This is a genomic window from Methanoregula sp., assembly GCF_035543475.1.
GTDB lineage: Archaea > Halobacteriota > Methanomicrobia > Methanomicrobiales > Methanospirillaceae > Methanoregula.
Genome location: NZ_DATKKA010000004.1, coordinates 1 through 182,819 on the forward strand (window position 1 = coordinate 1; position 182,819 = coordinate 182,819).

Consider the following 182,819-nt stretch of genomic DNA (forward strand, 5'->3'; position numbering starts at 1 on the left):
GACTATATCGCCCTCAAACCAAAAGCCCTGCTCTGCGACATGTCCGGTGCAGAATATATATCGAGCTCAGGACTCAGGGTCATCCTTGCAGTAGCAAAAGCGGCAAAACTCTCCGGCGTCCACTTCGGGGTCTTTGCGCTCACAAAATTTGCAAACCATATCTTTTCCATGACCGGCTTTATGCAGCTTGTCGCGATCTACCCGGACGAAGAGACTGCGCTCAAGACTGTGGCCCGGCTCTGACCGTATTTGGGGGGCCCCGCAAAAAAGGGCAAGGTTTCCGATATCACACGTTTGCCGTGACCGTGACCTTGCCGTAGCCCGCACTTGTGCTGTCGGTGGCAAGCGATTTCCCGTTTTCGTAGATGGTCACGGTGATTGCATGGGTGCCGGTATTGTCCATCTTCTGGAAGGTGGCCGTCAGGCTCCCGCTTGCCCCCGCCACCGGGTAGATCTGGGAGCCTGATCCGGTGACCGGCGTGGTCACGCCGCCCGTGGTATACGTACCGTTGAAACCGCCGATGTAGCTGACGCTGATGGAGACGCCGCTTGCCGGGACCGCCGCTGCCGTGGTCGGGACAACGACAAATGTGGACGTGGGGGTGGCCCCCGCAGATGAGCCGGAGGTAGCCGGGGTGGTGCCGGTCGTTACATGCGCCGGGATCATGTCAGACGAGGAGTGCGTGGCGGGTGCCTGGCTGCCGGTCCCGGAGAAATAGAGGACCGCGGCCCCGAGAACCACCACGATACCGATGATCGTGGCAACAAAGAGCCACGGGATCCCGGCGGGGTGCCGGGGCCGGCCCCCGTGTATTCGTGCCTGCATAATAAATTGTATAATCATAGGATTATATGGGTTTTCCGGGGAAAACCTGCGAAAACGAGATGATATATTTCGGAAAAGAAGGGCATGCAGCCGCACGTTTATGTTTTTTTCACTGCAGCGATGAGGGCTTCACAGAGGTCCTCGTAGGGAACGGCATACCTTTTTGCGAGGAGCACGAGCGCTGCCGGGGGGAGCAGGTTCCCGCCAAACTGTTCCCGGATCACTTTGTTCATCTCGGCGACCACGTCCGTTTCCGGGATATTCCGGGCCTTCATGATCCTGCCGATCAGCTCCTGTGCCGGATCGCTTGCCTCGAACACCGCTGAGCCCGGGCGAAAACCGATGGGGATGGTCTCGGTGGCCGCATCAAAAAGGATTGTATAGACACCGTTCTCCTGCCGAACCAGTCCTGCCTCCTCGGCCCGCCTTAACAACACGGCAGCCTGGTCGGTACTCATCCACTTGCGGTCGAGCGCGTAATAGTACACGAGCTCGTTCCTGCGCAGGGCGTTCTTTCGCGTGTGCCTGAACGGTGCGGCGACCGTGACCCGGAGCGTCAATTCGGTTTACCCAGAAGGATATTTTTCATATCGAGGGCATCGAGTCCTTCAACGGCGTTCTCCCGGGCGATGTCGATATCCGTGCAGGAGCCCCGGTCGGTGAGCCGGACATAGAAAACATCGTTGGCCACCGGGACCTTACCGCTCCCGCGGAGGGCAAGGGCAAGGACCGAGATCTTAAGATCGGCTGCCTCGGTAATCACACCGGGACGCAGGACATCGGGAGTGAGATCGCCAAACTCCGCACGGTTGGTCGCGATCTCCACCTTCACCCTGACCCGGACGAGCTCCTTTCCCGTGGTCTTGGTGGACTCCTGCCCGTTCAGTTCTGATACGTACCGCAGGGTTTCCGGAAAGGTCATCCCCAGGGCAAACGAGAGATCCACCCGCTGGGGATAACGATAATAGATCCTTCGCATGGTTACACTATGGGACAGCAGAACCTAAAAAAACAATTGCTGCACGCTGGTGAAATACTAGGCCGCACGGGACTGACCGGGTGCGAAAAAAAGCGGGGACGATCCCCCGGTTTATTCGAGTAACACCGCGTTGATGATGCCGTCCTGGCCGGGGCGGCTCATAATCCGGGCACGTCCGATCTCGGTCCGGATGATTGCGCCCTTGGTGAGCAGGTTCCGCCGGACGTAGTTCGGGTTTGCCCCGTTCTCTTCAACGTTCTCGATCTTCACTTTCTTGGTCTCACCGTTGGAGATCTTGGTCACGTTCGCGAACTGCGCACGCATGGACCGGACCTTGGTGTTCCCGCCCATAACCCGGACCTGCTTTGCCCGGTTCTCACCGATATGGGTGTCTGCGGGTGCAAGCCCGATCTCGAATCTCCGCTTTCCCTGTGCCGGCCGGCGTCTGCCGCCGGTGACTTTCCGTATGGATTCTCCCTGCCAGAGCATAGTGTTACTCCTGTATGATCTTTTTTCCGGAATTTTTGGATCGTCCCGGAATGGTGCTCTATATATTCCCTCCGGAGTTATTTATACTATTTCCCAACTGCCGGACCGGATCACCCGAGGATTGCGTCGAGAAGCTGCGCCACATTCTCCCCGGTCTTCATGTTGGTCTTAAAGACCGGCATCTTCGGGTTGTACCGGTGGATGTCGGACTCCATCCGGGCGAGGTTTGCACCTACGAGCGGGGCAAGATCCACCTTGTTGATCACGCCGATCGTGCAGTCCCGGAACATCATCGGGTGCTTGTTGACCACATCGTCCCCTTCGGTCGAGCTCACGATCACGATCCGCTTCTCTGCCCCAAGCCGGAAGTCGGTCGGGCAGACCATGTTCCCTACGTTCTCGATAAAGAGGATATCGATCTGGTCCAGCGGGAGGTGGTCGATCGCGTGCTCGACCAGGTGGGCGTCGAGATGACATTCCTTGCCCGTGTTTGCGTTGTAGGCCGGGATACCCTGCGCTACGATCCGCTGAAAATCGTCGTCACCGTACACATCGCCGGCGATGGCGCCGGCCCGGAGTCCCCGCTGCTTTAAGAGCGGGACAAGCCGCTCGATGAGGGCCGTCTTTCCCGAACCAATCGCCCCGAGCAGGTCGAAGGCCCGGATCCCGTGGGCTTTGAGGTGTCGTGCGTTCTCATCGGCTATCGAGTTGTTGACGTCGTATACATCTTTCTCCATCCTGACGTCGATATGGTGCATACCTTAAGGTTTTGAGCGGACAGTGTTTATATCTTGACCCCCCTACTTTATATGCAATGGACAAAGGCGAGCGCATCCTGTATCCCTGCTACTTCAACGCGGCCCTCTCCCGGGAAGAGGGCCGGCGGGTCCCCCGTTCACTCGGCGCAAAGGGGCCCAGTGCCAGCGATATCGAGCGGGCCTTGAAGCGCCTTGGCATACCCTTCGAGGCTCAGGAGCAACACCACCCGGCCCACTGGGCCCGGCACGAGGGCAGGGTTATTGCCACGTGGACCGGCAGGAAAGAAGCACTCATCAAGAAAGTTGCCCGGGCCATGGAGGTGCGGAAGTGAAGGGCATGTATGATCTCCACACCCACACGATCCTCTCCGATGGCGAAATGCTCCCGTCAGAGCTCGTACGCCGCATGGCCGTTATCGGATATACCACGGTTGCCATCACCGACCACGTGGATACCTCAAACGTGGTCCCTGTCGTGGAGACTCTCCTTGGCGTCAGGGAATCGGCCAGGCTTTTTGGTGTCCGGCTCCTGTGCGGGGTCGAGATCACGCACGTGCCTCCGGCCCAGATCGCTGTGGTGGCCCGGCAGGCCCGGGATGCAGGGGCAGATATCGTGGTGGTGCACGGTGAGACCACGGTTGAGCCGGTGGCGCCCGGCACCAATCACGCTGCCTGCGCCTGCGCTGAGGTGAACGTGCTCGCCCACCCGGGTCTTGTCACCCGCGAGGACGCGAAGCTGGCACAGGAGAACGGGATTGCGCTCGAGATCACCTCCCGGGGCGGGCACAACCGCACAAACGGCCACGTGGTACGGATGGCCCGCGAGGTTTCGTGCCAGCTCGTGGTGGACTCGGACGCGCACGCCCCGCACGACCTGCTGGACCGGACCGCAAAAGAGAACGTAGCGGTAGGAGCAGGGCTGACCGGGGACGAAGTCGCCAGCATTATCTCTTTAAATATCGAGCGGTTCCTCCGTTCCTGATTTTTCTATTTATACTTTCACAGAACGCTTAAATACTAAAAGGTCTCACATATATAGATTACTAAATTACTTTAGTACTTTGTATACCCCCCGAGGTCGTTTCCGTGAAAGTTGTTGGACGAGCGATGAGCACCTACGGAAGCAGAATGCTCATCATCCAGTGCGATGCCGCCCAACTCCCGGGGTTGTACAGCGAAGTGACGGACCGCAGGACACAGCCGGTGGGAAAGATCATGGACCTCTTCGGGAACGTGAAATCACCCTATGCCCTTGTCCTGTGCCACGGTCCATGCAGTGTAACGCCGGGCGAGAAACTCTTCGCACGGGAACCCCGCACCCAAGCGGAGGCCCGGAGAGGACCGTTCAGGTCAAAAGCACGATAAGATTGGTGATGCCGGATGCAGGAAGTTGAGAAACTCAAGCTTCTCCAGACTGAGAGAGAAGCACTTAAATCGCGTATAAAAGTCAAAGAGCAGGAGAAAAAAGCAGAAAACCATACCGAAACGGTCTGCCCGGAGTGTGGCAGCAGGCAGCTGGTTCACGATTACGAGCGTGCCGAGCTGGTCTGCCAGAGTTGCGGCCTTGTGATCGATGACGACTTCATCGACCGTGGCCCCGAGTGGCGTGCGTTCGACCACGACCAGCGGATGAAACGCTCACGTGTCGGCGCCCCGATGACCTTTACGATCCACGACAAGGGTCTCTCCACGATGATCGACTGGCGCAACCGGGACAGCTATGGCCGGGCCATCTCCTCCAAGAACCGGGCCCAGCTCTACCGTCTCCGCAAGTGGCAGCGCCGGATCCGTGTCAGCAATGCAACGGAAAGAAACCTTGCGTTCGCACTCTCCGAGCTCGACCGCATGGCCTCGGCCCTTGGCCTCCCCAGAAACGTCCGTGAGACCGCAGCCGTGGTGTACCGTGACGCTGTGGACAAGAACCTGATCCGCGGCCGGAGCATTGAAGGCGTTGCTGCTGCAGCACTGTATGCAGCATGCCGGCAGTGCAGTGTCCCGCGGACACTCGATGAGATTGCAGAAGTGTCCCGTGTCTCGAGAAAAGAGATCGGCAGGACCTACCGGTTCATCTCCCGGGAACTGGGCCTCAAGCTCCTCCCGACCTCCCCTATCGACTACGTGCCCCGGTTCTGCTCCGGTCTCACCTTAAAAGGCGAGGTCCAGAGCCGGGCAGTCGAGATCCTGCGCCAGGCCGGCGAACGCGAGCTCACGAGCGGCAGGGGCCCGACCGGTGTCGCGGCAGCAGCCATCTACATCTCTTCCATCCTTGGCGGCGAGAGGCGCACCCAGCGTGAAGTGGCCGAAGTGGCAGGAGTCACCGAAGTCACCATCCGGAACCGGTACAAGGAACTCGCAGAGAAGCTCGACATCGAGATTATTCTCTAAAAACAATTTTTTACTGCCCTAAAAAAATCCAATGGGACGCCAAAAACTATATTCCGGCGGCTCAAAACATACAAGGCACAAATCCATGTGCGGGCTCGTAGATCAGGGGTAGATCGCTACGTTCGCAACGTAGAGGCCGCGGGTTCAAATCCCGCCGGGTCCATCCTGTTTTAAAAGACGCTTCCCCAAGGAGGCTGCCGATACGAAGGGGACGGCCGGCATAACAAAGCTAAAGAGATGCAGCAACTCCCGGTACTATGAGCATCTGCATTCCTGACCAGCCATGACCGACCAGAAAAAAACAGCTCCGGAACAGAAAAACGAGATGAAGATCACCGTTACAAAGAACGGTCCCTATATAGTTACCGGGGGCATCCCGCTCATCCGGATGGAGATCTGCAATGATGACGAGGGCTACTGCCGTACATGGCGGGAGGTGGAGCGTTTTCCCGTGCAGGAGACCTACGCCCTCTGCCGGTGCGGCCATTCGCAGCACAAGCCGTTCTGCGACGGGACGCATGCGAAGATAGGCTTTGTCGGCACCGAAACCGCAGGAAGCGAGCCATATCTCCGGCACCCGCGGATCATAACAGGGCCCGAACTTGAGCTGCTTGACTACGAAAACCTCTGCGTCCATGCCCGGTTCTGCATGCGGGCCGGGGGGGTCTGGAACCTCACCGAAAACTCGGATATCCCGGAGGCAAAAGAGACCGCGATCGAGGAAGCCTGCAACTGTCCCTCGGGACGGCTCGTGATACGAGATGCGGAAACGGGAAAAGCCCTTGAGCCGGACCTGGAGCGATCGATCGTGATCATCGAATACCCGCCCCGGGGTGAGCATGGCCCGCTCTGGGTACGGGGCGGCATTCCCGTGGTATCGGCCGACGGGAAACCCTACCGTATCCGGAACCGGCTCACCCTCTGCCGGTGCGGGAGATCCGAAAACAAGCCGTTCTGTGACGGGAGCCACATACAGCATTGATGAAAATATTCTCAACGGGGTGAAAAGAGGCCATGAGTTTTGTCACAGTTGCAAAAGCAGGGGAAATTGCTCCCGGGACCCTGAAACATGTGGAGGTGGGAGAAACAGAGATCTGCATCGCGAATGTCGAGGGAGCGTTCTATGCTGTCGGGGACCGGTGCGGCCACGAGAATGCCCGGATGTCCCGCGGCTCCCTGATGGGCACGATCGTTACCTGCCCCATGCATGCCTCCCAGTTTGACATAACCACCGGGAAACTGATGTCCGGGCCGGTCCTTGAACTCGAAGGGATTACGGAGAAGTTTGCCGGGTGCCCCGAGAGCATAAGGAAAGCGGTGGGAGAGATGTTTGCCGGCATCGCAGAAGAGCAGCGCCTGATCAGGACGCACGATCTGCCAGTCTACGAAGTGAAACGAGAGGGCAGCGATATCCTGGTCGACCTTAATGGCGCCCATTAAGGCCCGGGAAACAAAAATTATTTTTGATCTTATTTCGCGGTGAGAACCTTGACCTCGTTTTCCAGCGTCTCCCTGAGCCGCTGCACGGCCTCGTCAAGGTTATTGGTGGTCGTGACGGTAAACTGGTTGTCGGTCTTCACATCGTGGTACGTCACAACGTAATCGATCTGGCCGTCCTTTGCCTTCTTGGGTTCGATGATCAGCTTTACCATGGTATCTCCACTGTCTCCGGGGAGAATCTGAACGATCGCCCCGGACCTGATCAGATCTTAGGCCCGGGCCATCATAAAACGATACGAACCGGCAAAATACCGGCCCGGTGCGAAAGCATCAACACGGAAACCGATAAATCATGATCCCGGAAGGAGATCTATAATCATGCCAGCATGTTCCTCCACCGCGGCCGCGTGTGCAGCGGTGTTGTGTGCCACCCTGCTCCTCGTGATGCCGGGATCTGCGATCACGGTAGCTGTATATGGAAGTACCGCGGGACTGAACACCAGCCTCCACCAGGATACCTTTTCTGTGGCCTGTTCGCTCCCCGGCGTGGCCGGCCCGGAGCTGGACGGAAACCTCCCCTGCTTTACCAATGCCACCACGGACGTGATTATCCTGGGCGGGGATGCAGGGTTCTCCGGGAATACCGAGGCTGCCCTTTCGAATGCAACCGCGGCCGGAAAGATCCTCGTACTGAGCGGTGACGATCTTGCCCGGTTTGCTGACATCCTGCCGGTGCAGTCCGCAGGCATGGCCCCGGGAAGCGCGGCTCTTGTCATCAGCAACCCGAACGCCACACTCTCGGGTGACATTTTTGCAGGACTCCCGGCACAATACCCCAATACCACCATTGTCTCATCCCGGGAATCCTATGTGACGCGTCCGGGTGCCACGACCCTGCTCTCCTTTGAAAACGGCGATCCGGCACTCGCCTTTTTACCGTACGGCAACGGGTACGTGGTCACGTGGCTGGCTCCCGCAGAGCAGGCTTACCTCTCCGGCACCGATGCTGACCTGATCAACGAACGCCTGATTACCCGGCTCCTGGCGCTGCGGAGCGGTGCACCGGCCGCTGCCACAACGACCTCCATTGTACCTGCAACTACCCTTCCGGTAACAAATGTCACCACCCTGCCTGCCACAACCGTGACACTCCCGGCCTTTGGAAACCTCTTTGTCTCCTCTTCGCCCGGCGCGGCTGGAGTCTATATCGATAACGCCTATGAAGGGATCACCCCGGTGAACCTGAGCGGGATATCCCCCGGCACCCACGCGATCCGGCTGGCGATGAACGGGTACGCCGACTATGAGTCCACGGTCGATGTAACCGGAGGAAGTACGGTTGCGGTCTCCGGATCTCTGGCAGAACACAACAGGACTGAGATGACACCCGTGGCCACGGTAACGCCGGTCCCGACCGAAACCGCATCATTCTGGACGAGCACCTCCGTCATTGCGGCGCTGCTGGGGAGTGTCGCCGCAATCATCGGTGCGATCGCCACCCTGCACTCCCTGTATCACAAGCGTTCCTAGGAGAACACCGGGAACGCTTTGTTTTTCATGCCGATCAGTAACAACTATATGGAATCGGCGGAAAAAGTATATGCCGCACACGCGGGCTCGTAGATCAGGGGTAGATCGTCACGTTTGCAACGTGAAGGCCACGGGTTCGAATCCCGTCGAGTCCATCGGATTTTGTCGTTTTTTCACCAAGCATTTTGCTTGGAATGCAATAGGTATAACGGGGAATTTTTCGTTTTTTGCTCTGGAGAAATCCCTTCTTTAATAATAATGCTGCCCCCCTTACGCCAGCCCTGATCCCGTGGGGGCGGGGGCGTATGCGATGGAGCGGTATTACCAGTACCAGGAGCTGCCCGGAATGCAGGGAATACGGGATTATCGCAACCGGGGGATGCCCACGCGGCAGGGGGAAAACCCCCAAGAGCATTCAACACCAATTGATAATTTCTACAAAGCCGTTAGGTATGAATTAAAAAAAAATCAGTCGATCCAGTCGAGGAGCTGGTTCTTTGATGCCTGTTCGCTTTTCTGGATCAGCTTTCTCTTGACCTTCTGCACTGCTGCATCCGCAGGGGACGGAGGGAACGGGGATGCCGGGGCCGGGGCCTTCTCGAACTTCCCGTAGTCGAGAAGCCCGTCGTCAGTCTCGATCTCGTGGATTGCAACCGGGGCTTCGGCCTCATGCACCGGCTCCGGTGCAGCCGCTATAACTTCCTCGCGGGGCAGAGGAACAGCCGGATCCTCTGCCGGTGCGGGATCCGGGGTGATGAGCGGAGGGGCAATAGACTTTGCAGGAGGCTGATCGTGGGAAGGCAGCTGCACGGTCACCCGGATCCCCTCCACCCGCTGGATCAAAAAGTCGACAAAGTCCTCCACTTCCCGGCGTTGCTCGGCCGATAGGCGGTCCAGCTTGTTCTCCAGCGTTTCCATAACGGGCGACGGCTCCTTTATCCACTATTTTTTATTGTTTGTATTTAAGCAAACTGCGGCGGGGACGTCACCACCGGTGCTGGTACCCGCGTTTCTCCATGGGCTTGCCATCCACGAGCACGGACCTTTCCTCAGTGACCTTCCCGATAACCGTGCAGGGGACTCCTGGGACCGGGTACCGGTCCGGGGAGATCGTGAAGATCAGCTCGTAGTCCCCACCGCCATACAGCGCGAGCTCACGTGCCTGCGGTTCCGGGACACCAGCCGGCCGGGGCACGAGTGCTGACTCGATGGCAAAACCGCACGTATTCACGCTCATGAGATCGTAGAGCGAGAGGGCGATCCCGTCGCTGTCGTCCATCATCGCAGAAACCCCGCCACGGGCGAGTGCCTGTCCCTCAGTAACCCGGGGCTGCGGCTCGAAGAGTGCCTTCTCGAACTGCTTATAACCGTCGAGCCATGCCTGCGCCTGCCCGGGAATGCCGGTAATGCAAACGAGGTCCCCGGGCCAGGCACCTTCACGCCGGGCAAGGTCCCTGCGGTCGACAATCCCGAGGCCGGTGGTCACGACAGTGAGCTCATTGTGCCTGTCGATGTCCCCCCCGACAATCGCGGCACCGAATCTTGTGCAGCAGTCCTTTGCCCCCTGCATCACGCCGGCGAGCTGCTCCCAACGGTCAAGGCCAACCGCAATGAGGAGGTATTTCGGCGCCGCTCCCATGCTCGCAATGTCGCTGATGGTGACCGCGGCGCTCATCCAGCCGATCTGCCAGTCGGTCATGCCCTCCACGAAATCGGTTGTCTTATGGAGCATGTCGGTGGTGGCCACCATCACCTGCCCGCCGCAGGGGAGCACAGCACAGTCGTCCCGGCAGTTTTCCTCACCCACGATCCTCATCACGGTCTTTAAGAGTTCACGGTCATCCATCGTTCCGGCCCCCACCTTTCTTTACTTCCTTACCCCGTTCGCTCTTGTACTCCTTGAACATGTGCTCGATCCGGGAGGACTCCTTCTCGCGGACAAACTGCGCCTGCTCTTCCTGCCAGCGGGAGATAGCCGGCTCGATCCGGTCCCTGGGAGCAAGGCCCTGCCTGCCCCTCACCTGCACTCCGGTCTCTGAGGGGGTGAGGAGCGGGATGCCGACTTCACGAAACGCGGCGCCGATCTGCACGTTCCCCTCCCCGGCCCCGGGGGTGATCAGGGCCCGGATCTTCGCATCGGCAAGGTCCCGTAACACGCTGTTTCCCCATCCTCCCGTGCGCTGCACGTATACGATATCGCCTTCGTGTACCCCGGTATCGTCCGCTAACCGGCGCAGTCCATCCCGGGTGAGGGCATCAAGCACCTTTACGGGCACCGCCTCGCCATCCACCGAGAGCTCGGCAAAGGTCCGGATCCGTTCTACCCGCTTTGCAAGCGTCCGGCCGTGACGCTCCTCCTTACGGAGCCTCTTTTTGAGACTCTGGATGATCGCGTCCCGTTTTGCCACCTCGGCATCTTTGGCAAGCTGCGTGGTCCGGGTATCGTGCACGGCACGGAGCCGGCCCTGGAGGCGGTGGATCTCGTACTCCTTTGCCTTGACCTCTTCCTGGAGCTCGGCAACATACGTGCGCAGGCGCTTGACCATCCCGTCCAGCACCCGGACCCGCTCGTCATGCCGGCCCTCCCCTGCTGAGACTACGGGGGCCTCCTCCGCAAGAGCCGCCGGCGGGGCTACCGCGTGCATATCCACCAGCACCTGGTCGAGCGCCTGGCCCCGGATCACCCGGGCCCGGACCTCGTCGAGATCGTGGCCGGGAGGCACTCTCTTGATGAGGTTCCGGAACTTGTGCTGGTACTGTACGCTTGCATCAAGGGCAGCGGAAAGGGCGTCGCGCTCGTGGACGTTTTCGTACGGGTAGCCCGAGGTAAGGGCCAGCTTTGTCTCGACGGGCGTATCCTGCTTTGGCGTGTACGCCACGGCCGAAAAGGCCCGCCGGATCTTCTCCACCGAGTGCGGCATCTCCTGCACATCGGATGCGATCACGAGCGGCTTTCCCACGCGGTACAGGGCCTCGATCACGCCGGACATGTTCATCTGCCGGGAACTCTCCAGGTGCAGGAGGTTGCCGTCCAGGTCCAGTGCCGCAATCGCCGTTGTGGTACCCGGGTCGATACCCACGATCATGTACCGGGGTTTTCCCGAGAGCGGACGGAACCGGATCCGCTCGAGTCTTTTGCCGCTGATCCTTACCTGGACATCTGCCCCGCGGTACGTGGAGATCGGTACCTGTCCCCGTGCGGCAAAGACAGTAAATGCCACACGGCTGCATCCGCCAAAGGCTTTGGTCTCCTTTTTTTCATACCGAAGGCCGGTTGCGGCGAGCTGCATCTCGATCTCGCGCCCCTTGAGCTGGACGGCGCCGTGGATCTTCCGCACGTACCGGTTCTGGCTCCACCCGCCCCGGCCGGGCGAGCGGTGCCGGCTTACCACCACTTCGCTCTCGTTCTCAAAGGCGATCACCTCGGCCCCGGCCCCGAGGGCAGCCACCCGGGCCGAGGTGCGGGCCTCGGCAAAGGGGTCGAACCGGTCAAAGCTGATATTGTACCGGGCAGCGACCTTGCCCAGCGTCTCCTTCTTCTCCCCACCCGTCACCTGGACGAGTTTTGTCTGCGGCGGGAGAGAGGCGAGGAAGAAGAAGAGCTCGTGCTGGTCGGTTGCGATCTCCTGGATGCTGTCAACGGCAAGAATATCGGGGCGTTCCTCGGAGAGGAGGCGGAAGAGCCGGAACATCGAGACCGTGCTCTCGCTGGTAATCTCGTTCCCCTCCAGCCGGACAAGGGCGTACATCGGCCGGCGGGACCGCGAGCGCACCGATCCCTTCACAATATCGATACCGAATACACTCAGCCGGTCACGCATCGCAGGGCTTCCCCGGGGTCATACGTGAGTTTGTACTTCCGCACAAAGAAGGCAAGGATATTGGTAATATCCCGTTCCAGGGTAGCGCCGGCATTGGGGTGGGAGATCTCCGTCCACTGTGGCCAGTCGATGATAACGGGACGGCCGTCCTCCATGAGGATGTTGAACTCCGAGAGGTCTGCGTGGATCACGCCAAGCTGGTACGCAGTCCGCACGTTTTCAAGGATTGTATCCAGCGTTTCCGCCGGGTCAGGGAGCCTGCACCGGGCAAGGCTCGGGCCCGTGATCTTCGCCATCACGACAGCGTTCCGGTTCTGGGCCACGGGAAGAGGGACGGAGACTTTCGGGTGGAGGGTGGTGAGCGCCGCATATTCGCGTTCTGCCGAAAGCCGGGAGGCCAGAAGCCACGGGCAGCTGCCGGTTTCGGGAAGGTACTCCCGGTTGAGCCGGGGCGTGTTAAACGATCGCTGGCCCACCCGATGGAACTTGATCGCCACCGGCCCTAGACCCAGCGCCTCGTGCACCACCGACTCCTTTCCCTCACCGATCTTTGCCCCTAATGCCGAGATGGCGCCCTTCTTTACCAGGCTCAGGAGGGCGAGTGTGTCGTACCCTCCAAAGACGAGCGCGTAGCCGTCATACGGCACCGCGTTGAACCGGACCATTCCCCACCGGATGAGCCGGGAAAGCCGGTAGTTGACTTCCGATTCGGAGAGACCGGTTGCCTGCTGGAGGCTCTCGAGCGGCACCCACTCGTACCGCTTCATGGACCGTTCGAGGGCAGTAAGGATCGCCTTCTCGTATTTATGCAGGCTGCGGATCTGCTCCGGGGCAACGACCATAGGTACCAGTGTGGTTATGTGGCAGACTATAAAATCATGGGCTCCGTGCGTAACCACCGGCGGGAGCACAACCTTAAACATCTTTTATCCTCCAGATAAGAACAGGATCAGTCATCCATGCAGTGCGATGCGTGCCGGCGCGAGGCCACGGTCTTCCAGCCCTATTCGGGAAAGCATCTCTGCCCGCTCCATTTTACCCGGGACCTGGAGGCAAAGGCCAAGCGTATTATCCGATCGCATGGCTGGCTGCGCCCGGGCGACCATATCGCGGTCGTGCTCTTTGGGGACGCCGCGAGCGCCGGCCTCCTCTTTTTTCTCGCCAGCCTGACCAGAGATCGCCGTGATATTCGGATATCAGCAATCACCATCGACCCCGGGATCAGCGGGTACCCGGTGAGGGAAAGGGCACAGGAGATTGCAGACTCCCTTGGTGTGCCCTGTTTCTCCGGTTCGCTTGCCGAACGGTACGGCATCACCATGGACCGCCTCGTGGCAGAAGAGGGGCAGGATCCGGCCGGTGCTGCCTGCAGCGTGCTTGCAGGAGATTTCTTCGGAGAGATCGCGGCGGAGCAGGGGGTCACCCGCTGTGCCTTTGCCACCACCGTGGATGAGACTGCCGCGGGGTTCTTTTCTGACCTCCTTGCCGGGATACCGGAGCACACCCTGTTTTCCCGGCAGGTCCTGGGGAGGCCCGGCATTCCGGTCATCCGCCCGTTTACAGAGATCCCGGCCTCAGAAGTTCTCCGGTACGCGGAACTGCATGTCCCGTTGCCCGGGCCCGGGGGGTTCCTGCCGCAGTGTCCCGGCACCGGGAACAGTGGTCCTGGAAACGATGAGGGAGAAGCACTTGACAGCTACAGCATCCGTCACCCCGCCACAAAGTTTGCACTCGCAAATCTTGCCGGGACCCTCGCCGGGATAGCGGCAGCATTTCCGCCAGCCCCATGCCCGGTATGCGGCGAACCGCTTGAGGCCGGGAAATGCCCTGCCTGTGCCATCCGTAAAAAATACGGGAGAAACCTGAGATGAGATCGAGAAAATATGTCATCTGGAGGATCATCCACACCTCCGCAAAGATGCGGATCCTGATCTATTTCGTGCTCTTTGCCCTGCTCATCGCGATCCTGACCGTGACCTTTCACGGGCTGTATCCCGAATTCGAGGGGAGGTCCGTTGACTGGGCCCAGTCCCTGCTCTTTGTGATAGAGACCCTCACGACCACGGGAAGCCTGCTCTCCTACCACTCGGACGCGATGATCCTCTTTGCAACGGTCACCATGCTTTCCGGCGTGATCATGCTTTTCATGGTCATCCCCCTTCTCATCACCCCGTACCTTGTCTCGGTCCTCCGCTCGGGACCGTCCCGCCGGACCCCCCACCCGCTCCACCACCATACCGTGATTGTCGGGAACGGAGAACTGTCCCGGGCCCTCGTCGAGAGCCTCTCGCTCTCGGATAAAGAGATCCTGATCGTGGAGGAGGACGAAAAAGCAGCACGCGACCTTGCCCAGAGAAACCTGCGCCGGGCATTTGTCCTCTGGGGAGAGTATGATGACCCGCAGACCTGGGAGCAGGCGTGGATCCGGAACGCGGACTTTGTGATCCTCTGCGAGAACGAACGGACAACGGCGAGCATTATCCTTGGGATACGGGGAATCACCCGGGCGCGGATCATCTCCATTGTTGACAAGATCTCCTTTGACCGCTACCTGAGGTACGCCGGCGCAGAGTTTGTGCTCTCCCCAAAGCAGGTCACCGGCAGGATCCTGGCCCGGCACGCGGTCCTCAACCCGATCGGCGATACGGCCGCCGCCATCCCCGGGCTCGACCGCCTCACCATCAATGGCGGTGAATTCCCGGAGAAGAATCTCCGGCTGATCCACATCCCGGTCATGCCCGAGAGCAAGGCTACCGGAAAAACGCTCGGGGGACTTGACCTTCCCGGCCAGTACGGGATCATCGTGCCGTTCCTGTGGAAGGCAGGCCGGTTTGTCCCGCGGCCGGACCCCTCTGAAGTGATCGATGCCACGACCTCGCTCTTTTTGTTCGGGAAAGCAGACGCGGTGCGCCGGGTGGTCCACGAGGAACTGGAAGTGAGCCGGGAGCAGATCGGCCATGCTGTCATCGCCGGGTTCGGGGACGTGGGGTCGGCCGTATATGCCGAGATGATCGCCTCGGGCATTGCCTGCGTGGTCGTTGATGCCCGGAAGTATGACGTGAACGAGGTGGTCGGAAACGCGGAGAGCGAGGATATTCTCAACGAGGCCCGTATCGGGGAGGCCCGGTTCTGCATTGTCGCGCTCAACGATGACGATGTGAATATTTTCACCACCCTTATGGCCCGCAACCTGAACCCCGGAATCCGCATCCTCGCCCGGGCAAACGACCCCGATGCCGTGGAGAAACTGTACCGTGCCGGGGCGGACTACGTTGCGCTGCTCCCGCGGATTGGCGGCCAGACGGTGGGGAGGATCGTGCTCGCCGGGACGATCACCATCCTGATCGATCTTCCCAACGGCGAGATCGTTGCCCTGAAACACGTGATGCATCCGACCGGGCTGAACGTCGGAACCGCTGCATCAAAGAGCGGTGTGCGGGTGCTCGGAATCGAGGGCAAAGGGAGAATCCTGGTATCACCGTCCGGCCCGGAGGAGATCATGGAGGGAGACGCCCTGATCGTGACGGGGAATACCGAACAGTTAAAGAAATTTATCCGCTTATTTTAACAAGAGGGGCGCAGAATGGCTCAGGAACTGGGGTGCAGGATGGGACAGGTCGAGCAGATGATCCGGTACGCTTACTGGAACAGCAAAAGCTCAGGGATCGTGGTCGGGGTTTCCGGCGGTGTGGACTCGGCACTGGCAGCGGCCTTCTGCTGCCGGGCGATCGGGCCGGACAAGGTGCTCGGCCTCTCGCTTCCCACATCGGTCAGTAATCCGCAGGACCTGCGGGATGCACAGGAGCTCTGCGCCATGCTCACCATGGAGCACCGGACGGTAAACATCGACCCCATGCTTGCCGCGTTCAGGGCCATCCCCGGCTTTGTGGAGACACCGTATCTCCTTGGGAACCTCATGGCCCGGATCCGGATGACCGTGCTGTACTACCATGCCAACCGGGACCACCGGCTCGTCTGCGGCACCTCGAACCGGAGCGAGGCGATGCTGGGCTACTGCACCAAGTACGGCGACAATGCCGCTGACCTCCAGCCGATCCTCCACCTGTACAAGACGGACGTGTACGAGATGGCAAAAGAAATGAAGATCCCCCGGGCCATCCTCGAAAAGACACCTTCGGCCGGCCTCTGGGCCGGCCAGAGCGACGAGGGTGAGATCGGGCTTTCCTATGCCGAGATCGATGCGGCGCTCAGGAACCTCGAGGCAAACGGCTGGAAGGCGGGGTCGCCTGCCGAGGAAAAAGTGCGGGAGCGGGCAGAAAAAAACGCCCACAAGCGCCTTCCTGCACCTAACCTCCTGTCAGTCCCGTAAAAGTATCCGGGTACTGCTCCGGTTCATTAAGAAATGCAAGGGCTGCACGGCGGCCGATGAGCGAATAGAGCGAACCGGTACAGGCCCGGCCGGCAGCATCCCTGCCTTTTCCTGCAAAGATATGCCGGACCGGAGGGACTGCCGGGTAATGCCGGTTTTTCACGATACTGCCATCGTTCATAACGTAGTAGGCCGCCCCGTGCAGGGTCTCGTATTCCCCGTACTCACTCTCAAAAGCGGTGGAGACAATATTTGCAAGTATGAGTGTGGCATCGGGTGAGGGATTGATGGTGATATGGCCGTAGCCCGGGGGAATCACCACCCGGGCCCCGTTCTCCGCAGAGATGAGGATTACGTCATCGAGTGTCCGGGACTGGAGAAGGAACTGCGCCTTTCCCTCCGTCACTTCGTACAATTCGGGATAGCCGGTGCCTGCAGGGTCCACCGGGTGGTAATGCCCCTTGGTCTTGACGTACTCGCCGCAGAGGTCATGAGGAGGGATGACCGTGATATCGTACCGGAGCCGGTGGCCGGCAAGCCAGTGCCGGTCACCTGCCGAACGGGCGAGGTCCCGGTACATGTAATAGAGAGGACCGCTCTCCGGGCATTCCGGCCGGGCGAGGACCGCACGCATATCCCGGACCGTCCGTATGCCGGGCGCCGGAAGCGCCTCGTTCCACCAGCTGCTCAACGCTTTTTCCTCACGATGAAAACGTAATACCCTGCGCCAATCAGGATCAGGACAATGAGGGTCACGGCCACGGCAGTCTGCCCGCCGGGTATCCCGGAACCCCGGGATGCCATTATCGTGACATTGGCGGTAAAGGTATCGGATACCTGGCTGTTATCGAGGAGGTCGCGGTACCTGACCTCGGTATCGAGAGGGTAGGTCCCGGGAGCCGCGTTTCCATCAGCGGAGAGAGCGTACCGTGCGGTCGCGGTACCGCCGGGGGGAATATCACCGAGATACGCGAGGGAATCGGCACTGGACAGCGGGCTGTAGGTCGAGAGCCGGGCCTCGGCGGCCCTGGCGGTGACTGCCCCGGTATTCTGGTAGGTGATGTTGATTACGGTATCGGACCCCTGGGTGATCACGGCCGGGGGCGAAACCACGGCAAAGGTGATTTTGCCCGCCACCGGGATACCGACGGTATCCGCAGCCGAGGTCATGATATCGCCGTCAGAGTCCGTGTAGGTCACCACGACATCGACCGGGTAGGTCTGCTGCCGGGCGGCGCTGGAGACCGCGACCTTGTACAGGCAGGTGACCGTGCCGTTGCGGGGGAAGTCGCCGATATACACGCTGTCGTCGGTCGGGATGATCGCACTGTCGCCGTTCTGCAGGATCTGGACCGATGCCTTGGTCCCGTCCTCGTACCCGGCATTTCTGATCGTCAGGTTGATGTACCCTTCCGTTCCCACGGCCAGCCCCGTGGCCTCGGCATCGAGCACATCGATCTTGACCACCGGTTTTATTTTGATGGTGAGCGGGACCGTGACCGTGACCGGGCTGTACACGGGCTGGACCTGGTCACTGGCAGGTTGGTTGGCCAGGCTGTTGGAAAGATACGTGTAGTGCAGCGTGAGCGGGAGCGTGTAGGACCCCAGCGTGGCGTCCGCGGTGATCTTGGCCGGGAAACTCACGCTCGCGGTCCCGGGGCTCGCAATGTCACCGAGCGTCTGCGTGCCGGACGTGATGTTGATCGGCGCTCCGCCCGACGAGAGGTCGGCCGTGACCAGTTTTGCCGTGGTCGGCAGGTCCGGCTGCGGCAGCGTGCCCTGGTCAATATACATCGTCTCAGCGGTCCCGCTGTTGATCAGCGTCACCGTAATCGTGGTATCCTCTCCGGGAGAAAACTCGTTTGTCCCGTTGATGTATCCCGTTATCTGGGGTGAGCCCCCGAGATACTTATCCTGGCCCAGGACGGGCATGCAGCAGACCGCTGCGGCAAGAACAAGGAGTGCTATAACAAGAGAAGATCTCATCGGGCATCACGTGCAGCTGTTACCGGTACTTTTTTGGCGGGAATCATATAAAGCGATGCAGGGCGGGACAGGAAGGAGGACATGCCCGTCAAAAATCCCGGATCTCCACGAAATCCCGGACATTCATGAGCCCTTTCATCGCCTGTGTCTGGACCCAGCGGCCGCCTTCACGGATTGCCGCGATGGGGTTGGTGCCGCCTACCGCAACGATGGCGACATACTGCGGGCTTCCCGGCACGCCCAGCAGCGGGATGTTGGGCACGCCGACTTCAAGGATCCCGGTGAAGCTGCTGTCCGCAAGCTCATCGAGCACCCGGCCCACGAGAGGTTCTGCCTCCATGTGGAACTCCCGGATATTGGCAAGGATATTACCGCTTCCCTTGCGCATAACATCGTTTACCGAGGTAATCTGCTGGGAGATGAGCACCTGGAGAGGGTCAATGGTGGTATGCTCGTAAAGGATGATATGGGTGAACCGGACCGGGGAGCGGTCCTCGACTTCCACGACCCCGCCACCAATCGGGTTGATGGGTACACCCCGGCGGATCAGGAGACCGTCGAAGGTGAGGCTGCAGATCGTGCAGATGGCCGTGCACCCTTCAGGCACGACATACCCGGCAATATTTTCCTGCGAGGACCCGAACCGCACCAGCCCGCTGACCGAAACACCGGTCTTGTAGGCGTCCTTGAGAATGGAGACCGCGTATTCGAAGTCTTCGTTTTTCACCAGCGAGAGGTTGTAGACCACATTGCCGGTTCCTTTCGCAGGATCGTAGGTCACCTGCATCGCGTAGTCCCCAATGCTCTGATCGACAAATTTGAGGGGCCGGGTCATGCTAGTGATCTCGGCGATTTCAATAGAAAAATTGTTCTATAAGCCCATGGCAATCTCTATATGATGGAACACGACATGCGGGAAAAAGCCAGGAATGCAATGAGGCTCATTCTTGAAGCTGCGAAATTTGAGGTCGAAGAGGTGGACGAACCATTGGACCTTTCCGCCGTCAGGGACGGAGAGTGTGTCCTCGTGCTCTGCTCGAACGATGCCGAGATGATCGGGCAGTTCGACAAGACCAACTACAGCCTCATGGTGGACGACCACGAGATGACCTGCAAGAAGCTCCTTTTTACCCTCGAAAAGGACGTAGTAACGGAGAATTGCACGCAGTGGGGGATCGAGGAGTTTGTCCAGTACGCGGGGGAGGCCGTGCTTGCCGATATCGTGGAGCAGGAACTCAAGCTCGATCTTACCCCGGGCAAGGCAAAGGCAAAGAAGGCCGCTGCCGCAGCTGCGGCTGCTGCACCTGCTGAAGAGGAGCCCTCCGGCATCTCGATCCTTCACTTCCCGATCAAGCTCTCGGAACAGGCAGCCATCCGGACGGCGGGAATCCAGGGTGCGGCAAAACTCCGTTTTATGCCTTATTACCTGATCCACTACACGAGCACCGGTGAACAGGTGTACAAGGACCGGCGCATCCCCTTCGATGCTGACGGCTGGGGTGCAATCAACGCCATCAACGGCATCAAGCTCGACCTGGACGGGACCAAGGTCGAGGAGTCCGAGATCCCGGGCAACGCCGAGATCTCCGATGCTCACATCACCAAGGAAGAGGCATCGGAGAGGATGGTGACCGAGCTCATCGAGAGACTCACCCAGAAGGTCAGGATCAAGCAGGAGAAGGGCGACGCAATCTTTTACGAGGAAAAGACCCTCAAGCCCGACCGCAAGAACATCAAGGTCGAGACCAAGCAGGTCTACATCCCGGTCTGGCAGATCCGGGGGAAGAAGATCGTCGAGGTCAACGCGTTTACCGGCGAGCTCCTCTCCGAACCGATGGACGAAGGGGTCGAAGTCTTCTAATTATTTTCACCGTATGATCGTTGTTCTGGGAGGGGGCCCGGCCGGGCGGATAGCCTCGATCCGGCTGGCCTCCGCTGGAAAGAAGGTCACGCTCGTCGAACCCAGGGGAAAGGAGCGGGGGATCGGCGGGCAGTGCCTCCATTTTGGCTGCATGCCGGTCTGTGCTCTTAATGACGTTGCCCGCATAGCAGGCACCACCCGCAGGTTTTACGAACGCGGGATGATCGATACCCTGCCCGCATTCCGTTTTCGTACCGTGATGGACGAGATGCTCGCCGTCCAGCAGAAGATCGCCGGGATCCTTGACGAGGAGACCCGGCAGGCCGGGGTTAACGTAGTGTACGGCAAAGCAGGCCGGGTTGACGAAAGACAGGTATTTATCGGGGATGAGCCGGTCGATTGTGAAGCGGCGATCATTGCCACCGGTTCCCGGCCGAATATCCCGTCCATTCCCGGTGTATCCCTCAAGGGGGTGTTCACGCCCCACACCCTCTGGGATCTCCGCGAGCTCCCGGGAAAGATCGCGATTATCGGTGGGAGCGTGATGGCAGCGGAGTTTGCGTATATCTTCCAGGAATTCGGGAGCAGCGTCGTGGTGCTTGCCCGGAGCGGTTTTTTGAAAAACCTGGACCCGCACCTCCGGGCGGTTGCGATAAAGGAGCTGTCGGGCGTGGATATTCAGGAGGGTACAGAAGTCAAAGGTATCGCCGGGACGGACCGGGTTACGGGCGTCCGGTACCGGCGCACGGGAGAAGAGAGGGAGATACCGGCCGATGCCGTGCTTCTCGCGGCAGGTCTTATTCCTAACTCGGGCATGGTGACAGGGATCGGGAAAGGTACTGATGGCGCAATTCTCACGAACGACCGGATGCAGACCAGCATCCCCGGCATCTATGCCTGCGGGGACGTGGCAGGAGCCCCGTTTTTAACACCGGTCGCCCGGCACGAAGGTGTCGTGGCTGCGGATAACATCCTGGGAAAAGAGCGGCACATGGACTATTCCCGGATCCCGCAGGCAATCTACCTCGCCCACGAACTGGCTTTCTGCGGCGGCGGGGGCGAGGGGATCGCGTCGCTTGCCCTGCCTGGCCCGGCGGGGCCGGGAACCTACTGGTCGGTGCCCTATGGCGATACCGGCCTTGCCAAGATCTTTGCCGAACCGGCAACGGGGAAGATTGCCGGCATCTGCGCTGCCGGGCCGGCCGGCGGGACGATCGCCGGGTATCTCGCGTTTCTCATGCAGCGACAGGTCACGGTGCATGATTTCGAGGAATTTCTCGAGGTCCACCCGTCCACGGACGGGATCTACGGCATTGCCAAGTACACTTCCGAGATTTTCCGGAAGCGTAATGCCCCGTAAAGCAAAAAGACACTTTTCTTTTGTCCCGGTTCCCGTTCTTCCGGCGTGGAAACATTTTCCTGAAGGTATTATTACGCTGGAGGGTGAACGTATGAGGTACACGTTTATCCACCCGCCCCGGAGCATTCCCGTGACCGATCCTGCACAGACCCTAGCATTCGACCAGACCCGGCTCGACAAAGTCCGGGCACTGCGCGAGAAAGGCATCGACCTCTACCCGCACACGTTCGACCGGAAGAACACGATCGCGGAGATCCGGGCAACGTACTCTGAAGCCACCCACGAGAAGAGTACCGAAAGCGTTGCCACTGCAGGACGGCTCTATATCATCCGGAACCACGGCAAGACCATCTTTGCCGATCTCGGGGACGAGAACGGCAAGATCCAGCTCTACATAAGGAAGGCAGACCTCGGGGACGAAGCGTTCGAATTTTTCAACCAGTTTATCGAACGGGGCGATTTTGTCGGGGTGACCGGGCATGTCTTCCGGACAAAACTCGGCGAGATCACGATATGGGTGGATACAATCCAGCTCCTCGCAAAAGCGGTCTGTTCGCTGCCCGAGAAGTTCCACGGCCTTACCGATGTGGAGAAGCGCTACCGGCAGCGGTACGTGGACCTGATTGCAAACGAGGAGGTCCGGCAGGGCTTCCGAAACCGGAGCCGGATCCTCTCCTCCATCCGGCGCTACCTGACCGAACGGGATTTCCTCGAGTTCGAGACACCGATCCTCCAGCCGGTGTATGGAGGCGCCAATGCCCGGCCGTTTACCACCTTCCACAACTGCCTGGGCCAGAAGCTCTTCCTCCGGATCGCGCCCGAGCTGTACCTGAAACGGCTCGTGGTCGGTGGGTTTGAGCGGGTCTTTGAGATCGCCCGGAACTTCCGGAACGAGGACATCGATACGCATCACAACCCCGAGTTCACCATGGTGGAGATCTACTGGGCGTACCACGACGTGTACGACATGATGGACCTTACCGAGGACTTCCTTGCCACACTCGTCCAGGAGGTGCACGGGAAGACAGAGATCACCTTTGAGGATACCACCCTCTCCTTTGCAAAACCGCTTCGCCGGCTCTCGATGGCCGATGCAGTAAAGGAATACGCAGGGATAGACATCTTTGCACGTTCGGTAGACGAGCTTCGGGCGTTTGCAATCGAAAACCGGCTCAAGGAGACCGAAAAATCCCAGACCCAACGCGAGTTCCTCGTGTACTTCTTCGAGAACATGGTAGAGGAGAAACTGGTCCAGCCCACCTTCATCTACGATTTTCCCGTCGAGAACTCCCCGCTCGCCAAGCGCCACCGCGAAAAAGAGGGATTTACCGAACGCTTTGAGCTCTTTATCTACGGCATGGAGATCGCAAACGGCTTCTCCGAGCTCAACGATCCGCTCGACCAGAAGGAGCGTTTCGAAGCACAGGACAAGAAGAGGCTGCTGGGCGATCTCGAGGCCCAGATGATCGATTACGATTACATCAATGCACTCGGCTACGGCATGCCACCGACCGGCGGTGTGGGCATCGGGATCGACCGGCTCGTGATGCTCCTGACCGGCAATAACTCGATTAAAGAAGTGATCCTCTTCCCGTCCATGAAGAGCATCCAGGCAGAAGGGGACGGTGGAGCCGGCAAGGGATCCACTGATGCCGACCCGGCACCGAAAAACTGACCGGCCGACCGATCCCTTTTTTTTCCGGCAGGATACCGCCGGTTATTTTGCGAGTGTTGAGACGTACGTGATCGCGGCTGAAAAGATCTCCCGGTCATCCCGGTACTCTTCGGACTTTTCCCGGTCGATCCGGATCCATTCCTTCATTTTCCTGCGTCCAAGGGGTACAAACCACGTGATATCAGTCTGTCCTGCAAGATTTTCAGCCATTGTGGCAGGCACCTTGATACCCACGCCGTTTTCGTACACGCAGGCAAAGAGCTTTCCTTTCACGTAATAGGCAGGGTACCCGAACATCTTCCCTGGCTCGACCCCGGGGATAGCAAGGAGGAGATCATCCAGGACTGCCTTGTGTGCCGGGTTGTATACGGCAGGGGACATGCAGTTATCCCTCCTTTTGTTCCTCTGTGCTTCCTGCAGGGGAGAGATCCGGCCCGTCCCAGGGCCGGCGGATCTTCCCTTTTTCCTTTTTGAAAAACGCTAATGTCACCTGATCGTCGACCTTTTTCATATCGCGTGAGATCCCGCTTTCATCCCGCGGGCCGGCACGGCCACCCATCTTTTCTGCCGGGGGATTGGGGTCCTCTCCCGGGTGCAGCGGGGCCATCTCGACCGGTATGGCCGGCTCATCGAGCTCTGCCATCTCGTAGGGGGAAAGAGGGGATTCATCGTCCGCGACAAAATCCTGCTCTTCGGGATAGAGCCGGTCAACCTTATAGACATGAGGAAACGGATCGTCATCCGCATCCGGAATCATAGACGATCATGGGCGCCGGGCTGGTAAGAGTTTTGTGATGGAGACTATTCCAGCGTTCCAAAAAAATCCGGTATGGATATTGGACTTTTACAAAAAAGTTCGTTGCCAGCTGCAAACGTTTCCGGAAAACATCGGTTTCGTGAAAATCTTTTTTTAATCTGCGCCGGCCCCCTTTTCGCCAGCCCTGCCCTCAAGGGGGCGGGGGCGTATCCGATGGGACGGAATTTCCGGGAAGGGAACCGGTGAGCGATGCTAAGCACAGTTAATACAGCGTCATCGCACCCGGGGGATGCCCACGCGGCAGGGGCGAAAGCCCCCGAGAACGTCTGCTCGGCAGAAACCACCGTAATCCGATAAGCTCCGATTCTCCGACGTGAGAAAATACGAGATTTCCACAGTTTTTCGGCGAAAATATCCCTGTAAAACCGCCTGATTTCGACCCCGCGATGAAAGGCCCGCCATGGCCCTTTGCAGGGCGATCGGCACCCTGATGGGCAAAAGTATGCAGGAAATGAAAACTCACCCAGATCATGGGGGTCTTTTTGGAACGCTATAAAAGGGTATTTTCGCAATCCGGGCATTTATCTGGCGATTTCCGGACGCCCCCGAATCCGGGCATATTACGGGGTTTTCGGGGAGGGGTTTGGGGGATTCCGGGGCCTATACGGGCCCGGATTTTCTGAGATGTAGGGAGAGATCCCACCCGTAACCCATATCTCTCCTCCCTTCCTACCTCCGATTATGCCTCCGCACTCCCACGCCCGTGATGTCTTCTCCGTTGAGAAGGCCGCCCATCTCGATACAAACTTCCGCCGCTTTCTCTATCGTCCCGACCGGCTTGCCGAACGGTACGTGAAACCCGGCGACCGGGTGCTTGACTTCGGTTGCGGCCCCGGCTTTTTTACCCGCGAGTTTGCAAAAAGGGTGGGGGAGAAGGGAGTTGTTATCTCTGCCGACCTTCAGGAAGGGATGCTTGAGATCGTCCGCACAAAGATGGAGGCCGAAGGTTTTGCTTCACGGGTGCAGACACACCGCTGCCAGCCGGATTCACTCGCACTCTCCCCGGAAAAGGATGGGCAGGTCGATGCCGCGTTTGCGATCTTTGTGGTCCACGAGGTCCCCGACCGGGAGAAACTCTTCCGGGAGATTACTGCAATGCTTGCGCCCGGCGGGATCTTCTTCTACTCCGAACCGCCGTTCCTTGTTTCGGGAAAAGAATTCAGGGAGAACCTGGCTCTTCTCGAAAAAGGCGGCCTCTGCGTAGTGGAGACCCGGTGGTACTTTGTCAACCGGGCGGCGGTACTGAGAAAAGTGTGAGGAAGACGGCAGGGGATCACCCCCTCTCCATCTTTCCCTTAAAAGGGGGGGGCACCCCCCCTCCTCCGGTGCTTGCCGGCCGGTTGCAGGAAATGCCGAAAAACGAGCCGCCGTATTTTCCGGAACGTATCGGTGAGGTCGTAAAAATAAAAAAGGGAGACGGGAGGGAAATCAGTGCTTGTGCCCGGCCTTGTCCTCATCGTGGTGGATCAGCCGGCATTTGTTGACACATTCCCAGTTCTCGGGCAGGAACTTCCCGTCCGGGCCGGCCTTCATCGTGGTATGGTACTTCTCGCCGCAGACGAGGCATTCCATCAGGCCGCTCTTCTCATCGACCACTTTGGTGGTGTGCTCCTTGGTGCTCATGGAAATTATGTCTTTTTTTTCGGCTGATATAGATGCGGATTGGGAACCAGGGGCTCCCGTTCACTTGTGGTAGGGCTCCCCGCTGTTGATCCGGCAGGCCCGGTACAGCTGCTCCATGAGGATCAGCCGGGCCATCTGGTGGGTAAAGGTCATGGGCGAGAGCGAAAGCCGGAGGGCGGCCCGGCCGAGTACCGCATCGGAAAGCCCGAGGTCTCCACCTATAATCACCGTAACGGACGGTGTCCCGGCCAGCTGCAGGGACCGGAGCCGGGCGGCGAGAGCTTCACTTGCGAGCTCGGTTCCCCTGATGTCAAGGACCACCACGTAAGTCCCTTCCGGGATAGCTGCAAGGATCCTTTCGCCCTCCTTCTCTTTTGCATGCTGCTCCTGGCTTGCAGAGGCATGGACGCCCCGCCGCTCTTCCGCGATTTCGGTAATAGAGAGCTTCAGGTATGGCACCAGGCGTTTTTCGTACTCGGCAATCCCGTCGGAAAGGAATCGTTCTTTGATCTTTCCCACGGCGATAATACGGACCTGCATACCGGATCTCTTGTAAAACAGGGGGTTTGGCGTTCAGACGCCGGGCTCACCGTTGTGCGGGGATAAGGATGATAGTATGTTACTTAAGGATTACTTTTGCGTTCCTTTGGATCGATCTTCTGGCTGGAGAGCACATCAAGCAGTACTTCTTTCATCATATTTTTCATGAGTTCACGGCCCTCATCTGATACCATGTAATCCTTAAGCAGTTCCTTGAACTGCCCCATATCGTGGTGATTATCGACAAAGGATAATAAAGCTTGCGTGATGCAATCCGAGATCGTGGAGAACTTTTTTTCCTCGTAAACGAGTTTATTGACCTTCTCGTAGATATTGGGGGGCATTTTATAGGAAATGGCTACCCGTTCCCCCCGGCTTGCCGGTATTTTCTCCACCATTCTCTATAAAATAAGCCAGAATACTATAAATAGCCTGTTAATCGCCTTTTTGTAATACCAAAACCTCAAAATAATTTCCTATGTAATACTTATGGAATACTTTTTATAGCGCGGCTGGCAATAGGACAGTATAACGAGGTGCATAGGCGTGAACGAACTGCTGGTGTTGATGCTCGGAATCGCCGGGGTATTCTCTGTTCCGTGCAGCGGAGCGCTCCTGGCCCTGGGAAAGATGATCGATCGTTATCCCACCGATTATGAGGAAAAAAGGGTCCGCAGTCTTGCAAGCCCGATAGAGTCTACCCGCCTTGCAGTAATCTCTTTCTGGGCTCTCTTCCTCCTCGGCACCTGGGCGACTGTCCAGGAAGACCGGATCATCTGGATCTCCGGTCTCACCATGGTCTTTGCCACGGTGCTGTTCCTCTTCACCGCAGTGGCATTCTCTTTTGCCGTACTCTGTGCCTTACGAAGGAGAAACGAGGCCATGATCAGGCTCGAGCGGGAAGTGGCGATCGAGACTGCACGGGTCAGCCTGGAAAAGACGACCGGGGTACCGGTACCCTCCCTCATCGTGCCTGCAAAGGCAAAGCCGGTCCGGCGGATCCCCACCTCTGCCATTGAAATACTGCTCAGGCAGACCTGAACTTTTTTTAAAAGATTTTTGCTCCGGAGATATCATTTTTTAAGAGATACGAGAGTCCCCATTACGCCAGTCCTGCCCCCGGGGGGACGGGGGCGTATGCGATGCCCTTGGTATCACCTGTTCGAGAACATACCTGAATACAGGTAATACGAACCGGGGGATGCCCGAGCGGCGGGGGCGAAATCCCCCTAGAGTGGTACAATCCACTTCGGGATTTTTTCTCTGGCGCAAAAAAAGAAATGATGCTGATTGTATTCTGCTTACCCGAAGATCCGGTAGGACTCTTCGAGTGCCTCGACCGCCGGGAGTTTTTTCCCGGTCAAAAACTCGATACAGGCCCCGCCGCCCGTGGATATGTGGGTGAAGTCTTTTTCAATCCCGAGCTTCTCGATCACGGCTGCAGTATGCCCGCCGCCCACGACCGAGAACTCGACCCTGGACGCAGCCCGGAGGAGCTCGAACGTACCGGTGGCAAAGTCCGGCTCCTCGAAGACACCGGCCGGGCCATTGAAGACCACGGTCCCGGATTTTTTCAGTGTTGACACGAGTGCCGGCAGGGCGTCCATGCCCAGGTCCATGACCGGCGCATCAGAGGGAATCTTCCCGACCGGGTACTCGGCACGCCGGCCGTTCTGGCGCACCGCAACCGCTGAGGGCATGATCACCCGGTCACCGAACTTCGTCAGGATTGCCTTTGCCTTCGCAATCTCGCCCTGGTACTTCAGTTGCTCGATGAGCTGGGTGGAGGGTCTGCCGATATCGTACCCGGCGGCGATATAGAAGGCGTTGGCAACAACACCGATCACGATCACGTTATCTGCAATGCCGTTTTCCAGCACATGGCCGGCGACCTCGATCGAGTCATCGATCTTGGTCCCGCCAAGAACCATCGTGACCGGACGGGGGGCACCCGAGAAGACCTTCGAGAGCGTGGCGACTTCCTTTTCCATGAGTAGCCCCGCCGCAGACCGCATGGCCAGCGGCAGGCCCACGACGGTTGGCTGGGACCGGTGGGCTGTCCCGAACGCGTCATTGACAAAGAAGTCCGCCATGGCAGAAAGCCTTTTGACGAGGTGGGTCTTTTTTGCCTCCTCGGGTTTCATGGTGAGGTTTTCTTCCGCCGAAAACCGCACGTTTTCGAGCATCAGGACCTCCCCGGGCTTGAGCGCGTGCACGGCATCTTTCGCGTGCTTCCCGAAAATACTGTCGATGTAGATGACCGGGGTGCCGAGGAGCTCCTCGAGCTTGCCTGCATGGGCCTCAAGCGTGGTGAAGTCCTTTTTCCCGGGCCGGCTCTGGTGGGTAACGATCACGACCCGGGAATCGGCAAGGGCACGTACCGTAGGCAGGTGTTCGCGGAACCTTTTGTCATCGAGAATAAGGTGGGAGGTGGGATCGATGGGGGAGTTGAGGTCAAGACGGAGCAGTACCGTCTTCCCGCTGCACCCCAGATCCCGGATCGTACCGATTGGCATACCGCCACACTCCCGGGGTTACGCCGAACTCCGGGCCTTGATCTTCTTCATACGGAACAGTTCCTCGCGTTCCATCTCGTCAAGGCGCATCTTGATGAAATCCCGGGCCGCGGTGAGTTCAGGAATGACCTTGAACTCGAGCGCGTTGACCCGGCGCTTGGTCTTTTCAATCTCGTCGAGGAGACGCTTCATCGTGGTCTCGATCTCGGCGCTCTCGATGATGGATTCAACGAGGTCCTCGAAGGCGGACGCGGTCTCGTCAATGACCGGCGAGGTACCGAGCACACCGTAGCCCCGGTCAACGAGGGTCTTTTTCACTTTCGAGGATTCAATCTCCGGTACGACCACGCCCATGATGTTCTTGCTCCTGAGCGTGATCTCCGGCACTTCTTTTACCGAAAAGGCAGCGGCCTTTACACCGATCGCCCCTTCAACCGTGTTTGCCACCGCCATCATGTCGACGGCGTGCTGGTACTTTCTCAAAAGCTCCCCGCGGCTGTCCTTTGCCTCGGATAGGATCTTGAAAAATTCTAAGATCAGTCCATCGCGCTTCATCTTGAGGATCTTATAGCCGCGTTCGGAGAGCTGGATCTTCCGCTTCAGGTTGATCAGTTCGGAACGGGTTGGCTTGATATCGCGCAGCGCCATGGAAACTCCTTACTCCTTCTTTGCACCGGCCTTGATCTTCGGGTGGTACTTGTTGATCAGGTCGCGGTCGATACGGGTGAGCTGTTCTACCGGCAGAGTGGAGAGGAGCTCCCAGCCGAGGTTGAGGGTATCCTCGATGGTGCGGTCCTCATCATAGCCCTGCCGGACAAACCGGTTCTCGAAGAGGTCGGCAAACTCCAGCAGGAGACGGTCGCGCTCGGAGAGTGCATCCTTCCCGACGATGGCCACGAGGCCGCGGAGATCGTTGCCCTCCGCATAGCCGGCGTACATCTGGTCGGAGACCTTCTTGTGGTCCTCACGGGTGTGTCCCTTACCGATACCCAGGTTCATGAGCCGTGAGAGCGAGGGCAGCACGTTGATGGGCGGGTAGATACCCTTGCGATGGAGCTCACGGTTGACCACGATCTGGCCTTCGGTGATGTAACCGGTCAGGTCTGGGATCGGGTGGGTGATATCGTCACCGGGCATCGTTAAGATCGGGATCTGGGTGACCGAGCCCTTCTGGCCCTTGATCATGCCGGCCCGCTCGTAGATGCAGGCAAGGTCCGTGTACATGTACCCGGGATAGCCACGGCGTCCCGGAACTTCTTCACGGGCGGCACCGATCTGGCGGAGCGCTTCGCAGTAGTTGGTCATATCGGTTAAGATGACCAGCACGTGCATACCCAGTTCGAAGGCGAGGTACTCTGCAGTGGTGAGAGCAAGACGCGGGGTGATGATACGCTCGACAGCCGGGTCATCCGCAAGGTTGAGGAAGACGACGGCTCGTTCGAGAGCGCCCGTGCGCTCGAAGTCCTGCATGAAGTAGTTGGCTTCTTCTTTGGTGATACCCATTGCAGCAAAGACCACGGCGAAACTTTCGGTCGAGCCGGGCACCTTTGCCTGCCGTGCGATCTGGAGCGCAACATTGTTGTGCGGCAGGCCTGCACCCGAGAAGATCGGGAGCTTCTGGCCACGGACGAGGGTGTTCGTGCCGTCTATGGTGGAGATACCGGTCTGGATGAAATCCGCCGGCATCCCGCGGGCGTACGGGTTGATCGCAGCACCGGTAATGTCGAGCCGCTTTTCCGGAACAATCTCCGGGCCGCCATCGATTGGCTTACCGCCACCGGAGAGGATACGGCCCAGCATCTCGTGGCCGACCGGCATCTTGATGGTCTCGCCGGTGAACCGGACGCCGCTGTCCTTCCCTATACCCGTCGTGGTCTCGAAGATCTGGACAACGACCAGTTCGTCGCTGGTGTCCAGCACCTGGCCACGCTTGGTGGTGCCATCGAAGAGGACAATGTTGACGAGTTCACCGTAGGCAATCGGCTCGGTCTTCTCGACAAAGACGAGAGGACCGGCAATCTTTGTGATCGTCCTGTATTCCTTCATGCTGCCGACCTCAGTGTGTTGAACTCAGCGTCCATATCCTTCTCGATCTTGGCCAAGGGCTGCTTGTAGTCCTTGATGAACTTGATCTGGGGCAGCTCGTTCTTGGACTTCACGCTGTTAATCTGCGCCGGGCTGACACCAGCCAGCTGGGCAGAATAGGCAAGGTCGGCAAAGAGCTTGATCGCCTTCATCATGTCGTACTGTTTCTTCATGTCGCAGAAGGTGTCGACCGCGTCGTACGCGTTCTGCTGGAGGAAGATCTCACGGATCATACGGGCAACCTCGATGGTTACCTGTTCCGACTCGGGCAGGGCATCGGAACCGACGAGCTGCACGATCTCCTGCAATTCTGCCTCTTTCTGGAGGACTTCCATAGCCCATGACCGGATTTTGTTCCATTCGGGAGAAACCTCCTTGTCGTACCAGTCGTGGAGGGCTTCCAGGTACAGGGAGTACGAGTTGAGCCAGTTGATTGCCGGGAAGTGCCGGCGCTGGGAGAGCTTTGCGTCCAGTGCCCAGAAGACTTTCACGATACGCAGCGTGTTCTGGGTAACCGGTTCGGAGAAGTCCCCGCCAGGTGGTGAGACTGCGCCGATAACTGAGACGGAGCCGGATGCATGGTTGAGGGTCTCGACAAGACCGGCGCGCTCATAGAATTCGGAGAGCCGGGCGGCAAGGTACGCGGGGTACCCTTCTTCGCCAGGCATCTCTTCGAGACGGGACGAGATTTCTCTCATCGCTTCTGCCCACCGGGAGGTGGAGTCGGCCATGAGGGAAACATCGTATCCCATGTCACGGAAGTACTCGGCGATCGTGATACCGGTATAAACCGATGCTTCCCGGGCCGCCACCGGCATGTTGGAGGTGTTTGCGATGAGCACCGTCCGCTCCATGAGGGGTTTCCCCGACTTCGGGTCCTCAAGGTGCGGGAACTCGGTGAGCACTTCGGTCATTTCATTGCCACGTTCACCGCAGCCGATGTAGACCACGATCTCGGCATCGGACCACTTGGCCAGCTGCTGCTGGGTAACCGTCTTGCCGCTCCCGAACGGGCCGGGAATGGCGGCAGTGCCGCCCTTGGCAATCGGGAAGAGACCGTCGAGGATACGCTGACCGGTGATCAGCGGGATCGTCGGGTTCTTCTTCTCTTTTACCGGGCGCGGTACACGGACCGGCCAGCGCTGGATCATCGGGAACTCGCGGCCGTCTTCGAGGATACAGATGATCTCGTCAACGGTGAAGTCCCCGCTTCTGATGGTCTTTACTACGCCGGCCTTTGCATTGGGCGGGAGCATGACCTTATGGACAATGTTGGTCTCCTGCACCTCACCGAGGATGGCGCCGGGCTCGACCTTGTCGCCGGCTTTTACCAGCGGCTTGAATGTCCACTTCTTCTCATGGGAAAGACCGGGCGCGGAGACACCACGCTCGATGAAGTTTCCCATCTTGTCCACGAGGACGGAAAGCGGGCGCTGGATACCATCATAGATACTGGTGAGAAGCCCGGGACCGAGCTCGACTGCAAGCGAGAGACCGGTGTTTATGACCGGCTCGCCAGGTCTGATACCCGACGTATCCTCGTACACCTGGATAATGATGTTCTCGCCCTGGATCTTGATGACCTCACCCATCAGTGCTTCTTTTCCGACCTTGACCACATCGTACATGTGGGCGTCAAGATTGACTGCCGTAACTACGGGGCCGGCGATTCTTTTGAGAACGCCCTGTTTTGCCTCTTTCGTTTTTTCACTTTTCATTTCCACAGATCAACACCCACCGATCTCTTGATTTTCTCCCTCATGGACATGCCCCCTTCCTCGCCGCCGAGAGCAATGACCGTCGGCCTGACGGAATTTTCGAGCGTGGCGCGGAGCCGGCGCGGGAGCCGTTCCATGTCGCTGCTGTTTAAGACCAGGATTCCCACCTGCCCGTCTGCAAGGGCGCTGGTGATGCACTCGGTCAGTTTCTCATCGTTCTCCGCGGCATAGGTCTTCCGTATGCCCGCAAGGCGGAACCCGAGGATGAACTCGCTGTTGCCGATAACTGCAATCTCCATTTACATCACCAGATATTTCCCGATCATTTCCGGGGAGAGCTTGGATTCCTTCCCCCGTGCCAGTGCCCGGAGGTTGAATACTTCGTACTTCTTCTTCTCGAGGTAGACGAGGATCGGGTAGATAGAGAAGGGGTTGCGCCGGGAGAGTTTCTCCATCTGCTCTATCTGTAACCGCACGAGAAGCGATGCAATTTCATGAACCGGCCGCTCGGTTTCGAGGCCCCTGAGGAGCTCGACCACCGGTTCGGTGCGGACCTTTGTCCTGAGCTGGTCGGTAAATTCCCGGTAGTCCGCTGCCGCATTCAGTGCGGCGAAATCGAGAGCGGTGATGGTGCCGCCGGAAATATACATCTCCTTTGCATCTTCCTGGACCTTGTCGGCCCGCAGGCGGAAGAGTGTCAGGATGTTCTTGATGTCGATATCCAGCCGGATGTATGCGAGGAACAGGCGTCCCCCGGCATCCCCGCCGCCGGATTCGGCAATGATCTCCGCGTAGAACTGCTTGTACAGCTCGTTCTCCATCCGGGCAAACGACCCCGACTCTTTTGCCATCGGGTATTCGCGGGCGAGCACCGGGTAGAGCCGCCGGCCCTTGAGGGCCTCGATGACGCGGTCCGGGGCATCCTCGGCAAGGAGCCGGTCGAGCACAACCTTGTCAAGGCTTCCTGCCGGGACAAGGACTTCCTTGATCCTGCCCGCCTTCTCCCCCTGCGACTTGCCGCGGAGGATGGTGAGCACGTTCTGGATATCCCAGTAGCGGAGGTATGCCCGGGTGAACTGCTTGAGTTTTCCCGGGGCGATCTCCTGGATCCGCTGGTACTCCTTTGCGAGGTTCCAGCTCAGGGCCACTTCCAAAAGGTCGATCCCCTTGAAGGTGGTGCTCAGTTCGTCGATCTCCTGTTTGTAAGATGTCTCTTCGATGATACGGGTGATCTCGGGAAGGCTCATGTTGAGCATCCGCTGGTACTCTTCGCGGGGGAGGAGTTTTGCCTTCCTGACCCGCATCCTGGTACAGACGTAGATTGTCGGCGCTGAAATGCCTTTCATCCCTGCCATACCTGTACCGCCCTATCCGAAGAGGAGATCAGATGCATCCTTGAGCCCGGATTCCCACACTTTGTTCATGAAGGTACGGTAGCTGTAGTCGATCTGCAGCTCGTTGCCTTCGCCTTCGATCAGGATCCCGCCATCGATCTCAACCGGTTCGCCCAGGGTAAAGCCGGAGAATTCCTTCTCGGCAAGGACAGCTTTTGCCGCTGCCCCGTCCCGTGCATTACAGTGGATCCTGCCCGAGGGGATCTCCTTTTTTGCTTCTGTAAGGAGTTTCTTGATGGCTTCGCGATGGAAGCTCTCAGGGAGTTTGGCAATCTCTTTTCTCGTGCCTTCGTACACTTCGTCAAGAAGCCCTTTCTGCGTGTTGAGGAGCTCCCGCTTAACGAGGAGGTTCGCCGCCGAGATATCCTGGGAGATCATGCGGGCTGCCTGTTTTGCTGATGCATCCTCGGCTTCCGTTTTGATCCCCGCAACCTTCCGGTTTGCTTCCGCGAGGATCCGGTCAGAGTCGCCTGCGGCCTCGGCGCGGATTGCGTCCGCTTCTTTTTTGCCTTTTTCCCTGATTTCTTCCAGTACTGCTTCCAGTCCCATTGTTCTGCCTCACTTAGAACAGGAGCAGCAGTGCAATGACAAGACCGAAGATAACGATGGTTTCCGGAATAACCGTAAAGAGCAGGCCCAGACCGAAGAAGTCCTTGTTCTCCGCGATAGCGCCGACTGCTGCGGCCCCGATACCCATCTCGGCGACACCGGTGCCTACACCGGTAAGACCGACGGCAAGACCTGCGCCGATTGCCTTCATTCCTGCCTGCGATGCCTGAACCATATCAAGAGTCATGTTAACGTCTGCCATAATCTAATCCTCCGTAAATCTTCGTTTCATACCAAATGGAATATACTTCCGGCCTCCACCCTTGTAGAATTTGGTGAAGAATTCAACGTAATGCAACCTGATTGAGTGGAGTCCGCCACCCAGAAGACCAAGTGCAAGATTGAGTGCGTGCCCCAGCAAAAAGACCAGGACACCGACAATAATCAGGACAATACTCAGAATTGAGAAATTTTTCAGTGCGGGTGAGATAAACATCCCGATGGACATGTAATTGACGACCATCGCGATGGCGACCGAGGACAGTCCGACTGCCACCAGACGGGCATAGGAGAGCACGTGTGAGATGATAGTCGGGAGTTCCACGATCTCAAGGATAGCATCCCGTGCGATGAAGATGATACCCATCACGACAAAGACAATCGCGACGATGAGACCAACCGAAAGCCCGGCAAAGACCACCGGGAGCCCGGTCAGGTCCGGCATGAGCGGGATCGGAAACATCGACCAGATGCCGATGATGATCCCCCACATCACGGTGATCCAGCCGAAATTGGCAAGGACCGCCTTAATCCGGTGTGATCCGTGATCCTGGCGTGCATGGTTGACCATGCCCAGTGCACGGCCAAGCGTGATGTGCAGGATCCCGATCCAGATGGCGACCACCATCAGTTCGGCGATGGCAGGCCCGTGGCCGGCCACCTCGGCTCCCCCGATGTTGAGGTGCCGGGAAAAGATGATCGGCTGCCAGGGAAGTTCGAATCCCAGACATTCGCTGAACAGGATACCAAAGATGATGCTCATGATGCTCGCGTTCCTGAGCACCACGAGGAATTCGCGGCCGTCATCGCCCTTGAACACCTTGCGGAGCGCAAAGCACATGATCAGGAGTAAGATGCCGTACCCGACATCCCCGAGGATCAGCCCGAAGAAGATGGGGAACACGATGGCAAGCATCAGTGTCGGATCCACCTCTGTGTACATCGGGCGGGAATAGATATCCATGAGCATCTGGGCCGGTTTTGCAAACGACGGGTTGTTGTACTCCACCGGAACCGCGTCATGGTGCGGGTCAACGGGGAGCTCGGTGACAAAGACTTTGCCGCCGGTTACCTTGTCCAGGGCTTCACTGATACCCTTTGCACGGTCCGCCGGTACCCATCCTTCAGCCACAAATACCTTCGAGGTTGTGGCAAACCGCAGGGGTGCCTCGGCCTGTTCGATATCTGCCCGGAACGCTTCCTCGCAGGCAACCAGGAACCCGGTGTGGGATTCCTTGAGGTGTGCGAGTTTTTCATTGATCGCGCCGATCTCGTTTTTCAGCGCCGCGATCTGCTCCGTGTAATACGCGGTGCGGGCCGTGGCTGTACCGTTCTCTTCGGGAATGGTAACGGCCTGGAATCCCGCATCCTGGAACGTCCGCTCTGCCTCGGCCTTGTTCTTCTCGGGAACAATGGCGATGGCAAACGATCGGTCCTTGCCCCTGATAACCTGCATCTCGTGCGGGATATTCAGGGACACATCACCGGCAACATAACCGGCAAGAACGGAGAAGTGCCGGAAACCCCGTAAAAGTGCGAGATCCGCGGGGAAATCCAGGAATGGCACAAGCTCGGCTATCTTCTGCTCAAACTCTTTTACCCTCGTATCGAGTTTCGAGCGTGTGCCCGCCAGCTCCTCGACCTCTTTTTCAATGCCGGGGAGATCCTGTTCGATCTGCGAACGAATCCGGGGCTGGCTCAGCCTCTCTTTTGCATCGATGTCCTCACCACGGATGGCAAAGACGTTCTCAATCGCCCTGACCTTGATAAGCTCAGTGGATGCTTCGGTCGCCCCCGTAAGAGGCGTGCCGATCTTAAAACCCTCGTATCCCTCGCGGCCCTGCTCCACGTACTCTTCGATGTGGAACACGTTGCCGCGGTACAGTTCCTGTATGATAGGCACTGCCTGGTCACGTGAGGCGACGATGAGCATCCGGCTCATCGGTTTAGGCGCTAACATGCAGCTGCTCCCTAAACCGCGATACCAGCAGCTGCACTGCCTTTGAGAGGTTCTTTGTGCCCTTCTCTTTCAATGCCGCTGAACGCTGGTTGCCTTCTTTGAGGATCTCAGCGTGTTTTTGTGCTGCCTGGTGCCGTGCTTCTTCCAGTTTCAGCTTCTTGTATTGTTCAGCGTTGCTCTGCGCCTTGGTAATCAGGTTATCAGCTTCCAGTTCAGCCTGGGCATGCCGCTTTTTCTTCTCTTCCTGTGCCGTACTGATCATCGACTGATACTCAGCTTCGGTTTTCTTGATGTCGTCTAAGACCTCAGTTTTCATCCAACCCTCCACTCACGGCAGTACAATAGTTGGTAAAAGTCACAATATATGTATTGTTATTTACTATTTTCAGGCCTTGTTTTAAGGGAAGTGGCACGTCGGCCGGGTTAAAAAGATGCCCGGCATGGCTAAAACCGGGAAAATTCAAGGGATTTGAGATCCGGAAAGAGGCCCGATGATGATCGTATCACGATGGGGCGATACCTCAATACTTCCGTCAGCCATCCGGATAGTCAGACCGGCCAGTTCATCCGAGGAGCAGACGAGATGCTGTTCCGGATGTGTTCCCCGTACTATCGAGCAGCTGGTATGAATTTCGGGGGCGATCGAGACCACGTAGGGGATCCGTTTCGATCCCGGGTGATTCCTGGAGAGAGCCACGAGCGGCAGATGGTATGTCCTGACCAGCTCAAGAAGCATCAGGGCCGGCTCGACCGGGCCGGCACCGGGAGCGGAGACTACCACCACGTCCCCGGCATGGACGCCCTGGATAAGCTCCTCGCTGCCTGTCTCAATACACAGGGGAAAATCCCCATGAACGGGCGCAGCGAGCAGAAAAGAATGGGCGCCTTTCACGAGCAGGACGTCGTTTCGGGCGGGATCGTTCATATTTCAACGACATCTTCGGACTGGCACGAGGGGCACATGGGGCGTTTCCCTATCCCCTTGAACCGTTCGCCGCACTCCTTGCACCGGTAATCCTTACCGCTCACCCGTTCCGGGGGGAGATCGATGTCTACCGGTCCACCAACAGTACACATGCACCAATCACCTCACTACCCTATCCCCCATGCTATTATTTATGCCTGTTTACGTCCCGCCGGCCCCCTCGGGACAGCGGGAAGCGAAGACCGGCGGGGGGATGATCAGATGACGATGATAAAACTGAACGTAATCAGGGCAATGGCAAGAAGGATACAGGAATGCTTGACACCGGCGGCAAGCGAGGCCTCCCCCATCTGCCCTGCGATCAGGCCGGAAAAGAGGGCCTGGATCAGGCAGGCATGATAGAGCAGCCGGTTAAATGCCTTGACCGGTACCGATCCAAGGCCGGAGAGCGGGCCGGCCCCGGAGATCCCTGACGTCCCGATATGGGCGAGGACCGGCAGGAACTGCGTTGCAAGTACGGCAACGACAAAGAGGAAGACAAAGAAGGAGAGATAGACAATTGCCGTATAGATGAACATCTCGGCAAGGCGCTCTCTTTTCAATGTCTCGCTCATCTTTGCGTCGCTTGCGGCGATCTCGAGCACCTCACCGATCTGCCCGCTCATCTCGCTTGCCTTGGTGATCAGCGTCACCGTCCTTGCTATGGAGGCGGTGCTGATCCGCTGCTCAAAGCGCATCAGTGCCTCGGAGAAGTTCACTCCCCAGTCCATATCCCTTTTTATCCGCCGGATCTCGTAGCTGAGGAGGCCGAGATTGGTATTGACCATGATCGCGATAGCCTGGGCAATCGTAAGGCCGACCCGGTTGATGCCGGCCATCCGTTCCAGGAAATCCGGGATCATGGCCTGGATCCCCCTGACCTTCCGGGACCAGATCTCGTAGAAGATCGCATAGGGGACAAGGACGATGAGAAGGGCGATTACGATATGGGCATTGATTACATCGATAAAGAGCTCCGGGTCCGCATAATAAGGGATATTCCAGATCACAAGGGCCAGGTAGAGGATCGCAACCGGGATGGTGACATAGAGGGTGTGGTTGACATCGTTGACAAAACTCTCGAAGGGATGGCGGATGTAGTGCGTCAGTGTCCGTACCTTGTCATACATCCGGAGCTGGTGAAAGAGGGATTCTTCACCGGTTTTTTGGATCAGCTGGACGTCGGCATAGGTATTGAGCTCCTTTGCCCGGACATACCGCTCCGCCTTCTCCGCCTTTCCGGAGACGAGATCGATGAGCAGGATGAAGATCAGTGACCCGATGGGCATAATGGCGTAGATGACAAGCGAGAGCTGGAGCACTGCCGGTCCGCCCATCATGCCCATCACCACCATGATGATGATCAGAAAGAGCGGCCCGGCGACAAAGAGAGTGACATACGATTCTGCCACCATGGAGAGCATGGTTAAAAACTGCTTCTGCTCGAACCGTGCCTCCTCCTGGTACAGTCTCACCCGTCCTGCAAAGAATTCCGAGAGATTTCCCCCGCTTCCGATCACGGAGAGGAGATCTTCCAGGAAATCCTTGAGTTTTGCCGAAGGTGTTGTCTGGGAGAGGTGCCTCACTGCCGTGATCACATCGGATCCAAAATAATCCACGTCACGGGTGACCTGCCGGAATTCGAGTGCGACTTCACCGTAGATGGGGGCATTCTCGGAAAGGGCATAAAAGATTGCCATGAGCTCCGCCCCGCCCCGGCGCATTGCATACATATAGGCGACCGCATTGTGCAGTGTCAGGTTGATCTTGATGCTCCGGTTGTTTTTCTCGATACCGGGGAGCCGGAGCAGGAGAAGATAAACAAGGTACGACCCGACGGCAAACGAGAGTAGTACGCTTGCGGAGACAACGAATAAGGTGCCGGTGAGAAATCCGAGAGGCGCGGGCAGCTGGAGGTTAAAGACATTATAGATGCCCCGCCCGGACGCCACCTCCCGGATAAAAAATTCGCTCACCACATACCCGATAAGAGCGAAGAGGAGACCGGAGAGGACCGCGATCCGGACCGACTTCCAGAGGTACTGCTCGAGCGTCAGGCCGGACCGTGACGAGACGAGATCCGCATGGACGCCCTGGTACCTGAGGGGGTCACGCAGCAGCCATGTCTGGAGAGAGTGCCGGAAGGTCATCAGAGTACCTGTCGGAGATCATCACGGTGGGCAAGGACGTTCACACGGTTGATATTATAGTTATGGAAGAGGGAGGCGGTTGAGATATAATCCAGGATCCCCTGGGTATGCATGGCTTCGAGAAGGTCCTTTCTTACCGCGATCTCGGCATCGAGCTGTTCGCGAGTCCACCCGCGTTTTGCGGCGATGGTGTTGTATACCGTGGAACGCCGGGTATATCGGGTGGTGTCGTGGACCGGATCGTACTCGAAAACGTTGTTGACCTTGAGGTTCCCGGTGGCTGCGTCGATTCCGACAATTTCGACTACTTCCTGGGCCCGCCGTACCCTTTCGGTTCCCCGGAAGATGAGGGCCTGGACACTCATGATGTTGAGGGCCTGGATCATGTTCCGCGGAACATTGAGCGGTTCGCTCTCCAGCCGGTGGATGGCCGCATCGATGCTGCCTGCATGCATGGTGGAGAACGTGGTATGGCCGGTGTTCATCGCCTGGAAGAGCGTTTGTGCCTCGGGGCCCCGGACTTCGCCTACAATGATGTACTCCGGCCGCTGCCTCATGGCGGCACGGAGGAGATCGAACATGGAAATGGCGTTGCCGCCCTCGGTGAGCGATTCGCGGGTAACACTCGCGATCCAGTTCTCGTGGTAGAGCGTAATCTCCCGGGTGTCCTCGATGCTGACCACTTTTGCGATAGGGGGGATAAACAGCGAGACCGCATTGAGGGACGTGGTTTTCCCGGATGCGGTTCCTCCGATAAAGAGCATGCTCATGCCGTTTTCTATCGCAAGCCAGAAGTAGGTGAGTTCATCGCTCGAGAACGTCCCGTACTCCATAAGCTCGATGGGCGAGAACGGCTCTTCCCGGAACTTCCGGATGGTAAACGAGGTCCCCCTCGTGGTTACCTCAGTCCCGAGCGTCAGCTGGAGCCGGGAGCCATCCGGAAGAGTTGCGTCCAGCATCGGTGTCCCTGCCGAGATGTGTTTTCCCGAACGCTGGGCAAGCGTAATCGCGAGCGAGTTTAAGATCGAGGCATCGAATGCAATGTTGGTCTTGATATTCCGATATTTCCGGTGGTACAGGAAAAGCGGGATCCCGCTGCCATCGCACGATATATCTTCGAGATGGGGGTCTTTCATCAGTGCGTCTATCCGCGACCACCCGATGAAGTTCCGGATCAGGAAATATTCGATCTTAAAAAGGGCCGACCGGTCAAGAACAAGCCCGTAATCGTCCAAAAGGCTGTGCACTTTTGAGAGGAGGATCTTTTTGCGATCTTTTTTAACCTCATCCGAGGTCAGGACCAGGACATCGAGAAGATCCTCGTGAAGGCGTTCGAGCAGTTCGTACTCGAACTCTGATAGCGGCGGTTCGAAGAGGAGATACTCGGTCTGGTTCGTCCTGCGGTTCTGGGCAATGTAAACGAGCGTCCTGCCCTCCTCGATCCAGTACTGGTCGAGCAGGTCATACCCCTCGGGCAGCACGGCGCTGACCAGGGTACCGTGCCGTGCAGGATCGTATTCCTCTTCGGGAATCTGCTCACGGGCTTTGAAAAGCCGAAAATAATACCGGTAGCTTGGTTCGCGGTTGGCGGATAATGGCCCACCGGCCTTTTCTTCCGCTGCCGGTAAGGTGTCCGCGACTCCTTTTTTTTTCCCGGGCCGCGACCGGAATTCCCTGAATCTGGCAAAAAGGTCAAAGAACTGCATACGCCCGCCTCACGAGATGCCTCGTGTTCTCGTTTATAGTTCAGGAGACACTTATATAAATAGTGTTTTGCGTGAAAGGTTGCGGGATATTTTCAGGGCAGGATCGAGGCAGGATGACAGATATCTTTAAGTGTGCGCCCAAGAGAGTTTCTAAAAAACAGCAAACGGAACCAACGGAGTGACAGATGCAGGAAAACCAGAAAACCAGAATGCCTACCGGGATTGCATCACTCGACCCTATTCTCGATGGCGGGGTCCCCCCGGGAACCCTGACCCTCCTCCTTGGGGAGATCGGGGCTGGACACTATGAATTTGTTTACAGCTCAACGGTAAATTCCCTGGAAGCAATGGGAGAGAAGTCCCTGCCTGGCATCCTGCTCCCGAAAAAAATCCTGTATATTACCTTCACCCGGCTCGAAGATGATATCCGCAATGAGATCAGGAAGTCGTTCCAGGGGGATACTCCCGACGAGAAAATGGGGGGACTCGCCTTCGAGGATCTTTCTGATCTCTATTTTGACCGGAGCATTGTTCCTGATTCCTGGTACAGCCGCAGCGATACGCTGACCCGGCTCCAGAAACGCTCCGAGCATGCCAATATTTTCATGCGGCTTACCGAGATCTTTGCTGCAGCGGAAAAGGACAGCGTGATCGTCCTTGACTCAATCACCGATATTGCCACCCAGACAAACCTTCCCAATCTCTGGGCAGACCTGACCGGCTTTCTCCGGGGCCTCCAGAGGCTCTCCAAGACAAAAAACCTGACCATCTATCTCCTGCTCAGCCGGGGCATTATTGAAGAGGCAAAGGAGATCGAACTAGCCGATATTGCCGATGCAGTCTTTTTGTTCCGGTGGGAGGAGAGCACCGGGGCCCGCCGCCAGCGGGTGATGTACTTCGAGAAGTTCCGGGGTGTTATGCCCCATCTTGAAGAGCAGGACCTGGTGAAATTTGCGGTCAGGATATCCACGACCGGCGGGTTCGAAGTGAGCAATATCAGGATGGTCATATGAACGGGAATCGCGTCAGGGTGGGGATCTCCGGGCTCGATGAAATGCTCGGGGGCGGGTTGCTTACCGGGAGCATCTGCGCCATCATAGGAACTTACGGTACCGGGAAAACCACGTTTTCCCTCGAATTTATCTGGGACGGGCTCAAGCGCGGGGAGCGGGCCATCTACATCAGCCTCGAAGAACGCGAAGAGAGGCTGATCCTGTACATGAAACAGAAAGGCTGGGATGTAGAGCCGTTCATCAACAAATCCTTCTTTATCATCAAACTCGATCCCACAGATTTCAACCTCGCAAACAACCGGATAAAAAACGAGCTCCCAAACCTGATCAGCGAGGTCCAGGCAACCCGGGTCGTCATCGACCCGATCTCGCTTTTTGAGGATCTCTTCTCGAATGATGCAGAGCGGCGGCGTGAGATGTTCCAGTTTGTCGATGGGTTGCGGGACAAGAAGTGCACTATGATGATGACCTCCGAAACGGACAGCAACAATGTCTTTTCGAGCCGGCACGGGTTGATCGAGTATCTCGCCGACACAGTTGTCCTGCTCCGCTATATCCGGTCAAGCGACCTGACCGATGTCCACCTGGCCCTCGAAGTGGTGAAGATGCGGATGTCCGCCCACTCCCGCGAGATCAAGCCCTACGAGATCGAGCAGACCCAGGTGACGGTGTACTCGGAAGCGAACGTGTTCTGATCCCAGGCACCGTTTTTTTAAGGCAATTTTTTTTAGGGCAATGCCCTGAAATATCAAGATATGAAATCCCCCCTCCGGCGAAGGATCACGGATATCGCTACTGGAAAGACCCCATGTCAGATCCTCCATCATGAATGTGGATAATCCGGCCCCGATTTGAACCCGGATGACCCTTTCCGGGATCCCATCAGAGCCCAAATTGGGCTTCTTTTCAAAAAAGCCTAAATTGGCCTTATTTTTGCAATCGGACGAATTATACGGTTCGCGTATTTGCGTTTTTTTTGGGCGGATCTCAGTGCCGTTTGGCTTTTGCAGGATCCCGGAAAAAGAGGCCGTCAGAAGGCCGTTATGGGCCGTTTATGTGCATTATATGGGGCTCAAATTTCGCGTATTTCGGCAAACCGGTGGCTTATTGTGCGTTATTTTCTTTATCTGGAGAAGATGTGGTGTCAGGTATATGTAAGGAGAACCACATATCCTGGTTTTTCGGTACGGGCCGACGTTTGAAAAACCATGCAGCATGTGAGCTGGATTTAAGAAGAAAAAAAATTCCGGGATCGGAGATCCACTCAGATCGTTACGCCGAATATATTGAGCAGGACGAGCACGAGCACGCCCGGCAATCCCCCGACACCGCACACGATGAGCGTGGCAAGGCTGTACCCGAGATCGGGCCGGCCCACCCACTGCATGACGTGGAAGAAGTTGAGGACAAACAAAAGGAGGAGGCCGAGAACGGCGTTGACCACGAGGATTGCCATCTTTTTTATCAGGAAATACGCGATGGCGAGGATGGCAACGATCAGGACAACCGCGAGAAGAAGATCACTCATAGTTACTTACCAATGACCCGTGTCTTTTTAATTTTTACCGGGGGCAGGATGTAGGATCCGACCGCCCGGTCCTTCGTTCCCAGGGCCTCAATGTTACCGAGAAGCTCGAAAAAGTTGCCGGTGAGCATGGCCCCGCGGACCGGTTCGGCAAGTTCGCCATCCCGGACGCGGAACGGGTTGGACATCTCGACAGAGAAGTCCCCGCTTAAGGGATTGGCCGTATGGGCCCCTACCACGCCATGGACATAGATCGCGGGTTCATCGAAGAGTGCCTCCCGCTTCCCGTCCACGACAAAATTGTGGTGACCGATAGCGGGGAGCCCGGCAAAACCGCCACGGATGGCGCTCGCGGTGGACTGCAGCCCGGCACGGTACGCGGTTTTCAGGTCGTAGGCAAAACCGGACAGGATGCCGTCTTTTACGAAATCAAGCCGCCGGGTGGGTGTTCCCTCGGCATCAAACCACGTGCTCCCGGCAGCGCCCGGGCGGTGCGGGTCGTCATAGAAAGAGATGCCCGGGGCCGCAACCGCTTCACCGATCTTTCCGGCAAGCTTTGAGCGTCCCTGCAGGACATTGCGCCCGGAGAGCGCCGGGACAAAGATCCCGGAGAGCAGGTCGGCAAAGGCCATGGGGGAGAGGATGATATCGTACTCCCCGGAGGGGATATCTTTGCCACCCTGTGAGCGGGAGGCAAGGCAGGCCGCCCGTTTCCCGACGCGGCGGGGGTCCACCAGCCCTTTTTCCCATGCATGGTCAAATTCATACCCGGTGGACTGGCCGCTGATGGTCTCAAGCGAGATCGAGAGATCCGACTGCCGGGAGGTATACCGGACGCCATGGCTGTTTGCGATCGTAACCTCGCCGGCAGCAACCCCAGCCCCACCGGACGTGACCGCAGCGTCCGGGTACCCGGAGGCCCCGTCAAGCATCCCGTCAAGCATTTCCTGAGCTGTTGCCGGTTCGATGGCAAGTGTGGGATCCCAGGCAAAGTCTGTTTCCGGGAGCGCTGCCGGCTCCGGCAGTCCCTTCCATTCCTGCGGTGTAGCGAGCCGGCCGCCGGCAACAGCGGCATCGAGACAGGCCTGCCATTGCCGCGGGTCGTTGGTGCTCGACGACCCGATCCTCCCCTTGTCAATGGTGCGTATGCACATGCCGGTCTCCACCGATGAGGAGCAGAGGGCCACGCGGCGCTGTTTTAAGTCTGCAGACACCGAGGTGCCGGAGAACCAGTACACCTCCAGCTCGCCGACCCTCTTTTCCCCTTCCCGGAACAGCTCCTCAATCCACGCCACTGCCACCCACCACCGCATCGCACAGGAGCACCAGCGGTGCCCCGTCGCTCACCGGCACGCTCTGGCCACCCTTCCCGCAGTATCCCGGGTGCATGACCCGGTGTCTGCCGCACAGGGTAATCCCGTGCAGCGTGGAGAGGATCTCGCCTGAGAGCGAGACATCCCGGACCATCGTTGTCCGCTCGCCGTTCTCGACCAGGTAGCCGTACTCCGCGTTGAACTGGAAAACCCCCCGGCCCGGGTCCACCTGCCCTCCCCGCGAACCAACCAGGTAAATCCCGTTTTTGCATTCCGAGAGGATCTCGTCATCCGTTGCATCACCGGTTTCGATAAACGTGTTGCTCATCCGCACGAGCGGCGGCTCCCCGGGCATGGCACGGGCATGGCCGGCAACGCCGTTTCCTACGGCTGCAAGCGTCTGCCGGTTATGGAGGAAGGCATTCACCTTTCCGGCGCGGATAATCTCGGTCCGTCCCGCAGCAATCCCCTCGGCATCGACCGGCTCAAAGCCGAACTCCTGCAGGGAGGGATCGTCCACGATGGTGAGCCGGTCATTGCCGATCTTCTCGCCGGTACGCCCTTTGAGTACGGAATTCCCCTCTTCGATGAGGTCGCCTTCACTTGCATGGCCCACCGCCTCGTGGGCAAAGACCCCGGCCAGCTCCGGGTCGAGAACCGCGTGCATTTTTCCGCCCTTTGCGGCCCCGGCATCCAGAAGGGCAACCGCGGTCGCTGCCGCTTTCCGGCCCATATCCTCCCGGTGCCGGAGGTTGAAACCGCGGAGGGTGTGATCCGGTTCATAGCCCATCTGGACCGTCCCGTTCCGGGAGGCGACCGCCATCACGGAAAACCCCGAACGGCAGGTCTCGTACCGGTATTCGTTTTTTGAGCTGTCCATAAACCAGACGTTCTCGATCCGTTCCAGGTAATTTGCCCGCCGGCTGGTCACGAGCGGATGGTCTGCTGCTTTCTCTATGGCAAGGAGGAGGGAGGCCTTCTCTTCGATCCCCACATCCCGGCAGTCTTCTTTTACCGGGGGGACCGGGCGCAGGGCCCGCGGGCCGTCACCCAGGCTGACTTCGTCGTCAGTGAGGTGCGCAAGTTTCTGGGCCGATGCCAGGAGCTCGTAAAATTTTTTCCCGGGCTCATGGACGTAATTGTCGAATGTGAGGACACCCCACCCCCGGGGCCCGAGGACCCGGAGCACGGCCTTGTTGAAAAAAACGGTGCCGGCCGACTCGATCACACCCTTGTCCACATCGATGTGGGTCGACTGGCCGCTGACCTGGCGCAGGTCATAGTACCGGATGCCGGATGGTTCGGTCATGCCGTGGTCGTATTGGTCGCCGGTGCTTCGGCAAAGACCGAGGTGGACCGGATCGCCATCTTCCTGAGCTTGGAGAGGAAGCCGTCCATGTTCTCGGGAACGAGCGCATGCTTGAGCACTTCATCGATGGTATCGACAGGGATGATCGTGACCTTCGATTTGTACTGCTCCTCGATCAGGACATCGTTGATGTTCATCCTGGGGATGAGCACGGTCGTGATCCCGGCCTTTGCTGCTGCCTCGATCTTGTAGGTCACACCGCCAACCGGGAGCACATCGCCCCGGACCGAGAGCGAGCCCGTCATGGCAAGATCCTGCCGTACAGGGATCCCTTCGATCGCGCTGATCACGGCGGTCGCCACGCTGATGGATGCGGAATCGCCCTCGATCCCCATGTACGTCCCGATGAACTGGATGTGGATATCGATGTTTTTCACATCCTTGCCGGTGAACTTTTTGAGAATTGCGCTGACGTTCTTGATGGACTCCTGCGCAATCTCCTTTAACAGGCCGGTGGCGATCACTTCACCGCCTTCCTTCCCGATTGCCGGTGTCACCTCGGCCATGATCGGGAGCACCGAGCCGGCGTCGCTGCCGGTGACGGCAAGACCGTTCACCCGCCCGACCCGGGTCCCTTCGACCACCGTCATCTCGTATTCGCGGAGGTGCCGGGTGACCTCATCGGAGACCTGGTCTTCAATCGATCGTGCGGTCTTCTTTGCCGTGACAACGTGGGCTGCCGTGGTCAGCGTTGCCCCTTCCTGCCGGGCGATATCGCCGGCAACCCGGATGAGACCGCCCATGTCCCGGAGCTTTAAGGTCAGGTGCCCCTTGCGGTTGGAGCGCCGGCGGGCCTCGCGGATGATCTCGTCGATGGCGCTCTTGTCGAAGTGCGGGATCTTCCCGTCGTTCTTGACTTCCTGGGCAATGAACCGGATATATTTCTGCTGGTTCTCAGGCGTATCTTCCATGCTCTCGGCCATGTAGACCTCGTAGCCGTAGCCGCGGATACGGGACCGGAGCGCCGGGTGCATACCCTGGATTGCGTCGAGGTTGCCGGCCGCGACCATCACGAACCGGCAGGGGACCGGCTCGGTCCGGACCATGGCGCCGCTCGAGCGCTCGCTCTGGCCGGTGATGGGAAACTCGCCTTCCTGGAGAGCGGTGAGCAGGTTCTGCTGGGAGTGGGGATCGAGGGTGTTGATCTCGTCGATGAAGAGTACCCCGCCGTTGGAGCGGTGGATGGCCCCTGCCTCCACCCGGTCGTGCGCCGGGGTCTCAAGACCGCCGCTCTGGAACGGGTCGTGCCGTACATCCCCCAACAGGGCCCCGGCGTGCGAGCCGGTCCCGTCGATGAACGGAGCATTGCTTTTTACATCGTTTGCCACGAGCAGCTTGGGCACCATCCCTTCCTCGCGGGGCATCGTGTAGCGGAGTGCCATGAAAACAAAGGCGGCCGCGATGATTCCCATGAGCCACTGGTAGGTGATGAACGCGTACCCGATGATACCGATGATCAGGATCAGGAGAAGGGTATTCCTGAACTGGACCTTCTTCTTGGCCTCTATTTTGTGGGCGGCAACGATCTGCTTGCCTCTCCCGGCAGCGACCGTCCGTATAATGGGGTTATTGGGGTCGTCGGAGTTCGGGTACACCAGGATGTCCTGGAGCTCCTCTTTTGGCAGGAGCTCGGCCATCGCTTTTGCGAGCATGGACTTACCGGTCCCGGGGCTCCCGATCATCATGACATGCCGGCGCTGGATGGCGGCTTTCCTGATAACTTCGACGGCACGCTCCTGGCCGATCACCTGGTCGATCAGCTTGGGCGGGACCTCGATCCGGGAGGATGCTCCCTCCGGGTTGGGTGCCGCTTCAACCGGAGCTTTTGGCCCGGGCTCTGCCTGCCCGATGACCGTGGCGGGTTCCGGCTGCAGGGGCCCTGAAGCGGCATTATCCTGCACCGGTTCTTCTGGTTTTACATTTTCCATTGGAATTTGTACCTCTTTTTCCACCCTTCAGTGTGCATATATCTTGACGCATGATAGTTTAAGTACTTTCAGCAGTATGCAACCCCCTTGTCAGGCTGAAAAAAAGGGGGAAAAATAATACGCACGGCAGGATGTAATAGTAAAGCAGGGAAAAGTACTCCCGCACCCTTCAAAGGGACAGGTACGTTACCATGAAAGTGATCAGCACGGAGAGCTCCCAGATTCTTGCCGCCCGCCTCGCTACGGCGCTCAACACGGGTATGGTCGATGTGAAATTTTCCCGGTTTCCCGATGGCGAACTGTACCTCGCTGCCGGCGAACTGGACGATGAGACCGTTATTGTCGGCAGCGTTACCGGCAGCGATGCCCTGGTCCAGCTGCTCCTGTTGATCGATGCCTGCGAGGGCTCAGAAAACCACCTGGTCATTCCCTACATGGGGTACGCCCGGCAGGACAAGAAGTTCAAAAACGGCGAGCCGATCAGCGCCCGTGCGATCGCCCGGCTGTTCAAGGACAACGTGGCGGACTGCATCACCGTCAACATCCACGAGCCGGACGTGCTGAAATACTTCGGGGTTCCCACCAAAAACATCTCGGTGGGAAAGGACGTGGGTGCGTACATACAGACCCTGCACCTCAAAAATCCCCTTATCCTCGCACCCGATGACGGGGCGATGGCCTTTGCAGAGGGCGTGGCGGCCGTGGGAGGATGGGACTGCGACCACCTTGAAAAGACCCGGCTCTCCGGGGTCGAGGTGAAGATGGCGCCAAAGAAGCTGAGCGCTGCTTCACGGCCCGTGGTGATCGTGGACGATATTATCTCGACCGGCGGTACGATCGCAACGGCGGCATATATGCTGTACCAGCAGGGGGCGACCGATGTGTACGCGGCCTGCGTCCACGGTGTGCTGATCGGCGGGGCGTTCGTCCACTTGAAAGCGGGCGGGATCCGGGACGTCTTCTGCTGCGACACCGTTGAGCGGGGTTGCAGCCGTATCTCCGCGGCAAAGAGTATTGCCGCAGCCCTGAAGGGATGACCGCAGGGGTACTGACACGACCATGAAGTGCGTGCTGGATGCCACGGTTTTTTTTACGGATTACCCGGTGAGCGGGGAGTGCTACACCACCCCGTCCGTGGTAGATGAGCTCAGGGACCTCAAAAGCAAATGCCGGTTTGACCTGCTCGCTGGTGCCGGGCTCCGGGTCTGCCCGCCGGAGGCAGGAGAACTCGAACGGGTCCGGGCAGCAGCAGAGCGCTCCGGGGATAAGGCCGTGATCTCCGCAACCGACTGCGATGTCCTTGCCCTGGCCGGGCAGCTCTCGGCGACCCTTGTTACGGATGATTTTGCCGTCCAGAACGTGGCAGCGGCCCTGGGGATTGCCGTGCAGCCGATCCAGCAGCGGGCCGCAAAAGCCATCCGCTGGAAATACCGGTGCAGCGGCTGTGGGCGGTACTTTAAAACCGACGGTGAATGCCCGGTCTGCGGCGCAATAATCAAACGAAAACTTAAATAGATTACCACAAATCTTTTTTCATGTCTTCCCTTGACGATCTGATTGCCCGGGCAAAGCTCCTTTTATCCGAGGGCCACAGCCCCGGCCAGATTGCAGACGAGCTGTCCCTCTCCATGGAAACGGTGACCTGGCTTTTGACCCAGGCAAATTGTGGGGCGGCAGCACCAAAAGACGTCCACATCGACTGGACCGCGGTGAGCAGCCAGGCGCCCCTGCTCGACGGGATTGCCCTGATGCTCCTGAACCGGTACTATAGTGCACAGAAAGACGAGGAGGCTGCATCAGCGGACGTAATCGTGGGCATCGCCCTCTCCGGTATCCCCCTCGCAACGGTCATCTCCGTCCAGGAAGCCGCAAAGCTTGCCATCTACCATCCCTCCAAGCAGAACACGAGCGACCGCCCGGTGGGATCGATCAGCGGGAATTTTGCGCCCGTGGCAAAGGAGCGCTGCATCATTGTCGACGATGTGATCACCTCCGGCAATACGATGCGGGAAGTGGTCAAGTACCTCAAGAAGCACGGGGCGGTGCCGGTCGCCATCTGGGTCATCTTCGATAAAAGGGGCATCCGGGATATTGACGGCGTGCCGGTCTATTCGCTCTTCACGATCTCCCGGATCGATTAATCTCTTTTTTCTGGATCCCGGGACCGGTTTTATGTCGCGCGATCGCCAGCAGATCCGCACCACCCGCCTCAGCCCTGCCCGACCGCTCCCCGCCTCTCAGGATCACGAAGAGATTGCTATATATAGAAGTTCAATTCCACCTTTTACAGCATTAGAGGATCATCTATGTTATCTGGTCAACCAATTATCATCCTAAAAGACAATGTAGACCGCAATACCGGCAAGGAGGCGCAGCGTTCCAATATTATGGCCGCAAAAGCGATTGCCGGAGCGGTCCGGACCACGCTTGGTCCCCGCGGCATGGACAAGATGCTCGTCGACTCAACCGGCGATATCGTCATTACCAATGACGGTGCCACCATCCTCCAGGAGATCTCGGTCCAGCACCCCGGTGCAAAGATGGTCATCGAAGTGGCAAAGACCCAGGATGACGAGGTCGGCGACGGGACCACGACTGCCGTGGTCATCGCAGGCTCGCTCATGGAGCAGGCCGAGTACCTGCTCGAGCAGGGTATCCACCCGACCGTGATCGCCCAGGGCTACCGGCTGGGTATGGAAAAGGCGCTCGAGATCACCCAATCGCTCTCGTACAAGGTCGATCCCAAGGACAGAAAGACCCTCATGAAGATCGCCGATACCGCGATCACCGGCAAATCGATCGAGTCGGTCAAGGGAAAACTCGACGGGATCATCGTTGACGCCGTGATGGCCATCGCGGAGAAGGTTAACGGCAAGTACCTCGCCGATGAAGATGACGTGATGATCAAGAAGCAGAAGGGCCGGTCCATGGATGACGCCGAGCTCGTCCGCGGCGTGGTCATCGACAAGAAACGCATCAGCGAGGACATGCCCACAAAGATCACCGGGGCAAAGGTCGCACTCATCGCCCTCCCCATGGAGATCGCGAAGACCCAGGTGAAGGCAAAGATCAAGATCTCCACTGCCGACCAGATTGCAGCCTTCTCCGAACAGGAGCGGGCAACCTTAAAGAAACTCGCCGACGCAATCATTGACACCGGTGCAAACGTTGTCCTCTGCCAGAAGGGCATTGCCGATTCGGTCCAGTTCTTCCTTGCGAAAAACGGCATTTACGCCGTCGAGGACGTCCCGGAAAAGGACCTCAAGTACGCTGCCCGGGCGCTCAATGCAAATATCGTCAACAAGCCCGAGGACCTGACCGCAAAGGACCTTGGCCATGCCGAGGCTGTCGAAGAGGACCACGATATTGACGTGACCCGCATCTCCGGCTGCAAGAACCCCAAGACCATCACCATCCTGCTCCGGGGCACCAGCGACTACCTGCTCGACGAGCTCGAGCGTGCCGTGGTCGACGGGACCCGCGTGGTCATGGACGCAATCGAGGACGGCACCTTTGTTGTCGGCGGCGGTGCGGTCGAGACCGAGCTCTTAATGAAAGTCCGGGACTACGCAGAGACCGTCGGGGGCCGGGTCCAGCTGGCCATCGAGGGATATGCAAAGGCGTTCGAGACCATCCCCCGCACCCTTGCGGAGAACTCCGGGTACAACCCGATCGACAAGCTCGTTGCGCTCAAGAACGCCCATGCAAAGGGCAAGAAGACGGCCGGCCTCAATGTCTACACCGGCGAGGTCGTGGACATGGCAGCCGAGGGCGTCATCGAGCCGCTCCGGTCCAAGCGCCAGTCCATCGAGAGCGCTTCCGAGACTGCCATCATGCTCGTCCGCGTGGACGACATGATGATCACCCAGAACAAGGGCATGCCGCCGGGCATGCCGCCCATGGCATAATCCTCTCCCCCACGATACCTTTTTTCCCGGTTCCTTTCCCTGGAAGATCTCCTTTATCCCCTGCAGGCCGGCAGGAGAGGAAAGTCGGGGATACCTATTTGTGGAATCGCAAAGAAAATGATCAGAAACCGGGTGCCGAGGTAGTCTAGCCCGGGAAGGCGGTAGCCTCGAAAGCTACTGGCGCTTCGCGCCTCGGGAGTTCAAATCTCCCCCTCGGCGTATATCCAGCATTTTTTTCCGGAACAATACGTTCCGGCCGGCCATTTCCGGGACCTGCGTTGAGCTCCCCGGAGAAATCCAAAAGGGCGGAAGTTTAATCCCGGAATTGGATTATATTCAAAATTTTTTCGTTTTTTCCCTTTGCCGGAATAAAAAAATATTAAATACGCCATGTTCCCAGTATATTGTACTAAGGAGCGCGAAGCCCGGCGCAATGCCAGGGCCCGTTCCAGGGAGAAGGCGACCATGTTCCGAATCAGGAAGAACAAGCCGGCGATATCGGCGGAGGCAAAGAACTTCCGTACGGTACGGCGCCTTAACATCAACCGGACCTACACGCCTCTCAAGATCGGAGTAATCGCCGGCTATATCCTGCTCGGGATGATGTCGGCGTCCTCCTCCATGTTTGGCATTATCGTGGGGGCGCTGGCTCGGTTTGCCGGCCTCTGATCGCTTCTGTTTTTTGTCACCTTTACCGCGGTTATGCGGTTACCCGGCCTTACGGCGTCACGATGACGGCTCCCTGCATGGAGGAGTAGATGCTGCAGGTATAGTTGTATACGCCGGCCTTGTCGAACTTCACGGAATAGGACTGGCTGGGGGAGAGGGCAAACGTATTGATCTTTGCATCCGGGGAGAAAAGGACCGAGTGCGTGACCTTGTCCTCGTTGACCCAGCGCACGATGGAACCGGCGCTCACGGTGATCTCTGCCGGGGTATAGGCCATCTTCTGGATGATCACGGTATTGGCCGAGACCGAGACCGTGGTGGGGACGGTTATCGGCAGGGCGGTTGCCTGCGGTGCAGCGGCAGGTGTTGCGGTCGGGGTCACGAGGCCCGGCGGCGGGGGAAAGATCTGGCTGCACCCTGCCACCAGCAGGAGCGCTATTGCGGCCGTGCAGAGAACAATGGCGTATTTCATCACTGGTGCTCCGAAAAGGTACCTGATATCATCTCCACGTCTGTCTCCTTAAAGATACTCTGCGTCGCCTGGCACCGGTGCTTTCTCTGTGGCTGCCGTGTCCGGCTCCTCCGCCGCAAGGATGGTGATTTCCTGTCCGGCAAGGGACCGGATCACCTCCCCGGCGCGGTAATAATCGAAGAGGATCATCTCCCGGAAGGATGCATCCGGCAACACCCGGGCAAACTTCCAGGGATCCGGGGCGGGCAGCGGAAGAGAGGCTGCCACCTTCTCCGGCGGGAGCGAAGGAATGGCCCGGAGGGCCCCTGCCACGCGTTCTGCTGCGCCGGTCTTTCCGGCCCCGCTGATGCGGACCCGGAAATCGTCGTACCTGACCCGGACCCGGCCGAGCACCCCCCGGAGCAGGGAGGCGAGTACCTGGTTGTTCCGGCTCCCGGCAAAGGAATACACCACGACCTCCCGGCCACGGGCGGGCCGCTCTTCCCGGACAAAGATCCCCTCTTCGCTGATGTCGTCCGGAAAAACGCCCAGCGCTTCGCGGAGGACAGACGCCTCAGCATCACCGAGGGGGAGGGTGCTCCTGCCCCGGGCAAGGATCTGCCGGATACCCCCGCAGATGACCGGGGAGAGGCCGGCGTCGCTGCCGGCTGACCGGAAGATCCGGGAGGACATCTTCGCCTGTGCGCCCGGGACCACGACCACGAGGCGGTGGCTCTCGTCGCACTTTACCACCGACCAAGCCGACCCCCCGAGGACAAAGCCGCCCGGGTCTTCCTGGTGCGCAAACCGGGCATCCAGGCTGCCCACCACATCGCCATCCGGGGTTACCGCCCGGTACTCACCGCCCCCGGCGATCACCGAGTACAGCTCCCGGAACCGGGACCGCCCGAACACGCGTTCGGCCTCGGGCCCCGGCATCAGCATCCCGCCATCTGCCGAAAGGTACCCGGCAGCAACGAGGTGGGAGAGAAGCCCTTCGATCTCTGCTGCGGAGAAGCCCGCAAACGCATAGTATGAACGCAGGTCCCGCACGACCGCCCCCCGGCCCGCCCGGGACGCCGACAGGATGTACAGGAAAATTTGCTGGACAAGCACGTTCCAGGGTTTTTCCGGGGGATGGAGGGGCTCGGTCCGCTTCTCCCGGGCACACTCGATGGTGGCGCAGCTGGCCAGGAGCTCGCCCGGCCCGCTCAGGAGCCAGGCTACCGAGGCGACCTTCTCCCGCCGGCCGGTCCGGCCCATCCGCTGCAAAAACGAGGAGACCGAGTCCGGCGGGCCGACCTGCACCACGATGTCCAGGTCCCCGATATCGAGGCCCAGCTCAAGCGTGCTCGTGCAGATGATACACGCCCCTTCCGGCCCGTGGAACGCTTCCTCTGCCTCCTTTCGCTTTTGCGGGGCAACCGAGGAGTGGTGGATGTGGAGGTTTGCGATCCGGCCTGCCGCTGCCTGCACGATGGCTTCCGTTGCCGTGCGGCTGTTGACAAAGACGAGCGCCTTTTTTCCGGCAACCAGCCGGGCGAGCGCATCGATCTGCCGGTCCGGGTCGGGTTCGATCACGAACCGGAACGCCTTTTTGGCCGGTGGCGGCGGGACCGAAACAAGCCGGGCAGTCCCCCGCCCGCCCGAGAGCCATGCGAGCACCTCCTCCGGGTTTCCCACGGTGGCCGAGAGCCCGATGCGCTGGACCGGGGCGGCTGCGATCCGGTCGAGGCGGTCGAGCAGGACGCGGAGGTGCACGCCCCGCTCCGATTCGACAAACGCATGCAGCTCGTCAACAATGACGTACCGCAGGGACCTGAGCGCCGCAAGCCGGTCCGGGGTATGCAGGAGGACCTCGAGCGACTCAGGAGTGATCAGCAGGAACTGCGGGGGATCGGCCGGGTCCCATCCCCGCCCGGCCCGGGGCACGTCTCCGTGCCACACGGCAAGCGAGAGACCGAGGGGCCGCGAGAACGCAGCGAGACGCTCCTCCTGGTCGTTGATGAGCGCCTTTAACGGAGAGATACAGAGGCACGCCACACCCGGGGCGCCGCTCTTTACCAGGTCGTCGATGACCGGGATCAGGGCGGCCTCTGACTTGCCCCCGGCGGTCGGGGCGATGACAAGCGTATCGCTCCCGCTCCGGATCGCTTCATACGCCTGCTCCTGCACCTCGCGGAGCCCGCTCCAGCCCAGCCGTTCGGAAAGGACTGCCCGGAGGGACTCGTGCAGGCGGGGATACGCCGACAGCCTGTTCGTACTACTCCATTGTGCCCGGCGTGTTATGGCCTTTGCGGCGGTGCAGCCGGGCAAAAGCCCCTCCCGCACTTTTTTGGGCTATAAAAAACCTTTTTTGGTCACAGGCCGGACGTGTATCCATGGAACTCGCACAGAAGAAGTGCTCGACCTACAAGCCCGGTTCGCCGCCCATCACGCGCAAGGACACGGTCGAGCTCCTCAGGGAAGTACCCGGCTGGTCGCTCGAGAACGGCCACCTGACCCGGACGTTTGAGTTCGATGACAGCAGCCTGTCCATCGAATTCCTCAATGATGTGCTCACCATGGCAACCGATGAGGGGCACCTTCCGGACCTTGCCATGCGGGAGGGAAAGTTTGTGGACGTAGGGTTCTACACGTACCCGGCCGGCGGGCTCACCCTCAACGATTTCATCATGGCCGCAAAGATCAACGAGCGGCGCTATAACGAATAAGGATCCCTCAGATCTTTTTTTGGAGATCCGGACCGGCCAAAACAAGGCCGCGATCTTTTTTACCGCATCCGCGGTCCCGTGATTGCATTCAGGGCCTTCACACGATCGAGCGCTTCCCGCACGAAAACGAACGTGTCCGACCGGGCACCCGATGTATTTCTCCGACGGGAAAAGAGGGCGAAAAAAGACCCATCCTGCCAGGCTCACCCCCCAAAGTGTCGATCCGGACCTCATCTATTCCGGGCCCGATTTGAGCCCGGATGACCCTTTCCGGGGTCCTGTCGGAGCCCGATACGGGCTTCTTTTTAAAATAAGCCTAAATCGGCATTATTTTTGCAATCGGACGAAAAATAAGGCTCAAATATTGGCACTTTTTTGGGCGGATCTCAGCGCCGTTTGGTGTTTGCATGATCCCGGGAAAAGAGGCTGAAAAAAGGCCTTTACGGGCCGTTTACGTGCATTATATGGGGCTCAATTTGGGCTTATTTTAGCGAATGGGGCGATTAAATAGAGTGTTTTCCACACGAACCGGAAAGGAGCATTTTACGAGGAGATTTTGGTGGGAGAGAACCCTCAAACGGGGCTTCGCCCCGTGCCGCATGGGCTTACATCCGAGAGGTGATATCAGGTCAGACCTTGTGAGTGGCTCGCAGAGAAATCAATGATAATATAAAATCGAAATATCCTTTGTTTCAGAAAACAAAAAGGAGATCTTAATCAAACAGGATATCCTACCTCCAGAGGTATTTCCTTGACTCAGATGAACAACGATATCGAAAACCGGCTCTGGGCTGCTGCCGATCAGCTCTGGGCCAATTCCCCGCTCAAACCGTCAGAATTCTCCGGGCCGGTTCTCGGCCTGATCTTTCTCAAATATGCGGATTTCAAGTTCAGTCATGTTGCAGCAGATGTCCAGGCAAAATATACGACATCAAGCCGTCGTACCCCGTCAAAGATCGATTACCAGTCAAGGATCGGGTTATTCATACCGGACAAAGCGCGGTTCTCGTACCTGAAGACATTGCCCGAAGGGGCGGATATCGGTAAAGCGATCAACGACGCGATGAAGCTGATCGAACAGGACAATGAAGATCTCCGCGATGTCCTCCCGAAAAATTACCAGCGGATCGAGAACAGTACGCTTTTTGAACTGATCCGGGTCCTCTCATCAATCCCGGACGATATCGAAGGAGATGCCTTCGGTAAGATCTACGAATATTTCATCGGAAAGTTCGCAATGAAAGAGGGACAAAAGGGTGGGGAGTTCTTCACGCCGACAAGTCTCGTCCGGCTGATTGTTGAAGTGATCGAACCCTACCATGGCCTGATCCTCGACCCTGCATCCGGGTCGGGCGGTATGTTTGTCCAGAGCGCAAAATTTGTAGAGCGGCACAAGAAACAGCCTTCATCAGAAATCTCAATGAATGGTGTCGAGCGGGTGACCGATACTATCCGTCTTGCCAAAATGAACCTCGCCGTGCACGGACTTTCGGGGGATATCCGCGAAGCCAACACCTATTATGAAGATCCGCATGAGTGTTTTGGCAAATTCGATTTCGTGATGGCCAATCCTCCGTTCAATGTCTCGGGTGTGGATAAGGAACGGATCCGGGGAGACCGGCGTTTCGGGCTTGGTATCCCATCAACGGATAACGCGAACTACCTCTGGATCCAGATCTTCTATCATTCCCTGAACGCGAAAGGTCGGGCCGGCTTTGTGATGGCAAACTCGGCGGCAGATGCCCGGGGGACCGAACTGGAGATCCGCAAACAACTGATTAATTCCGGTGCCGTTGATGTGCTGATCAGCATCGGCCCGAACTTTTTCTATACCGTCACGCTGCCCTGCACGCTTTGGTTCTTCGATAAGGCAAAACCAAAGACTGCCAATAAAAATACCGTCCTCTTCATCGATGCCCGGAATATTTTCCGGCAGCTCGACCGGGCACACCGGGACTTCACACCGGACCAAGTTGAGTTCATCGCGAACATTGTCCGACTCCACAGGGGCGAGCCTGTTGAGACATGGTGCGGGAGCGAACCGCAGCTCAAAGAAAAGTTCCCGAAGGGGAAATACCGGGATGTTGCCGGGCTCTGCAAGGTCGCATCGCTTGCCGATATCGAAGCACAGGGCTGGAGCCTGAACCCGGGCCGGTATGTCGGGGTTGCAGAGCGGGCCGGCGATGACGGCGATTTCCATGAGAAACTGGAGGCGCTTAACGAGGAATTGGAGCGGCTCAATGCGGAGGCACGGGTGCTGGAGGAGCGGATTGGGGAGAATGTGGGGAAGATTTTATCGAGCACTCCATGAATAAACTCACAAACCTTAAACCATTAATTTTAGAATCCAAAGATGGCGAATGGGGAAAAGAAGAGCCATTTGGGGATTCTGTAGAGATGATGGTAATTAGAGGAACCGATTTTGAAGAGGTCAAGATCGGTTCATTGAATGATGTCCCCCATCGATTTATTCCTAATATAATCGCACAAAGAAAAAAAATTCGGCCATACGATATTATAATAGAAACGGCCGGTGGTGCAAAAAACCGATCAACTGGTAGAACCCTCTTAATTAAACCCTCAATATTATCTAGATCAAATTGTCCTGTTACTTGCGCAAGTTTCAGTAGATTTATTCGAATAAACCCTCACATGGCATGTTCATCATACATTTATTGGGTAATGCAATATCTTCATAAATTTGAATTCATGTCTCAATATAACACCCAACATACAGGTCTTTCAAGGTTTCAATTTACCATTTTTTCAGAATCAGAAAAATTTCCGCTACCCTCTTTCTCAACCCAACGAAAAATTGCCGTCGTCCTCTCCACGTACGACGACCTCATCGAGAACAACAGCCGGCGCATCAAATGTCTCGAAGAAATAATGCAGGCAATCTACCGCGAGTGGTTCGTCAACTTCCGTTTCCCGGGGCATAAGGGCGTGCGGATGGTGGAGTCGGAACTGGGGCCGGTGCCGGAGGGGTGGGAGGTGAAAACTCTTGACAACATTATGGACTTTCAGGGAGGAGCTCAACCACCAAAGAATGAGTGGAAATACGAACCTCAAAATGGATTTGTTAGAATAATTCAAATCCGGGATTATGACTCGGATCAATATGTTAGCTTTGTTAAAGATTCGGAAGATTTGAGAAAATGTTCGGTTCATGATTTAATGATTGCGAGATATGGAGCTTCTGTTGGACGAATCTGTTTCGGACTTGCAGGTGCATATAATGTTGCCTTGGTAAAAGTGCTACCAAGCAAGGAGTATTATCGAGAATATTTAAGGGCATTTTTAAAGGACGATTTTTTCCAAAAAATGCTAATTGGAATGAGTGGGAGAACTGCTCAAGCTGGTTTTAACAAAACCAATCTTAAGAGTATAAGTTTGGTAGTTCCTAATGACGATAACCTACTAAAAAAGTATGACTATTTATCAAAATTGATGTTGGAAAACATCCTCTTATTAAAAGAGAAAAACCAGAATCTCAACTATACCCGCGATCTCCTACTCACGAAACTCATCAGCGGCGAGTTTGACGTGAGCAGTCTCAATATCAAAATTGCCGAGGCTGAAGCATGAGTATGGCAAATCTTGATCATACTCGAAAAGAATCATTAATACAATTAAACAAATTAGGATCTCTCGCATCATTTAAGACTGGAAAATTGGATTCTAATGCTGCAAAACCCGACGGAAAATATCCTTTTTTCACCTGCGCTAAAACACCTGCTTTAACAAATACTTATTCTTTTGATACCGAATGTGTTCTTCTCGGAGGGAATAACGCAAATGGAATTTATCCACTATTTTATTTTACTGGAAAATTTGAAGCATACCAAAGAACATATGTCATCCAATCTCTTGATGAAACGAAATTATTGAATCGTTATTTGTTCTATTCCCTTCAGTTACAATTAGAGATATTACGAAGTATTTCAACTGGCGCTGCTACAAAATTTTTAACGTTGACAATTTTAAATGAAATTGAAATTCTATTACCCTCAATTTTGACTCAACAAAAAATCGCCTCCATCCTTTCTACCTACGATGACCTCATCGAGAAAAACACATGGCGCATCAAAATTCTTGAAGAGATGGCGCAGGCACTTTATCGCGAGTGGTTCGTCGACTTCCGCTTCCCCGGGCATGAAGGCGTGGGGATGGTGGAATCGGAACTGGGGCTGGTGCCAGAGGGGTGGGAGATACGAAAAATCTCAGAGGTTTGTGAGAAAATTTACAGCGGAGGCACTCCAAATACAAAAATATCGAACTACTGGAACGGGAGTATTCCTTGGCTATCCTCAGGAGAAACTCGTAATCATTACATCATTTCAACGGATAAAACAATTACAATAGACGGCATTTCCAATTCAAGCACCCGATTAGTTAAAGCTGGTACGACAATAATCGCAAGCGCAGGTCAAGGGCAAACGAGAGGGCAAACATCATTCCTCATGCTTGAAAGTTATATTAATCAATCAATAATCGCATTGATCGCTGACGCACGCAAAATATCCGATTTGTATCTCTATTTTAATCTTTCTCGGAGATATCCCGAACTTCGTCAAATATCTGATTCGAACAGTTCGCGGGGAAGTCTGACAACTAAATCGTTTACTGAATTAAAAATTATTGTTCCCCCAAAAGAATTAGTAGAAAAATTTAATGCTCAAATTTCTATTGCTGTTAATCTAATAACTACAATTATCTCTCAAAACGCTAATCTCCGCCGCACCCGCGATCTCCTGCTCCCGAAACTCATCAGCGGCGAGATTGATGTAAGCGATCTTGACATAAAAATTCCCGAGGCTGAAGCATGAATGCAAAAGAGATCCAATTAACCAGATTCCTTGACGGGACAAAACAATTTCTCATCCCGATCTACCAGAGGACTTATCGCTGGGAGCGGGATCAATGTGAGCAGTTATGGAAAGATATTATCAAAGTAGGTTCTGACGAGAAGATTGCAGGTCATTTCATCGGCTCGATCGTCTACATCGAAAAAGGCCAATTCCAGGTCGCATCCCCGCCTCAGCTTTTGGTTATTGATGGTCACCAGCGTCTCACAACGATCTCACTCCTGTTTATTGCCTTGAGCCATCGGATGAGAGATCAAAATATCGAGGGTGAGATCTCCAGCAAGAAGATTCTGAATTATTATCTGTTGAACAGTAATGAAGAGGGGGAGTTGAGGTACAAACTCATCCTTACACGCACCGACAAATCAACTCTTATCGATCTCATTGATGATGCACCACTTAAAGTGCCTGCATCTCATCGGATTATCGAGAATTACAAATTTTTTGAGGACCAGATAAAAAAATCCCCGGTTGACATTTTAACCATCTATAAGGGTATCAAGAAACTGCTGATGGTCGATATCTCGCTTGACCGGACTCAGGATAATCCTCAGAGAATTTTCGAAAGTATGAACTCGACCGGTATGGATCTCACACAGACTGATCTTGTTCGGAATTATATCCTCATGGACCGCGAGATAAACGAGCAGGCGAAATTCTATAATAATTACTGGTATCCTATGGAGCAAAGCTTCGGCCAGGAAGAATATGCTGAACTATTCAACCGGTTCATGCGTGATTACCTGACCATCAAATCACGGGACATCCCGACATTCAGAGGTGTGTATGAAGCGTTCAAATCTTACACAATGGGGATGTCTCCCGAATCCTTTGAACCGTTGCTTGCGGATATAACCAAATATGCAAACTATTATGTCCAGATTTCCCGTGAAAAAGAACCGGATCCTGATCTCCGGGATAGATTTCACGATATTAACGAGTTACGGGTTGAAGTCGCATTCCCGTTCCTGCTCGAAGTCTATGAGGATTACAAACAGGGATTACTCACCCTTGATGACTTCAAAACGATTCTGAACACAGTCGAAAGCTTCGTTTTCCGTCGGGCTATCTGTGGAATCCCAACCAATGCCCTGAACCTCATCTTTGCCAATATCGGAAAAGAAATCGACAAGAAAAATTATGTTGAGAGCTTCCAGGCGAACCTGCTCCTCAAAGATAAGTACAAGCGGTTCCCGAATAATGAAGAATTCAAATCACAGTTCATGATCAAGGATCTCTACCACTATCCCCGGCGAAATTACTGGCTTCGCAAACTGGAAAATTTCCAGCACAAGGAACGAATCAATGTGGAAGAGTACACGATTGAACATATTATGCCTCAGGACGAGAAACTTTCGCCGGAATGGAAATTAGAACTGGGCGAGAACTGGAAAGAGATCCATAAGACACTTCTCCACACTCTCGGCAACCTCACATTAACCGGTTATAACTCCGAATATGGGAAACGCCCCTTCAGAGAGAAGAGGGATATGGATAAAGGTTTCAAGGATAGTCACTTGAGGCTGAATGATGATCTTGCCAAGCTGGACCACTGGAATGAAAGTGAAATTAATAACCGGGCACAACGGCTTGCAGAACTTGCAACTCAGGTCTGGCCATATCCTCAACTTGCTCCGGAGATAGTTCAAAAATACCAGAAAGCCGAAAAATCTCCTGATCTTAAGATATACACTCTGGCAATTCATCCCCATGTTTACGAAGGCGGAAAGAATGAGGAACTGTTCCAACTATTACGAAAACGCATCCTTAATCTCGATGCTTCGGTAACGGAAGAGATCCTTAAAATCTACATCGCGTATAAAACGGATACAAATTTTGTGGATGTTGTTCCGCTTAAATCGCGGTTAAATCTTACACTCAATGTAAAATTTGGTGAGATCCAGGATCCCAAAGGATTGTGCACAGACGTGACTGGTAATAACAAATGGGGCAACGGAGATGTCGAGATCAGGCTCACTTCTGCGAATCAGCTCGACGATGTGATGGCTCTTGTCAAACAGTCTTTTGAAAAGCACAGCGGCATGAACCGCGATTATTCCTGAAAATCATATACAAATACTCTTATTTCCCCCTGCAACATAGTGGGATTATATCTCTACCCGGCAGGTTGTCTAAGTGACACTCGAAGAGTACTCTGAGGACACTCTTGTTGAACAACCTGCCATCGCACTCTTCTCTGAAGATTTGAAATGGGAAACCGCAAACTGTTTCGATGAGACTTTCCTTCCCGGCGGAGGATCGCAGGGCCGGGAAACAACTGCCGAAGTCGTGCTCAAAAAACGTCTCCGCCCGGCGCTTGAACGGCTGAATCAAGATCTGCCCCGCGAAGCAATTGAAGAGGCGGCGAATGAGATCACCCGTGACCGGAGCACGCTGAGCCCGGTCAATGCAAACCGGGAAATTTACCAGCTCATAAAAGAGGGCGTCAAGGTTACGTACAAGAACCCTGAAGGCGAGACCATCAATGAAACCGTTCGGGTGATTGACTGGAACACACCGGAGAACAACGACTTCTTCCTCGCCTCACAATTCTGGATCACGGGAGACCTCTACAAACGCCGGGCCGACATGATCGGTTTTGTCAACGGTATTCCGCTCATCTTTATCGAACTCAAGGCCTCTCACCGGAACCTCAAGCGGGCCTTTGATGATAATCTTCGGGATTACAAGAATTCCATTCCCCAGCTCTTCCGGTATAACGCCCTCATAATCCTTTCAAATGGCAGCGAAAGCAGGATCGGCACTATAACCGCAGAGTGGGAGCATTTCAGTGAATGGAAGCGTATCAGCGAGGAGGACGAAGAAGGTGTTATCTCGCTTGAAACCATGCTGCGGGGCACCTGCGAAAAAGTGCGCCTGCTCGATATCGTTGAAAACTTCACGATTTTTATCGAGATTAAGAAAGGTACTGCCAAGGTAATCGCCAAGAACCACCAGTATCTCGGGGTCAATAACGCTGTAGATGCACTTCGGGGCATCCGGAAAAATCAGGGGAAGCTGGGTGTCTTCTGGCACACACAGGGGAGTGGTAAGAGTTACTCGATGATCTTCTTCTCCAAAAAGGTACTGCGGAAAATTTCCGGCAATTGGACATTTGTTGTCGTTACGGATCGTTTGGAACTCGATGAGCAGATCTACAAAAACTTCGCCGATTCAGGGACGATCCACGAGACAGAAGCCCGGGCAGAAAGCGGAGATGACCTCAAAAAACTGCTCAGCGAGGATCACCGGTATATTTTCACCCTTATCCAGAAATTCCGTACAGAGCCGGGCGCGACCTACCCCGTCATCACGACACGGGACGATATCATTGTCATCGCAGACGAAGCCCACCGCACCCAGTACGATACACTCGCCCTGAATATGCGGACCGCCCTCCCGAATGCAGCTTTTATCGCATTCACCGGCACACCGCTCATAGCAACCGAGGAGAAAACCCGGGAGGTCTTCGGCGATTACGTCAGCGTCTACACTTACCGGCAGTCAACCGATGATGGTGCCACAGTCCCACTCTACTACGAGAACCGGATTCCTGAACTCCAGATCACCAACTTAAAACTCAACGAGGATATGGAGCGGATCATCGAAGAAGCCGAACTTGATCCGGACCAGGAGAAAAAACTCGAACGGGAGTTTTCGCGGGAGTATCACCTGATCACCCGCGATGACCGGCTGGAGCGGATTGCCAAAGATATTGTCACCCATTTCACCGGCCGTGGCTGGCAGGGAAAAGCCATGGTTGTTTCCATCGATAAGGCAACCGCTGTCCGGATGTACGATAAAGTGAAAAAGCACTTGAACGCCCGGATTGCCCACCTTAAGGATCAGAAAAGCCGGGCTCCCGCAGATGAACAGCAGCGGCTTGCATCCACCATCGACATGATGGAAAAGACCGACATGGCCGTTGTCGTTTCCCAGTCCCAGAACGAGATTGAAGACTTAAAGAAAAAGGGCATCGATATCCTCCCGCACCGCACACGGATGGTAAAAGAGGATCTCGCAGAGAAGTTCAAGGATCCTGACGATCCCTTCCGGCTGGTCTTTGTCTGTGCGATGTGGCTGACCGGCTTTGATGCCCCTTCCTGCTCTACCATCTATCTCGACAAACCGATGAAGAACCATACGCTTATGCAGACAATTGCACGGGCGAACCGGGTTTTTGGCGAGAAGAACAACGGACTTATTGTAGATTATTATGGAGTATTCAAAGATCTCCAGCGGGCACTGGCCATCTATGCACCGGGTCTCGGATCGGATGAGACGATGCCCGTACAGGAAAAAGATGCCCTTATTACTCTGCTTCGGGCAACCATTGATGAGACAACCGTGTTCTGTCTGGCTCACGGAATCGAACCAGATACCATCCGTTCTGCGAAAAGTTTCGACAAAGTCAGGTTGGTTGATGACGCAGTCGCGGCAATAATAGTAAACGATGAATCAAAACGTGCGTTCCTGGCACTTGTCAGCCGTATCAATCGTCTTTTCCGGGCCATCAAACCCGACCCGGTTGCCAATGAACTTCTGCCGCTCTGTGGATTGTATCTAGTACTAGGCCTGAAAATCCGTGAATTAGTTCAGCCGCCGAATATTTCGCAGGTAATGGAGGATATCGAGAAACTGCTGGATCGGTCCATTGCCACTGATGGATACGATATCAAAACTCCCGTCATCCTTGATCTCAACCAGCTGGATCTCGAAAAACTGAGTGCGCGATTGCAAAAATCGCGGGAGCAACAGAAACGTCTTGAGGTAGCTCAGCTGCGATCACTTATAGAAAAGAAACTTCACCAGCTCGTGGAAATTAACCGGACAAGAGTCGATTTTCTCATACAATTCCAGAAAATGATAGATGAGTATAATGCCGGAGGATCAACCATCGATGAATTATACAAGAAACTTGTTCATTACACTCAGGGACTCTTTGAAGAAGAAAAACGGGCAATCCGGCAGAACCTTACTGAAGAGGAACTAACCATCTTTGATCTGCTCACAAAACCCAATATCCCATTGACCGAAAAAGAAGCAGACAAGGTAAAAAAAGTAGCTCGAAAGATGCTAAATCGTTTAAAACAGGAAAAGCTCGTGCTTGACTGGCGGAAAAAACAACAAACCCGTGCAGAAGTCCGGTTATGTATTGAGGAATGTCTTGATTATCTTCCGGGGAAATTCGAAAAGCCGTTATTCGAGGAAAAATGCGAGATAGTTTATCAGTATATTTTCGATAAGTATCCGGGTGCAGGTCAGAATGTTGTTTATGGAATGGCATAATTCCGTTGTCTAATGGACTAAAATACTGAATCTCTAAACAACGTTTTTTTCTTCTCACCTTATCAAATTTTTAAAATTTATTTAGATAAGCCCATATCTCATAAGTGACCTCATCCACCTACCAATGACCTCGCTTCAAACTTACGTAATCCACATCGCTAATATCGCATTGATAAAAACACACCGGGGCCAGTTCCGCAAGGATGGTCACGTTCGAGTCCCGGGCCAAAAATCGGCAACCAAATCGACAACCAAATCGACAACCAAATCGACAACCAGAACAGCCGGATCAGGAGCCGCTCACGCCATAATATAGCGGGTGGCCTGGTCGGGTGCTAACCACAAACCCATTGACCCTTGCAAGAAAACCCGGTTTTTACGTATGAAAAAGAATGGCACCCCGAAAGACAATTACCCGGCGGTTCATTCATGGAACTACCTCACGGTCGAAGGCTACTGCATGCTTAACACCGAGTTTGGCATGTGCAGCAGCCAGTACAATTACGAGTTAAAACCGGATGGCTCCTCTGCACGCCGGAAAAACGAGCGCTACGATCCGGCCGCAATACCGGACCCGTTCCCTGACAGCTGCCCCCGATCTGTCCGGCCTTCCTGCATCGGGTGCCGGCATTTTGCATGGTGCGAACCGGAACATGCGATGAGACCCGTGCAGAGCGTCAGGCCACGGACCATCAGGTAATCACAAATTTCACAAAAAAATCATATCAAAAAAATAGATTTTACTGATACTCCGGCGGCTGCACTTTCTGCGGTAATCCGCCCTTGAAGTGCTGCTGGATCTTGCCGTAGTAGTCACGCAGGTTATCGTTCATCGTGGGATGGACCTTCTTCTGCGCATCGTCAAAGTGCCGCTGGGTCACGACCGTCGCACCTTCGCGGAGGGCAAGCATGCCCGCCTCGCGGCAGAGCGATTCGAGATCGGCGCCCACGAAGCCCTCGGTGATCTGCGCAAGGATTGCCACGTGGGAGTCACGCTCGGGGTCGGCAAACACGAGGTCCTTTTCCCGCATCAGCTCGACCAGGCGCCGGCGCCGTACACCCTTGGAAACCCCGCCGCTCCCGCTCCCTTCCTTCGCCGGCACGATCGCGGCCTTGACGGTGGTGGCAGTCACGGTCGTGTCCTTCCCGATCTTCTCGACCAGTTCGGTGAGCATCTCCTCGTTGTAGCCCGCGGTCAGGTCCACGATCTCCTCGAGCACGGAGCCCTCGAGCGGCATGAAAGCCGTGTGGATGCCGATGATCTTCTTCCGGTCCTCGAGCGTCGGCTCGCCGATATACACGAGCCGGTCGAAGCGGCCGGCCCGGAGAAGCGCCGGGTCCACGATGTCCGGGCGGTTGGTCGCCCCCATCACCACGACGTCCTTGAGCTCCTCGAGGCCGTCCATCTCGGTCAGGATCTGGTTGAGCACGTTGTCGCTCACGTGCGAGTCGCTCGAAGTGCCCCGGGCCGGGGCGAGCGCATCGATCTCATCAAAGAAGATGATCGAGGGCGAGACCTGCCGGGCCTTCCGGAAGATCTCGCGCACGGCACGCTCGCTCTCGCCCACCCACTTGGAGAGGAGCTGCGGGCCGCGGACCGGGATGAAGTTTGCCCCGCTCTCGCTTGCCACGGCCTTTGCAATCAGGGTCTTGCCCGTCCCCGGCGGGCCGTACAGGAGCACGCCCCGGGGCGGTTCGATCCCCAGGTCACTGAACCGCTCGTGCTGGGTGAGCGGGAACTCGACCGCCTCGCGGACCTCGAGCTTTGCGGCATCCAGGCCGCCCACGGTCGCCCACTTCACGTGCGAGACCTCGAGCATCACCTCGCGCATCGCGCTCGGGCCCACGTCCCTCTGGGCGCTGCGGAAGTCGCTTGCGAAAACCTTGAGCTTGTCGAGCGTCTCCTGCTCGATCTCTGCCTTGTCAAGGTCGAGCTCAGGCAGGTACCGGCGCAGGGCACGGATCGCGGCCTCACGGGCGAGTGCCGCAAGGTCGGCCCCCACAAACCCGTGGGTCTGCTGGGAGAGCACGTCCAGGCTCACATCGTCGGCAAGAGGCATGCCCCGGGTGTGGATCTTCAAAATCTCGATCCGGTCGGGTTCGCTTGGGACCCCGATCTCGATCTCCCGGTCAAAGCGCCCGGGCCGGCGCAGGGCTGCATCGATCGCATCGACACGGTTTGTGGCGCCGATCACCACGACCTGCCCGCGTTCCTCGAGGCCGTCCATCATGGTGAGGAGCTGGGCCACGACACGGCGCTCCACTTCCCCGGTCACTTCCTCGCGCCGGGGGGCAATCGAGTCGAGCTCGTCGATGAAGATGATCGAGGGAGAGTTCTCGCGGGCCTCCTCGAAGACCTCGCGGAGCCTCTGCTCGCTTTCGCCGTAATATTTCGAGATCACCTCAGGGCCCGCAATCGAGATGAAGTGCGCCCCGCTCTCGCTTGCAACAGCCTTTGCAATCAGGGTCTTGCCCGTTCCCGGAGGACCATAGAGCAGCACGCCCTTGGGCGGCTCGATCCCCAGTTTCTGGAAGAGCTCGGGGTGCCGGAGCGGGAGCTCAATCGTCTCGCGGAGCCGCTGGAGCTCGTCTTTGAGACCACCGATGTCCTCGTACGAGAAGCGCTTCACGCCCTCGAATCCCGCGGCCGGCTTGTCCGAGAACTCCACGCTCGTGTTCTTGGTGATGATCACGGCCTCTTCGGGCTCGATTTCCACCACCTTGAAGGCCACGATCTGCGGCTGGACAAAAGGCAGGCCGAGCATGATCGGGATGGAATCATTTTTTACAACCGGGAAATCCAGGAGGCCGTTCAACACATGCGGGTTGTTTGCGATCGGGATCTTCTTGGGCAGGTCCTCGGGGGGGGCGAGCACCACGCGCCGTGCCTCGATCTCCTCGGAAAGCGTCGATATCTTGACGGCATCCCCGATGCTCACCCCGGCATTGAGCCGGGTGAAGTTGTCGATCCGGATCTTCTTCTGGTTCCAGTCCTCGACAAGCGACCGCCAGACCTTGGCCACGGTCCGGCGTTTCCCTTCGATCACCACGAGGTCCCCGGGTGAGATTTTCAGAAGGAGCATGGTCTCGGGATCGAGCCGCGCCTTTCCCCCGCCCTGGTCACCGGGATACGCGGAATCGACCTTCAGTTGCACTTCAGGCATTACCTTAAAGGTCATATACGCAGGGATTTATAGGTACTGTCAATGCAAGTCCTTGTTTTGGACCCGTTCCACGGCGCAGCAGGGGATATGATCACAGGAGCCCTGCTCGCCTGCGGGGCGGACCGGGAGGCGGTCGTTGCCGCGATGCGGGCCGTGGTCGCCGAGCCCGCCGTGGAGACCGTAACCCGGGCCGGGATCCGGGCCACGAAGGTCCGCACCCATGCCACCCCGGTGCACCGGACGTTCGCGGACGTGGAGAAAAAACTGGACGGGGCTGCCCCGCACGTGCCGGCCGGGGCCCTTGCCATGGCCCGGCGGGTCTTTGCCCGCATCAATGCGGCGGAAGAGTCCGTCCACGGAGAGCATGTCCACTTCCACGAGGTCGGGGCGGACGACGCGATCGCGGACGTTGTCGGCGCCTGCACCGCGCTCTATACACTCGGTGTGGCCGGCGTCGTGATACATCCCATAGCGCTCGGGTCCGGCACCATCACCGGTTCCCACGGCACGATACCGGTCCCGGCACCCGCAACAGCGGCCATCCTTGAAAAATCCGGCCTTGCCGCCTTCCCCGGCAGCGATACGGGCGAGCTCTGCACGCCCACCGGGGCCGCAATCCTTGCCGAGTTTGCCGCGTCCCTGCCGGCCACCCTTGGGACGTACACGATCCTCGCAACCGGTTACGGCGCCGGGACAAAGGATCCCAAAAACGTCCCCAATGTCCTGCGGGCCATGGTGGTGGAGAGCACCGATCTCCCGTTAACGCAGGACACGGTCGATCTCCTTGAAACAAACGTGGACGATGTAAGCGGGGAGATTATCGGCGAGGCCCTCGCCCGGTTTATGGCCGCCGGCGCACGGGACGCGAGCGCGATCCCGATCCTGATGAAGAAAGGCAGGCCGGGGTACCTCGTCACCGTGATTACCTCACCGGCCTCGTCAGCCGATCTCGCAAGGCTCATGGCATGCGAACTCGGAACGCTCGGGGTCCGATGCATCCCGGCCGTTCACCGGTTCGTGGCCGACCGCACCACCGGGACCGTGGAGGTCACCATCGCCGGCCACACGAAAAGCATCCCGGTCAAATACGGGTGGATGGACGGGCGCTGCTACACCGCAAAGCCCGAGTTCGATGCGGCAAAAGACTGGGCGGCTGAACTCGGTCTCCCGGTCCGTGAGGTACTCATGGCCATCAGCGATACCCTCGAAACCCGGGGAAACGCCGGGGGGCAAAGCGACCAATGAAGGCTGACCGGCTGACTACCGGGAACCCTGCCCTCGACCGGCTCCTGGGCGGGGGACTCGAGCTGCGCACCATCACCCAGCTCTACGGCGGGCCGGCGAGCGGGAAGAGCACGATCTGCATGGTCGCTGCCGTCTCCTGCCTGCGGGCCGGGGGATCGGTTGTCTTCCTGGATTCCGAGGGCTTCTCGATCGAGCGGTTCCGGCAGGTGGCAGGTGGCGATGCCACGGCGATCGCGGACCGGCTCTTCCTCTTCGAACCGCTGGACTTCGAGCAGCAGGGGAGCATGATCACCGAAGCGGACAAGGTCCTCCGGCAGCACAAGCCGGGCCTGGTGATCCTCGATTCGGCAACTGCGCTCTACCGCACCGACCTGGAGAAGGGCCGGGACGCCATGCAGATGCTCACCCGGCAGATGCTCCAGGTCCTCGGGTACGCCCGGAGGTACGACCTTGCGGCCATCGTCACCAACCAGGTGTACATGGACACCGCGAAGAATACGTTTGCCGGCCTTGGCGGCACTTCGCTCGAACATATCTCCAAGGCCATTATCCGGCTCGACCGGCTCGATGCGCCCGGGTGGCGGCGGGCAACGCTCGTCAAGCACCGGTCCCGGCCCGAGGGCACCTCGTTCGACTTCGAGATCGTCCAGGACGGGATCCGGGCAAAAGAGTGACCGAAAAGTCCCCGGCCTGAAAACGCCGGTTTATTAATATCTTTTGCCATAGATATTAGTCCGCCAATGGTACTCCGACCGCAGACCGCCGAACTAATCAAAGAGGTCCTCAAGAAAAACCCGCAGGGACTTTCCATCACCGATATTGTCAGGGAGGTCAGCATCAACCGGAACACTGCCGGCCGGTATCTCGAAAAGCTGCTCCTCTCCGGTCAGGTCGAGATGCGCCACTTCGGCATGGCCAAGATCTACGCCCTTGCCAACCGCGTCCCGGTCTCCGCGGTCCTCTCCATCTCCTCCGAGCTCATCCTGCAGCTGGACAGCAGCACCCGGATCGTTTTCATCAACGACGCGTTCGCACGCTTCCTCGGGACCTCAGCAGGCGACCTGACCGGAAAGAACATCGAGTACTCGCCCCTGGTGACCGCCTTTGAGGACATGTATCCGGATTTTCTTGCCCGGGTAAAAAAAGGGCTCGGGGGCACAGAATGGCGGGGGGAGATCGGACCGGCCCGGGACGGCCTCTCCTTCTCCTGCCGGATCGCCCCGACGGCCCTCGATCACGGCCAGAAAGGCGTCTCGGTAATCCTTGAGGATATCACGGAAAAGAAACGCGCCGAGGAGCAGCTCCGCGAGAGCGAGGAGCGGTACCGGCTGCTTGCCGAGTCCTCAAGCGACCTTATCTTTGTGGTCGGGAGAGACGACCGTGTGGAATACGTCAACAGCTATGCTGCCGCGTTTCTTGGCACTACACCAGCGGATATAACCGGGAAGGTCAGGTCGCTCTTCTTCCCTCCTGACGCGGCCCACCGGCAGGAAAAGGCACTGCAGGAGGTTTTTTCCACCGGTAACCCCGTGCACAGCGAAGGGCCGCTCTTTTTGGGGGACAGGATGTGGTGGTTCGACCACAGGCTGGTGGCGCTCAAAAACCCGGACGGATCGGTCCGCTCCGTGCTCGGCATCTCCCGTGACATCACCGAACGGAGGCGATCGGAAGAGGCCCTGCGGGGCAGCGAGGAGCGGTACCGGCGGCTCCTCCAGCGCTCGTTCGACGCAGTGGTAATCCACAGGAACGGGATCGTCACCCTGGCAAACCAGGCCGCGGCCTCGCTCGCGGGGGTTTCGTCACCGGAGGATCTCATCGGGAAACCGATCGAGAGTTTTGTCCACCCGGAGTACCGGGACATGGTCCGCGAACGCATTGCCCTGATGACGGGGAGGGGCGAGCCGGTGGCGGTGGGCATGGCCGAAGAGAAATTTATCCGGTCTGACGGGACAATCGTCGACGCCGAGGTCATTGCCACCAGTTTTATCGACAATGGCGAGCCCGCAGTCCAGGTGGTCTTCCGGGATATCACCCGGCGCCGGGAGCTCTTCGATGCACTGCGCCAGTCCGAGGAAAAATACCGGATTCTCGTGGAGCACAGCCAGAGCGGGGTCTTCATCATCCAGGACCGGGAGATCCTGTACGTCAACTCCGCATTTGCCCGGATCCTGGGCGGGGAACCGGTGGATTTCATCGGGCACGATTTCCGACAGTTCCTTGCCCCGGAGGACCGGGACTGGGTCATCAACCGGGGCCAGAGCCGGCAGCGGGGCGAGCTGGTGCCGGAGACCTACGAGTGCCATCTGCTCAAACGGGACAAAACGACCCGGGTCACCGTCATCCTCGATGCCGGGCTGATCCTGTACCAGGGGGTACCTGCCAGCATGGGCACCATACGCGATATCACGGAGCAGAAACGCTCCGAGCAGGCACTCCGGGAAAGCGAACAGAAGTTCCGGGAATTCGCCGATTTCCTGCCGCAGTCCGTCTGGGAGTGTGATCGCGAGGGTACCCTGACATTTGCAAACCAGGGCAGTTTCGCCATGTACCGGTATCCACGGGAAAACTTCGCAAAAAACCTGAGCATATGGGAGATGATCGACCCAAAGGACCGGGACCGGCTCTCTGCCATGTTTGAAAACACCATAACGCAACCCATTGACCCGTTCATCTCCACCTTCGAGCATACCGCCCTGCGTAAGGACGGGAGCACCTTCCCGGTAAAAACCTATGTCTCCCCGATTATCAGCAACGGCGGGATCACCGGGCTGAGGGGGATCGGGATCGACATGACCGAGCAGAAGCAGGCCGAGAAGGCGTTCCACGAGAGCAGGGATATGCTCCAGGCCATCTTCGATTCCACCTTCCAGTTTACCGGGTTGATGACTCCCAACGGGATTCTTATCGATGCCAACCGCACGGCCCTGGACTTTACCGGCGCAACGCGGGAGGACGTTCTTTCCCGCCCCTTCTGGGAGACGCGGTGGTGGCAGGGGAACAAGGACCGGGTGCAGCGGCTCAAAGAGGCAGTTGCCCGGGCAGCAAAGGGCACCTTTGTCCGGTACGAGACTACGGTCCAGGGGGCAGGCACGGCCACGATGGAGATCGATTTTTCCTTAAAACCGGTCTTCGATCCGGAGGGCAAGGTCCGGCTGCTGATTGCCGAGGGCCGGGACATTACGGAGCGGTCAAAAGCTGACGAGGCGCTGCGGGCAAGCGAGGACCGGTTCCGGCGGATCTTCGAGGACGGGCCGCTGGGGATGTCCATTGTGGACACGAACCGCCGGTTTGTCTCGGTGAACCGGATGAGCTGCGAAATGTTCGGCTATACGGAACAGGAGCTGCTGGGAAGAACGATCGAGGAGTTTACCCATCCGGACCACCACAAAGATGACGCCCGTGAGATGCGGAGGCTCTACGAGGGCGCCATCCCCCTTTACCGTACCCGGAAGCGGTACATCCGCAAAGACGGCTCAACGTTCTGGGGTTCGCTGACCGTGAGCCCGCTGCGGGACCGGACAGGAAAGATCGTTTTCACGATGGGGCTGATCGAGGAGATCCCGGAGGCAGAACCGGACGAGGGGCAGTAGCGCCGGCGGCGATTTTACATCCCGTATTCTCACTGGAGACAGCATGAAGGGTAATTTTGGCGGGGTTTTAGTCGAAAACAAAACAGCGACAGAGAACTTTTTTCTCGCGGATCTCCTCACGCCAGCTCTGCCCCCGGGGGGGCGCATGGCGTTTGCGATGACGTGGTATTACCGCGATCGGGAGATATGCCGGTACAGGTGATACGGCACTATCGCAAAGGGGGAGGCCCATGCGGCGGGGGCGAGGGCTTGCCGGAGCCCTAAAGAGCGTCCGTAACCCCAAAGGAAAAATTCTGCAAAGCGAGAAAAAAAGAGTCCGGATCAGTACACAATCACGCCGGCAAAGACCGTGACCGCCGGGCCTTCCATCTTTGTGCCGCCCTCAAAGGAGATCGTGAGCGGGCCGCCTCTGGTCTCTACCTGGACCGGCCCTTTCATGTACCCGAGGTGGTGCACGACCGCTGCACTTGCAGTTGCCCCGGTCCCGCAGGAGAGGGTCTCGTCCTCTACGCCGCGCTCGTAGGTGCGGACACGTATCGAATCGTCGCCGGTCTTCTGGACAAAATTCACGTTTGCGCCCTCGGGGAGCGTGGCGTGGCGCCGGATGGGAGGGGCCGCCGCGGCAATGTCCACGCTGTCCACTGCATCGACGAGGATTACTGCATGGGGAACACCGGTGTTGACCGCGTAGACTTCGAATCCCCCGATCTGCTCGTGGTACTCGCCGTCCCCGGTGGCCGGGATATCTTTCCGTTCAAACTTCGGCTCGGGCATGCTGATGATCGCGGTAAAGTCCTCGTCTGTGTACCGGGCCTCGACTCCCACCGGGCCGGCCAGGGTTTCGACCGTGAAGCGCTCCTTGACATACCCGGCATCGAACGCGTACTTGGCCAGGCACCGGACACCGTTCCCGCACATCTCAGCCTCGCTTAAGTCCGGCTGGAGGATCCGCATCCGGATATCGCTTGTGGTGGACTTTGAGAGGAAGAGGACCCCGTCCGCCCCGATCCCGAGCCTCCGGTCACAGTACAGTGCGGCGAACTCCGCTTTCATCTCGTCGGGAATGACCGTCCTCTCGTGCTCGTCGATGAGGACGAAGTCATTGCCATTCCCGTGTAACTTGGTAAAGGGTATCTCCATGGGTCTGCCCCCGACAGCCGTGCACATCCCCCGTATCCGGGGGCGCCGGCCGTTCTGCTGAGTACACCTGAGATTTTTTCGTGAATAAACGCATCGCCCCCTTACGGGGGAGAGCGTACCTGCTCACTCCCCGTTCGGGCTTTCCGGCCCGAAGGTTTCGTGGAACGTATTGATCCCCCAGCCCAGGTAATCCCGGATGATCACGTAGGCCATCTGCGGGGGAATCGCGCCCTGCTCGGTCACGATCAGGTCGACATATTCTGCGGGGGTTACGTCGAACGCCGGGTTCCGGACCGTCACATGGGGGAGTGTCCGGGCGATCTCGTCGGCAAGCACTTCACTTCCCGCCCGTTCTTCGATCCGGATGAGCTCGCCCAGGATCGTGCGGGGCGCAAACTTGTAGGTCTCGGCAGCCACGATCACGTTCACCCGTGCCTCCTTTGCCGAATGGGCAACCTGGGCCGTCCCGATCTTGTTGACCACCGCCCCGTTCACGGTCACCGCATCGGCCCCGACCACCACGAGATCAATGTCATGGATGAAGGACCGGACCGCGGAGTCCACGATGAAGTTTGTCTTTATCCCCGCATCGTTCAGGGTCCGGATCGTAATGAGCCCCTGGTTCCGGGGCCGGACCTCGGTGGCGAAGACCTCGATCTCCTTGCCCTGCCTATGGGCCTCAGTGATGCAGGCAAGCGCTACCTCCGAGTTGCAGTGGGTGAGGATCGTATCCCCGTCACGGATGTGGCTTGCCCCGAACACGGCGATCTGCTCCACGGCATGCTGGGACGAGCGGATAAAATCGTCAGCACGCCGGACCACACCGGCCTGTGCCTCCTCTGCAGTGGTGGCGCCCTCGAGACCGGCCATCACGATGTGGACGGCGTTCGGAAGCGAGACCGCGGTCGGGCGGGTGGCAAGAAGGAGCGCTGCGGCACGCTCCATTTCCTGCCGGAACGCACCTGCATCCCGCGCCGGGACGGCAAGCGCATGGTCCCGGAGGGCCTCTGCAACTGCCCGCCCGATCCGTCCTGCCCCCCGGATCTCCATGCTCTTTATCTTCTCGGCAGTTTCAGGTACGATCATCATTACGTTCTTCAATGGAAAGGGAAGATAAATAGAGTTTGCTCTCGGGGTGAAATGATGACGGTGGCAGTGGTTTTTGACAGTGCCGGGACGCTCCTTTCCACCTACCGGGTGGCAAAGGACGTGGCAGGGCAGGTGCTGATGCCCGGGGTCGAGACCACCACCCTCACCTTTGCATCGATGGAACGGGTCCTGATCGTACTGCCGGTCCATTCCAAGCATATCATCACGGCCCCGCCGGCAATGCTCCTTTCTGCCTACCTTGCCGAGAACAAGGTCGGTTTTGGCATCAGCTGCACGAGAAAGATCCTGACTGCTGATGATATCGGTGACCTGCTCTATGCCGACAAAAAGGCCACCGTCGGGGACCTCCAGGAATGCATCAGGAACGTCTGGGGTGTCTGCCGGGGGGAGATCATGCTCACCCTCAACAGCGGTGCGATCCTCAACATGGCACAGCGGTCCGTTGAATTCACCATCACGGCCGGCGGCTGGCCGTTCGAAGGAGCAAAGGAGGCGATCACCGCCCTGCACCGGATGGGCATCCCTGCGTTTATCGCTTCCGGGGACCGGTCGACCAAGCTCGAGATCATGGCCGATCACCTCGGTATCCCCCGCGACCGGGTGTACGGCGTGGCAACACCGAGTGTCAAGGCGCAGATCGTCTCGGACTTAAAAAAAGAGTACGACCACGTGGTCATGGTCGGTGACGGGATCAACGATCTCGCTGCATTTCACGCGGCCGACACCGCTATCCTCACCGTGCAGCAGGCCGCAGACCGCCCCAGGGAGCTCTTCGAAACCGCCGATCACGTGATCCACCATGTCCGGGACGTGCTGCCCATCATCGATGGACTGGCCGGATCGGTTACTTCCCGATCGTGACGGGGACGAGTATCATATAAAAGGTAATATGACACCTCTGTCACATTAGGTACAAGGGAATTATGAAGCCTCCACTGATCACGGTCGATAACATCAGCATGGACTTTGACGGCACCCATGCCCTCAAAAATATCTCCTTTGAGATCGCCGAGGGAGAGATCCTCGGGATCATCGGGAGGAGTGGCGCCGGCAAGACCGTGCTGATGCACCTCATGAGAGGGGTGGAACAACCGCCCACGGGCGGCAGGATCATCTACCACGTCTCCGCCTGTCCCGCCTGCGATTACATGGATGTAGCTAGCTCTGCCGGCAAACCCTGCCCGCATTGCGGTGCAACGCTTGCAGCGCTGGATGTGGATCTCTGGAACGAGACAAACGAGAAGCTGAAGCGGCGGGTGATGCGGCGCACCGCGATCATGTTCCAGCGGACCTTTGCCCTCTATGGCGATGACCGCGTGATCGAGAATGTCCTTCATGCACTCGACGATATCGATTACCCGCAGGAGAAGGCCATCAACCGGGCAGCTGACCTCATCGACCAGGTCCGGCTCTCCCACCGGATGATGCATATCGCCCGTGACCTTTCGGGCGGCGAAAAGCAGCGGGTGGTGCTCGCCCGGCAGCTCGCAAAGGAGCCCTTCATGCTCTTTGCCGATGAACCGACCGGCACGCTGGACCCCGGTACGGCAAAGATCGTCCACTCGATGCTCACCGAGGCAGCAAAGACGAACAACATGGGCATGGTCGTGACCTCCCACTTCTCGCAGGTGATCGAGGACGTGGCGAGCCGTGCCATCCTGCTCGTTGACGGCGCAATCGCAAAGATCGGGACGCCAAAGGAGGTAATCGCCCAGTTCATGACCGGTGCCGAGGATACGGAGACGTTCGAACATGCCGAAGCGGGGGAGAAAATTGTCGAAGCCCGCGACCTGATCAAACGCTATATCTCTGTCGACCGGGGCGTGGTCAGGGCGGTCAACGGTGTCAGTTTCGAGGTCTACACAAAAGAGATTTTCGGCATCATCGGGAAGAGCGGTGCCGGGAAGACGACCCTGTCCGGGATAGTCGCCGGCCTGATTGAACCTACCAGCGGCGAGATCAATATCAAGATCGGTGACGACTGGGTGGACATGACCAAGCCCGGTGTCAACCAGCGGGGACGGGCCAAGGAATACATCGGCCTATTACATCAGGAATACGACCTCTACCCGCACCGGACGGTACTCGACAACCTGACCGATGCCATCGGCCTCGAGTTCCCCAAGGAACTGGCCATGAGAAAGGCGATGGTCACGCTGAAAATGGCCGGGTTCTCCGATGATAAGAGCAGGGATATCCTTGACCGGATGCCGGCCCAGCTCTCGGAGGGGGAGCGCCACCGCGTTGCGCTCGCCCAGGTGCTGATCCGGGAGCCCAAGATCGTAATTCTCGACGAGCCCACGGGCACCATGGACCCGATCACGAAAATTGATGTCAAGCATTCCATCATGCACTCGCGGGACGAGATTGACGAGACGTTCATCGTGGTCTCCCACGACATGGAATTCGTGCGGGACACCTGTGACCGGATCGCCCTGATGAGGGGCGGGAAGATTGTCGAGATCGGGAAGACTGCCGAGGTGCTCGCCCACCTGACCGAGGACGAACGCAGGATCATGAGCCAGCCGACTGCCTGAGCACGGGGGCTTGTATGATCCGTGTCCACCTTGACGGGGAACTCCGTGAAGTAGGCGAAGGCAGCACGCTCGGGGATCTTATCCCGGCACACCCCCCAGCCTGTGCCGTTGCCATCATCCGGCCGGCCACCAAAGAGCAGGAGAAGACCGAGAATATCACGGTCACCACCACGGCCGGCGAGATCACAATCGAGCTTGCCGGTGCTAATGTCGAGGTACTGGAGCATCCGGAAAAGGCGGCCGGCCTTGGCCTGCACTGGACGGACCGGTACGCGGCAGCGTTCGGGCCTTTTGCCTCTGCCATCCGCCCGGAACGCAAGCCCCGGCTCTACGAGCGGGGGGACGTCATCCTCGGGTGCGGGGGATATGACCCCAAGACCTCGTACCTCCTTTTCTCGAAAAGCCGCCATGTCGCCGACCACGGTGCCGATGAGACCGGCGGCGTTGTCGGCAGGGTTGTCAGCGGGAAGGCCGTGCTGGACCGGTGGACGACCGGGGACAAAATACTAAAAGCCGAGGCTGTCATCAGCTGGGCGGACACCAGCAGGTCGTTTACTACCACCGACCACAGCCTTGTGCTCGAAGACGGGATGCTGGTAGTGACCCGGATTAAGGTTACGGCACAGGGATACAGCGGGGAGAAGATCACGACCGAAGCGGCAGGCAGTGTCGAGCACATGCTTGTGGCCCTCGAGTCCGGGACCTTCACCGTTGGACGTGCCACCAGCACCCATATTCTTGACAGCCGCCTTGTCGGCACCGCGGTGCCGGCGCAGTTCAAGCGGCCCCGGCGCGAAGGCACCGTCACCGTACGAACCGGCGGGCCGTCGGTCGGCGGCGTGTACATTTACCGGGCGGATGTCCCCAGCAGCCCGGCCCACAGTGTTGTCGGGCAGGTGGTGCACGGGATCGAACTTGCAAAACTCGCCAAAGAGGGCGATGTCATCTCCCTTACGGTCGTGCCTGCCCGGATCGATCTCCTGGGCCTGCCGGTGGACGAGGCAAAGAAGAGAGCTGCGGAGTGCGGGATCGCGTTTTCCATCGATACCGACAACAGGGACCGGATCGTGGTCTCGCAGGAACCGGGGACAACTCTCGACGTGCTTGCAGAGAAGGCGGTAAAGGTGACGACCGCCCCGATCGACCAGGTGATTGACATTGTCCTTGACGATACACATGCACCGGCAAGCTGCGATATCTTCCGGCACCTCACGGGGCTCGCCGAACACGACGCCGGCATGATGCCGGCCTTTTTTGTCTTTGACGATGTCTTCCTCTTCAAGCCCAAGGTCCCGACCACGATCCGGATCAATCCCGAGAACTGCCCGACCGGCGAGGTCCCGGCCGCTACCCTGGCGATCACCAACGATGCACGCAAAGGAGCGGGCCTTGTCGGGGTACGCCTGTCAGCGAACCGGGAGTTTGGGCCGACCTCGGAGCCATTTGAGGGCACCAATATCATCGGACGGGTGATCGATACGGAGAAACTCAAAAAAGTCAGGGAGCGGCAGATGGTGTATATCCGCGAGGTACAATCATGACCGATTATAATCCGTCGTATGCCGGGACCGTGACCCGGTACGTGGTAGTGGAATCGTTCACGGTGACCCCTTCGGACGTGGCGATCCGGGCGTACGAGGTGGCAAAGGGCGTGATGATCAAGGAGAACTGTTTTGGCCTGGTCATCATGGGAAAGGAAGACGATGTCAATCGCGTGATCGCCGAGGTGAGAAAAATGGACCCGGCCCATATCTTTGTCAAAGACCGCGGCTTCCCGCCCGGGGACGCCCGGAGGTGCCGGGCAACGCTCGGCGGCGCCCGGCCAGGTTTCCACGGCATTGAGTTCGAAATGACCATCCTTCCTTACGTCTCCCGTGGTCTCGAAACGCTGGACACCCGCGAAGCCGCCACTGTGCCGGCCCCGCAGTCCCTGCAGAACGCCCCCCGGCTTGACGTATACCGCTTAAAGAAAATGATCGACGCACAGGAGCCCTGACCATGGCAAAAGTCTTCATCTACCCTGCAACGAGCCTGATCCTCTCCGATATGGTGACCCGGTTCGGCCACACGCCTCTGGGTTCGGCAATCGGTATCCGGGAGCACATCCAGACCGCCGGCCTCGAATCCATCCCGCTCCAGATCACCCCGGAAGACCCCAAGAAAGGGCTCCGTTGGGCAGCAGTAGAGGTCCCGTCCGGGGTCCGGGGGCGCATGTCCCTGTACGGCCCGATGGTGGAAGAATGCGATGCCGCGATCATCATCAATAACGCAGACCTCGCCTTCGGCTGCATGGGCTGCGCCCGTACCAACGAGCTCTTAAAATTCCTGATCCGGCAAAAGCAGATGCCGAAGCTCGAGCTTGAATACCCGAGAAACGAGGAGGAAGGAGTGCAGTTCGTGGCCGCCATCAAACGGTTCCTGACTGAACTGGGGGCAAAGCCATGACAGCGCCGGTACGGATCGCCCAGCTCTCCTGCGGGCCGGACTACTCAGGTGTCCAGGAAGAGATCAACACGGCAGCCCGGGAGGTAAACGGTGAGATCTTCTTCCCGGATGTGGCACTCAAGGACATCGTGAGGGACTTTAATGAGTTCGGCCTTGAAGTCAGGAGCCCTGACCTGAAGCTCGCCATTGCACGGGCAAAGGCGCTCGTGGACGGCCGGGTCGAGGCCGATGCGATCTTTATTGCAACCTGCTTCCGGTGCGCCGAAGCCGCGATCGTGAGAAACGAACTCAGGCGCTACATCCTCGAACACTCGAAACTCCCGGTGGTCAGCTACTCGTTTACCGAGCGCACGACTGCAGGGACGCTCCTCACCCGCATGGAAGCGCTCACCACCATTGCCCGGAGGAGAGCTCTTCTGGCCCGCGAGGTGCAGGAGGGCATCACCCTCGGGATCGATTCCGGTTCCTCCACGACAAAAGCCGTTCTGATGAAAGATAACAAGATCATCGGCACCGGGTGGCAGCCAACGACCGAGGTGCTTAAGTGTGCACGGGAGGTCGTCGACCACGCTCTTGCCGAGGCTGGAATGAAACTTGACGAGGTCGAGGCCATAGGGACCACCGGCTATGGCCGGTTCCTCGTGGGAAAAGATTTCAACGCTGACCTGATCCAGGAGGAGCTGACAGTCAACTCGAAAGGCGCGGTCTACCTCGCCAACCGGCAGCACGGGCCGGCCACCGTGATCGATATCGGGGGCATGGACAACAAGGCAATCACGGTCATGGACGGCATCCCCGGCACCTTCACGATGGGCGGCATCTGCGCCGGGGCGAGCGGCCGGTTCCTGGAGATGACCGCAAAACGTCTCGGTGTCGATATCACGGAACTTGGGCCGCTTGCGATGAAAGGGATGGGTGGCCGGGTGCCCATGAACAGTTACTGTATCGTGTTCGGCACCCAGAGCCTCGTGAACGCCCTCGCTGCCGGCAGCACCCGGCAAGACGTGGCGGCAGCGGCCTGCCACAGCGTTGCCGAGCAGGTCTTCGAGCAGCAGCTCCAGGAAGTGGATATCAAGGAGCCTGTGATCATGGTCGGCGGCACCTCGCTCATCGAGGGGCTGGTGCACGCGATGGGAGAGCTCCTCAAGATCAAAATCGTCGTCCCGCCGCATTCACAGTATATCGGTGCGGTCGGTTCGGCGCTCCTGGCATCAGGGTTCATCCGGGACGGAAAAGATGCAGGCCATTGAGTACTTCGAGGTGGAGTGCACCGAGGCGCGGGGCGGCGAGAACTACCGGCAGATCGCAAACGATGTCCTCCTGGACCACAACCTCCTCCGGGTGATCCACAAGATCCATATCTACATCGACCCGAAGGTCCCGATCTTCGTCGCGGTGGGTACCTTAAAGAAAGTCGCCACTATTGTCCGGGTCGGCGACATCGCAAACGTCAACCCGCAGGAAGGGAAGATGACGCTTGCGATCTCGGACGAGACCTACCTTGCACCGATGCTCAAGGCGTTCTGGGACCGGTTCGGGAAAGACCACGTGGACCAGCCCGACCGGTTCACCGTCATCCTGACCGGTGTTTCCGCCAGTGCCCGCGAAGTTGAAGAGATGGCGATTGCCGATCCGAGCGCGGCACTGTATAAGGATCTCGTGTACGCCCTCAAGTGTGTCTGCCCGGAGGGGTTCCGGGTCCGCAGCGAGAACTACGGGTCCGAGAAGTTCTCGTTTGTGGCAAGCGAGGATATGCTGACCGATGCCGGTCTTGCTCTCGTAAAAGAGAAGTTTGCGCTCATGGGGGAGACGCCATGATTCTTGTCCCCATCACGTACAAGGGCGGGGTGTACCGCCACAGTGAGATCATCGATCTCATCGAGGATCTTGGGGGGTACATTGTCCAGAAGCACATGATCGCCCAGGAGGTCGTGCTCCAGTGCTTCGTGCCCAAGGATGACGTCGAACTGATCCGGGCGATCGGAAAACCACTTGCAGGCGAGGTGATCGATTCCCCGCTCGTGGGGACCGAGATCGCGGTCGTGAGCATGAGCCTTGAGATCCACCACCTGCCGCACCCTTCCTGCGATATCGCGGAGTACGTGCGCCGGCTCGGGGCGAAAAGCAACATGGTGGGCATGGCCCGGGGAGTAGGAAAACGGATTGCCGGGATCAACGACGAGGAACGCGATGTGATCAACGAGCACGACGTCGCCGTATACCTCATGGGGAACTTCGAGCACTGCATAGAAAAGAAGATGCCGGTGATCCTCCGGGGTATCGAGATCCCGGTCGTGCTCTGCGGCGGCCCGGACAAGGAAGTGCTGGAGCGGATCGTGGAGCCGAAAGTGGACGGGTACGTTGGGAATGTAGGCCGGTTCATGCACCGCACCAAGGAGTCCGAGGAACTTACCAAGCTTGACGAGATCATCAGCGAGATCACCCGCGTGCTTGAGAAACGCCGGGAGGAGATCGCAAAGGATCCCCTCTCGGTGGCCCCGGCCCGGCTCATGGACGTGATCCGGGAGAAGGTGCCGGCCATCCTTTCGGTCACCTCACCGACCCCGCTCACGGTCCAGATGGCGGGACTCCGGGTAAAGCTCCCGTATGACACCTTTGCCGAGGTACTCAGGAAGACCGAGATCGAAGACGGCATCACCATCGGGGAGATTGCGGAGGTCGAACCTTCGCGCATGAGAGATTACATCATCCTGCGGGTAAAGCCGTTCTCGGAGACCAACGTCGTGATTTAGGAGGAGAGCATGGGACGCAGGCAGGAAGACGAGTTCGAGGACAGGCTCAGGAAAATTGTTGAGCAGGGTGCGGATGCCACTGCCGAGGAATGGCTGAAGATCATCGAGCGCGAGTACGGGAAGATTCCGCTCATCTTCCAGCGCATGGCAGAACGGCCCGAGGTGCTCATCTCCCACTTACTGTACAAGGGCAGCGTGGCCGAGACAAGCAGCCTTGACCCCAAGTACGTGGAGCTGATCAGCATGGCGGTGGGAGCGGCCCTCAAATGCCAGTACTGCACGAGTTACCATATGCAGGCGGCGATCCGGATGGGGGCGACACGAGAGGAGATCCTCGAGGTTATCCTGCTCTCGGGGATGATCTCGAATTCGTCCGTGCTCGCCAATGCCTACCGGGTAATCGACGAACGGCTGGCACGGTGCTTCCCCTGCGATGTGATGGCAGTAAAGGATCAGAAGGCCCAACCAAAACGGGCGAAGGCCGGCAGGAAGAAGAAATAATCTCTTCCCTTTTTTACGGCGGGTTATCGGACGGGGGTGCATGAAACTCCCGGATTGTCGCCACCGACAGGGTATCCATCCTGCCGGATTGCTTGCGATCCCGGGCATTATACCCGCCCTTATTATAATAAGCTCCCAGACACAAAACACAAGAGAGCTGCCGTGTTCGAGTACGTCGTCGCGTGGATTGTGGCATTGGGCTGTGGTATCGTCTCTGCAGTCATGGGGGTTGGCGGCGGTTTCTTCTTCGTACCCACGCTTACCATTCTCTTCCATCTCGACCTCAAAACCGCCATGGGGACCAGCCTTGCAGTGATGATCTTCACCTCCCTCTCCGCTTCCTTCTGGTTTTCCCGGCAGAAAAAAATCCTCTACCGGGTTGCGCTCGTCATGATCCCCCCCTCAGTCCTCTTCTCAATCCTGGGTTCGTATGTCGCCCATCTGACCGATACCCGCATTTTGATCCTCATTTTTTCGTGCGCAATGATCATGATCTCCCTCGAGATGCTGGTACCGGCATTCCGGTTCCTCGTCGGGATCACCAGGGGGCCCTCGTTTGTGCTCTCGATCGCGGTCCCGGTACAGGGCACCCAGCCGATAACACGAATTCCCTACCTGCACCTGATCGTATGGGGGGCCGCGGGAGGGTTCATTGGCGGGATTACCGGTACGAGCGGCGGCGTCATCTTTGTACCCGCTCTGGCAACGCTGGGAATCCCCTTTACCTACGCAGTGGCTACTTCGATGTTTACAGTCATCGGCATCGCGGTGGCCGGGACCGCCACCCATGCAGCACTGGACTCGCTCTCGCTCCCGTTTGTTGCGGTATACGGCACCGGTGCCGCAGTCGGGGCGTGCCTGGGGACGGTCGTTGCAACCCGGGTCAGGGACGGGCATATCCGGCAGATCTTCGGATGCCTTCTCCTGATGATGGCGGTGGTGCTTCTCGCCAGCCTTTTCATCTGAACGGCGTCTGTTCCGGCTGAGCATCGTTTTAATCCCCCCGGCAACTAACATTCTGGTGAATGTGCGGGATCGCAGGGCAGTACTGCTATACCGGGGGAAGGCCCGACCGCCGGCTCCTTGCGGCCATGTCAGAGAGGCTTGCCCATCGTGGCCCGGATGGCGAAGGCACCCATGTGAGCGGGAGTGCCGGCCTTGTCCACCGCAGGCTTGCCATCATCGACCTCTCTCCCGACGGCCTCCAGCCGATGACCAACGAAGATCGCACACTCTGGCTGGTCTTCAACGGCGAGATCTATAATTTCGTAGAGCTCAGGGAGGAGCTGGCGCACAAGGGGCATACGTTCTACTCGAAATCCGATACCGAGGTGATCCTCCATGCGTACGAAGAGTGGGGGCACGAGTGCCTTGCCCGGTTCAACGGCATGTGGGCGTTTGCCCTCTGGGATGAGAAAAAACAGGAGCTCTTCTGCGCCCGGGACCGGTTCGGTATCAAGCCGTTCTATTACACCGGGGCCGGCGGATCGTTCCTTTTTGCATCGGAGATCAAGGCGCTGCTCGCCCACCCGGAAGCCGGAAAACGACCGGACAACGAGATACTCTGTACGTACCTTACCTGGGGTGTGCAGGACCACTGCAGCCGGACAATGTTTGGGGGTATCTTCCAGATCGAGCCGGCCCATGCCCTGGTGGTGACAAAAGACGGGATCCAGACGCCCTTCCGGTACTGGGACGTGACCGTGAATCCGGAGATCCGGGGAGGGGATGATGACCCCACCGTTGCTGCCCGGCTCAAGGACCTGCTCCTCGCAGCCACCCGGATCCACACGCGGAGCGATGTGGCGGTCGGCACCTGCCTCTCGGGAGGAATAGACTCCTCTGCCCTTACGGCCACCATCAACACCCTTATCAGGAGCGATGCGCCGGAGAGCGTAGGTGAACGGCAGAAGACATTCTCGGTGGTCTTCCCGGGCACGCGCTTTGACGAGAGCCGGTATATCGACGAAGTCGTAGCCGCCACCGGGGTGGACGCGGACCGGACCGAGCCGGCCCCGGGCCAGCTCCGGGAAGATATCGGGCACCTGGTGTACCTGCAGGATGAGCCCTTTGGTTCGCTCTCCATCTATGCCCAGTACTGCGTGATGCGCCTGGCACAAAAAAAGGTCAAGGTGGTGCTGGACGGGCAGGGAGCTGATGAGCTTCTTGCCGGGTACCTGGGGTACCAGGGCAGTTACATCCGGGGGCTCATCCGGCACCTTCACTGGGGGACGGCAGCCCGCGAGATTGCCGGCAGCCTCCGGCGCCACCGGGCTTTCTTTGCTGCCGCCCGGGGGCAGCTTGCGGTGCGCAGGACCCGTCGGGGTCTGGTGAAATGCACGGCAAAGCCCATAGACCGGTATGGCGGCACGCTTGATGCTGTCCTGCACCGCGAACTCCTCTCCACCAACCTGCCGGCCCTGCTCCACTACGAGGACCGGAACGCTATGGGGTTCTCCTTAGAGTCCCGCGTGCCGTACCTCGACGTGCGGCTGGTGGAATATGTTGCATCGCTCCCCCTCTCGCAGAAGATCCGGGGAGGTTGTACCAAGGTCGCCCTGCGGACTGCAATCAGGGGGCTTGTCCCCGAATCCGTGCGGCGTCGTGGGGACAAGATGGGGTTTGTCACCCCGGAGGAGTGCTGGATGAGAGACGAGCTCCGGCCGTTTATGCTCGATCTTTTCTCCTCGGACCGGTTCAAAGGGCGGCCCTACTGGGATGCAGATGCGGTACTCCGGGACTACCAGGAGTTCCTTGCCGGGACCACGGCATACTCCCCTGAGATCTGGCGGATCGCCTGCACCGAACTCTGGCTGAAAACCTTTTTCGATACTGCGGCTGCACCGGTTTTGTGACCGGCCCGGGATCGGCTTTTATAATGATTGGCCCGGACACTAGTACTAGAAGGCCGACCGGGAACGCTGTCCCGCGTCAGGTTCAGGGCATTCCATGAAGACCATTATCCTTGCCGGGGGTGTGGGAACGCGGCTGTGGCCTCTCTCCCGTGAGTATTTCCCCAAGCAGTTCATCCCGATGGACGGGAGATCACTCTTCCAGAAGACCTGCGAGCGGGCAAAAAAGCTCTCCGGGGATGACGGGATCTGGGTGGTGACAAACGCGATCCACCGTTATCTTGTCCGTAACCAGATCGATGAGCTGGGATATGCTGTTCCCGAAGGGCACATCCTTGCAGAGCCGGTCCAGAAGAATACTCTCCCTGCCATTGCCTGGGCCATGCAGCAGATCCGTGCAGAGGAGAAGGATGCCACGGCCGTGGTCTTCCCCAGCGATCACCTGCTCGGTGACGACGCGGCCGAGAGAATCAGTGAGGCAGAGTCCCTTGGAAATGACTGCCTGGTTACATTCGGGATTAAGCCGACGTCCCCCCATACCGGCTACGGGTACATCAGGCCTGGAAAGGAGCTTCCTCCCGGCTTTGCGGTCGAGGAGTTCAAAGAGAAACCGGATGCAAAGACCGCCGCTGCCTACGTGAAGAAAGGATATCTCTGGAACAGCGGGATCTTCCTCCTCTCTGTTCCCGTGTTCTTTGCGGAGCTCAAAAAATACCAGCCCCGGCTCGCCGCCGCGTTTGCCGGGAACGCCACGCCGGAGTTCGGGGGACTCGACGCCATTTCGATCGATTACGGCCTGCTGGAGCCCTCAAAGAAGGTAGCGGTCGTACCGCTCGATATGGAATGGAGCGATCTGGGGACCTTTGCCACACTCTATGCAGTCAAGACCCACGATGGTGAGGGGAACGCCGGGGAGGCCGAGTACCTTGCGGCCCGGCACAATTATGTGGATGCGCCGGGCGGAAAGCGCGTGGGTCTTATCGGCGTAGACAACCTTGTTGTTGTGGACACGGCCGACGCGCTCCTGGTCTGCGATAACCGGTACACCGAACAGGTCAAGGACCTTGTCGGCCGGTTAAAAAAACAGGGGGATCCGGTCACCCAGTTCCACCGCCAGGTTCATCGCCCGTGGGGGTCGTATACGGTACTTGAGAATACGCCGGGTTTCAAGATCAAACGTGTCACGGTCAAGCCCGGCCAGAAACTCTCCCTCCAGCTCCACCACCACCGGAGCGAGCACTGGGTGGTGGTGAGCGGAACCGCAGAGGTAGAGCTCAACGGCGAGATAAAACTCCTCCGGCAGGGAGAGAGCACGTTTGTCACGAGCGGGATCCAGCACCGGCTCAAAAATCCCGGTGTGATCCCGCTCGAAGTGATCGAAGTGCAGCTGGGCCAGTATCTCGAAGAGGACGATATTGTCCGGTTCGAGGACGATTACGGCAGGACGTAAGGGGTGGATTATTCCTGTTTTTGGTGGAGATTCTGATTCTGCTGCACTCGAATTTGATGCGGGAATAAGTATTGAATAAATTTCGAAATTTTTTTAATATATAGTGTATGAGATAACAACCAGATCCTGACAATCCTGTTTTTCGGTGCCTGAAAACGGATGGTTGAGATTCTTGTGTAGATCTTTGGAGGACTAATATGAAGTCAGCATATATCGGTATTATTGCGGTCATGCTTATCGTGATTGCAATCGCATGTGCGGGTTGTGCATCCCAGACAACAACAACCTCGTCCGGGGGATCCGGCCCGTCGTCATCAGGAAGCTCATCATCGGCTCCTGCATCATCGACGCAACAGGTGGGTTCGACGGTAAGTTCCTCATCCGTCTTCGGCTCAAGCTACAACTGGATGGAATACCACACCACAACGACAAGCCAGGGAAATGAGATGGCGATAGACATGAAGATGGAGCGATCCACCAGTACGTACAACGGGCAGCCGGCTGTCGAAATGAAAGTCACTATGACCTCATCGGCCATGAACGGGGTGTATGACTATTACTATGATTCTGCAATGAACAGCATCCTTGGCGGTACGATGACCATGACGGTCAACGGCAAGACCATGACCCTGGCGATCCCCGCAGCCCAGCTCAATCAGATGTCTGCAACCAATTTCAACAAGGAGTCCACGCTCACGTTCGCAGGCATTGAGTCGGTCACGGTCCCTGCAGGAACGTACCCCACAGCAAGTAAGTATACCAAATCAGAGAACGGGGCCACGGTCACTTTCTGGTCAGCACCCGGCGTTCCCGTCCCGGTGCAGATCAGCTCGAGTACAGCAACTGGCTCGACCACGTCTGAGCTTGTGGGATGGGGATAAATCCCTTTTTTTATTCTTGTAGAAATAAAAACCGGCGTGAAAACCGTGAAAGTCCATCAACGCATCCTAATTTCGCAAAAATGAAATCGCGTTGCACTGCCCCATTTAAACCTGACACAGGATTCCCGGACTTTCGGGAATAAGTTCACTCGCCTTCCGGGACTTTTTTTGATGTTGATCCCGGATCGTGGCCGGGATCCTGTCGCCGGGTTCGCTTTCCTCGTGCTGCAGGCCCCGGCCGGTACCGGTCACCGCACTTCTCCCCGGCAACAAGGCATTTCTTCCCGGTCCCGATCAAATCTTCCCGTCCTGCCGTACGGAGACCTTCAAGCACGAGGCCCCGGTTCTGCGGCTCCCGGTACTGCAGGAGTGCCCGCTGGATCTTCTTCTCCCGCCCTTTGGGCACATGTACAGGTTCGAGGGTGAACGGGTTTAAGCCGGTGTAGTACATGCACGTGGAGACGCTCATGGGAGTGGGCGTGAAATCCTGTACCTGCTCGGTATAGAGCCCGCGATCCCGGATATATTCGGCAAGAGCAACCATGTCATTCACCGTGCAGCCCGGGTGACCGGACATGAAATAGGGGACAAGATACTGGCGCTTTCCTTTCCCCTTCTGGAGCGATTCGAACCGGTCCACGAACCGGTCGAAAACGGCCCCGTCCGGCTTGTTCATGGCCATGGTGACCCGGGGCGAGACATGCTCCGGGGCCACTTTGAGGTGCCCTGATACATGGTGTTCGCAGAGCTCCTCCAGGTACCGGGAGCCGGGATCGTCAGCAAGCACAAGATCGTACCGGATACCGGAACCGACAAAGACCTTTTTCACCCCGGGCACACTGCTGATTTTCCGGAGAAGGTCCACAAGCTGCCGATGGCTGGTCCGGAGCGTGGGACAGGCCGGCGAACAGGACTTGTCCGGGCAGGATCCTGCCACGTCCCAGCGGTCGCATCCCATCCCGTACATGTTGGCAGTCGGTCCGCCCACGTCCTGGACGACCCCCTTGAATTCGGGCATCGTGGCCATCCTTGTCACTTCTCGGACAAGGGACTCTGCACTCCGGCTCTGGACGATCCTTCCCTGGTGGTGGGTGAGAGCGCAGAACGAGCAGCTCCCGAAACAGCCCCGGTGGCTCACGACCGAGAACTGCACCGGTTCGAGCGCCGGGACAGATTTTTTGTACGAGGGGTGGGCCCGGCGCGAGAAGGGCAGCTCGTAAATACGGTCGAGTTCGGCGGCCGGAAGGGGCCGGGCCGGGGGGTTCTGGACGACCACGGTTTTGGGGTGAGTCTGGGCCACCGGCCGGCCCCGGACCGGGTCCTGCTCCCGGTAGTGCAGGGCAAAAGCCCGGGCATACGCGGTTTTATCCGAAGAAACTTCAGAAAATGAGGGGACTTCAACGATGTCATCCGGTCGCCTGGCACGCCATTCGGCCACTTCCATAGTATAGCAGGTGCCCGGGATATCCCGGATGGACCGGGCCGGTTCCCCGGCATCCAAACGCTGGGCGATCGCTACCATCTGCTGCTCTGCCATACCATAGGCAAGAAGGGTGGCCGGGGCATCGGCAAGGATTGACTGGCGGACCCGGTCCTGCCAGTAATCGTAGTGCGCAAACCGGCGCAGACTGGCCTCAATGCCCCCCAGAACGATGGGCACACCGGGAAATGCCGCGTGTATCTGCTGTGTATACACGATGGTCGCCCGGTCCGGGCGCCGGAGAGCCCCCCCCGGGGAGTACACATCGGCGCTCCGGCGCTTCAGGTTGGGGGTGAAGTTGTTGACCATCGAGTCAACGTTCCCGGAAGAGATACCAAAGAAGAGCCGGGGAGTGCCGAGGGCGGTAAAGTCCTTCTGGGTTTTTATATCCGGCTGGGCGATAATGCCCACGGAAAAACCTGCATCCCAGAGGACCCGGCCGATAAGGGCCGTGCCAAAAGAGGGGTGATCTACGTACGCATCACCGGTGACAAGGACAATATCAAACCGGTCGATGCCACACTCCCTGCCCTCGGCGGGGGTGAGCGGGAGGAACTGTGGCTGGGATCTCATAAGGGGCGAAAAGTGAGGGATCAGGTACGCGGGCGCCGGGTCAGGTCCCGGATGATCTCGGCAAGGCCGCCCGGTGTATCCTCGTCTTCCTTCTCTTCAGGAACAGGTTCCCCGGGAGTGGCCCCGGGCACGGCAGATAAAGAGGGATGCTGTCCGGTCCCCCCGGCGGTTCCGTGCACCGGCAGTGCGAGCCCGGTCTTCTCGTCAGGCTGGCGCCGGATGTCAAGGCCGGTGAATTCGAGGACAATGACCTCGGCGACAATGTACGTTACCGCCTTCTCCCGCAGGCATCCGGTCAGGGCATGGCCGGCACGGCCGACCGATGCATGGAAATGGATCGCCGGGCCATCCTCGCCCGGGCAGATAGTTCCCATCCCCACCATCTCCCAGCCACCTTCGAACATCACGTAATGGGGCTCGGGAGGAATGGCCAGCGACTCGGGGCCGGTTACCATCCGCCCCTGCCGGAGGGCACCCAGAAAAAGGAGGGATCCGGCCTGCACTGCCTTGTTTTTTACAAACTCCCGGGTGACGGCCAGAAAATCTTCGCCATCATCGATCCGCAGGACAAATACCCGGCCAAGCCGGCCTTCCGAATATTGCATAGATCTGCTCTTCTCTTGTATTCTTGGTATTCAATGGATTGGCGCGGAATTATATCTCTTTTCCCCCCTTTTTGGAAGAAAAACGGTTCATGCCCGGAGGAGAGCCGGGTGAAAACCCGCTGATCGCGCAGGCCTACCTCCCTCCGGCACCACCGCCACCGAACCCTCCGCCCCCGCCAAATCCGCCGCCAAAGCCTCCTCCTCCGAACCCGCCCCGGGCTCCCCCCTGACTCATGGGGACAAAACTCGTGATGGGCATAAAGACCATGTTCATACCCATAACTCCCATCGGCACCCCGGTCTCAGCCACCGGGATATTGAGCTCCTTCATCGCCTGTTCCACCTTATCGCCGACCCCAAGTGCCGTACCGTACACCAGCCAGTCACCCCACATCGGGAGATCCTCGGGGGCATATTTCCGGATCATGGCCATATCCGAGAGGAAGTGGGCAAAGGCATCCCATTCCAGCTTGTCCTTGTAATGGTCATCTTTCCAGTGCCCAAAAAGGGTCGAGGGTGCGGCCCATGCGATCACCAGCTGGATCACGGCAATGACAAGGAGCACCACGGCCGGGACCAGGGTTGCTGACTGCGCCGGCAGGACGAGCGCGAGCATGAACGTGACGGCGCACGCGACAGCCGCAATCGCGATGAACGGTGAGATATGGTCCCTCCCGTCCACCATGTACTCATAGGCAATCGTCGTATCCGCCCGTGTCGTCACATCGGAGAAATTCTTCTGGTACAGCAGCGCTTTCTCCTCGGCAAGACTGCTGGTCTGTGCACTTTTCACGAGCGTTTCCAGGGTTGCCGTGGAAAGCACGTTATTCTCGGAGAGCCGCTGGACAAACGCAAGAACCCTCTGTTCGTAGGGATCGACAGTCTGCGTGGAAAGGACGCGGATCTCGGGGCCTTTCCCGTTTGCAGCCGGCGTGATCGCGATGAGCTTGCGCCGATGCAGGTCAAGGAGGGTTGCGTAATACCCGTCCTGGTCGAAGTCCAGCGCATCGCCCTTGAAGAGGAGATTTACCTGCCAGGGCTTGAGAGCGGGGTTGGGAACGGTGCTCAGGTAGGTGGTGACGGTAAATTTCTTCTCACGTCCGTAATGGTAGTAGATAAGGAGCAGGAACAGGGGTACGAGGAGCACCGCCGCATCCGCAAGATACGAGAGGATGGCGGCAGCCGTATAGGGCAGGTCATACCAGAAGGCAGCGGACGCGGTCTGAGCCTGGAGGTTGGTGCCGGTTGTCCTGAACCCCGGGATCTGGGCAAACCCTCCTTCGCCGGCAAGCATCTCAACAGCAATGTTCTCGTTTCCTGCGGCACTGCCGGTGATCGTGTAGGTACTACCGGTCTTTTCCGCGTGCAGGGTGGGCGGGTACACGTAGATCTGGTTCACACCGTCTGCCGGCACCGTGATCCGGATATCCTGGTACGGGATATGGTTCGAGCCGGCAAACTGGAAATTGAGGTGAGTGGTCGTCCCATCGTCTTCAATGGGGGGGTGGATCACGTACGTGCTCTGGACCGTGTACGTGCCTGCATCGTAATACGCGGAGTTGAAAACGCCCACCTCGCTTGTCTCGGCCAGGCGACCGACGAGATTTTGTACCGATGGATCCGAAGAGCCGGTGAGCGAGACATCGGATGTGGCATCCTTGGCATAACCGATCGAGCCGGCCGGCGGGGCAATGGAGACAAACTGGACGTACGGCTGCTGGCTTCCGGTAACAAATGCCAGGGGGGCTTCCCATGAACGGAACAGCATCCGGTACTCACCGGAGTTCTGTACCTGGTAGATGTACTGCTCCTGTAGCGTACCGTTCCCATACAGGGTGGCATCGTACGAGCTTACAGTAAGGTCCCCCTGGAAAAGGGGGGTAACCACGCTGACGATGGCAAGGCCGGCGATGCCAAGGACGAGCGTGATAATGACAAGGCCGGCAATCTGCCTGGTTTCGCCCACCGCAAAATCCCCCTTATCAGAACTCGATCTTCGGCGGAGTCTTGATCTCTTCTTCGAACTGGAGGTATTCGAGCTTGGGCATACCCGTCATGTGGCCGATAAATTTCGAGGGTATCGTGTCCATCATCGTGTTGAATTCCTGCGAGATATTGTTGTAGGTGTATCTCTGGCGGGCAATCTCGTCCTCAAGGCTCTTGACCGAATCCATGAGCGAGGTGACCGTCTGGGAGGTCTTGAGATCCGGGTAATTCTCGGCAACGGCAAGGAGCCGTCCGAAGATGGAGCGGGACTCTGCCTCGACCTTGTTGAGGTCTCCGGGGCCAGCGGTTGCAACACTCGCCCGCATCGCAGTGACCTTGGTGAGTGTCTCCTGCTCGAATTTGGCATAGCTCTTCACTGCCCCGAGCAGCTGGTCGATCATATCCAGCCGCTTCTTCATCGCGACACGGATCTGCCCCAGGGTTGCCTCGGACGAGTTTTTCAGGGACTGGAACCGGTTATAGATGCCCACGGCCCAGAGGATAAGGCCGACGACAATCAGGATAATAACGATCAGGATGATCCAGGAGAGGATATCGCCAAGCATGTGTTATCAGTACACAGATGCATGCGGTACCAGATAATAGGTGGGGTAGAGAGAGATTTTGGTTGCCCCTTGCGTTTACCGAATGATAAAAAGAGGGGAACGATCGGGATCCTTTGCGGAAAAAATTACTGCAGTGTCAGGGTGCCTACGACCCGGAGCTTCCCGCCCTCGAGGTAATGCAGGACTGCCCGGGCCCCGGGGGGATAGACCAGTTCTTTTTCTAAGGTGAAAGTGAGTTCAGGCATCCTCCAATCCCCGTCAGCGGTAACTTTCGTGAGGCGCGAGGGGAGGAACTGCATCCAGTGACCAAGGTAGATCACCATCTCTTCCTTTAAGGGTGCCGGCCAGTACCTGACGAGCTGCGCCTTTCCGGTGACCACGGGCGAGCATTTTATTGCCGGGTCGTTCGTGAGGACATAGCCCCGGTCGAGGTCATCAGCTTCGATACCCTTGAGAGCAAGGCCCACCCGATCGCCGGTGACCGCGGTCTCGGCATCATCGTCGTGCTTCTGGATGGAGCGGACCTGGGCGCTCTTTGTGGTCGGGAGCACCTTTAACGAGTCGTGTTTTTTAACAACTCCGTGGGTCACGCACCCGAGGACAACGGTGCCGACACCCTTGACGTTGAAATGGTGATCGATAGGGAGGGTGCCGTTCCCGCCCTCTTTTGCCTTTTGGTGGGCGGTCATCTTGGCTGCAGCATCGAGCAGGTTTTCCCGGATACCGATCGGATCGTTCTCAGCGGTGTCGTAATGCTCGAGGACGGTGCCCCTGATGAGCGGAGCAATCTGGTCCGGGGAGAGGTAATTGCGGAAGATGAGGGTGCCATGTGCCTTTCCGGCACACTGGAGCATCAGGACCATCTCACCGAACGTTGCCGTGATCTCGTCTACCACGAGAATGATACGGTCGGCAAGGGAGATTGCATAAAAAAGGGAGGAGAGTTTTTCCGGATACCGGGTTGGTTCAATAAAGGTGACCGTGGCCTCGCCTTTTTTCAGATTATAAAAGGTGATATCGCTGGTCGTCCCCTTCTTTCCCAGTGCGTCGGAAAAGCCGTTCGGGGCAAGGACTGTGACGGTGATATTGGACATGGTAAATACTGGTATGTGTTTACAGGATATGAGTGTTGTTTCTCTGGGGGAGATCTCTCCTGACCGATTTAGATATATCCGTCAGTGTCTATTAATTATAAGAGAGGCAGACCAGTCATCCCGGTGTGATTTATGGAATTTACAAAAAATCATCAAAAATTGTTGCAGATTCTTCTTTTCTGTATAGGGTTCCTGATTCTTGGTTATGTTATATCAGTATCTGGAATTATTCAAAACTATCAGGTTCTTTTCAAAGTCAATATCCCCTTACTTTTTCTCGCGTTATGCCTGTCCCTTTGCACTATCGCATTCAGGATTGTCCGCTGGAAATTCCTGAGTCAAAAATATGATACAGAAATTACATGGCATGACGCCGCGCTTGTCAGTGTTGCGAGCTTATTTTATGCCAACATTACGCCGGGCAAAGTCGGGGATCTTTATAAGGCATATTATATGCAGAGGAGATATTCCCTGAATATTTTTAATGGAATCTCCATGATTTTTTATGAGCGGTTTTTCGAACTTATGATTCTTTTTCTGGCGGCCTTTGCCATTGTGTTTATCCAGCTGAAAGGGATTACCGTGATCATCCTTGAGGTGACCGCGATCATCCTCGTTCTTCTTTTCCTTTTTTATTATAAAGCGGACTATTTTCTCAAAGTACTGGAAAAACACAAATCAAAACTTCCGGTGCTCAATAAAATCCCGGATGGCTTTGAGATCAAAAAACTGCCGTTCCCAGACATTCTTCGTGTCTTCGTCATAACGGGATGTTCATTGAGCTGCGATTTTTTAACACTGTTTGTCGTGGCCCTGGCATTTGGCTATACTCTAAATCCGCTCATTCTGACGATCTTCTTCTGTCTTTCAATTATTGCCGGCCTCGTCTCCCAGATTCCCCTCGGAGTGGGTGTGATGGAAGGTTCTTTGGGGTACCTGCTTCTCTTCCTTGGCGTAGCAGCTTCAGATTCCATGGCAATTGTTCTTATCGACAGGATGTTGTCAATGTATCTTGTGCTGATTTTAGGATTTATCTGTTCAAAATACACAACAGACCAATGTTTGGGTGTCACAACATGATCTCCATTCTTATTCCCTTATATAACGAAGCTGAGAACGCCCGTCGCTATCCTGAACGGCTGTTCCCGATTGCCGACGAGATTATAAAACGGCATGGGGAGGCCTGCGAATACATATTGGTGAACGATGGCAGCAGTGATGCAACGGAAACTGAACTTGACAAACTCGCGGCAACACAGAAAAATGTTGTGGTCATCTCGTACCAGGTGAACAAAGGAATGGGGGGTGCAATCAGGACAGGGCTCTCCCATTGTTCTGGACAGATCGTCATTATGCTGGATTCCGATCTCACTTATCGACCTGAGGATATCGAAAAACTGCTCGCAGCGTACGAGAGATTGGGGTCTGATTGTATTTCAGCATCTCCGTACAGGGAAAAAGACCTGGCAAAAGAGATCGCCTCACCGTTTCGGCTCTATATCAGTAAATCCGTTAATTTCCTTTACCGGATATTATTACAGGAGGACCTGACCTGTATGAGCGCCATCTTCAGGCTTTATCGGAAAAGTGCATTGGATGAGCTGACTCTGGAGAGCAACAATTTTGAGATCTGTGCTGAGATTCTCGCAAAGATAATCCTGAATAAAAAATCGGTTTATGAGATTGGAGTAAGGGTATATACCAGAGAGTATGGCGAATCCAAATTAAATGTGAAAAAAGAGATTCGGAACAATCTTCGGATTCTTTTTAAGATATTTAAAGCAAAATATCTCAGAAAAAGGTGGCAGTAATCACAAAAGCGAAAAATTTATACAAATCCCGGCATTATGATGTGTCATTATTCAAACAATTTTTAATAAGATTTCTTAACAAATAACTTTGTACCGACTTCATAATGTTTATATTTTTACCGGCCCCTATCTACAAATAAATTGCCAATTGAACAATAGAATTGAAGGGAAACGATTAGAGCATGCATAAGGAAACGGTATTAATCACAGGTGGAGCGGGATTTATCGGTAGTAATTTAACTGAATTCCTTCTCAAAACCGGGCACAGGGTCATTGTTCTCGACGATTTGTCCAGAAGTACCACGGATAATATTCGGGCCTGTTATAATTATTCCCCGAATTTTTACTTTGTCAAAGGTTCGGTTATGGATTTTGACCTTGTGGATAGACTTGTGAATAACGTAGATATGGTCTTCCATCTAGCCGCACAAGTTCATTGGGAAGAATCGATTGACAACCCGGTACCCAGTTTTGAGGTCCATACCCGCGGAACACAGAATGTACTTGAAGCAGTACGGCGAGGAATGGCAAGAAAAGATCCCCTCAAGCTGATGTTGTATGCATCTTCCTCTGAAGTTTATGGGACGGGGCAATATATGCCCATGGACGAAAACCATCCGTTCAACCCCCAGTCCCCCTATGCCGCTGGAAAAGCAGCTGCGGACCGCCTGTGTTCAGCATATCATCACGTATACAACCTGCCTATTATCATCCTGCGACAGTTCAACACATATGGGCAAAACCAGCGTATGAAAGGGTATTCGGCGGTGATTCCAAAATTTGTCTCACAGGTAATGAGCAACTGTCCGCCAACGGTATACGGTGATGGCACCCAGACAAAAGATTTCCACTATATCGGAGATCTTATTGCAGCATATTCATTAATTATTGAAAACTGGCGGGAGTTGGATATGTTTGGCACCGCGATTAATTTCGGGACCGGTAAAGAGACCAGCGTCAACGATCTGGCAAAGATCATTATAGATACGGTTGCAAAAGAAACAGGGAGAGACCTTAACGATATGCATCCAATCCATCTCCCGAAACGGCCCGGGGAGGTTATGCGTTTCGCAGCCGACATCACCCGGGCAAAAAAGATGCTTGGATTTACCCCGAAGACCGATATCAGGGAGGGTATTGAGAACTACGTGCGCTGGTATATCAAAGAGGGATCGTCCTCAAGGTAATAAATTTTTTTAATTCTGTTACAGCAGGGTTTGTATTTTTTCTATTATCCGTTCAGCACTTCTCCCGTTTCCAAATAAGGAAAGATTCGGAGGAGTTTTGGGATTAAAGGTATTTACAGCCTCGACAATTCTGTCATGAGTATCATCAACCAGAATATTCCACCCATCATCTACAGTTTCCACCCATTCAGTATTCGGCCTGAGGGTAATACAGGGTTTTGAGAGGAAAAACGCCTGTTTTTGGGCACCCCCCGAATCTGTCAGGAGCTTCGCAGAATGAAAAATTAGACGCAGGAATTCAAAATATCCCTGAGGAGGTACGGTGTAAATATTCTCCGGTAATGACAGGGAAAAATCGCTTATACGTTGCTTTGTACGGGGATGAATCGGAAAAACAACAGGATCGGAAAGATCCCCAACCGCCCCGAGTATACTACGCAACCGCTCGTGATTGTCTGTATTCGCCTCGCGGTGCAATGTTAAAAGAAGATATGACTCTTTTCCCAGAGAAATGTCGGATAAAATGCGGGGACGCGATTTAATCAGAGTCTGATAATGGACGATAGAATCGAGCATGACATCCCCGACAAGAAAAATATTATCTTGGATCCCGCTGTTATGCAGATTATCGACACCCCGTTGGGTCGGGGAAAAAAGAACATCCGAGAGATTATCGATCAGGATACGGTTGATCTCTTCGGGCATTGTCCTGTCGAAACTACGCATACCAGCTTCAAAATGGCCGATCCGTATCTTCGCTTTATTTGCCGCAAGGGCGACTCCGAGAGCGGTATTTGTGTCCCCTGTAACGAGAAGCATATCGGGTTTTTCTGAACGCAGGATATTTTCTGATTTGACAATCATCTCACCAATTTGTTCTCCGGGAAGCTTGGAGCCGACCCCGAGGTAGTGCGTTGGGTCGGGCATGTGCATTTCATCGAAAAAGATCCTATCCATTTCATAGTCATAGTGCTGGCCTGAATGGATAAACACGGTCTCGATATTTCGACGCTTCAGCTCCCGGATAACCGGTTCCATTTGAATAAATTCCGGTCGGGTTCCCGCAGCCACTGCAATTTTCATGTTTCACCTGTTTTCCGCTGATTTCTCGTTCGACTCCGGTCTCTGGGAGAATAACGCATAATATGACTTGATTTTCCTGACAATACCGCACTCTGGTCTGACAGTGAAGTACATAAGAGTCACAAAGACGATGTTCTCAGCGGTAAAGAAGAGCAGGGTCAGATACCATCCGGAAGATCCGATAGGATTCACGTACTGCGTATTAGTATAAAATGTCCCAAAAAGCAACGGAAATTCAATATATGCAAAGACCTGGCTAAGATAGAACAATCCGATCTTAATGATATCGTCAGCAACCAAGAGGGCGAGGAGTGGTGTGAACCAGACAAGGTACTGTGGACTATGAAATTTGGTAAAAAAGACCAAACTAAAAAGGGCGCACAGTGTCAGAACCAATAGCGTCTTTTCCTTCTTTTCCCGATCAATAAATGCAATGGCGAAAAGCAGCAGGAGAACAGCCGCCATGATGAGATACATTATTGTTGACAGAAAACTCAAGGATATCCCGGAAGGGAATACCTCAGAGAGACCTGCAAAGATGGTATATGTGGCAGTGTTAACATAGACACCGACACTTCCCCCCGTTGCAAAAAGATAGCTGCTCAGTGTGGTAGGACGAAGAATTGCCAGGGGAAGCAGCAATACAATACAGAATATAAGGAAGATCTTGATAGCGGATATCAATTCCTCTTTAACAGACGTTTTTTTGGCATTGTATGCTATCATAAACGGGAGAGAGACGGCAGGAAATAATTTGGCAAAAAAACCTGCAGATGCACTCGCATAACCTCGACTGCCCATTCCGTATACTGCAAAGAGGAGCCCTGCCATGAGTAATGCGGTTGGAAATGCATCAGATTTTGTAATAACAAAATACGCGGTGGAAAAGGCAGTCGCATAGATAAGGCCCCCGTAAAAAGCGGTTGTCTCATGATATATTCTGATCCCGATAAGATAGATGGAAATCACGATGAAAAGATCACATAATATCATGAGGAGCTGGAATGAGAGGACAAATACCAAGCCGCTTTGTGTCAGTACGGCGGGGAGGAACGCGAGAAGAATGGGGACAAGTGTAAGTATCGGATATTCAAAGGCATAATCGATATACGGCAACTGACCCTGAGTGAGAGGAGTTACACTGTTAAGATAAACACCGATATCGAAATAATCGATGAATGAATGGAAAACGGCGGTTGTAAAAAAAACAACCACAAATTTCATGATTATGGTGGTAATAATCAGCAGCAGAATGTGATTCGTCGCAGTCGTTTTATCAATAGCAGCAAATCGTGTACCAAGGAATAAGAAGGGTTCATTCCCGCTTTTCCCCTTCTTTTCTTTGGATCCCCTTTCATTTTTATCTTTTTTTGCCATAATCTAACTTCCGGTCCCTGTAATTCGGTTTTTTCTTTCTATCTATTAAGATACATCATAAATATAAATTTCAAAATCCTTTTTCATCAGACATGCTTCCACGTCACCCGCCGGTTTACCCAGAAATTCCATGCAAATGCCACAAGGATGCCCAAGATATTGGCAATCCGGTAATCAACGCCGAAATATACGGCAAGAGCATTGAGGATAACGAAATTGATCCCCGCCCCCCCAAGGGATACGATCTGGAAGGAGAGAAGACGCTGCCACCAGTGCGGCAGGGCGTGCTGCTGTTCTGTCTTGAAGGTCCAGGTATCGTTCAGGACAAAATTGCTCAGGATCGATAGTTCAATGGCGATAAGGCTTGCAACCGGCAGGATAACATGAGCATATCCCTTGAGATAGATAAGAACGCCTTCATTGACAACGATCCCCGAGAGCCCCACAATCCCGAACCTGAACAGTTTTACCCATTCCTGCCAGACCGCGCTCTCATGGTGGTTCCAGGAAAACCGGGCATTGTCGATCACCTGTTCTGCATACTCTACAATCGTCTGTCCCTTGAGCTTGCTCGAACCGGTTGCCCGATCGACAAATTCGAAGGGGATCTCCTTTGCTTCCCGCCACATACCTTTACCCAGCACCTCAAGGAGGATCTTGTACCCTTTCGGCTTGAGTGGAGCAGAGACCACAACATCCTTTTTTACCGCGAAAAAACCGCTGACCGGATCGTGGATCTCCGGAAAGAGGAGCCGCCCCAGGAACGTTGCTCCCATGGAAATAATACGCCGTTTGAGCGGCCATTTTTTTATCCCGCCGCCCTTCATGTACCGGCTTCCGATGACGATATCGCTGCCATCACGAATCTCCGTGAGCATCACCGGGATCAGCGCCGGGGGATGGGAGAGGTCCGCATCCATGACCAGGAAAATATCCGATTGTGCCCGATGGAACCCTTCGACCACAGACTGGGAGAGCCCGGGATCTTCAGTCCTCACCACGAGACTGAGATGGGGTTTGCTCTTCTGTAAATCCCGGACCCGTTCAATAGTCCGGTCCGGTGAGTTATCATCAACAATAAGGATCTCGCCATTGATCCCGTTCTGTAAAAAAACCGCATCCACGCTTTCGACAATAGTGCCGATGTTGGACTCTTCCTTGAACGTGGGAATGATAACGGTCAGGTCATACATCGGGAGCACCGGTAAAAATCAGGATCGTGTAAAAAGGTAGATCCCCTGCGTGACATCTGAACCAACATAGGTAGCATTATTTTTGAGCCACTGTATCGCATCGCCATTCGGATCGGCCGCACTGATGTCACCGGTAACCACAAAATAGATCGTATGGTTTCCGCTCTCCGCCAAAACGTGGTCGAGATCTCCGGCTGTTGTTGCCCCGTACTCCGTAGTCTGCGCCTTGGATGATGAGTAATAATAGTCGAGTGGCTGGGCGATATAGCCGGGAACCGAAACAACGATATCGCCCGGCTGGGCCTTCTGCTCAAGTGCAGCGGAGACACCCCTCCAGTCTTCCTTTGAATATCCTGAATAATAACCTGCCAGGACCGGCGCACTGATGATAAAGAGAACTGCGATAAATCCATACACTACAGTCCTGGTATTCCAGAGGGAGTACACCAGGTGATAGGATACTGCAATACCAAGGAAAAAAACAATGCTCAAAAAGATGAGATACCGGGGGAGCATGGGCATCTTGAACGACAGAACATAGCTGATCACAAACGTGAGGACGGTGATCAGTACCAGGAATATCCCCTTGCTCCTTTCGATGCGGAACGCCTGGATAATACCGATGATGAATAGTGCTACCAGGAGGAACACAACAAAAATGTTCATCCCGGCTATCTGGACGAAGGTCTCAGGGATGAGCTCCAATCCCTGAATTCCGTACGTGGGTGCCAATGATGTCCGGAGCACAAAGAGCTGGAGGGTGACAATGATGAGGGGCAGCGACAGGACCACAAAAACCACAATGGATGCTACCAGCATTTTGAGGTTACCGATTTCAGTACGGATCCGGGGAACCCATTCGATGAGCGCAAATAACACCAGCGCCCCAATCAGCACCAGCGCATAGAAGTGTGCCCAGAAGGCCAGCGCGGCAAAGGCACCGAAAAGCACCCAGTGGGCGAGGCTGCCGGATTTCATGGCCCTGAGGAAAAAGAGCGTCGCCAGCCCGACAAAAAAGAGCATCATCATGTAGGCCCGCGCTTCCTGCGAGTAATAGATCAGGAACGGGGAGAATGCACAGGCGGCAGCAGCAATAAGGCCTGCATTGCGGTCGAGGAACTCCTTACCAATCAGGTAAAAGAGCGGGATGGTAAGGACACCCAGGAGCGCCGGGATAAAGCGCAGGATGACCTCATTATTTCCCAGCATGAGCATGACATGTTCGATCCAGTAAAAGAGCGGGGGGTTAAACTCGCCTGACGCGGTCACCTGCCAGATATCGGCAAAGGATTTTACTGATATCGTATAGGTGCTGGCCTCATCAAGCCAGAGAGAGTTGAAACCGAGGTCATAGAACCGCAGGAAAATACCGATAACCGTGAGAAGAAGAAGGGACTGGACGTACCGGCTTTTCGAAACAATTGATTGTATGTTATTAAAGGTAAGATCCCGGATGGTCCGGACGGGGGATTCATACCCTCCGTCAAGATCGCATTCCCTGAAAGGATCCTGCCGCTTTTCCGGTTCCCGGCCCGCTTTTTTCTTCGCCATCGCACTCACTACCTATTTGTCAGGATTCAGATATAACTTGCCTGCATTATTCTCCTGAAAATGCTGCCATTTGTGACGAGGAGGTTTTCAGGTAACTTATGCAGATGATGGTTCCGGCTGCCGGATGGTAGGGAGTGCACCTGCTGCGGAAAGAAGTTCGTCCCGGGATGTCACTACCCGTGACGCCTGCTCGAGCATAAGGTTCACCCGTTCATGGCTGCCGGCCATCCGGAAATCCGTCCGGAGAGCGATCACGGTTTTCTTCATCCCCGCTGCGTATCCCATTTCCCAGGAAGTTCCCGAATCCGCATCGGCCCCGTCGATAATGGCAACGACCATGTCGGCATCCCGGATCGCCCGCCGGTTGCGACGGTAGATCTGCGCATGCTCACTCTTATCCCGCACGGCCTGGTTGTCACCTGAGTCCTGCGGGAGGAACACTTCAAAACAATGTTCCCTGAGCAGCTCTGCAATGGAGGTATTGTAGGATCTCTCGGCTTCCGAGAAGAGGGGAGCGGCAAGGTAGATCCGGTACTGAGAGAAAACCGCAACGTCCTGTGCCGGGATATCCGGGAAGCGGGCGTAAAAGACCCCCCGGCCCTGCTGTTTTGCCGGCGTATCCCCTTCGGCTCCGTAGTACGTGCTCGTGACCCCGCAGGTCGGTGACGAGTTGACGCCAAGGATACAGAGCGGGGGCCCCCGTTCTTGGATGATGTCGTTTACCTTCCCGCACAACTCGTCCAGAAGTGTTGCAAATTCCGGGGTATTGAGGCGTTCGAGATAGGTGCCGGGCTTCCGGCCCGGGCCGAGATACCGTGTCTCGGGACAGGGCAGGGGGACGACCTCGATCCCGAACTTTCTGCATCGCCCGATGGACTTTGCAAAAAGGGCAATGTCCGAGGGGTGCGTTATCCCCTTCGCCCGGAGTGCTGGTGAAAGAATACAGGGAGAACAGAGCACGTACATTATACAGTGTGTGCACGCACAGAATAATCAATGATTCCGCTTCTGGCTTACCGGGACAACAGTTGTGACCCCAGGAAGTGCACGGTAAAGAAACTGGAGCGGGCAGGACATTTGCGAATTGTCAAAACGATCTCGCAGATCCCAAGAAATACCCTACTTTTAGACCCGACAGCCGAAAAAGCCCTCTCTCCGGAGGACAGAGACGTGAAATCGATCACCGCGCTCGACTGTTCGTGGGAGGTGCTCGATACCGGTGCAGTCAGCTCGTGGAGGATCCGGCGGGCATTGCCTTTCCTCATGGCCGCAAACCCGGTCAACTTCGGGAAGCCCTGCAAACTGACATCTGTTGAGGCGATTGCGGCGGCCCTGTATATCGTAGGCGAAAAGGAGCGGGCGGCGCAGATTCTTGGCTGTGTCAACTGGGGGATCCGGTTCCTGGAAGTCAACAAAGAACCGCTGGAACTCTACGCCACGGCAAAGAACAGTACCGAGGTTGTAAAGTTTCAGGCCCTGTTTCTGTAACAATTTGTAGGATTTGCCACCGGAATCTTCCTTTTTCACGCGAAAATGTTCGGCTTTTTCTTCCTAAATGCTGCAGAGCTTCATCTCGTACCTCATCCCGGGCAACATCAGGCAACCTTTATCTCATCTGGTTCCTACAGATTCGGTATATGATCAAGGTTGCCATCAACGGGTACGGTACCATCGGGAAGCGTGTCGCCGATGCGGTTGCAGCCCAGAAGGACATGAAAGTGATCGGCGTCTCCAAGACCCGCCCGAATGCTGAGGCATTTATTGCAAAGCAGCGCGGGTATCCCCTCTACATCGCGGATATTTCAAAGAAGGCGGCGTTCGAGAAAGCGGGCCTCACCGTTGCCGGTTCGGTCGAGGACATGTGCAGAGCGGCCGATGTGATCGTGGACGCGACACCCGGGGATGTCGGTGCGACCAACAAGCCGCTCTATGAAAAACTCGGGAAAAAGGCGCTCTGGCAGGGGGGCGAGGAGCACGAGGTCGCCGGCTTCTCCTTCAACTCGTCCTGCAACTTTTCCGATGCAATCGGCAGGCAGTTTGTCCGGGTTGTCTCCTGCAACACCACCGGCCTGTGCCGGATCATCCACGAGGTTGACAAGGCGTTCGGCGTTGAGCATGTCCACGCAATCATGGTCCGGCGCGGATCCGACCCCGGCGAGATCAAGAAGGGACCGATCGATGCGGTCGTCCTCGACCCGGTCAGTGTCCCCAGCCACCACGGGCCTGATGTCCAGACCGTGCTCCCCCATATCTCGATCACGACAATGGCGATGATCGTCCCGACCACAATGATGCACATGCATGCGATCCGGATCACCACCAAAAAAGAGGTGAACCGGGAGAGAGTTATCGATCTCATAAAGAGCCATCCGCGGATGGGCCTCGTGAAGAAGACCGCCGCGATAAAAAGCACCGCTGAGCTCAAGGAATTTGCCATGGACCTCGGCCGGCAGCGGGCTGACCTCTATGAAAACTGCATCTTCGAGGAATCGATCTATGCAAACAAGAACGAGCTCTGCTTCTTCCAGGCCATCCACCAGGAGGCCGATGTGGTTGTTGAGAACGTGGATGCGATACGCGCAATGACCGGCCTGAGTAAAGATGGAACAGCCTCGATCAAACTTACCAACGATGCCCTCCACTTCATCCCCATCCAGAACAACCATTAACTCTTTTCATCACCCATACTTTTTGATGGACACCTTCGAACGGGTTACCCGGAACACCGTTGAGATCGTCACCGAAGATGACCTTCGCGCTCTTCTCGCGAAGCCGGTAAAAAAAGTGTATGCAGGGTACGAGCCAAGCGGCGAGATCCATCTCGGCCACCTGGTCACGGTAAACAAACTGGTCGATCTCCAGGCAGCAGGCTTCGAGGTCACGGTCCTCTTGGCCGACCTGCATGCGTTCCTTAACCGGAAAGGAACCATGGAAAAGGTCGGGGAACTCGCCGAGTATAACCGCCGCTGCTTCGAGGGGCTCGGCCTGAAAAACGTCCGCTATGTCCTCGGCTCCGATCTCCAGCTCAACCGCGAGTACGAGCTGCTTGTCCACCAGCTCTCCCAGCAGATCACCCTTGCCCGGGCAACCCGGAGCATGGACGAGGTGGGCCGGCATATGGACCACCCGACCGTCTCGCAGATGGTCTACCCGATCATGCAGATGGCCGATATTGCAATGCTTGGCGTCGATGCAGCAGTCGGCGGGATTGACCAGCGGAAGATCCACATGCTGGCACGCGAGCATCTCCCGAACTTCAATTATCCTGCCCCGGTCTGCATCCACACACCCATCCTGAATGGCCTTGACGGGAAGAAGATGTCCTCTTCACAAGGGAATTATATCTCAGTCGCTGACAGCGAGGACGAGATCCGGAAAAAATGCCAGAAGGCCTTCTGCCCGCCGGAGATTGCAGAGAACCCGGTCCTCCAGATCTTCCAGCACCACATCTTCCCCCGCCTGCCTGCGATCACCATAAAACGGCCAGAGAAGTTCGGTGGCGACCGGACCTTTGCCTCGTATGCTGAGCTCGAAGCCGCATATGCCAAGAAGGAGATCCACCCGCTCGATCTCAAGAAGGCCTGCGGCGAGGGGCTGGTTACCATCCTTGCCCCGGTGCGCGAGTATATCCGCTGAAGGACAGATGGGTTATACGTACCAGTAGTATTCGGGGAATTGCCCGTGAGAATCGAAAAGAAGGAGGAAACATTCGATCAGCGCATTGCCGAGATGGGGATCCGGATCAAGGATGCGGACACCTTCAAGGTCAGCGAGAATGTCTTTGATGAGGTAACCCTCCTTGCCCTTTACAAGCTTGTTCACAAAAAATGGCTCTCCGCGATCGGTGGTTCTATCAGTACCGGCAAAGAGGCAAACGTCTTTCTGGGTGACCTGGGCGACACGGCCGTTGCGATCAAAATATACCGGATCCAGTCTGCGAATTTCACCACGATGAGCTCCTATATTCTGGGAGACCGCCGGTTTGCCAATGTCAAAAAATCCAGAAAAGAGCTCGTCTTTGCCTGGACAAAAAAAGAGTATTCAAACCTCGCACGGGCTAAAGAGGCAGGACTTCCTGTCCCGGAGCCTCTGGTCTTTGACCGGAACATCCTGGTGATGTCCTTTTTGGGCGAGGATGAGCGGCCGTATCCTCAGCTGAGGTACGTGGATCTCGACGATCCCGCGCTCGTTTACGAATCAGTAGTTTCCATGATCGATACCCTGTACAAGGGGGCAGAGCTCGTGCATGGGGACCTGAGCGAGTTCAATATATTGTACCATGACCAACCATATCTCATCGATATGGGGCAATCGGTCACCCGCGATCACCCGCGTGCCCTCCAGTTCCTGATGCGGGACATCCGTAACGTGAACCGGTTCTTTGCAAAAAAAGGGTGCGAGATCAAGACAGAGTATGAGATCTTCAACGCGGTGACCGGCCTCAGTGTATCGCAGCCATGAATCCCGGGCAGCACTTCTGGAAAATATCTCCAGTCATTCTGATAAAAAGACAGGAACATCCACATAAGAGGGTTACAGGACAATGATTCAGGAATTAAAAATTGCACAGAGCAGGGTGGGAGTTCTCATCGGGAAAGGCGGTTCGACAAAAAAAGAGCTCGAATCAAAGACCAATACTGCCATCTCCATCGACAGCAAAGAGGGACAGGTGAAAGTGGAGGCCGCCGAGGAGAATGCCATTCCCCTGCTGAGGGCGGTCGAGATCATCAATGCCATCAATGCCGGGTTCTCCCCCGAACGCGCTTTCGAGATGATCGAGGATGAGGATCTCCTCCTCGACATTATCGATCTCTCCCGCACGGCAGATAATCCCCGGCAGCTTGACCGGGTCCGCGGGAGGATCATCGGAAAGGACGGCCGTGCCCGCGAGCAGATCGAGAATATGACCGATGTGGATATCTCCGTCTTTGGCCATACCGTGGCCCTTATCGGGTACCCCGAACAGATGAAGGTCGCACGGGCAGCCATCGATATGCTCATCGAGGGGGTCCCCCACGAGAACGTCTTTGCATTCCTCGACAAGAAAAAGAAAGAGGCCAAGCAGGACATGATCAGTTACTACTACTGATCGAACCTCCCCTCTGCTCCCGCTTTTTTATGCAGTCCCCTCAGCACCCCCCGATGCAGATAACGGATCTTGCCATACCCGATACTCTCAGGCGACAGTACCAAGAACACGGGATTGTCGAGCTCTATCCCCCACAGGCTGCCTGCGTTGAAATGGGACTTCTGGACGGTAAGAATCTCCTTGTTGCGATCCCGACCGCAAGCGGAAAGACGCTGATCGCGGAGATGGCGATGCACCGGCACATCGCCGCCGGGGGAAAATGCCTGTATATTGTCCCCTTAAAGGCCCTTGCCTCGGAAAAATACGAGGAGTTTAACGGGAAGGGTGTGCGGGTCGGTATCTCGACCGGTGATCTTGACCGGCGGGACGATGGCTTGGGCAGGAATGATATCATCGTGGCCACGAGCGAGAAAGTGGACTCGCTCCTGCGGAACAGCGCACGCTGGATACCCGAGATCACCCTTCTTGTTGTGGATGAGGTCCACCTGATCGATTCGCCGGACCGGGGACCGACCCTCGAGATGGTCATCGCCAAGATGCGGTACCGAAACCCGGCCATGCAGGTGATCGGCCTTTCAGCAACCATCGGCAATCCGAAGATGCTTGCCGGGTGGCTCGACGGCGAGATGGTCACGAGCTCCTGGCGGCCGGTAGACCTGCGCCAGGGGGTCTTCTACGATAACCGGATCCAGTTCAGGGAGGGGGCTCGCCCCGTCAAGCAGGTCTCCAAGAACTACGATGATCTCAATCTCTGCCTCGACACCATTGCCGAGGGGGGGCAGTGCCTTGTCTTTGTCTCCTCGCGCCGGAACGCCGAAGCATTTGCAAAACGGGCCGCAGCCGCGATAAAGAGCGAAGCTGCACCTCTCGCTGCCTGTGCAGAGCGCCTGCTTGCCGGGACCCCGACCGAGATGATAAAGACGCTCTCTGCCTGCGTGGCAAAAGGCGCCGCCTTCCACCACGCTGGCCTTGCCCGGAACGAGCGTAGCATCGTGGAAGAGGCGTTTCGCAAGGGCTGGCTCAAGTGCATCTCGTCCACGCCAACCCTTGCTGCCGGCCTTAACCTACCCGCCCGCCGGGTTATCATCCGCGACTACCTCCGGTTCTCCGCGGGGGAGGGAATGCAGCCGATCCCGGTCAGCGAGTACCGGCAGATGGCAGGACGGGCCGGGAGGCCCCGGCTCGATCCTTACGGCGAAGCTGTCCTGATCGCAAAGGACCCCGAGCAGGTTCCGGAGCTCTTCGACGTGTATATTGACGCCGAAGCGGAGGATGTCCATTCGCGTCTGGCTGAGCCGACCGCACTTTATACCCATGTCCTCTCGCTTGTTGCCTCGGGGTTTGTACAGACAAGGAGCGAGCTCTCAGCATTCATGAACCGCTCGTATTATGTCCATGAGCACCGGCAGGGCAGGCTCATGCACCGCGCGGTGGATACCGCCCTCGAATTCCTGATTGCAGCGGAGATGGTCCTGGATATCGGTGAGCACCTTGGCGCTACCGAGCTTGGCGCCCTTGTATCACGGATGTATATCGACCCGAGGAGTGCTTCCCTCATTGTCGCGACCCTCCGGGAGAACACCGCATACTCGGATACCGGCCTGCTCCAGCTCATCTGCAGCACGCCGGATATGCCCACGCTCTATGCAAGAAATGCGGACCTCCCCGCACTCTCGCGGATGCTGGAGGCAAAAGCCGGAGAACTCTGGCTTCCGCTGCCGGCAGATGAGGAGGGGGCGGAGCACTTTTACCGGGGCGTCAAGACCGCGATGCTCCTTTCAGACTGGATGGATGAACTTGCCGAAGAAAAGATCTGCGAACGGTACGCAGTCGGACCCGGCGATGTCTATGGCATGGTTGAGAACATCAACTGGCTTCTCCATGCCACGACCCAGCTGGCCCGGATATTTGCCCCGGTGTTTTACCCCCAGATTGCCGAATGCGAGATCTGCATGAAGAACGGCATCCGGCGCGAGCTCCTGCCGCTGATCCGGCTCCGGGGCATCGGGAGGGTGCGTGCCCGCCGGCTCTTCAACAACGGTATTACGTCACCTGAAGAGATCCTCATGCACGACAAAGAGGAGCTGGTAAAGATCCTGGGTGCGGGTATCGCGGAACAGATTCTTGAACAGCTCCGGCCAAAAAGAAGATCTGCAGGAGAGGTGGCTGAGGATAGCGAAAACACCGCCGCACGGGGTCAGTCCACCCTGTTTCATTTCGGGTGAGCGATGAGCGGAGAAGAATTGAGCTGTACAATCCGGTATGCGGAAGCCTGTGTCCGGGACCCGGCGGTTTTTCTTGAAAAGGTGCGGGAAATTGCCGACAGGATGGATTCGCGTATTGTCTGTTTTGATGCAGACAAACTGGCCGGGGAGAAACATGCAGAGGTTGCACTCCGTCAAGCATACCGGTCCTTCTGTTCGGGAGAGGCCATCTCCAATTCATTTGAGATGGAGGCCCTGCTCTATGCTGCAGGCAGCCGGCAGTGCAGCGTTGCGGTCTCTTTTGGCCTTCATGGGGGAGAGAACCGGTTGTACGTCTGTTGCTGCCCGGCGCCGGCCGGGATCTGGGACCGGCTGGCAGGCATCCTCCATTTTTGCGGAGAACCGGATGAGGGGATTACCCCCGCAAAAGCTGCCCGGCTTATGGATCTCTTCGGGATCTCTCCGGCAGAGATTGCTGCAGCGGGTACAGGGCGACTCCAGGATCTTGTGCTGGAACGGGTCGCTCTCCTTGAAGTGAACAAATAAAACTGGCTTCCGGCTCGTTCCTCTGCTGCAGAAATCCCCGGGAAAACGGATCTATCTGTTCGCGTGTGAAAGGATGTGTACGATCTCCGGAACAATGAGTGATTTGGTGGCCAGGGTCACAGCACCGGTCGATCCGGGGATGCAGAATACCACGGCTCCTTTTATCGTTCCGGCAACAGCCCGGGAGAGCATCATTGAGGTTCCAATCTCTTCGTAGCTCTTCATCCGGAAGAGCTCCCCGAATCCATCTATTCTTTTCTCAAGAAGGGGCGATACTGCCTCAATGGTACAATCGTCATGGGTCAGCCCGGTACCGCCATCAACGATGATACAGTTGCAGGTTCTGAGGGCAAGATCAAGCTCGGCCCGGATGGCATCGATACGGTCGGGTATGACCGCATAGTGCCGTACAGGGATGTTGGCTTCGGAAAGGATTGTCTGGATTGTATTTCCGCTGGTGTCTGTTTCTCTGGTCCGGGTCGTTGAGACGGTAATAACCCCTGCTGAGACCGGAATCGGCTGGAGATGTTCCTGCTTCATGGTATGTTCTCTTAGACCTCTCTGCTGATAACTTGAAGGTTGGATTCTCCCTGGATTGCCTGTTTTTATTTTCTTTTTTATAAAAAAAGGGGCCACCCCATCACTTCCAGTGGAGATCTTCTTCAATTATCCACGAGCTTCTTCCTGAAATTTCCCAATCTGCCGGAGTGGGATTGGTCTTATGGAGCACTCAAACCGAAATTAATTTCGATTGATTTAAATAGATTTAGAAGCATACAATAGTTGACTATTTTTCTTTATTTAATTTTAATATCAACAGGTCATTTCTTTCAGGTTCCACACGAAACAAAGGGGTCTCTCCCTGACAACACAACGAGATTTGAGAAAAAGAAGAACCGGGAGCAGATTGTAACCCGTTTAACTCAAAATGAAGAAAAATATTAAAAGCAAAATCCCTTCGGTTGGAAAGATATCAACAAATAATCAGATTTAAACAGCATTTCCACAGGAAGCAGGGGGGTATATAAAGGGGAATAAATCGAGTATTTTTTAATCTCTCCCCGCTAAGACTCAGCTCCACGAGTCATCATGCCAGAACCTGTAGATCCCTCAACCGGTTTATTTATCAAATACTTATCAAACAACCGGATCTTCCGTGACCGGGAAGTCCTCCGGCATTCTTACCGGCCTCAGATCCTGCCTCACCGTCAACCCCAGATCGATACCATCGCCTCTATTCTTGCCCCGTCACTCAGAAATGAAACTCCCTCAAATATCCTGATCTACGGAAAAACGGGAACAGGAAAGACTGCCAGTGTCAGGTACGTTGGCACCGAGCTGGAAAAAGCCAGCAGCACCATGGGGACCACCTGTCGTATTGTCCACCTCAACTGTGAAGTGATCGACACGCAGTACCGGGTCCTCGCCCAGATCGCAAAGTGTATCGACGGGGTTGAGGAAGCATCAAGCGATAAGACCCGGACACACATCCCGATGACCGGGTGGCCGACCGACCAGGTGTACGCGGAGTTAAAGAACCAGCTCGAGGCCGGTGGCGGCGTGCTCGTGATCGTCCTTGACGAGATCGATAAGCTGGTAAAAAAGAGCGGAGATGACACGCTCTATAACCTGACCCGGATCAACTCCGACCTGAAGAACTCCAAGGTGAGCATCATCGGGATCTCCAATGATCTCAGCTTCAAGGACTTCCTCGATCCCCGTGTTCTCTCCTCTCTCTCGGAAGAAGAGATCGTGTTCCCCCCCTACAATGCACCCCAGCTGGTCGATATCCTGACCCAGCGGGCTGCCGGGGCATTCCTTGACGGGGCCATCGCCGAAGGGGTGATCCCACTCTGTGCCGCCCTTGCCGCTCAGGAGCATGGCGATGCACGACGGGCTCTCGATCTGCTCCGGATCTCAGGAGAACTTGCGGACCGGGACGAATCAAAGCAGCTGACTGAGGTCCACGTCAAGCAGGCCCAGGCAAAGATCGAGACGGACAGCATGATTGAATGCATAGCCACCCTCCCCACCCAGAGTAAGCTGATCCTCTTCTCCATGCTGACGCTGGAGCAGCTGGGACAGAACATCTTCACGAGCGGGGAGGTTTCGCGTGTGTACCAGGATATTGCACCCTCGATACAGCTCGATATCCTCACCCACCGCCGGATCACGGACCTGATATCGGAGCTTAACATGCTGGGGGTCATCAACACCCGGGTCGTGAGCAGGGGAAGGTACGGGCGCACAAAAGAGATGTGGTTTGATGCCAATACCAGCAAGATCCGCGAGGTTGTCCTCAAGGATCCGAGGCTGAACGGTCTCAAAGATCTTGATATAAATCAGATGGAAGCCAAATGGTTAAAAACGTGGTTCAGGTGACGTGTGATGGATGACAAGGATCTTGAACTCCTCCGGATTCTTGAGGAGAACAGCCGGCTGTCTGCGCAGGAAATCGGATCGATGATTAATCTTATCCCGGTCGAGGTGGAATCCCGGATCCATGCCCTTGAGGAGAGCCGGATCATCCGCAAGTACACCACGGTGATCAACTGGGAGAAGGCCGGGAACGGGGAAGTCTCGGCCATCATTGAGCTCAAGGTGAGCCCCGAGCGCGATTTCGGGTACGACCGGATTGCGGAAAGGCTCTCCCGGTTCCGGCAGGTACGTACCCTGCGGCTGATCACCGGGACGTACGATCTCCAGGTAATGGTGAGCGGGAAGAACATGCAGGAGGTCTCCCGTTTTGTCTCCGAGCATGTTGCACCGATGGACCGTATCCGCGAGACGGCCACCCATATAGTCATGAAATCCTATAAGGAGAACGGTAATACGCTCTTTGAGCAGCAGGAAGCAGAACGCCTTCCCTATTCCTTCTGAGGTGGTCGGATGCGAACGTTTGTCTCTGACCGCGCCCGGGAGATTCCCCCGTCGGGAATCCGGAAATTTTTTGATCTTGCGCTCACCATGAGCGATGTCATCTCCTTAGGAGTTGGCGAACCCGATTTCCGGACACCATGGAACATCTGCGAAGCCGGCATCTATTCGATTGAGCAAGGTACGACCTCGTATACCCCGAACCGGGGCCTCCAGTCCCTTCGTGATGCTCTTTCAGCCCACCTCGCCAGCCGGTACCAGCTCCGGTATTCGGCCAGTGAAGAGATGATCATTACCTCCGGCGTATCGGAAGGGCTTGACATCGCGATTCGCGCCATCGTCAATCCCGGGGATGAGGTACTGATCGCCGAGCCCAGTTACGTATCCTACGCCCCCTGCGTCGCTCTCGCCGGAGGCATACCAGTTCCGGTCGAGTGTACAGAAAAGGATCATTTCCGGCTCAACCCGGACAAGCTCCAGGAAAAAATCACCCCGAAGACCAAGGCACTGATCATCAACTTCCCGAACAACCCGACCGGGGCCATCATGAAAAAGGAGGACCTCGGACCCATCGCTGACATTGTCACCGACCGGGACCTGATGCTGATGAGCGACGAGGTCTACTCGGAGCTCACGTACGAAGCCCCCCATGTGGCTGCAGCAACCATAAAAGACCTCTGGGAACGGACGATCACGCTCAACGGGTTCTCCAAATCCTATGCGATGACCGGCTGGCGGGTGGGATTCCTCTGTGCACCCAAAGAGATCTGCGATGCGGCGCTCAAGATCCACCAGTACGTCATGCTCTGTGCTCCCGTTATGGGGCAGATCGGGGCGCTCGAGGCGCTGCGTTCGGCGGAAGATGAGAAGGTCGGGATGGTCAACGAGTACCGTCTCCGGCGTAACATGTTTGTCGCGGGCCTCAACCGGATCGGTCTCTCCTGCCATGTGCCCGAGGGGGCGTTTTATGCGTTCCCCTCTGTAAAAGGGACCGGGCTTTCCGACGTTGAATTTGCCGAGCGCCTGCTCCGGGAGCAACGGGTTGCCGTAGTGCCCGGCAGCGTTTTTGGTGCCGGAGGGGACTATCACCTCCGCTGTGCCTATGCAGTTTCCCGAAAGGAGCTGACCGAGGCACTGGGCCGGATGGAGACGTTCGTAAACGGCCTGTAACCGGTCACCACCATCGGGCGGATCACACCCTTTCATAACGGCAGACATCCTTGAAAATTCCCTTTATTACTTCAGGGCAGACTTTATTGCCCACACCGGCGTACACTACATGATATTCCAATGAGCTGTACAATTATCGTAGGTGGCTTTTTTGGGGATGAGGGGAAGGGCAAGGTTGTTGCCCACATCGCTCATGCAGATGAACCCGTTATCATCTCCCGGGGCGGTGTCGGCCCGAACGCCGGGCATACAGTGCAGGTTGGCGACCATGAATATGGCGTGCGGATGGTGCCGTCAGGTTTTGTCTATAAAAAGGCCAAACTCTGCATAGGAAGCGGCGTACTGGTCGATCCCCGGGTCCTCAAGCACGAGGTCGAGATGCTGGGTGTCAAGGGCCGCGTTTTTGTGGACAAGCGCTGCGGTATTATCACCGAGGATCATATCGCCCGGGACAAGGGCAGTGCCCACCTTGCAAAGAAGATCGGGAGCACCGGCTCCGGCTGCGGACCGGCCAATGCCGACCGGGTCATGCGGCTCTCCCCCCAGGCAAAAGATGTGCCGGAGCTCGCTGAGTACCTGCTCGATGTCCCCAAGGCCATTGACGATGCCTTAAAAGGCGGAAACAGGGTCCTCCTCGAGGGTACGCAGGGCTTTGGGATCTCCCTCTATTACGGGACCTACCCGTTTGTGACAAGCAAGGATACGTCAGCCTCCCAGATCGCTGCAGATAACGGTGTCGGGCCGACAAAGATCGACGATGTGATCGTGGTCTTCAAGGCGTACCCGACCCGGGTGGGCGAAGGCCCGTTCTCCACCGAGATGTCCTCAGAGAAGTCGGATGCGATGGGTATCCAGGAGTTCGGCACAGTCACTCACCGCAAGCGCCGCATCGGTGGCTGGGACGGCGATATGGCCCGGTATTCGGCCATGATCAACGGCTGCACCCAGGCAGCGATCACCGGCATCGACCGCGTGGACAAGGACTGTTTCGGGATTACCGAGTACAGCAAGCTCTCCAAAAAGGCACGGGAATTCCTCAAGATGGCTGAGGACGATATCGGCTGTCCTGTCACCCTCATCTCCACCGGACCCGAGATGTCCCAGATCATCGATATCAGGAAAGAGTACGCATGAAACGTTCGCTCATGGAGATCCTGTGCTGCCCGGTCTGCAAAGGGGATCTCACGCTCCGTGTCGATGCAGAGGATGAAAAGGAGATCCTTGAGGGAAGCCTGCACTGCGGCGCCTGTAACGTGGATTATCCCATCACCGGGGGAATCCCCAACCTCCTTCCACCTGCCACACGATAAGTACGGTGAAACGATGCTCCCCACTCTGCCTTTCGGGATTCTTGCGGCCGCGGAGGAGCCGGAAGCAGAGGGGATAACGACCGAGATCCTCCTTAACCGCACAGGTATCAACACCATCGATCTGCCCCGCGGGAATGCACTGGTCGAGTGCGGGGGGATCCTGAAGATCCGGTTCCGGAACCGGGGCGCTCCGATCCATATTACGGCCACGACGTCCAATGCCGGCATGTTTACCGACTTTTTCCACGAGAACATGTACGTGATCGACGAGGTGGTGCTGGGCGTGCCGCTCCGTAAGGAGTGCTCCCCCGGATTTTTCGATATCGATATCATTGCCGGCTACGGCGCAATGAAGGCAACCCTGCGGGTAGAGGTTATCGTCCGGCCCTCCCGCGAGGAACTCATGGAAAAAGAGGCCCCGGTCCAACCCGAGGCCCACGGGCGACCCCACCTCCTGATGGTGGCGATGGCAATCGGCCTTGCTCTCTATTGCACGTGGTATTATACCCGGATTGAGATCTTTAATCTCGCCGCATTCATCACACTTATTGTCGGCGCATTGTACGTATGGTACCGTCAGACCTGATCCTCGCCAGCGCAGTCCTCGTCCTTGCGCTTGTGGTCGACCGGGCGATCAGCGATCCGCAATCACCTTACCACCCGGTTGCCCTGCTGGGCCGGTTTATCGGGTGGTGGGGACGACCCACATTGTACCCCTCCTGGCTCCAGCGTGCAGCTGGAACGATCTTCTGGCTGGCCACCGTTGTCATCTTCACCCTTCCCTTCCTCCTCTTCGGGAACTATGCCCCGTGGCTGGTCTTTTTGATCGGGGCACCGTTCCTGCTGAAATGCTGTTTTGCCTGGCGGTCGCTTGAAGAGCATGCGCTGGGTGTGATCGCTGCTCTTGAACGAGGGGCGGATGCGGGTCGTGAACAGGTGAAACTGATGGTCTCCCGGGAAACTGCACGCCTCAGTCCCGAGCATATCCGGTCGGCCGCGTACGAATCTGTGACCGAGAACCTGACCGACAGCATCGTATCGCCTCTTTTTTATTTCGCGCTTCTTGCCCCGGCCGGACTCGGGCTTGCCGGGGCTGCTGCCTTCCGTGCAGCAAACACCATGGACGCAATGCTCGGGTACCGGGACGAACGGGCCCGGCTCGGCTGGTGTTCGGCCCGGATGGACGATATCCTCAACTACATCCCGGCCCGGATTACGGCCCTTTTTCTGCTTGCCTACTTTGTCACCACCGGTACCGCGGGCCGTGCCTGGAACGTGATGCGCCGGGACGGGAGGAAACGCCCGGGCTTCAATGGGGGGATCGTGATGGCCGCCATGGCCGGGGGGTGCGGGATCCGGTTTGAGAAGCCGGGCGTCTATACGATGGGGGATGGCGAACGGTCCCTTGAGGAGGGCGGGCCGGCGATCATCCGTGCGGTCAGGGCAGTGACCGTGGCGTTTGCGGCAACTGCTGCCGGCACACTTATTTTATTGGCATGGCTGATCCATAGTACTGGCATATGAAACTGGAAGAACTGAGATTTGGCACCGAGCTCCTCAAGCGCGGCTTTGCATCCATGCAGAAGGGGGGCGTGATCATGGATGTCGTCAATGCCGAGCAGGCAAGGATTGCCGAGGCAGCCGGGGCCGTCGCAGTCATGTCGCTGGAACGGGTGCCGTCGGATATCCGGAAACAGGGTGGCGTAGCCCGTATGGCCGATCCCGAGAAGGTCACGGAGATCATCGAAGCGGTCTCGATCCCGGTGATGGGTAAGGTCCGGATCGGCCACTTTGTCGAAGCACAGGTGCTCGAAGTGCTTGGCGTTGATATGATCGATGAGAGCGAAGTCCTGACACCTGCCGATGAGGAATACCATATCGACAAGAAACGGTTCAAGGTCCCGTTTGTCTGCGGGGCGCGGAACCTGGGCGAGGCGCTGCGCCGGGTGAACGAGGGTGCCGCGATGATCCGGACTAAGGGCGAGGCCGGGACAGGAAATGTTGTTGAAGCGGTCAGGCACATGCGGGCGATCATGGGAGAGATCCGCAAGGTGCAGGGAATGGACGAGCAGGAGCGGATCAGCTATGCCCGGTCCATCGAGGCTCCCGCCGAACTGGTCATGGAGTGCGCACAGCGCGGCCGTCTCCCGGTTGTGAACTTCTCTGCCGGCGGTATTGCCACCCCCTCGGATGCCGCGATGATGATGCAGCTCGGAGCTGATGGAGTCTTTGTCGGGTCCGGGATCTTCAAGTCCTCGAACCCCGAGATGATGGCAAAGGCCATTGTAGAAGCGGTCAACCACTACAACGATGCCCAAGTGATCGCACGGGTGAGCAGGGGCCTTGGCGATGCGATGCCGGGCCTGGATGTCCATACCCTCAGGTCCGACGAGGTGTTGCAGACCCGTGGGCGGTAAGTCCGTCACCGTTGGTGTGCTTGCGCTTCAGGGAAACGTGAGCGAACATATCGATGCGTTTGCTGCGGTATTCCGCCAGCGGGGCTGCGGCGAGGCATCTTCGGTGATCGAAGTCAGGAGCCCGGCTGATCTTTCCGGTTGCGCAGCGCTTGCGATTCCGGGCGGGGAGTCCACGACCATATCCCGGCTGATCGACAAGAACGGCCTCTATGAACCGATCCGGACATTCCCCGGTGGGATTTTTGCCACCTGTGCCGGCATGGTGCTGATGGCGACCCATGTAGCCGATCCCCGGGTCCATACCCTCGGGCTTATGGACATGACCGTGGACCGGAACGCGTTTGGCCGTCAGAGGGAGTCGTTCGAGGCCGACATCCCGGTTGCCGGGCTTAATGGAGGCCCCTTCCACGCGATTTTTATCCGGGCCCCGGTAGTAACATCTGCCGGATCCGGCGTACGGGTGCTTGCGGCTCTCGATCAGGGTATCGTTGCGGTGGAGAAGGGCCGGCACATGGCCCTCGCCTTCCACCCGGAGCTCGGTGGAGATCTCCGGCTCCATGAACGGTTTTTGCGGAACCTGGGGATCTGATCTCATACATTCATTATTTTCTCGGGCAACATGTTCCGGTATGATCCCGGAGAGCTCGCATCTCAAAGAGATGGCCAGCAAACTTGGTGCCGATTTTGTCGGGGTTGCCAATCCCGAAGGATTCAACACTCCCGAATATACGGGGAACCGGCCGCAGGATTTTGCGCCCTGGATACGATCCGTCATTGTGCTCGGGGTGATCATCCCCAAAGGCTGTGTCGAACCCCTCCCGAGAGGCCGGGCCGAGTACACCAATACCCTGATGGCGGGTACGGCAACCCTGCGGGTGATGGGGTTTGCTCTGGTGCGCGAGCTGGAGAAACAGGGTTACCGTGCCATGCTTGTCCCTTCGGAGGGAAGCGAATTTGGGACCTGGTATACCAACAAAGAGACGCTCAGGGCTGATCTCTCGCTCAAGTATGCTGCATGGCTTGCCGGGCTTGGTGAGTACGGTCTCAACCAGCTGCTCATCACCCGGGAGACCGGCCCCCGGATCCGAATGACCGCGATCCTCACCGATGCGACGATCGAGCCAGACCGCCCCTCGGGTAAATCCTTTGTCCGGCCTGAGTGTGCCTCCTGCCAGAAATGTGTGAAGGTCTGCCCGGTCCAGGCACTGTCGGCAGACGGGACGATTCAGCCGCACCTCTGCCGGGATTATATGTTCTCGACGCTGGGTGGCCTGCGGTGCGGCATGTGCCTCCGGGTCTGCCCGCTGTAACTTTTTTTGTGCTATCCTTATCTGCCCCGGGTGCGGTATGTTCGTGTATATGGCAAAAAAAGGCCAGGGGCGGATCATGCCACCGTCATTACCGGTGCAAGAAATGGTGGCCCTGCTCTCTGCCGCAATCGAGAACCGCGACGATTTTGTCCTTGCCTGGGAACCGCGGCCCGGGGATACACCGGATCCGGGGACAGAGCCGGTGATCCATATCATGACCGGCAACCTGATCACGCCGTGCAGGCTGAACGGGCTCAAAGGGAGGGTCATAGTGTATGAAGATGAAGGGGCGCGGGTCGTCACCTTCAGGGAGCGGGATATGCACACCGGAAGGGAAAAATAGGGGAGCCGTGCCCCTCCCGATTGCCGGTCTTTGGGCTATTATGTGCTGGACGGGTTGGTAATCCGGCCGGTAAAAAGGACGGTACCGGTATTATTGTCCTGGATCAGGAAGAGGAACGGGTGGTCGGCGCGGAAGACGGGGACCGGCTGTTCATACCCGGGAGCCACCGCCATCACGTTTACCACAACACCTGTTGCCGCAGCAGCCTCGGTTCCTTCCTCATTTGTCTCGATGTAGGCCTTGTGGACGATATCGCTGATGTACAGATCCTTTGCCCCGTCCATTCCGGAGAAGTCCGCATTATTGGTAAAAGCCGTAGGCATCCCCATCGCGGAAAGCGTTGCGGGCAGGGAGTACTGCGTCTCGACTTTGAACTTCGGGATGTACACCTTGACCTGCTGCGGGACTGCCGACTGCTCCAGTGCCGAGAGGTTGGCCGGGTCAAGGTACGGGACCGCCACAGTGGTGTTATTGTCTTTGGGGAGGAGGATCACCATGGAGAGCCCCTGCCCGTTTTGTGCCGTGTAGGGCAGGGAGAGCATCTGCAGATCCGCGGTCTCCGCGTACGGGTAGACGGCGTCCTTACCGGTCTGCTGCATCATTTTTACCGTGACCTGTGAACCACCAGGGATGGAAAACGGGGCATCGGTGGTCTGGTTCGCATCGAACTGCTTTTCCCACGTGCCCTTGAAATAGACGGCGTTGGTGATCACCAGCCGGGTCATGGAACTGACACTCCCTGCAGGCAGGAGATCCTGGATCTTGTTATTGGTCTTTTCAGCCACCCAGGTATTGATGGTCTGGCGGGATGCGTCAGGCTGGTTGACAAAGTCCAGATTAGATGTATTTGCCCCATAGTACTGCTCTGCTGTGGCGGTGTACTCGGGGAGGAAGGCAAAGGTCTTTTCCGCCCAGAGGGCATTTGCCGTGCTCAAGGTGTATCCTTCATTCCCGGCATTGATCGCTGCATTCTCTGCGGCATATCCCTCCCGCATGGCGGTCTGGTTTGCCGGGAAGGAGAACACGGATCGGATCTCATCGGCGGTTGTCCCGCGCGCTCCCTCATACGTTATGGCGAGTGCTGATGAGATGGAAAACGGTGAGAAAAAGATGTTGCCGGTCGTATCTCCGGCTGCAAGCTGCCGGTACAGACTTGCCGAAAACCGGTTGTTCGCGTCGGTAACGCTGTTGTCTGCTGTCCCGGCAGAACCCGCCCCGGACGGGGCAGCAGTTACGGTCGGTGATGGGGTTCTCTCTCCAGCCTGCGCCGGAGAAGTGCCGGTGCATCCTGCCGCAAGCACGATGAGAACTACAAAGGCAGAGGCAAGGGCAATAAGGCAGAGGGTGCGGTGTTTCATGCTGGAGCGTGGGAAGGCCGCTCCATTAAATCTGGCGTTAACTGCGGTTTTTTTCGCAGCAATCCCGCGCCGGGGTAATATTCCAGGCAACCGATATATCTATACCGTCCCGGCGACACTCTTTTTGTCGGTACCCCGGGTACCGGGAGATATCGGGTATGTGCGATTCCAAAAAGTATCTTGCCGAACTGCTTGGCACCTTCGTGCTGGTTTTTGTGGGCACCGGAAGTGCCGTTGTTGCCGGGAAATCTGTCGGTTTTCTCGGAATAGCGCTCGCATTCGGGATCTCGGTCCTGGTGATGGTTTATACGATCGGATCGATCTCGGGCTGCCATATCAACCCCGCCATCACCGTAGCTATGCTCGCCGACAAAAAAATCGGCTCAAAGGATGCGGCCCTCTACATTGTTGCACAGTGTATCGGGGCGATTATCGCATCGCTTTTACTCCTTGGCATCATGACCGGGCTTCCGGGCTACGATCTTGCGGTCAACGGTCTCGGCCAGAACGGCTACGGGGTAGCCTCTCCGGGCGGTTTCTCCCTTCTTTCGGGCTTTATCGCAGAAGTGGTCTTCACGTTTATCTTCATTATGGTGGTCTTTGGCTCGACGAGCAGGGCCGCCCCGGCCGGGTTTGCCGGTCTCGCGATCGGCCTTGCCCTTGCCATGATCCATATCGTTTGTATTCCCATCACCGGTACCTCGGTCAATCCAGCCCGGAGCCTGGGCCCGGCTCTGGTGGCCGGCGGGACGGCGCTTTCCCAGCTCTGGATGTTTATCCTCGCCCCGGTAATTGGGGCACTGGTGGCTGCAGCGGTCTGGCGGTACCTGTTCGAAGCAAAGACCGGTGCTGCCTGATAATAGTCTTTATTACCCCTCTTTTTTCATGGCCTCAACTTTGAGATCCTTTGGCATCAGCTCGATCGCATAGCGGAGTGCCGTCCGGGGCATGACCTTTCTGTTCTGCACGACAAAATCGAAGACTTCCCGGGTGTGTTTCCGGCTTGCCTCCTTTAAGAGCCAGCCATAGCCTTTCTGCACCATGTCATCACTGTCGTTGAGGAGGAGTTTTGCAATCCCGATGGCTTCGGGAAGGAACTTCCCGTGCTTTGCCGGGACGATCAGGCAGACCGCCGCTGCCCGGCGCATCCAGCGGTTCTCAGACCGTGCCCAGGTATGGAGTTCCTCCATGCACTCGGGGTAGCGCTCGAAGAACTCTCCCATTGCATGGTTGCAGAACCCGTCACAGGAGGCCCAGTTGGTGATGTAGGTATCGATCCAGCGCTGGAAAATGGCGAGATCCTTTTTATCAAAACGGTCGGCGAGGGCGTACGCCCAGGTGGAGACAACGAAGCTCTCCTCGATCTTTCCCGAGCGGTACAGCTCTTCGCAGAGGGCAAAGATCTCCCTTTTCTCCCAGTGTTTGATCTCCTTCCAGTACTTCTTTGCGAGCGCTGTGACGACCGGGGTCTTGATCCCGTAGCAGGAGATCTCCTCCTTGAAGAACCGCTGCGACGTAATGCGGGTCTTTTCATCCGCGAGACTATCGAGCTCCTGCCGGATACGTACGATCACCGGGTCCATGAAAGAGATAGGAAAGACCGGGGGATAAGGGATATGGCAGGCAGCATGAAGGTATAGATACCGGGAAAAGACGATATCCTGTAGGATATCAGTACACAGAACGGACGGAAATGGAATGGCCACTCTCCTTGTCAACCAGGATCTCTGCACCCGGTGCGGGATCTGTTCAGTCGTCTGCCCGGTCTCGATCATCGACCCGGCGGATGAGAATTCCCTGCCAAAGGTGAAGGATGCACGGGCCGGCATGTGTATCCGGTGTGGGCATTGCGAGGTCTCCTGTCCGTCGCAGGCGCTGCTGCTGAATTACCTGCCGGACGAGAAAGCCCCCCTTTCGTCCGGTGCAGGGACGATCTCTCCCGAAGATCTCGGGGTGTACCTGAAGAAGCGCCGGTCCGTCCGGCATTTCACCCGGGAACCCGTTGCCCGGGAGACCATTCTTGGTATTCTTGACATCGCCCGGTATGCCGCTTCCGGTGGGAACGGCCAGCCGGTCCAGTGGCTGATCGTGCACAATCCCGCGGAGGTCCGCAGGCTGGCCGGTCTTACCATTGACTGGATGAAGACGCTTCAGGGCAGCAGCCACCCCATGAGCGGGTATATCCCTACGCTGGTCGCTGCCTGGGAGGCCGGTGCTGACCCGGTCTGCCGCGGGGCGCCCCACCTTGTGATCGCCCATATCCCGGAGGGCAACCCGGTCGCCACGGTTGATGCCCTGATCGCTCTCACCTATTTCGATATCGCTGCGCCTGCATTAGGCGTCGGGACCTGCTGGGCAGGTTTCCTCTCGATGGCGGCGGCCACGTACAAACCCCTGCAGGAGGCGCTTGCCCTCCCGGAGGGACGGAACTATGCGTACGCCCTGATGTTCGGCCACCCGCAGTACAAGACCCATGGTATCCCGCGCCGGAACCCGGTGCAGGTGGAATGGCGGTAGGATGCCCTTGCGGTCCGGGGGCTCCCGCACGATCGACACCATGCTCCACTTCCTTCTCGCCGGGGGCATGGTGGTCCCGGGATTCCCTGTCCTTGGCGTGGGAAGAGAGGTCGGGGATGTCAATAAGGATGAGGAAGGCATCAGCCGCGCCCGGGATGCCGCAAAAAACATGGCCTGGCTGATCAAGACAATGAAGAAGGCACAGGAATCCTGAAGGATCCGAAACGGCCGGATAGAACGGATACCGGGAATCCTTCAACCCCTGACAAAAACGGTGAACCATGACACAGGTTATTGCTATCAACGGAAGCCCACGCAAGACGTGGAATACCGCAACGCTGCTCGGACACGCCCTCGAAGGGGCGGCATCGGCCGGGGCACAGACAGAGATCGTGCACCTCTACGATCTGGACTACAAGGGATGTACCAGCTGCTTCTCCTGCAAGCTTGTGGGCGGGAAGAGCTACGGGAAATGCGCTGTACAGGACGACCTGACCCCGGTCCTTGAACGGATCCGGAACGCCGATGCCCTCATCCTCGGTTCGCCGATCTATGTCGGAACAGCGACCGGCGAGATGCGGTCGTTCCTGGAACGGCTGGTCTTCCCGTACCTCGTCTACGATGCGGCGCGATCCTCCCTCTTTCCGAAAAAGATGCCTTCCGGGGTAATCTACACGATGGGTGCAGATGAAGCCCGGGTAAAAGACATGGCCTACGAAGCGCAGTTCCGGCTGACCGCAATGCTGCTGGAACGGATCTTCGGCCCCTCTGCATGGTTCATGGTAACCGATACCCTGCAGTTCGAGGATTATTCGAAATATGTTTCCTCAGGGTTTGACCCGGAGGCAAAGGCCCGCAGGCGCCGTGAGGTCTTCCCGGAGGAGTGCAAAAAAGCGTTCGAGATGGGCAGGAGGCTCGCAAAAGGGCTGCCGGGATAAGGCAACGATCTCCCGTCCCGGTGTAAATACCACACCTTTATCTGGCCGATAATCAAGATCGTGAGATACCAAAAGGGAGGAACATTCATGGCCACCGATCCGGTCTGTTACATGGTAGTGGATGAAGATGATGCCAAATTCAAAAGCACGTACAGGAATGCGGACTATTACTTCTGCTGCGAGTACTGCAAGAAGCAGTTCGATGCGAACCCGAAGAGATACAGCCGCATTGTTCCCGACATGAACATTGATTCGGTGTCCTGCTGATGCCGGGTCCCGCCCCTGCAATTATTTCAGAGATCCTTGCGGCCGACAGCAGGTTCTCGATCATGACGCAGGCTCTCCGGGCCACCGGCCTGGACGCGGTACTTGCCGGGAAGGGGCCGTATACGGTCTGCGCCCCGACCGATGAAGCCTTCCGGCAGCTGCCCCCGGCAACCCTTGCCGCGCTCATGGTCGATCCCCGGGGGGAGCTGTTCCGTGTACTCCAGTACCATATTCTCTTTGGAAACCTTCCCTGCAACACGATCAAGAAGCTGAATTTCCCCAAGACGCGCCTCGGCATCACGGTTGAGATCACCGAAAAAGACGGGAAGGTCCTTTTCGGCGGCGCTGCCGTGACTATCCCGGATATTGCCTGCACCAACGGCGTTATCCTCGGTATCAGCCGCGTGGTGATCCCGGTCAGCCCGGGACATCCCGGCCGAACGGACAACAATCTATAACTCATTCCATGAGCAATATTTCATCCGTTGAATAGTCCTTTTTAAATCTCCATAACAACCAGCACAGGTCCTGCCATGAACCCACCATCCGTCGTCGACAGCATCCTCTCGGCCCGCTACCTGCGGAAAGGGGAGAAGGATTTTACCGATATCTGCCGCCGCGTTGCCTCGGCCCTGGCAGACGATGAGACCGAACGCGCCCGTTTTTACGAGGCGATGATCTCGCTGCGTTTCCTGCCCAACTCCCCCACGCTTATGAACGCGGGGACCGAGATCGGGCAGCTCTCCGCCTGCTTCACGCTGCCGGTCCCGGACACGATCGACGGGATCTTTGACGCGATGAAGGAAGGGGCGATCATCCACAAGACCGGCGGGGGGACCGGCTACAACTTCTCGCACATCCGGCCGGAAGGCTCTCCCGTCCAGTCCACGGACGGCGTGGCCTCGGGTCCCATCTCGTTCATGCGGGTCTTCAACGCGGCCACCGATGTGATCAAGCAGGGCGGGCGCCGGCGCGGGGCCAACATGGGGATCCTCAACGTCTGGCATCCGGACATCCTTGCGTTTATCGCGGCAAAGAAAAAAGAGGGGGACTTCTCGAACTTCAACATCTCCGTGATGATGAACGACAGGTTCATGGAGCTGGTTGCAACAAAGCATTTCGACACGCTCTGGCTCACCCGCGAGGGCTCGGGGGAGAAAGTCACGGTCGGGGCGATCTGGAACGGGATCGTGGAGGGGATCTGGAAGAACGGTGAGCCCGGCATCCTCTTCTACGACGAGATCAACCGCCACAACCCGACGCCCCAGCTCGGCGAGATCGATACCACGAACCCCTGCGGGGAGCAGCCGCTTCTCCCCTACGAGAGCTGCGTGCTGGGAAGCATCAACCTTGCCGCCTGCGTGAAGGATGGGGCCCTCGACGATGCCCTCCTGCGGGAGACCGCCCGGATGGCGACCCGTTTCCTCGATCACGTGATCGATAAGAATGTCTTCCCCATCCTCCAGATCGGCGATGCGACCACACGGACGCGGAAGATCGGCCTCGGGGTTATGGGCGTCCACGACGCGATGCTCATGCTGGGCCTTGCCTACGATTCGCCCGAGGGACGGTCATGGTGTGAGAAGGTCATGAAGATCGTGACCGAAACCGCCGTGGACGAATCCCACCGCCTGGCCGAGGCAAAGGGGACCTTCCCGGCATGGAAAGGCAGCATCTGGAAGGATTTTACCGTCCGGAATGCCGCCATGACCACGGTGGCCCCTACAGGAACGATCTCGCTCCTTGCCGGGTGTTCGAGCGGGATCGAGCCGATCTTCTCGTTTGCCTATACCCGGAAGAATACGGTGGGCAAGACCTTCGTGATTGTCAACCCGGTCTTTAAAGAGGCACTCGTCCGCACCCTTTCGGGCATGGGCTATGCCGGCGATGAGCGGGCGAAGAAGGCGGACGAGGTGATCGCGCATGTCCACGAGACCGGCACGGTCCAGGATCTTACCTGGCTGCCGCAGTCGTTCCGCTCGCTCTTCAAGACTGCCCTTGACATCCCGTGGCGCGACCATATCCTGATGCAGGCCAGCTTCCAGAAGCACGTCCACGCATCCATCAGCAAGACCATCAACATGCCGGGATCGGCGACAAAGGCGGACTGTGAAGAGGCGCTTCTGATGGCCTGGAAGCTCGGCCTCAAGGGCATCACCATCTACCGGACCGGGAGCCGGGAGGATGTGGTGCTCGCCCTCAAGGACAAGAGCCCTGCCGCCCCGGCCGCGGAACCGGCCACGGCCGTGTCGGCCATGCGGGTGGTGCCGGAGAAGATCCCCAGCCTTTCCATCGACCGCCCCAAGGAGCTTGCCGGGCGGACCTACCTCTGCCAGTCCGGGTGCTGCCGGCTGTATGTCACCGTCAACCTGCATGACGGGAACCCTATGGAGGTCTTTATCCGGACCGTAGGGAGCGGCGGGTGCGACGCGAACAGCAGCGCCCTTGGCCGGGCCATCAGCACCGGGCTCCAGAACGGGGTTCCCTATGCCAAGTTTGTCAAGCAGTTCGCAAAAGTGAACTGTATCTCCGCGATCAAGAACCCCACCTCCGAAGGGCACTCCTGTGCCGATGTTGTCGGGCGGTGCATCGAGCTCTCGGCAAAGAACCAGAGCATTGCCACGTTGAGCAACTGGAACATCAAAAAGACCGGCGAGCAGCGCCTCTGCCCCGAGTGCCATAACCCGCTTGATTTCGGCGAGGGCTGCAACCAGGGGATCTGCAAACACTGCGGCTGGTCCGGGTGCAGCTGATCCCGGTCATTCTTTTTTTGAGCATTTCTTTCCCGCAAACGAACGCCGGCTCTTCTGCCACCCGGTACTGCCATGCAGACCGTGCCTGCAAATATTAAAAACGCGCCTCCGGCCACACAGAATCATCAGAACCAGGAGAGGATTGTATCATGGAGGAGAAGGAAGCACGGTCCGGGGGAATGGCATGGGGCACGTACCAGGATAAGGATGAGGCTGCATTGCAGCTCTTCCGCGGGCCCCTGTTTGCGTACCTGGTGAGCGGCCTCGATGCCGAGAACAAATGGGTGCGGATCAAGGCGGCCGCCATGCTCGGGTCTCTGGGCGATCCCGGTGCGGCCCGCTACCTCAAGCCCCTGGCGGTGGATGCTGACACCGACCTGCGGACCATCTCCCGGCGATCGCTCTCGATGCTGTACCCGGGCAGGGATTTTTCGGTGTTTGGCGGGTCCGATGCCTGCGGGGGGTGCATGATCCGGTTCATCGCCGAGGAGGCACTTGCGCACCAGAAGAAGGCACAGCAGGAACTACAGGGCGTTCCGGAGAGAAATCCCGGTGCCGCGGAGGGTCCCCTGCCGGGTCCGGGAAACTTTTAAAAAAATATGCGGGGTTATTTTCAGATAAAGAGCGGGGCAAGCACGAGCGTCAGCGTCGCCAGGAGCTTGATGAGCACGTGGAGCGACGGGCCTGCCGTGTCCTTGAACGGATCGCCGAGTGTATCCCCGATGACGGCTGCCTTGTGGGCTTCGCTGCCCTTGCCGCCGTGGGCACCGGTCTCAATAAATTTCTTGGCATTGTCCCATGCCCCACCACTGTTGTTGAGGATCAGGGCAAGGAGAATGCCGGTGATGGTCGCGACCATGAGGAAGCCGGCGAGGGCCTGGTATTTCATGGTGATCCCGATGAAGATCGGGAACCCGATCACGAGGACGCCGGGGATAACCATGTTTCTGAGCGCACCCTGGGTCGTGATATCGATAACGGCTGCGTAGTCAGGTTTCTGGGTACCTGCCATGATGGCCGGGTTCTTGAACTGGATGCGGACTGCTTCGATGACCGACTGTGCGGTCTTGGAAACGGCGCGGATGGCGAAACTCGCAAAGAGGAAGACGAGCATTGCACCGAGGAGTGCCCCGACAAAGACATGGACGTCTGCAAGGTTGACGACATCGAATGCCTTGCTGGTCAGCTTGGCAATGTCGGCCATGTACGCGTTGAAGAGCAGGAAGACAGCGAGGGATGCACTGCCGATGGCGTACCCCTTGGTGAGTGCCTTGGTGGTGTTACCGGCGGCATCGAGCTTGTCCATGCGCTTTCTGACTTCCTCGGGTGCCTGGCTCATCTCGACGATACCACCGGCATTGTCGGCGATAGGTCCGAAGGTGTCCATGGCGAGAACGTACGCACAGACCATCAGCATACCCACGGTTGCAACGGCAGTGCCGTAGAGGCCGCCGTTCGGGATACCACTCATGGTACCGCACCAGTAGGAGATGATGAGGGAGAGGCCGATGAGGATTGCGGGAACTGCGGTGGTTTCGAGACCGACCGAGAACCCGGTGATGATGTTTGTTGCCGCTCCTGTTTCAGAGGCGTCAGCGATCTCCTTTACCGGGCGGTAGTGGTGGTCGGTGTAGAACAGGGTGACCCGGAGGAAACACACGGAGAGTGCAATACCGACGAGACCTGCATAGAAGAAGTATATCCACCCGGCTGCTGCCCCGAGGAGCCACTGGACCCCGAAGAAGAGGAAGACCGCGGAGATGATCGCCGTGATATAATATCCCCGGTTCATGGCGTCCATCGGGTCGGCCCCGTCCTTGCCCTTGACCGAGAGGATCCCGATCATGCTTGCGAGGAGACCCAGGGCACACATGACGATGGGGAAGAGGATGCCGTTGACACCGAAGATCGGGAAGAGCGCAACACCGAGGATCATGGCACCGATGTTCTCGGCGGCAGTGGACTCGAAGAGGTCAGCGCCACGGCCGGCACAGTCCCCGACATTGTCACCGACGAGGTCGGCGATCGTGGCCGGGTTTCTTACATCGTCTTCAGGGATACCGGCTTCGACCTTGCCGACAAGGTCTGCGCCGACATCAGCGGCTTTCGTGTAGATACCGCCGCCGAGCTGGGCGAAGAGTGCCACAAACGAGGCACCGAAACCAAACCCGATGATGACGAAGGGGGTAGTCTGCGGGTCTGCACCGAGCGCGATGTACGTGAGGGAGACCCCGAGGAGTGACATTGCCGTGATGATCAGGCCGGAGACGGCCCCGCCGCGGAACGAGAAGTCGAGTGCCTTTCCGTCGCTGTGCTGGGCTGCCGCAGCCGTGCGGATGTTCGTTCTGACGGCAATCGACATTGCGACGATACCGGCCACTGCACTGCACGTGGCACCGACGATATACGCAAATGCCGTGTACACTGCAAGCGACTGCTGCCCGGTGAAGGAATAGACGGCAAAGATCACTATGGCAAGCACGATGGCGATGATAGCGATAGTCGAGTACTGGCGCTTGATGAATGCTTCCGCACCCACCTTGATCGCATCGGAGACCTCGCGCATCTTGGGTGTCCCCTCATCCTGTGAGAGGAGGTTACGCGCCAGGAGCGCAGCGAGGGCCAGTGCGATGACACATATCACAATGACAACAAGTAATGCTGTTTCGATCATTCCCTGACCTCCCTGTCATGTTACGGAACCCGGATCTCCGGACCGCGATACGGATATACCGCTCACCGCTTCTCCAGAACAGCCGGTCTGATCGTCGGGCCATAACACATCAGGTTTGACGATTCCCAGGGGCAGGACGCAAACGGTCGTGCCCGTGAGTCTGATTCCCCTTCAGGATGGTGCCATGTCTTGTGGGACAGCTGGTTTGTCCCTGCCACGCCGGCCACCCGCCATCAGGACAGTATTACTGCATTTTTGTTACATTAAACATTTATCATCATTGTTCCGGCGCTGGAGGGATGGCGGACGGCTCTGCCGCCATCATTGCACTGACGGGTCCGGATGCGTACTGCCTCACGGACGATCCGGGAAGGCACTTTTTACGCTTTTGCCCCGGCCGGCACTTCGTGACGAATTCAATACGATTAATAATGAAAAATTCCCATATTCCTGCGGGTGGATATAGCGTGCAGTTCCTTCTCTTTCTTATCCTGTTCCCCCTGATCTCGGCACTCTTCATGCTCGCGGTGCGCCGGGATGTGGAGCGGGGCTGGATTGTAAAACTCTCCGCACTAGCGCTTGGGGCGGTGACGGTCCTTCTTCTCGTCACCCAGTTTGACAAGGGGACCCTGTACTTCGGGTTCGATGCGGAGCCGGTCAACCTGCTGATGTTTGTGCTCGAGATGGTGATCTCGGTCATCATCCTCTGGTTTGCGGTACGGTTCCGCAATTACCTGGTCATCGCCCTGACGCTTGTCGAGACGGCGCTGATCCTCTGGTTTGAAACCGCCGCCACTCCCGCGATCGCGGTAAAGACTCCTCTCTTCCTCGACCAGTTCTCGATCATCATGGCGCTCATCATCGGGATCATCGGGAGCCTGATCTGCGTTTATTCCCTCGGGTACATGCGGCATTTTTACCAGCACCATACCGGGATCCCCGACCGGACCAATACGTTTTTTATCATCATCTTTGTCTTCCTCTCCGCGATGTTCGGGCTGGTCTTCTCCAACAGCCTGATCTGGGTCTTCTTCTTCTGGGAAGTGACCACGCTCTGTTCCTTCCTCCTCATCGGTTTCACAAAGACCGAGGAGGCGACGAAAAACGCGTTCACTGCCCTGTGGATGAACCTGCTGGGCGGGATTGCATTTGCCGGGGCTATTGTCTACCTCACCTACCAGCCGGCGGGGATGCTCGGCCTTGACCAGGTACTGGTCTCAGGCAAAGCGCTTGTGCTCATCCCGGCGGCACTCGTCGGGTTTGCCGGCCTCACGAAGGCGGCCCAGATGCCGTTCTCCTCGTGGCTTGTCGGGGCGATGGTGGCTCCCACGCCGGTCTCGGCCCTGCTCCATTCGAGCACGATGGTCAAGGCCGGTGTCTACATCCTGGTCCGGTTCGCTCCCGCATTCCAGGGAACCACCATCGGCTACACCCTCGCGTTTGTCGGCGCTTTTACCTTCCTGATCGCCTCGGGAATGGCGATCTCCCAATCCAATGCAAAACGGGTGCTCGCCTATTCCACGATCGCAAACCTTGGCCTGGTAACGGCCTGCGCCGGCATCGGGACGTACGAGGCGATCTGGGCGGCGATCCTGCTGATCATCTTCCACGCCATCTCCAAGTCTCTCATGTTCCTCTCGGTCGGGACCGTCGAGCACCGGATCCGGAGCCGGGAGATCGAGGACATGAACGGGCTCATTGTCCGGATGCCCCGGATCGCCGCAATCATGGTGATCGGGATTGCCGGGATGTTCCTTGCACCGTTTGGGATGCTGATCTCCAAGTGGGCGGCAATCCAGGCCTTCATTGACGCACCGTTCGGCCTTGTATTTGTCGTGATCCTGGTCTTCGGGAGCGCACTGACGCTCTTTTTCTGGGCGAAATGGATGGGAAAACTGCTTGTGATCACGCCGGATGCGGAGAATGTCGAAGGCCTGGTGGACAGGAATGAATGGATTGCGCTCGTCTCGCTTGCCGGGCTCACGGTGGTCACCTGTTTCATCTTCCCGCTCATCTCCGCAACGCTGATCGAGCCGTTCCTGCTTGCAAACTACGGCAGCACGGCCCAGCTTGCGCAGGACAACATCATCATCATGATCATGATGCTGTTTTTGATCGTCCTCTTACCCCTGAGTATCCTGCTTCCCCACCGAAAGCAACGGATCCTCCCGCCCTACATGGGCGGGGTAGAGACGGCACGTGACATGCATTTCCAGAATGCGCTCGGGGCACGCACTGAGATGAAACTTGCCAATTACTATGTCAGCCCGTGGTTTGGTGAGGCAAAGCTTGCCACGACCGGGGTCTGCCTCTGCTCGATCCTCATCGTGATCATGTTTGCTGCCGCGGTGACCGGAGGAGGTGCGTTCCTGTGATCTCCCTTACCTGGGCCGTTGCCTTCATCCTGCTCGCGCCTGCTGTCGGCGGCCTGATCGCCGGTATTGACCGGAAGATCACCGCCCACATGCAGGGCCGGGTAGGTCCTTCCCTCTTCCAGCCGTTCTACGATGTGGGCAAGCTTTTCGAGAAGGAGGGCGCGATGGTGAACGAGACCCAGCGCTTCTACGTGCTGAGCTACTTTGTCTTTGCCATCTTTGCCGGAGCGCTCTTCTTTGCAGGTGGGAACCTGCTCCTCGTGGTCTTTGCGCTCACCCTCGCCGAGGTATTCCTGGTCCTTGGAGCCTACGCGGCAAACTCCCCGTACAGCCATGTTGGCGCGGAACGGGAGCTGATCCAGATCATGGCCTACGAGCCCATGCTCCTCCTTGCAGCGGTCGGGATGTATGTGGCCACAAAATCCTTCAACGTGGCTGATGTCGCGGGATTCCCGACGCTCCTCATCCTCCTCCTGCCGGGGGTTTTCCTGGGCTTTATCTACATCCTGACCTTCAAGCTGCGCAAGTCGCCCTTCGATATCTCGACCTCCCATCACGCCCACCAGGAGATTGTCAAAGGCGTGACCACCGAGTTCTCGGGCCCCAACCTCGGCTTTATCGAGCTGGCGCACTGGTACGAGGTGGTGCTGATGCTCGCCTTTGTCTTCCTCTTCTTTGCAGCGAGCTGGATCATTGCCCTTATCGCAATCATCATCGTGTACCTGCTCGAACTGGTCATCGACAACACCAACGCGAGGGTGAAGTGGCAGCTTGCGGTGAAGAGCTCGTGGGCGATCGCCCTTGTCCTTGGGGCGCTTAACATAGCAGCGCTCTACCTCATCGGGAGGGCCTAAACCATGGCATACTTACAAAAATCCCCGTGGATCATCCACTACGACGCATCGAGCTGCAATGGCTGCGATATCGAGATCCTGGCCTGCCTCACCCCCATGTACGATGTGGAGCGCTTCGGGATCCTCAACACGGGCAACCCCAAGCACGCGGATATCTTTGTGGTGACAGGCTCGGTGAACGAGCAGAACAGGTACGTGATTAAAAATATCTACGACCAGATGCCGGACCCGAAAGTAGTCGTGGCAATCGGGATCTGCGCCACCTCGGGAGGGATCTTCCGGGAGTGCTACAACGTGGCCGGCGGGATCGATATGGTCATCCCGGTGGACGTGTACGTGCCCGGCTGTGCGGCACGGCCCGAGTCCATCATCGACGGGATCGTGAAAGCGCTCGGGATCCTTGAAGCAAAGAAGGCCGCGATGGCTACCGGTACACCGGCTCCCGCTGTGGCCGCGGAGAAACCCGCAGGAGGTGCATAAATGGTACTTGACCAGCAGACCACCATCCCGATCAGTATCGATGAGCTCGTGGCCCGGACCGACCAGTTGAAGAAGGACGGCTGCCGGCTCGTGCAGATCGGCTGCACCCAGGTGGGCGACGACTTCGAGATCAACTACGTGTTCGACAAGGACTTCGTGCTTACCAACCTGCGCATCACGGTCCGGCAGGACACGGTCATTCCCAGCGTGAGCGGCGTGTTCTTCGGGGCGTTTGTGTACGAGAACGAGATCCATGACCTGTACGGCATCACGGTAAAGGGGATGAATGTCGACTTTGGCGGGCATTTCTACCGGACGACGATCAAAACTCCATTTACGGTTACCGTCACCAAGGAAGGCGACCCATGTCAAAACAAATAACCGTGCCGTTCGGGCCCCAGCACCCGGTGCTGCCGGAGCCGATCCACCTCGACCTTGTCCTGGAGGACGAGCGGGTGGTGGACGCGATCCCGTCCATCGGGTACGTGCATCGTGGCCTGGAGAAACTCGTGGAGAAGCGCGAGTATCCCGAGTATATCTACGTGGCCGAACGGATCTGCGGGATCTGCAGCTACATCCATAGCAATACGTACGCGGACTGCGTCGAGCACATCATGAAGATCGAGGTGCCCGAACGTGCGCAGTACCTCCGGACCATCTGGTCGGAATACTCGAGGCTGCACTCCCACCTCCTCTGGCTGGGGCTTTTTGCGGACGGGATGGGTTTTGAGAACCTGTTCATGAACGCGTGGAAACTCCGCGAGCACATCCTCGATGACATGGAGGCGACCACCGGCGGCCGGGTGATCCAGGGCGTCTGCAAGGTCGGCGGCGTCCGGCGGGATATTTCGCCGGAGAAACTCGACGAGATGGTAAAGGGACTCAAGGCGATGGAGCCTGCGTTCCGTGACCTTACGGACGTGTTCCTGAAGGATGCTTCCGTCAGCCACCGGCTCAGGGGGGTCGGCATCCTCCAGAAGGGCGATGCCTACACGATGGGCGCGGTCGGCCCCACGGCCCGGGGGAGCGGGATTTCGATCGACCTGCGCCAGACCGGCTACGCGGCCTACGGGAAGATCAACTTCAGGCCGGTCGTGGAACACGACGGCGACTGCTACGCGAGGTGTGCAGTACGGGCAAAGGAGCTCTTCACCTCGGTGGATATCATCGAGCAGTGCGTCAGGAAGATGCCCGAGGGACCGGTCGAGGTCAAGGTGACCGGCGCTCCCGATGGCGAGTACTTCGCCCGTGCGGAGCAGCCGAGGGGCGAGGTGGTGCACTACATCAAGGGGAACGGCAAGCGCAACCTTGTCCGGCACCGGGTGCGGACACCGACGTTTACGAACATCCCGCCGCTCGTCACCCTCCTCAAGGGCTGCGAACTCGCGGATGTGCCCATGATCGTGCTCTCGATCGATCCCTGCGTGGGCTGCTCGGAGAGGTGAAGTGGCCATGACGTACTTCGAGATGACAAAAACCGTCATAAAGAGTCTCTTCTCCCGCCCGGCAACCCTGATGTACCCGGCAAAGCCGGCGAAGAAGACCGCCCTCACCCGGGGGCACGTGACCATCAACCCGGACGGCTGCATCACCTGCCGTTCCTGCCAGCGCAAGTGCCCGACGCAGGCCATCTGCGTGGAAGTCAAGGAGAAGACCTGGCAGATCGACCGGCTCCGCTGCATTGTCTGCAACTGCTGCGTGGAGGTCTGCCCCACCAAGTGCCTTGCGATGGACACCCAGTACACGGCGGCAATGACAGTTCATGGCGGGATCTACAAGGTGCCGGTGGCCGGGCCAAAGAAGAAGGAACCGGCACCGGACGCAGCGGCAAAGCCGGCAGAGAAGAAGGAATAAGAATACTTTTTTTCATAACGCCCGGTCGATTCCGGGGTATAAAAAATCTGGAAATTACCGGCCCGGACCCTCAGATCCGGACCGCTGTACCTCTTGCATTCGTTTCAGAGGATCTTCTTCCCGGCATCGGCGCCGGGCTTTACGTGGTAGGCCTCGGCGATCTTCATGACGACCGCAGACTTCGGGGTGAGATGAGGCCTGACCTCTTTCATCCACCTAACGTCCTGCACGAAGATCTCGTCATTGGTGTGGAGGGTTACCGGTCCTTTGATCTGGTACCCGCCCTTCTCTCCCCACCAGGAGAGAGCCACCACGGGGTTCTCCTTTAGGTTCTGCAGCGTCTTGTGGAAGTACTGGTCCGATACAAGCAGGGTTTCATCGTCGAGGAGCTTGAAGGCTCCGATCGGGACGACGTTTGGCACGCGGTTCTGCGATGAGGTCGCGAGAAATAGGGTTCTTGTTCCTGCGAGCGACTCACGTATCTCCGTTGTCAGTGCAACCATGGGTGTCTTCCTCGAATTAGCTATTATTCGACATGGGTATTAAGGATGGCAGTGGTCCCATTGGAACTTACTGATAACGGAGGATACCTGAGGTGATGTCTTCAAGAACATCTTCCCCAATGAATTACTGCTGCCCCGACCTCCGCATTCATTTACTTTAAACTTTAAGTAAATAACAAAGTAAATATCCCGGGCCGCTGATCTCTATGCACCAGACACGGGAGGCATCTCCATGGAAAACGACATCCTCTCGATCTTTAACGAGTCCGAAGGGCTCAACGCGAAAGTCTTCTCGCTGGTTCGCTTCAAACTGCTCGCGAGCCTGTCAGCCCTCGGACCGGACGGGGCAACCTACCGCGAGCTCAAGGCGGCGCTCGACATCAACGACGGCGTGCTGTTTGCGAACCTCAATGTGCTAAAAAATATGGGCTATCTCACGTCCGGGAAGATCACGTCCGAGGGAAAAGAACTCGAACTCTATACGATCACGCCCGAAGGACAGGACGAATGGAAGCGGACAAAGGCCTGGCTGTGCCGGTTCCTCCGCTGCGGAGCATGACGATGGAAAAATACCAGAAAGTAATAGCCTTCTTTAAGGAACTGGGCTTTGCGTTCGACATTTCCCGGTTCGACGACCGGCTCATTGCACAGAAACTGGTCTGCCTGCTGGAGCTCAAGGGGATCGATCTCGGGTATTCGTGCAGCCTGTATGTCCGGGGCCCGTACTCCCCGGACCTGACCGACGATCTGTACGCATTCCCCGCTGAGTTCGCGGCGCTTGAGACCCGCTCGCGGCTGACCCCGCAGGAGAAGGAGACGGCAGGTGAACTCGGCCGGATCTTCGGCCTCAAACCCGTTTCTCTTGAAGTCGGGGCAACGTACGGGTACTATACCCTGCAGCAGGGAAGCGATCCGCTCGAAGCGGTCCGGCAGGTGAAAAGGCTCAAGCCGTTCTATTCCGAGGCGCAGGTAGCACTCGGGGTATCGAAGGCAAAGGAGTTCCTCTTTACGCCGACAACCCAGGATCTCGAAGTCTTAAAAGAGGAGACCGGGATCTGGCAGCGGGCATCGCTAAAAAAACCTGAGGCCTGAGCCGCGATGAAGAACGGGGATATCTGGCTCGTGGATCTCTCCGATGCGAAAGGGCACGAGCAGCGGGGCGAGCGGCCGGCCATTATTGTCGGGGGAGCAAACGGCCTTGTCCTCGTCGTCCCGCTCACGAGCAACACAAGCACAGCCCGGTTCTCCCACACCCTCCCGATCTCCCCGGATACGCATAACGGTCTCGATGTAGAGAGTGTCGCCCTTGTTTTCCAGATTGTCTCGCTCGACCGGGAGCGGTTCGTGCACCGGATCGGGACGGTCGGCGAGCAGCACCGGCTTGCGATTGTGGCACTGATCCGGGATTTGATGGGGTTGGAGTGATTTTCCCGGCTCCGCTGCATTGTCTGCAACCGCTGCGTGGAGGTCTGCCCCACCAAGTGCCTTGCGATGGACACCCAGTACACGGCCGCGATGACCGTTCATGGCGGAATCTACAAGACACCGGTGGCCGGGCCAAAGAAGAAGGAACCGGTGGCTCCGGTGGATGGGACTAAGTCGGCTGAGAAAAAGGAATAATCTTTAAAGAAATATAAAACAATATCTTTTAAACTTTGTATTTTTTATATTGATGTCGAAAAGACCACATATTGATTTCACTTTTTTTACCATTAATGCTTCAAATGATTAATAAATGTGGTAAAATAATGATCCCTTATGAGTATTATCAATGTAAATCAGATTAAAGCTAGGATTACCGAAACATATCGGGATATTCTTGATATGTCCGATATACGGGAACAAGGTGAAAACTACGATAACTTTTTTCTTACAAGAGGATTGTCCGCATTTGCAATTCAAAATTTAGCACAAACGGCACCCCAGAATGCCGTTGATTCAGTTACAGATGATGGCCGCGATCATGGGATTGATGCGATTTTTTTTGATGAACGAGAGAGAAGTTTATACATCGTTCAATCAAAATGGATCAAAAGTGGTAGTGGCGAACCAGAATTGGGTGATATTTTAAAATTTGTTGAAGGCGTTAAAGATTTATTTGATCTTTCCTTTGAAAGATTTAATGATAAAATCAACTCTAAAAAAGAGATACTTCAAAACGCAATTAATGATCCTCAATCAAAATTTGTTTTGGTTATAGCCTATACAGGAATCCAAGAATTATCAAGTCCTTCAAAAAGATCCTTAGATGATTTATTAAGCGAAATGAATGATAATGACGAATTACTTAGACTTGAAATACTTAACCAAAACAAGTTGTACAAATTTTTAATAAGTGGATTATCTGGAGATCCAATAAATGAAACTATTTTTTTAAGATCGTGGGGGAAAGTGGAAACGCCCTATAAGGCGGTATATGGCCATGTTGCCGCTGCCGAAATTGTATCTTTATGGCAAAAATATCATAATCGTTTATTTATCCATAACCTTCGTGATATTCTCGGAGACACTGAGGTAAATGCAGAGATTCGAAATACAATGGAAAGAAATCCGACCTGCTTTTGGTATTACAATAATGGAATTACTGCATTAGTAACAAAATACCAAAAAACGATGCATGGCGGAGCTACTACAGATTTTGGATCATTCCAATGTGATAACTTTACTATAGTAAATGGTGCGCAAACTGTTGGAACAATCGGAAAGTATGGGGAAGGCAATCCGGCAGCTGCATTAGATTCTGTCTTTATTCCTATTCGGATTATCTCTCAAGAAGGAGCACCGGAATTTTTTGGTGAGACTGTAACAAAAACAAACAATCGTCAAAATAAAATAGATAATAGGGATTTCGTTACTTTGGATCCAGTTCAAGATAGAATAAAAATCGAGTTAGCCGTTGAAGGAATTTTATATCAGGTAATGAGATCTGAATCAATTGCTCGGGGAGAACGGGTACTAGATCTAATTGATGCAACAACTGCCCTAGCTTGTGCTTCAAAAAGGGTAAATTTGGTTGTGCAGTTAAAAAGAGAGATCGGTAAATTATGGGAAGATATTACAAAAGCACCATATAAAGAATTATTCAATCCGTCAACACCTAGCATTTATGTATGGAATTGCGTTAAAACGCAGAGGAAAATAGATGCTTCTTTTGATAACTTAAAACGTACACTTGGAGGTAGAGATTACCAAATTGCCGTTCATGGAAATCGGTTGATATCTGCATTAATTTTCAATGCAATAGACTCAGATCGTTTAAAAGATCCGACTTTTTCATTCGACTCTGTAATTACTGATGAAATTATTTCAACGCATGTTCAAAATTATTTTAGACGGATGAAAAATGAAGTAGAAGGATCATTCCCCAACGCAATTATTCAACCACTTTTCAAAAATTTAACTAAATGTAAAGAAATTTACAGAAAACTATCATTAACCGAAAATGTGGAATCTACAATTTCAACATTCTAAAATCCCCAACTGAAAAGTTGGGGTTATCCCCATAATAGATCCTAGGGAATCCGGGCCTTTCCGGTCCGTGCAGTTGATGTGCCCCCACCCTGGGATTTTTTGGCTAAGTGTTTATTCTGGAGAACAGTGGGGCCCTGCCCCCCGCCCGCTCAGCCACATGAGGGGGAGGGTACCCCCCACTTGAAAAAAAGAAGGGGAGGGGGGTGGGGGTCACCCCCCTCCACCGGATCCGGGATGCCAGCCGATTCTGCACGGGAAATAAAGGGTTGTTCGCGTGGAATCTCCGACGGAGAGTGATGCGGTTGCTCCGGTTTTGGGAATGTGGTTGTGGGCCGGACCGGGCCAGGGGGGTAGGGGGTACCCCCTCACCTGCCCTGAGGGAGAGGTGGGTGGACACCCGGTTAAAAAAAGAAGAGAGGGGGTCCCTCCCCCCACTGCGTTTTTTGGCAGGAAAGAAGGAGCAGGAGTTAGTCGGGAATATCGATTACGAATATTCATTATATGAGAATGAAAATATTCCCGGATATAAAAGAGAGCACTGTCCGGTGGGATAACACCGGGCAGAATGTGAGACCATGTGGACCCCCGATATCAGAACTCTTTTCCTGCTCCTTTTTCTCGTGAACGTATTTCTCACGCTCCTGCTCTTTTCCTTCTGGAAGTCCCAGAAGACCTACGACGGCTTTCGGACATGGATGCTTTCCCTGCTGGTTGCATCCTGCGGGTATTTCCTCTTCATTCTTGGTGTATCTCTGCCCGTTTTCCTCTCCACAACGGTGGCAAATCTCCTGTTCGTGCTCTCTGTCATGATGCGGCTTGACAGTACCGGGAGATATTTCCGGTCGAAGGCTCTCCCCGGGATCCTGTACTGTATCCTGGTACCGGCTGCCCTCATTCTGTGCTGGTTTACGTTCCGTATCGATTCGGTGGTCGTGCGTGGCGTGATCATCGGGGTGCTCATCGTCCCGTGCTTTATGGCGACCTCCCTACTTGCACTGCGGTTCCGGGAACCGGAGACCCGGTCGCTCCGGTACGGCTTTGCCGCGGCCCTTCTGGTCATGGCGCTCCTCTGGACCGTCGTCATCGTTGTCGCGATTCTCACTCCCGGGGATCACTCGCTCTCCGGTCCGGACCCCTTAAACCCGGTCTTCTTTATCGTCACTATCCTCATGGATATCGTTGCCACGGTCTTCTTCCTGTTACTCAATATGGCCCGGACCCAGACCGAGCTCCGGGAAAGCGAGGCTGCACTCTTTCGGGCAAACAGGAAACTCACCATTCTCTCCTCAATCACCCGGCACGATATCAAGAACCAGCTCATCGCCCTTTCCGAGTATCTTGAACTCTCAAAAGAAAATCGGGGTAAAATCCCGGAATACCTTGAAAAAGAGATGGGTATTGCTGAAACCATCGGGCTCCAGATCGATTTTTCAAAAGCCTACGAGGATATGGGAACAACGGCGCCTGTCTGGCAGAATGTCAATGAATGTATCCGGCGGGCTGCTGCGGCCCTGCCTATGCGGGAGGTACGGTTGGACGTTGACCGGTCGGATCCCGCCATTTATGCAGATCCCTTGTTCGAGAAGGTCTTCTATAACCTGATCGAAAATGCCCTCAGGCATGGCGGAGATGCCATGACGAGGATTTCCATCTCCTCCCATGAGACCGGCAAAGGGCTTGTCCTTATCTGCGAGGATGATGGTGTCGGAATTATCAGGGAGGATAAAACGCATTTGTTCGAGCAGGGGTTCGGGAAGCATACCGGACTGGGCCTCTTCCTCTCTCGCGAAATCCTTTCGATCACCGGCATCACCATTACGGAGAACGGGGAACCGGGGAAAGGGGCACGTTTCGAAATGAACGTGCCCAAAGGAGAGTACCGGTTTGGACCCGCATGATATTGATAGAAAGGTATTCCGGGTCCTTTCCGGGTTTTCCGTGGGATTCCGATCCCGGTGCGATCTCATGGGGAAATGCAGGATCCTGGCAATGTGGATCCGGCCCGGTCGTTTGAGCTGAATGAATGGGATATGGTTGACAGAATGCATCGGCCAGCAAACTTACACAACTTTTATATTGTAAATGTCAATACATTTACGTATGTTCCTTCCCATGAACGATAAACAGTTCAGGTTCTGGAAGATGCGGCGCAGCGGGATGTCCAACGTCTCCATCGCAAACCATATCGGGATAACACGGCAGGGCGTCTCCCAGGCCCTCCTTGCGATGGACGGGAAGATCGAAGACTCGCTCCGGGAGATGGCCCACGCAAACCGGATCCAGATAGAGAAGATCGATGTGGAACGGGGCGTCCTGTCCGGGCGGTCCATCCCGTTCCAGACCAACGCCTATATCTTCGTCTCGGAGAAGCACGGCATGCAGGTCTGGTACGAGCACGACGGCGATTGTAATGCCTGCGATGAATTTGCCCGGTGTATCGAATTCATCTGGGATTTCGCCTCAGAACTCGGGATCAAAATTGAGAAAACTGCCGACCCGACAAAGATGGCAGAGGAACTGCTCGCAAAGATCCGGGGTGATCAGGGATGACATGGGTATCGGAAATTGCTGAACACTGGTTCGGCCTGTGCCGGAAACCCCCGGTGGTTCATGCCTCGCAGACAGCAAGTGTTCACCTGCCTGAACCCGCCCATGCGGGCAGCCCGGAGGGCGGGGGTGGAGGATCGGGGACGATCCGGTGGGGAATCGGGGCCGCCCTGTCAGGCACGAAGACGCTGGTGCAGAACCGGCAGCTCCTCTGGTTTACGCTCCTTGTGGGGCTCGTGCTGGCGGGAAACACCATCGGCCAGGCGGCACTCTTCTACATCGGCTGGGCCATGCACCCTGGTATCATCGTGAGTTATGTCCTAGATTTTTCACTCGAGCTCGCAACACTGTTCTGCCTGGTATTCCTTCTGGCGGGCCTTGTCCTGAGCATCCCGTCAAAGAAAGAAGGTTCGGCCTTGTTTTTCAGGGGGATAGCAGGGGCAAAAAAATACGTAAAAGCACTCTTTGTGTGGTCGGTGGTTCTGGCACTCGCCGGAATGCTGCTCTTCCGTATCTGGGTATATTTTTCCTCAGGGTTGCCGCCTGAGATCCGGTTCCTCACTATCTTCGGGCTTGGAGATCTCACCAGCATTCTGGCCCAGTTCCCCTTCAACCTGACTCTTGACCCGAATCTCTTTACCGGGGTTCCGGGCTATGGAGGGCGATCGCTGCTGTTATGGATATATCCCCTGGGGTTCATGTGGGCCCTGATCTTTTCAGCGATCAACCTGCTCCTGTTCATCCTGACCCCTTTTGTCGTGCCCTCTCTCGTTCTCGAGCAAAAGACCCTCCGGGCGGCAGTCACGGGATCGTTTACCCTGCTGAAAAAGACCTGGGTTGAGGTCGCTGCCTGTGCCGCCTTCCTTGGGGCTGTCGTATCCGGCGTGTTCCTTACGTACCTGCTTGTCCAGGCAGCACATGGCTATAATGATCCGTGGATGGCCTGGCCACCCGGGATGGTCACCTCGCATCCTACCGGCACGTGGATAGCTCTTGGCCTCCTCTATTATCTCGCGGTGTTTATCGTTGCGTTTGTTGTGGCAACGGTCGGCGGGATTGCAGCACTGGATCTGTACACCTCTGCAACGACCGGGCAGAAGCCAGGATCCGCCAAAACGGAACTTCCCTGATAAATTTTTGAAAATCCCCCGGGTAAAAAAAAGAAAGGGTGGTCGACTTCCACCGTGATTTCCCGGGCGGTGCCGGGCCGGATCGTTTCAGCGGTGCAGGCCCTTGTCGCCGCGCCGGACTTCCATTTTCATGGTGCCGTCGGACTGCATGATCCGGACCATCTCCGGCTCTGGCGGTGCTGCGACCTCAGGCTTTGCTGAACCGTGCTGGACAATCACCGTGTGGGGCTCTCCCGCGTCGGCAGCGGCCGGGGTCTCCGGTGCTGCATGAACGGTGCCCTGCACGATGGGTCCGCGCGAGGGCGCCTGCCGGGATTGCTCCCCGTTCTGCTGGGCGAGTTTCATGGCAATCGCCTTGAAGTCGAGCATCTCTGCCATCAGACCCTTCAGGAGCGCTTCCATCTCGTCGGTCTTCTTTTCCAGTGCAGCAACCCGGTCATCCTGTTTACCGGTCTCTGTAATCTCCATAAACCTAATCAGGGACTCCTGCCGTTCTGGCCTGTCGTTTGAAAATCCTGTTTTTCCATGGGGCATCGCATACAGAACACTACTGATATTCCGGACATGTTAAAGGGAGGTGTAGGTTTCCGTTTGGCCGGGATCCTTCCCAAAAGACGGGTGCGGGGCGGTTGCCGTCCCGGTCCGGCGGCCGGAGAAATACCCCCGGATTAGCCTCCGTTCCCTCTGGACAGCCTGCCGGAAAAAATGCCGGAACACCCGTTTCAGGGTGGTGGAGCCACAAATCCCGCCCCGTGGTACAGGGTAGAGAAAAGGCATGGCCCGATGCAGATGTATATATACTGACGGGCAGATGAATGTGCGCAGATATCATCCTGCATGAGTAATTTAATGGAAAGAAGAGGATTTGGCGGCCCGAGAAACTTCGGACCCAGAGAAATGACAAAGGTAACATGTTCAGACTGTGGAAAAGAGTGCGAGGTTCCGTTCAAGCCCACCGAGGGTAGGCCGGTTTATTGCAGGGACTGCCTGCCCAAGCACCAGAAGCCCCGCTTCTGATTATCCACACCGATTTTTTTCTTTTTTTGTACCCTTATCTCTGACACTTCGTCACCCCCTGCCGCATGGGCACCTGGACGGTCGCACACGCACCTTCAGAAAAACCTGTCACGAAATCATTAACGAAAGGTTAAGACAAGAAACAAAGAGATCAATGCACTGCCTCATCTGGTCGATCTCACCACCATCCTGCCTGAACGGTGAAACTTTGGGTGCATGATGCATGTGAGCACGCGTCCGTATGTGTCAGGTAATTCAGGATAGAGGGAATCATGGTGAATGAAGAAACCAACAGGAACAACATCTTCCTCATGGACCAGACCGCAAACCCGGCACCGCTCGGGTTATGCGCATTCGGGACAACGACCATTCTTTTGAGCCTCTGGAACGCCGGGGTCATCGGCATCACCAGTCCGATCTTTGCCATGGCAATTTTCTATGGCGGCCTTGCCCAGATCATTGCCGGGCTCATGGAATGGAAAAAGAACAACAACTTCGGGTTTCTGACCTTTGTGAGCTTCGGGTTCTTCTGGATGACCTTTGCCGGCGTCCTCATGCTGCCGGCCCTTGGCCTTGCAAAAGCACCGCAGCCCGTCGATCTCGCGGCATTCCTCGCGGTCTGGGGGATCGTTGCATTCGGCCTTTTGGTCTGCACCCTGAACATGCACCGGAGCCTCCAGGTGACCGTCCTTGCGGTGTTCCTGACGATCGTCCTTCTCGTTGCCGCAGAGCTCACGGAAAGCGGCCTGGTCAAACTGGCCGGTGGCCTGATGGGTCTTCTCGCCGGGGTCCTTGCGATCTATATCGGGTTAGCCCAGGTAATTAACGAAGTCCACAACCGGAAGATCATTCCGGTCTGATCTTTTTTTTAACAGTTACAAAAACGAGAACGTCTGCGGCTCCAGCGTCTGGAGGTCCACCATCACGGCCTGCGCCGGGGTCGGGTTCACGTTCATCTGCTTCTGGAACGCGGTCTGGGACTGCCAGGTACCCGCGTTAATTCCCAGCACTCCGCGGTAGTTTGTCAGCCCGGTGATGTGCACGTGTCCCGTGTGCAGGATCTCCGGGAGCGGGTCGATGATTAACCGGTCGGATTTTCCCGCAGCAATCGGGGTGCGCCTGCCGTAGGCCGGGGCCAGGTGCCGGCGCTGGAGCATCTCTTCCATCATCTTCCCGCTCTGCTCGTAGGATGCACCAGGGATGAGGCCGATCATGTCATCGATCGACCGGCCGTGGTACATCAGCACCCGCACGCCCTGCAGGTTCACGAGTGCCGGGTTCTCGACGAGCATGCAGTTCTCGGGAAACTTTTTCGTGAACTGCGCCGGGATCACCGGCTGGGGCTCGGCCCCCCGGACCACATCGTGGTTGCCGGGCGCAACAATGATCTTGATCCGGCGGGGGATGGCCGAGAGCAGCTCCCCGAAGGCATCATACTGCTCGTAGATGTTTTTTATCGTCAGTTCCTGCTCCTGCCCCGGGAAGACCCCGATCCCGTCCACCAGATCGCCGGCGATGAGAAGGTAAGAAGCCCCGGACCCGGCAACCCAGTCCACGAACCGGTGCCAGCTGTCCTCAAGGAACGTGTTGCTCCCCACGTGGACATCGGAGATAAAGACCGCCTTGCCCGGCTTCTCGCTCAGGTACGGCTTGTTGTCGATCCGGATATCGGGGCGGAAGAGCTGATCGGCAAAGAAGAGCCGGCCGTCATTTGAGAGTTTGCCCTTGACCCCGATCACTTCATCCATGATCAGGCGCTCGGCATCGGAAAAGACCGGGCGGTCCTTCCTGAAGAGCACCGAGATGTTGGCCGTGGAATCCTCGATCTCGGCGATCCGGTGGCCGTTCGTGGTGGTCTTGACCTCGGCCACCATCCCGATCACCGTGCACTCCTCCTGCCGGTACCGGGGAGAACGGGTGAGCCCCTCGATCGGCATCGCCCCGCACCGGCTCCGGATCATCCCGCCGAGTTTGCTGTACCTGTCCCGGAAATAATGGAGGTAGTCGGCGGTGCCGTTGATGCTTCCCGAGGTCCCGGGGCCGCCCGAGACGATCTCGACCGTCGGGTCGGTTAAAAAGCGCATCCCGTCCCGGGTCGCGTTCATGCCCGGGATATGTTTTGCCGAGACGACCACGGTGTCTTCCGGGACGCCCGCGATGATGCGGTCGATCAGCTCCGGGTTATCCTGCTCCTGGATGTACCGCACCACGTCGGGGTGCACCTGGAGCCGGGTATCGAGGAACCGGAGCGTGATCTCCTGCGCATCGAGCATACGATCATAGTGAGCTGTACCGGGAAAAAAGATGATGCTATCCTGCACGGCCCGGAAGTATTCTTGATATCGTCCCCGGCCAAACCCTCTTTGCTTCATCCCCTCCCGGGACTCCCGATACCATGCTCGATACGCTCCAGATGTTCCTGTTCGCCTTTGTCGTGGGCCTGACCGGTGCCCTTGCCCCGGGGCCGACGCTTGTCGCCACCATCAATGCCTCGGTGGCCGGCGGCTGGACCGTGGGGCCCCGGGTCACGTTCGGCCACATGTTCTCCGAGCTCATCATCGTCATCCTGATCATTGCCGGCCTTTCCACGGTTGCCCTCCGGTACACGACCGCGGTGGCCATAATCGGCGGTGCTGCCCTGATCCTCTTCGGGATCCTCACGCTTGCCGGGAGCCGGAAGGTCTCGCTTGCCGGCAGCAGGAGCCCGGAACCGGCAGTCACCACAAGCCCGTTTTTTGCCGGGTTTTTTACCAGTGTTGCCAATCCTTATTTCTGGATCTGGTGGCTGACCGTAGGGGGTGCAATGGTGATCGCGGGCCTTGCCGGCGGGATCTTTCTGGCCTGCGTCTTCATGGCCGGCCACTGGTGTGCAGACCTCGGGTGGTACACGGTGGTCTCCACCGGCATCGCAAAGGGAAAGACTATCCTCACGGACACCGCGTACCGCTGGATCATGACGGCCTGCGGGATCTTCCTGGTCATCTTTGGTGCCTACTATCTCGTGCGGGTTGCCCTCCCGTAAGTATCGGTACGGTATATTAACAAAAAACGCCAATAAAGAGCGTTAAGCAATGGCAGAGAACGAAGAGCCGCGGGGCATCCGCGCGAAGATCCAGGCATTCAGGACAAGCGAGCACTGGGCCGCTTCCCTTGCCCGGGACATCCTCTGGGTCGTGGCGGTTGTCGGGTGCATTGCGCTTGCCCTGTACCTGATCTGCGGGACGTGGCCGGCGGTCGTTACCGTGGAATCGGGGAGCATGGAGCCCCATATGAATATCGGGGACCTGGTCGTGGTCGTGACCCCCGACCGGTTCGGCCCCCTCCAGACCTGGGACGAGGCCCATGCCACCGGCTACCAGAAGTTCGGCGACTATGGGGACGTGATCATCTACCGTCCTGACGGCCAGACCGATTTCTGGGCCCAGATCGGCCTGCTCCCTCTCTCCAGCCAGCACCCGATCATCCACCGGGCCATGACCTGGGTGGATGCCGGATCGCCCGAACCGGCGTATCTCAACCCCTATGGCGGGAAGGTGACTCCGCAGGAGTACATCCCGCTTGCCACCAGCAACGCGACCACGTTCGGGTACTATATCCTGTACCCGGCGAATGCCACGCCGCCGGAAAACATAACGGAGGACGCGAAGGGCATGGGCTTTTCCACGGCGAGCGCGAAATACTTCCTCCCCGAACAGTTTATCATCCAGAACCAGGGATACATCCGCTATTCCGCCCCGACCACCCACGGCGGGTACATCACCAAGGGAGACAATAACCCGGTCAGCGACGAGGGCTATCTCACGGTGAACAACAACCAGACGATCGAACCGGTGGAAAAACAGTGGGTCGTGGGAAAAGCCCTCTTTACGGTCCCCTACGTCGGCCTGCTCCCGCTCCACATCTGGTGGGTGATCATCATCGTGATCATCGCGATGGTTGCCTGGGACTGGTACGCAAAGAAAAAGGAAGCGGAGACCGGAAAAAAAGGCGGGAAGGGCAAAGCCGGGGGAAAAGGCTCCCGGAAAAATAAATAAGACGGCCCGCCTCCGGTGGTAGTGAGCATGGCACCCGCACTCATCCCCCTGTTAAGCGATTGTCTGGCCGGTCACCGCCTCACCCCCGAAGAGGGTGAATGTCTCATGAAGGCGACGGGCCGGGACGTCTTCCGGATCACGGCAGCCGCCGACGAGCTGCGCGAGAAAAAAGTCGGCGATATCGTCACCTATGTGAGGAACCAGAACCTGCACGTGACCAATATCTGCAAGAACCTCTGCGGCTTCTGCGGGTTTGGCAAGAAGGCGACCGACCCCGGGGCATACTGCCTTGACCGCGATGCGATCCAGGCCGGCGTCAGGCTGGCAGAGAAGCGCAATGTCACCGAGATCTGTTTTCTCTCCGGGGTGAACCCCGCGTTTGACCTGAAGAGCTACACGGATCTGATCGCCGCGGTGCACGAGATCGCCCCGGAGATCCATGTTCACGCTTTCAGCCCGGATGAGGTGGCCCACGCCGCAAAGAAGGGCAGGCTCACGACCGCCGAGGTGCTTGCTGCTCTCCGGGATGCGGGCCTGGGCTCCCTCCAGGGGACGGCAGCAGAGATTCTGGCAGAACCGGTCCGGAAAGTGATCTGCCCGCGGAAGGTCTCCGGCGCCGAATGGGCGAGGATCATCAAAGAGGCCCACCTCCTGGGCGTCCGCAGTTCTGCCACCATCATGTACGGCTCGTACGAATCTGCCCGCGACCAGGTGGACCACCTGGCGATCCTCCGGGAGATCCAGGACGAGACCCACGGGTTTACGGAGTTCATCCCGATGTCCTACATCCACACGAACACCCCGCTCTTTAATGAGGGGATCGCACGGCCCGGGGCAACGGGCAGGGAGGACCTGCTCATGATCGCCGTCTCCCGCCTCTTCCTGGATAACTTCGACAATGTCCAGGTCTCGTGGGGCAAGCTGGGGCTCAAGATGACACAGCTCGCGCTCCTCTGCGGGGGCAACGATCTTGCCGGTACAATGTTCACGGACGAGGTCTCGGTGGATGCCGGGGCGGGCGATGCCAGTTACCTTGCCCCTGAAACCATGGAGCGGATGACTTCTGACCTCGGCCGGACCCTCCGGCAGCGGACAACGCTCTACGATCTCGTGTGAACTACCCTCTCGGGCGGCACACGACCTTCCAACCGTTTTTAAAAAAGGATTTTGTACATGTTACAGCAGTTCCAGCGCCTGCCGGCCGGTCATGCCGTTTTTGATCCCGCGTCCCATTGCTCCCCGGTTGATCTCGCGGACGATCCCGGTGAGGATGTCGTTGGTGTTCACGATGGACGGGCCGATGGCAGGGCGGACTTTTGCCGCGGGGTAGCTGAACGAGTCCAGGGCTGCCACGTCAAAGGCTCCGCACCCGACCAGCCCCACGTCGGTGACAATGGCTACAAGGTTGGCCGGCCCCAGCGGGATGACATACCCGTTGGCAACCTTGTGTGACAGCTGAACGGTAACCTTTTCCATAACTCTCCAGCATGGACATTGGCGTCAGGGTGTTATAAGTACTGCGGGGAGCGGGCATTTCGATAGGTTTACGTTATGGGTGACACAGTGTGACACACAACAACGAAAGGTGATGGCATGGACCGGGATCTTCTCACGCTCCTCTCCGGTGCAGCAGGCGGGGACAGGATCAGCGAAAAAGATGCGCTGCGCCTCTTTACGACACGGAACCGCGATGTCTGGAAGATCGCAGCTACCGCTGATGAGAAACGGCAGGAGATGGTTGGCGAGCCGGTGACCTATGTCCGGAACCAGAACATCAACGTAACCAACATCTGCGTCAATGCCTGCGGGTTCTGCGGCTTTTCCAAAAAACCGGGCGACGAAGGGTGCTATTTCCATGACGAGACCGTCATCCGGGAGAAGGCGGGACTTGCAAAATCGAGAAAGGTGACCGAGATCTGCACGGTGAGCGGTCTCCACCCGTCCTTTACCGCACAGTCCTATATCGATGTCTACCGCTGGATCTGCGAGGAGGCCCCGGGAGTGCACCTCCACGCCAGCAACCCGATGGAGGTGGCCTACGCGGCAAAGAGGAGCGGGATGGCGACAGAAGAGGTGCTCTCTGCCATGAAAGGGGCCGGCCTTGCCTCGATGTGCGGGACGGCAGCGGAAATCCTCACCGACCCGGTCCGCAGGAAGATCTGCCCCCAGAAGATCCCGGCCGAAGAGTGGGTCCGCATCATAAAAGAGGCGCACCGGCTCGGCATCCCCACAACGGCCACGATCATGTACGGCCACTGCGAGAGCGATAAGGATCGTGTGCAGCACCTCGCCATCCTCCGTGAAATCCAGGACGAGACAAAGGGTTTTACCGAGTTTGTCCCGCTTTCGTTCATCCATATGAACACCCCGATCTTCCGGGACGGGATCGCCCGGGCGGGAGCCACCGGTCGTGAGGATCTCCTGATGGTTGCCGTTGCCCGGCTCTTCCTCGACAATTTTGAAAACATCCAGGTCTCGTGGGTCAAAGAAGGGATCAAGATGGCCCAGCTGGGCCTTATTGCCGGCGCTAACGACCTTGGCGGCACGATGTTTGAGGAGAGCATCTCCAAGGGGGCCGGGGCATCCAACACCGACTACCTTGACCCGGCCGAGATGCAGCGGGTGGCAGAAGACCTCGGGCGAACGCTCTGCCGGCGCACGACGCTGTACAAGCGGGCATAACCGCCCCCCTTTTCATATGCCCCCCCTCAAAGTCTTTTATCCTCCGCTGTTCAACGGTGAGATCGATACCATGCGCAGGAAAGATCGCGAGATCACGGACCGGGATACGATGGAATCGATCCTCAATGATGCGGAAGTCTGCCGGATTGCACTTGCAGACAGCGGAGAACCGTACGTGGTGCCGGTCTGCTTTGCGTACGGGGAGAACGCGATCTACTTCCACTCGGCCCCTGAGGGAAAGAAGATGGAGATGCTGGGAAAGAACCCCCGCTGCTGTGTGGAGGTGGACCAGTCCTCCGGGCCGATCCGGAACGACAATCCCTGTGCTTGGGAGATGCGGTACCAGAGCGTCATCTGCACCGGCATTGCCCGCATTCTCACGGATTATGAGGAAAAATGTGCAGCAATGAACCGTCTCCTTCAGCATTACGGCAGCCCCGGACACGCGTTTACAGAAAAAGAGATGGAACGGGTCTGTCTCGTGAAGATCTCGCTTGACGGGATGACCGCAAAACAGCACGGGTATTAGCGGGCGCCCGCGCTAGTCATGGTGGGGCATGAGCAGCCGGACGACCTTGTCCCCTACCTTTTTTGCGTGTGCCAGGGCCTTTTCGTCGCGCATCACGTCCCCTTCCTCAAAGCCAGTGCCGGTGATCTCGCCGAGGAAGGAAAGCTCGTGGCTGTTGAGGAACCCTTCAATCGTTTTCACCGTCCTTTCCGCTCCTTTGGAGGCGTTTACCGCTACCGCGATCCCTTTCCGCCCGGAAAGCTTGCGGTCATGGTAGAGCGAGTAGGTGCGGTCGATGAAGTTCTTGAGCTGGCCGCAGACATCGTAATAATACGTGGGCGACCCGATCACGAGCACTTCGCAGTCAAGCATCTTCTCTGCGATACCTCCCCAGTCATCCGCCTCAATCACGCACCATTTCTTCTCCTTGCATTTCCCGCACCCGAGGCAGGGCAGGATCTTTTTCCCGGCAAGGGAGACAAACTCCGTCTTGATCCCCGCATCCTTACACTGCGCGAGAACCACCTTGATGAGCTGTGCGGTGTTCCCATTCTTTCGCATGCTGCCCGAGATCCCGAGAACTTTCATACGTTACCCTTCCCCTTTGGGGTAATGATAGTTTTGATCCCGGGGACAAGCCCGAGGCCGGCAAACGCCGTAACGATCCTCTCCTTTGGATCCCGGCGCCAGTGCAGGAGGTGCGAGGGGCAGTCGCAGTCACTGCATCCGAACCGGTCTACCCCTGTCCCATCCCGGGCGAGGGTGGCAGCGAGCAGGCATTCGAGTTGTTCCACGGTAGGGGCGCTCACCGCGTATGCAACCGAAAAGCGGGGGTCTGAGAGCAGGTAATCGATATGCCATTTCGGCTGCCGGTCCCGCAGTTCCGCGAGCCGGAGATGACGTTCGAGCCTCACGAGGCCCCCCAGCCCGAGGGCTGAGCCGACATACCCGTGCCAGCCGGCGGCAAACGAAAGAGGGCCCAGTGCCCCGACCTCTACGGTGCAGGCCGGGTTTTTTACCACAAGGCAGTAGATCCCCTTATCCATACCCGGCCTTCATGAGCTGCCGTGCCGCAGCAATGTGGCGTTTCCCGCCGCAGTCCACCGGTTCCCCATGACCCGGGAACAGTCCTTCCACATCGAGGGCGGAAAGCCGGTCAAGGGATTGTGCCAGTGCCTGCCGGCTCCCGCCGGGGAAATCGTAGCGGCCGAATGCCCCATCGCAAAAGACGGTATCGCCGCTGATGAGTACCTTGTCCGCCTCGGACCAGAGGCAGATGCTCCCCGGCGTGTGGCCCGGCGTGTGGATGACGGTCAGGCCGCCGATGGTGTCACCGTCTTTGAGTTTGATGTCCGGTGCAATACCGGGTGAACGGGCGCCAAAATGCATCGAGAGGCTCTGTGCGTCCTCGAAAAGACCCGTGGCATCCGCCTGGTGGATCGCAACCTTTGCCTTACACATGAGGGCGATCTCTTTTACATGGGCGGTGTGGTCGAAATGGCAATGGGTAAGGACGATGGTGTCGATCCCGTCCCGGTACTCTTTGATGGCCATGGGAAGGAGACCGGCATCTACAAGGACCGTGCCGAAGATATACGAGTTTGCGAGCGCTCCCTGTTCGGGGATCCACCTGACCTGCATGCACAATAATAAAGCATCCCAACAGATGTTTGTTATGGATATGCTCATCCGCAGCTGTTCTTCCGGTATTCCTGCTGTTGTCGCAGAAGCGGCACGGGCGGAGGGGATGGATGCGGAACGGATGGCCCGGCGGATCGCTGCCGGGCGGATCGTGATCCCGGCAAACCCACAGCGCCGGCACCATTCCTGTGCCATCGGGCAGGGGTGCACGGTCAAGGTGAACGTGAACGTCGGGACTTCCGGCTCCCGGTGCGATTATGCCCTTGAGGAAAAGAAGGCAAAGGCGGCGCTCGGGAACGGCGCCGATGCCATCATGGACCTTTCCACCGGGGGGGACCTTGTTGCGATCCGCAAAAAGATGCTCGCCCTCGATACTACGGTTGGGACGGTGCCGGTGTACGAGGCTGTGCGCCGGGCGGGAAACGCTGCCGACGTGGATGCCGACCTGCTCTTTAAGGTTATCCGGGAGCACTGCAGGCAGGGCGTGGATTTCCTCACCCTCCACTGCGGGGTGAACCGGCAGGCGCTCGATGCCCTGAAGCTTGATCCGCGCCTGATGGGGGTCGTGAGCCGGGGCGGGACATTCCATTGTGCAATGATGATGCTCCGGGACGAGGAGAACCCGCTTTTTTCAGAGTTCGACTACCTGCTGGAGATCCTCGCAGAACACGATGTCACCATCAGCCTCGGGGACGGGATGCGGCCCGGCTGCCTGCAGGACGCGGGAAAACTTGCCAAATCCGTGGAGTACGTGACGCTCGGGACACTCGCACAGAGGTCCCTTGCCGCAGGTGTCCAGCGGATGATCGAGGGACCGGGGCACATGCCCTATGACCAGGTGGGCTACAACGTGCGGATGATAAAAGAGATCACCGCCCATGCGCCGCTTTACCTGCTTGGGCCTATCGTCACCGATATCGCGCCCGGCTACGACCATGTTGTCGCGGCCATCGGCGGGGCGGAGGCCTGCCGGAACGGGGCTGACTTCCTCTGCATGGTCTCTCCGAGCGAACACCTCGCTCTTCCGGACGTTGAGGATATCATCGAAGGGACCCGGATCGCAAAGATCGCGGCGCATGTAGGCGATACCGTCCGGCGGCACGAGGGATACCGGATGGAACGCGAGGTGCAGATGGCAGAGGCCCGGCACGATCTTGACTGGGACAAGCAGTTCAGGCTGGCGCTCTACGGTGACCATGCACAGGCAATCCATTGCCGGGACGGGAAGACCGACACCTGCTCGATGTGCGGGGACCTCTGTGCGATCAAGATGGTCCGGGAGCTCTTTGAGGGAAAGGAGGGGAAGAAAAAAAAGCAATGAGACCGGTGTCTCTGTCTCCCTGACCGATCATAAGGGATGAAAACCCCGTTGCCGGATAAAAAAATACCCCGTTTTCTTTCCCCGCGCCCCTCTTTTTTATATATTCGCCGGTGAAATGGTTCCTTGTTCAATTACCCAGGTGAAGAAGATGGAGATCTGCCACACCCAGTCACAGGGAGTTGTCATTGTAACCCCCACCGGATGGCTCGACGCCGCCGCTTCCGAGGATTTTTCGAAGTACTGCACAGCCCTGCCATCAGCCCCGGTCATTCTTGATCTTTCGGGCCTGACCTACATTAGCAGCACCGGCCTCAGGGCAGTGCTCCAGTTTGGGAAGAAACGCAGGGAACAGGGAACAGATGTTGTTATTTCAGGCAGCAGTGGGTTTGTCCGTTCAGTACTCAGGATGAGCGGATTTGACCAGCTCTTCCTGATGTATCCCTCGGTGGCCGATGCAATCCAGGTAATTGGAAGGCCCGCGGCCACCATGCCTGATGATTCCCGTGGTGTCTGACTGCAGCACGGAACCCCTCACCGGTTGTGGGTACCTGGGGGATAGGGGGGTATCCTGATCACTCCTTCTTTTTCTGCCCGGTCACCATCCCGGCGATCTGTCCTGCGGTGATCGGCACCTTCCGGCTGAACGGGACCACTTTTGGGATCATGAAAAATTTTATTCTGGCGGTCCCTTCGATGACAAGCTCGATGCTTCCACCTGCGACGAATGCCGCGAGGGCCCCGGGAAGGGCTGTATTGTGCGAACTGACCCGGACCGGAAGAACGGTCGTGGCACCGGCTGCGATCTTCGCACTCCCGGTATCACCGGTTGCGATTACTGCTGAGGTCCCGGCGCTCCTGTAGGAGACGGTAAACGGGCAGGATTCGAGAGTCGCCCCCACCGGGTTTTTGTTCTCCACCCGGATTGTAACCGCAAGAGCGATTGTAGAAAGGGAGATGCTTTCAAGCGACACTCCTTCGAGGGTCACGACCGGATCGGACAGGACGGACATTTTTGATCACGTAAAAAACGGATGTGGATAAAAAAAGAGAGTCTCTCTACTTCTTTTCCAGTTTCAGGATCCGGATCGCGAGGTGGGCAGCATTGTCCCCGTTATCAACGCCCACGCACGCGACCGGAACCCCTTTTGGCATCTGGACGATCGAGAGCAGGGCATCGAAGCCGTTTAAGGTCCCGCTGACCGGCACACCGATCACCGGCTTGTCGGTCTTTGATGCGATTACGCCCGGCAGCGCTGCGGAGAGCCCGGCAATCGCGATGTATACCTTGCAGGAACTGCTTTTGACATACGCATCCAGCTTCTCCGGGTCCCGGTGGGCAGAGATGACCTGGTAGTCCCAGCTGACCTTATGCTCGTCAAGGACCTTCTTTGCCTTGTCGGCAATCGGGGCATCGGATGCCGACCCGCAGATGATACTTACGTCTGCCATAAGAGCCATCCAAACTTATATCCTGTCTATATAAATATACTATTGGCAGATCCACATGGAAAAAGAATCACTCCTTATGCTTCCGGGCCCGGTACCGATGCCTGAACGGGTCAGGTTTGCAATGTCACGTCAGGCAATCAACCACCGGAGCGCCGAGTTCGGTGCGGTATACGCGGACTGCGTGCGGGTTTTAAAGAGCGCGTTCGGGACCGCAAACGATGTCTTTGTGATCAGCGGGTCCGGTACGGCCGGCATGGAAGCCGCGATCGCAAATTTCGGCCGGGACAAGGATATCGCCTGTTTTGTGAACGGAAAGTTCGGCGAGCGGCTCTATAAGATCAGCCAGCGCTACGGCAAGGCCCACGAGATAAAATCCGAGTGGGGAACACCGATTGACCTTGCAGCACTCGAGGTACAGCTCGAGGCGGGCGCCCAGATGGTCACCCTGGTCCACAACGAGACCTCGGCCGGGATCAAGAACCCGGCAGCAGAGGTCGGGAAACTCGCCCGCAAGCACGATGCGCTCTTTGTCATGGACGGCATCACCTCGGTCGGGGGCGACCTGGTCGAGGCTGACAAGTGGGGCGTTGATATCGCAATCGTCGGCTCGCAGAAGTGCCTTGCCGCACCGGCCGGGCTTGCCGCGGTTGCGGTGAGCAGCCGGGCATGGGAGCGGCTCACCAAGAACCCGCCGTACTACCTCGACCTCGCCGCGTACAAAAAGAGCGCTGCCGGGAAGCCGATGGAGACCCCGTACACCCCGGCGGTGCCGCTCTTTTTGGCCCTTCGCGAGGCCTGCCTGATCATTGAGGAAGAAGGGCTTGACAACCGGATCGCCCGCCACCAGAAGATGGCAAAGGCCGTCCGCGCCGCCGCCCAGACCTGGGGACTTTCCCTCTTCCCGAAACTCGATGCAAAGCACGAGTACGCAACGACCGTCACCGCCGTTGCGTACCCTGAGGGTGTCAAGGATGACGACGTCAGGGGCGCAATCAAGAAGCTGGGCATCACCATTGCCGGCGGCCAGGACCACCTCAAGGGGAAGATCTTCCGTATCGGGACCATGGGCGCCGTGAGCGCACCCGAGATCCTTGCCACTCTCGCCGCAACCCAGCACGGCCTGAAAAAAGCAGGCTACAGGATCAAGGGCGACGGCGTCGAGGCCGCAGCCGAGGTGCTGGGATGAAGGTGGGTGTTGCAGACACCACCTTCTCACGCGTCAATATGGGAGCGATCGCCATCGACGAGCTCAAAAAGCACGCGAGTGTGGCGATCGAAAGGGTGACCGTACCGGGTGTCAAAGACCTGCCGGTCGCCTGCAAGAAACTGATCGAAGAGCGCCGGTGCGATATCGTGATGGCCCTGGGGATGCCGGGGGGCAAGGACAAGGACAAGCTCTGCGCCCACGAGGCATCGCAGGGGCTCATCATGTGCCAGCTCATGACCAACCACCACATCGTCGAGGTCTTCGTGCACGAGGACGAGGCAAAGGACGATGCCGAGCTTGCGTGGCTCGCGGAGCAGCGCACCCGGGAACACGCGGAGAACGCCGTAAAACTCGTCCTCCACCCGGAAGCCCTCACCAAAGACGCCGGCACCGGCCAGCGCCAGGGGTTTCCGGACGCCGGGCCTGCCCGGCGGTAGGGACCATTGACAGGTTTATGAGCATTCAGATGAGATGATCAACTATGTGTGACACAAAACCGATAAAACTGGGATTCGTGGTCGCGGAGTTCAACCGTGATATCACCTACATGATGGAGATCGAAGCACGTGAGCATGCTGCGTTCCTTGGCGCAGAAGTGACCGACTGCCTGTACGTGCCAGGTGCCTTTGACATGCCGCTTGCCATCAAGAAGATGCTTGCGGCCGGCAAGGTCGACGCGGTCGTCACAGTCGGCTGCGTGATCGAGGGCGCAACCCAGCATGACGAGATCGTAGTGCAGCATGCAGCCCGTAAGATCATTGACCTCTCATTAGAGTTCGGGAAGCCGGTAACCCTGGGTATCTCCGGGCCCGGCATGAGCCGCCTCGAGGCGAACGAGAGGATCGATTATGCAAAGCGTGCCGTTGAATCCGCAGTAAAACTCGTTAAAAGATTACAATGAAGCCGCTCTCGGAAAAAGTTGCGGCGATTGCCCCCTCCGCAACGATCGAGATCTCCAACAAGGCAAAGAAGATGCAGCGGGAGGGTATCGACGTCATCAGCCTCTCGATCGGGGAGCCCGACTTCGATACCCCGAAGCATATCACGGATGCCTGCATCGACGCCCTGAGACGCGGTGAGACACATTACGCACCGAGTGACGGTATCCCCGAGCTGCTCTCCGCGATCAGCGAAAAGATCACAAAAGAGAACGGGTTTGCCTGTGCGCCTGACCAGGTGATCGTCACCTGTGGCGCAAAGGACGCCATCTACGAGGGAATGGAGGCGGCGTTAAATCCCGGTGACGAGGCCATGCTCCTCACGCCGGCCTGGGTCTCGTACGAGCCCTGCGTCCAGATGGCCGGCGGGAAGATCGTCAAGCACGCGGTCAACCAGAAGACCTTCCAGCTCGATGATTCTCTCCTCGAAAAGGTCTCGAAAAAGACCAAGATGATCGTGGTAAACTCGCCCTCGAACCCGTCCGGTGCGGTGTTTGACAAGAAATCGATGAAGCTCGTGGCGGACCTCTGTCAGGACCATGATCTCTACGCGATGTCGGACGAGATCTACGAGAAGCTCATTTACGGAAAAGAGCACATCTCGCTTGCGTCCCTTGGCGACATGGCGCAGCGGACAATAACGATCAACGGTTTCTCCAAGGCCTATGCGATGACCGGCTGGCGGCTCGGGTACGCGGTTGCCCAGAAGCCGATCATCAAAGCGATGTCCAAGGTGCAGCAGCACTCGGTCTCACAGGCCACGACCTTTTCGATGTGGGGTGCAGTTGCGGCGCTCAAAGGTGACCAGTGCTGTGTCGAAGAGATGCGCACCGAGTTTGACAAGCGGCGCCGGTTCATCATCAGGGAACTGGGACACATGGGCTATACCTGCGCCCCGGCGGACGGCGCTTTCTACGCGTTTGTGAAAGTTGCCGGCGACGATAACAAGATCGCGACCGAGTGGCTCGAGAAGGCGCATGTGGCAGCGACCCCGGGCAGCTCGTTTGATGCGCCCGGTTGGATCCGGCTCTCGTATGCTGCCTCCATGGACCGGCTCAAAGAGGCAATGGGCCGGATCAAGAAAGTTGGCGGAAAATAGGATCCCGACCGGCTGAAAACATTTTTTGGTTTAATTTTCGATTTCTGTAAAATCGTGCTATCTGCTATTTTTCCCGTTATAAAAACAATTTTCAGATTTATTCTCTGCAACAATTTCACACTGTATTACCAAACGCAGCCCCCCTCACGCCAGCCCTGCCCCCGAGGGGACGGGGGCGGAACCCCCAAAAGTATTCTCTCACCTCCCACGTCACCGTCGATAAGTCTTTTTTTTAGTTCGATTTCTCCGACGTAAAACCGGAAAACGCACAGAACGGCCCCCGGTTGGCCGATCTCCCCTCCGGATGACCATCGGATCGATCCAAAAAACCCTGCCAACAGAAGCCCGCTAAAGTGCACGGTTTTATTTTGGTTAAAACGGTTATTTTTTGAAAATACGTGTTTAAACCAGGAATAATTCAGTGGTGTTGGCAGCATTTCCTGTGGAAAGATCCGGGCAGGATTTTGCGGGAGCAGTTCTCCGTCGGAGAAATCTCCTTTGAGACGTGCAGTCCCGGATCCGGGAATCTCTTGGGAAATGGGCGTGTATATACCAGCCCTGCCCGGGCTCCCTTCGATAGGTACATTAACAGGTCATGAAAATCTTACATCAGGGTACCATGGACACGAAGCAGAAGATCATTATCGCTGTCCTTATGCTCGGTACGCTCATGGGGTCACTGGACTCCACCATCGTCATCCTCGCTTTTCCCACCATCTCCGATTCCCTCCATGCCGAGTTTATCACCACCCTCTGGATCATCCTGATCTACCTGCTGGTTGTCGCGGTCTGTACCACCCAGCTCGGCCGCATTGGCGATATCTATGGCAGGAGCCGGATGTTCAATGCCGGTTTTGGGATCTTTACTCTCGGCTCGCTTTTCTGCGGGCTTTCCCCTGCCATCTCCTGGCTGATCGCGTCGCGGGGTGTCCAGGCAGTAGGGGGAGCGCTGATGCAGGCCAACAGCGGTGCGATCATCGCAGACACCTTCCCGCCCAACGTCCGGGGGACTGCCTTTGGCTATATCTCCCTTGGCTGGACAAGCGGAGCAATGCTCGGCATCGTGCTTGGCGGTATCATCACCACCTATGTCGGCTGGGAGTACATCTTCTTCATCAACATCCCCATCGGTATTATCGCCACCATCCTCGGCTTCCGCTACCTGACCGATAACCCGCGGGTGCAGGCCACGCTGGATCTCACGGGCATGTTCCTGCTCGGGGCGGCGCTCACCTTTATCTCGTTTGCCGGTGTGGATTATGCGACCGAGGGCACGGCATTTACCAACATCGCCGCACTATGCATCGGTCTGGTTCTCCTCTTTCTCTTTATCGTCTTCGAACGGCAGACTACGCGTCCCATCATCGATTTTTCCGCACTTCGCAGCCGGGTCCTCCGGTATTCCATGATGGCGGCCTTCTTTTTGAGCCTCGGGTACCTCTCGGTTGTCTTCCTGATCACGATGTACCTGCAGGGTATCCGGGCTCTTTCACCGCTTGATGCGGCACTTCTTCTTACCCCGGGATACGTGGTGGGGAGCCTGCTCTCGCCCTACATGGGCCGGCTCTCGGACCGGTACGGGGCCCGGGTGCTTGCAACTACGGGTACCGCGGTACTGATCCTGGCAACCCTCATCTACCTGACATTCCGGGTTGACACCCCGCTCTGGGAGGTGCTCGTTGCCTCGGGGGTCTCCGGCCTTGGGACGGCGATGTTCTTTCCCTCCAACAACAGCGCTGTCATGGCAAACGCCCCGCCGGGGTCCTATGGCGGGATCTCCGGTATCCTGCGGACCATGCAGAACATCGGGATCCTGGGGAGTTTCGTGATCGCCATCACGGTCTCCGCGGCCTCGATCCCCCGGGATGTGGCATTTGAAGTCTTCATCGGCACTACGAATCTGGTGGGGGGCGTCTCCGATGCGTTCATCAGGGGGATTGATGCCGCCCTCTGGGCCTCGGTCATCATCATTGGTGTTGCAGGGATACTCTCCTGGATGAGAGGCCGCGAGTCCCGGGGCCCGGTACCCGGGCAGGCCTGAAAAGAAAGATCTCCGGTGAAACAGGATTCACCGGAAGGATCTTCAGTTCCCTTTTTTCCACCAGATCTTTGCAAACGTGGAGGTACCGGAGATGACAACGGTGTTTTCCTCGGTGCGGATAAGCCCCGAAAGGTAATTTTCCAGAACCAGTTCCTGCCCTGCAGTGGTGACCCCGAACCTCTTTTTGAAAAACGCGGTCATCTCATCCCTTGAGGAAAACCTGTACTCTTTATCAAGCGGGAGCATCCGGACATCCGCATAGATCCCTGCCTGGAACAGGACATTCCAGAGGCAGTCCGCTTTTGGGCCGGAAAAATAGGGTCTCCCATGGAGCGGCACCATAAGGTCCGCATACATCTGCTCCCAGAAGGGCAGGTCCACGAACCAGTACAGGCAGACCTCGCCGCACGAGGCTGCATCCATTTTCAGTACTGCCTCCCGGATATCGTGCATCGTCAGGGAGAGTGAGGCGATCACCAGATCATAGGGTCCGTCAAGGTCCCGGACAGGGTCCACTTCCTCCCAGATCTTCCGGACCATGGTAATGTTTCTGATCCCCTCTTTTCCGGCCCGATCTTCGAGTGCCGCGATCATCCCGGCCCCGGGCTCCACGGCAGTGATCTCCTTAACCCGTGGCGCCAGCGGGATCGCGAGTGTCCCCGGTCCCGCACCGATGTCCAGGACCCGTGTCGATGGACCGTCAGCAAGGTCGTCGAGAGTCATCTGGATACGCTTTTCGAACTCCCCGCGGGACTGTGCAGCGTACCGTTCCGCGTTCTCCTTCCGGTCCCAGTCATGCGAGGTGTCCCCGGCAATACGGGCAGCATCAGACCGGTCCTGCCGGGCCTTCCAGACCTCGTTCCAGTCAATATCGCCAAAGTTCCCGCAAGGGACAGATCCTGCCATACGGGAAAAAGGTACACCCGGCCGGTATTAGAAGTATGCACCGGCAAAAAGAGGGTTATTCATGCCGGAGGGCGTCGATCGGGTTGAGGTTTGCTGCCTGCCATGCCGGGTACAGGCCGCAGAGGATACAGATGATGATCCCAAAGCCAATCCCCTCCACCACGGAGAGCATGCTGGGAAGCGTGAAGAGGTACTGGGTGGTCTTAAGCAACAGGGCACTGATCGCATACCCCCCGACAAGGCTGAGCACCCCCCCGATCACGCTTCCGGTTACGCCGATAATCGCGGCTTCGTAGATGAACATGCTCATCACCTCTTTTTTCTGGGTACCGATGCTGCGCATGATCCCGATCTCCTTGATCCGCTCGTTCACCGACATCATCATGATATTGAAGATGGAGACCCCGGCAACGAGCATAGAGATGCCGCCGATGGCAGTAACGAAGGTGGTGATCATGCCAAACGTATCCATGATGGTGGCAAGGGTAGCCTTGCTGTCGATCACGGTCACGGTCTTGTCCTTGGTATTCCGGTTGAGCTGGTTTTCGATCGTGGTCTTGACATCAGCCGTATCGCCACTGGTGACCTTTACGACAACTTCGTTATACTGGTCCTGGTCGTTGTACGTGCTCTCGAACCAGTCCTTGCTCACAACGATGGCGCTGTCGGTGCTGATATCGAAGCTCATGCCCCGCTCCTTGATGATACCGGTGACCCGGAGCGTGCCGTACTGGCCGTCTGTCCCGATTGCTATCCGGGAACCGACCTTGACATTATGATCCGAAGCAAAGGTTGCTCCCACAAGGCAGCCTGAGTTCCCGTTGCTGTAATCGCCTGAGGTGAGATCGGGAAGAATGTATTTTGTCTGGTCGGGCGGGATTCCATAAATGGTAGCAACGACATCGTCGCTCCCTACGCCCATCTTCATATGTTCTGACGTTGAATGGACGGGGATCGCCACGTTCGGGGCAACCACCCGTTTGATCTGCTGGTAATTCTGGTCGGTGAGGTACAGGTTTGCCGATCCCCCGTGTCCGCCAAAACCGCTGCTGCCGCCCACGTACGGCATTACGATCACGCTGTCCCCCACGGAAGAGAGACTGGCAGAAACCGCCTGGACCATGCTGTTCCCGAGAATTCCCATGGAGGCAATCGCCACGACCCCGATGATGATCCCGAGCATGGCAAGGCTCGACCGGAGCATGTGGATCCGGATATTCCTCTTGGAGATCTCCCAGAAGATGGTGCTCATGCCTCGATCCTCCCATCCACAATCCGGATCGTCCGGTTCGTGTAACTGGCCACCTGGGAGTCATGAGTCACGACGATAATGGTGGTGCCGTTCCGGTTGAGGTCTGCCATCAGTTCCATGATGCTTGCCCCGGTCTTCGAATCAAGGTTGCCGGTCGGCTCGTCACAGAGAAGGATATCGGGGTCATTGATGAGTGCCCGTGCAATGGCTACCCTCTGCTGCTGACCTCCTGAGAGTTCGAGCGGTGTGTGGACGTAGAGATGCTCATCGAGGTGGACGGCCCGGAGCACGGCCACAGCTTTTTTTTCATCCACCTTTGCCTGGGACTTGAGCATCTGGGGAAAACTTACGTTCTCGATAACGTTCAGGAGAGGGAAGAGGTTGAAATACTGGAAGATGAAGCCGATGTGGTCCCGCCGGAGGTTGGTGAGTTCCACATCCGACATATCCCCGATCCGGGTCCCCCCGATGAAGATGTCGCCCGAAGTCGGGGTATCGAGGCAACCCATCAGGTTCAGGAGTGTCGACTTTCCCGATCCCGACGGTCCCATGATCGAGATAAACTCGCCCCGGTTAACCGTAAACGAGACCTGATCGAGAGCAGTGACATCCCCCGCGGGGAGGGGGTAGACCTTGACCACATCGCGGAAAACGAGGACCGGTTGATCCCCTCCGCCCAGCGCCTCCGGCGTCACTCTTTGTACCTTCTCAGATAGAAGTACCATCCGCCGGCAAAGAGTCCGACTACCAGGATAATCACGATCACGGGCAGGAACGGGAATCCCGCATCCTGTGTCCCTGCAGAGAACAGGGGTACGGTCACGTTCTGGGTGGTGCTAATTACGTTGCCGTCGGTATCCTTGTACGAGAGCTGGATCGGGACCGTAGTACCGGGATTGGCCGTGAAGGTCACTTCGAAACTGCCGAAATCATCCGGCTTGAGGGCACCGATCACATACGATTTGTACGGGTCCTGGGGCACCCCCGGCGCAAGGGATGTCACGGTGACCCCGTTTGCGTTCGACATGCCCGCGTTGGTGACGTCACCGGTCACGTGCGTGATCCCGGCGGTTGTAGTGACTACAAGGTTGGTCATTACCGGGTCAGCCCGCGTTTTGTCGGTCGTAAACGTCACCGGGATCTGCAGGGCCACCGAATGATGATTATCCCCGTTGTCATAGTTCACGGTCACGTTAAGCGTTGTTTCCGTGTTGGGCGTCACGGTGAAATTCACCAGCATGCTGGTTCCCGAGGAGAGGACGCCAAGGTATTGCGTAGCGGGCAGGATATCCGCGTTATTCCCACCGTCAACAGTGACAATAACATTTTTCACGTCATTGTTCCGGGGATTTGCCAGCTGGAGACCGATCGTATTCTTGGTTGACTGGGTGAACGCATCCGGCTTGTCGGCAAGGGTGGCGACAATCGGGGTATTGTCAACCTTTACCAACCCTTTGTAATAGAGACTTTTTACATCGGCAAGGTTCACGGAAAAAGTCGGGTAATAACTGCCGTCCAGCGACTGGGTGATAATCGAAAAGGTGTACGTCCGCGTTTGTAAGGGACCGATATTGGAAGACGCGTCATAGTCTCCGCTTAAGAGCTGGAAATTATTGTCAAAGCCGAAGGTGGCATGGTTGGCTACTTCGCTTATATTGGCGTTCCCGTTGGTGACTGCCACCGTCACCGTTCCTGAGTCCCCGGTGAAAAAGGAACCGGGATCGTAGGTCACATTGGAGATGTAGACATTATCGGCCGCAGCAATCTCCGTGGGGGTAGCGAGAGCGGCAACCGCACCGGTTAAGGCGAACAGTGCAATGATGGATACGATAAGGGGGGTGATTACCTTCATCTTCAGACTCCAGCCAGGTTGTAAGCCTGGAAAATGACGTACAGAATGACCGGGATACTCACGCAGATCGCTGCGTTTTTCAGTGACAGGCCCCGTGCCTGTTTTATCCCGAAGATCCAGATTGTCGCGCTCCAGAGCAGGAAGACGATCGAGACAAGTACTGCGATCTCCGTGAACGTGACCATAGCAGGGTCATGCATGAGCGCAACGGTGGCGTCCCTGACCATCTGGGGATCTCCCGCTGCTGCGGAGGTAAGGGCAGGAATGGTAACCTTCGGGAGATAGACGAGCGCTGCAGCCACGGTGATAACCATGCCGATGACCTGCGGGACAAAACCGTAACCGACCGCCTCCAGGCACCGGGAGAAGCTGCCCGTCCCGCCAAAGATTTTGGAGATGAGGAAAAACACTCCTGCCCATACCACCCATGCGACAAAAGTCCCAAAGAATGTGGCAACCACCGTGATGGCGACAATCACCGGTCCCATCCCCTGCAGGACCGGGTCCATCATGCGGGCCGAAAGACTTCCCGCGCAGTAACCTGATACCGCTGCGGCGAGCGCTCCTGCGAGTATGATGAGGCCCGGGACCTTCAGCTCTTCTTTTTCACCAAGTGACTGCTGGAAAAACCGCCCCGGATTTATCATGAGATCTGCTAATTTTATTCCCATACCACACGTCCATTCCTGAAGTACAATCAGCGGAAATTTCCCGTACGTTCTGATATCATCACACATTCATCAGCCAAAGATAATAGCCTTCCCGGAAGTCCTGCCGTTTGTGCGAATATTTTCTGCTGTGGATTGCGATCATTCGCGCAGGCCCCGGTATATAAAAATGCACCAAATAGCAAAAACGTTCCACAATGTATATATTTGTACAAAACAGAATAACCGGGCATGCAGACCAAGATCCTCCTTGACGAGGAGCAGATCCCCAAACAGTGGTATAACATCCAGGCGGACCTGCCCTCCCCGCTCGATCCTCCCCTCCACCCGCAGACCCACAAGCCCATCGGCCCCGCGGATCTCTCCGCGATCTTCCCGATGGAACTCATCCGGCAGGAAGTGACGACCGACCGGTACGTGGATATTCCTGAAGAGGTACGGGACGTGTTCCGGCTCTACCGGCCAGCCCCCCTGTACCGTGCGCACCGGCTCGAGAAATTCCTGAAAACCCCGGCAAAGATCTACTACAAGTGGGAGGGTGTGAGCCCTGCCGGGAGCCACAAGACCAATACCTCCATTCCGCAGGCATACTACAACATGAAGGCCGGTATAGAGAGGATTGCGACCGAGACCGGTGCCGGCCAGTGGGGCTCGGCCATGTCCTTTGCCACGATGCTCTATGACCTCGAGTGCACCGTGTACATGGTCCGGTCGAGCTATACGCAGAAGCCGTACCGGAAATCGATGATGCAGGTCTGGGGGGCGGAGTGTATCCCGAGCCCGAGCACAAAAACGAACGCCGGGCGCGAGATGCTCAAAAAGGATCCCGAGACCCCGGGAAGCCTGGGCATGGCGATCTCAGAAGCGGTCGAGGATGCGGCAAGCCACAACAATACAAACTATGCGCTGGGGTCTGTCCTCAACCATGTCTGTCTTCACCAGACAGTGATCGGTCTCGAGTGCCGCGAGCAGCTGGCATCGGTCGATGCCTACCCGGATGTGGTGATCGGGTGCGTGGGCGGCGGTTCGAACTTTGCCGGCATCTCGTTCCCGTTTGCCGGTGACAAGTTGACCGGGAAACATAAAGACGTCGATATCATCGGTGCCGAGCCGGCCTCATGCCCCAGCCTGACCAAGGGCCTGTATACGTACGACCTGGCCGACGAGGCAGGCTACACCCCGCTCCTGAAGATGTTCACCCTCGGCCACGACTTTGTACCGCCGGCGATGCATGCGGGCGGCCTGCGCTACCACGGGGACTCGCCCATTGTCTCACGGCTCGTCCACGATGGCGTGATGCGGGCGGTCGCCTACCACCAGAGCGAAGTGTTCGAGGCGGCCCAGACCTTTGCCCGGACTGAAGGGATCATCGTTGCTCCCGAGACGTCCCACGCGGTGAAGTCCGCAATTGACGAGGCGCTTGCGTGCAGAAAGACCGGCGAGGCAAAGACCATTCTCTTCAACTGCTCCGGCCACGGCAACTTCGATATGACCGCCTATGACGCTTTCTACGGCGGCAAGCTCGTGGATTACGAGTATCCTGATGAACTGATCAAGCAGGCCCTTGGGCGGATCCCGAAGATTTCCTGAGACCTTCCTTTTTTATGCGCCGTATCGGCTTTCTTATCAACCCTGTTGCCGGCATGGGAGGATCCGTCGGCCTCAAGGGGACGGATGGGAACGTGGAGGAGGCCCGCCGCCGTGGGGCTCTCCCCCGGGCGCAGGAGCGGGCGGGGATCACGCTCCGTCTCCTTGCAAAAGATGCAGATATCCGGTTTACCACCTGTGCCGGCGCGATGGGGGCATCCGCACTCCGGGATGCCGGCATCCGGGATTTCCGGGTAGTTTACCAGCCTGCCGCAATCACCACCACTGAAGATACCAAAGAGGCGGTCGCTGCCTTCCTCCGGGAAGGAATTGACCTGATCCTGTTCTGCGGCGGCGACGGGACTGCCCGGGATGTTTTTTCCATTGCCGGGCGGACGGTTCCCCTTCTTGGCATCCCTGCGGGGGTGAAGATGTACTCTGCGGTCTTTGCCCTTGATCCGGCAACTGCGGCCGGGCTTGTCTCCGGATCGTACGGTCTCCAGGACGGGGAGATTATGGACGTTGATGAGAACGCGTACCGGGAGGGCGTGCTTGAGACACACCTCTCCGGCATCGCCCGCGTACCCTCCCGTGCCCAGATGACCCAGACGGCAAAGCAGGTGTTTGAGGAGGCTGATGAAGACCGGGCCAAGGAGGAGATCGCCCGGTTCCTGCTGGAGGTGATGCTCCCCGGTGTGCTCTATGTCCTCGGGGCAGGGACAACAACCGAAGCGATCGCACGGCGGCTGGGAATCAAAAAAACACTGCTTGGCGTAGATACCGTCCGTGACGGAAACCTCATTGCTGCGGATGCAAATGAAAAAGCCCTCCTCGATCTGGTCAGCCGGTACCCGGAGACAAGGATCATTCTCAGCCCCATCGGTGCCCAGGGGTTTATCCTCGGCCGGGGAAACCAGCAGATCAGCGCGTCGGTAGTCCGGCGTGTGGGACTGCAGAACCTGATCATCGTTGCAACACCGCACAAACTGCAGGAAACCCCCCTTCTGTACGTGGACTCCGGGGATCCTGGACTGGACCAGGAGTTCGGTGAATCCATTCAGGTCATATCGGGCTACCGGATCGCCCGACGCAGGAAGATCGCCCGGTTCGTATGACGTTTCCGGGTCTCTCCGGAATACCCCGGGCACGGGAAAAAAGGAAGGCGGGGTTTAACCGAGGGGCGCAACGGTCTTTTTGTACATCTCGTTGAGCACCTGGGCGAGGCCTGCATAGACGGCAAGGAACCCGCAGAGGATCCCCACATAACCGGCGATAACCGTGATGGTCCCGTTCCCGGTAGCCTCTCCTGCGGCGAGCAGGAAGAACAGGATCGCCAGCGTCGCAAAGACCAGCTGGAGGGCACGGTTCGCCTTCAGGGTGCCGACGAACATGACCAGCGTGAAGATCCCCCACATCGCCAGGTACGCCGCCATCGAGGTTGCATCCGGTGCCGCGGCGAGGCCCAGCTTCGGCAGCACCAGCAGGGCGACGAGTGTCAGCCAGAACGCCCCGTAGGAAGTGAATGCCGTAGCCCCGAACGTATTGTTCTTTTTCCACTCCTCGATACCCGCGATGATCTGGGCCAGGCCCCCGTAGAAGATCCCCATGGCGAGGATCATGGACCCGAGCGCAAAGAACCCTGCATTGTGCAGGTTCAGGAGCACGGTGGTCATACCAAACCCGAGCAGCCCAAGGGGTGCCGGGTTTGCGGTCATATCCAGGTTTTTCACGGCCGATGCCTGTGGTGTCGTCTCATTCTGCATGATTATCTTCCTCTTTTTTGGTTCCATTCTCTCTGGTAGTCAGCCTGCGGTACCGGCTTTTTTCCTTCATTCTTCCAGGGTCGAGATATCGCCGGGGTCCATCCCGAGCTCCTTTGCTTTCAGGACCCGGCGCATGATCTTGCCGCTGCGGGTCTTGGGCAGTTTGTCGACATATTCGATCTCATGGGGGACCGCGATGGGCCCGAGGGTCATCCGCACATGGTAGATCAGGTCCTGGGTGAGCTTCTCGCTCGGTTTGTTCCCCACGCGGAGGATGACAAAGGCCTTGATTGCATTTCCTTTGATAACATCGGGTTTTCCGATCACCGCGGCCTCAGCTACAGCGTGGTGGGAGACAAGCGCGCTTTCGACTTCTGCCGTCCCGATGTTGTGCCCCGAGACGATGATGATGTCATCGGCCCTGCCGATCACCATGATGTAACCATCCGTTCCCTTGACCGCAAGGTCTCCTGCTGCATAGACGCCGTTGATCGTTTCCCAGTACTGCCGGTACCGTGCATCATTTTTGTACACCGTGCGCAGCATGGATGGCCACGGCTTTTTGATCACGAGGAATCCTCCCGTGCCCGGCGGTACCGGCTTTCCCGTTTTATCGGTGACATCCACTTCCACTCCGGGGATGGCCTTCCCCGCGAACCCGGGCCGCATCGGCTCGCCTACCATGGTTGTGATCATCTGCATGCCGGTCTCTGTCTGCCACCAGGTATCAACGATCGGGCACCGGTTCTTCCCGATCACCCGGTAATACCATTCGAATGCCTCGGGATTGAGCGGCTCTCCGACGGACCCGATGATGCGCAGGGAGCTGAGGTTGTACCGGTCTGGCCATTTCTCCCCCACTTTCATGAACGTCCGGATCGCTGTCGGGGCCGTGTAGAAGACCGAGACCTGCTGCTCCTGGATGAGCTTCCACCAGCTTCCGGGGTCCGGGTAATCCGGGGTGATCTCCGAGATAAACACGGTGGCTCCTGCAGCAAGCGGACCGTACACGATGTAGGTGTGGCCGGTGATCCAGCCGGGGTCCGCGGTGCACCAGTAGATGTCCCGCTCCTTGAGGTCAAAGACCGTTTTTGCGGTATAATACGCCCCGACCATGTAGCCTCCGCAGGTATGGACAACACCCTTGGGTGTGCCGGTTGATCCGCTCGTATAGAGGATGAAGAGCGGATCTTCTGCGTCCATGATCTCGCAGGGGCATTCAGCCGGTACATCTTCCATGATCCCGTAGAAATCATGCTCCCGTCCCGGGTGGAGCTCGACCGGGGGCTCCTTGCGCCTCCGGTAGATAATCACATGTTCCACGGACGGAGCATGTACGATGGACTCCTGGACAATCGTGATCAGGGGGATTGCCTTGCCGCGCCGGATCGAGATATCCGCGGTGATCACTACTTTGGCCTCTGCATCATTGATCCGCATGTTCAGGGCGCCTGTCCCGAAACCGGCAAAGACAACGCTGTGCACTGCCCCGATACGGGCGCAGGCAAGCATCGCTATCAGTTGTTCCGGTACCATGGGCATGTAGATACAGACCCGGTCGCCTTTCTTCACTCCCAGTTTCCTGAGGCCGTTTGCGAATCGTGAGACTTCTCCAAGCAACCGCTGGTAGGAGTATACTCTCTCCTTACCCTCTTCGCCCCGCCAGATGAGGGCCACCTTGTTGCGGCGGTCACCGGCTACATGGCGATCGAGGCAGTTTGCGGTGATGTTGAGCTGCGCATTCACAAACCACCGGGCATAGGGATAGTTCCACTCACAGACCCGGTCCCAGGGACGGATCCATTCGAGTTCCTTTGCGATGGTCTCCCAGAACGCATCGGGATCTGCAAGGAACCGCTGGTACGCTTCCTGGTAGTCGCCTGTCCACGATGAACGTCTGTACTCTGCATCAGGTGTGTAGTACTTTGCGTTCTCCACGAGTTTGACATCGAAGTTCTCGCTCATGTCTCCCCCCATATTCTACATAATTAATCATGTTAAATTCGTATTTAAATTTTGGCGATCAGGTGGCCGCCTCAGAGACAAAATACGTGTATCAGGAAATAAAATCACCTGCTGCGTCCGGTGCGGGACTCCCATCGTTACCAGCAGACAGCGTCGCGGCTTTCGGAAAAAAGAATAATATAAGAATTCTTTATCTAGCGGAGTCTTTCAATACTGTATCAATGCTGGACAGAATCAAGGGCTGTATGCTGGGGGCGGCGGTGGGTGATGCCCTGGGCATGCCAAACGAGAGCACGATGCCCGGCCTTTCCAAGATGCGGTACGGGTTCCGGAAGGCGTACAAGGGTCATCCCAACGATGGCCTGGCCCCCGGCCAGTATACGGACGATACCCAGATCATGATCCTTGTGGCCACCCTCCTTGCAGATGGGAAATATACTGACGAGCGGTATGGCCTGGCGTTAAAGGAATGTTATTCCCGTGAGGTGCTTCGGTTCCCTGACGGATCGGTATCAGCGGCCTGCGACCACATGGTTGCAGGTCAGGCCAAATCCAGCGGCGTGAAATCGACAACTGCCGGCTGCCTTCCTGCAGCCCTTCCGTTCGCCCTTGCCTACTCGGATATTCATGAGGCGATTGAGCGGGCCGTACGGGCCTGCACGATCACCCATACCCACCCGGCAGCCCATGCAGCGGTTTCCACGTTTGTCACCCTGGTATACTGCGCCCTCCACGAGAACGGTGATCCGATTGGCAGGGCACTTATCCAGGCCAGGAACGAAGACGAGGTGCTGGGGGGGAAGATCCATAATGCAATCGAGCTCGAAAAAGAGGGCATTGAGACGGAAACTGCCATTCTCAAGATCGGTAACGATGTCTCCCTGTACCAGACGTTACCCATCGCATTTTTCCTGATCAGCAGGTACGAGCGTCCTGCGGATCTCCTGACGGTTGCCGCCCACGTGGGGGGAAACACCGATACCATCGGCTTCCTCTGCGGGGCGTACCTTGGAGCAAGCAGGGGTGTCGGCGCGATACCTGCCGATCTCCTGGAAGGCCTTGAGGACCGGCAGCGGATCGAGATTCTGGGTCAGCGGATCTTCGATATCTATACCCGGAAACTCGAACGGTAATCCTTCCGGGAATTCCCGTTTTCCTTTTCATATCGCCGTCATTCCCGCAAAAGGTTAAGATTTCAGGAATGAAAAGATCCTAGTATGAAAGTTGCGATTGTCGGCGCATCCGGGTACGCCGGCGGCGAACTGGTCCGCCTGTTGTATCATCATTCTTCTGCAAAGGTAACCTGCGTCACGTCACGCAGCCTTGCAGGAACACCACTCTCCGAGGTACACCCTCACCTTACGGGATTTTCTGATCTCAAATTCGAGAACCCGGCGCCCGATGCCATTGATGCAGACGTTGCCTTCCTTGCGGTTCCGCACACTGCAGCCATGACGATCGCAGGGAAACTGCTCTCGCGGGGGATCAAAGTCGTCGATCTCAGTGCCGACTACCGGCTTCCCAAAGAGGTTTTCGAGAAAGTATACGGCGTTACTCATTCAGATTATTTCGCCGCTCCGTATGGCATCCCCGAGATCCACCGGAAAGATTGTATCAACGCGAAATTTGTGGCAAATCCCGGATGTTTCCCTACCGGAGCAACGTTAGCCGCCGCCCCTCTCGCCAAATATGCCCACACCGTGATCTTTGATTCAAAGACCGGGGTGAGCGGAGCAGGTGACAACCCTTCCGCCACCACGCACTATCCCAATGTCGGTGATAATGTCAATCCCTACAAATGGACCAGCCACCGCCACCTTGCGGAGATGAAACAGGAGCTCGCCTTCCTTGGTTCAAAGGCCTCCTGCTACTTCACGCCTCATCTCGTCCCGGTCAACCGCGGCATCCTCACAACGGCCCATATTCTCCTGAACGAACCCATGGAGACAAAAGAGGTCGAGAAACTTTACCGCGAATACTACCGGAACGAATTTTTTGTCCGGTACCAGAAGCCGATGCTCTCGGCAGTCCGGGGCAGCAATTTCTGCGATATCATGGTGGAGAGCGAGGGCAAACGGGTAGTCGTGGTATCAGCGATCGATAACCTCGTCAAGGGCGCAAGCGGCCAGGCAATCCAGAACATGAACCTCATGTGCGGTTTTAAGGAAACCGACGGGCTCGATGCAGCCGGTATGCTGCCCTGAACGGTGATAACCCATGCTTGTTTCAGAAGCCATGACCAAAAACCCGATAACCTGCACCGTGGACACCCCACTCCGTGACGCTGTTGCAATCCTGCGCCAGCACCATATTGGCGGACTGCCGGTGCTAGACGGGGAGGTGCTTGCCGGTATCATCACGGAATCCGACGTCATTGCCCAGCTGGAGACCAGGAAGCTCTCCGACGACCTCTGGCTCCCGTCACCTCTTGAGATCATTGAGGTGCCGATACGGGAATATATCAACTGGGAGAAAACGAAAGACGCTCTCAAAAATATCGGGGAAATGCCGGTAAAAAAAGTGATGACCGCCCGGGTGATCACGGTAACCGGCGATATGGATATCGAGGATGCAGCCGCTCTCATGCTCCGGGAAAGCATTGCACGGCTGCCGGTACTTGACGGGAAAACCCTCGTTGGCATTCTCACCCGGGCGGATATTGTCCAGGCAGTCGGTGCATCCCGCTCATAACGCTCTCCCTGTTTACATTTCACAGTCCACTGGAGGAAAACGAAATATGGCCTACAAAAGTCTCTGCGCGGTCAAAGGAGTTACCGCAAACGGCGTTAAGGAAGGAAAATTCGGTCTTGCCCTGATCCGGGCAAGCGGGACTGCAGCCGGGGTATTTACGGCAAATCTCGCAAGGGCCGCACCGATAGAACTGATGCGAAAACAGATCCGAAAAGGAAAACTGGATGCGGTAATCGCCAACAGCGGTTGTGCAAATGCCTATACCGGCCAGCGTGGCTACGATGACGCAGTCACCATGACGGAATATGCCGGATCCGCCCTTGGCGTGGACAGTTCCGCGGTCGGTGTCGCCAGTACCGGGGTCATCGGCCGGTATCTAGACCTGCCCCTGATCCGGCGCCAGTGTGCCGAGGTGGCGCTCAACCTTACCTCCACGCCGTCAGCCGAGGACCGTACGGTCCGGGCGATCATGACAACTGATCTCCAGCCCAAGCACGCGCTCGTAAAAAAGGAAGGTTTTACGATCGGAGGGATTGCCAAGGGAAGCGGTATGATCGCGCCCAACATGGGCACGATGCTCGCGTTCATCTATACCGATGCCGAGATGGGGGCAAAGCCCCTCCGGGAGACACTCAAAACTGCCACGAAAAGGACATTTAACCGGGTCGTTGTCGATGGGGACACGAGTACCAATGACATTGCTCTCTGTATTGCAACCGGGGAATCCGGCAAGGTCAGGGCCGCGGAATTCTCCGCCGCCCTCGAAGAATGCTGCCGCTCGCTGGCAAAGCAGATCGCAGCTGACGGGGAAGGGGCAAGCAAGCTCCTTGAGGTGACGGTACGGGGTGCCCCCAAAGAGGAGGCTGCAGCAAAAGTCGCTCGGGTGATCATCGAATCCCCCCTGGTAAAGACCGCAGTCTATGGAGAGGATCCCAACTGGGGCCGGGTTATCGCTGCTGCCGGGCGGGCCGGGGTCAGGTTTGATCCCAATGCAGCGTCGCTCTGGATCAGCGACGGGAATCATAAGTACCCCCTGGTGAAATCCGGCGAGATTATCGCCGATCTCTCGAAAGCCAAGGCGGCCATGCACGGGAACAAGGTCATTTTTGTGCTCGATCTGGGTGCCGGGAAGGAAGAGGCCACCGCGTGGGGCTGTGATCTCACCGAAAAGTATGTTGAGATCAATGGGAGATATACGACATGATGAAACGCGAAGACGTCCTGATGGAAGCACTGCCCTATATCCAGCAGTTCCACGGTAAAACGATCGTCATCAAGCTGGGAGGGCATGCGATGGTGGACCCGGTGGTCCTTGAAAATGCCATCAGGGATGCCGTCCTTCTCCACTACGTTGGGATCCGCGTTGTGCTGGTCCATGGCGGGGGACCGGAGATCACCGAGAAGATGAAGGCTCTGGGAAAGGAGTCCGTCTTTGTTGGCGGCCTGCGGGTCACCGACCAGGAAACGCTGGAGATCGCCCAGATGGTGCTCGTGGGCAAGATCAACAAGGGGATCATATCGCTCATCGCAAAGTGCGGCGCACGGGGCGTCGGGCTCTCGGGAAGTGACGGGAACATCATCATCGCAAAGAAGATGGAGCTCCAGAAAGTGAAAGTGGAGGGCGTGGAGCAGGAAGTAGACCTCGGGCATGTCGGCGAAGTCGAATGGATCGACCCTGCCCTCCTCACCACCCTTCTTGAACGGGACTATATCCCGGTTATCTCCCCGATCGCGATCGATCGTTATGGGGGAAGCCTCAACATCAATGCGGATACGGCCGCCGGCGATATTGCCATTGCGCTCAAGGCGTACAAGCTGATCAATATGACCGATGTCGACGGGGTGATGGATGCGAAAAGGACCCATGTCTTCCGCAAGCTCTCCGTTACGGAAGCGAACGCGCTCCTCACCTCAGGTGCTATCGGGGAAGGGATGATCCCGAAGGTCTCCTCGGTCATAAAGGCGGTCGAAAACGGCGTCCGGTACTCCCATATCATCAACGGCAACGTGGAGCACAATCTGATCCTCGAACTCTTCACCCATGAGGGTGTCGGAACGATGATCTCCCTCCAGTAGATTTTTACACGCTGCAACCAACACTCTCGTAGGAACTACTCCATTACTTCAGAAAGCGGACAGGAGTCACCGGATGGACAGGATCATAAAATTTGTTGTTGCATTGTTCGTGATCATCGCTGCAGCGAGCGTTGCGTCTCTTGTTTTCGCTGCCCAGGGGACGACCCCTGCAGCCACGCCATCGGTCGCAAACGACAGCATCGTCTACTATTTCTATGGCCAGGGATGCCCGCACTGCGCGGCCATAGAGCCATTTATGGAAAATATGACCAAAAAGTATCCCGATGTCGATATCCGGATGCTTGAAGTCTGGTACAACCAGACCAACCAGCAGACCTATACGCAGGTAAATGCAGCGGCTGGCATCTCTTCCCCTCAGGGAGTCCCTGAAGTCGTGATCGGGAAAACCGTACTTATCGGACAACTGGAGATTCCGGATAAACTTGAGGGATACCTCCGGGCCATTGAAAAAAAAAAGTAACTCCTGAACTTACCGTGGGCAACCAGTCCTCCACGGCCTCCCTTTTATCCCCTGCTGCAAATCGTACCATTACCGGGTATTATTTCTATGGCGAGGGATGCAGTCACTGTGATGAGATAAAACCCTTTATTGCAGAGGTGCAATCCCGGTACCCGGATCTCAGTCTTGAACAGCTTGAGGTCTACCACAACGCCACCAACCAGGCCCTGTTCCTTTCGATGGACAAAAAATTCGGGATAACGTCCCCCGGGGTCCCCACGATCATTATCGGGAACCATGCGCTTGTCGGAGTAGACCAGATCCGGGACCAGCTGGAACAGGCAGTCCTCGACGAGCAGTCCTCATCCAACAGTGAACCAATAGATAATATTACCCCTGCCGGAAACTGCCCGGGGAGCTTTACCGCGCTCACCATTCCCCTGGTGATCGTTTGCGCCGGGATCGACAGCATCAACCCCTGTGCCTTTACGGTCCTGATCATCCTCCTGCTCTCCATCATCGCGCTCCAGTCCCGCCGGCAGGTACTGATGGTCGGTATTACCTACATTGCCGCGGTCTTTTTGTTCTACTTCATCTCCGGCATCGGCATCCTCTCGTTCGTGCATATCTCCGGGATCTCGAGCCTGATCGCATTTGTCGCTGCGGCGATCGCTATTGTCCTTGGATCCGTAAACATCATCGAGGCAGTAATTAAAAAAGAGGGGTTCTTCCTCGCCATTCCCGAATCGAAGAAACCGGTGATCGAGCAGTATATTACGACCGCCACGCTGCCCGCGGCCTTTGTGCTGGGTGTCCTTGTGGGCATCTTCGAACTACCCTGTACCGGCGGGATCTACCTCTCCATCCTCAGCCTGATCAGCAACACGCTCACGTTCTCCGAGGGACTCCCCTACCTCCTTCTCTATAATTTCATCTTTGTCCTGCCTCTTATCGTCATCCTCTTTGCCGTTGTCCTGGGTATTCCCCCGGAGCGGGTAAACACGTGGAGGCTGGAGAACCGCCGGAAGCTCCGGTTTATGATTGGCGTTGCCATGATCCTTGTCGGGGTCTTTATCCTCCTGGGTCCGCTGTCCCTGTGACGGAGACAAAAAACCCGTTTTTCCGGTAATGAGCCCGGGAGGACTTCGGATCCCGGCAAAAAGTATTCAAAAAAAAAAATTATTTCCGGGCAGTTCTTTTCGGGACGGGTTTTTCCATTGCTGCCCGCTGCGCCTTCTCGTTCATCCCGATCAGGGTTTCAAAGATCCCCTTAATCGGCACCGGGTCGATATGGTGCGCCTTTGCCAGTTTCATCACATAGTCCAGCACATCGATCTTGCGCTGGTTGTCGTGAACCGGTATCCCCCGCTCCTGCTTGATTGCGGCAATTTTTCCCGCAAGGCTCTGTCGTCGCGCGATAAGAAGGATGATCTCCTCATCGATCTGGGTGATCTCTGCCCGGACTTCCTCAATGGTCATAGGAAAGTACATCGCAGGAAAAACGGATAAACGTGATGACAGGATATTCTGCTGTCTGCACACGAAGACACATATCACTGGAGCGCCCTATCTGTTCCAGTGGTTTCATGCTCGGAAAGATTACCCGGCGCGAAGAATACGATCTCTTTGCCGCATGGCTGGCCGTATCGCTCTCGTTTGCCATCATCAAGCTCGCACCCTATGGGGTTCTTGGTCCTATCCAGCCCGCTGACCCGAAAACTGCCCTGATCTATCTGGTCATCGCTCTCCTCACCGCAGGCATCGGGCTTGTCGCTCATGAACTGGCCCACAAGTTTGCCGCGATAAAATACGGCTTCTGGGCTGAATTCCGGAAGAACAATTTCATGCTGCTCATCGCGGTTGCACTTGCCGCACTGGTGGGTTTTGTCTTTGCCGCTCCCGGTGCAACTGTGATCTACAGCACAAGACCGGACGGCCGGACGCTCACCCGCGAGGAGAACGGAAAGATCTCGGCTGCAGGCCCGGTCACCAACCTCCTGCTCTGTATCCCGTTTGCTGCGCTTTACCTGGTCAGCGGTCCCCTTGCCATGGCACCCAGCACACTCCTGTATCAGATTGGGATCTTCGGAATTCAGATCAACGCGATGATCGCTGCGTTCAACATGCTCCCGATCAGCATCCTCGATGGCAACAAGGTCCTGTCCTGGAACATTCCAGCCTTTATCCTCCTGCTGGCCACATCCTTTGCAGTGCTGGTCAGCTCTTTCTATATCCTCTGATCTTTTTTTTAAAACGGCCCGGGGATTTCAGCTGTTCCCGGTGAGTATCTCTAAATCCCGCACGATCTGCTGCCCTTTCTCGTACGCCTCTTTGAGTGCGGTCGGGTGATTTTTGATCCCGTTCCAGGTGTCCATGTTGTTGGCCACGATGTTCTCCACATAATCAAACCCCGTACCATGGAAAAGCGCGGTGATGGCGGGAAAGGCGCTGTCGAACACGTGATCGAGGTTCTGGCCGGCGGTCGAGATAAAGACACCCTTGTGCCGCCGGATATGATCTTCGGGGAAATCCAGCGTTTTGAGTATGAACTTGCGTGCCCAGAGGTACTGGGCGCGGTCAATGAATCCCTTGAGCTGGGCGGTGATCCCCATGCTGTAGATGGGCGATGCAACGGCAAGGATATCGGCGCCGAGGATCCTGTCGTATACCCCCGGGGCATCGTCCTTTACGATACATTCGCCAGTCTTGTGGCAGGCATTGCACCCCCGGCAGGGCGTGTAATCGATCTCCCTGAGCACCACCTTCTCTACTGACGCTCCCGCAGCCTTTGCCCCGTCAAGGAAACTATCGAGCAACGTCTCGGTATTCCCGTGCCGGCGCGGGCTCCCCGAGATGCCCAGGACTTTTACGGTCATGACGGTGTCCCTTCCGCCAGTCGCTTTTTCAGTTCGGCAATAACGGATTTTCCCAGTTTTCCTGCATCGGTACGGGCAGTGGGGTGAGTTTCAATTGCCCCTTTCTCGTCAACCCCGTTGACCATCAGGTAGCTGATGTCTGCATCCCGGATCTCGATCACGTGGTAAAAACATTTGACCGACGGCACCGCTGCATCAAAAACATGCGGCCAGGTCTGCCCCGCGGTCGCCAGGAAGACACCCAGGCGTTTACCTTTGCGTTCGGGAGGTACAATTGGCAGTTTGAGGACATATTTTCGCGACCGGAAGACCTGGGCACGGTCAACGAGGGCTTTTACCTGTGAACAGAGTCCCATGCAGAAGATGGGTGAGGAGAGGACAATACAGTCCGCTTCAATGATCTTATCATGCCAGGCGTCCATCCCGTCGCGCTGGACACATTTGTTCAGCTTTTCACACGCATTGCACCCCCGGCAGGGGTTAATGTCTGCTTCGGTGAGGGGGACTTTCTCTATAGAGACGTCCGGCTCTTCTGCCATGGATGCAAGCGTCCAGTCAAGCAGCGTCTCCGAATTGCCAAACCTCCGCGGGCTGCCGGCGAACGCGAGGACTTTTACGGGCATAGATGATGCTTGGATACGGAGGGTGAAAAATCATTGGATGGTGATGAGCGCGGCGCGGCCTCTTCCCTGTCCGCGGTACCATGCCGGAATCCATTCCCGCAAACGATCAAAACTTAGAAAAAAAGGGGAGCACTTCACTCTTTCCCGGTGAGATCCGGCCTCACTTCTTCATGACCTCGTCGAGCTGCGCCTTGCCGTACACGTAGGCTGGCAT

188 protein-coding genes, 3 tRNA genes and 1 pseudogene are annotated in these 182,819 nt (G+C 57.0%); 118 read left to right on the top strand and 74 right to left on the bottom strand.

From position 1 onward, the window contains the following. A partial coding sequence (locus VMS83_RS00420) for an STAS domain-containing protein (RefSeq protein ID WP_325408772.1) occupies positions 1–243 on the top strand: 243 nt, incomplete at its 5' end. 43 nt (positions 244–286) lie between these two features. Here the strand turns inward: VMS83_RS00420 and VMS83_RS00425 are convergent. From VMS83_RS00425 to hypB, 5 genes are all read right to left on the bottom strand, one after another. After that, complete coding sequence (locus VMS83_RS00425; protein WP_325408773.1) at positions 287–826, bottom strand: hypothetical protein; 540 nt, start codon at positions 824–826, stop codon at positions 287–289. Positions 827–924: 98 nt separating this feature from the next. Next, positions 925–1,386 carry a DUF2240 family protein gene (locus VMS83_RS00430; protein WP_325408774.1) on the bottom strand — a complete coding sequence of 154 codons (462 nt, stop codon included), beginning with the start codon at positions 1,384–1,386 and terminating at the stop codon, positions 925–927. Further along, positions 1,383–1,805, bottom strand: coding sequence for a hypothetical protein (locus VMS83_RS00435; RefSeq protein WP_325408775.1), 423 nt, complete (start codon positions 1,803–1,805; stop codon positions 1,383–1,385). The genes VMS83_RS00430 and VMS83_RS00435 overlap by 4 nt, the downstream gene beginning before the upstream one ends. 111 nt (positions 1,806–1,916) lie before the next feature. Next, positions 1,917–2,294, bottom strand: a complete 378-nt coding sequence (locus tag VMS83_RS00440) for a 30S ribosomal protein S8e (RefSeq protein ID WP_325408776.1) — start codon at positions 2,292–2,294, stop codon at positions 1,917–1,919. Between the two features lie 110 nt (positions 2,295–2,404). Further along, on the bottom strand, positions 2,405–3,052 hold the full coding sequence (gene hypB, locus VMS83_RS00445; protein ID WP_325408777.1) for a hydrogenase nickel incorporation protein HypB: 648 nt from the start codon (positions 3,050–3,052) through the stop codon (positions 2,405–2,407). 56 nt (positions 3,053–3,108) lie between these two features. On the opposite strand from hypB, the gene VMS83_RS00450 reads away from it, so the two are divergent. The 7 genes from VMS83_RS00450 to VMS83_RS00480 all read left to right on the top strand — a co-directional run bounded on the left by VMS83_RS00450 (position 3,109) and on the right by VMS83_RS00480 (position 6,877). Continuing rightward, positions 3,109–3,384, top strand: coding sequence for a signal recognition particle subunit SRP19/SEC65 family protein (locus VMS83_RS00450; protein WP_325408778.1), 276 nt, complete (start codon positions 3,109–3,111; stop codon positions 3,382–3,384). Positions 3,385–3,389: 5 nt separating this feature from the next. Then, positions 3,390–4,034, top strand: a complete 645-nt coding sequence (locus VMS83_RS00455; RefSeq protein ID WP_414674901.1) for a histidinol phosphate phosphatase domain-containing protein — start codon at positions 3,390–3,392, stop codon at positions 4,032–4,034. A gap of 104 nt (positions 4,035–4,138) precedes the next feature. After that, a complete protein-coding gene (locus tag VMS83_RS00460) occupies positions 4,139–4,417 on the top strand; it encodes a Gar1/Naf1 family protein (RefSeq protein WP_325408780.1) in 279 nt (92 codons plus the stop codon). Between the two features lie 15 nt (positions 4,418–4,432). Further along, positions 4,433–5,437, top strand: a complete 1,005-nt coding sequence (locus tag VMS83_RS00465) for a transcription initiation factor IIB (protein ID WP_325408781.1) — start codon at positions 4,433–4,435, stop codon at positions 5,435–5,437. 91 nt (positions 5,438–5,528) lie between these two features. Beyond that, positions 5,529–5,600: transfer RNA gene (locus tag VMS83_RS00470), tRNA-Ala, on the top strand. Between the two features lie 120 nt (positions 5,601–5,720). Further along, positions 5,721–6,419, top strand: coding sequence for a CDGSH iron-sulfur domain-containing protein (locus VMS83_RS00475; protein WP_325408782.1), 699 nt, complete (start codon positions 5,721–5,723; stop codon positions 6,417–6,419). 32 nt (positions 6,420–6,451) lie between these two features. Then, positions 6,452–6,877, top strand: coding sequence for a Rieske (2Fe-2S) protein (locus VMS83_RS00480; RefSeq protein ID WP_325408783.1), 426 nt, complete (start codon positions 6,452–6,454; stop codon positions 6,875–6,877). A gap of 29 nt (positions 6,878–6,906) precedes the next feature. Here VMS83_RS00480 and VMS83_RS00485 read toward each other — a convergent pair whose 3' ends face one another. Further along, positions 6,907–7,089, bottom strand: coding sequence for a hypothetical protein (locus tag VMS83_RS00485; RefSeq protein WP_325408785.1), 183 nt, complete (start codon positions 7,087–7,089; stop codon positions 6,907–6,909). Positions 7,090–7,255: 166 nt separating this feature from the next. Here VMS83_RS00485 and VMS83_RS00490 point away from each other — a divergent pair, with 166 nt between their 5' ends. Further along, a complete protein-coding gene (locus VMS83_RS00490; protein WP_325408787.1) occupies positions 7,256–8,407 on the top strand; it encodes a PEGA domain-containing protein in 1,152 nt (383 codons plus the stop codon). 83 nt (positions 8,408–8,490) lie between these two features. Next, positions 8,491–8,562 (top strand) — tRNA-Ala (locus VMS83_RS00495). A gap of 313 nt (positions 8,563–8,875) precedes the next feature. On the opposite strand, the gene VMS83_RS00500 is transcribed toward VMS83_RS00495, so the two are convergent. The 4 genes from VMS83_RS00500 to VMS83_RS00515 all read right to left on the bottom strand — a co-directional run bounded on the left by VMS83_RS00500 (position 8,876) and on the right by VMS83_RS00515 (position 13,151). Next, positions 8,876–9,325, bottom strand: a complete 450-nt coding sequence (locus VMS83_RS00500; protein ID WP_325408789.1) for a hypothetical protein — start codon at positions 9,323–9,325, stop codon at positions 8,876–8,878. Between the two features lie 67 nt (positions 9,326–9,392). After that, positions 9,393–10,253 carry a thiamine-phosphate kinase gene (thiL, locus tag VMS83_RS00505; protein WP_325408791.1) on the bottom strand — a complete coding sequence of 287 codons (861 nt, stop codon included), beginning with the start codon at positions 10,251–10,253 and terminating at the stop codon, positions 9,393–9,395. Continuing rightward, on the bottom strand, positions 10,246–12,228 hold the full coding sequence (locus VMS83_RS00510) for a DUF460 domain-containing protein (protein WP_325408793.1): 1,983 nt from the start codon (positions 12,226–12,228) through the stop codon (positions 10,246–10,248). Before VMS83_RS00510 ends, thiL begins: the two co-directional genes overlap by 8 nt. After that, positions 12,213–13,151, bottom strand: a complete 939-nt coding sequence (locus tag VMS83_RS00515) for a serine/threonine-protein kinase RIO2 (protein ID WP_414674893.1) — start codon at positions 13,149–13,151, stop codon at positions 12,213–12,215. Before VMS83_RS00515 ends, VMS83_RS00510 begins: the two co-directional genes overlap by 16 nt. Positions 13,152–13,187: 36 nt before the next feature. Here VMS83_RS00515 and VMS83_RS00520 point away from each other — a divergent pair, with 36 nt between their 5' ends. Genes VMS83_RS00520 through VMS83_RS00530 form a run of 3 tightly spaced genes read left to right on the top strand, consistent with a single transcriptional unit; the run spans position 13,188 to position 16,558 of the window. Then, a complete protein-coding gene (locus VMS83_RS00520; RefSeq protein ID WP_325408795.1) occupies positions 13,188–14,099 on the top strand; it encodes a tRNA(Ile)-lysidine synthase in 912 nt (303 codons plus the stop codon). Next, a complete protein-coding gene (locus VMS83_RS00525) occupies positions 14,096–15,796 on the top strand; it encodes a potassium channel family protein (RefSeq protein WP_325408797.1) in 1,701 nt (566 codons plus the stop codon). The genes VMS83_RS00520 and VMS83_RS00525 overlap by 4 nt, the downstream gene beginning before the upstream one ends. 15 nt (positions 15,797–15,811) lie before the next feature. Next, positions 15,812–16,558 (top strand): NAD+ synthase, encoded by a 747-nt coding sequence (locus VMS83_RS00530; RefSeq protein ID WP_325408799.1) that lies wholly within the window; start codon positions 15,812–15,814, stop codon positions 16,556–16,558. On the opposite strand, the gene VMS83_RS00535 is transcribed toward VMS83_RS00530, so the two are convergent. The 3 genes from VMS83_RS00535 to VMS83_RS00545 form a co-directional block, all read right to left on the bottom strand. After that, positions 16,536–17,249: a glucose-6-phosphate isomerase family protein gene (locus VMS83_RS00535; RefSeq protein WP_325408801.1), complete on the bottom strand. Its 714-nt coding sequence runs from the start codon at positions 17,247–17,249 to the stop codon at positions 16,536–16,538. The genes VMS83_RS00530 and VMS83_RS00535 overlap by 23 nt on opposite strands. Continuing rightward, positions 17,246–18,544 (bottom strand): S-layer protein, encoded by a 1,299-nt coding sequence (locus VMS83_RS00540; RefSeq protein ID WP_325408803.1) that lies wholly within the window; start codon positions 18,542–18,544, stop codon positions 17,246–17,248. Before VMS83_RS00540 ends, VMS83_RS00535 begins: the two co-directional genes overlap by 4 nt. An 88-nt stretch (positions 18,545–18,632) precedes the next feature. Continuing rightward, positions 18,633–19,379 (bottom strand): DUF128 domain-containing protein, encoded by a 747-nt coding sequence (locus VMS83_RS00545; RefSeq protein ID WP_325408805.1) that lies wholly within the window; start codon positions 19,377–19,379, stop codon positions 18,633–18,635. A 60-nt stretch (positions 19,380–19,439) separates the two neighbouring features. On the opposite strand from VMS83_RS00545, the gene VMS83_RS00550 reads away from it, so the two are divergent. The 3 genes from VMS83_RS00550 (at position 19,440) to lysS (ending at position 23,440) form a co-directional block, all read left to right on the top strand. Next, positions 19,440–20,405: a hypothetical protein gene (locus tag VMS83_RS00550; protein ID WP_325408807.1), complete on the top strand. Its 966-nt coding sequence runs from the start codon at positions 19,440–19,442 to the stop codon at positions 20,403–20,405. Between the two features lie 13 nt (positions 20,406–20,418). Beyond that, positions 20,419–21,765, top strand: coding sequence for an NAD(P)/FAD-dependent oxidoreductase (locus tag VMS83_RS00555; protein ID WP_325408809.1), 1,347 nt, complete (start codon positions 20,419–20,421; stop codon positions 21,763–21,765). Positions 21,766–21,856: 91 nt separating this feature from the next. Continuing rightward, positions 21,857–23,440 carry a lysine--tRNA ligase gene (gene lysS / locus VMS83_RS00560; RefSeq protein WP_325408811.1) on the top strand — a complete coding sequence of 528 codons (1,584 nt, stop codon included), beginning with the start codon at positions 21,857–21,859 and terminating at the stop codon, positions 23,438–23,440. Positions 23,441–23,482: 42 nt separating this feature from the next. Here lysS and VMS83_RS00565 read toward each other — a convergent pair whose 3' ends face one another. Both VMS83_RS00565 and VMS83_RS00570 read right to left on the bottom strand, forming a co-directional pair. Continuing rightward, positions 23,483–23,821: a hypothetical protein gene (locus tag VMS83_RS00565; RefSeq protein WP_325408813.1), complete on the bottom strand. Its 339-nt coding sequence runs from the start codon at positions 23,819–23,821 to the stop codon at positions 23,483–23,485. 4 nt (positions 23,822–23,825) lie between these two features. Beyond that, entirely contained in the window at positions 23,826–24,197 is a 372-nt protein-coding gene (locus tag VMS83_RS00570) for a hypothetical protein (RefSeq protein ID WP_325408815.1), read from the bottom strand. Positions 24,198–24,938: 741 nt separating this feature from the next. Between VMS83_RS00570 and VMS83_RS00575 the strand changes: the two genes are divergently transcribed. Next, positions 24,939–25,514 (top strand): class I SAM-dependent methyltransferase, encoded by a 576-nt coding sequence (locus VMS83_RS00575; protein ID WP_325408817.1) that lies wholly within the window; start codon positions 24,939–24,941, stop codon positions 25,512–25,514. A gap of 171 nt (positions 25,515–25,685) precedes the next feature. Here the strand turns inward: VMS83_RS00575 and VMS83_RS00580 are convergent, their stop codons facing one another. The 3 genes from VMS83_RS00580 to VMS83_RS00590 form a co-directional block, all read right to left on the bottom strand. Continuing rightward, positions 25,686–25,880, bottom strand: a complete 195-nt coding sequence (locus VMS83_RS00580) for a hypothetical protein (RefSeq protein WP_325408819.1) — start codon at positions 25,878–25,880, stop codon at positions 25,686–25,688. A 60-nt stretch (positions 25,881–25,940) separates the two neighbouring features. Then, on the bottom strand, positions 25,941–26,420 hold the full coding sequence (gene rlmH / locus VMS83_RS00585; protein ID WP_325408821.1) for a 23S rRNA (pseudouridine(1915)-N(3))-methyltransferase RlmH: 480 nt from the start codon (positions 26,418–26,420) through the stop codon (positions 25,941–25,943). Between the two features lie 83 nt (positions 26,421–26,503). Then, the gene (locus tag VMS83_RS00590) at positions 26,504–26,818 is read right to left on the bottom strand and encodes a hypothetical protein (protein ID WP_325408823.1); all 315 of its coding nucleotides are present in this window, start codon (positions 26,816–26,818) and stop codon (positions 26,504–26,506) included. A gap of 148 nt (positions 26,819–26,966) precedes the next feature. On the opposite strand from VMS83_RS00590, the gene VMS83_RS00595 reads away from it, so the two are divergent. Beyond that, positions 26,967–27,461 carry a hypothetical protein gene (locus tag VMS83_RS00595; RefSeq protein ID WP_325408825.1) on the top strand — a complete coding sequence of 165 codons (495 nt, stop codon included), beginning with the start codon at positions 26,967–26,969 and terminating at the stop codon, positions 27,459–27,461. Positions 27,462–27,721: 260 nt separating this feature from the next. Here the strand turns inward: VMS83_RS00595 and VMS83_RS00600 are convergent, their stop codons facing one another. From VMS83_RS00600 to VMS83_RS00665, 14 genes are all read right to left on the bottom strand, one after another. Beyond that, on the bottom strand, positions 27,722–28,936 hold the full coding sequence (locus VMS83_RS00600; protein WP_325408827.1) for a phosphoglycerate kinase: 1,215 nt from the start codon (positions 28,934–28,936) through the stop codon (positions 27,722–27,724). A gap of 18 nt (positions 28,937–28,954) precedes the next feature. Continuing rightward, complete coding sequence (locus VMS83_RS00605) at positions 28,955–29,584, bottom strand: V-type ATP synthase subunit D (RefSeq protein WP_325408829.1); 630 nt, start codon at positions 29,582–29,584, stop codon at positions 28,955–28,957. A 9-nt stretch (positions 29,585–29,593) separates the two neighbouring features. After that, positions 29,594–30,982: an ATP synthase subunit B gene (locus tag VMS83_RS00610; RefSeq protein ID WP_325408831.1), complete on the bottom strand. Its 1,389-nt coding sequence runs from the start codon at positions 30,980–30,982 to the stop codon at positions 29,594–29,596. Continuing rightward, complete coding sequence (locus VMS83_RS00615) at positions 30,979–32,739, bottom strand: ATP synthase subunit A (RefSeq protein ID WP_325408833.1); 1,761 nt, start codon at positions 32,737–32,739, stop codon at positions 30,979–30,981. Before VMS83_RS00615 ends, VMS83_RS00610 begins: the two co-directional genes overlap by 4 nt. Beyond that, positions 32,736–33,038, bottom strand: coding sequence for a V-type ATP synthase subunit F (locus tag VMS83_RS00620; protein WP_325408835.1), 303 nt, complete (start codon positions 33,036–33,038; stop codon positions 32,736–32,738). The genes VMS83_RS00615 and VMS83_RS00620 overlap by 4 nt, the downstream gene beginning before the upstream one ends. Continuing rightward, the gene (locus tag VMS83_RS00625; protein WP_325408837.1) at positions 33,039–34,094 is read right to left on the bottom strand and encodes a V-type ATP synthase subunit C; all 1,056 of its coding nucleotides are present in this window, start codon (positions 34,092–34,094) and stop codon (positions 33,039–33,041) included. Between the two features lie 12 nt (positions 34,095–34,106). Next, the gene (locus VMS83_RS00630; RefSeq protein WP_325408840.1) at positions 34,107–34,682 is read right to left on the bottom strand and encodes a V-type ATP synthase subunit E family protein; all 576 of its coding nucleotides are present in this window, start codon (positions 34,680–34,682) and stop codon (positions 34,107–34,109) included. A gap of 13 nt (positions 34,683–34,695) precedes the next feature. Continuing rightward, positions 34,696–34,944, bottom strand: a complete 249-nt coding sequence (locus VMS83_RS00635; protein ID WP_325408842.1) for an ATPase — start codon at positions 34,942–34,944, stop codon at positions 34,696–34,698. A gap of 3 nt (positions 34,945–34,947) precedes the next feature. Further along, positions 34,948–36,921, bottom strand: a complete 1,974-nt coding sequence (locus VMS83_RS00640; RefSeq protein ID WP_325408844.1) for a V-type ATP synthase subunit I — start codon at positions 36,919–36,921, stop codon at positions 34,948–34,950. Beyond that, positions 36,908–37,237: an ATPase gene (locus VMS83_RS00645; RefSeq protein WP_325408846.1), complete on the bottom strand. Its 330-nt coding sequence runs from the start codon at positions 37,235–37,237 to the stop codon at positions 36,908–36,910. Before VMS83_RS00645 ends, VMS83_RS00640 begins: the two co-directional genes overlap by 14 nt. Before the next feature lie 144 nt (positions 37,238–37,381). Beyond that, positions 37,382–37,846: an alpha/beta hydrolase gene (locus tag VMS83_RS00650; protein ID WP_325408848.1), complete on the bottom strand. Its 465-nt coding sequence runs from the start codon at positions 37,844–37,846 to the stop codon at positions 37,382–37,384. Beyond that, positions 37,843–37,998: a hypothetical protein gene (locus VMS83_RS00655; protein ID WP_325408850.1), complete on the bottom strand. Its 156-nt coding sequence runs from the start codon at positions 37,996–37,998 to the stop codon at positions 37,843–37,845. Before VMS83_RS00655 ends, VMS83_RS00650 begins: the two co-directional genes overlap by 4 nt. A 105-nt stretch (positions 37,999–38,103) precedes the next feature. Then, positions 38,104–40,035 (bottom strand): type II secretion system F family protein, encoded by a 1,932-nt coding sequence (locus VMS83_RS00660; protein WP_325408852.1) that lies wholly within the window; start codon positions 40,033–40,035, stop codon positions 38,104–38,106. Continuing rightward, positions 40,035–41,741, bottom strand: coding sequence for a type II/IV secretion system ATPase subunit (locus VMS83_RS00665; RefSeq protein ID WP_325408854.1), 1,707 nt, complete (start codon positions 41,739–41,741; stop codon positions 40,035–40,037). Before VMS83_RS00665 ends, VMS83_RS00660 begins: the two co-directional genes overlap by 1 nt. Before the next feature lie 185 nt (positions 41,742–41,926). Between VMS83_RS00665 and VMS83_RS00670 the strand changes: the two genes are divergently transcribed. Together VMS83_RS00670 and VMS83_RS00675 are read left to right on the top strand one after the other, a co-directional pair. Further along, a complete protein-coding gene (locus tag VMS83_RS00670; protein WP_325408856.1) occupies positions 41,927–42,754 on the top strand; it encodes an RAD55 family ATPase in 828 nt (275 codons plus the stop codon). Beyond that, positions 42,751–43,449 (top strand): KaiC domain-containing protein, encoded by a 699-nt coding sequence (locus VMS83_RS00675; RefSeq protein ID WP_325408858.1) that lies wholly within the window; start codon positions 42,751–42,753, stop codon positions 43,447–43,449. The genes VMS83_RS00670 and VMS83_RS00675 overlap by 4 nt, the downstream gene beginning before the upstream one ends. Before the next feature lie 569 nt (positions 43,450–44,018). On the opposite strand, the gene VMS83_RS00680 is transcribed toward VMS83_RS00675, so the two are convergent. From VMS83_RS00680 to lonB, 4 genes are read right to left on the bottom strand one after another with little or no spacing between them, the layout of a single operon-like run. Next, a complete protein-coding gene (locus VMS83_RS00680; protein ID WP_325408860.1) occupies positions 44,019–44,282 on the bottom strand; it encodes a pro-sigmaK processing inhibitor BofA family protein in 264 nt (87 codons plus the stop codon). Between the two features lie 2 nt (positions 44,283–44,284). After that, positions 44,285–45,574, bottom strand: coding sequence for a TldD/PmbA family protein (locus VMS83_RS00685; protein ID WP_325408862.1), 1,290 nt, complete (start codon positions 45,572–45,574; stop codon positions 44,285–44,287). After that, on the bottom strand, positions 45,561–46,901 hold the full coding sequence (locus tag VMS83_RS00690) for a TldD/PmbA family protein (RefSeq protein ID WP_325408864.1): 1,341 nt from the start codon (positions 46,899–46,901) through the stop codon (positions 45,561–45,563). Before VMS83_RS00690 ends, VMS83_RS00685 begins: the two co-directional genes overlap by 14 nt. Then, positions 46,898–48,889 (bottom strand): ATP-dependent protease LonB, encoded by a 1,992-nt coding sequence (gene lonB / locus VMS83_RS00695; RefSeq protein ID WP_325408866.1) that lies wholly within the window; start codon positions 48,887–48,889, stop codon positions 46,898–46,900. The genes VMS83_RS00690 and lonB overlap by 4 nt, the downstream gene beginning before the upstream one ends. 191 nt (positions 48,890–49,080) lie before the next feature. Between lonB and VMS83_RS00700 the strand changes: the two genes are divergently transcribed. From VMS83_RS00700 to VMS83_RS00725, 6 genes are all read left to right on the top strand, one after another. Then, on the top strand, positions 49,081–49,926 hold the full coding sequence (locus tag VMS83_RS00700) for a ribose-phosphate diphosphokinase (RefSeq protein WP_325408868.1): 846 nt from the start codon (positions 49,081–49,083) through the stop codon (positions 49,924–49,926). A 22-nt stretch (positions 49,927–49,948) separates the two neighbouring features. Beyond that, positions 49,949–50,404, top strand: a complete 456-nt coding sequence (locus VMS83_RS00705; protein WP_325408870.1) for a nucleotide-binding protein — start codon at positions 49,949–49,951, stop codon at positions 50,402–50,404. 20 nt (positions 50,405–50,424) lie between these two features. Beyond that, positions 50,425–51,030, top strand: a complete 606-nt coding sequence (locus tag VMS83_RS00710) for an orotate phosphoribosyltransferase-like protein (RefSeq protein ID WP_325408872.1) — start codon at positions 50,425–50,427, stop codon at positions 51,028–51,030. A gap of 165 nt (positions 51,031–51,195) precedes the next feature. Continuing rightward, positions 51,196–52,797, top strand: a complete 1,602-nt coding sequence (thsA, locus tag VMS83_RS00715) for a thermosome subunit alpha (RefSeq protein WP_325408874.1) — start codon at positions 51,196–51,198, stop codon at positions 52,795–52,797. A 134-nt stretch (positions 52,798–52,931) separates the two neighbouring features. After that, a tRNA-Ser gene (locus VMS83_RS00720) sits at positions 52,932–53,016 on the top strand. Between the two features lie 246 nt (positions 53,017–53,262). Further along, positions 53,263–53,466, top strand: coding sequence for a hypothetical protein (locus VMS83_RS00725; RefSeq protein ID WP_325408876.1), 204 nt, complete (start codon positions 53,263–53,265; stop codon positions 53,464–53,466). A 49-nt stretch (positions 53,467–53,515) separates the two neighbouring features. On the opposite strand, the gene VMS83_RS00730 is transcribed toward VMS83_RS00725, so the two are convergent. Both VMS83_RS00730 and VMS83_RS00735 read right to left on the bottom strand, forming a co-directional pair. After that, positions 53,516–53,938 carry a cupredoxin domain-containing protein gene (locus VMS83_RS00730; protein ID WP_325408878.1) on the bottom strand — a complete coding sequence of 141 codons (423 nt, stop codon included), beginning with the start codon at positions 53,936–53,938 and terminating at the stop codon, positions 53,516–53,518. A 48-nt stretch (positions 53,939–53,986) separates the two neighbouring features. Further along, positions 53,987–56,233 carry a DEAD/DEAH box helicase gene (locus tag VMS83_RS00735; RefSeq protein WP_325408881.1) on the bottom strand — a complete coding sequence of 749 codons (2,247 nt, stop codon included), beginning with the start codon at positions 56,231–56,233 and terminating at the stop codon, positions 53,987–53,989. Between the two features lie 65 nt (positions 56,234–56,298). On the opposite strand from VMS83_RS00735, the gene VMS83_RS00740 reads away from it, so the two are divergent. The 7 genes from VMS83_RS00740 (at position 56,299) to VMS83_RS00770 (ending at position 67,488) form a co-directional block, all read left to right on the top strand. Then, positions 56,299–56,631, top strand: a complete 333-nt coding sequence (locus VMS83_RS00740) for a 4a-hydroxytetrahydrobiopterin dehydratase (protein ID WP_325408883.1) — start codon at positions 56,299–56,301, stop codon at positions 56,629–56,631. 760 nt (positions 56,632–57,391) lie between these two features. Next, entirely contained in the window at positions 57,392–58,942 is a 1,551-nt protein-coding gene (locus tag VMS83_RS00745) for a class I SAM-dependent DNA methyltransferase (protein ID WP_325409119.1), read from the top strand. Next, entirely contained in the window at positions 58,939–60,219 is a 1,281-nt protein-coding gene (locus VMS83_RS00750) for a restriction endonuclease subunit S (RefSeq protein WP_325408885.1), read from the top strand. Before VMS83_RS00745 ends, VMS83_RS00750 begins: the two co-directional genes overlap by 4 nt. A 2-nt stretch (positions 60,220–60,221) precedes the next feature. Next, a complete protein-coding gene (locus tag VMS83_RS00755) occupies positions 60,222–61,460 on the top strand; it encodes a restriction endonuclease subunit S (protein WP_325408886.1) in 1,239 nt (412 codons plus the stop codon). Beyond that, complete coding sequence (locus VMS83_RS00760; RefSeq protein ID WP_325408887.1) at positions 61,457–63,562, top strand: DUF262 and DUF1524 domain-containing protein; 2,106 nt, start codon at positions 61,457–61,459, stop codon at positions 63,560–63,562. The genes VMS83_RS00755 and VMS83_RS00760 overlap by 4 nt, the downstream gene beginning before the upstream one ends. Before the next feature lie 73 nt (positions 63,563–63,635). Beyond that, the gene (locus tag VMS83_RS00765; RefSeq protein WP_325408888.1) at positions 63,636–66,788 is read left to right on the top strand and encodes a type I restriction endonuclease subunit R; all 3,153 of its coding nucleotides are present in this window, start codon (positions 63,636–63,638) and stop codon (positions 66,786–66,788) included. 382 nt (positions 66,789–67,170) lie between these two features. After that, a complete protein-coding gene (locus VMS83_RS00770) occupies positions 67,171–67,488 on the top strand; it encodes a hypothetical protein (protein WP_325408890.1) in 318 nt (105 codons plus the stop codon). 40 nt (positions 67,489–67,528) lie between these two features. On the opposite strand, the gene VMS83_RS00775 is transcribed toward VMS83_RS00770, so the two are convergent. After that, positions 67,529–69,952 carry a CDC48 family AAA ATPase gene (locus tag VMS83_RS00775; RefSeq protein ID WP_325408892.1) on the bottom strand — a complete coding sequence of 808 codons (2,424 nt, stop codon included), beginning with the start codon at positions 69,950–69,952 and terminating at the stop codon, positions 67,529–67,531. 42 nt (positions 69,953–69,994) lie between these two features. Between VMS83_RS00775 and larC the strand changes: the two genes are divergently transcribed. From larC to VMS83_RS00790, 3 genes are all read left to right on the top strand, one after another. Then, a complete protein-coding gene (gene larC, locus VMS83_RS00780; protein ID WP_325408894.1) occupies positions 69,995–71,197 on the top strand; it encodes a nickel pincer cofactor biosynthesis protein LarC in 1,203 nt (400 codons plus the stop codon). Further along, positions 71,194–71,871 (top strand): DNA repair and recombination protein RadB, encoded by a 678-nt coding sequence (gene radB / locus VMS83_RS00785; protein ID WP_325408896.1) that lies wholly within the window; start codon positions 71,194–71,196, stop codon positions 71,869–71,871. Before larC ends, radB begins: the two co-directional genes overlap by 4 nt. 66 nt (positions 71,872–71,937) lie before the next feature. After that, complete coding sequence (locus tag VMS83_RS00790) at positions 71,938–74,787, top strand: PAS domain S-box protein (protein ID WP_325408898.1); 2,850 nt, start codon at positions 71,938–71,940, stop codon at positions 74,785–74,787. Between the two features lie 321 nt (positions 74,788–75,108). Here the strand turns inward: VMS83_RS00790 and dapF are convergent, their stop codons facing one another. Together dapF and VMS83_RS00800 are read right to left on the bottom strand one after the other, a co-directional pair. Then, a complete protein-coding gene (gene dapF, locus VMS83_RS00795; protein WP_325408900.1) occupies positions 75,109–75,927 on the bottom strand; it encodes a diaminopimelate epimerase in 819 nt (272 codons plus the stop codon). A gap of 123 nt (positions 75,928–76,050) precedes the next feature. Next, positions 76,051–77,013 (bottom strand): ribose 1,5-bisphosphate isomerase, encoded by a 963-nt coding sequence (locus VMS83_RS00800; protein ID WP_325409121.1) that lies wholly within the window; start codon positions 77,011–77,013, stop codon positions 76,051–76,053. Positions 77,014–77,067: 54 nt separating this feature from the next. Between VMS83_RS00800 and VMS83_RS00805 the strand changes: the two genes are divergently transcribed. From VMS83_RS00805 to VMS83_RS00865, 13 genes are all read left to right on the top strand, one after another. Then, positions 77,068–77,898, top strand: a complete 831-nt coding sequence (locus tag VMS83_RS00805) for an HAD family hydrolase (protein ID WP_414674896.1) — start codon at positions 77,068–77,070, stop codon at positions 77,896–77,898. 62 nt (positions 77,899–77,960) lie between these two features. Then, positions 77,961–79,574 carry a methyl coenzyme M reductase system, component A2 gene (gene atwA, locus VMS83_RS00810; RefSeq protein ID WP_325408902.1) on the top strand — a complete coding sequence of 538 codons (1,614 nt, stop codon included), beginning with the start codon at positions 77,961–77,963 and terminating at the stop codon, positions 79,572–79,574. A 14-nt stretch (positions 79,575–79,588) separates the two neighbouring features. Further along, entirely contained in the window at positions 79,589–81,115 is a 1,527-nt protein-coding gene (mmp3, locus tag VMS83_RS00815; protein ID WP_325408904.1) for a methyl-coenzyme M reductase-associated protein Mmp3, read from the top strand. Next, positions 81,112–81,570 (top strand): methanogenesis marker 6 protein, encoded by a 459-nt coding sequence (locus tag VMS83_RS00820; protein ID WP_325408906.1) that lies wholly within the window; start codon positions 81,112–81,114, stop codon positions 81,568–81,570. Before mmp3 ends, VMS83_RS00820 begins: the two co-directional genes overlap by 4 nt. Positions 81,571–81,572: 2 nt before the next feature. After that, entirely contained in the window at positions 81,573–82,019 is a 447-nt protein-coding gene (locus VMS83_RS00825) for a methanogenesis marker 5 protein (protein WP_325408908.1), read from the top strand. Next, positions 82,016–83,269, top strand: a complete 1,254-nt coding sequence (locus VMS83_RS00830) for a methanogenesis marker 15 protein (protein ID WP_325408909.1) — start codon at positions 82,016–82,018, stop codon at positions 83,267–83,269. Before VMS83_RS00825 ends, VMS83_RS00830 begins: the two co-directional genes overlap by 4 nt. Further along, a complete protein-coding gene (locus VMS83_RS00835) occupies positions 83,256–83,837 on the top strand; it encodes a methanogenesis marker 17 protein (RefSeq protein ID WP_325408911.1) in 582 nt (193 codons plus the stop codon). Before VMS83_RS00830 ends, VMS83_RS00835 begins: the two co-directional genes overlap by 14 nt. Continuing rightward, entirely contained in the window at positions 83,834–84,772 is a 939-nt protein-coding gene (locus VMS83_RS00840) for a methanogenesis marker 7 protein (RefSeq protein WP_325408912.1), read from the top strand. Before VMS83_RS00835 ends, VMS83_RS00840 begins: the two co-directional genes overlap by 4 nt. A 9-nt stretch (positions 84,773–84,781) precedes the next feature. Continuing rightward, positions 84,782–85,273, top strand: a complete 492-nt coding sequence (locus tag VMS83_RS00845; RefSeq protein ID WP_325408913.1) for a carboxymuconolactone decarboxylase family protein — start codon at positions 84,782–84,784, stop codon at positions 85,271–85,273. A 162-nt stretch (positions 85,274–85,435) separates the two neighbouring features. After that, entirely contained in the window at positions 85,436–86,239 is an 804-nt protein-coding gene (locus tag VMS83_RS00850; RefSeq protein ID WP_325408914.1) for a sulfite exporter TauE/SafE family protein, read from the top strand. Positions 86,240–86,298: 59 nt separating this feature from the next. Beyond that, positions 86,299–88,128: an asparagine synthase (glutamine-hydrolyzing) gene (asnB, locus tag VMS83_RS00855; RefSeq protein WP_325408916.1), complete on the top strand. Its 1,830-nt coding sequence runs from the start codon at positions 86,299–86,301 to the stop codon at positions 88,126–88,128. Positions 88,129–88,222: 94 nt separating this feature from the next. Continuing rightward, on the top strand, positions 88,223–89,575 hold the full coding sequence (locus VMS83_RS00860) for a mannose-1-phosphate guanylyltransferase/mannose-6-phosphate isomerase (protein WP_325408918.1): 1,353 nt from the start codon (positions 88,223–88,225) through the stop codon (positions 89,573–89,575). Between the two features lie 197 nt (positions 89,576–89,772). Next, positions 89,773–90,456, top strand: coding sequence for a hypothetical protein (locus tag VMS83_RS00865; protein WP_325408920.1), 684 nt, complete (start codon positions 89,773–89,775; stop codon positions 90,454–90,456). A 145-nt stretch (positions 90,457–90,601) separates the two neighbouring features. Here VMS83_RS00865 and VMS83_RS00870 read toward each other — a convergent pair whose 3' ends face one another. The 5 genes from VMS83_RS00870 to VMS83_RS00890 all read right to left on the bottom strand — a co-directional run bounded on the left by VMS83_RS00870 (position 90,602) and on the right by VMS83_RS00890 (position 96,760). Then, positions 90,602–92,509 (bottom strand): YgiQ family radical SAM protein, encoded by a 1,908-nt coding sequence (locus tag VMS83_RS00870; RefSeq protein WP_325408922.1) that lies wholly within the window; start codon positions 92,507–92,509, stop codon positions 90,602–90,604. Between the two features lie 20 nt (positions 92,510–92,529). Beyond that, positions 92,530–93,114, bottom strand: a complete 585-nt coding sequence (locus VMS83_RS00875; RefSeq protein WP_325408924.1) for a PPC domain-containing DNA-binding protein — start codon at positions 93,112–93,114, stop codon at positions 92,530–92,532. Between the two features lie 133 nt (positions 93,115–93,247). Then, positions 93,248–95,080, bottom strand: coding sequence for a DUF2207 family protein (locus VMS83_RS00880; protein WP_325408926.1), 1,833 nt, complete (start codon positions 95,078–95,080; stop codon positions 93,248–93,250). Between the two features lie 16 nt (positions 95,081–95,096). Then, a complete protein-coding gene (locus tag VMS83_RS00885; protein ID WP_325408927.1) occupies positions 95,097–95,666 on the bottom strand; it encodes a LemA family protein in 570 nt (189 codons plus the stop codon). Positions 95,667–95,791: 125 nt separating this feature from the next. Beyond that, positions 95,792–96,760 carry an EF-Tu/IF-2/RF-3 family GTPase gene (locus tag VMS83_RS00890; RefSeq protein WP_325408928.1) on the bottom strand — a complete coding sequence of 323 codons (969 nt, stop codon included), beginning with the start codon at positions 96,758–96,760 and terminating at the stop codon, positions 95,792–95,794. Positions 96,761–96,892: 132 nt separating this feature from the next. Here VMS83_RS00890 and VMS83_RS00895 point away from each other — a divergent pair, with 132 nt between their 5' ends. From VMS83_RS00895 to VMS83_RS00905, 3 genes are all read left to right on the top strand, one after another. Next, positions 96,893–97,840 (top strand): lysylphosphatidylglycerol synthase transmembrane domain-containing protein, encoded by a 948-nt coding sequence (locus tag VMS83_RS00895; protein WP_325408930.1) that lies wholly within the window; start codon positions 96,893–96,895, stop codon positions 97,838–97,840. Beyond that, the gene (locus VMS83_RS00900; RefSeq protein ID WP_325408932.1) at positions 97,837–98,571 is read left to right on the top strand and encodes a glycosyltransferase family 2 protein; all 735 of its coding nucleotides are present in this window, start codon (positions 97,837–97,839) and stop codon (positions 98,569–98,571) included. The genes VMS83_RS00895 and VMS83_RS00900 overlap by 4 nt, the downstream gene beginning before the upstream one ends. Before the next feature lie 182 nt (positions 98,572–98,753). Next, a complete protein-coding gene (locus VMS83_RS00905; RefSeq protein ID WP_325408934.1) occupies positions 98,754–99,758 on the top strand; it encodes a GDP-mannose 4,6-dehydratase in 1,005 nt (334 codons plus the stop codon). Between the two features lie 18 nt (positions 99,759–99,776). Here VMS83_RS00905 and wecB read toward each other — a convergent pair whose 3' ends face one another. The 5 genes from wecB to VMS83_RS00930 form a co-directional block, all read right to left on the bottom strand. Next, on the bottom strand, positions 99,777–100,841 hold the full coding sequence (gene wecB / locus VMS83_RS00910; protein WP_325408936.1) for a non-hydrolyzing UDP-N-acetylglucosamine 2-epimerase: 1,065 nt from the start codon (positions 100,839–100,841) through the stop codon (positions 99,777–99,779). 3 nt (positions 100,842–100,844) lie between these two features. Then, entirely contained in the window at positions 100,845–102,218 is a 1,374-nt protein-coding gene (locus VMS83_RS00915) for a hypothetical protein (RefSeq protein WP_325408938.1), read from the bottom strand. Between the two features lie 86 nt (positions 102,219–102,304). Then, a complete protein-coding gene (locus tag VMS83_RS00920; RefSeq protein ID WP_325408940.1) occupies positions 102,305–103,411 on the bottom strand; it encodes a glycosyltransferase family 2 protein in 1,107 nt (368 codons plus the stop codon). Between the two features lie 18 nt (positions 103,412–103,429). After that, positions 103,430–104,962: a glycosyltransferase family 39 protein gene (locus tag VMS83_RS00925; RefSeq protein WP_325408942.1), complete on the bottom strand. Its 1,533-nt coding sequence runs from the start codon at positions 104,960–104,962 to the stop codon at positions 103,430–103,432. A gap of 96 nt (positions 104,963–105,058) precedes the next feature. Then, complete coding sequence (locus VMS83_RS00930; protein ID WP_325408943.1) at positions 105,059–105,928, bottom strand: nucleoside 2-deoxyribosyltransferase; 870 nt, start codon at positions 105,926–105,928, stop codon at positions 105,059–105,061. A gap of 30 nt (positions 105,929–105,958) precedes the next feature. Between VMS83_RS00930 and VMS83_RS00935 the strand changes: the two genes are divergently transcribed. From VMS83_RS00935 to cgi121, 7 genes are all read left to right on the top strand, one after another. Next, a complete protein-coding gene (locus VMS83_RS00935; protein ID WP_325408945.1) occupies positions 105,959–106,450 on the top strand; it encodes a DUF367 family protein in 492 nt (163 codons plus the stop codon). Positions 106,451–106,599: 149 nt separating this feature from the next. Beyond that, entirely contained in the window at positions 106,600–107,631 is a 1,032-nt protein-coding gene (locus VMS83_RS00940; RefSeq protein WP_325408947.1) for a type II glyceraldehyde-3-phosphate dehydrogenase, read from the top strand. A gap of 25 nt (positions 107,632–107,656) precedes the next feature. Further along, positions 107,657–108,598, top strand: coding sequence for a tyrosine--tRNA ligase (locus VMS83_RS00945; RefSeq protein ID WP_325408949.1), 942 nt, complete (start codon positions 107,657–107,659; stop codon positions 108,596–108,598). A 45-nt stretch (positions 108,599–108,643) separates the two neighbouring features. Beyond that, the gene (locus VMS83_RS00950) at positions 108,644–109,423 is read left to right on the top strand and encodes a serine protein kinase RIO (protein ID WP_325408951.1); all 780 of its coding nucleotides are present in this window, start codon (positions 108,644–108,646) and stop codon (positions 109,421–109,423) included. Positions 109,424–109,505: 82 nt separating this feature from the next. After that, positions 109,506–110,051 (top strand): KH domain-containing protein, encoded by a 546-nt coding sequence (locus VMS83_RS00955; RefSeq protein WP_325408953.1) that lies wholly within the window; start codon positions 109,506–109,508, stop codon positions 110,049–110,051. Positions 110,052–110,104: 53 nt separating this feature from the next. Next, complete coding sequence (locus tag VMS83_RS00960; RefSeq protein ID WP_325408955.1) at positions 110,105–112,276, top strand: ATP-dependent DNA helicase; 2,172 nt, start codon at positions 110,105–110,107, stop codon at positions 112,274–112,276. 18 nt (positions 112,277–112,294) lie between these two features. Next, positions 112,295–112,801, top strand: a complete 507-nt coding sequence (gene cgi121 / locus VMS83_RS00965) for a KEOPS complex subunit Cgi121 (RefSeq protein WP_325408956.1) — start codon at positions 112,295–112,297, stop codon at positions 112,799–112,801. 51 nt (positions 112,802–112,852) lie between these two features. On the opposite strand, the gene VMS83_RS00970 is transcribed toward cgi121, so the two are convergent. Beyond that, positions 112,853–113,341, bottom strand: a complete 489-nt coding sequence (locus VMS83_RS00970; protein WP_325408957.1) for a MogA/MoaB family molybdenum cofactor biosynthesis protein — start codon at positions 113,339–113,341, stop codon at positions 112,853–112,855. A gap of 549 nt (positions 113,342–113,890) precedes the next feature. Here VMS83_RS00970 and VMS83_RS00975 point away from each other — a divergent pair. The 11 genes from VMS83_RS00975 (at position 113,891) to VMS83_RS01025 (ending at position 122,228) form a co-directional block, all read left to right on the top strand. Then, positions 113,891–115,183 (top strand): ORC1-type DNA replication protein, encoded by a 1,293-nt coding sequence (locus VMS83_RS00975; protein WP_325408958.1) that lies wholly within the window; start codon positions 113,891–113,893, stop codon positions 115,181–115,183. 6 nt (positions 115,184–115,189) lie between these two features. Then, positions 115,190–115,681 (top strand): Lrp/AsnC family transcriptional regulator, encoded by a 492-nt coding sequence (locus tag VMS83_RS00980; protein WP_325408960.1) that lies wholly within the window; start codon positions 115,190–115,192, stop codon positions 115,679–115,681. Positions 115,682–115,690: 9 nt separating this feature from the next. Continuing rightward, positions 115,691–116,848 carry an aminotransferase class I/II-fold pyridoxal phosphate-dependent enzyme gene (locus tag VMS83_RS00985; RefSeq protein WP_325408962.1) on the top strand — a complete coding sequence of 386 codons (1,158 nt, stop codon included), beginning with the start codon at positions 115,691–115,693 and terminating at the stop codon, positions 116,846–116,848. 120 nt (positions 116,849–116,968) lie between these two features. Continuing rightward, entirely contained in the window at positions 116,969–117,982 is a 1,014-nt protein-coding gene (locus VMS83_RS00990; protein ID WP_325408964.1) for an adenylosuccinate synthetase, read from the top strand. After that, on the top strand, positions 117,979–118,158 hold the full coding sequence (locus VMS83_RS00995; protein ID WP_325408966.1) for a methytransferase partner Trm112: 180 nt from the start codon (positions 117,979–117,981) through the stop codon (positions 118,156–118,158). The genes VMS83_RS00990 and VMS83_RS00995 overlap by 4 nt, the downstream gene beginning before the upstream one ends. 13 nt (positions 118,159–118,171) lie before the next feature. Next, on the top strand, positions 118,172–118,744 hold the full coding sequence (locus tag VMS83_RS01000) for a hypothetical protein (RefSeq protein ID WP_325408968.1): 573 nt from the start codon (positions 118,172–118,174) through the stop codon (positions 118,742–118,744). After that, positions 118,726–119,682: an adenosylcobinamide-phosphate synthase CbiB gene (gene cbiB, locus VMS83_RS01005; protein ID WP_325408970.1), complete on the top strand. Its 957-nt coding sequence runs from the start codon at positions 118,726–118,728 to the stop codon at positions 119,680–119,682. Before VMS83_RS01000 ends, cbiB begins: the two co-directional genes overlap by 19 nt. Next, complete coding sequence (gene pdxS / locus VMS83_RS01010) at positions 119,679–120,575, top strand: pyridoxal 5'-phosphate synthase lyase subunit PdxS (protein ID WP_325408972.1); 897 nt, start codon at positions 119,679–119,681, stop codon at positions 120,573–120,575. Before cbiB ends, pdxS begins: the two co-directional genes overlap by 4 nt. Then, positions 120,526–121,164 carry a pyridoxal 5'-phosphate synthase glutaminase subunit PdxT gene (gene pdxT / locus VMS83_RS01015; RefSeq protein ID WP_325408974.1) on the top strand — a complete coding sequence of 213 codons (639 nt, stop codon included), beginning with the start codon at positions 120,526–120,528 and terminating at the stop codon, positions 121,162–121,164. The genes pdxS and pdxT overlap by 50 nt, the downstream gene beginning before the upstream one ends. Before the next feature lie 40 nt (positions 121,165–121,204). Then, a complete protein-coding gene (locus VMS83_RS01020; protein ID WP_325408976.1) occupies positions 121,205–121,885 on the top strand; it encodes an epoxyqueuosine reductase in 681 nt (226 codons plus the stop codon). A 49-nt stretch (positions 121,886–121,934) separates the two neighbouring features. Then, positions 121,935–122,228 (top strand): hypothetical protein, encoded by a 294-nt coding sequence (locus VMS83_RS01025; RefSeq protein WP_325408978.1) that lies wholly within the window; start codon positions 121,935–121,937, stop codon positions 122,226–122,228. Positions 122,229–122,266: 38 nt separating this feature from the next. Here the strand turns inward: VMS83_RS01025 and VMS83_RS01030 are convergent, their stop codons facing one another. Beyond that, complete coding sequence (locus VMS83_RS01030; RefSeq protein ID WP_325408980.1) at positions 122,267–123,586, bottom strand: serpin family protein; 1,320 nt, start codon at positions 123,584–123,586, stop codon at positions 122,267–122,269. A gap of 158 nt (positions 123,587–123,744) precedes the next feature. Here VMS83_RS01030 and aqpZ point away from each other — a divergent pair, with 158 nt between their 5' ends. Continuing rightward, entirely contained in the window at positions 123,745–124,443 is a 699-nt protein-coding gene (gene aqpZ, locus VMS83_RS01035; protein WP_325408982.1) for an aquaporin Z, read from the top strand. Between the two features lie 12 nt (positions 124,444–124,455). Here the strand turns inward: aqpZ and VMS83_RS01040 are convergent, their stop codons facing one another. Beyond that, positions 124,456–125,169, bottom strand: coding sequence for a DNA alkylation repair protein (locus tag VMS83_RS01040; protein WP_325408984.1), 714 nt, complete (start codon positions 125,167–125,169; stop codon positions 124,456–124,458). A gap of 115 nt (positions 125,170–125,284) precedes the next feature. On the opposite strand from VMS83_RS01040, the gene VMS83_RS01045 reads away from it, so the two are divergent. From VMS83_RS01045 to VMS83_RS01075, 7 genes are all read left to right on the top strand, one after another. Then, the gene (locus tag VMS83_RS01045) at positions 125,285–126,103 is read left to right on the top strand and encodes a nitroreductase family protein (protein ID WP_325408986.1); all 819 of its coding nucleotides are present in this window, start codon (positions 125,285–125,287) and stop codon (positions 126,101–126,103) included. A gap of 1 nt (position 126,104) precedes the next feature. Then, a complete protein-coding gene (locus VMS83_RS01050; RefSeq protein ID WP_325408988.1) occupies positions 126,105–126,317 on the top strand; it encodes a hypothetical protein in 213 nt (70 codons plus the stop codon). Positions 126,318–126,384: 67 nt separating this feature from the next. Continuing rightward, positions 126,385–127,041, top strand: a complete 657-nt coding sequence (locus VMS83_RS01055) for a flavodoxin family protein (protein ID WP_325408990.1) — start codon at positions 126,385–126,387, stop codon at positions 127,039–127,041. 87 nt (positions 127,042–127,128) lie between these two features. Beyond that, on the top strand, positions 127,129–127,308 hold the full coding sequence (locus VMS83_RS01060) for a YHS domain-containing protein (protein ID WP_325408992.1): 180 nt from the start codon (positions 127,129–127,131) through the stop codon (positions 127,306–127,308). After that, positions 127,308–127,766, top strand: coding sequence for a fasciclin domain-containing protein (locus VMS83_RS01065; protein ID WP_325408994.1), 459 nt, complete (start codon positions 127,308–127,310; stop codon positions 127,764–127,766). The genes VMS83_RS01060 and VMS83_RS01065 overlap by 1 nt, the downstream gene beginning before the upstream one ends. 75 nt (positions 127,767–127,841) lie before the next feature. Then, the gene (locus VMS83_RS01070) at positions 127,842–130,061 is read left to right on the top strand and encodes an adenosylcobalamin-dependent ribonucleoside-diphosphate reductase (RefSeq protein WP_325408996.1); all 2,220 of its coding nucleotides are present in this window, start codon (positions 127,842–127,844) and stop codon (positions 130,059–130,061) included. Positions 130,062–130,210: 149 nt separating this feature from the next. Continuing rightward, positions 130,211–130,654 (top strand): HEAT repeat domain-containing protein, encoded by a 444-nt coding sequence (locus VMS83_RS01075; protein ID WP_325408998.1) that lies wholly within the window; start codon positions 130,211–130,213, stop codon positions 130,652–130,654. A gap of 20 nt (positions 130,655–130,674) precedes the next feature. On the opposite strand, the gene VMS83_RS01080 is transcribed toward VMS83_RS01075, so the two are convergent. Then, positions 130,675–132,735, bottom strand: a complete 2,061-nt coding sequence (locus VMS83_RS01080; RefSeq protein WP_325409000.1) for a sodium-translocating pyrophosphatase — start codon at positions 132,733–132,735, stop codon at positions 130,675–130,677. Positions 132,736–133,202: 467 nt separating this feature from the next. On the opposite strand from VMS83_RS01080, the gene VMS83_RS01085 reads away from it, so the two are divergent. Genes VMS83_RS01085 through VMS83_RS01110 form a run of 6 tightly spaced genes read left to right on the top strand, consistent with a single transcriptional unit; the run spans position 133,203 to position 138,298 of the window. Beyond that, positions 133,203–135,110, top strand: a complete 1,908-nt coding sequence (locus tag VMS83_RS01085) for an NADH-quinone oxidoreductase subunit L (protein ID WP_325409002.1) — start codon at positions 133,203–133,205, stop codon at positions 135,108–135,110. Next, positions 135,107–135,964 (top strand): complex I subunit 1 family protein, encoded by an 858-nt coding sequence (locus tag VMS83_RS01090; protein ID WP_325409004.1) that lies wholly within the window; start codon positions 135,107–135,109, stop codon positions 135,962–135,964. The genes VMS83_RS01085 and VMS83_RS01090 overlap by 4 nt, the downstream gene beginning before the upstream one ends. Positions 135,965–135,967: 3 nt before the next feature. Continuing rightward, positions 135,968–136,444, top strand: coding sequence for an NADH-quinone oxidoreductase subunit B family protein (locus tag VMS83_RS01095; RefSeq protein WP_325409006.1), 477 nt, complete (start codon positions 135,968–135,970; stop codon positions 136,442–136,444). Beyond that, positions 136,445–136,825: an NADH-quinone oxidoreductase subunit C gene (locus VMS83_RS01100; RefSeq protein ID WP_325409008.1), complete on the top strand. Its 381-nt coding sequence runs from the start codon at positions 136,445–136,447 to the stop codon at positions 136,823–136,825. After that, a complete protein-coding gene (locus tag VMS83_RS01105; protein ID WP_325409010.1) occupies positions 136,810–137,889 on the top strand; it encodes a nickel-dependent hydrogenase large subunit in 1,080 nt (359 codons plus the stop codon). The genes VMS83_RS01100 and VMS83_RS01105 overlap by 16 nt, the downstream gene beginning before the upstream one ends. 7 nt (positions 137,890–137,896) lie before the next feature. After that, the gene (locus tag VMS83_RS01110) at positions 137,897–138,298 is read left to right on the top strand and encodes a 4Fe-4S dicluster domain-containing protein (RefSeq protein WP_325409014.1); all 402 of its coding nucleotides are present in this window, start codon (positions 137,897–137,899) and stop codon (positions 138,296–138,298) included. Between the two features lie 104 nt (positions 138,299–138,402). Here the strand turns inward: VMS83_RS01110 and VMS83_RS01115 are convergent, their stop codons facing one another. Beyond that, positions 138,403–138,801, bottom strand: a complete 399-nt coding sequence (locus tag VMS83_RS01115) for a pyridoxamine 5'-phosphate oxidase family protein (protein ID WP_325409016.1) — start codon at positions 138,799–138,801, stop codon at positions 138,403–138,405. Between the two features lie 232 nt (positions 138,802–139,033). Here VMS83_RS01115 and VMS83_RS01120 point away from each other — a divergent pair, with 232 nt between their 5' ends. The 10 genes and pseudogenes from VMS83_RS01120 to VMS83_RS01165 all read left to right on the top strand — a co-directional run bounded on the left by VMS83_RS01120 (position 139,034) and on the right by VMS83_RS01165 (position 145,949). Further along, positions 139,034–139,360, top strand: coding sequence for a transcriptional regulator (locus VMS83_RS01120; protein ID WP_325409018.1), 327 nt, complete (start codon positions 139,034–139,036; stop codon positions 139,358–139,360). Continuing rightward, entirely contained in the window at positions 139,357–139,893 is a 537-nt protein-coding gene (locus tag VMS83_RS01125) for a hypothetical protein (protein WP_325409020.1), read from the top strand. The genes VMS83_RS01120 and VMS83_RS01125 overlap by 4 nt, the downstream gene beginning before the upstream one ends. Positions 139,894–139,899: 6 nt before the next feature. Further along, positions 139,900–140,226, top strand: coding sequence for a type II toxin-antitoxin system PemK/MazF family toxin (locus VMS83_RS01130; RefSeq protein ID WP_325409022.1), 327 nt, complete (start codon positions 139,900–139,902; stop codon positions 140,224–140,226). 12 nt (positions 140,227–140,238) lie between these two features. Beyond that, positions 140,239–140,289, top strand: a pseudogene (locus VMS83_RS01135) (4Fe-4S binding protein); the annotation flags it as partial. 3 nt (positions 140,290–140,292) lie between these two features. Then, entirely contained in the window at positions 140,293–140,421 is a 129-nt protein-coding gene (locus VMS83_RS01140) for a hypothetical protein (protein WP_325409024.1), read from the top strand. 138 nt (positions 140,422–140,559) lie between these two features. Continuing rightward, on the top strand, positions 140,560–142,272 hold the full coding sequence (locus VMS83_RS01145; protein WP_325409026.1) for an AIPR family protein: 1,713 nt from the start codon (positions 140,560–140,562) through the stop codon (positions 142,270–142,272). Between the two features lie 389 nt (positions 142,273–142,661). After that, positions 142,662–142,826 carry a hypothetical protein gene (locus tag VMS83_RS01150; protein ID WP_325409028.1) on the top strand — a complete coding sequence of 55 codons (165 nt, stop codon included), beginning with the start codon at positions 142,662–142,664 and terminating at the stop codon, positions 142,824–142,826. Between the two features lie 21 nt (positions 142,827–142,847). After that, positions 142,848–144,170: a HAMP domain-containing sensor histidine kinase gene (locus VMS83_RS01155; protein ID WP_325409030.1), complete on the top strand. Its 1,323-nt coding sequence runs from the start codon at positions 142,848–142,850 to the stop codon at positions 144,168–144,170. Positions 144,171–144,372: 202 nt separating this feature from the next. After that, positions 144,373–144,822 (top strand): hypothetical protein, encoded by a 450-nt coding sequence (locus VMS83_RS01160; protein ID WP_325409032.1) that lies wholly within the window; start codon positions 144,373–144,375, stop codon positions 144,820–144,822. Next, positions 144,819–145,949 (top strand): hypothetical protein, encoded by a 1,131-nt coding sequence (locus VMS83_RS01165; RefSeq protein ID WP_325409034.1) that lies wholly within the window; start codon positions 144,819–144,821, stop codon positions 145,947–145,949. The genes VMS83_RS01160 and VMS83_RS01165 overlap by 4 nt, the downstream gene beginning before the upstream one ends. A gap of 87 nt (positions 145,950–146,036) precedes the next feature. Here VMS83_RS01165 and VMS83_RS01170 read toward each other — a convergent pair whose 3' ends face one another. After that, complete coding sequence (locus tag VMS83_RS01170; RefSeq protein ID WP_325409036.1) at positions 146,037–146,417, bottom strand: hypothetical protein; 381 nt, start codon at positions 146,415–146,417, stop codon at positions 146,037–146,039. A gap of 381 nt (positions 146,418–146,798) precedes the next feature. Between VMS83_RS01170 and VMS83_RS01175 the strand changes: the two genes are divergently transcribed. Together VMS83_RS01175 and VMS83_RS01180 are read left to right on the top strand one after the other, a co-directional pair. Continuing rightward, positions 146,799–146,966, top strand: coding sequence for a CxxC-x17-CxxC domain-containing protein (locus tag VMS83_RS01175; RefSeq protein ID WP_325409038.1), 168 nt, complete (start codon positions 146,799–146,801; stop codon positions 146,964–146,966). 272 nt (positions 146,967–147,238) lie between these two features. Continuing rightward, complete coding sequence (locus tag VMS83_RS01180) at positions 147,239–147,826, top strand: acetate uptake transporter (RefSeq protein ID WP_325409040.1); 588 nt, start codon at positions 147,239–147,241, stop codon at positions 147,824–147,826. A 15-nt stretch (positions 147,827–147,841) separates the two neighbouring features. Here the strand turns inward: VMS83_RS01180 and VMS83_RS01185 are convergent, their stop codons facing one another. After that, complete coding sequence (locus VMS83_RS01185; RefSeq protein WP_325409041.1) at positions 147,842–149,239, bottom strand: DNA-directed DNA polymerase II small subunit; 1,398 nt, start codon at positions 149,237–149,239, stop codon at positions 147,842–147,844. A 122-nt stretch (positions 149,240–149,361) separates the two neighbouring features. Here VMS83_RS01185 and VMS83_RS01190 point away from each other — a divergent pair, with 122 nt between their 5' ends. The 3 genes from VMS83_RS01190 to cofH (VMS83_RS01200) are packed head-to-tail and all read left to right on the top strand — an operon-like array spanning position 149,362 to position 152,116. After that, positions 149,362–149,988: a LysE family transporter gene (locus tag VMS83_RS01190; protein WP_325409043.1), complete on the top strand. Its 627-nt coding sequence runs from the start codon at positions 149,362–149,364 to the stop codon at positions 149,986–149,988. Positions 149,989–150,037: 49 nt separating this feature from the next. Beyond that, a complete protein-coding gene (locus VMS83_RS01195) occupies positions 150,038–151,000 on the top strand; it encodes a S26 family signal peptidase (protein WP_325409045.1) in 963 nt (320 codons plus the stop codon). A gap of 27 nt (positions 151,001–151,027) precedes the next feature. Then, on the top strand, positions 151,028–152,116 hold the full coding sequence (gene cofH, locus VMS83_RS01200) for a 5-amino-6-(D-ribitylamino)uracil--L-tyrosine 4-hydroxyphenyl transferase CofH (RefSeq protein ID WP_325409047.1): 1,089 nt from the start codon (positions 151,028–151,030) through the stop codon (positions 152,114–152,116). Between the two features lie 60 nt (positions 152,117–152,176). On the opposite strand, the gene VMS83_RS01205 is transcribed toward cofH (VMS83_RS01200), so the two are convergent. Continuing rightward, positions 152,177–152,476, bottom strand: a complete 300-nt coding sequence (locus VMS83_RS01205; RefSeq protein WP_325409049.1) for a YunC family protein — start codon at positions 152,474–152,476, stop codon at positions 152,177–152,179. A gap of 117 nt (positions 152,477–152,593) precedes the next feature. On the opposite strand from VMS83_RS01205, the gene cofH (VMS83_RS01210) reads away from it, so the two are divergent. Together cofH (VMS83_RS01210) and VMS83_RS01215 are read left to right on the top strand one after the other, a co-directional pair. After that, on the top strand, positions 152,594–153,682 hold the full coding sequence (gene cofH, locus VMS83_RS01210) for a 5-amino-6-(D-ribitylamino)uracil--L-tyrosine 4-hydroxyphenyl transferase CofH (protein ID WP_325409051.1): 1,089 nt from the start codon (positions 152,594–152,596) through the stop codon (positions 153,680–153,682). A gap of 16 nt (positions 153,683–153,698) precedes the next feature. Continuing rightward, positions 153,699–154,211 carry a pyridoxamine 5'-phosphate oxidase family protein gene (locus VMS83_RS01215; RefSeq protein ID WP_325409053.1) on the top strand — a complete coding sequence of 171 codons (513 nt, stop codon included), beginning with the start codon at positions 153,699–153,701 and terminating at the stop codon, positions 154,209–154,211. A 12-nt stretch (positions 154,212–154,223) separates the two neighbouring features. On the opposite strand, the gene VMS83_RS01220 is transcribed toward VMS83_RS01215, so the two are convergent. From VMS83_RS01220 to VMS83_RS01230, 3 genes are read right to left on the bottom strand one after another with little or no spacing between them, the layout of a single operon-like run. Further along, entirely contained in the window at positions 154,224–154,778 is a 555-nt protein-coding gene (locus tag VMS83_RS01220; RefSeq protein WP_325409055.1) for a flavodoxin family protein, read from the bottom strand. Next, a complete protein-coding gene (locus VMS83_RS01225; RefSeq protein ID WP_325409057.1) occupies positions 154,775–155,236 on the bottom strand; it encodes a GIY-YIG nuclease family protein in 462 nt (153 codons plus the stop codon). Before VMS83_RS01225 ends, VMS83_RS01220 begins: the two co-directional genes overlap by 4 nt. After that, positions 155,229–155,831, bottom strand: a complete 603-nt coding sequence (locus tag VMS83_RS01230) for an MBL fold metallo-hydrolase (protein ID WP_325409059.1) — start codon at positions 155,829–155,831, stop codon at positions 155,229–155,231. Before VMS83_RS01230 ends, VMS83_RS01225 begins: the two co-directional genes overlap by 8 nt. A 25-nt stretch (positions 155,832–155,856) precedes the next feature. Here VMS83_RS01230 and thiC point away from each other — a divergent pair, with 25 nt between their 5' ends. Together thiC and VMS83_RS01240 are read left to right on the top strand one after the other, a co-directional pair. Continuing rightward, positions 155,857–157,152, top strand: a complete 1,296-nt coding sequence (thiC, locus tag VMS83_RS01235) for a phosphomethylpyrimidine synthase ThiC (protein ID WP_325409061.1) — start codon at positions 155,857–155,859, stop codon at positions 157,150–157,152. A gap of 148 nt (positions 157,153–157,300) precedes the next feature. Continuing rightward, a complete protein-coding gene (locus VMS83_RS01240) occupies positions 157,301–157,666 on the top strand; it encodes an STAS domain-containing protein (protein ID WP_325409063.1) in 366 nt (121 codons plus the stop codon). Between the two features lie 58 nt (positions 157,667–157,724). Here the strand turns inward: VMS83_RS01240 and VMS83_RS01245 are convergent, their stop codons facing one another. Both VMS83_RS01245 and purE read right to left on the bottom strand, forming a co-directional pair. Next, complete coding sequence (locus VMS83_RS01245) at positions 157,725–158,162, bottom strand: LEA type 2 family protein (protein WP_325409065.1); 438 nt, start codon at positions 158,160–158,162, stop codon at positions 157,725–157,727. A 46-nt stretch (positions 158,163–158,208) separates the two neighbouring features. Beyond that, the gene (gene purE, locus VMS83_RS01250) at positions 158,209–158,601 is read right to left on the bottom strand and encodes a 5-(carboxyamino)imidazole ribonucleotide mutase (protein ID WP_325409067.1); all 393 of its coding nucleotides are present in this window, start codon (positions 158,599–158,601) and stop codon (positions 158,209–158,211) included. A 55-nt stretch (positions 158,602–158,656) separates the two neighbouring features. Between purE and VMS83_RS01255 the strand changes: the two genes are divergently transcribed. The 5 genes from VMS83_RS01255 (at position 158,657) to VMS83_RS01275 (ending at position 163,886) form a co-directional block, all read left to right on the top strand. Next, positions 158,657–159,787, top strand: a complete 1,131-nt coding sequence (locus VMS83_RS01255; protein ID WP_325409069.1) for an alanine--glyoxylate aminotransferase family protein — start codon at positions 158,657–158,659, stop codon at positions 159,785–159,787. Continuing rightward, entirely contained in the window at positions 159,784–160,245 is a 462-nt protein-coding gene (gene ribC, locus VMS83_RS01260) for a riboflavin synthase (protein ID WP_325409071.1), read from the top strand. Before VMS83_RS01255 ends, ribC begins: the two co-directional genes overlap by 4 nt. 44 nt (positions 160,246–160,289) lie before the next feature. After that, entirely contained in the window at positions 160,290–160,709 is a 420-nt protein-coding gene (ribH, locus tag VMS83_RS01265; RefSeq protein WP_325409073.1) for a 6,7-dimethyl-8-ribityllumazine synthase, read from the top strand. Next, complete coding sequence (locus VMS83_RS01270; protein ID WP_325409075.1) at positions 160,706–161,845, top strand: pyridoxal phosphate-dependent aminotransferase; 1,140 nt, start codon at positions 160,706–160,708, stop codon at positions 161,843–161,845. Before ribH ends, VMS83_RS01270 begins: the two co-directional genes overlap by 4 nt. A gap of 619 nt (positions 161,846–162,464) precedes the next feature. Then, complete coding sequence (locus tag VMS83_RS01275; RefSeq protein ID WP_325409077.1) at positions 162,465–163,886, top strand: MFS transporter; 1,422 nt, start codon at positions 162,465–162,467, stop codon at positions 163,884–163,886. Between the two features lie 42 nt (positions 163,887–163,928). On the opposite strand, the gene VMS83_RS01280 is transcribed toward VMS83_RS01275, so the two are convergent. Genes VMS83_RS01280 through VMS83_RS01300 form a run of 5 tightly spaced genes read right to left on the bottom strand, consistent with a single transcriptional unit; the run spans position 163,929 to position 168,567 of the window. Continuing rightward, a complete protein-coding gene (locus VMS83_RS01280) occupies positions 163,929–164,792 on the bottom strand; it encodes a class I SAM-dependent methyltransferase (protein ID WP_325409079.1) in 864 nt (287 codons plus the stop codon). Positions 164,793–164,847: 55 nt separating this feature from the next. Continuing rightward, positions 164,848–166,044, bottom strand: coding sequence for an ABC transporter permease (locus VMS83_RS01285; RefSeq protein ID WP_325409081.1), 1,197 nt, complete (start codon positions 166,042–166,044; stop codon positions 164,848–164,850). Next, entirely contained in the window at positions 166,041–166,769 is a 729-nt protein-coding gene (locus tag VMS83_RS01290) for an ABC transporter ATP-binding protein (protein ID WP_325409083.1), read from the bottom strand. Before VMS83_RS01290 ends, VMS83_RS01285 begins: the two co-directional genes overlap by 4 nt. Beyond that, positions 166,736–167,896, bottom strand: a complete 1,161-nt coding sequence (locus tag VMS83_RS01295; RefSeq protein ID WP_325409085.1) for a hypothetical protein — start codon at positions 167,894–167,896, stop codon at positions 166,736–166,738. The genes VMS83_RS01290 and VMS83_RS01295 overlap by 34 nt, the downstream gene beginning before the upstream one ends. A gap of 2 nt (positions 167,897–167,898) precedes the next feature. Then, on the bottom strand, positions 167,899–168,567 hold the full coding sequence (locus VMS83_RS01300) for a Yip1 family protein (RefSeq protein WP_325409087.1): 669 nt from the start codon (positions 168,565–168,567) through the stop codon (positions 167,899–167,901). A 228-nt stretch (positions 168,568–168,795) separates the two neighbouring features. On the opposite strand from VMS83_RS01300, the gene VMS83_RS01305 reads away from it, so the two are divergent. Both VMS83_RS01305 and VMS83_RS01310 read left to right on the top strand, forming a co-directional pair. Then, positions 168,796–170,154, top strand: a complete 1,359-nt coding sequence (locus tag VMS83_RS01305) for a TrpB-like pyridoxal phosphate-dependent enzyme (RefSeq protein ID WP_325409089.1) — start codon at positions 168,796–168,798, stop codon at positions 170,152–170,154. A gap of 14 nt (positions 170,155–170,168) precedes the next feature. After that, a complete protein-coding gene (locus VMS83_RS01310; RefSeq protein WP_325409091.1) occupies positions 170,169–171,266 on the top strand; it encodes an ATP-NAD kinase family protein in 1,098 nt (365 codons plus the stop codon). A 54-nt stretch (positions 171,267–171,320) separates the two neighbouring features. Here VMS83_RS01310 and VMS83_RS01315 read toward each other — a convergent pair whose 3' ends face one another. Both VMS83_RS01315 and acs read right to left on the bottom strand, forming a co-directional pair. Beyond that, positions 171,321–171,914: an acetate uptake transporter gene (locus VMS83_RS01315; RefSeq protein ID WP_325409093.1), complete on the bottom strand. Its 594-nt coding sequence runs from the start codon at positions 171,912–171,914 to the stop codon at positions 171,321–171,323. A gap of 66 nt (positions 171,915–171,980) precedes the next feature. Continuing rightward, on the bottom strand, positions 171,981–173,879 hold the full coding sequence (gene acs, locus VMS83_RS01320) for an acetate--CoA ligase (RefSeq protein WP_325409095.1): 1,899 nt from the start codon (positions 173,877–173,879) through the stop codon (positions 171,981–171,983). A gap of 221 nt (positions 173,880–174,100) precedes the next feature. Between acs and VMS83_RS01325 the strand changes: the two genes are divergently transcribed. The 7 genes from VMS83_RS01325 to VMS83_RS01355 all read left to right on the top strand — a co-directional run bounded on the left by VMS83_RS01325 (position 174,101) and on the right by VMS83_RS01355 (position 180,206). Further along, a complete protein-coding gene (locus VMS83_RS01325; protein WP_325409097.1) occupies positions 174,101–175,012 on the top strand; it encodes an ADP-ribosylglycohydrolase family protein in 912 nt (303 codons plus the stop codon). Positions 175,013–175,096: 84 nt separating this feature from the next. Continuing rightward, complete coding sequence (argC, locus tag VMS83_RS01330) at positions 175,097–176,083, top strand: N-acetyl-gamma-glutamyl-phosphate reductase (protein ID WP_325409099.1); 987 nt, start codon at positions 175,097–175,099, stop codon at positions 176,081–176,083. 13 nt (positions 176,084–176,096) lie between these two features. Continuing rightward, positions 176,097–176,570: a CBS domain-containing protein gene (locus VMS83_RS01335; protein WP_325409101.1), complete on the top strand. Its 474-nt coding sequence runs from the start codon at positions 176,097–176,099 to the stop codon at positions 176,568–176,570. A gap of 46 nt (positions 176,571–176,616) precedes the next feature. After that, positions 176,617–177,774 carry a bifunctional ornithine acetyltransferase/N-acetylglutamate synthase gene (gene argJ, locus VMS83_RS01340; RefSeq protein WP_325409103.1) on the top strand — a complete coding sequence of 386 codons (1,158 nt, stop codon included), beginning with the start codon at positions 176,617–176,619 and terminating at the stop codon, positions 177,772–177,774. After that, positions 177,774–178,646, top strand: coding sequence for an acetylglutamate kinase (gene argB / locus VMS83_RS01345; RefSeq protein WP_325409123.1), 873 nt, complete (start codon positions 177,774–177,776; stop codon positions 178,644–178,646). The genes argJ and argB overlap by 1 nt, the downstream gene beginning before the upstream one ends. Before the next feature lie 73 nt (positions 178,647–178,719). Then, positions 178,720–179,127 (top strand): thioredoxin family protein, encoded by a 408-nt coding sequence (locus tag VMS83_RS01350; RefSeq protein ID WP_325409105.1) that lies wholly within the window; start codon positions 178,720–178,722, stop codon positions 179,125–179,127. A 14-nt stretch (positions 179,128–179,141) separates the two neighbouring features. Further along, complete coding sequence (locus VMS83_RS01355) at positions 179,142–180,206, top strand: cytochrome c biogenesis protein CcdA (protein WP_325409107.1); 1,065 nt, start codon at positions 179,142–179,144, stop codon at positions 180,204–180,206. A 79-nt stretch (positions 180,207–180,285) separates the two neighbouring features. Here the strand turns inward: VMS83_RS01355 and VMS83_RS01360 are convergent, their stop codons facing one another. Continuing rightward, positions 180,286–180,585, bottom strand: coding sequence for a chorismate mutase (locus VMS83_RS01360; RefSeq protein ID WP_325409109.1), 300 nt, complete (start codon positions 180,583–180,585; stop codon positions 180,286–180,288). A gap of 107 nt (positions 180,586–180,692) precedes the next feature. Here VMS83_RS01360 and VMS83_RS01365 point away from each other — a divergent pair, with 107 nt between their 5' ends. Beyond that, the gene (locus VMS83_RS01365) at positions 180,693–181,346 is read left to right on the top strand and encodes a peptidase M50 (protein WP_325409111.1); all 654 of its coding nucleotides are present in this window, start codon (positions 180,693–180,695) and stop codon (positions 181,344–181,346) included. Between the two features lie 27 nt (positions 181,347–181,373). Here the strand turns inward: VMS83_RS01365 and VMS83_RS01370 are convergent, their stop codons facing one another. Continuing rightward, on the bottom strand, positions 181,374–181,982 hold the full coding sequence (locus tag VMS83_RS01370; RefSeq protein WP_325409113.1) for a flavodoxin family protein: 609 nt from the start codon (positions 181,980–181,982) through the stop codon (positions 181,374–181,376). Then, positions 181,979–182,605, bottom strand: coding sequence for a flavodoxin family protein (locus VMS83_RS01375; protein ID WP_325409115.1), 627 nt, complete (start codon positions 182,603–182,605; stop codon positions 181,979–181,981). The genes VMS83_RS01370 and VMS83_RS01375 overlap by 4 nt, the downstream gene beginning before the upstream one ends. Between the last annotated feature and the right edge of the window lie 214 nt (positions 182,606–182,819).

Excerpts from the sequence above, each read along its gene's own strand:
- VMS83_RS00425 (WP_325408773.1), bottom strand. The coding sequence starts at position 826 with ATGCAGGCACGAATACACGGGGGCCGGCCCCGGCACCCCGCCGGGATC.
- VMS83_RS00435 (WP_325408775.1), bottom strand. The coding sequence starts at position 1,805 with ATGCGAAGGATCTATTATCGTTATCCCCAGCGGGTGGATCTCTCGTTT.
- VMS83_RS00440 (WP_325408776.1), bottom strand. The coding sequence starts at position 2,294 with ATGCTCTGGCAGGGAGAATCCATACGGAAAGTCACCGGCGGCAGACGC.
- hypB (WP_325408777.1), bottom strand. The coding sequence starts at position 3,052 with ATGCACCATATCGACGTCAGGATGGAGAAAGATGTATACGACGTCAAC.
- VMS83_RS00450 (WP_325408778.1), top strand. The coding sequence starts at position 3,109 with ATGGACAAAGGCGAGCGCATCCTGTATCCCTGCTACTTCAACGCGGCC.
- VMS83_RS00455 (WP_414674901.1), top strand. The coding sequence starts at position 3,390 with ATGTATGATCTCCACACCCACACGATCCTCTCCGATGGCGAAATGCTC.
- VMS83_RS00465 (WP_325408781.1), top strand. The coding sequence starts at position 4,433 with ATGCAGGAAGTTGAGAAACTCAAGCTTCTCCAGACTGAGAGAGAAGCA.
- VMS83_RS00475 (WP_325408782.1), top strand. The coding sequence starts at position 5,721 with ATGACCGACCAGAAAAAAACAGCTCCGGAACAGAAAAACGAGATGAAG.
- VMS83_RS00480 (WP_325408783.1), top strand. The coding sequence starts at position 6,452 with ATGAGTTTTGTCACAGTTGCAAAAGCAGGGGAAATTGCTCCCGGGACC.
- VMS83_RS00485 (WP_325408785.1), bottom strand. The coding sequence starts at position 7,089 with ATGGTAAAGCTGATCATCGAACCCAAGAAGGCAAAGGACGGCCAGATC.
- VMS83_RS00490 (WP_325408787.1), top strand. The coding sequence starts at position 7,256 with ATGCCAGCATGTTCCTCCACCGCGGCCGCGTGTGCAGCGGTGTTGTGT.
- VMS83_RS00500 (WP_325408789.1), bottom strand. The coding sequence starts at position 9,325 with ATGGAAACGCTGGAGAACAAGCTGGACCGCCTATCGGCCGAGCAACGC.
- thiL (WP_325408791.1), bottom strand. The coding sequence starts at position 10,253 with ATGGATGACCGTGAACTCTTAAAGACCGTGATGAGGATCGTGGGTGAG.
- VMS83_RS00510 (WP_325408793.1), bottom strand. The coding sequence starts at position 12,228 with ATGCGTGACCGGCTGAGTGTATTCGGTATCGATATTGTGAAGGGATCG.
- VMS83_RS00515 (WP_414674893.1), bottom strand. The coding sequence starts at position 13,151 with ATGTTTAAGGTTGTGCTCCCGCCGGTGGTTACGCACGGAGCCCATGAT.
- VMS83_RS00520 (WP_325408795.1), top strand. The coding sequence starts at position 13,188 with ATGCAGTGCGATGCGTGCCGGCGCGAGGCCACGGTCTTCCAGCCCTAT.
- VMS83_RS00525 (WP_325408797.1), top strand. The coding sequence starts at position 14,096 with ATGAGATCGAGAAAATATGTCATCTGGAGGATCATCCACACCTCCGCA.
- VMS83_RS00530 (WP_325408799.1), top strand. The coding sequence starts at position 15,812 with ATGGCTCAGGAACTGGGGTGCAGGATGGGACAGGTCGAGCAGATGATC.
- VMS83_RS00540 (WP_325408803.1), bottom strand. The coding sequence starts at position 18,544 with ATGAGATCTTCTCTTGTTATAGCACTCCTTGTTCTTGCCGCAGCGGTC.
- VMS83_RS00545 (WP_325408805.1), bottom strand. The coding sequence starts at position 19,379 with ATGACCCGGCCCCTCAAATTTGTCGATCAGAGCATTGGGGACTACGCG.
- VMS83_RS00550 (WP_325408807.1), top strand. The coding sequence starts at position 19,440 with ATGATGGAACACGACATGCGGGAAAAAGCCAGGAATGCAATGAGGCTC.
- VMS83_RS00555 (WP_325408809.1), top strand. The coding sequence starts at position 20,419 with ATGATCGTTGTTCTGGGAGGGGGCCCGGCCGGGCGGATAGCCTCGATC.
- lysS (WP_325408811.1), top strand. The coding sequence starts at position 21,857 with ATGAGGTACACGTTTATCCACCCGCCCCGGAGCATTCCCGTGACCGAT.
- VMS83_RS00565 (WP_325408813.1), bottom strand. The coding sequence starts at position 23,821 with ATGTCCCCTGCCGTATACAACCCGGCACACAAGGCAGTCCTGGATGAT.
- VMS83_RS00570 (WP_325408815.1), bottom strand. The coding sequence starts at position 24,197 with ATGATTCCGGATGCGGATGACGATCCGTTTCCTCATGTCTATAAGGTT.
- VMS83_RS00575 (WP_325408817.1), top strand. The coding sequence starts at position 24,939 with ATGCCTCCGCACTCCCACGCCCGTGATGTCTTCTCCGTTGAGAAGGCC.
- VMS83_RS00580 (WP_325408819.1), bottom strand. The coding sequence starts at position 25,880 with ATGAGCACCAAGGAGCACACCACCAAAGTGGTCGATGAGAAGAGCGGC.
- rlmH (WP_325408821.1), bottom strand. The coding sequence starts at position 26,420 with ATGCAGGTCCGTATTATCGCCGTGGGAAAGATCAAAGAACGATTCCTT.
- VMS83_RS00590 (WP_325408823.1), bottom strand. The coding sequence starts at position 26,818 with ATGGTGGAGAAAATACCGGCAAGCCGGGGGGAACGGGTAGCCATTTCC.
- VMS83_RS00600 (WP_325408827.1), bottom strand. The coding sequence starts at position 28,936 with ATGCCAATCGGTACGATCCGGGATCTGGGGTGCAGCGGGAAGACGGTA.
- VMS83_RS00605 (WP_325408829.1), bottom strand. The coding sequence starts at position 29,584 with ATGGCGCTGCGCGATATCAAGCCAACCCGTTCCGAACTGATCAACCTG.
- VMS83_RS00610 (WP_325408831.1), bottom strand. The coding sequence starts at position 30,982 with ATGAAGGAATACAGGACGATCACAAAGATTGCCGGTCCTCTCGTCTTT.
- VMS83_RS00615 (WP_325408833.1), bottom strand. The coding sequence starts at position 32,739 with ATGAAAAGTGAAAAAACGAAAGAGGCAAAACAGGGCGTTCTCAAAAGA.
- VMS83_RS00620 (WP_325408835.1), bottom strand. The coding sequence starts at position 33,038 with ATGGAGATTGCAGTTATCGGCAACAGCGAGTTCATCCTCGGGTTCCGC.
- VMS83_RS00625 (WP_325408837.1), bottom strand. The coding sequence starts at position 34,094 with ATGGCAGGGATGAAAGGCATTTCAGCGCCGACAATCTACGTCTGTACC.
- VMS83_RS00630 (WP_325408840.1), bottom strand. The coding sequence starts at position 34,682 with ATGGGACTGGAAGCAGTACTGGAAGAAATCAGGGAAAAAGGCAAAAAA.
- VMS83_RS00635 (WP_325408842.1), bottom strand. The coding sequence starts at position 34,944 with ATGGCAGACGTTAACATGACTCTTGATATGGTTCAGGCATCGCAGGCA.
- VMS83_RS00640 (WP_325408844.1), bottom strand. The coding sequence starts at position 36,921 with ATGTTAGCGCCTAAACCGATGAGCCGGATGCTCATCGTCGCCTCACGT.
- VMS83_RS00645 (WP_325408846.1), bottom strand. The coding sequence starts at position 37,237 with ATGAAAACTGAGGTCTTAGACGACATCAAGAAAACCGAAGCTGAGTAT.
- VMS83_RS00650 (WP_325408848.1), bottom strand. The coding sequence starts at position 37,846 with ATGAACGATCCCGCCCGAAACGACGTCCTGCTCGTGAAAGGCGCCCAT.
- VMS83_RS00655 (WP_325408850.1), bottom strand. The coding sequence starts at position 37,998 with ATGTGTACTGTTGGTGGACCGGTAGACATCGATCTCCCCCCGGAACGG.
- VMS83_RS00660 (WP_325408852.1), bottom strand. The coding sequence starts at position 40,035 with ATGACCTTCCGGCACTCTCTCCAGACATGGCTGCTGCGTGACCCCCTC.
- VMS83_RS00665 (WP_325408854.1), bottom strand. The coding sequence starts at position 41,741 with ATGCAGTTCTTTGACCTTTTTGCCAGATTCAGGGAATTCCGGTCGCGG.
- VMS83_RS00670 (WP_325408856.1), top strand. The coding sequence starts at position 41,927 with ATGCAGGAAAACCAGAAAACCAGAATGCCTACCGGGATTGCATCACTC.
- VMS83_RS00675 (WP_325408858.1), top strand. The coding sequence starts at position 42,751 with ATGAACGGGAATCGCGTCAGGGTGGGGATCTCCGGGCTCGATGAAATG.
- VMS83_RS00680 (WP_325408860.1), bottom strand. The coding sequence starts at position 44,282 with ATGAGTGATCTTCTTCTCGCGGTTGTCCTGATCGTTGCCATCCTCGCC.
- VMS83_RS00690 (WP_325408864.1), bottom strand. The coding sequence starts at position 46,901 with ATGACCGAACCATCCGGCATCCGGTACTATGACCTGCGCCAGGTCAGC.
- lonB (WP_325408866.1), bottom strand. The coding sequence starts at position 48,889 with ATGGAAAATGTAAAACCAGAAGAACCGGTGCAGGATAATGCCGCTTCA.
- VMS83_RS00700 (WP_325408868.1), top strand. The coding sequence starts at position 49,081 with ATGAAAGTGATCAGCACGGAGAGCTCCCAGATTCTTGCCGCCCGCCTC.
- VMS83_RS00705 (WP_325408870.1), top strand. The coding sequence starts at position 49,949 with ATGAAGTGCGTGCTGGATGCCACGGTTTTTTTTACGGATTACCCGGTG.
- VMS83_RS00710 (WP_325408872.1), top strand. The coding sequence starts at position 50,425 with ATGTCTTCCCTTGACGATCTGATTGCCCGGGCAAAGCTCCTTTTATCC.
- thsA (WP_325408874.1), top strand. The coding sequence starts at position 51,196 with ATGTTATCTGGTCAACCAATTATCATCCTAAAAGACAATGTAGACCGC.
- VMS83_RS00725 (WP_325408876.1), top strand. The coding sequence starts at position 53,263 with ATGTTCCGAATCAGGAAGAACAAGCCGGCGATATCGGCGGAGGCAAAG.
- VMS83_RS00730 (WP_325408878.1), bottom strand. The coding sequence starts at position 53,938 with ATGAAATACGCCATTGTTCTCTGCACGGCCGCAATAGCGCTCCTGCTG.
- VMS83_RS00740 (WP_325408883.1), top strand. The coding sequence starts at position 56,299 with ATGGAACTCGCACAGAAGAAGTGCTCGACCTACAAGCCCGGTTCGCCG.
- VMS83_RS00745 (WP_325409119.1), top strand. The coding sequence starts at position 57,392 with ATGAACAACGATATCGAAAACCGGCTCTGGGCTGCTGCCGATCAGCTC.
- VMS83_RS00750 (WP_325408885.1), top strand. The coding sequence starts at position 58,939 with ATGAATAAACTCACAAACCTTAAACCATTAATTTTAGAATCCAAAGAT.
- VMS83_RS00755 (WP_325408886.1), top strand. The coding sequence starts at position 60,222 with ATGGCAAATCTTGATCATACTCGAAAAGAATCATTAATACAATTAAAC.
- VMS83_RS00760 (WP_325408887.1), top strand. The coding sequence starts at position 61,457 with ATGAATGCAAAAGAGATCCAATTAACCAGATTCCTTGACGGGACAAAA.
- VMS83_RS00770 (WP_325408890.1), top strand. The coding sequence starts at position 67,171 with ATGAAAAAGAATGGCACCCCGAAAGACAATTACCCGGCGGTTCATTCA.
- VMS83_RS00775 (WP_325408892.1), bottom strand. The coding sequence starts at position 69,952 with ATGCCTGAAGTGCAACTGAAGGTCGATTCCGCGTATCCCGGTGACCAG.
- larC (WP_325408894.1), top strand. The coding sequence starts at position 69,995 with ATGCAAGTCCTTGTTTTGGACCCGTTCCACGGCGCAGCAGGGGATATG.
- radB (WP_325408896.1), top strand. The coding sequence starts at position 71,194 with ATGAAGGCTGACCGGCTGACTACCGGGAACCCTGCCCTCGACCGGCTC.
- VMS83_RS00790 (WP_325408898.1), top strand. The coding sequence starts at position 71,938 with ATGGTACTCCGACCGCAGACCGCCGAACTAATCAAAGAGGTCCTCAAG.
- dapF (WP_325408900.1), bottom strand. The coding sequence starts at position 75,927 with ATGGAGATACCCTTTACCAAGTTACACGGGAATGGCAATGACTTCGTC.
- VMS83_RS00800 (WP_325409121.1), bottom strand. The coding sequence starts at position 77,013 with ATGATCGTACCTGAAACTGCCGAGAAGATAAAGAGCATGGAGATCCGG.
- VMS83_RS00805 (WP_414674896.1), top strand. The coding sequence starts at position 77,068 with ATGATGACGGTGGCAGTGGTTTTTGACAGTGCCGGGACGCTCCTTTCC.
- atwA (WP_325408902.1), top strand. The coding sequence starts at position 77,961 with ATGAAGCCTCCACTGATCACGGTCGATAACATCAGCATGGACTTTGAC.
- mmp3 (WP_325408904.1), top strand. The coding sequence starts at position 79,589 with ATGATCCGTGTCCACCTTGACGGGGAACTCCGTGAAGTAGGCGAAGGC.
- VMS83_RS00820 (WP_325408906.1), top strand. The coding sequence starts at position 81,112 with ATGACCGATTATAATCCGTCGTATGCCGGGACCGTGACCCGGTACGTG.
- VMS83_RS00825 (WP_325408908.1), top strand. The coding sequence starts at position 81,573 with ATGGCAAAAGTCTTCATCTACCCTGCAACGAGCCTGATCCTCTCCGAT.
- VMS83_RS00830 (WP_325408909.1), top strand. The coding sequence starts at position 82,016 with ATGACAGCGCCGGTACGGATCGCCCAGCTCTCCTGCGGGCCGGACTAC.
- VMS83_RS00835 (WP_325408911.1), top strand. The coding sequence starts at position 83,256 with ATGCAGGCCATTGAGTACTTCGAGGTGGAGTGCACCGAGGCGCGGGGC.
- VMS83_RS00840 (WP_325408912.1), top strand. The coding sequence starts at position 83,834 with ATGATTCTTGTCCCCATCACGTACAAGGGCGGGGTGTACCGCCACAGT.
- VMS83_RS00845 (WP_325408913.1), top strand. The coding sequence starts at position 84,782 with ATGGGACGCAGGCAGGAAGACGAGTTCGAGGACAGGCTCAGGAAAATT.
- asnB (WP_325408916.1), top strand. The coding sequence starts at position 86,299 with ATGTGCGGGATCGCAGGGCAGTACTGCTATACCGGGGGAAGGCCCGAC.
- VMS83_RS00860 (WP_325408918.1), top strand. The coding sequence starts at position 88,223 with ATGAAGACCATTATCCTTGCCGGGGGTGTGGGAACGCGGCTGTGGCCT.
- VMS83_RS00865 (WP_325408920.1), top strand. The coding sequence starts at position 89,773 with ATGAAGTCAGCATATATCGGTATTATTGCGGTCATGCTTATCGTGATT.
- VMS83_RS00870 (WP_325408922.1), bottom strand. The coding sequence starts at position 92,509 with ATGAGATCCCAGCCACAGTTCCTCCCGCTCACCCCCGCCGAGGGCAGG.
- VMS83_RS00875 (WP_325408924.1), bottom strand. The coding sequence starts at position 93,114 with ATGCAATATTCGGAAGGCCGGCTTGGCCGGGTATTTGTCCTGCGGATC.
- VMS83_RS00885 (WP_325408927.1), bottom strand. The coding sequence starts at position 95,666 with ATGCTTGGCGATATCCTCTCCTGGATCATCCTGATCGTTATTATCCTG.
- VMS83_RS00890 (WP_325408928.1), bottom strand. The coding sequence starts at position 96,760 with ATGTCCAATATCACCGTCACAGTCCTTGCCCCGAACGGCTTTTCCGAC.
- VMS83_RS00895 (WP_325408930.1), top strand. The coding sequence starts at position 96,893 with ATGGAATTTACAAAAAATCATCAAAAATTGTTGCAGATTCTTCTTTTC.
- VMS83_RS00900 (WP_325408932.1), top strand. The coding sequence starts at position 97,837 with ATGATCTCCATTCTTATTCCCTTATATAACGAAGCTGAGAACGCCCGT.
- VMS83_RS00905 (WP_325408934.1), top strand. The coding sequence starts at position 98,754 with ATGCATAAGGAAACGGTATTAATCACAGGTGGAGCGGGATTTATCGGT.
- wecB (WP_325408936.1), bottom strand. The coding sequence starts at position 100,841 with ATGAAAATTGCAGTGGCTGCGGGAACCCGACCGGAATTTATTCAAATG.
- VMS83_RS00915 (WP_325408938.1), bottom strand. The coding sequence starts at position 102,218 with ATGGCAAAAAAAGATAAAAATGAAAGGGGATCCAAAGAAAAGAAGGGG.
- VMS83_RS00920 (WP_325408940.1), bottom strand. The coding sequence starts at position 103,411 with ATGTATGACCTGACCGTTATCATTCCCACGTTCAAGGAAGAGTCCAAC.
- VMS83_RS00925 (WP_325408942.1), bottom strand. The coding sequence starts at position 104,962 with ATGGCGAAGAAAAAAGCGGGCCGGGAACCGGAAAAGCGGCAGGATCCT.
- VMS83_RS00930 (WP_325408943.1), bottom strand. The coding sequence starts at position 105,928 with ATGTACGTGCTCTGTTCTCCCTGTATTCTTTCACCAGCACTCCGGGCG.
- VMS83_RS00935 (WP_325408945.1), top strand. The coding sequence starts at position 105,959 with ATGATTCCGCTTCTGGCTTACCGGGACAACAGTTGTGACCCCAGGAAG.
- VMS83_RS00940 (WP_325408947.1), top strand. The coding sequence starts at position 106,600 with ATGATCAAGGTTGCCATCAACGGGTACGGTACCATCGGGAAGCGTGTC.
- VMS83_RS00945 (WP_325408949.1), top strand. The coding sequence starts at position 107,657 with ATGGACACCTTCGAACGGGTTACCCGGAACACCGTTGAGATCGTCACC.
- VMS83_RS00955 (WP_325408953.1), top strand. The coding sequence starts at position 109,506 with ATGATTCAGGAATTAAAAATTGCACAGAGCAGGGTGGGAGTTCTCATC.
- VMS83_RS00960 (WP_325408955.1), top strand. The coding sequence starts at position 110,105 with ATGCAGATAACGGATCTTGCCATACCCGATACTCTCAGGCGACAGTAC.
- VMS83_RS00970 (WP_325408957.1), bottom strand. The coding sequence starts at position 113,341 with ATGAAGCAGGAACATCTCCAGCCGATTCCGGTCTCAGCAGGGGTTATT.
- VMS83_RS00975 (WP_325408958.1), top strand. The coding sequence starts at position 113,891 with ATGCCAGAACCTGTAGATCCCTCAACCGGTTTATTTATCAAATACTTA.
- VMS83_RS00980 (WP_325408960.1), top strand. The coding sequence starts at position 115,190 with ATGGATGACAAGGATCTTGAACTCCTCCGGATTCTTGAGGAGAACAGC.
- VMS83_RS00985 (WP_325408962.1), top strand. The coding sequence starts at position 115,691 with ATGCGAACGTTTGTCTCTGACCGCGCCCGGGAGATTCCCCCGTCGGGA.
- VMS83_RS00990 (WP_325408964.1), top strand. The coding sequence starts at position 116,969 with ATGAGCTGTACAATTATCGTAGGTGGCTTTTTTGGGGATGAGGGGAAG.
- VMS83_RS00995 (WP_325408966.1), top strand. The coding sequence starts at position 117,979 with ATGAAACGTTCGCTCATGGAGATCCTGTGCTGCCCGGTCTGCAAAGGG.
- VMS83_RS01000 (WP_325408968.1), top strand. The coding sequence starts at position 118,172 with ATGCTCCCCACTCTGCCTTTCGGGATTCTTGCGGCCGCGGAGGAGCCG.
- cbiB (WP_325408970.1), top strand. The coding sequence starts at position 118,726 with ATGGTACCGTCAGACCTGATCCTCGCCAGCGCAGTCCTCGTCCTTGCG.
- pdxS (WP_325408972.1), top strand. The coding sequence starts at position 119,679 with ATGAAACTGGAAGAACTGAGATTTGGCACCGAGCTCCTCAAGCGCGGC.
- pdxT (WP_325408974.1), top strand. The coding sequence starts at position 120,526 with ATGTCCATACCCTCAGGTCCGACGAGGTGTTGCAGACCCGTGGGCGGT.
- VMS83_RS01020 (WP_325408976.1), top strand. The coding sequence starts at position 121,205 with ATGATCCCGGAGAGCTCGCATCTCAAAGAGATGGCCAGCAAACTTGGT.
- VMS83_RS01025 (WP_325408978.1), top strand. The coding sequence starts at position 121,935 with ATGGCAAAAAAAGGCCAGGGGCGGATCATGCCACCGTCATTACCGGTG.
- VMS83_RS01030 (WP_325408980.1), bottom strand. The coding sequence starts at position 123,586 with ATGAAACACCGCACCCTCTGCCTTATTGCCCTTGCCTCTGCCTTTGTA.
- aqpZ (WP_325408982.1), top strand. The coding sequence starts at position 123,745 with ATGTGCGATTCCAAAAAGTATCTTGCCGAACTGCTTGGCACCTTCGTG.
- VMS83_RS01040 (WP_325408984.1), bottom strand. The coding sequence starts at position 125,169 with ATGGACCCGGTGATCGTACGTATCCGGCAGGAGCTCGATAGTCTCGCG.
- VMS83_RS01045 (WP_325408986.1), top strand. The coding sequence starts at position 125,285 with ATGGCCACTCTCCTTGTCAACCAGGATCTCTGCACCCGGTGCGGGATC.
- VMS83_RS01050 (WP_325408988.1), top strand. The coding sequence starts at position 126,105 with ATGCCCTTGCGGTCCGGGGGCTCCCGCACGATCGACACCATGCTCCAC.
- VMS83_RS01055 (WP_325408990.1), top strand. The coding sequence starts at position 126,385 with ATGACACAGGTTATTGCTATCAACGGAAGCCCACGCAAGACGTGGAAT.
- VMS83_RS01060 (WP_325408992.1), top strand. The coding sequence starts at position 127,129 with ATGGCCACCGATCCGGTCTGTTACATGGTAGTGGATGAAGATGATGCC.
- VMS83_RS01065 (WP_325408994.1), top strand. The coding sequence starts at position 127,308 with ATGCCGGGTCCCGCCCCTGCAATTATTTCAGAGATCCTTGCGGCCGAC.
- VMS83_RS01070 (WP_325408996.1), top strand. The coding sequence starts at position 127,842 with ATGAACCCACCATCCGTCGTCGACAGCATCCTCTCGGCCCGCTACCTG.
- VMS83_RS01075 (WP_325408998.1), top strand. The coding sequence starts at position 130,211 with ATGGAGGAGAAGGAAGCACGGTCCGGGGGAATGGCATGGGGCACGTAC.
- VMS83_RS01080 (WP_325409000.1), bottom strand. The coding sequence starts at position 132,735 with ATGATCGAAACAGCATTACTTGTTGTCATTGTGATATGTGTCATCGCA.
- VMS83_RS01095 (WP_325409006.1), top strand. The coding sequence starts at position 135,968 with ATGGCATACTTACAAAAATCCCCGTGGATCATCCACTACGACGCATCG.
- VMS83_RS01100 (WP_325409008.1), top strand. The coding sequence starts at position 136,445 with ATGGTACTTGACCAGCAGACCACCATCCCGATCAGTATCGATGAGCTC.
- VMS83_RS01105 (WP_325409010.1), top strand. The coding sequence starts at position 136,810 with ATGTCAAAACAAATAACCGTGCCGTTCGGGCCCCAGCACCCGGTGCTG.
- VMS83_RS01110 (WP_325409014.1), top strand. The coding sequence starts at position 137,897 with ATGACGTACTTCGAGATGACAAAAACCGTCATAAAGAGTCTCTTCTCC.
- VMS83_RS01115 (WP_325409016.1), bottom strand. The coding sequence starts at position 138,801 with ATGGTTGCACTGACAACGGAGATACGTGAGTCGCTCGCAGGAACAAGA.
- VMS83_RS01120 (WP_325409018.1), top strand. The coding sequence starts at position 139,034 with ATGGAAAACGACATCCTCTCGATCTTTAACGAGTCCGAAGGGCTCAAC.
- VMS83_RS01125 (WP_325409020.1), top strand. The coding sequence starts at position 139,357 with ATGACGATGGAAAAATACCAGAAAGTAATAGCCTTCTTTAAGGAACTG.
- VMS83_RS01130 (WP_325409022.1), top strand. The coding sequence starts at position 139,900 with ATGAAGAACGGGGATATCTGGCTCGTGGATCTCTCCGATGCGAAAGGG.
- VMS83_RS01140 (WP_325409024.1), top strand. The coding sequence starts at position 140,293 with ATGGACACCCAGTACACGGCCGCGATGACCGTTCATGGCGGAATCTAC.
- VMS83_RS01145 (WP_325409026.1), top strand. The coding sequence starts at position 140,560 with ATGAGTATTATCAATGTAAATCAGATTAAAGCTAGGATTACCGAAACA.
- VMS83_RS01155 (WP_325409030.1), top strand. The coding sequence starts at position 142,848 with ATGTGGACCCCCGATATCAGAACTCTTTTCCTGCTCCTTTTTCTCGTG.
- VMS83_RS01160 (WP_325409032.1), top strand. The coding sequence starts at position 144,373 with ATGTTCCTTCCCATGAACGATAAACAGTTCAGGTTCTGGAAGATGCGG.
- VMS83_RS01165 (WP_325409034.1), top strand. The coding sequence starts at position 144,819 with ATGACATGGGTATCGGAAATTGCTGAACACTGGTTCGGCCTGTGCCGG.
- VMS83_RS01170 (WP_325409036.1), bottom strand. The coding sequence starts at position 146,417 with ATGGAGATTACAGAGACCGGTAAACAGGATGACCGGGTTGCTGCACTG.
- VMS83_RS01175 (WP_325409038.1), top strand. The coding sequence starts at position 146,799 with ATGGAAAGAAGAGGATTTGGCGGCCCGAGAAACTTCGGACCCAGAGAA.
- VMS83_RS01180 (WP_325409040.1), top strand. The coding sequence starts at position 147,239 with ATGGTGAATGAAGAAACCAACAGGAACAACATCTTCCTCATGGACCAG.
- VMS83_RS01185 (WP_325409041.1), bottom strand. The coding sequence starts at position 149,239 with ATGCTCGATGCGCAGGAGATCACGCTCCGGTTCCTCGATACCCGGCTC.
- VMS83_RS01190 (WP_325409043.1), top strand. The coding sequence starts at position 149,362 with ATGCTCGATACGCTCCAGATGTTCCTGTTCGCCTTTGTCGTGGGCCTG.
- VMS83_RS01195 (WP_325409045.1), top strand. The coding sequence starts at position 150,038 with ATGGCAGAGAACGAAGAGCCGCGGGGCATCCGCGCGAAGATCCAGGCA.
- cofH (WP_325409047.1), top strand. The coding sequence starts at position 151,028 with ATGGCACCCGCACTCATCCCCCTGTTAAGCGATTGTCTGGCCGGTCAC.
- VMS83_RS01205 (WP_325409049.1), bottom strand. The coding sequence starts at position 152,476 with ATGGAAAAGGTTACCGTTCAGCTGTCACACAAGGTTGCCAACGGGTAT.
- cofH (WP_325409051.1), top strand. The coding sequence starts at position 152,594 with ATGGACCGGGATCTTCTCACGCTCCTCTCCGGTGCAGCAGGCGGGGAC.
- VMS83_RS01215 (WP_325409053.1), top strand. The coding sequence starts at position 153,699 with ATGCCCCCCCTCAAAGTCTTTTATCCTCCGCTGTTCAACGGTGAGATC.
- VMS83_RS01220 (WP_325409055.1), bottom strand. The coding sequence starts at position 154,778 with ATGAAAGTTCTCGGGATCTCGGGCAGCATGCGAAAGAATGGGAACACC.
- VMS83_RS01225 (WP_325409057.1), bottom strand. The coding sequence starts at position 155,236 with ATGGATAAGGGGATCTACTGCCTTGTGGTAAAAAACCCGGCCTGCACC.
- VMS83_RS01230 (WP_325409059.1), bottom strand. The coding sequence starts at position 155,831 with ATGCAGGTCAGGTGGATCCCCGAACAGGGAGCGCTCGCAAACTCGTAT.
- thiC (WP_325409061.1), top strand. The coding sequence starts at position 155,857 with ATGTTTGTTATGGATATGCTCATCCGCAGCTGTTCTTCCGGTATTCCT.
- VMS83_RS01240 (WP_325409063.1), top strand. The coding sequence starts at position 157,301 with ATGGAGATCTGCCACACCCAGTCACAGGGAGTTGTCATTGTAACCCCC.
- VMS83_RS01245 (WP_325409065.1), bottom strand. The coding sequence starts at position 158,162 with ATGTCCGTCCTGTCCGATCCGGTCGTGACCCTCGAAGGAGTGTCGCTT.
- purE (WP_325409067.1), bottom strand. The coding sequence starts at position 158,601 with ATGGCAGACGTAAGTATCATCTGCGGGTCGGCATCCGATGCCCCGATT.
- VMS83_RS01255 (WP_325409069.1), top strand. The coding sequence starts at position 158,657 with ATGGAAAAAGAATCACTCCTTATGCTTCCGGGCCCGGTACCGATGCCT.
- ribC (WP_325409071.1), top strand. The coding sequence starts at position 159,784 with ATGAAGGTGGGTGTTGCAGACACCACCTTCTCACGCGTCAATATGGGA.
- ribH (WP_325409073.1), top strand. The coding sequence starts at position 160,290 with ATGTGTGACACAAAACCGATAAAACTGGGATTCGTGGTCGCGGAGTTC.
- VMS83_RS01270 (WP_325409075.1), top strand. The coding sequence starts at position 160,706 with ATGAAGCCGCTCTCGGAAAAAGTTGCGGCGATTGCCCCCTCCGCAACG.
- VMS83_RS01275 (WP_325409077.1), top strand. The coding sequence starts at position 162,465 with ATGGACACGAAGCAGAAGATCATTATCGCTGTCCTTATGCTCGGTACG.
- VMS83_RS01280 (WP_325409079.1), bottom strand. The coding sequence starts at position 164,792 with ATGGCAGGATCTGTCCCTTGCGGGAACTTTGGCGATATTGACTGGAAC.
- VMS83_RS01285 (WP_325409081.1), bottom strand. The coding sequence starts at position 166,044 with ATGAGCACCATCTTCTGGGAGATCTCCAAGAGGAATATCCGGATCCAC.
- VMS83_RS01290 (WP_325409083.1), bottom strand. The coding sequence starts at position 166,769 with ATGGTACTTCTATCTGAGAAGGTACAAAGAGTGACGCCGGAGGCGCTG.
- VMS83_RS01295 (WP_325409085.1), bottom strand. The coding sequence starts at position 167,896 with ATGAAGGTAATCACCCCCCTTATCGTATCCATCATTGCACTGTTCGCC.
- VMS83_RS01300 (WP_325409087.1), bottom strand. The coding sequence starts at position 168,567 with ATGGGAATAAAATTAGCAGATCTCATGATAAATCCGGGGCGGTTTTTC.
- VMS83_RS01305 (WP_325409089.1), top strand. The coding sequence starts at position 168,796 with ATGCAGACCAAGATCCTCCTTGACGAGGAGCAGATCCCCAAACAGTGG.
- VMS83_RS01310 (WP_325409091.1), top strand. The coding sequence starts at position 170,169 with ATGCGCCGTATCGGCTTTCTTATCAACCCTGTTGCCGGCATGGGAGGA.
- VMS83_RS01315 (WP_325409093.1), bottom strand. The coding sequence starts at position 171,914 with ATGCAGAATGAGACGACACCACAGGCATCGGCCGTGAAAAACCTGGAT.
- acs (WP_325409095.1), bottom strand. The coding sequence starts at position 173,879 with ATGAGCGAGAACTTCGATGTCAAACTCGTGGAGAACGCAAAGTACTAC.
- VMS83_RS01325 (WP_325409097.1), top strand. The coding sequence starts at position 174,101 with ATGCTGGACAGAATCAAGGGCTGTATGCTGGGGGCGGCGGTGGGTGAT.
- argC (WP_325409099.1), top strand. The coding sequence starts at position 175,097 with ATGAAAGTTGCGATTGTCGGCGCATCCGGGTACGCCGGCGGCGAACTG.
- VMS83_RS01335 (WP_325409101.1), top strand. The coding sequence starts at position 176,097 with ATGCTTGTTTCAGAAGCCATGACCAAAAACCCGATAACCTGCACCGTG.
- argJ (WP_325409103.1), top strand. The coding sequence starts at position 176,617 with ATGGCCTACAAAAGTCTCTGCGCGGTCAAAGGAGTTACCGCAAACGGC.
- argB (WP_325409123.1), top strand. The coding sequence starts at position 177,774 with ATGAAACGCGAAGACGTCCTGATGGAAGCACTGCCCTATATCCAGCAG.
- VMS83_RS01350 (WP_325409105.1), top strand. The coding sequence starts at position 178,720 with ATGGACAGGATCATAAAATTTGTTGTTGCATTGTTCGTGATCATCGCT.
- VMS83_RS01360 (WP_325409109.1), bottom strand. The coding sequence starts at position 180,585 with ATGACCATTGAGGAAGTCCGGGCAGAGATCACCCAGATCGATGAGGAG.
- VMS83_RS01365 (WP_325409111.1), top strand. The coding sequence starts at position 180,693 with ATGCTCGGAAAGATTACCCGGCGCGAAGAATACGATCTCTTTGCCGCA.
- VMS83_RS01370 (WP_325409113.1), bottom strand. The coding sequence starts at position 181,982 with ATGACCGTAAAAGTCCTGGGCATCTCGGGGAGCCCGCGCCGGCACGGG.
- VMS83_RS01375 (WP_325409115.1), bottom strand. The coding sequence starts at position 182,605 with ATGCCCGTAAAAGTCCTCGCGTTCGCCGGCAGCCCGCGGAGGTTTGGC.